199 protein-coding genes, 2 tRNA genes, 1 other RNA gene and 1 pseudogene (1 of these 203 cut by a window edge) are annotated in these 228766 nt (G+C 61.1%); 128 read left to right on the forward strand and 75 right to left on the reverse strand.

All coding sequences use genetic code 11. The features are described 5' to 3' along the window. Positions 1–145: 145 nt before the first annotated feature. Complete coding sequence (locus FBY03_RS04135) at positions 146–1114, reverse strand: polyprenyl synthetase family protein (protein ID WP_147170934.1); 969 nt, start codon at positions 1112–1114, stop codon at positions 146–148. 245 nt (positions 1115–1359) lie between these two features. On the opposite strand from FBY03_RS04135, the gene rplU reads away from it, so the two are divergent. From rplU to FBY03_RS04165, 5 genes are all read left to right on the forward strand, one after another. Then, positions 1360–1671, forward strand: a complete 312-nt coding sequence (rplU, locus tag FBY03_RS04145; protein ID WP_147170936.1) for a 50S ribosomal protein L21 — start codon at positions 1360–1362, stop codon at positions 1669–1671. Between the two features lie 39 nt (positions 1672–1710). Continuing rightward, positions 1711–1968 (forward strand): 50S ribosomal protein L27, encoded by a 258-nt coding sequence (rpmA, locus tag FBY03_RS04150; RefSeq protein ID WP_003228360.1) that lies wholly within the window; start codon positions 1711–1713, stop codon positions 1966–1968. A gap of 176 nt (positions 1969–2144) precedes the next feature. Next, complete coding sequence (cgtA, locus tag FBY03_RS04155; RefSeq protein WP_147170937.1) at positions 2145–3362, forward strand: Obg family GTPase CgtA; 1218 nt, start codon at positions 2145–2147, stop codon at positions 3360–3362. Between the two features lie 77 nt (positions 3363–3439). Next, on the forward strand, positions 3440–4558 hold the full coding sequence (gene proB / locus FBY03_RS04160; RefSeq protein ID WP_147170938.1) for a glutamate 5-kinase: 1119 nt from the start codon (positions 3440–3442) through the stop codon (positions 4556–4558). 29 nt (positions 4559–4587) lie between these two features. Next, positions 4588–5064, forward strand: coding sequence for a CreA family protein (locus FBY03_RS04165; RefSeq protein WP_147170939.1), 477 nt, complete (start codon positions 4588–4590; stop codon positions 5062–5064). 95 nt (positions 5065–5159) lie between these two features. Here FBY03_RS04165 and rpsT read toward each other — a convergent pair whose 3' ends face one another. Beyond that, positions 5160–5438 carry a 30S ribosomal protein S20 gene (gene rpsT, locus FBY03_RS04170; protein ID WP_025164468.1) on the reverse strand — a complete coding sequence of 93 codons (279 nt, stop codon included), beginning with the start codon at positions 5436–5438 and terminating at the stop codon, positions 5160–5162. A gap of 201 nt (positions 5439–5639) precedes the next feature. Between rpsT and murJ the strand changes: the two genes are divergently transcribed. Next, positions 5640–7184 carry a murein biosynthesis integral membrane protein MurJ gene (murJ, locus tag FBY03_RS04175; protein WP_147170940.1) on the forward strand — a complete coding sequence of 515 codons (1545 nt, stop codon included), beginning with the start codon at positions 5640–5642 and terminating at the stop codon, positions 7182–7184. Positions 7185–7245: 61 nt separating this feature from the next. Here the strand turns inward: murJ and FBY03_RS23175 are convergent, their stop codons facing one another. After that, positions 7246–7377: a hypothetical protein gene (locus FBY03_RS23175; RefSeq protein WP_256677870.1), complete on the reverse strand. Its 132-nt coding sequence runs from the start codon at positions 7375–7377 to the stop codon at positions 7246–7248. Between FBY03_RS23175 and ribF the strand changes: the two genes are divergently transcribed. The 5 genes from ribF (at position 7345) to ispH (ending at position 13060) form a co-directional block, all read left to right on the forward strand. Further along, positions 7345–8211, forward strand: coding sequence for a bifunctional riboflavin kinase/FAD synthetase (gene ribF / locus FBY03_RS04180; RefSeq protein ID WP_256677869.1), 867 nt, complete (start codon positions 7345–7347; stop codon positions 8209–8211). The two genes, FBY03_RS23175 and ribF, sit on opposite strands and share 33 nt — an antisense overlap. A gap of 34 nt (positions 8212–8245) precedes the next feature. Then, positions 8246–11077 (forward strand): isoleucine--tRNA ligase, encoded by a 2832-nt coding sequence (gene ileS / locus FBY03_RS04185; RefSeq protein ID WP_147170942.1) that lies wholly within the window; start codon positions 8246–8248, stop codon positions 11075–11077. Continuing rightward, positions 11070–11576, forward strand: coding sequence for a signal peptidase II (gene lspA / locus FBY03_RS04190; protein ID WP_147170943.1), 507 nt, complete (start codon positions 11070–11072; stop codon positions 11574–11576). The genes ileS and lspA overlap by 8 nt, the downstream gene beginning before the upstream one ends. After that, on the forward strand, positions 11573–12010 hold the full coding sequence (locus FBY03_RS04195; RefSeq protein ID WP_147170944.1) for a peptidylprolyl isomerase: 438 nt from the start codon (positions 11573–11575) through the stop codon (positions 12008–12010). Before lspA ends, FBY03_RS04195 begins: the two co-directional genes overlap by 4 nt. A gap of 105 nt (positions 12011–12115) precedes the next feature. Continuing rightward, entirely contained in the window at positions 12116–13060 is a 945-nt protein-coding gene (ispH, locus tag FBY03_RS04200) for a 4-hydroxy-3-methylbut-2-enyl diphosphate reductase (protein ID WP_147170945.1), read from the forward strand. Positions 13061–13258: 198 nt separating this feature from the next. Here the strand turns inward: ispH and FBY03_RS04205 are convergent, their stop codons facing one another. From FBY03_RS04205 to FBY03_RS04240, 8 genes are all read right to left on the reverse strand, one after another. Continuing rightward, on the reverse strand, positions 13259–13714 hold the full coding sequence (locus FBY03_RS04205; RefSeq protein WP_147170946.1) for a type IV pilin protein: 456 nt from the start codon (positions 13712–13714) through the stop codon (positions 13259–13261). Positions 13715–13716: 2 nt separating this feature from the next. Next, positions 13717–18483, reverse strand: a complete 4767-nt coding sequence (locus FBY03_RS04210; protein WP_178090554.1) for a pilus assembly protein — start codon at positions 18481–18483, stop codon at positions 13717–13719. A 19-nt stretch (positions 18484–18502) separates the two neighbouring features. Then, the gene (locus FBY03_RS04215; RefSeq protein WP_147170948.1) at positions 18503–18970 is read right to left on the reverse strand and encodes a PilX N-terminal domain-containing pilus assembly protein; all 468 of its coding nucleotides are present in this window, start codon (positions 18968–18970) and stop codon (positions 18503–18505) included. After that, a complete protein-coding gene (locus FBY03_RS04220) occupies positions 18967–19974 on the reverse strand; it encodes a PilW family protein (protein WP_147170949.1) in 1008 nt (335 codons plus the stop codon). Before FBY03_RS04220 ends, FBY03_RS04215 begins: the two co-directional genes overlap by 4 nt. Beyond that, on the reverse strand, positions 19971–20432 hold the full coding sequence (pilV, locus tag FBY03_RS04225; protein WP_147170950.1) for a type IV pilus modification protein PilV: 462 nt from the start codon (positions 20430–20432) through the stop codon (positions 19971–19973). Before pilV ends, FBY03_RS04220 begins: the two co-directional genes overlap by 4 nt. Beyond that, a complete protein-coding gene (locus FBY03_RS04230; RefSeq protein WP_306102477.1) occupies positions 20423–20965 on the reverse strand; it encodes a GspH/FimT family pseudopilin in 543 nt (180 codons plus the stop codon). The genes pilV and FBY03_RS04230 overlap by 10 nt, the downstream gene beginning before the upstream one ends. Before the next feature lie 75 nt (positions 20966–21040). Further along, complete coding sequence (locus tag FBY03_RS04235; protein WP_147170952.1) at positions 21041–21556, reverse strand: GspH/FimT family pseudopilin; 516 nt, start codon at positions 21554–21556, stop codon at positions 21041–21043. A gap of 97 nt (positions 21557–21653) precedes the next feature. Next, complete coding sequence (locus tag FBY03_RS04240; protein WP_147170953.1) at positions 21654–22286, reverse strand: TetR family transcriptional regulator; 633 nt, start codon at positions 22284–22286, stop codon at positions 21654–21656. Positions 22287–22432: 146 nt separating this feature from the next. Between FBY03_RS04240 and FBY03_RS04245 the strand changes: the two genes are divergently transcribed. The 3 genes from FBY03_RS04245 to FBY03_RS04255 all read left to right on the forward strand — a co-directional run bounded on the left by FBY03_RS04245 (position 22433) and on the right by FBY03_RS04255 (position 28152). After that, a complete protein-coding gene (locus FBY03_RS04245) occupies positions 22433–23581 on the forward strand; it encodes an efflux RND transporter periplasmic adaptor subunit (protein WP_147170954.1) in 1149 nt (382 codons plus the stop codon). A 12-nt stretch (positions 23582–23593) separates the two neighbouring features. Next, positions 23594–26710, forward strand: coding sequence for an efflux RND transporter permease subunit (locus FBY03_RS04250; RefSeq protein WP_147170955.1), 3117 nt, complete (start codon positions 23594–23596; stop codon positions 26708–26710). Positions 26711–26961: 251 nt separating this feature from the next. Next, complete coding sequence (locus FBY03_RS04255; protein ID WP_147170956.1) at positions 26962–28152, forward strand: multidrug effflux MFS transporter; 1191 nt, start codon at positions 26962–26964, stop codon at positions 28150–28152. Position 28153: 1 nt separating this feature from the next. On the opposite strand, the gene FBY03_RS04260 is transcribed toward FBY03_RS04255, so the two are convergent. From FBY03_RS04260 to FBY03_RS04280, 5 genes are all read right to left on the reverse strand, one after another. Next, on the reverse strand, positions 28154–28333 hold the full coding sequence (locus tag FBY03_RS04260) for a hypothetical protein (RefSeq protein ID WP_147170957.1): 180 nt from the start codon (positions 28331–28333) through the stop codon (positions 28154–28156). Between the two features lie 89 nt (positions 28334–28422). Next, positions 28423–30252 (reverse strand): bifunctional diguanylate cyclase/phosphodiesterase, encoded by a 1830-nt coding sequence (locus FBY03_RS04265; RefSeq protein ID WP_178090556.1) that lies wholly within the window; start codon positions 30250–30252, stop codon positions 28423–28425. Between the two features lie 209 nt (positions 30253–30461). After that, the gene (locus FBY03_RS04270) at positions 30462–30731 is read right to left on the reverse strand and encodes a DUF2790 domain-containing protein (protein WP_147170959.1); all 270 of its coding nucleotides are present in this window, start codon (positions 30729–30731) and stop codon (positions 30462–30464) included. Positions 30732–30851: 120 nt separating this feature from the next. Beyond that, a complete protein-coding gene (locus FBY03_RS04275; RefSeq protein WP_147170960.1) occupies positions 30852–31868 on the reverse strand; it encodes a zinc-binding alcohol dehydrogenase family protein in 1017 nt (338 codons plus the stop codon). 27 nt (positions 31869–31895) lie between these two features. Next, complete coding sequence (locus tag FBY03_RS04280) at positions 31896–32189, reverse strand: putative quinol monooxygenase (protein ID WP_147170961.1); 294 nt, start codon at positions 32187–32189, stop codon at positions 31896–31898. 103 nt (positions 32190–32292) lie between these two features. Between FBY03_RS04280 and FBY03_RS04285 the strand changes: the two genes are divergently transcribed. The 4 genes from FBY03_RS04285 to FBY03_RS04300 all read left to right on the forward strand — a co-directional run bounded on the left by FBY03_RS04285 (position 32293) and on the right by FBY03_RS04300 (position 35779). Continuing rightward, complete coding sequence (locus FBY03_RS04285; RefSeq protein ID WP_147170962.1) at positions 32293–33210, forward strand: LysR family transcriptional regulator; 918 nt, start codon at positions 32293–32295, stop codon at positions 33208–33210. An 82-nt stretch (positions 33211–33292) separates the two neighbouring features. After that, complete coding sequence (locus FBY03_RS04290) at positions 33293–33679, forward strand: DUF2946 domain-containing protein (protein WP_147170963.1); 387 nt, start codon at positions 33293–33295, stop codon at positions 33677–33679. A 137-nt stretch (positions 33680–33816) separates the two neighbouring features. After that, positions 33817–35193: a PepSY domain-containing protein gene (locus tag FBY03_RS04295; RefSeq protein WP_147170964.1), complete on the forward strand. Its 1377-nt coding sequence runs from the start codon at positions 33817–33819 to the stop codon at positions 35191–35193. A gap of 115 nt (positions 35194–35308) precedes the next feature. After that, positions 35309–35779, forward strand: a complete 471-nt coding sequence (locus FBY03_RS04300; RefSeq protein WP_147170965.1) for a copper chaperone PCu(A)C — start codon at positions 35309–35311, stop codon at positions 35777–35779. 48 nt (positions 35780–35827) lie between these two features. Here FBY03_RS04300 and FBY03_RS04305 read toward each other — a convergent pair whose 3' ends face one another. The 3 genes from FBY03_RS04305 to FBY03_RS04315 are packed head-to-tail and all read right to left on the reverse strand — an operon-like array spanning position 35828 to position 38698. Then, on the reverse strand, positions 35828–36562 hold the full coding sequence (locus tag FBY03_RS04305) for an ABC transporter substrate-binding protein (protein WP_147170966.1): 735 nt from the start codon (positions 36560–36562) through the stop codon (positions 35828–35830). A gap of 20 nt (positions 36563–36582) precedes the next feature. Continuing rightward, positions 36583–37932 carry a GGDEF domain-containing protein gene (locus FBY03_RS04310; RefSeq protein WP_256677861.1) on the reverse strand — a complete coding sequence of 450 codons (1350 nt, stop codon included), beginning with the start codon at positions 37930–37932 and terminating at the stop codon, positions 36583–36585. Between the two features lies 1 nt (position 37933). Next, positions 37934–38698, reverse strand: a complete 765-nt coding sequence (locus FBY03_RS04315) for an ABC transporter substrate-binding protein (RefSeq protein WP_147170968.1) — start codon at positions 38696–38698, stop codon at positions 37934–37936. Positions 38699–39114: 416 nt separating this feature from the next. On the opposite strand from FBY03_RS04315, the gene FBY03_RS04320 reads away from it, so the two are divergent. Then, positions 39115–39396 carry a PepSY domain-containing protein gene (locus FBY03_RS04320; RefSeq protein WP_147170969.1) on the forward strand — a complete coding sequence of 94 codons (282 nt, stop codon included), beginning with the start codon at positions 39115–39117 and terminating at the stop codon, positions 39394–39396. 94 nt (positions 39397–39490) lie between these two features. Here FBY03_RS04320 and FBY03_RS04325 read toward each other — a convergent pair whose 3' ends face one another. Both FBY03_RS04325 and FBY03_RS04330 read right to left on the reverse strand, forming a co-directional pair. Further along, complete coding sequence (locus tag FBY03_RS04325; RefSeq protein WP_147170970.1) at positions 39491–40438, reverse strand: adenosine deaminase; 948 nt, start codon at positions 40436–40438, stop codon at positions 39491–39493. Between the two features lie 105 nt (positions 40439–40543). Next, positions 40544–41899 (reverse strand): 8-oxoguanine deaminase, encoded by a 1356-nt coding sequence (locus FBY03_RS04330; protein ID WP_147170971.1) that lies wholly within the window; start codon positions 41897–41899, stop codon positions 40544–40546. A 278-nt stretch (positions 41900–42177) separates the two neighbouring features. Between FBY03_RS04330 and FBY03_RS04335 the strand changes: the two genes are divergently transcribed. Next, positions 42178–42609, forward strand: a complete 432-nt coding sequence (locus tag FBY03_RS04335; RefSeq protein ID WP_256677862.1) for a transposase — start codon at positions 42178–42180, stop codon at positions 42607–42609. A gap of 86 nt (positions 42610–42695) precedes the next feature. Here the strand turns inward: FBY03_RS04335 and FBY03_RS04340 are convergent, their stop codons facing one another. The 3 genes from FBY03_RS04340 to FBY03_RS04350 all read right to left on the reverse strand — a co-directional run bounded on the left by FBY03_RS04340 (position 42696) and on the right by FBY03_RS04350 (position 45054). Then, positions 42696–43280, reverse strand: coding sequence for a YigZ family protein (locus tag FBY03_RS04340; RefSeq protein ID WP_147170973.1), 585 nt, complete (start codon positions 43278–43280; stop codon positions 42696–42698). A gap of 14 nt (positions 43281–43294) precedes the next feature. After that, the gene (locus tag FBY03_RS04345) at positions 43295–43960 is read right to left on the reverse strand and encodes a TetR/AcrR family transcriptional regulator (protein ID WP_147170974.1); all 666 of its coding nucleotides are present in this window, start codon (positions 43958–43960) and stop codon (positions 43295–43297) included. A 173-nt stretch (positions 43961–44133) separates the two neighbouring features. Beyond that, positions 44134–45054 carry a LysR family transcriptional regulator gene (locus FBY03_RS04350; RefSeq protein ID WP_147170975.1) on the reverse strand — a complete coding sequence of 307 codons (921 nt, stop codon included), beginning with the start codon at positions 45052–45054 and terminating at the stop codon, positions 44134–44136. A gap of 117 nt (positions 45055–45171) precedes the next feature. On the opposite strand from FBY03_RS04350, the gene FBY03_RS04355 reads away from it, so the two are divergent. The 3 genes from FBY03_RS04355 (at position 45172) to FBY03_RS04365 (ending at position 49614) form a co-directional block, all read left to right on the forward strand. Beyond that, positions 45172–46518 carry an aspartate aminotransferase family protein gene (locus FBY03_RS04355; protein ID WP_147170976.1) on the forward strand — a complete coding sequence of 449 codons (1347 nt, stop codon included), beginning with the start codon at positions 45172–45174 and terminating at the stop codon, positions 46516–46518. Positions 46519–46620: 102 nt separating this feature from the next. Next, entirely contained in the window at positions 46621–48117 is a 1497-nt protein-coding gene (locus tag FBY03_RS04360) for a CoA-acylating methylmalonate-semialdehyde dehydrogenase (protein ID WP_147170977.1), read from the forward strand. Positions 48118–48822: 705 nt separating this feature from the next. Then, on the forward strand, positions 48823–49614 hold the full coding sequence (locus FBY03_RS04365) for a gamma-glutamyl-gamma-aminobutyrate hydrolase family protein (protein WP_147170978.1): 792 nt from the start codon (positions 48823–48825) through the stop codon (positions 49612–49614). 2233 nt (positions 49615–51847) lie between these two features. On the opposite strand, the gene FBY03_RS04380 is transcribed toward FBY03_RS04365, so the two are convergent. From FBY03_RS04380 to FBY03_RS04425, 10 genes are all read right to left on the reverse strand, one after another. Further along, complete coding sequence (locus FBY03_RS04380; protein WP_147170979.1) at positions 51848–52828, reverse strand: 5'-nucleotidase; 981 nt, start codon at positions 52826–52828, stop codon at positions 51848–51850. Between the two features lie 66 nt (positions 52829–52894). Beyond that, positions 52895–53728: an NYN domain-containing protein gene (locus FBY03_RS04385; protein ID WP_147170980.1), complete on the reverse strand. Its 834-nt coding sequence runs from the start codon at positions 53726–53728 to the stop codon at positions 52895–52897. A 127-nt stretch (positions 53729–53855) separates the two neighbouring features. Continuing rightward, positions 53856–54062, reverse strand: a complete 207-nt coding sequence (locus tag FBY03_RS04390) for a hypothetical protein (RefSeq protein ID WP_147170981.1) — start codon at positions 54060–54062, stop codon at positions 53856–53858. A gap of 247 nt (positions 54063–54309) precedes the next feature. Beyond that, on the reverse strand, positions 54310–55170 hold the full coding sequence (locus tag FBY03_RS04395) for a prohibitin family protein (RefSeq protein ID WP_147170982.1): 861 nt from the start codon (positions 55168–55170) through the stop codon (positions 54310–54312). Positions 55171–55556: 386 nt separating this feature from the next. Next, a complete protein-coding gene (locus tag FBY03_RS04400) occupies positions 55557–55901 on the reverse strand; it encodes a zinc ribbon domain-containing protein YjdM (RefSeq protein WP_147170983.1) in 345 nt (114 codons plus the stop codon). Between the two features lie 199 nt (positions 55902–56100). Continuing rightward, positions 56101–56946: an arylamine N-acetyltransferase gene (locus tag FBY03_RS04405; protein WP_147170984.1), complete on the reverse strand. Its 846-nt coding sequence runs from the start codon at positions 56944–56946 to the stop codon at positions 56101–56103. Positions 56947–56994: 48 nt separating this feature from the next. Next, positions 56995–57417, reverse strand: coding sequence for a DoxX family protein (locus FBY03_RS04410; protein ID WP_147170985.1), 423 nt, complete (start codon positions 57415–57417; stop codon positions 56995–56997). Between the two features lie 199 nt (positions 57418–57616). Further along, positions 57617–58351, reverse strand: coding sequence for an ABC transporter substrate-binding protein (locus FBY03_RS04415; RefSeq protein ID WP_147170986.1), 735 nt, complete (start codon positions 58349–58351; stop codon positions 57617–57619). Positions 58352–58489: 138 nt separating this feature from the next. Further along, positions 58490–59260: a phytanoyl-CoA dioxygenase family protein gene (locus FBY03_RS04420; RefSeq protein WP_147170987.1), complete on the reverse strand. Its 771-nt coding sequence runs from the start codon at positions 59258–59260 to the stop codon at positions 58490–58492. 526 nt (positions 59261–59786) lie between these two features. Then, a complete protein-coding gene (locus tag FBY03_RS04425) occupies positions 59787–60161 on the reverse strand; it encodes a hypothetical protein (RefSeq protein ID WP_178090558.1) in 375 nt (124 codons plus the stop codon). 707 nt (positions 60162–60868) lie between these two features. On the opposite strand from FBY03_RS04425, the gene FBY03_RS04430 reads away from it, so the two are divergent. Both FBY03_RS04430 and FBY03_RS04435 read left to right on the forward strand, forming a co-directional pair. After that, the gene (locus FBY03_RS04430) at positions 60869–62308 is read left to right on the forward strand and encodes a multiheme c-type cytochrome (RefSeq protein ID WP_147171186.1); all 1440 of its coding nucleotides are present in this window, start codon (positions 60869–60871) and stop codon (positions 62306–62308) included. 218 nt (positions 62309–62526) lie between these two features. Further along, positions 62527–63090: a hypothetical protein gene (locus FBY03_RS04435; protein WP_256677864.1), complete on the forward strand. Its 564-nt coding sequence runs from the start codon at positions 62527–62529 to the stop codon at positions 63088–63090. A gap of 78 nt (positions 63091–63168) precedes the next feature. On the opposite strand, the gene FBY03_RS04440 is transcribed toward FBY03_RS04435, so the two are convergent. Together FBY03_RS04440 and FBY03_RS04445 are read right to left on the reverse strand one after the other, a co-directional pair. Continuing rightward, positions 63169–63717 (reverse strand): cytochrome P460 family protein, encoded by a 549-nt coding sequence (locus tag FBY03_RS04440; RefSeq protein ID WP_147170988.1) that lies wholly within the window; start codon positions 63715–63717, stop codon positions 63169–63171. A gap of 59 nt (positions 63718–63776) precedes the next feature. Further along, the gene (locus FBY03_RS04445; protein WP_147170989.1) at positions 63777–64316 is read right to left on the reverse strand and encodes a carboxymuconolactone decarboxylase family protein; all 540 of its coding nucleotides are present in this window, start codon (positions 64314–64316) and stop codon (positions 63777–63779) included. A gap of 104 nt (positions 64317–64420) precedes the next feature. Here FBY03_RS04445 and FBY03_RS04450 point away from each other — a divergent pair, with 104 nt between their 5' ends. Then, positions 64421–65248, forward strand: coding sequence for an AraC family transcriptional regulator (locus tag FBY03_RS04450; RefSeq protein WP_147170990.1), 828 nt, complete (start codon positions 64421–64423; stop codon positions 65246–65248). 24 nt (positions 65249–65272) lie between these two features. On the opposite strand, the gene FBY03_RS04455 is transcribed toward FBY03_RS04450, so the two are convergent. Next, positions 65273–65758 carry an LEA type 2 family protein gene (locus tag FBY03_RS04455; RefSeq protein WP_147170991.1) on the reverse strand — a complete coding sequence of 162 codons (486 nt, stop codon included), beginning with the start codon at positions 65756–65758 and terminating at the stop codon, positions 65273–65275. A 131-nt stretch (positions 65759–65889) separates the two neighbouring features. Next, positions 65890–66729: an EamA family transporter gene (locus FBY03_RS04460; RefSeq protein ID WP_147170992.1), complete on the reverse strand. Its 840-nt coding sequence runs from the start codon at positions 66727–66729 to the stop codon at positions 65890–65892. A gap of 280 nt (positions 66730–67009) precedes the next feature. On the opposite strand from FBY03_RS04460, the gene FBY03_RS04465 reads away from it, so the two are divergent. The 4 genes from FBY03_RS04465 to FBY03_RS04480 all read left to right on the forward strand — a co-directional run bounded on the left by FBY03_RS04465 (position 67010) and on the right by FBY03_RS04480 (position 71606). Continuing rightward, complete coding sequence (locus FBY03_RS04465) at positions 67010–68356, forward strand: SUMF1/EgtB/PvdO family nonheme iron enzyme (RefSeq protein ID WP_147170993.1); 1347 nt, start codon at positions 67010–67012, stop codon at positions 68354–68356. Next, on the forward strand, positions 68353–69342 hold the full coding sequence (gene egtD, locus FBY03_RS04470) for an L-histidine N(alpha)-methyltransferase (RefSeq protein WP_147170994.1): 990 nt from the start codon (positions 68353–68355) through the stop codon (positions 69340–69342). Before FBY03_RS04465 ends, egtD begins: the two co-directional genes overlap by 4 nt. A gap of 250 nt (positions 69343–69592) precedes the next feature. Then, entirely contained in the window at positions 69593–70123 is a 531-nt protein-coding gene (locus FBY03_RS04475) for a TetR/AcrR family transcriptional regulator (protein WP_147170995.1), read from the forward strand. Positions 70124–70565: 442 nt separating this feature from the next. Continuing rightward, positions 70566–71606, forward strand: coding sequence for a methyltransferase domain-containing protein (locus FBY03_RS04480; protein WP_147170996.1), 1041 nt, complete (start codon positions 70566–70568; stop codon positions 71604–71606). A 258-nt stretch (positions 71607–71864) separates the two neighbouring features. Here FBY03_RS04480 and tssA read toward each other — a convergent pair whose 3' ends face one another. From tssA to FBY03_RS04505, 5 genes are all read right to left on the reverse strand, one after another. After that, entirely contained in the window at positions 71865–72935 is a 1071-nt protein-coding gene (tssA, locus tag FBY03_RS04485) for a type VI secretion system protein TssA (protein WP_147170997.1), read from the reverse strand. 16 nt (positions 72936–72951) lie between these two features. Next, complete coding sequence (locus FBY03_RS04490) at positions 72952–76794, reverse strand: type VI secretion protein IcmF/TssM N-terminal domain-containing protein (RefSeq protein WP_147170998.1); 3843 nt, start codon at positions 76792–76794, stop codon at positions 72952–72954. Continuing rightward, positions 76791–77555 (reverse strand): DotU family type IV/VI secretion system protein, encoded by a 765-nt coding sequence (locus tag FBY03_RS04495; RefSeq protein ID WP_147170999.1) that lies wholly within the window; start codon positions 77553–77555, stop codon positions 76791–76793. Before FBY03_RS04495 ends, FBY03_RS04490 begins: the two co-directional genes overlap by 4 nt. Positions 77556–77564: 9 nt before the next feature. Beyond that, positions 77565–78905, reverse strand: coding sequence for a type VI secretion system baseplate subunit TssK (gene tssK / locus FBY03_RS04500; protein ID WP_147171000.1), 1341 nt, complete (start codon positions 78903–78905; stop codon positions 77565–77567). Between the two features lie 69 nt (positions 78906–78974). Continuing rightward, on the reverse strand, positions 78975–79451 hold the full coding sequence (locus tag FBY03_RS04505; protein ID WP_147171001.1) for a type VI secretion protein: 477 nt from the start codon (positions 79449–79451) through the stop codon (positions 78975–78977). Positions 79452–79643: 192 nt separating this feature from the next. Here FBY03_RS04505 and tssB point away from each other — a divergent pair, with 192 nt between their 5' ends. From tssB to FBY03_RS04550, 9 genes are all read left to right on the forward strand, one after another. Continuing rightward, positions 79644–80201 (forward strand): type VI secretion system contractile sheath small subunit, encoded by a 558-nt coding sequence (gene tssB / locus FBY03_RS04510; protein ID WP_147171002.1) that lies wholly within the window; start codon positions 79644–79646, stop codon positions 80199–80201. A 19-nt stretch (positions 80202–80220) separates the two neighbouring features. Beyond that, positions 80221–81699: a type VI secretion system contractile sheath large subunit gene (tssC, locus tag FBY03_RS04515; RefSeq protein WP_147171003.1), complete on the forward strand. Its 1479-nt coding sequence runs from the start codon at positions 80221–80223 to the stop codon at positions 81697–81699. Between the two features lie 80 nt (positions 81700–81779). Further along, positions 81780–82277, forward strand: coding sequence for an Hcp family type VI secretion system effector (locus FBY03_RS04520; protein ID WP_147171004.1), 498 nt, complete (start codon positions 81780–81782; stop codon positions 82275–82277). 3 nt (positions 82278–82280) lie between these two features. Beyond that, positions 82281–82727 carry a type VI secretion system baseplate subunit TssE gene (gene tssE / locus FBY03_RS04525; RefSeq protein ID WP_147171005.1) on the forward strand — a complete coding sequence of 149 codons (447 nt, stop codon included), beginning with the start codon at positions 82281–82283 and terminating at the stop codon, positions 82725–82727. After that, positions 82711–84504, forward strand: a complete 1794-nt coding sequence (gene tssF / locus FBY03_RS04530) for a type VI secretion system baseplate subunit TssF (protein WP_147171006.1) — start codon at positions 82711–82713, stop codon at positions 84502–84504. Before tssE ends, tssF begins: the two co-directional genes overlap by 17 nt. Further along, the gene (gene tssG / locus FBY03_RS04535; RefSeq protein ID WP_147171007.1) at positions 84468–85487 is read left to right on the forward strand and encodes a type VI secretion system baseplate subunit TssG; all 1020 of its coding nucleotides are present in this window, start codon (positions 84468–84470) and stop codon (positions 85485–85487) included. Before tssF ends, tssG begins: the two co-directional genes overlap by 37 nt. A 1-nt stretch (position 85488) precedes the next feature. Next, the gene (gene tssH / locus FBY03_RS04540; RefSeq protein WP_147171008.1) at positions 85489–88035 is read left to right on the forward strand and encodes a type VI secretion system ATPase TssH; all 2547 of its coding nucleotides are present in this window, start codon (positions 85489–85491) and stop codon (positions 88033–88035) included. An 824-nt stretch (positions 88036–88859) separates the two neighbouring features. After that, positions 88860–90866, forward strand: coding sequence for a type VI secretion system tip protein TssI/VgrG (gene tssI, locus FBY03_RS04545; RefSeq protein WP_147171009.1), 2007 nt, complete (start codon positions 88860–88862; stop codon positions 90864–90866). Between the two features lie 38 nt (positions 90867–90904). Continuing rightward, positions 90905–91453 carry a toxin-antitoxin system YwqK family antitoxin gene (locus FBY03_RS04550; RefSeq protein WP_147171010.1) on the forward strand — a complete coding sequence of 183 codons (549 nt, stop codon included), beginning with the start codon at positions 90905–90907 and terminating at the stop codon, positions 91451–91453. Positions 91454–91555: 102 nt separating this feature from the next. On the opposite strand, the gene FBY03_RS04555 is transcribed toward FBY03_RS04550, so the two are convergent. From FBY03_RS04555 to FBY03_RS04575, 4 genes are all read right to left on the reverse strand, one after another. Further along, a complete protein-coding gene (locus FBY03_RS04555; RefSeq protein WP_147171011.1) occupies positions 91556–91948 on the reverse strand; it encodes a DUF4280 domain-containing protein in 393 nt (130 codons plus the stop codon). 1401 nt (positions 91949–93349) lie between these two features. Continuing rightward, positions 93350–94000 (reverse strand): TetR/AcrR family transcriptional regulator, encoded by a 651-nt coding sequence (locus FBY03_RS04565; RefSeq protein ID WP_147171013.1) that lies wholly within the window; start codon positions 93998–94000, stop codon positions 93350–93352. Between the two features lie 76 nt (positions 94001–94076). Further along, positions 94077–95255, reverse strand: coding sequence for an acetyl-CoA C-acetyltransferase (locus FBY03_RS04570; RefSeq protein WP_147171014.1), 1179 nt, complete (start codon positions 95253–95255; stop codon positions 94077–94079). A 401-nt stretch (positions 95256–95656) separates the two neighbouring features. Next, positions 95657–99220: an indolepyruvate ferredoxin oxidoreductase family protein gene (locus FBY03_RS04575; protein ID WP_147171015.1), complete on the reverse strand. Its 3564-nt coding sequence runs from the start codon at positions 99218–99220 to the stop codon at positions 95657–95659. 472 nt (positions 99221–99692) lie between these two features. Here FBY03_RS04575 and FBY03_RS04580 point away from each other — a divergent pair, with 472 nt between their 5' ends. The 10 genes from FBY03_RS04580 to FBY03_RS04625 all read left to right on the forward strand — a co-directional run bounded on the left by FBY03_RS04580 (position 99693) and on the right by FBY03_RS04625 (position 109766). After that, on the forward strand, positions 99693–101357 hold the full coding sequence (locus FBY03_RS04580; protein ID WP_147171016.1) for a DUF1302 domain-containing protein: 1665 nt from the start codon (positions 99693–99695) through the stop codon (positions 101355–101357). 146 nt (positions 101358–101503) lie between these two features. Beyond that, positions 101504–102856 carry a DUF1329 domain-containing protein gene (locus FBY03_RS04585; RefSeq protein ID WP_147171017.1) on the forward strand — a complete coding sequence of 451 codons (1353 nt, stop codon included), beginning with the start codon at positions 101504–101506 and terminating at the stop codon, positions 102854–102856. 62 nt (positions 102857–102918) lie between these two features. Beyond that, positions 102919–103716, forward strand: coding sequence for an SDR family NAD(P)-dependent oxidoreductase (locus FBY03_RS04590; protein WP_147171018.1), 798 nt, complete (start codon positions 102919–102921; stop codon positions 103714–103716). 50 nt (positions 103717–103766) lie between these two features. Beyond that, the gene (locus tag FBY03_RS04595) at positions 103767–104213 is read left to right on the forward strand and encodes a limonene-1,2-epoxide hydrolase family protein (RefSeq protein ID WP_147171019.1); all 447 of its coding nucleotides are present in this window, start codon (positions 103767–103769) and stop codon (positions 104211–104213) included. Positions 104214–104258: 45 nt separating this feature from the next. Then, positions 104259–105635 (forward strand): phosphotransferase family protein, encoded by a 1377-nt coding sequence (locus FBY03_RS04600; RefSeq protein ID WP_147171020.1) that lies wholly within the window; start codon positions 104259–104261, stop codon positions 105633–105635. 30 nt (positions 105636–105665) lie between these two features. Next, entirely contained in the window at positions 105666–106508 is an 843-nt protein-coding gene (locus FBY03_RS04605; protein ID WP_147171021.1) for an SDR family oxidoreductase, read from the forward strand. A gap of 68 nt (positions 106509–106576) precedes the next feature. Continuing rightward, entirely contained in the window at positions 106577–107830 is a 1254-nt protein-coding gene (locus tag FBY03_RS04610) for an MFS transporter (RefSeq protein ID WP_147171022.1), read from the forward strand. A gap of 83 nt (positions 107831–107913) precedes the next feature. Continuing rightward, the gene (locus FBY03_RS04615) at positions 107914–108840 is read left to right on the forward strand and encodes a zinc-binding dehydrogenase (protein ID WP_147171023.1); all 927 of its coding nucleotides are present in this window, start codon (positions 107914–107916) and stop codon (positions 108838–108840) included. A 147-nt stretch (positions 108841–108987) separates the two neighbouring features. Next, positions 108988–109350: a limonene-1,2-epoxide hydrolase family protein gene (locus tag FBY03_RS04620; protein ID WP_147171024.1), complete on the forward strand. Its 363-nt coding sequence runs from the start codon at positions 108988–108990 to the stop codon at positions 109348–109350. Positions 109351–109433: 83 nt separating this feature from the next. Further along, positions 109434–109766 (forward strand): alpha/beta hydrolase, encoded by a 333-nt coding sequence (locus FBY03_RS04625; protein WP_218570755.1) that lies wholly within the window; start codon positions 109434–109436, stop codon positions 109764–109766. Between the two features lie 40 nt (positions 109767–109806). Here FBY03_RS04625 and FBY03_RS04630 read toward each other — a convergent pair whose 3' ends face one another. Next, the gene (locus FBY03_RS04630) at positions 109807–110436 is read right to left on the reverse strand and encodes a TetR/AcrR family transcriptional regulator (RefSeq protein ID WP_147171025.1); all 630 of its coding nucleotides are present in this window, start codon (positions 110434–110436) and stop codon (positions 109807–109809) included. 242 nt (positions 110437–110678) lie between these two features. Between FBY03_RS04630 and FBY03_RS04635 the strand changes: the two genes are divergently transcribed. The 7 genes from FBY03_RS04635 to ltrA all read left to right on the forward strand — a co-directional run bounded on the left by FBY03_RS04635 (position 110679) and on the right by ltrA (position 120361). Continuing rightward, positions 110679–111950, forward strand: coding sequence for a cytochrome P450 (locus FBY03_RS04635; RefSeq protein WP_147171026.1), 1272 nt, complete (start codon positions 110679–110681; stop codon positions 111948–111950). Further along, positions 111947–112168, forward strand: a complete 222-nt coding sequence (locus FBY03_RS04640; RefSeq protein WP_147171027.1) for a ferredoxin — start codon at positions 111947–111949, stop codon at positions 112166–112168. The genes FBY03_RS04635 and FBY03_RS04640 overlap by 4 nt, the downstream gene beginning before the upstream one ends. Positions 112169–112218: 50 nt before the next feature. Beyond that, positions 112219–113838, forward strand: coding sequence for a GMC family oxidoreductase (locus FBY03_RS04645; RefSeq protein ID WP_147171028.1), 1620 nt, complete (start codon positions 112219–112221; stop codon positions 113836–113838). Next, entirely contained in the window at positions 113835–115325 is a 1491-nt protein-coding gene (locus FBY03_RS04650; protein WP_147171029.1) for an aldehyde dehydrogenase family protein, read from the forward strand. Before FBY03_RS04645 ends, FBY03_RS04650 begins: the two co-directional genes overlap by 4 nt. A 104-nt stretch (positions 115326–115429) precedes the next feature. After that, positions 115430–117085: a DUF1302 domain-containing protein gene (locus FBY03_RS04655; RefSeq protein ID WP_147171030.1), complete on the forward strand. Its 1656-nt coding sequence runs from the start codon at positions 115430–115432 to the stop codon at positions 117083–117085. A gap of 27 nt (positions 117086–117112) precedes the next feature. Next, positions 117113–118477, forward strand: coding sequence for a DUF1329 domain-containing protein (locus FBY03_RS04660; RefSeq protein WP_147171031.1), 1365 nt, complete (start codon positions 117113–117115; stop codon positions 118475–118477). Between the two features lie 528 nt (positions 118478–119005). Then, positions 119006–120361 carry a group II intron reverse transcriptase/maturase gene (gene ltrA / locus FBY03_RS04670; RefSeq protein ID WP_256677865.1) on the forward strand — a complete coding sequence of 452 codons (1356 nt, stop codon included), beginning with the start codon at positions 119006–119008 and terminating at the stop codon, positions 120359–120361. Between the two features lie 242 nt (positions 120362–120603). On the opposite strand, the gene FBY03_RS04680 is transcribed toward ltrA, so the two are convergent. Further along, positions 120604–121509: an AraC family transcriptional regulator gene (locus FBY03_RS04680; RefSeq protein ID WP_147171035.1), complete on the reverse strand. Its 906-nt coding sequence runs from the start codon at positions 121507–121509 to the stop codon at positions 120604–120606. Between the two features lie 173 nt (positions 121510–121682). On the opposite strand from FBY03_RS04680, the gene FBY03_RS04685 reads away from it, so the two are divergent. After that, on the forward strand, positions 121683–122594 hold the full coding sequence (locus FBY03_RS04685; RefSeq protein WP_147171036.1) for a LysR family transcriptional regulator: 912 nt from the start codon (positions 121683–121685) through the stop codon (positions 122592–122594). 66 nt (positions 122595–122660) lie between these two features. Here the strand turns inward: FBY03_RS04685 and FBY03_RS04690 are convergent, their stop codons facing one another. After that, entirely contained in the window at positions 122661–123212 is a 552-nt protein-coding gene (locus FBY03_RS04690; RefSeq protein ID WP_147171037.1) for a glutathione peroxidase, read from the reverse strand. Between the two features lie 72 nt (positions 123213–123284). After that, positions 123285–124133, reverse strand: a complete 849-nt coding sequence (locus FBY03_RS04695; protein WP_147171038.1) for an SDR family oxidoreductase — start codon at positions 124131–124133, stop codon at positions 123285–123287. Positions 124134–124575: 442 nt separating this feature from the next. Between FBY03_RS04695 and FBY03_RS04700 the strand changes: the two genes are divergently transcribed. The 7 genes from FBY03_RS04700 to FBY03_RS04730 all read left to right on the forward strand — a co-directional run bounded on the left by FBY03_RS04700 (position 124576) and on the right by FBY03_RS04730 (position 134189). Then, on the forward strand, positions 124576–126237 hold the full coding sequence (locus FBY03_RS04700; protein WP_147171039.1) for a DUF1302 domain-containing protein: 1662 nt from the start codon (positions 124576–124578) through the stop codon (positions 126235–126237). Between the two features lie 24 nt (positions 126238–126261). Next, positions 126262–127626: a DUF1329 domain-containing protein gene (locus FBY03_RS04705; protein WP_147171040.1), complete on the forward strand. Its 1365-nt coding sequence runs from the start codon at positions 126262–126264 to the stop codon at positions 127624–127626. Between the two features lie 156 nt (positions 127627–127782). Continuing rightward, a complete protein-coding gene (locus FBY03_RS04710; RefSeq protein WP_147171041.1) occupies positions 127783–128916 on the forward strand; it encodes a YCF48-related protein in 1134 nt (377 codons plus the stop codon). Positions 128917–128950: 34 nt separating this feature from the next. Then, positions 128951–131452, forward strand: a complete 2502-nt coding sequence (locus tag FBY03_RS04715) for an RND family transporter (RefSeq protein ID WP_147171042.1) — start codon at positions 128951–128953, stop codon at positions 131450–131452. An 80-nt stretch (positions 131453–131532) separates the two neighbouring features. Beyond that, the gene (locus FBY03_RS04720) at positions 131533–132504 is read left to right on the forward strand and encodes a lactoylglutathione lyase (RefSeq protein ID WP_147171043.1); all 972 of its coding nucleotides are present in this window, start codon (positions 131533–131535) and stop codon (positions 132502–132504) included. Continuing rightward, complete coding sequence (locus tag FBY03_RS04725; protein WP_147171044.1) at positions 132501–133319, forward strand: enoyl-CoA hydratase/isomerase family protein; 819 nt, start codon at positions 132501–132503, stop codon at positions 133317–133319. Before FBY03_RS04720 ends, FBY03_RS04725 begins: the two co-directional genes overlap by 4 nt. A 39-nt stretch (positions 133320–133358) precedes the next feature. Continuing rightward, entirely contained in the window at positions 133359–134189 is an 831-nt protein-coding gene (locus FBY03_RS04730) for an SDR family NAD(P)-dependent oxidoreductase (RefSeq protein ID WP_147171045.1), read from the forward strand. A gap of 66 nt (positions 134190–134255) precedes the next feature. On the opposite strand, the gene FBY03_RS04735 is transcribed toward FBY03_RS04730, so the two are convergent. Continuing rightward, positions 134256–134906, reverse strand: a complete 651-nt coding sequence (locus FBY03_RS04735; protein WP_147171046.1) for a TetR/AcrR family transcriptional regulator — start codon at positions 134904–134906, stop codon at positions 134256–134258. Positions 134907–135096: 190 nt separating this feature from the next. On the opposite strand from FBY03_RS04735, the gene FBY03_RS04740 reads away from it, so the two are divergent. Continuing rightward, a complete protein-coding gene (locus tag FBY03_RS04740) occupies positions 135097–135876 on the forward strand; it encodes an SDR family oxidoreductase (protein WP_147171047.1) in 780 nt (259 codons plus the stop codon). Between the two features lie 27 nt (positions 135877–135903). Here FBY03_RS04740 and FBY03_RS04745 read toward each other — a convergent pair whose 3' ends face one another. Next, positions 135904–136311, reverse strand: a complete 408-nt coding sequence (locus FBY03_RS04745) for a VOC family protein (protein WP_147171048.1) — start codon at positions 136309–136311, stop codon at positions 135904–135906. A gap of 681 nt (positions 136312–136992) precedes the next feature. On the opposite strand from FBY03_RS04745, the gene FBY03_RS04750 reads away from it, so the two are divergent. From FBY03_RS04750 to FBY03_RS04775, 6 genes are all read left to right on the forward strand, one after another. Beyond that, positions 136993–138651, forward strand: coding sequence for an NAD(P)/FAD-dependent oxidoreductase (locus tag FBY03_RS04750; protein ID WP_147171049.1), 1659 nt, complete (start codon positions 136993–136995; stop codon positions 138649–138651). A 109-nt stretch (positions 138652–138760) separates the two neighbouring features. Then, the gene (locus FBY03_RS04755) at positions 138761–140044 is read left to right on the forward strand and encodes a cytochrome P450 (protein WP_147171050.1); all 1284 of its coding nucleotides are present in this window, start codon (positions 138761–138763) and stop codon (positions 140042–140044) included. A gap of 60 nt (positions 140045–140104) precedes the next feature. Further along, a complete protein-coding gene (locus FBY03_RS04760; protein ID WP_147171051.1) occupies positions 140105–141136 on the forward strand; it encodes a hypothetical protein in 1032 nt (343 codons plus the stop codon). Positions 141137–141231: 95 nt separating this feature from the next. After that, positions 141232–142020 carry an SDR family NAD(P)-dependent oxidoreductase gene (locus FBY03_RS04765; RefSeq protein ID WP_147171052.1) on the forward strand — a complete coding sequence of 263 codons (789 nt, stop codon included), beginning with the start codon at positions 141232–141234 and terminating at the stop codon, positions 142018–142020. Between the two features lie 51 nt (positions 142021–142071). Further along, positions 142072–143346, forward strand: coding sequence for an MFS transporter (locus tag FBY03_RS04770; RefSeq protein ID WP_147171053.1), 1275 nt, complete (start codon positions 142072–142074; stop codon positions 143344–143346). A gap of 57 nt (positions 143347–143403) precedes the next feature. Beyond that, a complete protein-coding gene (locus FBY03_RS04775; RefSeq protein WP_147171054.1) occupies positions 143404–143754 on the forward strand; it encodes a nuclear transport factor 2 family protein in 351 nt (116 codons plus the stop codon). A 149-nt stretch (positions 143755–143903) separates the two neighbouring features. Here FBY03_RS04775 and FBY03_RS04780 read toward each other — a convergent pair whose 3' ends face one another. The 4 genes from FBY03_RS04780 to FBY03_RS04795 all read right to left on the reverse strand — a co-directional run bounded on the left by FBY03_RS04780 (position 143904) and on the right by FBY03_RS04795 (position 148050). Next, the gene (locus tag FBY03_RS04780) at positions 143904–145088 is read right to left on the reverse strand and encodes an MFS transporter (RefSeq protein ID WP_147171055.1); all 1185 of its coding nucleotides are present in this window, start codon (positions 145086–145088) and stop codon (positions 143904–143906) included. Between the two features lie 69 nt (positions 145089–145157). Beyond that, positions 145158–146393 carry an NAD(P)/FAD-dependent oxidoreductase gene (locus tag FBY03_RS04785; RefSeq protein ID WP_147171056.1) on the reverse strand — a complete coding sequence of 412 codons (1236 nt, stop codon included), beginning with the start codon at positions 146391–146393 and terminating at the stop codon, positions 145158–145160. A gap of 46 nt (positions 146394–146439) precedes the next feature. Beyond that, complete coding sequence (locus FBY03_RS04790) at positions 146440–146760, reverse strand: 2Fe-2S iron-sulfur cluster-binding protein (RefSeq protein ID WP_147171057.1); 321 nt, start codon at positions 146758–146760, stop codon at positions 146440–146442. A gap of 12 nt (positions 146761–146772) precedes the next feature. Beyond that, the gene (locus tag FBY03_RS04795) at positions 146773–148050 is read right to left on the reverse strand and encodes an MFS transporter (RefSeq protein ID WP_147171058.1); all 1278 of its coding nucleotides are present in this window, start codon (positions 148048–148050) and stop codon (positions 146773–146775) included. A 188-nt stretch (positions 148051–148238) separates the two neighbouring features. On the opposite strand from FBY03_RS04795, the gene FBY03_RS04800 reads away from it, so the two are divergent. The 7 genes from FBY03_RS04800 (at position 148239) to FBY03_RS04830 (ending at position 155780) form a co-directional block, all read left to right on the forward strand. Further along, the gene (locus FBY03_RS04800) at positions 148239–149894 is read left to right on the forward strand and encodes a methyl-accepting chemotaxis protein (RefSeq protein ID WP_147171189.1); all 1656 of its coding nucleotides are present in this window, start codon (positions 148239–148241) and stop codon (positions 149892–149894) included. Between the two features lie 371 nt (positions 149895–150265). After that, positions 150266–150502 (forward strand): ferredoxin, encoded by a 237-nt coding sequence (locus tag FBY03_RS04805; protein WP_147171059.1) that lies wholly within the window; start codon positions 150266–150268, stop codon positions 150500–150502. Positions 150503–150556: 54 nt separating this feature from the next. Continuing rightward, positions 150557–151318, forward strand: coding sequence for an SDR family NAD(P)-dependent oxidoreductase (locus tag FBY03_RS04810; RefSeq protein ID WP_147171060.1), 762 nt, complete (start codon positions 150557–150559; stop codon positions 151316–151318). Positions 151319–151425: 107 nt separating this feature from the next. Beyond that, positions 151426–152367: a VOC family protein gene (locus tag FBY03_RS04815; protein ID WP_147171061.1), complete on the forward strand. Its 942-nt coding sequence runs from the start codon at positions 151426–151428 to the stop codon at positions 152365–152367. Between the two features lie 2 nt (positions 152368–152369). Further along, the gene (locus FBY03_RS04820) at positions 152370–153254 is read left to right on the forward strand and encodes a fumarylacetoacetate hydrolase family protein (RefSeq protein ID WP_147171062.1); all 885 of its coding nucleotides are present in this window, start codon (positions 152370–152372) and stop codon (positions 153252–153254) included. Next, positions 153251–154879 (forward strand): MFS transporter, encoded by a 1629-nt coding sequence (locus FBY03_RS04825; RefSeq protein ID WP_147171063.1) that lies wholly within the window; start codon positions 153251–153253, stop codon positions 154877–154879. The genes FBY03_RS04820 and FBY03_RS04825 overlap by 4 nt, the downstream gene beginning before the upstream one ends. A gap of 106 nt (positions 154880–154985) precedes the next feature. Beyond that, positions 154986–155780, forward strand: a complete 795-nt coding sequence (locus tag FBY03_RS04830) for an IclR family transcriptional regulator (protein ID WP_147171064.1) — start codon at positions 154986–154988, stop codon at positions 155778–155780. A gap of 29 nt (positions 155781–155809) precedes the next feature. Here the strand turns inward: FBY03_RS04830 and FBY03_RS04835 are convergent, their stop codons facing one another. Both FBY03_RS04835 and FBY03_RS04840 read right to left on the reverse strand, forming a co-directional pair. After that, a complete protein-coding gene (locus tag FBY03_RS04835; protein WP_147171065.1) occupies positions 155810–157000 on the reverse strand; it encodes a thiolase family protein in 1191 nt (396 codons plus the stop codon). Next, positions 157000–157398, reverse strand: a complete 399-nt coding sequence (locus FBY03_RS04840; RefSeq protein ID WP_147171066.1) for a Zn-ribbon domain-containing OB-fold protein — start codon at positions 157396–157398, stop codon at positions 157000–157002. The genes FBY03_RS04835 and FBY03_RS04840 overlap by 1 nt, the downstream gene beginning before the upstream one ends. A 139-nt stretch (positions 157399–157537) precedes the next feature. Between FBY03_RS04840 and FBY03_RS04845 the strand changes: the two genes are divergently transcribed. The 4 genes from FBY03_RS04845 (at position 157538) to FBY03_RS04860 (ending at position 161491) form a co-directional block, all read left to right on the forward strand. Continuing rightward, positions 157538–158239, forward strand: coding sequence for an SDR family NAD(P)-dependent oxidoreductase (locus FBY03_RS04845; RefSeq protein WP_147171067.1), 702 nt, complete (start codon positions 157538–157540; stop codon positions 158237–158239). Between the two features lie 43 nt (positions 158240–158282). After that, positions 158283–159260, forward strand: coding sequence for a fumarylacetoacetate hydrolase family protein (locus tag FBY03_RS04850; RefSeq protein ID WP_147171068.1), 978 nt, complete (start codon positions 158283–158285; stop codon positions 159258–159260). A gap of 201 nt (positions 159261–159461) precedes the next feature. After that, a complete protein-coding gene (locus FBY03_RS04855) occupies positions 159462–160862 on the forward strand; it encodes an aromatic ring-hydroxylating dioxygenase subunit alpha (protein WP_147171069.1) in 1401 nt (466 codons plus the stop codon). Positions 160863–160915: 53 nt separating this feature from the next. Further along, entirely contained in the window at positions 160916–161491 is a 576-nt protein-coding gene (locus FBY03_RS04860; RefSeq protein WP_147171070.1) for an aromatic-ring-hydroxylating dioxygenase subunit beta, read from the forward strand. Between the two features lie 36 nt (positions 161492–161527). Here FBY03_RS04860 and FBY03_RS04865 read toward each other — a convergent pair whose 3' ends face one another. After that, positions 161528–162289, reverse strand: a complete 762-nt coding sequence (locus FBY03_RS04865) for a DUF2889 domain-containing protein (protein WP_147171071.1) — start codon at positions 162287–162289, stop codon at positions 161528–161530. A gap of 107 nt (positions 162290–162396) precedes the next feature. On the opposite strand from FBY03_RS04865, the gene FBY03_RS04870 reads away from it, so the two are divergent. Further along, positions 162397–163197, forward strand: coding sequence for an SDR family NAD(P)-dependent oxidoreductase (locus tag FBY03_RS04870; protein WP_147171072.1), 801 nt, complete (start codon positions 162397–162399; stop codon positions 163195–163197). Positions 163198–163476: 279 nt separating this feature from the next. On the opposite strand, the gene FBY03_RS04875 is transcribed toward FBY03_RS04870, so the two are convergent. Further along, positions 163477–165108, reverse strand: a complete 1632-nt coding sequence (locus tag FBY03_RS04875) for an ATP-dependent acyl-CoA ligase (protein ID WP_147171073.1) — start codon at positions 165106–165108, stop codon at positions 163477–163479. Positions 165109–165287: 179 nt separating this feature from the next. Here FBY03_RS04875 and FBY03_RS04880 point away from each other — a divergent pair, with 179 nt between their 5' ends. From FBY03_RS04880 to FBY03_RS04945, 14 genes are all read left to right on the forward strand, one after another. Continuing rightward, positions 165288–166019 carry a TetR/AcrR family transcriptional regulator gene (locus FBY03_RS04880; RefSeq protein WP_147171074.1) on the forward strand — a complete coding sequence of 244 codons (732 nt, stop codon included), beginning with the start codon at positions 165288–165290 and terminating at the stop codon, positions 166017–166019. Between the two features lie 350 nt (positions 166020–166369). After that, positions 166370–167446 (forward strand): amidohydrolase family protein, encoded by a 1077-nt coding sequence (locus tag FBY03_RS04885; protein WP_147171075.1) that lies wholly within the window; start codon positions 166370–166372, stop codon positions 167444–167446. Further along, complete coding sequence (locus tag FBY03_RS04890) at positions 167446–168300, forward strand: fumarylacetoacetate hydrolase family protein (RefSeq protein WP_147171076.1); 855 nt, start codon at positions 167446–167448, stop codon at positions 168298–168300. The genes FBY03_RS04885 and FBY03_RS04890 overlap by 1 nt, the downstream gene beginning before the upstream one ends. Positions 168301–168312: 12 nt before the next feature. After that, complete coding sequence (locus FBY03_RS04895) at positions 168313–169218, forward strand: 3-hydroxyacyl-CoA dehydrogenase (RefSeq protein WP_147171077.1); 906 nt, start codon at positions 168313–168315, stop codon at positions 169216–169218. Further along, positions 169215–170387, forward strand: a complete 1173-nt coding sequence (locus FBY03_RS04900) for a thiolase family protein (protein ID WP_147171078.1) — start codon at positions 169215–169217, stop codon at positions 170385–170387. The genes FBY03_RS04895 and FBY03_RS04900 overlap by 4 nt, the downstream gene beginning before the upstream one ends. Positions 170388–170389: 2 nt before the next feature. Further along, on the forward strand, positions 170390–170893 hold the full coding sequence (locus tag FBY03_RS04905; RefSeq protein WP_178090560.1) for a carboxymuconolactone decarboxylase family protein: 504 nt from the start codon (positions 170390–170392) through the stop codon (positions 170891–170893). A 176-nt stretch (positions 170894–171069) separates the two neighbouring features. After that, positions 171070–172344 (forward strand): cytochrome P450, encoded by a 1275-nt coding sequence (locus tag FBY03_RS04910; protein WP_147171079.1) that lies wholly within the window; start codon positions 171070–171072, stop codon positions 172342–172344. 171 nt (positions 172345–172515) lie between these two features. Beyond that, positions 172516–173823 (forward strand): amidohydrolase family protein, encoded by a 1308-nt coding sequence (locus FBY03_RS04915; protein ID WP_147171080.1) that lies wholly within the window; start codon positions 172516–172518, stop codon positions 173821–173823. A 107-nt stretch (positions 173824–173930) separates the two neighbouring features. Beyond that, entirely contained in the window at positions 173931–175079 is a 1149-nt protein-coding gene (locus FBY03_RS04920; RefSeq protein ID WP_147171081.1) for an acyl-CoA dehydrogenase family protein, read from the forward strand. A 2-nt stretch (positions 175080–175081) separates the two neighbouring features. Continuing rightward, positions 175082–176155 (forward strand): acyl-CoA dehydrogenase family protein, encoded by a 1074-nt coding sequence (locus FBY03_RS04925; RefSeq protein WP_147171082.1) that lies wholly within the window; start codon positions 175082–175084, stop codon positions 176153–176155. Next, on the forward strand, positions 176152–176952 hold the full coding sequence (locus FBY03_RS04930) for a crotonase/enoyl-CoA hydratase family protein (protein ID WP_147171083.1): 801 nt from the start codon (positions 176152–176154) through the stop codon (positions 176950–176952). The genes FBY03_RS04925 and FBY03_RS04930 overlap by 4 nt, the downstream gene beginning before the upstream one ends. 29 nt (positions 176953–176981) lie before the next feature. Then, positions 176982–178106 (forward strand): acyl-CoA dehydrogenase family protein, encoded by a 1125-nt coding sequence (locus FBY03_RS04935; protein WP_147171084.1) that lies wholly within the window; start codon positions 176982–176984, stop codon positions 178104–178106. Positions 178107–178165: 59 nt separating this feature from the next. Next, positions 178166–179032 carry a cache domain-containing protein gene (locus FBY03_RS04940; protein WP_147171085.1) on the forward strand — a complete coding sequence of 289 codons (867 nt, stop codon included), beginning with the start codon at positions 178166–178168 and terminating at the stop codon, positions 179030–179032. Between the two features lie 136 nt (positions 179033–179168). After that, positions 179169–180059, forward strand: coding sequence for a DMT family transporter (locus tag FBY03_RS04945; protein WP_147171086.1), 891 nt, complete (start codon positions 179169–179171; stop codon positions 180057–180059). A gap of 77 nt (positions 180060–180136) precedes the next feature. Here the strand turns inward: FBY03_RS04945 and FBY03_RS04950 are convergent, their stop codons facing one another. Further along, entirely contained in the window at positions 180137–181156 is a 1020-nt protein-coding gene (locus FBY03_RS04950) for an amidohydrolase family protein (RefSeq protein WP_147171087.1), read from the reverse strand. A 228-nt stretch (positions 181157–181384) separates the two neighbouring features. Here FBY03_RS04950 and FBY03_RS04955 point away from each other — a divergent pair, with 228 nt between their 5' ends. The 4 genes and pseudogenes from FBY03_RS04955 (at position 181385) to FBY03_RS23185 (ending at position 183866) form a co-directional block, all read left to right on the forward strand. Further along, positions 181385–182224, forward strand: a complete 840-nt coding sequence (locus FBY03_RS04955; RefSeq protein ID WP_147171088.1) for an oxidoreductase — start codon at positions 181385–181387, stop codon at positions 182222–182224. Positions 182225–182321: 97 nt separating this feature from the next. Then, positions 182322–183095, forward strand: coding sequence for a hypothetical protein (locus tag FBY03_RS04960; RefSeq protein ID WP_256677866.1), 774 nt, complete (start codon positions 182322–182324; stop codon positions 183093–183095). Between the two features lie 146 nt (positions 183096–183241). Continuing rightward, positions 183242–183364, forward strand: a pseudogene (locus FBY03_RS04965) (tyrosine-type recombinase/integrase); the annotation flags it as partial. A gap of 307 nt (positions 183365–183671) precedes the next feature. Beyond that, the gene (locus FBY03_RS23185; RefSeq protein WP_147171090.1) at positions 183672–183866 is read left to right on the forward strand and encodes a hypothetical protein; all 195 of its coding nucleotides are present in this window, start codon (positions 183672–183674) and stop codon (positions 183864–183866) included. Positions 183867–183977: 111 nt separating this feature from the next. Here FBY03_RS23185 and FBY03_RS04975 read toward each other — a convergent pair whose 3' ends face one another. Next, positions 183978–184580 carry an antitoxin Xre/MbcA/ParS toxin-binding domain-containing protein gene (locus tag FBY03_RS04975; RefSeq protein ID WP_147171091.1) on the reverse strand — a complete coding sequence of 201 codons (603 nt, stop codon included), beginning with the start codon at positions 184578–184580 and terminating at the stop codon, positions 183978–183980. 488 nt (positions 184581–185068) lie between these two features. On the opposite strand from FBY03_RS04975, the gene mobC reads away from it, so the two are divergent. Both mobC and FBY03_RS04985 read left to right on the forward strand, forming a co-directional pair. Beyond that, the gene (gene mobC, locus FBY03_RS04980; protein ID WP_025164618.1) at positions 185069–185374 is read left to right on the forward strand and encodes a plasmid mobilization relaxosome protein MobC; all 306 of its coding nucleotides are present in this window, start codon (positions 185069–185071) and stop codon (positions 185372–185374) included. Then, positions 185364–187706 (forward strand): relaxase/mobilization nuclease domain-containing protein, encoded by a 2343-nt coding sequence (locus FBY03_RS04985; RefSeq protein ID WP_178090562.1) that lies wholly within the window; start codon positions 185364–185366, stop codon positions 187704–187706. Before mobC ends, FBY03_RS04985 begins: the two co-directional genes overlap by 11 nt. 14 nt (positions 187707–187720) lie before the next feature. On the opposite strand, the gene FBY03_RS04990 is transcribed toward FBY03_RS04985, so the two are convergent. From FBY03_RS04990 to ssrA, 3 genes are all read right to left on the reverse strand, one after another. Then, positions 187721–189031 carry a site-specific integrase gene (locus tag FBY03_RS04990; RefSeq protein ID WP_147171093.1) on the reverse strand — a complete coding sequence of 437 codons (1311 nt, stop codon included), beginning with the start codon at positions 189029–189031 and terminating at the stop codon, positions 187721–187723. Positions 189032–189370: 339 nt separating this feature from the next. Then, positions 189371–191821, reverse strand: a complete 2451-nt coding sequence (locus FBY03_RS04995) for a site-specific integrase (RefSeq protein WP_178090564.1) — start codon at positions 191819–191821, stop codon at positions 189371–189373. 103 nt (positions 191822–191924) lie between these two features. Further along, positions 191925–192312: a transfer-messenger RNA gene (gene ssrA / locus FBY03_RS05000) on the reverse strand. Between the two features lie 149 nt (positions 192313–192461). Here ssrA and FBY03_RS05005 point away from each other — a divergent pair. Then, on the forward strand, positions 192462–194963 hold the full coding sequence (locus tag FBY03_RS05005) for an ATP-binding protein (RefSeq protein ID WP_147171095.1): 2502 nt from the start codon (positions 192462–192464) through the stop codon (positions 194961–194963). Positions 194964–195124: 161 nt separating this feature from the next. Here FBY03_RS05005 and FBY03_RS05010 read toward each other — a convergent pair whose 3' ends face one another. The 5 genes from FBY03_RS05010 to FBY03_RS05030 all read right to left on the reverse strand — a co-directional run bounded on the left by FBY03_RS05010 (position 195125) and on the right by FBY03_RS05030 (position 201840). Then, entirely contained in the window at positions 195125–195370 is a 246-nt protein-coding gene (locus FBY03_RS05010; protein ID WP_147171096.1) for a hypothetical protein, read from the reverse strand. A 138-nt stretch (positions 195371–195508) separates the two neighbouring features. Further along, a complete protein-coding gene (locus FBY03_RS05015) occupies positions 195509–195772 on the reverse strand; it encodes a hypothetical protein (protein ID WP_147171097.1) in 264 nt (87 codons plus the stop codon). A 246-nt stretch (positions 195773–196018) separates the two neighbouring features. Beyond that, positions 196019–198826 carry an FAD-binding and (Fe-S)-binding domain-containing protein gene (locus FBY03_RS05020; RefSeq protein WP_147171098.1) on the reverse strand — a complete coding sequence of 936 codons (2808 nt, stop codon included), beginning with the start codon at positions 198824–198826 and terminating at the stop codon, positions 196019–196021. Positions 198827–198840: 14 nt separating this feature from the next. Further along, a complete protein-coding gene (gene lldD / locus FBY03_RS05025) occupies positions 198841–199995 on the reverse strand; it encodes an FMN-dependent L-lactate dehydrogenase LldD (RefSeq protein ID WP_147171099.1) in 1155 nt (384 codons plus the stop codon). 150 nt (positions 199996–200145) lie between these two features. After that, complete coding sequence (locus tag FBY03_RS05030; protein ID WP_147171100.1) at positions 200146–201840, reverse strand: L-lactate permease; 1695 nt, start codon at positions 201838–201840, stop codon at positions 200146–200148. 313 nt (positions 201841–202153) lie between these two features. Here FBY03_RS05030 and FBY03_RS05035 point away from each other — a divergent pair, with 313 nt between their 5' ends. Next, positions 202154–202921: an FCD domain-containing protein gene (locus FBY03_RS05035; RefSeq protein ID WP_147171101.1), complete on the forward strand. Its 768-nt coding sequence runs from the start codon at positions 202154–202156 to the stop codon at positions 202919–202921. 82 nt (positions 202922–203003) lie between these two features. Here FBY03_RS05035 and smpB read toward each other — a convergent pair whose 3' ends face one another. After that, the gene (gene smpB / locus FBY03_RS05040) at positions 203004–203486 is read right to left on the reverse strand and encodes an SsrA-binding protein SmpB (RefSeq protein ID WP_147171102.1); all 483 of its coding nucleotides are present in this window, start codon (positions 203484–203486) and stop codon (positions 203004–203006) included. 171 nt (positions 203487–203657) lie between these two features. Here smpB and FBY03_RS05045 point away from each other — a divergent pair, with 171 nt between their 5' ends. Genes FBY03_RS05045 through FBY03_RS05055 form a run of 3 tightly spaced genes read left to right on the forward strand, consistent with a single transcriptional unit; the run spans position 203658 to position 205843 of the window. Beyond that, a complete protein-coding gene (locus FBY03_RS05045) occupies positions 203658–205061 on the forward strand; it encodes a sodium-dependent transporter (RefSeq protein WP_147171103.1) in 1404 nt (467 codons plus the stop codon). Between the two features lie 34 nt (positions 205062–205095). Then, positions 205096–205530: a type II toxin-antitoxin system RatA family toxin gene (locus FBY03_RS05050; protein WP_147171104.1), complete on the forward strand. Its 435-nt coding sequence runs from the start codon at positions 205096–205098 to the stop codon at positions 205528–205530. Continuing rightward, positions 205523–205843: an RnfH family protein gene (locus FBY03_RS05055; RefSeq protein ID WP_147171105.1), complete on the forward strand. Its 321-nt coding sequence runs from the start codon at positions 205523–205525 to the stop codon at positions 205841–205843. The genes FBY03_RS05050 and FBY03_RS05055 overlap by 8 nt, the downstream gene beginning before the upstream one ends. 74 nt (positions 205844–205917) lie before the next feature. Here the strand turns inward: FBY03_RS05055 and FBY03_RS05060 are convergent, their stop codons facing one another. Then, complete coding sequence (locus tag FBY03_RS05060) at positions 205918–206439, reverse strand: outer membrane protein assembly factor BamE (RefSeq protein ID WP_147171106.1); 522 nt, start codon at positions 206437–206439, stop codon at positions 205918–205920. A gap of 97 nt (positions 206440–206536) precedes the next feature. On the opposite strand from FBY03_RS05060, the gene fur reads away from it, so the two are divergent. After that, entirely contained in the window at positions 206537–206941 is a 405-nt protein-coding gene (gene fur / locus FBY03_RS05065) for a ferric iron uptake transcriptional regulator (protein WP_147171107.1), read from the forward strand. A gap of 82 nt (positions 206942–207023) precedes the next feature. On the opposite strand, the gene recN is transcribed toward fur, so the two are convergent. Further along, positions 207024–208697, reverse strand: coding sequence for a DNA repair protein RecN (gene recN, locus FBY03_RS05070; protein ID WP_147171108.1), 1674 nt, complete (start codon positions 208695–208697; stop codon positions 207024–207026). Positions 208698–208852: 155 nt separating this feature from the next. On the opposite strand from recN, the gene grpE reads away from it, so the two are divergent. The 8 genes from grpE (at position 208853) to FBY03_RS05110 (ending at position 219105) form a co-directional block, all read left to right on the forward strand. Next, on the forward strand, positions 208853–209422 hold the full coding sequence (gene grpE / locus FBY03_RS05075) for a nucleotide exchange factor GrpE (protein ID WP_147171109.1): 570 nt from the start codon (positions 208853–208855) through the stop codon (positions 209420–209422). Between the two features lie 99 nt (positions 209423–209521). After that, a complete protein-coding gene (gene dnaK, locus FBY03_RS05080) occupies positions 209522–211438 on the forward strand; it encodes a molecular chaperone DnaK (protein WP_147171110.1) in 1917 nt (638 codons plus the stop codon). Positions 211439–211610: 172 nt separating this feature from the next. Then, complete coding sequence (gene dnaJ / locus FBY03_RS05085; RefSeq protein ID WP_147171111.1) at positions 211611–212738, forward strand: molecular chaperone DnaJ; 1128 nt, start codon at positions 211611–211613, stop codon at positions 212736–212738. Between the two features lie 70 nt (positions 212739–212808). Next, the gene (gene dapB, locus FBY03_RS05090) at positions 212809–213612 is read left to right on the forward strand and encodes a 4-hydroxy-tetrahydrodipicolinate reductase (RefSeq protein WP_147171112.1); all 804 of its coding nucleotides are present in this window, start codon (positions 212809–212811) and stop codon (positions 213610–213612) included. 205 nt (positions 213613–213817) lie between these two features. Next, positions 213818–214966, forward strand: a complete 1149-nt coding sequence (gene carA / locus FBY03_RS05095) for a glutamine-hydrolyzing carbamoyl-phosphate synthase small subunit (RefSeq protein ID WP_147171113.1) — start codon at positions 213818–213820, stop codon at positions 214964–214966. 35 nt (positions 214967–215001) lie between these two features. Beyond that, positions 215002–218223, forward strand: a complete 3222-nt coding sequence (gene carB / locus FBY03_RS05100; protein WP_147171114.1) for a carbamoyl-phosphate synthase large subunit — start codon at positions 215002–215004, stop codon at positions 218221–218223. After that, positions 218220–218696: a transcription elongation factor GreA gene (greA, locus tag FBY03_RS05105; RefSeq protein WP_147171115.1), complete on the forward strand. Its 477-nt coding sequence runs from the start codon at positions 218220–218222 to the stop codon at positions 218694–218696. Before carB ends, greA begins: the two co-directional genes overlap by 4 nt. Next, a complete protein-coding gene (locus tag FBY03_RS05110; protein ID WP_256677867.1) occupies positions 218674–219105 on the forward strand; it encodes a DUF4149 domain-containing protein in 432 nt (143 codons plus the stop codon). Before greA ends, FBY03_RS05110 begins: the two co-directional genes overlap by 23 nt. A gap of 49 nt (positions 219106–219154) precedes the next feature. On the opposite strand, the gene yhbY is transcribed toward FBY03_RS05110, so the two are convergent. After that, positions 219155–219466 (reverse strand): ribosome assembly RNA-binding protein YhbY, encoded by a 312-nt coding sequence (gene yhbY / locus FBY03_RS05115; RefSeq protein ID WP_025164686.1) that lies wholly within the window; start codon positions 219464–219466, stop codon positions 219155–219157. Positions 219467–219567: 101 nt separating this feature from the next. Between yhbY and rlmE the strand changes: the two genes are divergently transcribed. The 11 genes from rlmE to infB form a co-directional block, all read left to right on the forward strand. Beyond that, positions 219568–220191: a 23S rRNA (uridine(2552)-2'-O)-methyltransferase RlmE gene (gene rlmE, locus FBY03_RS05120; protein WP_147171116.1), complete on the forward strand. Its 624-nt coding sequence runs from the start codon at positions 219568–219570 to the stop codon at positions 220189–220191. Positions 220192–220389: 198 nt separating this feature from the next. Beyond that, entirely contained in the window at positions 220390–222306 is a 1917-nt protein-coding gene (ftsH, locus tag FBY03_RS05125; protein WP_147171117.1) for an ATP-dependent zinc metalloprotease FtsH, read from the forward strand. An 8-nt stretch (positions 222307–222314) separates the two neighbouring features. Further along, the gene (gene folP / locus FBY03_RS05130) at positions 222315–223166 is read left to right on the forward strand and encodes a dihydropteroate synthase (RefSeq protein WP_147171118.1); all 852 of its coding nucleotides are present in this window, start codon (positions 222315–222317) and stop codon (positions 223164–223166) included. Between the two features lie 20 nt (positions 223167–223186). Next, positions 223187–224524: a phosphoglucosamine mutase gene (gene glmM, locus FBY03_RS05135; RefSeq protein ID WP_147171119.1), complete on the forward strand. Its 1338-nt coding sequence runs from the start codon at positions 223187–223189 to the stop codon at positions 224522–224524. A gap of 65 nt (positions 224525–224589) precedes the next feature. Then, the gene (gene tpiA, locus FBY03_RS05140) at positions 224590–225345 is read left to right on the forward strand and encodes a triose-phosphate isomerase (protein WP_147171120.1); all 756 of its coding nucleotides are present in this window, start codon (positions 224590–224592) and stop codon (positions 225343–225345) included. Positions 225346–225349: 4 nt separating this feature from the next. Then, complete coding sequence (gene secG / locus FBY03_RS05145) at positions 225350–225733, forward strand: preprotein translocase subunit SecG (protein WP_147171193.1); 384 nt, start codon at positions 225350–225352, stop codon at positions 225731–225733. Positions 225734–225741: 8 nt separating this feature from the next. Further along, positions 225742–225827: transfer RNA gene (locus FBY03_RS05150), tRNA-Leu, on the forward strand. 96 nt (positions 225828–225923) lie between these two features. Further along, positions 225924–226000 (forward strand) — tRNA-Met (locus FBY03_RS05155). 129 nt (positions 226001–226129) lie between these two features. Then, positions 226130–226588 (forward strand): ribosome maturation factor RimP, encoded by a 459-nt coding sequence (gene rimP, locus FBY03_RS05160; protein ID WP_147171121.1) that lies wholly within the window; start codon positions 226130–226132, stop codon positions 226586–226588. A gap of 47 nt (positions 226589–226635) precedes the next feature. Continuing rightward, complete coding sequence (nusA, locus tag FBY03_RS05165; RefSeq protein ID WP_147171122.1) at positions 226636–228117, forward strand: transcription termination factor NusA; 1482 nt, start codon at positions 226636–226638, stop codon at positions 228115–228117. Between the two features lie 26 nt (positions 228118–228143). Continuing rightward, positions 228144–228766: the start of a translation initiation factor IF-2 gene (infB, locus tag FBY03_RS05170; protein WP_147171123.1), read on the forward strand. It continues 1867 nt past the right edge of the window; the window shows 623 of its 2490 coding nt (coding positions 1–623); the start codon lies at positions 228144–228146; its stop codon lies off the right edge, out of view.

The following is a 228766-nucleotide window of genomic DNA, read 5'->3' on the forward strand; positions in this document are numbered from 1 at the left end:
GTGACAGCAGGGTGCAGGGGCTGGTGTGTTTGGCGACTGCCAATTTACCTGCATCCCTGACTGTCAATCCTCTCTTCCCCGCGACAATGCGAAGAACCAATAAAAAGCCCGTCATCGAGACGGGCTATTTGTTGCACGCGGGTTGTCAGTGGGTGCGGGCGACGGCGAAGTGGCTCAGTTCGACCAGCGCATCGCGGTATTCGCTGGCGGGCAAGGCATCCAGGCAGGCGATGGCGCGTTCGGCGAAGTCGCGGGCCAGCTGTGCGGTGTAATTCAGGGCGCCGGCGGCTTCTACTGCGTTACGGATGTTTTCCAGGTTCTCGATGCCGCCTTTCTGGATCGCTTGGCGTACCAGCGCGGCTTGCTCGGCCGTGCCTTCACGCATGGTGTAGATCAGTGGCAGGGTCGGTTTGCCTTCGGCCAGGTCGTCGCCGACATTTTTGCCCAGGGTCGCTGCGTCGCCGCGGTAATCGAGCAGGTCATCAACCAGCTGGAAGGCCACGCCCAGGTGGTCGCCGAAGTTGCGCAGCGCTTCGGTCTGGTCGGCAGAGGCACCGGCCAGGGCGGCGGCGCTATGGGTCGAGGCCTCGAAGAGCATCGCAGTCTTGCCGCGGATGACCTCCATATAGGTCTCTTCGCTGGTGCTGGCGTCGCGGATCTTCGACAGCTGCAGGACTTCGCCTTCGGCGATGACCCGGGTGGCCCTGGAGAGGATTTTCATCACTGGCATGGAGCCGAGTTCGACCATCATCTCGAAGGAGCGCGAATAGAGGAAGTCGCCGACCAGCACGCTGGGTGCGTTGCCCCACTGGGCGTTGGCGGTCGAACGGCCGCGACGCATGTCGGACATGTCGACCACGTCGTCATGCAGCAGGGTAGCGGTGTGCAGGAATTCGATGGTGGCGGCGAGCAGACGTAGTTGCTCGTCGTCCCGGCCCAGCGCTTTGCCGCAGAGCAGGACCAGCAGCGGCCGCAGGCGTTTGCCGCCGGCCGAGATGATGTAGTCGCCGATTTTTTCCACCAAGGGCACGCGCGACACGAGTTGCTGGCGGATGATGCCGTCGACAGCGGTGAAATCGTCCGCCACCACGCGGTAGAAAGCCTGGGGTTGCATCAGCGACAAGTGCTCCTGAAAGGTTGCGCGGCATGCTAGGGGGCAGGGTAGGGGCTGTCAAGGTGAGTGCCCGGGGTGCTTGCGTGCGGCGGGTAGCTTGCGTACAATCGCGCACCCTGAACTTCCCCCTGGGCATTTCCCTGCCTTACGCAATTGCAAGGGCGTCCTTCCGGCCCCGAGCAGCCATGCCAGCCGATGACTATTCCTATAAAGCGCTGGGTGAGCAGGATTAACGGAGATATACCATGTACGCAGTGATTGTTACTGGTGGCAAGCAATACAAAGTCACCGAAGGCGAATTCCTTAAGGTTGAAAAGATCGAGCTCGCCACTGGCGAGGCCGTGACTTTTGACCGCGTGTTGCTGATCGGCAATGGCGACGACGTGCAAATCGGCGCGCCGGTTGTTGAGGGTGCAAAAGTTGTGGCTGAGGTTGTTGCACAAGGCCGTCACGACAAGGTCACCATCATCAAGTTCCGTCGTCGTAAGCACCACATGAAGCGTCAGGGCCACCGTCAGTGGTACACCGAGATCAAAATCACCGGTATTCAGGCCTGATTCGTTTCGGCCTAATCCCTTTATAGGAGTATTGAACTCATGGCACACAAAAAAGCTGGCGGTAGTACCCGCAACGGTCGCGACTCAGAAGCCAAACGCCTTGGCGTGAAGATGTATGGCGGCCAGGTTATCAAGGCAGGCAACATCATCGTGCGTCAGCGCGGTACCCAGTTCCACGCCGGTTACGGCGTAGGCATGGGTAAAGATCACACCCTCTTCGCGAAAATCGAAGGCGTGATCAAGTTTGAAGTAAAAGGCGCCTTCGGCCGCCGTTACGTGAGCGTCGTCGCGGCTTAATCGCGAGGCTGCTGGAGAAGCCCCGTCCTTGCGACGGGGCTTTTTTGTTTCTGTATTCTTGGGGTTCTTGCCAAACTGTCCTGGGTGTAGCGTTCTGTTAGGGCGCAGGTCAATTTTGCAAGAACCTGGTGTTTTACGTTTTAGATAACCCGTACTCGTTGCGGGAGGCGTACTCAATGAAATTCGTCGATGAAGTATCGATATTTGTAAAAGCGGGCGATGGCGGCAACGGCATGATGAGCTTCCGGCGTGAGAAGTTCATCGAGAAAGGCGGGCCCAATGGTGGCGATGGTGGCGATGGTGGCTCGGTGTATATCGAGGCGGCCGAGAACTTCAATACCCTGGTGGACTATCGCTATACCCGTCGTTTTCAGGCGCAGAATGGCGAGAAGGGCGGCAGCACCGATTGCACCGGGAGTAAGGGTGAAGACCTGATCCTGCCAGTGCCGATTGGTACGACGGTGATCGATTCGGCCACCCAGGAGGTGATCGGCGATCTGACCAGGGCCGGTCAGCGTTTGCTGGTTGCGCAGGGTGGCTGGCATGGTCTGGGTAATACCCGCTTCAAGTCCAGTACCAACCGCGCGCCGCGGCAGACTACGCCAGGCAAGCCGGGCGATTCGCGCGACCTCAAGCTGGAGCTCAAGGTGTTGGCGGATGTCGGCCTGCTCGGCTTGCCCAATGCCGGCAAGAGCACCTTTATCCGCTCGGTGTCGGCAGCCAAACCGAAAGTCGCCGATTATCCGTTTACCACGCTGATCCCGAACCTGGGCGTGGTGAGTGTCGAGCGCTACAAGAGTTTTGTGGTGGCCGATATCCCGGGTCTGATCGAGGGGGCTTCGGAGGGTGCGGGACTGGGTATTCGCTTCCTCAAGCACTTGTCGCGAACTCGCTTGCTCCTGCATCTGGTGGACATGGCGCCGCTGGACCTGACTGATCCGATAGAAGCGGCGGCGGTGATCGTCGATGAACTGACCAAGTTCAGCCCGGCGTTGGCCGAGCGTGATCGTTGGCTGGTACTGAACAAGGCCGATCAGCTGCTCGAAGAAGAGCATGAGGCGCGGGTCGCGGAAATCGTCGCGCGGCTCGAGTGGACGGGGCCGGTCTATGTGATCTCCGCCCTGGCTCGCGAGGGTACCGAGCGCTTGTGTCACGACATCATGCGTTATCTCGAAGAGCGGGCCATGAAGGTGGCCGAGAATCCGCAGTTTGCCGCGGAGTTGGCTGAGCTGGATCAGCGTATCGAAGATGAGGCGCGTGCTCGTTTGCAGGAGTTGGACGATCAGCGTGCGCTGCGTCGGGCCGGGGTCAAGAGTGTCGATGATGTCGACGAAGATGACTTCGATGACGAAGATGACGATGACGGTCCGGAAATCATTTATGTCCGGGATTAAGTAGAATTTCAACGCCGCTTAATAGCGGCGTTGTTGTAATAGGTGCAGAAGCGCTTTCTGGCTAAGGTTGGAAGATCATGCGTGACAAAATAACCGGTGCTCGGCGCTGGGTGGTGAAGATTGGCAGTGCGCTACTGACGGCCGATGGGCGGGGGTTGGATCGCGCGGCCATGGCGGTTTGGGTCAAGCAGATGGTGGCGCTGCGTGAACAGGGCGTCGAGCTGGTGCTGGTGTCCTCTGGGGCGGTGGCGGCCGGGATGAGTCGGCTGGGTTGGGTGGCGCGGCCCAGTGCGATGCACGAGCTACAGGCGGCGGCGGCCATAGGGCAGATGGTTCTGGTGCAGGCGTGGGAGTCGAGTTTTGCCGAGCATGGCCGGCACACGGCGCAAGTCCTGCTGACCCATGACGACCTGTCGGACCGCAAGCGCTACCTGAATGCGCGTAGCACGCTGCGCACCCTGGTCGAGCTGGATGTGATTCCGGTGATCAACGAGAACGACACGGTGGTCACCGATGAGATTCGCTTTGGGGACAACGATACCCTGGCGGCGCTGGTGGCTAACCTGGTCGAGGCCGATCTGTTGGTGATCCTGACGGATCGTGACGGCATGTATGACGCGGATCCGCGGCATAACCCCAATGCCCAGCTGATTTATGAGGCGCGCGCCGACGACTCGGCACTCGATGCGGTGGCCGGGAGCGTAGGTGGCGCGCTGGGGCGTGGGGGCATGCAGACCAAGCTGCGTGCAGCGCGTCTGGCGGCGCGCTCAGGGGCGCACACGGTGATTGTCGGCGGGGCTATCGAGCAGGTCTTGGCGCGGCTCAAGAGTGGCGAGCGCCTGGGTACCTTGCTGGCGCCGGAGCGCGGTCTGCTGGCGGCGCGCAAGCAGTGGTTGGCGGGACATCTGCAGACCCGTGGCACTTTGGTGCTGGACGCTGGGGCGGTCAAGGCCCTGGAGACTGGTCGCAAGAGCCTGCTGCCTGTGGGCGTCAAAGCGGTGCGGGGCAGTTTCCGGCGTGGCGAGATGGTGGTCTGCGTGGCTGCCGATGGTCGAGAGGTTGCGCGTGGTCTGGTCAATTACAGTGCGCTAGAGGCGCAGAAGATTATCGGTCAATCGTCGGATTCCATTGAGGCGTGCCTGGGTTATGTCGATGAGCCCGAGTTGGTACATCGCGATAACCTGATTCTGGTTTAGTTTGCCTCGGGGTCTAAAAGGAGTCTGTGATGCGGAAAGCTAAAGGATTGCGAGGGGCGCTGTTGGCGTTGCCGCTGCTGTTGCCGGTTATGGCGGTTGCCGAGGAGATCGGTGAGGTGTCCACGGTCTTCAAGTGGCTGGGGTCGAATGACAAGATCGTTATCGAGGCGTTTGACGACCCTAAGGTGGAGGGTGTGACCTGTTATCTGTCGCGCGCCAAGACGGGTGGGGTGAAAGGCAGTCTGGGTTTGGCCGAGGATCGCGCCGAGGCGTCGATTGCCTGTCGCCAGGTGGGGCCGGTGCGTTTCAAGGATGAGCTGGAAGATGGGGAGGAAGTGTTTCGCGAGCGCACATCGCTGGTGTTCAAGACCATGCAGGTGGTGCGGTTCTTCGATGAAAAGCGCAACACCTTGGTGTACCTGGTGTACAGCGATCGGATAATCGAGGGCAGTCCGCAGAATGCGGTAACTGCGATTCCGATTCTGCCCTGGCTGGATCGGCGTTGAATAAAAAGCCCGAATCCAATTCGGGCTTTTTTAGGGCAATAAAAAACCGACCATCAGGCCGGTTTTTTAAGAACTAACAGCGAATAACTGGCAGCTTAGGCAGCTGCAGCTTCACTGAGGGCCTTGATATGGCCGTTCAGGCGGCTCTTATGACGCGCTGCTTTGTTCTTGTGGATGATGCCTTTGTCGGCCATACGGTCGATTACCGGCACGGCCAGGGTGTAAGCGGTTTGCGCCTGCTCAAGTTCTTTGGCGTCGATAGCCTTGACTACGTTCTTGATGTAGGTGCGGACCATGGAGCGCAGGCTGGCGTTATGGCTACGACGCTTCTCAGCCTGTTTGGCGCGTTTTTTGGCAGAAGGTGTATTGGCCACCGTCAAACTCCTCGAAAACTGGGGGGGTTACAAACAAATAAGGCCGCGAATCATGCCGACGCGCTAGATAGATGTCAAGCCTATCGGCTCAGCGGCGATTACTACCTGCACTCAGTGGGCCATAAACGTAGTGGCCTTGCTTGCTCTACCCAGTATCCATGCCGGCCGGTAAACTCGGCGGCCTTTTCTAAGGGGTAGTACATGTCCGAGCGAACCGGTAAGGGCGGCTTGTTGCGTTCCAGTGCGGTGGTCAGTGTAATGACCCTGCTGTCACGCGTGCTGGGCATGGTACGCGATATGGTGGTAGCTGCCTATTTCGGCTCCAGTCCGGCAGCCGATGCATTCTTTATAGCCTTCAAGATTCCCAACTTCTTGCGCCGCTTGTTTGCCGAGGGGGCATTCGCCCAGGCGTTTGTTCCGGTGCTCTCGGAGTATCGTGCGCAGCGCAGTCTGGCCGAGGTCAAGCAGCTGGTCGACCGCACGGCGGGTTACCTTGGTTTGACCCTGACGGCGCTGACCGCGCTGGGTGTGGTCGCCTCACCGTACCTGATCATGCTGTTCGCGCCAGGCTTTCGTGATGAGCCGGCCAAGCTCGCACTGGCGGGCGAGTTGCTGCAAATCACCTTTCCTTATTTATTGCTGATCTCGCTCACGGCCTTCAGTGGCGGAATACTCAACGCCTATGGGCGTTTTGCCGTACCGTCGTTTACCCCGGTACTGCTCAACGTCTGCATGATCGGCGCGACGCTCTACCTGACGCCGTATTTCCAGCAGCCGATCATGGCCCTGGCCTGGGGTGTGCTGATCGCGGGCTTTGCCCAGCTGTTGTTTCAGTTGCCGTTTCTGGCGCGGATCAAGCTGCTGCCGACACCCAGGCTGCATCGCGATGAGGGCGTCAGGCGCATCATGCTGCTGATGGTGCCGGCGCTGTTCGGTGTGTCGGTCAGTCAGATCAACCTGTTGTTGGACACCGTGCTGGCGTCCTTCCTGCAAACCGGCAGCATCTCCTGGCTGTACTACGCCGACCGTCTGTCCGAGCTGCCCTTGGGTGCCTTTGGTATCGCGATAGGCACGGTGATTCTCCCGAGTCTGTCGCGGCTGCATGCCACCGATGACCCCAAGGCCTTCTCGGCAACCATCGACTGGGCGCTGCGCATGGTCTTGCTGGTTGGCGTGCCGGCGGCGCTGGCGCTGGCGATTCTCTCCGAGCCGCTGATCGCCAGCCTGTTCTATTACGGCGCGATGACCGAGCGCGATGTGCTGCAGTCGGCCAATGCGCTTGAAGCTTACTCGCTCGGTGTGCTGGCGTTCATGTTGATCAAGGTGCTGGCGCCGGCGTTTTTCGCCCGCCAGGACCTGAAAACCCCTGTGCGCATCGCGATCATCTGCATGGTGGCGAACATGCTGTTCAACCTGATCCTGATCTGGCCGTTGCAGCATGTTGGCCTGGCCTTGGCGACATCCTTGTCGTCGTTGCTGAACACCGGGCTGCTGTTTTGGGGGCTGTACAAAATTGGGGTGTACCGCCCGGCACCTGGCTGGTGGCTGTTCGCCCTACGCTTGCTGGGCGCCTGCGCGGCGATGATCGCGTTGGTCTGGTGGTTGAACGTACCCTCGGCCGAGTGGTTCGTCTGGGGTTGGCAGCAGCGCGTGTTGTGGCTGAGTCTGTTGGTCGGCGGCGGGTTGCTGGCCTATGCCGGTGCGCTGCTGGCGCTCGGTCTGCGCCTGCGTCATCTGCGCCATTGACCCAGCGTCGTGAGCCTTTGCGTCGGTCGCGCGCTTATGGCCTGTCGCCCGCCGCCGTTGTCTAGGTATAATCGGCCACTTTATGAGCAAGAAGCGCACTATGCAGCTGGTTCGAGGCCTTCATAATCTGCGGCCCCAGCATCGGGGCTGCGTCGCCACCATCGGCAATTTCGACGGCGTCCATCGTGGTCATCAGGCCATCATGGCGCGTTTGCGTGAGCGTGCGGGCGAGTTGGGCGTGCCCAGCTGTGTGGTGATCTTCGAACCGCAGCCGCGTGAGTTTTTTTCTCCGCAGACGGCGCCGGCACGCCTGACCCGTCTGCGTGACAAGCTGGCGTTATTGAGCGCCGAGGGGGTTGACCGGGTGCTTTGCCTGGCCTTCACTCGCCGCTTTCGCGAGTTGAGTGCCGCCGAGTTCGTGCAGAAGGTGTTGATCGACGGCCTGGCTGTGCGTCATCTGGAGGTTGGCGATGACTTCCGTTTCGGTTGCGACCGGGCGGGAGATTTCGCCTTTTTGTCGCAAGCCGGCGCACGTGAGGGCTTCTCGGTCGAGGCGGCGAAGACGGTCGTGCTCGATGGGGTGCGAGTCAGCAGTACGCGAGTGCGCGAGGCGCTTGCCAGTGGCGACTTCGCCTTGGCAGAGCATCTGCTCGGGCGGCCTTTCCAGATTGCCGGGCGGGTGCTGCATGGGCAGAAGCTCGGGCGTCAGTTGGATGCGCCGACGGCGAATGTCCAGCTCAAGCGCTGCCATGTGCCGTTGACCGGGGTGTACCTGGTCAGTACCGAGATAGATGGCCGGGTCTGGCCGGGCGTCGCCAATATAGGTGTACGGCCGACGGTGGCCGGTGATGGTAGCGCCCATCTCGAGGTGCACCTGTTGGATTTTGCCGGTGATTTGTATGGCCGGCGTTTGACGGTGGCGTTCCACCACAAGCTGCGTGATGAGCAGCGTTTCGCCTCACTCGAGGCACTGAAGACGGCAATCGCTGCCGATATTGCCGCCGCCCGTGCCCATTGGCGCACTTAACACACATAGTGCCAACCGCTTAGAAGAGCCTGAGATGACCGATTATAAAGCCACGCTAAACCTGCCTGATACCCAGTTTCCGATGAAGGCAGGCCTGCCGACCCGCGAGCCGCAAACGCTGCAGCGCTGGAACGAAATTGGCCTGTATCAGAAGCTGCGCGCGCAGGGCGAAGGCCGGCCGAAGTTCGTGCTGCACGATGGCCCGCCCTATGCCAACGGCAGTATTCACATCGGTCACGCGGTCAACAAGATCCTCAAGGACATCATCACCCGCTCGAAGACCCTGGCCGGCTTCGATGCGCCGTACGTACCGGGCTGGGATTGCCACGGTCTGCCGATTGAGCACAAGGTGGAAACCACCTTCGGCAAGAATCAGCCGGCCGATCAGACTCGCGAGCGCTGCCGCACCTATGCCGCCGAGCAGATCGAAGGGCAGAAGACCGACTTCATCCGTCTCGGTGTTCTGGGTGATTGGGATAACCCGTACAAGACCATGGACTTTGCCAACGAGGCCGGCGAGATCCGCGCCCTGGCCGAGATGGTCAAGCAGGGTTATGTGTTCAAGGGTCTGAAACCGGTCAACTGGTGTTTCGACTGCGGCTCGGCCCTGGCGGAGGCCGAGGTCGAGTATCAGGACAAGAAGTCCGAGGCCATCGATGTCGCGTTTGTCTGTGAAGACGCTGACAAGCTGGCCGCCGCCTTTGGCCTAAGCGCGCTGGCCAAACCCGCCAGCATCGTGATCTGGACCACCACGCCCTGGACCATTCCGGCCAACCAGGCGCTCAACGTGCATCCGGAATTCGACTATGCCCTGGTCGATACCGGCGACAAGCTGTTGCTGCTGGCCGAAGAACTGGTGGAAAACTGCCTGCAACGTTACGGCCTACAAGGTGAGGTGGTTGCCCGCGCCAAGGGCGAGGCGCTGGAGCTGATTCGTTTCCGCCACCCGTTCTACGAGCGTTTCGCGCCGGTCTACCTGGCGGACTATGTCGCGCTGGATGCCGGTACCGGTATCGTCCACTCGGCCCCGGCCTATGGCGAGGACGACTTCCATTCATGCAAGCGCTACGGCATGAGCAATGACGACATCCTCAGCCCGGTGCAGAGCCACGGCGTCTACGTCGAGTCGCTGCCGTTCTTCGGTGGCCAGTTCATCTGGAAGGCCAACCCGGCCATCGTTGCCAAACTGGATGAAGTGGGCAGCCTGCTCAAGCATGAAACCATCAGCCACAGCTACATGCACTGCTGGCGCCACAAGACTCCGCTGATCTACCGCGCCACTGCGCAGTGGTTCGTCGGCATGGACAAACAGCCCAATCACGGCGCCACCCTGCGTGAGCGCGCGATTGCCGGCATCGAGCAGACCGCGTTCGTTCCTGCCTGGGGCCAGGCACGCCTGCACAGCATGATCGCCGGGCGCCCGGACTGGTGCATCTCGCGCCAGCGCAACTGGGGCGTGCCGATCCCGTTCTTCCTGCACAAGGAAAGTGGCGAGCTGCATCCGCGCACCAGCGAGCTGATGGAGCAAGTCGCCCAGCGTGTCGAGCAGCAGGGCATCGAGGCCTGGTTCAAGCTGGACGCCACCGAACTGCTCGGTGACGAAGCCGCACAGTACGACAAGATCAGCGACACCCTGGACGTCTGGTTCGACTCCGGCACCACCCACTGGCACGTGCTGCGCGGTTCCCATGCGCTGGGTCACGCCAGCGGTCCGCGTGCCGACCTCTACCTGGAAGGCTCCGATCAGCATCGCGGCTGGTTCCATTCTTCCTTGCTGACCGGTTGCGCCATCGATGGTCACGCGCCGTACCGCGAGCTGCTGACCCACGGCTTCGTGGTGGACGAGAACGGCCGCAAGATGTCCAAGTCCCTGGGCAACGTGGTAGCGCCGCAGGAGGTCAACGACAGCCTGGGCGCCGACATTCTCCGTCTGTGGGTGTCGTCGACCGACTACTCCGGGGAGATGGCGGTTTCCAAGGTCATCCTGCAGCGCAGCGCCGATGCCTACCGACGCATCCGTAACACCGCGCGCTTCCTGCTTTCCAACCTCAGTGGCTTCGATCCGGCGCAGCACCTGCTGCCCGAGACCGAGATGCTGGCACTGGACCTCTGGGCGGTGGATCGCGCCCTGCTGCTGCAGCGCGAAATCGAGGACGCCTACGACAGTTATCGCTTCTGGAACGTCTACCAGAAGGTGCATAACTTCTGCGTGCAGGAGTTGGGTGGCTTCTACCTCGACATCATCAAGGACCGCCAGTACACCACCGCCGCCGATAGCGTGGCACGACGCTCCTGCCAGACCGCGCTGTTCCATATCTCCGAGGCGCTGGTGCGCTGGATCGCGCCGATCCTGGCCTTTACCGCCGATGAGCTGTGGCAGTACCTGCCGGGCGAGCGCAACGAGTCGGTGATGCTCAATGGCTGGTACCAAGGCCTGAGCGAGCTGCCGCAAGGCATCGAGCTGAGTCGTGAGTTCTGGGAGCGGGTCATGGCGGTCAAGGTCGCGGTGAACAAGGAGCTGGAAAACCTGCGTAAAGACAAGGCCATTGGCGGCAATCTGCAAGCCGAAGTGACCGTCTACGCCGAAGACGGCCTGATCGCCGATCTGGCCAAACTGGGCAACGAGCTGCGCTTCGTGCTGATTACCTCGACCGCCAGCCTCGCCCCGCTGAGCAGTGCGCCAGCCGACGCCGTGGCCACCGAAGTGGCCGGCCTCAAGCTGAAAGTGGTCAAGTCCACGCACGCCAAGTGCGCTCGCTGCTGGCACCACCGCGAAGACGTCGGTGTGAATCCAGCGCATGCGGAAATCTGCGGCCGCTGTGTGGATAACATCGAAGGCGCTGGCGAGGTGCGTCACTATGCCTAAGGTCAGCCGTTACGGGCGTCTGGCCTGGCTGTGGCTGAGTCTGCTGGTGTTTGTGGTCGATCAGGCGAGCAAGTTCTATTTCGACAGCAGTTTGAGCATGTACCAGCAGATAGTGATCATTCCCGATTACTTCAGCTGGACCTTGGCATACAACACCGGCGCGGCCTTCAGCTTTCTGGCGGGCGCCTCCGGCTGGCAGCGTTGGCTGTTCGCCGTGATCGCGGTTGCCGTCAGCGCCGTGCTGGTGGTGTGGCTGAAGCGTCTGAAGCCTGAGGAAACCTGGTTGGCTGCGGCCTTGGCCCTGGTGCTCGGTGGGGCCTTGGGCAACTTGGTCGACCGGGTGCTGCTCGGTCATGTGGTCGACTTTATTCTGCTGCACTGGCAGCACCGCTGGTACTTCCCCGCGTTCAACTTTGCGGATGCCGCAATTACCCTCGGTGCCATCCTCCTGGCACTGGATATGTTCAAAAGCAACAAGTCCGGAGAAGTCACCCCATGACTGATGTACGTATCGGCCCGGACAAGGAAGTCACCCTGCACTTTGCCATCAAGCTGGAAAACGGCGATGTGGTGGACAGCACCTTCGACAAGCAGCCCGCCACTTTCAAAGTGGGTGATGGCAATCTGCTCCCAGGCTTCGAAGCCACGCTGTTCGGTTTCAAAGCCGGCGATAAACGCACGGTGCAGGTGCTACCCGAGCAGGGTTTCGGCCAGCCCAATCCGCAGAACGTGCAGCATATGCCGCGTGCCCAGTTCAAGGACATGGAGCTCTCCGAAGGCTTGTTGGTGATCTTCAATGACGCCGCCAATACCGAGCTTCCGGGTGTGGTCAAAGCCTTCGACGATTCCCAGGTGACCATCGATTTCAACCACCCGTTGGCTGGCAAGGCGCTGAGCTTCGAGGTGGAGATCATCGCGGTCAAAGCACTCTAATGCTGTGCTCGTGGTCCGGATACGATCCGCGCCACGACAAGCCTGGGATCGTGTAAAGCTCTGGCGTTACACTGCCCGTTCAAGTTTCGCGTACCGAGAGTCACCATGCATATCAAACTCGCCAATCCCCGCGGCTTCTGCGCCGGCGTCGATCGCGCCATCGAAATCGTCAATCGCGCCCTGGAGGTCTTCGGTCCGCCAATTTATGTGCGCCATGAAGTGGTGCACAACAAGTTCGTGGTCGAGGATTTGCGCGCGCGCGGTGCGGTGTTCGTCGAAGAGCTGGATCAGGTGCCGGACGACGTCATCGTCATCTTCAGCGCCCATGGCGTGTCCCAGGCGGTGCGCAGCGAGGCGGAGCGACGTGGCCTGAAAGTCTTCGATGCCACCTGTCCGTTGGTGACCAAGGTGCATATGGAGGTGGTGCGTTACAGTTGCGAAGGTCGCGAGTGCATCCTGATCGGTCATGCCGGCCACCCGGAAGTGGAGGGCACCATGGGCCAGTACGATGCCAGCAACGGTGGCGCCATCTACCTGGTCGAAGACGAGGCCGATGTCGAACGTCTGCAGGTGCGCAACCCCGAAGCCCTGGCGTTCGTCACCCAGACCACCCTGTCGATGGATGACACCAGCAAGGTCATCGATGCATTACGCAGCAAGTACCCCGCTATCGGCGGCCCACGCAAAGACGACATCTGCTACGCCACACAGAATCGCCAGGATGCGGTCAAGCTGCTGGCGGCCGAGTGCGACGTACTGCTGGTGGTCGGCAGCCCGAACAGCTCCAACTCCAATCGCCTGCGCGAACTGGCCGAGCGCATGGGCACCCCGGCCTACCTGATCGATGGTGCCGAAGATCTGAAACGTGAGTGGTTCGATGGTGTTGCCGGCATCGGCATCACCGCCGGAGCCTCGGCCCCGGAAGTGCTGGTGCGTGGCGTTGTGAGCCAGCTGCAGGCGTGGGGTGCGACGGGGGAAAGCGAGTTGGCCGGGAGGCCGGAGAATGTCACCTTCTCCATGCCGAAAGAGTTGCGGGCGAAGCAGATATAAAAAGGGGCCGTTCAGCAAGGCGTTGGCTAAACGTGTTGCTGGACTGAACCGAAGGGCTTGATCCACCTGGGCCTAGAAACAGAAAACCCTCGGGAGATATTTTCTCCGAGGGTTTTCTGTTTCTAGGCCGCGCTAGACGACTTTAGCCGCTCGCTTTCAACACCTTAAGCGAGCGGCTAGGCCGTTCAACCCCTTTTTTCATAGCCCGCGACAGCTATTGTCCCATACGTTGACTGGAGGCGCTGCGCCAGTAGGGTTGGCCAAGTCGCCGGTGGCGCCTCTAGCGCCGGCGGAGGTCAGGGTCAGAGTCCCCCTGCCTGCCAGCCGTCCGGCCGCCACCGGAGTGGCGATCAGCAGGTAACCTGTGGCCGTAAGGTTCGCGGGGTCGGGGACGATGTTGAACTGCGCGGCACCGTCTACCGGGCTTTGGTCATAGCCGCTGGGCGCCAGGTCAGCGCCGTTATAGGTGTTGTTCTGTGAGCGGAAGCGCTCCATCACATTGGCCGCACCGACTAGCGTCGCTTTGGCATCCTCGCAGGTGGCTCGCCTGATGTAGCTCTGATAGTTGGGGATTGCGATGGCGGCCAATACGCCGATCAGAGCAATGACTATCATCAATTCAATCAGGGTAAAGCCGGTCACTCGCTTTTTCATGGTTAGAGCTCATCAATCCAGTAGGTTGGGCCAGGGGGGGTGCTGCCCTCCAAACGCTCGCACTCGGGGCCGGTGCACCGAGAGAGCGTTTCTTCTTCACCAGAGCCACCACCGCCAAACAGCAGAACATCCTTGGGAGGTATGCCAGGAGTCAGCAGGATAACGCTACGGTCTGCTCGATCCGGTGAGCCGACGATGCGCTGCTGGGGCGGCGTGGCATCGAACAGGCTGACCGCATAGGAACGCCCTACGCCTTGAACGGCCTTGCAGGAGCTATTGGCCGAGTTCGCGTTGGGTTCGTAGGTGCTAAAGAACACCTGGCCGGAGTAGGTCGTGGCTTCCGAGAGCACCTTCTCACCGGTGTTTTCCATGCGGATATACCAGCCTCCGGTGTTCTTGTTGAACTCGGCCGCCGCCGCCGCCCTCTGGCTGGCGGTGCCCTCCTGCGCCAGGTTGAGGGTCGCATCGTACATGGCGGACTCGGTCAGGATGGTGTGGCTGGCGTTGCTGCCGATGATCGGCGTCCTGAAGGAGTAGAAGCGATCCTGAGCGCCGGTATCCAGTGGGTGGCCGCGGTAACCGGAGCCGATATTCACTGCCAGCGCCTTGCCGGCGTTTACCGTGATCAGGGCGATATCCGGCTCGTTGTAGAAGCGGCGTAGCTTGGCCTGCTTCTGGCTGCTGGTTTCACTGCCGCTGTCGGCGGGTATCACGCTGGCGAAGACACCGTCGCCAGTGGTGCCGCTGCTGCTGTCGAGCGGGCTGACCAGGCTGCTGGCAGCGCTGCCGTTGTTGATAAAGAAGCGCCAGACCTGGCCGCCCATATCGCCGACGAAGAACTGATCGGCCAGGCCGTCCCGGTCGATATCGATGGCGCGTAGGCTGCTGGGCATGCTGTAGAGCATCTTGCTCAGTTGCTGATGGGCCTGGGCTGTGGCATTGGTGGTCTGGCTGCTGCCGGACCAGATTAGCGCGCCGGTCTCGGCGTTAACCATATAAATGGCATTGCCGTAGGCATCCTGGCTGCGCGCCGAGCCGTCCTTGTTCTGGCCGAGGATGCTTACATCATCCTGACTCTCGTCATAGCCGCCAGCGAAGATCAGCACCTGAGTTACTGTGCCGCCGAGTTTGATCTTGGTCACCACCGGGGTCGACCAGGTCTGACCTAGCTTTGCGAAGCCGGGAGTTGATGGGGTAATGAACCAGCGCAGTTTCGGGTTGTCGACATCGGTCACATCCAGCGAGTAGAGGTTGCGTCCGCCGCGGCCCATGGTGGTGTAGGCGTAGACGAATTCGCCGATGTTCAGGCCGCCGCCATTCAGCTGGCCTGTTTGCGTCGTTTTGGACGGGTCGCGGCCGCCATAGATGACGCCGTTGCGGTTCAGGTCGTTGACCCAGAGCGCCACGGTGTTGTCCATGCCGTACTTGCGTGGGGCCAGGCTGGTGGAGCGGGCGTTGGCCTTGAGCGGCTTGATGTTAGCCAGCAGTTCCTGGGGCATGAAGGCCATCTGTTCATCACCGGTGTTGGTGTTGAACGCATGTACGAAGCCTTCGTTGGTGCCGATGAAGACGCTCTGCTCTTCGCTGGCGCAGTTGGTCAGGGTGCTGTCGGTGAAAGTGTTGCACTTGTAGGTCACCAAGCGCGGCACCGAGTGCAGCGGATCACCCACGGCATTGCGGGCCGAGCCGTCGTCGTTGAGGCCGCGAACCCAGTTCAGCAAAGTGGTGCGCTCGGTGGCATCGGCGGCGCCGAGCATAGCCTGGGTGATGCCCGTGTTGGCATCCTTGAGCAGGGTGGCAGTGCTGGACAGGAGTACTGGGGTGACCGGCGAGTTGCCAATATAGGTATAGGCCTTACGTCCGGTATTGACCGGTAGTCGGTTGGCTACACCACCCTTGGCGGTGTTGTTGCCGTCGCCCGGTGGTGGGGTCCAGAAACTGCGGGCTGTGGTCTTGAAGAAGCCGGTGTTTTTGTCGATGGCGCCGACATTGTCGGCGTCGACAATAATGTCGGCGCCACTACCCAGCGCATAGCGCTTCAGGTTACCGACCCAACGGTTGGTTTCCGAAGGCTTGAACAGGGCGAAATACACCTCGTTCTTGTTGGTCTGGCGGTTGAATTGGTTGACGGTGGCGCCGGGGCTGACGAAGGTGGTATCGGTACTTAGCACATCCTGGAGGATCTGGCTGAAGGCAGCGCTCAGTTCCGAGGCGTTTTCTGCGGTGTAGGCCTTGCCTTTGCCATTGGTCGCGAGAGCCGTGAGGAAATTCTGTGGCTGGGTGTTGGGGGCGAGGGCGCCCAGGGCGAAGCCGATGGTGTGGGTGGTGATGAAGTTGTCGCCGGTGATGCTGGACTGATCGGTATTGGCCATCCAAGTCGTGAGGCTGCGGCCGCATTGCTCGTCAGAGTCCGATGCATCGCCCGTACAGCTGCTACCGATTAGGCTGCCAATCGAGGACTGGGCACCGTTGCCGTTGGCCTGGCCGTCGGTCAAAACCACCAGGTGTGTCGACTGACACGCGCTGGTAATCGGACTAGCAAAGCCGGAACGGCTGCCGCGCAGGTAGCGGGCCGCCTCGTCCATCGTGGGCACTATCGGGGTGCCGTTACCGGTGGTCATGGTTTGGACCAAGGCATTTAGGTGGCTGCGCACCGTGTTGCCGCTGCTGGAAAGGCCACCATGGGCCAGTTTGATGCGCAGCTTGATGGACTGCGCCGGGTTGCTTTCGTAGGCCTGGACCTCAAGGTCTGTATCGCCTGACTGCACCGCCATGATGCTGACGGCGTTACCGGGCTGCCAGCCGCTGCGGTTAACAATGTTCTGCAGGCCGCTGCGAAGCTGGGAGCCATTGCAAGTAACCGGGTTGCCGGTGCTCCACTGACTGATCGAGCAGGTGCTGTTGGCTTCGTCAGCTCGATTGGTGATGTCCGACGTGCTGGATGTATAGGGCGCTGCGCTGTCGGCACTTTCGAAACGCACCGTCGAGCTGGTATTCGGGTTGGGAATGGTGTTGGCTGGCGTCAGGATAACTTGCGTATCGAGGATGGTTGCGCCCCGGTTAATCGGCATCCCTTCGTAGCGCGCGCCGAAGCGGTTGCGGTCTACCGGAAGGGTGTTGCCGTCGAGAGTCATGCTGCCATCGTTGGCCTGAAAGGCATCGTTCTTGGGATTGGTGACGCTGGCTTCGATGATTGGGTTCAGGCAGCCACCATCCCCCCCGGTGTAGGTGACCGTCAGGGTCGGTTGCAGGCCTGGAGCACCGTCGATGCTGTGGGCAATACGCGACCCGGTTTCTCCGGGTTGCAGGTTAGGGGTCAGATAGAACGCCATGGCGTTGTTGCCGCACCAGGACGACAGATTCACCACCTCCTGGACCAGCGAGGTAACGCTGGGGCCGGCGACCTCGACGGGTGGGTTGTCATTGATCCATTCGGGGGCGGTCCAGTTTACCGTGGCTGTGGTTTTGCCTCGGGTGGTCAAGTTAGACGCGCTGAATAGGCTCGCATCGCCGGTGTTTTCCGCCTTGACTGCAAAGGTCACCGGGGCGCTGTTGGAGGCTGCTGGGGTAAAACTCAGTACCGCAGAGGTGATATTGGCCCCGCGCGGGATGCCGACGTTCTGGAAGCGTAGTGCACCCATACGCTGTTCCGTTTGAGTACCGGGGGCCGAGTAGTTGATGACGATCCGCGGCATCAAGGCCGGTGTCGCACCCTGGGCGTTGAAGGTGTAATCGCGGTTCTCCTGCGCGCGAAATTTGATGATCATGTCGCCTATTGGGTTGTTGTCATCGTCCAGCTGGTCCTGTAGCGAACCGGTGATGTCAAACTGAGCGGTCTGCCCGGATTGCCAGCTCGAGGCGCGAGTCGAGGAACTGATGAAACTCCTCGGGTTGCCCGAGGGGCTGAGCAAGGTGCTGTCATTGAGCGCGGCCGGGATCTTGGAACGCTGGATGTCAATATCGAGGGTAGGGCGGTTGTTGTTGTTCTGGTTGTTGGTCGGAGTCAGTTCCAGGTAGGCACTGGTAATGCTGTAGCCGGCTGGATGGTTGACTGCAGAGAGTTGAAACAGGGCGGTACTACCGGCGCTCGAGTTTCTGAGGTTCAGCGTGGTGAGGGCGGCGTTGTTGCTGCATTGCGCGCTGGGTCGGCCGGCTGCCGGTGACAGGGTCGCCGGCGCGAGGGCGCACGCATAGCCAGTGTTGGTCAGGTAGAACGAGCCACTGTTGAGCAGCGCTTTGCTGTTGGTTCCCGGTATCTGGGTAGCAACTGAGAGCGCGCCCATGGTCAACGAGGCGCTGCTGATATCGGCGTTCTGGACACTAGGAACCACTCGCTGCGTGGCGTCATCGCCGCTGACTTCAATCCGTGGGGTGCTGGCGACTAATTGCGCGGAAGTCGGTAGCGCGGCGTCAATGTTGGTGACGGGGTAGACCATGCGGGTGTTGTTGTAAGCACTGCGGCTATTCAACACCATGATCCCTGCGTTGATGGCGCCAGCGTTGTTGATGATGTCGGAGAAAGACTCCTTGAGCACCTGCATTCGCGATTTCTGGCTGCCCGAGGGGTTGCTGTTGCTGTCGGTGCGCCAGGCCATGGAGCCCGAGTTGTCGAGGATGAACAGCACGTTGGGGCGCACGCTGTCGTCGATGGCAGAACCGCCGAAGAAGATTTCGGTGTCGTCGGCGAAGCTGACTGCACTGTGGAGTACCAGGAGGCTGGAGAGTGTGCTGAGTGCCAAGCGATGAAATGCTGTGAGGCGCTTGTTCATGATGGAATCCTCGGGTACTTCACTGAATGATGCGGTCGCGGTAGCCCTGCAGGTGCCGGGCGTGGGTGTTGTTGTCGTTGATCTGTCCGGCAGTGGTCGCGCTGGGGTCAAGGGTGGCGCTGCTGGTGAAGTCATAGAGGATGATTTGCGGCGTTCCGCTGCCCTCCTCGACGTCCAGGCTGCTGCCATCGGCAAAGCGCGAAGTCGACTGCATGCGCGCCCTGACAGTCCTAGTTGGATAGTCCAGGGCTAGTACGCTGTCGGCCGGCGGAACGCCGCCGCCACGAACCTGGCTGGTCAGATTAGTCAGCGCGCTTTCCGAGGCCTGGAAGGCCACGTTGCTTTCCTGGGCATTGCTGGCCATGCGCTCTTGCAGGGAGGAGCTGGTAGAGGCCGTGATGGCCAGAATGGTCAGCAGCAGCAGCAGAATCAGGCTGACCGCCAGGACTACGCCACGTTGCTGGCGAGCGGCGTTGAAGGGCTTCATGGCCGGTTCCTCACGTCAACGATGGTATTGAACACGCGGCGCAGGCGGCGATCTGCAATGGCCGCCAGTTGTGGGTTGCCTCCGATATTGGCGATGGCGAATGGCAGGTTGTTAGCCACATCGGCAACTTCTTCAGGGGTGGAGATGACCAGGCTGATCTGCAAGCGACTCACCCGTTGGCGCAGGGCGTTGGTCAAGTTACCTGCATTGAGCCAGGTGGTCTGGCCGCCGCTGTCGACCCCGTAGAGCACCTGGAAATTGTCGACATCGGCAATCATCGCGGCCGCGTTCTTGTAGAGCGTCGGACGGTTGTTGTTGGTGGCATCGTTGCGAATGTCGTAGGCGTTCTGTACGACTTGCAGAAATTGTGAACCCTCACCTGTGGGGATGCCTGTCAGAATGGGTGGCGCGCCGTTATTGGCGCCCTGCAGGTTGCTGATGACGTACTGATTGGGAAACGCGGCGAGGGTAAGAGGGTCGGTATTGTTAGCGAGGATCGAGGCCACTCCGGTGAAGATCGCAACCTCATCGCAGTTGGTCAGGATGAACTCATAACGAGTGCCCGCGACGAAAGAGGTGTTAACCCCGCTGATGAGCGTCACCTGGGTTGGGTCGATAACGGTAGCTTGCATTCGTACCGGTGCTGCATGACGCATTACCAGGCTGTCGTTGGCGGTTCCCGCGCCCTCGTTCAATTCGACGTTCTGCACGCCCATGGCGTCCAGCGGAAAGGTTCGGCTGGAATTGGGACGACTGACCACGGTCGGGCTCGCACAACCCTGGTAGCCAGTTCTGCGCAGGTCCTGCTTGAGCATGTCGAGGGCGATGCGACCGTTTTCCTGTAAGCGAGCCATGGATGAGTTCGCCCGGTCTGCACTGTTGGAGTTGATGAACAGCTGCAAGATGCCAAGTAGCAGGAAAGAGCTGAGCAAGATGGTGACCATCAACTCAATGATGGTCAGGCCGTGTTGCTTGCGTGGAGTGACTTTATGCAGGGCGCTCATAGGTTGGCCCTCAGTTCAAAGGAGCATTGGTTGGCGGCGCAGGCCGTGGAGCTGTCTTCCTGCCAGGAAATAACTACGGTGTAGGCGTTTCCCACGCGCGCCACAGAGCCGGCCAGAGCTGCCTGGCCAAGTTGGGTTTTCCATTCGTTAAGGTCCAGTACCGCGACATTGTTCGGGCTGCAGCCGTTGGCTTTACAGCCTGGGTTTGCCGGTGCTCCGGCTGCCGCGGTTATGACGTAGCGGTCGCTTGAGGTGGCGACCGCGCTGTTCAGGCGCATGCGTTCGACGATGTCGTAGGCGAGCCAGCTGGCTTGGCTGCGCATTGCCGCGCTCTGGTTGGACTTCATGCTGGTCATCATCAGGCTGGCCATGCCAAACAGGCCGACGGCCAGGATCAGCAGGGCGATCAGCAACTCGATCATGGTGAAGCCATTTTGCTTGTTCTTGCCTACGGGCATACGACGTCTCCCTGTGCGTTGCCTTTGCTGATGCGGCTTTGTCCTGCCGTATTGAGTCGAACCTGTCGGGAGCTCGGCTCGGCCCGGTCATCGCAGATGCGCAGCATGGCGCCACCTACCAGGGTCCCGTCGGTCTGGAAGCTGATGGCGCCATTGGCTCCGCGGATGGTGTTGCCGTTGGTCACCGCCGGCATCACGCGAACCAGTTCAGCCGCCGAAGCGCTGCCATTGCCGTCGCGGTCACGAAAGACCATGACGCCTTGTTCCCAACTGTTGGTATCACAGGTGGCCTGATCAGTACTGCCGCAAATGAGGGTAATCACCCGGTTGGTCACCGCTTCGCTGCGGGCCAACTGCATCAAACCGTGCAGCTCATTGACCTGGGTAGAAAGGCGGCCGTTCTGCATCATCGAATTGAACCGCGGGATGCCATAACTGGCGATCACCGCCACGATGGCGATGACGATCATCAGTTCGATCAAGGTGAATCCATTGCTGCGCTGGTGCATTGCTGTGTTTCCACGGGAGCCCATGTGAACCCTAATCCACAGCTGCGGAAAACGTAGTTGCTGCAAGACCAGCGAGCTAATTGCGCGACGAGCTGCAGCTCAACCGCAGCTTGCGTCTAGCGGGGCTGCTTGAGTTCTCACTCGGCCTGTTAGGTTGATCACAATTTGCTGGGTGGGGATGCTGTCATGGCAAAGCGTGAATGTGCCGTTCAGCGCCCGGGTAGTGCCATCAGCCTCGAATTGCAGGTAGGGACGCCTGCGAAAGTTTGACCAGCGCCAGCTATAGCCATCGCGTAGCGTGATCTGCCGATGTAACTGTTCATTAGCATCGAGTTGGCCGTTGCCGTTGCGGTCGTCGAAGATCAGCAACTGGCTGCGCCATATTTTCTCGGAGTTGCAGTCGGCGTTTCCGGAGCAGAGCGCCATGGTCGTGCGAACCGTCACCGCCGAGCCGCGGGCAAAGTGCAGGGCGCCCAACAGTTGGTTGACGGCTTGTGTTCGCTGATTGCGTTGCAGGGTTGAGGTAAAAGCGGGTAGTGCCGTAGTGAGCATGATGCCGCCTATCAATAGGCAAACCATCAGCTCGACCAGCGTTTGGCCGTGCATCCTGTTCATGGTTCTAGCTTCCTTGCCAGAGTGTTGAGTTAACAGCTTGAGCACGCAGCAGTGTAGAAGGGGATTTCAGAATGCCAAGTCGCGACGAGGCGCGTACCTAGTGAGCCGGCGAATCCCAATCACGAATCAGACCGCGCAGCACCGCGTCGATCAAGCCTGCCGTATCGCGCAGCGGGTCGAACAGTTCCTGATCGCGGGTCCAGTCGGTGAACAGGCCGACGACCTGCGCGTGCAGGGCGCGTGCGGCGAGGCGCGGGGTTACCCCGGGGTGCAGGCGGGCCTGGCACTCGGGGCGACTGAGCAGGTTTTCCACCAGGCGGATGAACTGGTTGATGAAGTCGTTGTGCTGGCGCTCCGCTTCGCGCAGCTCGTCGGTGAACTCGCAGCGGTGCAGGAGGATGGTGAAAATCCGCCGCTTCTGCGGGTCGCGGGCGAGATTTTCGATGGCCTCGATGCTCAGGTTACGCAGCGACAATAAAGGGTCGATGCCATCGCAGCCGGACAAGCGCTCGGCCATCTGCTCGGGAGGCAGGCGCACCTGGCTGAGCATGACGTGAAACAGGTGCGCCTTGTTCTCGAAGTGCCAGTACACCGCGCCGCGGGTCACGCCGGCCTGCCGGGCGATGTGCTCCAGGCTGGTGTGCGCCACGCCCTTTTCCAGGAACAGGACTTCGGCTGCTGCCAGGATGGTGTCGCGGGTGTGTTCGGCTTGTTCTTTGGTTCTACGCATGGCGGCGGCTGTATTTCTGGCTAGGCTCAGGTTTGCTGGAACAGAGTGTAATGATTTTGCGCACTTGGTTCTATTTACAAACAGTGCTGTATGTAACTAGCATCGTCGCCCTCGTTTATGCGCCTCGCGTTGTCCCGGAGACACCTATGTCCTTTGTCCGCCAACTCCCTTGTGTCCTTGGGGTTCTCGCCTTTGCTTCCTTGTTGTCTGTGGCACAGGCTGCAGATGCGCCCCCTGCACCTGAAGTGCTGGTGGAGACCGCACGGGTCGCGCCGCTGGAGCTGGAGCTGGAGTACTCGGCACGCACCGCGGGCTTTCGCGAGGTGCAAGTGCGCGCCCAGGTCAGTGGCATCCTCCAGGAGCGCACTTATCTGGAAGGCAGTCAGGTCAAGCAGGGGCAGGTGATGTTTCGCATCGATCCGCGCACCTATCAGGCCGCATTGGCCCGCGCCAAAGGTGCGCTGGCTCAGGAGCAGGCGCGTTACCGGCAGACCGAGCGCGACTTGCGGCGTATTCGCGAGCTGCAGAAGAAGGGCTTCGCCAGCGAGAGCGAGCTGGACAACGCGATCTCCAACTTCGAGCAGAGCAAGGCGAATATCCAGGCAGCCGAGGCCGAGGTGCAATCCAAGCAGATCGATCTCGACTACACCACGGTGAAGGCGCCGATCTCCGGCATCACCAGCCGCGAAACCGTTTCCGAGGGCAGCCTGATGGTCGCAGGCGACCCGAACGCAAGCCTGCTGACCAACATCACCCAGCTCGACCCGATTTTCGTCAACTTCGCCGCCCCGGACACCGATGTGGCCGTGGTGCGTAGCGGCCTGAACAGTGGCGCGCTGACCTTGCCTGAAGACCAGCAGATGAGTGTCGAAATCAAGTTCGGCGATGGCTCGGTTTATCCATTGACGGGCAAGGTGGACTTCACCGGTAGCCTGATCGACCGCAGCACCAGTACCGTCAGTGCCCGCGCCGTGGTGCCCAACCCGGAACAGAAGCTGCTACCCGGCCAGTTCGTGCGAGTCGTGGTCAAGGGCATCACCTTGCCCAGCGCCATCACAGTACCGGAGCGCGCGGTTGCACAAGGTCCACGCGGTACCTTCGTGTACGTGGTCGACGCTCAGAACATCGCCCGCACCCGCCAGGTCAGCACCGGGCGCACCGCCAATGGTCGCTGGGTGATCGAGTCCGGTATCAGCGCCGGTGACCGGGTGATTGTCGAGGGGTTGCCCAAGGTGCGCCCGGATACGCCGGTCAAGGTCGCCGCGCCCAGCGACTCATCCGCCAAGCAGTCTTAAGGAGCGTATTCGGTGATTTCACGCTTCTTCATCGACCGTCCGGTTTTCGCCGCCGTGATCTCCATCGTCATCGTCCTCGCCGGCCTGATGGCCATGCGCGCGCTGCCGATTGCCCAGTATCCGCAGATTCTGCCGCCGCAGGTGTCGGTCAGCGCCGGCTATTCCGGCGCCAGTGCTCAGGTGATCGCCGAAACCGTGGCGGCGCCGCTGGAACAATCGATCAACGGCGTCGAGGGGATGATCTACCAGCAGTCCAACTCCGGCGGCAACGCCATGAGCCTGTCGGTGTATTTCCAGGTCGGCACCGATCCCGATCAGGCCACCATCGACGTCAACAACCGGGTCCAGGCCGCCCTGGCCAAGCTGCCGGAAGAGGTACGTCGGCAAGGGGTCAAGGTGGAGAAGAAGTCCTCGGACATCCTCCAGGTGGTGACCCTGTTCTCCCCGGATGGCTCGCGCGATCCGGTGTATATCAGCAACTACGCGCTGATCAACGTGATCGACGAGCTCAAGCGCTTGCCGGGGATCGGTGACGCCCGCCAGTTCGGCTCGAAAGACTATTCCATGCGCATCTGGCTGCGCCCGGACAAGCTGGCGCAGTACAACCTGACGCCAGCCGATGTGGTCAGTGCCATTCGCGAGCAGAACTCGCAGTTCGCCGCCGGCAGCTTCGGCCAGCAGCCGTTGCAACAGGAGCAGGACTTCACCTACACGGTGACCACCCAGGGACGTTTCACCGATCCGCAAGAGTTCGAGAGCGTGATTCTGCGCAGTGACGAGACCGGCGCCAGCCTGCTGCTCAAGGATGTGGCGCGGATCGAGTTGGGCGCCCAGGACTACTCGCTGATGACCTCGCTCAACGGTCAGCAGAACGCCGCCTTCGGCATCTACCTGCAACCGGGGGCCAACGCCCTGGACACCGCGCAAGCGGTGCGGACCACGCTGCAGCGCCTGTCGAAGAACTTCCCCGAGGGCATCACCTACAAGATTCCCTACGACACCACCAAGTTCGTCAAGGTCTCCATCGAGGAGGTGATCCACACCTTCTTCGAGGCCCTGGTGCTGGTGGTGCTGGTGGTGTTCATCTTCCTGCAGAACTGGCGCGCCACGCTGATTCCGTTGCTGGCCATTCCGGTATCGCTGATCGGCACTTTCGCCGGCATGTACCTGCTCGGTTTCTCGATCAACCTGCTGACCCTGTTCGGCATGGTGCTGGCGATCGGCATCGTGGTGGACGACGCCATCGTGGTGATCGAGAACGTCGAACGGGTGATGAACGAAGACAAGATCGGCCCGCGCGAGGCGACCATCAAGGCCATGCAGGAAGTCACCGGGCCGATCGTTGCCATCGTCCTGGTGCTCTGTGCGGTGTTCGTGCCGGTGGGCTTCCTCGGCGGCCTGGCGGGCGAGATGTACAAGCAGTTCGCGATCACCATCGCCGTGTCGGTGGTGATCTCCGGCATAGTCGCGCTGACCCTGAGCCCTGCGTTGTGCGCGGTCTTGCTCAAGCCGGGTCATCATGAACCGGCCGCACCGTTTCGCGCCTTCAACCGCGTGTTCGACCGTCTCACCCGCGGTTATACCGCGGGCGTGCGCTTCTTCCTCAAGCGCTCGGCGATCGGCCTGCTGCTGTTCGGCGTGATGATCGCACTGATGCTGCTGCTGTTCAGCCGGGTGCCCAGCTCGCTGGTGCCGGATGAAGACCAGGGCTATGTGATCAATGCCTACTTCCTGCCACCGGCGGCCTCGCTGACCCGCACCGAGAAGCTGACCAGCGCGGTCACCCAGCAATTGATGGACCACCCGGCAGTCGAGGACGTGGTGACCTTCGCCGGCTTCGATGTGCTGACCTTCGGCACCCGCAGCAACGCCGGGGTGTCCTTCGTGCCGCTGAAGGACTGGAGCGAACGCACCACGCCGGAGCTGGACGCGCGCAACCTGACGAAAACCTTCATGGGCATGGGCGCGGCGCAGAAGGATGGCCTGGTGATGACCTTCAACCCGCCGCCGATCACCGGCATGAGCACCACCGGCGGTTTCGAGGGTTATATCCAGGACCGCAGTGGCGGCAGCACCGCGCAGCTGGCCAGCAAGGTCACGACCTTCCTCGAGGCCACGGCCAAGCGGCCGGAACTGGCCGGGGTGCGCACCACCTTCAGCGCCAACGTGCCGCAGTACTACATCGACCTCGATCGCACCAAGGCCCGCGCCCTGGGCGTGTCGATCAGCGATGTGTTCACCGCCATGCAGGCGACCTTCGGCAGTTACTACGTCAACGACTTCAGCCTGTATGGCCGCACCTTCCAGGTCAGCCTGCAATCGGAGTCGGAGTTCCGCCGCAAGCCGGAAGACCTGTCCCAGGTCTATGTGCGTTCGGCAAGCTCCGAACTGGTGCCCTTGTCCAGTCTGGTCAAGGTCGAGCGCATCCTCGGCCCGGACAGCTACGCGCGCTTCAACGTCTACCCGGCGGCGAAGATTCTCGGTGGCCCGGCGCCGGGCTACAGTTCGGGACAGGCCCTGGCGGCGATCCAGCAAGTGGCCGATGAGACGCTGGGTAGCGACTACAGCATCGGCTGGACCGGCTCGGCCTTTCAGGAGCAGGCCACCCAGGGTTCCGGCAGCACCGCGTTCATTTTCGGCCTGATCATGGTGTTTCTGATTCTCGCCGCCCAGTACGAGCGCTGGACCCTGCCGCTGGCGGTGGTCACCGCCGTGCCGTTCGCGGTGTTCGGGGCGATTCTGGCGGTCTGGCTGCGCGGCATCGAGAACGACGTGTACTTCCAGGTCGGCCTGTTGACCCTGATCGGCCTGGCCTCGAAGAACGCCATCCTGATCGTCGAGTTCGCGGTGATCTGCCGCAGGCAGGGCATGGGCATCTTCGAGTCGGCCTTGGAGGCTTCGCGCCTGCGCTTTCGGCCGATCATCATGACCTCGCTGGCCTTCATCCTCGGCGTGGTCCCGCTGGTCATCAGCAGCGGCGCCGGCTCGGCCAGCCGCCATTCGATCGGCACCGGGGTGATCGGCGGCATGCTGGCGGCGACCTTCCTGGCGATCTTCCTGATCCCGATGTTCTACCTGCTGGTGGAGTCGCTGGCGGCCAAAATGGCCAAGGGGCGTAGGGTGGGGTAGCCGCGTAGCGTCGTAACCCACCGGGAGAGGTCAGAACCGTGGGTTGAGCGCAGCGATACTTATGCCGCGCGCCGGGGTAGGTCGGGCGGCCTGCTCCGGTGAACACATACACCGCGACAAGCGAGGCCGCGTAACCCGACAACGGAAATTCCGGGAATGGTGGGTTACGGCGCGCCAGGCTGCTTACTCCGCGGGGTGATGGAGGGGGCGCCTAACCCACCCTACGTCGGCGATCGATTATCTGGATTCTTATGCCATTACGTATTCTGTTGATCCTCGGTGCGTTGAGCGCCTTTGGCCCATTGGCCATCGACTTCTATCTGCCGGCTTTTCCGACTATGGCGCAGGCCTTCGCCACCGATGTCGAGCATGTGCAGTTGTCGCTGGCCGCCTATTTCATCGGCTTGGCCATCGGTCAGCTGATGTATGGGCCGCTGGCCGATCGCTTCGGTCGACGCCGGCCACTGCTGTTCGGCGTGCTGTTGTTCACCCTGGCCTCGTTGGCCTGTGCGCTGGCGCCGAGTCTGCAGTGGCTGATTGCCGCGCGCTTCGTGCAGGCCCTCGGCGGTTGCGCCGGCATGGTGGTGACCCGGGCGGTGGTGCGTGACCTGTGTGACCCGATTGCCTCGGCCAAGGTGTTCTCGCAGTTGATGCTGGTGATGGGGCTGGCGCCGATTCTCGCGCCGCTGGGCGGAGGCCTGCTGTTGAGCAGCTTCGGCTGGCCGTCGATTTTCGTCTGCCTGACCCTGTTCAGTGCGCTGTGCCTGTTGGCCGTGGCGCTGTGGTTGCCGGAAACCCTGGCGACCGACGGTCACAAGGCGCCCTTGCGCGGCGCCTTGGGCGAATACACGCGGCTGTTCGGCGATTGGCCCTTCCTCGGCCACGCCTTGACCGGTGGCCTGGCGGTTGCCGGCATGTTCGCCTACATCGCCGGTTCGCCTTTCGTCTTCATCGAGTTGTATGGGGTGCCGGCCCAGCACTACGGCTGGCTGTTCGGCAGTAATGCGCTGGGCTTCATTCTGATGGCGCAGGTGAATGCCTGGTTGGTGGCGCGTCATGGGCCGGGCTATTGGTTGCGGCGCATGGTCTGGTTCTACCTGGCCTGTGGCGCGGCGTTGTTGGCGCTTGCCGCCGCGCAGCTGGCGGAGCTGTGGCCGCTGTTGCTGCCCTTGTTCGGTTGCATTGCCAGCCTCGGCGTGCTGTTGCCGAACGCCACGGCCTGCGCCATGGCCGGTCAGGGCCGGCATGCCGGCAGCGCCTCGGCCCTGCTCGGCAGCCTGCAGTTCAGCATTGCCGCCAGCGCGGCCGCATTGGTTGGCGTGCTGCACGATGGCAGCGCGCGACCCATGGCCTTGGTGATCTTCGGGTGTGGCCTGTTGGCCGTCGCATGCTCGCGTCTCACCCGTTGGGCAGAACGCCGCGCCGGTCACCCGGGGGGGTAGCTCAACTGGCGATGCGCTGCGTGCGGTTCGGCCATGGATGGGGGGCCTGCAAGCGCGCTTCGAGGGTGGCAACGAACTGGCGGGCTTGGTTCTCGCTGCGAAAAGTCACGCTGTGTTTGGCGAAACTAACTTGCCAGCAGGGACCATCGGCCTGGTTCAGCGGGTGAATGGAAATATTCATCTGTGGCACCTCCAGGATATGGGGGCTTAGTCTAGGCCCGCGAATATGAACCCATAGTGATATCGATCAACGGAGTGACTGGCGGTCATTCACAGCATCAGCTCGGCGACGGCGCTCCGATGCTGCTGCACAGCCAGCCCGGTCAAGCGGGTGAATTCGGTGACCAAGGCAATATCGCTGGGGCTGGGTCGAGCGGGCTTGCGATAGTAAATGCCGAAGGTGCCCAGCACTTGGTCATGCTCATTCTTGAACGGCAGCGACCAGCAGGCATGCAGCCCTGCCGCCTGAGTCTCGGCCTGGAAGTCGCGCCAGTAAGGATGCGTGGCAAGGTCCTCGGCGATGACCAGTTCGCCGCTACAGGCCGCGTGTCCGCATGAGCCGACCTCCGGCGCCGCGACAATCCCGTCGATGGCCTGCTGATAACTGGCGGGCAGGTCGGGTGCGGCGGCGATATGCAGGCGTTGCTGCGCATCCAGCAGCATGATCGACACCAGCATGTGCGGGTTCAGGCTCTGCAAGCGCCGGCTGATGCCGTCGAGGATCTGCGCCAGCGGGCGGCGTCCGAGCAGGTCGTCGAGCACCGCATTGCGCGCCTGTTGCAGCTGCTGTGCCTGATAGCGTTCATGAATGTCGCTGAGGCTGCCGCGCAACCCATAGCCGGGTGGGTTGCAGGCCAGCTGCAGTTCTACCCAGCGTAGCTGGCCACTGCGCGTCAGCAGGCGGTATTCGCCACGCAGGCTGGTCTGTGCACCGCTGTTGATGGCGCTGATCCGCTGGCTCAAACGGGCGGCGTCATCGGCATCGAAGAATTGGCTTAATGGTCGCTCGAGGCTGGTATAGCAGGCATAGCCGCTGAGTTTTTCCCAGGCCGGATTGAGAAAATTCAAGTGCCCGCGGGCATCCGTGAGGAGGATCACGTCGCTCAGCTGTTCGACCAGCTCGCGGTAGCGCGCTTCGCTGGCGTACAGATCGCCGTCGCTCTGTTTCTGCTCGCTGAGGTCGATGTCGATGCAGTACAGCTCGAGTTGATTGCGGCTGTTGCGCAGCACTACGTGACTGGAGTAGACCCAGACTTTGCTGCCGTCCTTGCGCTGCAATTGCACCTCCGCCGCCGCAATCGGCGGGCCGCCGAGCAGCCAGTGATTGATCGTGCTAGCGACCTGGTTGCGCATCGGCGCTGGAATGACCAGCTCCTCCAGGCGTTTGCCCATGACCTCCTGCAGGCTGTAGCCATACAGCTGGGTGCTGGCCTGGTTCCAGAAAATCACCCGGCGCTCGCGGTCATAGCCTTGCATGGCGATGCGCGGGGTGTGCTCGAACAGCCGTCGAAAGCGCTGTTCGCTCTCGCGCAGGGCGATTTCGTCGCGCTTCTGGTTGCTGATGTCCTGCACCGTACCGAGCGTCTGACCGCCACTGTCCACCTCGCCGCGCAGCATCAGCCAGGTGGCCTGTTGCCGGTGTGGCTGGTGCAGGCGTGCGCTAATCGCCAGGGGGGTGTGCCGTTGCACTAACGCCTCGAAAGCCCGTTGCGCGGAGGGCCTGTCGGCTGGGTGCAGCCAGTTCAGCAGTTGCTCGACGCTGCTGAAGGCATGGCCTTCGTCGCGCCCAAACAGTTGCAGGGCTTCCTGGCTCCAGTGGAAACGCCCGGCATACTCCCAGCTGCCCAAGGCCGCATTGCGCTGGATCTGTTGCAGCAGCCGGGCGTTATGCGTCAGTACCTCGACCAGCCGGCGTTGGGCCAGGCTGTCGCGGTGACTGACGTAAAAGATCAGCACGCTGCTGAGCAGCACGAAGAGCAAGCCCTTGACGGTTTGCAGGCGGGCGGCCAGCGCGGCGTCGGACACCAGGGTCGTCAGCAGGTAGTCGCTGGAGAGGATCCAGGCGGTGCTGAAGAGGATGTAAAAACTGGCTAGGCGCAACGGGCCTGCTAAATCGGATCGCATCCGTACCGCCGATGGGTCGCAGGTTAGCGGGAGACGACTGGAGATGCTTCAGTGTCGTGAATATGGGCTTGGAGACATGTGCAGTCTAGCAGCCGCCGAGGCAGTGCTGGGCACCAAGAGGCGCAAAAAACTGGGGAGCGGAGCCTGAACATACGACTCAGGCATCCGCAGTTCAGGGCTGTCTGCTAGTCACCCTGGTCGTAGCCACCCAGCTGCAGGTAATTGAGCTTGCGTAGCTGGCCGTGGCTGTCCAGGTAGGTGATGGTCGCCGGCACGACGCCAACCTTGTCCGAGGTATCGGTGATGTGGATGACTTTATCGATATCCAGAGCCAGGCCGTAGTGGTAGTCGACCGCCTGTACCTGGCTGGCCTCCTCGGCTGTCGGGCCTTGCGCGAGTGCCACAGCGGTAAAGCCGAAGGTTGCGATCAGCGTGAGCGGAATAAGGCGTTGCATGATGGTCACCTCGTAACGATGTTCTACCACTCAATGGACGCATGAACTGCCGGACCGTTACGGGGTAGGGGCTGCCGCTGGTCGGGCGTTACCCCTCCGGCGAGGGGCAACGCCGCGGGCTCAGAAGCCTTCCAGGACGATCTTGCCGCGTGAGCTGCCGCTCTCCAGTAGCGCATGGGCACGGCGCAGATTGTGTGCATTGATGGTGCCGAAGTGCTCGCCGAGGGTGGTCTTCAGTACGCCGTTGTCGACCAGTTGGCTGACCCGGTTGAGCAGGTGATGCTGCTCGATCATGTCGGCGGTTGCGAACAGCGAGCGGGTGAACATCAGCTCCCAATGCAGCGACAGGCTCTTGCCCTTGAGCTTCATCACGTCCAGCGGCTGCGCGGGGTCGTCGATCAGCGCCAGACGGCCTTGTGGGGCCAGGGCTTCGACCAGCTGCTCGAAGTGCTGGTCGGTCTGGGTCAGGCTGGCGACATGGGTCACCTGATCGATACCGATGCGCTTGAGCTCTTCGCTCAGGGGCTTGCGGTGGTCGATCACATGGTGGGCGCCGAGGTCGCGGACCCAGGTCTGGGTCTCGGGGCGAGAAGCTGTGCCAATCACGGTCAGTCCGGTGAGTTGACGGGCCAACTGGGTGAGGATCGAGCCGACGCCGCCGGCGGCGCCGACGATCAGCAGGCTCTGGCCCTGATCGCTGTTGCCCTCGGCGATCTGCAGACGCTCGAACAGCAATTCCCAGGCGGTGATCGCAGTCAGTGGCAGCGCCGCGGCCTGGGCGTACGACAGGCTGCTGGGCATGCGCCCGACGATGCGTTCGTCCACCACATGCAGTTCGCTGTTGGCGCCGGCCCGGTTGATCGCGCCGGCATAAAACACCTGGTCACCCGGCTGAAACAGACTGACCTCACTGCCTACGGCTCTGACCACACCGGCGGCGTCCCAACCCAGTACCTTGGGTTGCCGATCCTCTGGCGCGACGTTGCGGCGAATTTTAGTGTCCACCGGGTTCACCGAGATGGCGTTGACTTTGACCAGCAGGTCGCGTGGGCCAGGGCTGGGCTCCGGCAGTTGCAGGTCCTGCAGCGACTCGGGGTGTTCGGCGGGCAGCGATTGCAGGTAGGCGATGGCTTTCATAAGGGTTCCTCGATCCGGGTGGCGCAGTCAGACGATGCGCCGCAGGTGGTTGAGTTCGACACTGGCGAGTTGCGCGTTGAAGGCCGCGCCGAAGGCTTGATAGTGCGCCGTGGCCTGGTGCGCGGCGAGGGCGGCGGCGTCGAGCCATTGCTCGATCATCACCAGCACAGTGGCAGTGCTGTGTTGTTGGTGCAGGTCGTACTGCAGGCAACCCGCCTCGGCGCGGCTGGCGTTGACCAGCTTCTCCAGGCCTTCGAGCAATGCTGCGTCGGGAGCCTGGTGCAGGGTCAGCGTGGCGATCAGGGTGATGGGTGTGGGCATGGGCAACTCTCCAAAGTAGAGGGCCATCCTCGTCTATTTCATAATCGGGAAAAAGCGCGTAGGAATAGAGTCTCTTTCAATCTTTTTTTGATAATAGGTCGCCATGCTGCGCTTCGATGACTTACAACTGTTCGTGCGTACCGCGCAAACCGGCAGCTTGTCGGCCGCGGCGCGGGTTCTGGAGATTTCACCGGCGGTGGCCAGCGCCGCGCTGAAACGGCTGGAGGCTCAATTGGATGTGCGCCTGTTCGCCCGCTCGACCCGCAGCCTGCGCCTGACCTCGCAGGGCGAGTTGTTCCTCGAACACGCTCGGCTGGCCTTGCAGAACTTGGAGGATGGGCGTCAGCTACTGGCCGGCAGCAAGGCCGGCATCAGCGGCCTGCTGCAGTTGTCGGCCCCCTCGGACTTCGGTCGCAACACCCTGTTGCCCTGGCTCGACGAATTCCAGCAGGCGCACCCGCAGCTGCACTTGCGCCTGCTGCTCGGCGATCGGGTCAGCGACCTGTTTCGCGAGCCGGTGGATATAGCCCTGCGCTACGGCGCGCCCGAGGACTCCAGCCTGGTCGCGCTGCCGGTCGCCGCCAGCAACAGGCGGGTGCTCTGCGCGGCGCCCGAGTACCTGGAGCGGCATGGGCGGCCGCACTCGCTGAGCGATCTGACGCGCCACAACTGCCTGCTCTACATGCTCGGTGGTCGGGTGCATGAGCGCTGGCGGTTTTTCGATGGCAAGCGCGAGCAGAGCCAGAGTGTCAGCGGTGATCGCCTCAGCGACGACGCCGATGTGGTGCGCCGTTGGGCCGTGGCCGGTGTCGGGCTGGTGTACAAGTCCTGGCTGGATGTGGCCGGGGACGTGCGGGCGGGGCGGCTCAAGGTCTTACTGCCGGAGTGGCGGGGCGCGCCGACGCCGCTCAACCTGATCTGCGCCCATCGCGCACAACTGAGTACGCCGGTGAACCTGCTGCGCGAGTTCGTCCAGGCCCGTTGCGCCGAGTTGTTGGCGCATGCGCCCTGGCCGCACTAGGCTTGCGCTTGACCATACTGTGGCAATCGACCGCAGCTCGGTGCTCTTGTTGCCGCGGAACTAACTGCTAGAGTCGCCAACCATGAAACTGGCCCGTACTGACCGCTCGCTGACTGCCTGGATCCTGTATTTCAGCATCCTGTTCAGTGCGCTCGCCTGCAGTATCGGTCATGGCCAGATGGCCGGCTTACAGCTCAGCGGCCTCGATGGGCTGTATTGCTCGGCCGCGGGTGGCGATGGTCCGGCGGTCGACTTCGGCGGCGCCGGTGTGCCCATGCCGAATCCGGCCAGCGGTTTCGGCTGCGCACTGGCCTCCAGCTTCGTCGGCCTGACATTGGCCGCCTTCTTCGGCTTGCTGGGGCTGCTGCCGCGCGGCGAAAGCCCAGCCCCCAGCCCGCCAACACGGCTGGGCACCGCCGTCCGGCACGCCTGGCCCTCGCTCAATCCCCGTGCTCCCCCTCTGATCTAGCGCCCTCTCAGGCCCGGCCCTGTGCTGCGCCTGTCCTGTTCTTCGATCCTGTCGCTAATCGCGCCTTTCTGCGCGGTTCGTCGCGCGGGGATCGGAGTCTGCGAGTGTCATGCGACGCGCTACATCGGAGCATAAAAATGAAACAGTCCACTCCGTCGTTCTACAACCTGGCCTGGCGTTGGCACTTCTACGCCGGGCTCCTGGTCATTCCCTTCCTGATCCTGCTGTCGCTGACCGGGATGGTTTATCTGTTCAAACCGCAGCTGGATCAGCTGATGTACGCCGATCTGCTGCAGGTGCCGGTGGCCGAGCAGCGCTTGAGCGCCGATCAGCAACTGGCGGTGGTTCAGCGGGCTTACCCACAGGCGAACGTGCAGCAGTACCTGCCGTCGCTGCAGGCGGACCGCAGTGCGCAGTTCGTCGTCGACAACGCCGGGCAAGCCCTCAACCTGTTCGTCGACCCTTACCGGGGCACGCTGCTGGGCAGCCAGGATGCGCAGAACAATCTGCAGGCGATTGCCCGAGCGCTGCATGGCGAGCTGATGATCGGCACCCTCGGCGATCGGCTGATCGAGTTGGCCGCCGGCTGGGGCATCGTGCTGCTAGTGTCCGGGCTGTACCTGTGGTGGCCGCGCGGCAGTGGCGGCGCCGGGGTGCTGTGGCCACGCCTGGACAATCGCGGTCGCCTGTTCTGGCGCGACCTGCACGCGGTCAGCGGTTTCTGGGGCTCACTGCTGTTGTTGTTCATGCTGCTCACCGGGATGACCTGGACCGGTTACTGGGGCGCGCAATTCGCCGGCGCCTGGAATCACTTCCCGGCGGCCATGTGGGATGCGGTGCCCACGTCCGATCAGCAGGCCCGCAGCCTCAACACCAGCACGCGGCAGACCGTGGCCTGGGCGGTGGAGACGACTCCGCTGCCGTTGTCCGACCCGCATGCCGCGCACAACGGCAGCGCCACCGCTCAGAGCATCAGTGCCGCGCCGCAGATCGGCCTGCAGCAGGTGGTCGATACGGCCAGCGCGCGCGGCGTGCAGCCGGGCTTCAGCATCACCCTGCCCAAGGGCGCCGAAGGGGTGTACAGCATCGCGCTGTTCGCCGATGACCCGCGTCACGACGCCACCCTGCACCTCGATCAGTACAGCGGCGCGGTGCTCGCCGATGTGCGCTGGCAGGACTACGGCCTGGTGGCGAAAACCGTGGAGGGCGGCGTGATGCTGCATGAGGGCAAGCTGTTCGGCCTGCCTAATCAGCTGCTGATGTTGGCGGTCTGTCTGCTGGTGCTGCTCAGCGCCATCAGCGGTCTGGTCATGTGGTGGCAGCGCCGTCCGCAAGGCCGCTTCGGCGTGCCGCCGTTGCGCCATGATCTGCCGCGCTGGAAGACCGCGATTGTCGTCATGCTGCTGCTCGGCGCCGCATTCCCGCTGGTCGGTGCGTCGCTGTTGCTGATCTGGGTGCTGGACTGGTTGCTGCTGTCGCGCCTCGGTGCTCTGCGGCGCCTGGCCAACGGTTGATCGGCCCCTGATAGCGAGGCAGCTGCAGGCCAAATCCGGACCGGCTGCGCAGCTGCGAATTCAGTCACATAAGCGTGCATATCCCGGACACAAGGTCCGTCACTGGAGGTTCACCATGCTGTTGAAGAAAACCCTGCTGCTGATCGCGTTGCTCGCGCCCTGGCTGTTCGCCTCGGCCCATGACTACCAGGCCGGCGAGCTGCACATCGAGCACCCCTGGTCGCGCGAGATGCCGCCGGTGGCGCCGACTGCGGCTGTCTATTTCGTGGTGCACAACAAGGGCAGTCAGGCCGATCGCCTGCTTGGCGCGCAGACCCCGGTAGCCGGCAAGGCCGAGTTTCATGAGCACCTGCATGCCGATGGCCTGATGAAGATGCAGCAGGTGCAGACGGTGGATATTCCGGCCGGCGGCGAGGTCAGGTTCGCGCCCATGGCCTACCACGTGATGTTGTTCGACCTGAAACGGCAGCTGCAGGACGGCGAGCGTTTTCCCTTGACCCTGACCTTCGAGAAGGCCGGCGCGGTTCAGGTGGGCGTGACGGTGCAGAAGGAGCCGCAGGCCGACGACGCCGCCCATCAGCATTGAGCGACGACTGGCGCTGATGCGCCTGGCCCGCAGCGGTACCCGGCGGACTCAGGGGCTGCCGTCCAGCAAGCGGGTCACCTGGCCTTCGGCCTTGAGGCTGTCGAAGGCGGCGCGGGTGCGCGTCACCAGCTCATCGGCCGTGGCCAGGCTGTAGGCCATGTACAGGCCCGTCGACAGTGCGTCCAGGGTGTAGAGCTGTTCCAGGCTCGCGCAGTCGATACGAGCGTCTTCGCAGAGCATAGCGACATCGCGCTCCGGCATCGGCACCAGTTGCACCTGCTGGTTCAGCAGCTTCTGGAAGTTATCGCGGTTGTGCGCCGAGACCACCAGTTTTTTGAAACCCTGAGTGCGCAGGTATTTCTGGCGTACGTCGTCGCGTAGCACGCCGACGCTGTATTGCTGGGCGTCCTGCAGGCTGTGCACCTGGATGTCCTCGCGCGCCCGCAGCTTGTAGAAGTGATAGTCGATATGAGTGATTTCGCTGACCCATTTGAACAGCGGTTCGCGCGCCGTTGTGCGGGCGATCAGGTAGATCAGCACGTTAGGTTGCTGCAACGCCATGTCGTAGGCGCGCGCCCAGGGGTACAGGGCGAGGCGATAGTCGTTGAACCCGGCGCGCTGCAGCGTGGCTTCGACCACCGCGCTCGCCGGCCCGGCCACTCGGCCGTGTTCCAGGTAGCTGAAGGAGGTGTCTTCGGTGACGACCTGGATGCCTTGTGCCTGACTGCCGCTACAGACCAAGGCGAGCAGCAGGGCGATCCAGATGGACTGAGGTGGTGTCATGACGGACCTCGGTGATGTCATCATTCGGCGATTCGGTCGCGCCCCATGCGCTTGGCGCGGTACAGCGCCTGGTCGGCGGATTGCAGCAATAGATCGAAACGGTCCATGGTCTGCGGGTCGAACTGCGCAACGCCGATGCTCAGCGTCACGTGCGGTGCCACCTGCGAGCTGGCGTGTACCAGGGCCTGAGTCGCGAGGCCCTGACGCAGGCGTTCTGCGGCCTTGCGTGCCTGCTCGAGGTCGGCGCCCGGTAGCAGCACGGCAAACTCTTCACCGCCGACCCGCGCCACCAGCTCGCCGGCACGAGCGAAGACATTCTTCAAGGTTTCGGCCACCGTTTGCAGGCACTGGTCGCCCAGGGCGTGGCCGTAGGTGTCGTTGTAGAGTTTGAAGAAATCCACGTCGCACATCAGCACCGACAGTGGCTGGCCCAGGCGTGTCGCGCGGCGGAACTCGACGTCCTTCACTTCGTCGAAATGCCGGCGGTTGGCCAGTCCGGTCAACGGGTCGCTGCGTGTGAGCTCCTCCAGGCGGCTGTTGGCCGCACGCAGTTCGGCCGTTCGCTCTGCTACCAGGTCGGCCAGGCGATCGCGGTGTGCAGCCAGGTCGTGTTCGTCCCGGCGCTGCTGCTCGAGGTAATCCGACAGCTTGCCTTGCAGGTCGTTGACCCCGGCTTCCAGCAGGCTCAGCTCGTCGCGGCGCGACGCCTGCCGATCGATGCGCAATAGCTGCTTGAGATTGGCGGGCGACAGTTCGCCCAGATGCTGCGCGATGTGCCGTACATGCACCGTGACCGAGCGGTTGAACATCCACATGATCAAGCCCGCCAGCAGCAGCGACTGGATGACCTGGGTGACCACGATGCTGGCCACGTCACTCAGCAGGCGCCGCCAGAGCACCCGCTCGTCGCCCTCGATGATCAGCTCGCCGACGGTCTCGCTCGCACCAGGGTAGGGCTCGTAGGTGAGCATCCGCTGCAGCGATGGCACCAGTGGCGAGGCTGAACCTGAGGTGCGTTGTCGGCCCAATACTTCGGGTGCGCGCCCGGCCCGGCGGATGCTCAGTTGCACCCGGCCTACCGGGGCGGCCTGGACGACGCTGTCCAGTTGGGTCTGCAAGGTTTCGCGATCCATTTCCCAGATCGCCTTGGACAGCGTGCGTTGGAACACCTGGTCGATCAGCCGCAGCTCGGCGGTCATCGCGCTCAGGTTGCCGTTCCACGCCGACCCGGTGCGCACGGTCACTGTGACCAGGGTGAACAGCGCGCAAAATGTCAGGGTCGCCAGCACCAGGCGGCGTCCAAGCGAGCTGGCGGGCAGGACCCGTGCCGGCCGTTCGGCAGCAGGCTCGCTGGCAGGCGGCGTGCGCACGCTACAGCCACCTCTTGGCGATGGCAGCGTAGGTGCCGTTGTTGCGGATGGTTTGCAGGCCCTGGCGGAAGCGCTCGACGGTGGCATCCGCGGTCTGTCGGCTGAAGGCCATGTTCAGCCCGTCGCTACCGTTCAGTTCGGGCAGACTCAGTACGGGTATCACCGCCCTGTTTGGATCGTCACCCGCCTGGCGGATCAGGTACAGGGCGTTCAACTCGATGGAGATCCACAGGTCGACGCGACCGAGCTTGAATTTCTCGTAGTTGTACGCGTACTTGTTGTTCGACTGCAGGTTCTTGCCGACCGCAAAGCCTTTGCTCACCAGGTATTGCTCGCCGGCGTCCTGCTTGACGGTGGCGATCTGGTACTGGCGCGCGTCGTCGAGGGTCTTGAGCTGGATGTCGCTGTCGGACCTGGCGTACAGGTACCAGTGCATCGGCGCGACCACGCCCACCCACTTGAACAGCTGCTCGCGCTGGGCGGTGCGGGTGATCGAGTAGATCAGCACGTTCTCGGCATTCAGCGCGATGTCGTAGGCGCGTGCCCAGGGCATGGACTGGATGCTCGCCTGTTCACCGATTTCCTCCAGCACGGCCTGCACGACTTCAGTGCTCATGCCGGTGAGTCGCCCGTCCTGAGTCATGTTGTAGGGAGGCAGCTCCTCGGTGACGATCTGGATCGCGTCGCCTGCCATGGCTCGCAGCGACAGGCAAGCCAGGGCGGCGAGCACCACGCTACGGGCGACTGTGAACAACGACTGTTTCATGCGCTTGGCAACCTCGGTGACAACCTACCGGTGCGGGCAGGCAGTGGGCCTGGCCACTATATGGCCATCCATTGCGTAGGGTACACCTTCTTCTGTTTCGGCACGGTGCGGAGAAACTTCAGGGTTTGCCTTCGTCAGCGCACTGCGCGGGCCTTGATTCGAGCCGGTTGCTCAGCCCGTGGCCGTTCGCCATGGCCCATCATTCCAGTGTCGGCGCATGGCCTATCGAACGATCCGGGTCGCGTGCGAGGTCGGCGATAACCTGATGAGCGAGGCGCTTGCAGGCGGGCGTGAGCTGCGGCGCGGGGCCGGCGCCCGTCGGTCGCTTTAATACGAGTACGTCTTATTAGCTGGTTGGTTCTCGACTATATTTTCACTCGGATTTTGCTCTAACAATCCCGACTGAGGAATCACTCATGCGCATCCTGTTGCTGTTGTCCCTGGCTTTTCTGAGTCCCTTGGCATTCGCCAAGACCGAATGCACCACGGCCGACAAGGCCACCTGGCAAGATCAGGACGACTTCCAGCAGGAGCTGGTGTTGCAGGGCTACGAGATCAAGAAGTTCAAGGTCACCGGCGGCAATTGCTACGAGATCTACGGTTACGACAAGGACAAGCGTAAGGTCGAGATCTACTTCGACCCGGTCAGCGGCAAGGTGGTCAAACATGAGTTCGAGGATGAAGAGGGCGGTTACTGAGTCCGCTTCGCTATACCCCAGCGCCTGAAGGGTGCAGTCATACAGGTGCGCTCCCGGTTGTGCGTCGAGACACGCACAACCGGCAATCCCTGTTTCAGATCAAACGTGCATCCAGGCTGTTCTGCGCCAGGCGCTGCGCCTGCTCGCGGGTCATGCCCAGGCTGTCGTGCAGGGCGGCGAAGTTTTCGCTGACGTAACCGCCGAAGTAGGCCGGGTCGTCCGAGTTCACCGTGACCTTCACCCCGCGTTCGAGCATCTCGAGGATGTTGTGCTGGCGCATGTCCGCGAACACCCGCAACTTGGTATTCGACAGCGGGCAGACGGTCAGCGGGATCTGCTCGTCGATGATCCGCTGCATCAGCCGCTCGTCCTCGATGGCGCGCACGCCGTGGTCGATGCGCTGGATCTTCAGCAGGTCCAATGCCTGCCAGATGTACTCGGGCGGGCCTTCCTCGCCAGCGTGGGCGACGGTCAGGTAGCCCTCGCTGCGCGCCTGGTCGAACACCCGCTGGAATTTGCTGGGCGGGTGGCCCAGCTCCGAGCTGTCGAGGCCGACGGCGATAAAGGCATCACGAAAGGGTCTGGCCTGTTCGAGGGTCTTGAACGCCTCGTCTTCGGGCAGGTGACGCAGGAAGCTGAGGATCAGCCCCGAGCTGATGCCCAGTTGTTGTTGGCCGTCCTTGAGCGCCTGACGAATACCGCCGAGCACCACCTCGAAAGGGATGCCGCGGTCGGTGTGGGTCTGCGGGTCGAAGAAGGGCTCGGTGTGGATGACGTTCTGCGCCTTGCACTTTTGCAGGTAGGCCCAGGTCAGGTCGTAGAAGTCCTGCTCGGTGCGCAGCACGTCGGCGCCCTGGTAATAGAGGTCGAGGAACTCCTGCAGGTTGTTGAAGGCATAGGCGCCGCGCAGCGCTTCGACATCGTTCCAGGGCAGGGCAATCTTGTTGCGTGCGGCCAGGGCGAACAGCAGTTCGGGCTCCAGCGAGCCCTCCAGGTGCAGGTGCAGTTCCGCCTTGGGCAGGGCGTTGAGCCAGTCGTACATGGTCGGTTCTCTCGATCAGCGTGGTCGCTTGGCAGTTTAACCCTTGCCGCGGCAGGCGTGCGCAGCGCTGTAGGAGCCAGCAAGCTGGCTCCTACAGGAGCTTCGTCAGCCGGCGATCAGCTGCTTGGCCGCCTGGCGGTGGTCGGCGATCAGCTGCGCCAGATCGAGGCCCTCGATCTGCCCGTCGATCACCCGCCAGGTGCCGCCGATCATCATCCGGTCGGCGCGGTCGGCGCCGCACAGCAACAGGGCGGAGAGCGGGTCGTGGCTACCGGAGAAGCGCAGCTCGTCGAGCTTGAACAGGGCCAGGTCGGCCTGCTTGCCGATGGCCAGTTCGCCGATGTCGCTGCGCCCCAGCAGTTGCGCCGAACCCTGGCTGGCCCAACCCAACACCAGCTCTGGGGTGATCTTCTCGGCGCCGTAGCGCAGGCGCTGCAGGTACAGGGCCTGGCGCGCTTCGAGGATCATGTTGGAGGCATCGTTGGAGGCCGAGCCGTCGACCCCCAGGCCGATCGGCGCGCCAGCGGCTGCGAGCTCCAGGGTCGGGCAGATGCCCGAGGCCAGGCGCATGTTCGAGCTGGGGCAGTGGCTGATGCCGGTGCCGGCGGCGCCGAGGCGGGCGATTTCGTCCGGGTTGAAGTGGATGCCATGGGCCAGCCAGGTACGCGGGCCGAGCCAGCCGACGCTGTCCAGGTAATCCACGGTGCGCAGGCCGAAACGCTGCAGGCAGAAGTCTTCCTCGTCGAGGGTTTCCGCCAGGTGGGTGTGCAGGCGCACGTCCAGCTTGCCGGCCAGTTCGGCGCTGGCGCGCATGATCTCCTGGGTCACCGAGAACGGCGAGCAGGGCGCCAGGGCGATCTGGATCTGGGCGCCGGCGCCGCGCTCATGGTAGGCACCGATCAAGCGCTGGCTGTCGGCCAGGATCACCTCGCCCTGCTGCACGGTCTGCTGCGGCGGCAGGCCGCCGTCGGCCTCGCCCAGGCTCATGGACCCGCGCGTGAGCATGGCGCGCATGCCCAGTTCGCGCACCACCTCGACCTGTACGTCGATGGCGTTTTCCAGGCCGCCGGGGAACAGGTAGTGATGATCCGCCGCGGTGCTGCAGCCGGACAGCAACAGTTCGGCCAGGGCCACCTTGGTCGCCAGGGCGAGTTTTTCTGGGGTCAGGCGGGCCCACACCGGGTACAGGGTCTTCAGCCAGGGGAACAGTGGCTGGTTGACCACCGGCGCCCAGGCGCGGGTGAGGGTCTGGTAGAAGTGATGGTGGGTGTTGATCAGCCCCGGCAGCACCACGTGCTCGCGGGCATCGAAGGTCCGCTCACAGGGGCGGCTGGGCTGTTGCCCGGCGCCGAGCACTTCGGCGATCACGCCGTTTTCGATCACCAGGCCGCCGGCGGCGTCCAGCTGGTTGGCGGTGAAGATGGCCAGGGGGTTCTTGATCCAGATACGGGTAGCTGCCATGAGCAGGCTCCTCTGAGGTTGATTTCAGGTAAGCCAGCTCAGTGTTGACCCTGTCTGCTGATCCAGGTGCGCCGAACGGCGTGTCGCTGAAGATACCTGTCCTGGCGGTCAGAATCAACGACGGTCGCGGCTAAAGCGGATCGCCGCCCGGCTCCTCCCGCAGTGAACCGCCGTGCTTGTGGGAGGGGCTTTAGCCGCGATTAACAATCCACCAATTCGGTTGCTATACAGGCTTAAACGAAAATCAGGGAGGCAAAGGAATACCCCGTTCAGATCAATTGCGTGTGGGTCGATTTTCCGAGCTTGAGCGGATTTACCTGCTGACGGCGACTGTCGAGAAGCGTGAGCCGATCTTCGCGAATTGGCGTGTAGGCAGAGTTCTGGTCGATGAGTTGCGGAGTGCTCATGTCGATGGCTTGGTTGAGTCCTTGGCCTGGGTGGTGATGCCCGATCACGTGCACTGGTTGCTGGTTCTGCAGCGCGGATCGCTCAGCGCGTTGATGCGCCGGGTGAAAGGACGCGGTGCCAAGCAGATCAATCAGCTCAATGGGCGAAGCGGAAAGCTGTGGCAGGACGGTTTTCATGACCGTGCGCTACGCCGCGAAGAGGATGTGTTGCAGGTCGCCCGCTATATCGTTGCCAATCCGTTGCGGGCCGGGCTGGTGTCGCGGGTGGGTGATTATCCGCTGTGGGATGCGGTGTGGCTATGAGGGTTGTCGCGGCTAAAGCCCCTCCCACAGGATCGTGGTGATCCGTGGGAGGGGCCGGGCGGCGATCCGCTTCAGCCTCGACGGGTTTAGCGCTTCTTCAACTCGCTCCGTCCACGACTGATATCGGCCAGCAGCCGTTGCAGTTCGGCGAAACGCGCTTCGGGCACTGCCAGGAGCAGTACGGCGCCGCTGGCATCGAAGGTCTCGCTTTCCAGTACGGCGTCCAGTTCGCCCAGGCGCGCCTTGAGCAGGGGCAGTTCGGCGAAGCCGCAGTGGCAGGCGCAGCGAGTGCGCGTTATCAGTTCGCGGCGTTGGCCGCCCTGCAAACACCTGTTGGCGCTGCCGCCATAGGCGCGGGCCAGGCCGCCGGTGCCGAGCTGGATGCCGCCGTACCAGCGGGTGACCACGACCACCAGCTGATCGCAGTCCTGGCCTTCGATGGCGGCGAGAATCGGCCGGCCGGCGGTGCCGCCCGGTTCGCCATCGTCGCTGAAGCGATACTGCTGGCCGACCTTCCAGGCCCAGCAGTTGTGCGAGGCGCCGAGGTCGCTGAGGCGTTCGACCGCCGCCTGCGCCTCGGCCGCGCTGGCGACCGGCACGGCTTGGGCGAGGAAGCGGCTCTTGCGAATCTCCTCGCGGTAGTCGCAGGGGGTGAGCAGGGTGAAGGGCATGGTCTTCCGTAGGCTCAGCCGGCGGGCGGGGTCAGGCCGCAGCCCTTGAGGATGATGCGGGTCAGGTTGTCGCTGGCGTCCTCGAAATCCTGCTTGCTCAGGCGCGTGCGGCCGGTGACGCGGCAGATCTGCGAGGCGAAGTCGGCGTAATGCTGAGTGCTGCCCCACAACAGGAAGATCAGGTGCACCGGGTCGACCGGGTCGATCTTGCCGGCGGCGATCCAGGCCTCGAACACCGCGGCGCGGCCACGGAACCAGGTCAGGTAGTCCTGATTGAAGTACTCCGACAGGCACTCGCCGCCGCTGATCACCTCCATGGCGAAGATCCGCGAGGCCTTGGGGTAGCGCCGGGAGAACTCCAGCTTGGCGCGGATATAGCGGGCCAGCGCCTCGGCCGGGTCGTCGTCGACGCTGAGGCTGTTGAAGGTGCTGTCCCACAGTTCGAGGATGTTGCTCAGCACCGCCAGGTACAGGCCCAGCTTGTTGGTGAAGTAGTAGTGCAGGTTGGCTTTCGGCAGGCCGACGGTCTGCGCGATGGTGTTCATGCTGGTGCCCTTGAAGCCGTGACGGGCGAATTCCTCTTCGGCGGCGGCCAGGATCGCTTCTTCGTTTTTCTGGCGGATGCGACCGGCGGGTTTGTCGGCGGAGTTGGCGCTGTGCGCAGGGACGTCAAGGGTCATGGGCGGTTCCGGGCTGGTCAGGTTTTCACACGCATGCACTGATAACCCACTGTCGCCGAGGAGACAAGCGCGAGCGGCCGAAAAGCGCCGGCACGGGCGCCCGATAATGACTCGATGCAGTTGTTGGCGCGGTCAAGGCCGTACCCACCAAGGCTACGGTCGCGAGTGCTGTTTCAGCCATTGACGGCCAGCGCTTCGAGAAAACTCTCCAGTACCAGATGCGGGCGACGGCCCTTGCGCGTCACCGCCGCCAGGCTGAGGTCGTGAAAGCGCGTACCCGGTTTCAGCGCGCGCAGGCGGCCCTGTTGCACCCAGGCGGCGGCGTAGTGGTCCGGCAGGTAGCCGATATAGCGCCCGGTGAGAATCAGGAAGGCCATGCCCTCGCGGTCGCTGGCGCTGGCGGTGCAATTGAGCTGCTGATAGAGGCTCTGGATTTCCGGCGGCAGGCGAAAGGTCGGCGCGATGGCATCCTGGGCATTGAGCCGCTCGTCCTCCAATTGCAGATCGTCGACATAGAACAGCGGGTGGCCGACCGCGCAGTACAGCAGCGAGCGTTCGTCGTACAGCGTCTGGTAGTCCAGTCCGGACAGGGCGCCGGCCTGCGGCACCACGCCGACATGCAGGCGGCCGTCGAGCACGCCTTGCTCGACCTCGCTCGGCGGGGTCATGCGGATGTGGATGCGCACCTCCGGGCCGCGCTCCTTGAGCAACGCCAGGGCGTTGGTGATGCGCATGTGCGGCACCGTCACCAGGTTATCGGTGAGGCCGATGTTCAGCTCGCCGCGCAGGTGCTGATGGAGGCCGTTGACCTCGGTGCGAAAGCTCTCCAGCGCGGCCAGCAGTTGCTGGGTCGACTGGTACACCTCGCGGCCTTCCTCGGTCAGGGCAAACCCAGCGCGGCCGCGTTGGCACAGGCGCAGGCCCAGGCGTTGCTCGAGGTCGCTCATCTGCTGGCTGATCGCCGAACGGCCGATGCCCAGCACGCTCTCGGCGGCGGAAAAACCGCCGCACTCGGCGACGCTGCGAAACAGCTTGAGCAGGCGGATATCGAAGTCGCTGACCTGGGCCAGTGGGGCGGGGCGGCGTGCGCTCATTAGTTTAGTGGCCAGTTAACTGAAGGTGAGAAGAGTTGGGTTTTTCCGACTCTATGCCCGTGGCACCTTAGTTGGCAACTCCCCCCGATGCCCTGTCCTTGATTGCGAGGCCGCCCCATGAACATGCAGCAGACCGCCACCGTGCCACTGGCCAGCCAGCTCAAGTTGGACGCGCACTGGATGCCCTTCACCGCCAACCGCAACTTTCAGCGTGATCCGCGCTTTATCGTCGCCGCCGAAGGCAGCTGGCTGACCGACGAGAGCGGGCGCAAGGTCTACGACAGCCTGTCCGGTCTGTGGACTTGCGGCGCCGGTCATTCGCGCAAGGAAATCCAGGACGCGGTGGCCAGGCAGCTGGGCACCCTCGACTACTCGCCGGGCTTCCAGTACGGCCACCCCTTGTCCTTCCAGCTGGCCGAGCAAATCGCCGAGTTAATGCCGACGGGCTTGGACCACGTGTTCTTCACCAGCTCCGGCTCCGAGTGCGCCGACACCGCGGTGAAGATGGCCAAGGCCTACTGGCGCCTCAAGGGCCAGCCGGCCAAGACCAAGTTCATCGGTCGCGCCCGTGGCTATCACGGGGTCAACATCGCCGGCACCAGCCTCGGCGGCATCGGTGGCAACCGCAAGATGTACGGCCAGCTGATGGACGTCGACCATCTGCCGCACACCCTGCAGCCGGGCCTGGAGTACACCAATGGCATGGCCGCAACCGGCGGCGTGGCACTGGCCAACGAGCTGCTCAAGCTGATCGAACTGCACGACGCTTCGAATATCGCCGCGGTGATAGTCGAGCCGATGTCCGGCTCGGCCGGCGTCATAGTGCCGCCGGTGGGCTACCTGCAACGCCTGCGCGAGATCTGTACGCAGCACAACATTCTGCTGATCTTCGACGAGGTGATCACCGCCTTCGGCCGCATGGGCAAGTGGAGCGGTGCCGAGTACTTCGGCGTCACCCCGGACATCATGAACACCGCCAAGCAGATCACCAACGGCGCCATACCGTTGGGCGCGGTGATCGCCAGCAGCGAGATCTACCAGACCTTCATGCAGCAGCCATCGCCCGAGCACATGGTCGAGTTCACCCACGGCTACACCTATTCCTCGCACCCGGTGGCCTGCGCCGCCGGCCTGGCCTCGCTGGAATTGCTCAAGCGCGAGAACCTGGTGCAGCAGGCCGCCGAGCTGGCGCCGCTGTTCGCCAGCGCCCTGCATGGCCTGAAAGGCAGCAAGCACATCCTCGATATTCGCAACTGCGGCCTGGCCGGCGCGATTCAGCTGGCCCCGCGTGACGGCGACCCGGTGATCCGTCCATTCGAGGCCGGCATGGCCCTGTGGAAGGCCGGCTTCTACGTGCGCTTCGGCGGCGACAGCCTGCAGTTCGGGCCGACCTTCAACGCCCGGATGGAAGACCTCGACCGGGTCTTCGATGCAGTCGGCGAGACCCTGAACCAGCTGGATTAACGCCCTATCCCCTGTAAGAGCCAGCTTGCTGGCGATGCTTGAAAGGCTGATCGCCAGCAAGCTGGCTCTTACACAAACAGATTAGTTATTGAGGAATACCGCATGACCACCATCACCCACCTGATTAACGGCGAACGCATCGCCGGCACCGGTCGCACCACTGAGGTGTTCAACCCCTCCACCGGCGCGGCGATTCGCCAGCTGGCCCTGGCCGACCGCGCCACCGTGCAGCAGGCCATCGACGCCGCCAAGGCCGCGTTCCCGGCCTGGCGCAAGACCCCCGCGGCCAAGCGTGCCCAGGTGATGTTCCGCTTCAAGTACCTGCTCGAGCAGAACGAGGCGAAGATCGTCCAGCTGATCAGCGAAGAACACGGCAAGACCCTGGAAGACGCCGCCGGCGAACTCAAGCGCGGCATCGAAAACGTCGAGTTCGCCTGCGCCGCCCCGGAAATCCTCAAGGGCGAATACAGCCGCAACGTCGGCCCGGACATCGACGCCTGGAGCGACTTCCAGCCGATCGGCGTAGTGGCCGGCATCACCCCGTTCAACTTCCCGGCCATGGTGCCGCTGTGGATGTACCCGCTGGCCATCGTCTGCGGCAACTGCTTCATCCTCAAGCCCTCCGAGCGCGATCCCAGCTCGACCCTGCTGATCGCCGAACTGCTGATCGAAGCCGGCCTGCCCAAGGGCGTACTCAGCGTGGTGCACGGCGACAAGGAAGCGGTCGACGCGTTGATCGAGGCGCCCGAGGTCAAGGCCCTGAGCTTCGTCGGCTCGACCCCGATTGCCGAGTACATCTATGCCGAAGGCACCAAGCGCGGCAAGCGTGTGCAGGCCCTCGGCGGGGCGAAGAACCACGCCGTGCTGATGCCCGATGCCGACCTGGACAACGCGGTCAGCGCACTGATGGGCGCGGCCTACGGCTCCTGCGGCGAGCGCTGCATGGCCATCTCGGTGGCCGTGTGCGTCGGTGACCAAGTGGCCGATGCCCTGGTCGCCAAGCTGACCCCGCAGATCAAGGCGCTGAAGATCGGCGCCGGCACCAGCTGCGGCCTGGACATGGGCCCGCTGATCACCGCCCAGCAGCTGGACAAGGTCAGCGGCTACGTCGCAGACGGCGTCAGCGCCGGTGCCGAACTGGTAGTCGACGGCCGTGGCCTGAGCGTCAGTGGTAACGAAAACGGCTTCTTCCTCGGCGGTTGCCTGTTCGACCGGGTGACCCCGGAGATGCGCATCTACCAGGAAGAAATCTTCGGCCCGGTGCTGTGCATCGTCCGCGTGGGCAGCCTGGAAGACGCCATGCAGCTGATCAACGACCACGAGTTCGGCAACGGCACCTGCATCTTCACCCGCGACGGCGAGTCGGCGCGGCTGTTCTGCGACGAGATCGAAGTCGGCATGGTCGGGGTCAACGTGCCGCTGCCGGTACCGGTGGCCTACCACAGCTTTGGCGGCTGGAAGCGCTCGCTGTTCGGCGACCTGCATGCCTACGGCCCGGACGGTGTGCGCTTCTACACCCGGCGCAAAGCCATCACCCAGCGCTGGCCGCAGCGCGCCAGTCACGAGGCGGCGCAGTTCTCCTTCCCCAGCAATGGTTGAGGCTTAGTTAGTAACGCAAAAGGCCAGTCGCGAGACTGGCCTTTTGCGTTTGGTGCCGATGGCTATCGGTTGATGCTTTGCAGGCTGCATGTGGGAGCGGCCTTGGCCGCGAAGCGTTCGCGGGTGCAGCGCTTGAGTCCGCGCTCAGACGCTGCACCCGCGTGATGGGGTGGCCCGCAGATCAGAATGCTGTGCAGCGCCCGATGGACTCCGACTGGTGGGTATGCTCAGCGCAGATGGCTAGCGCTGTGCTCAACCGCATTCTGCGGCCTGGCTACGCGCCGCTCCGCCCGGAGCGGCGATGCGTGAAAAAAGCACAGCAGGCAGGTGTGTTAAAAATAATGGACTTTTCGTGGTCGTAAAAATCAATTAAATCCTTTAAAAACAATATTTTAGTAATTTAAACGTTGCTTTTTGCCGATTTTTATCGATATTTTTGACGTTGTTCGTTTGACATTTTTTACGGCTTTGGCAGACTGAGCATCTGGTTTCGACCGCGAGCGGGCCGCCCTGGACAAGCGCCATGGCCGCCCAATCCTTGCTCTGGCTGGACTTTCGAGTCCCGTTTCAGCCCAAGCAAGGGCATTACCCAAGCGGTTCAGCATCGCTCGCGGCACTTCACGAAACCGACCAAAACAGACCGTGCCCGCCCCAGGTCGCGCGTCTGCACAACAACGACAGGCACTCCCTGTCCCAAGGTGACGTATGTCCAACAGCAACACTGTAAAAACTGCGAATACCCCACGTAAACCCGTCGTTCTGATGTCCATGGGCACCCATGAGCGCAAGGGCCATGCCTATCAGGTGATGACCCACAAATACATCCTGCCCCTCGTCGAGTTCTCCGCTTGCGTGCCCCTGCTGGCGCCCACCTGCTGTGGCTCCGACGATATCGAGCAGTATCTGGATCTGGTGGATGGCGTGTACCTCACGGGTGCTGGCAGCAACATCGACCCGAGCCTCTATGGCCAGGAGAACCTGACCCCGAGCAAGGGCCAGGACCGGGGACGCGACCTGTTCGACCTGCCGCTGATCCACGCCGCCATCCGCCGCGGCTTGCCGATCTTCGGCATCTGCCGCGGCATGCAGGAAATCAACGTGGCCCTGGGCGGTGACATTCACCAGAAGGTCTATGAAGTGCCGGGTCACAATGACCACCGCGAAGACCCCAACGACCCTGTCCCGGTGCAGTACGGCGAAAGCCACGGCGTGCGCCCGGTGCCCAACAGCTGGCTCGCCGAGTTGCTGCAGCGCGAGGAGATTCGGGTCAATTCGTTGCATGGTCAGGCCATCAAGACCCTGGGCAAGGGCCTAGAAGCGCTGGCCCATGCCGAGGATGGCCTGATCGAAGCCATCCATGCCCCGCAGCTGCCGCAGCTGACCTTTGCCGTGCAGTGGCATCCGGAGTGGCAGACGGCGGAGAATCCCGATTCGATAAAGCTGTTCCAGGTCTTCGGTGACGCGTGCCGTAAGCGGGTGGCGCAGAGTGGCCGCTGATACGCCTTAGCATTCCTTATGACGAGTGGCGCCGAACGTGGCGCCACTCGTTATAGGCCGGCGCACTTTGCGTGCTTCGGCAAGCGGGGCGCGGATCGAGCGGTAAACAACCAGGCCAGTCGTGAGACTGGCCTGGTTGTTTGTGTAATCAGTGACGATGAATCCTAGGGTGCGGTTGAACGTTGCGATGCCCAGCGGTTGGCATCGGTCGATGGTTCACAGGCTCCCTGTAGGAGCGGCCTTGGCCGCGAAGTGGTAGTGGCTGCAACGGTGAGTCGGCTCTCAGATGCGGTGGCGAGGGGTGTTTGCCCGGGTCTGAAGGTTCACTTGTTTCATGTGGGAGCGGCCTTGGCCGCGAAGCGGTAGCAACGGTTTAGGCCGTGGTTCGGCGCGACACTTTCATCGCCTGATCATAAGGTTTCGCCCTTACGGCGAGTCCCTTTTGGCAGTCGCCCCAAAAGGAACCAAAAGGTCTTGCCCCGCCATACGGCCCGCCTGCGGCGGGTTCCCTCACTCCATCATAGTTCCAGGGGCCGGCGTACAAGGGCCGTCCCTGGCCCTTTACGCCTCTCGCCGCATCCATGCGGCTCACTCCCTTTCACAACGATTGTGTTCGGCCTGCTGGAAAGGGGCGTTGTCCCGGCTCGAATTTATTGTTTCGACGCGGGAAGGTGTTGGCTTTTGTTTCTAATGATCGTTCCCACGCGGAGCATGGGAACGATCAAATGCTCACCGGTTGGCATCGGTCGATGGTTCGCAGGCTTCCTGTAGGAGCGGCCTTGGCCGCGAAGCGGTAGTGGCTGCACTGGTGAGTCCGCGCTACGGACGTTCGAGTTTGGCAGCTCATGTTTTTTGCATATCCGCCGCAGCGGCGGTGGCTTGGGGTATTGGTTTACTCGCTTCGCTCACCCTACGGGCCAGCCTGTGGCTGTTACTCCGCTACGCTGCGTTTCGCCCTTACGGCGAGTCCCTTTTGGCAGTCGCCCCAAAAGGAACCAAAAGGTCTTGCCCCTCCATACGGCCCGCCTGCGGCGGGTTCCCTCACTCCATCATTGCTCCGTGGGCCCGCTGCGAAGGGCCATCCCTGGCCCATCACAGCTCTCGCGGCATCCATGCCGCTCAACCCACTCCACAACGATTGCGTTCGGCCTGCTGGAAAGGGGCGTTGTCCCGGCTCGAATTTATTGTTTCGACGGGGGAAGGTGTTGGCTTTTGTTTCTAACGTTCGTTCCCACGCGGAGCGTGGGAACGATCAAAATGAGCCCTGGGATGCGGTTGGGCGTAGCGATGCCCAGCGGTTGGCATCGGCCGATGGTTCGCAGGCTTCCTGTAGGAGCGGCCTTGGCCGCGAAGCGGTAGTGACTGCACTGGTGAGTTTGCGTTCAGACGCGGTGGCGAGGGGGGGCCGGGTCTGAAGGTTTACTTGTTTCATGTGGGAGCGCCCTTGGCCGCGAAGCAGTAATGGGTGCAACGCTGGACTTTGGCCTGGCGCTACATGTTCATCGCCTGATCATGAGGTTTCGCCCTTACGGCGAGTTCCTTTTGGCAGTCGCCCCAAAAGGAACCAAAAGGTCTTGCCCCGCCATACGGCCCGCCTGCGGCGGGTTCCCTCACTCCATCATTGCTCCGTGGGCTCGCTGCGAAGGGCCATCCCTGGCCCATCACAGCTCTCGCGGCATCCATGCCGCTCAACCCACTCCACAACGATTGCGTTCGGCCTGCTGGAAAGGGGCGTTGTCCCAGCTCGAATTTATTGTTTCGACGCGGGAAGGTGTTGGCTTTTGTTTCTAACGTTCGTTCCCACGCGGAGCGTGGGAACGATCAAAAGCTCTTTGCTGTTGGGTTGCGCATATCGTCCAGGCGACGCGGTCCCGGGTCCCGTCAGGAGGCCGAGTGGAGGTGCTGTGGAGAGGGGCGTTTGGCATGGATGCCAAACGAGGAACGATGGGCCAGGGATGGCCCTTCGTGACGACCCTCGGAACAGTGCCGGAGCGAGGGAAGTCTGGCGCAGCCAGACCCGTATGCCGGGCGCGCTTTCTCTTTGCTGCCCCTGATATAAAAAGCCTCTTTCGCGCGAGCAAAGGGAAAGTGACTCGCCGAAAGTGCGAAATTCATAGTAGGGGTAAATAAAGATTCGTCGGATTGCCATCAGGTTTTTGCGTTAATCACTTCGGATTTATTCGCCGAAAATAATTCAGTCCGCTTTTGGGCTGCGTTAAATTAATTATGCGAGCTATTGTTTGTCTGTTGCGGTGGTCACTGGGGTTAACTCAAGAGTCGTTTGGTTATCTAGAAATTTCCGTAGAGGTGAACCTGTTTTATATGGTACTTGGCTGGACGGTACAACTTTTGATGCGGGTTCAACATGAGCCTTTTGATCGTCGAAAAATATATGCGGACGCAGTGCTTTTAGGACCTTGTCTTTGGCTAGGCCCCCTAGGAAAAATGCTTGATCAACATAAACGTTCCATTTTCTTAAGGTCTTTATTACTCGGACGTGAGCCGGACTGTTTCGTGCAGTAACAATTGATATTTTTATTGGGGATTTCTCTGAGCCAATTTCATTGTGTATGGTGGAAAGCACTCTGATGAACTTTGCAAATGGGCCGTCTTTTAGCTCGATATCCTCGTTTTTTAGTTCGTTAATCTGGAATGGCCCCATGCCCTCAGTTTTGTATATATATTCTGAGTCCTCAGAAAAAATTACTGCGTCAGCATCGAACGCAAATCGAATTCTTTCTTCGTCCGGAAGATAATCCAGTGGGGGGTCATAAATTGTTGCTGCGGCACATTGCTCTGTGTCGATAGCTGTTTGTACGTCTTCAGTATGCTTTGTTAATAGTAGGTCTACGTCGAATGCTTGAAGGAAAGGCGCTAGAGACTCTCCGCCTGAAAATGCAGACCTTGTTATGTCTAGATTGTAATGCTTTATAGCGCTATGTATGCGTAGACCTGTGTCGGGAGAGTTTTTGGACATTATAATTACTTCAACTAGCCTTTGGTCGGGGGACTTGGCGTATTTGTTGAGTTTTAAAAGTGCTTCAACTAGGAAGTAAGCTGCGCCTTTTTCTAAAATTGAGTCTTCGTGCTGAAGTTGGTATTTTCTGTATTCATCGATGGTGCTTGTCTCAAATACTATGTTCTCCTTCTCAAGGTCAAAAAGAGCTCGAGAGGAAACCCCTATAACAAGTGTGTTCTCAAAATTTATTGCCATTTGAGTCAGTCCGTGTTCTTGGTTTTTAACCGTGGTGGAAAGGGTTCTTGATTTTTTGGGTGACCTTTATTTCCCCGCCTTCCTATTCCTCACATACAACGCCTCTCCCCCCGTCGCACTACTCCCCCTGACCTGCAATTCAAACCGCTTGGCCTGCCCCTTGATCAGTTCACTCAACTTCTTGAACCCATACAACCGCGCATCGAACGCCGGACGCAATTTGCTGATGTTCTGCCCGAGCACGCCGAGGTTGACCCAGCCGTCCTCATCGTCGTTGTCGTCGATGACCTTGGCGATAAAGTCCACCGGGACTTTCTGCGGCTTGTTTTGACCGCTCGGCTTGGCCGGTTCGGCCGGCGCCTGCTCCGTGGCGGGCGGCTGCGGCTTGTCGCTGCGGGCGACTGGCTCATTGGCCTCGGGGCGGAGTATTTCGGTGTAGATGAACTTGTCGCAGGCCGAGACGAACGGCGAAGGGGTTTTCTCTTCGCCGAAGCCGTACACGGTCAGGCCTTCCTCGCGCAGGCGGGCGGCCAGGCGGGTGAAGTCGCTGTCGCTGGAGACCAGGCAGAAGCCATCGAAACGTCGGGTGTAGAGCAGGTCCATGGCGTCGATGATCAACGCGCTGTCGGTGGCGTTCTTGCCGCGGGTGTAGGCGAACTGTTGCACCGGCTGGATGGAGTGGTCGAGCAGTACCTTCTTCCAGCTGCCGAGGTTGGGTTGGGTCCAGTCGCCGTAGATGCGTTTGACGCTGGCCACGCCGAATTTGGCGATTTCCTCGAACAGGCCTTCGATGATCGAGGCCTGGGCGTTGTCGGCGTCGATCAACACCGCCAGGCGCTTTTGCGTGTCGTCATCTTGCGGGCGCGCGGCATAACGCGCGGAGGGGGCTTTGCTGTTCATGGGTCATCCTTGAAGGAGCATGCCCAGAACATACTGCGGAAGGCTGGCCGAACGCCATAGGCAACAGGTCGCAGAACGCGAGGGCTGTCACCTGCCGCGTGGTTCGGCGGGTGGCCAGCCCCGTGCGCTATTCGGCGTTCTGGCTGGCCTCTTCGAGGCGTTGCTGGTTCAGCTGGTTGGCCTGCTCGACCTGCAGCTTGAGCTGCGCCATCTGCTGCTGAGCCTGTTCCGCCTGCTTGGCCTGCAGCGCGGCGCTGGCGGCGCTTTCGCCCAGGCCACAGCCGGCCAGGGCGAGCAGGGTGGCAAGGGTCATTACGGTGGGGATGCTGCGCATAACCAGCTCCTGTTCGATTGGGAGCACGCTATGCGTGCTCAATGTCAGCAAGCTTCCCACGCGGCGCGTGGGAAGGGGCTAGGAGCCTGTCGGACTTGACCGTCCGTAGCGAGGGAAAGTCCGGTTTGAGTCAGTTTTGCTGATCTTTCGCGGCGAATAGCGCGCTATTTAACAAGAAAGAGCGGCATAAATGGCCAAATCCGGTTTTTCCGCAGCAGGGCAGCGTTAAGTCCGACAGGCTTCTAATTTACTTACTGGCGTCGATAAACGGCAGGGTGCCGCCCGGCAGTACGGTGGTCGGCAAGACGCCGTTCCAGCGCTCGGCCTTGGTCAGTTCAATCAGGTTCTGGTTGCTCGCCAGGGCATCGGCGCGCGCGCGAATGGCTTCGGCTTCGGCCTGGCCGCGCAGGCGGGTAGCCTCGGCGTCGGCCTTGGCCTGGGCCAGCTTGGAGTCGGCCTCGGCCTGTGCCTGGGTCACGCGGATCTGCGCTTGCACCTGTTCGGTGGCCAGTTGCTGCTCGCGGGTCTTGACCTGCACTTCGGCGGTCATGCGCGCTTCCACGGCTTTTTCGTAGGCGTCGGAGAAGTCGATGTTTTCGACCTGCACGCTGTCGATCATCACCGGGCCTTCGATGCCTTTCTTGATCGCGGCGGAGATGTCGCTGACCAGCTGACCACGATTCTGCACGGCGGCCACGGCGTTGTAGCGGCCGAACACGTTCTCCACCTGGGTCGGCACTTGCCGGCTGATCAGGCGGTCTTTCATGCCTTCGATGGTCTGGAAGGCGGTGTACACCTTGGCCACTTCCGAGGGAACCACGTGCCAGGACACCGACACGCGCAGGGTCGCTGCCTGCTGGTCCTTGCTGTAGGCCTGCAGCCGGTCGTAGATGGTGACCTGGCTCTGCGTGGAGAGCCGCTTGACCGACTCGATGAAGGGAAACTTGAACGACAGGCCGGGCTCGATCACGCCGACCAGCGCACCGTTGCGCAGCAGCACACCACGCTCGGTTTCATCCACGGTGTACCAGGCCCCCATGAAGCCTCCCACCAGCAACAGGCCGGCGACTCCGGCCGCGATGGCTTTGGCGTTGAGTTGCTGCGTCATGTGTGTCTTCCTTATGCATAGCGTTGAGTGCGGCTGGCAGGCCGTATTGGCAGCGTCGCCCAGACGGCTGCGTGGAGTGTGGGCAGATTTTTTGTGCGGTGCGCGCGCGGCACGGCCGAATCTGCGGCGCCGACCATACCCCATATGGCAAGTGGCCGAGTGCTACTGTGCCGCAGAATTCTTGCCGAATGCCGCACAGGTGAGCACCTCCACGCCGCAGCATTGCGGCGCAGCGGCTATGTGGTCTGGCTGGGTGTGCACAGGGTTGGCGCGGGGGCGCGCCTGGCGGGCACCTCCCTCGTGGCGCTCGAGGGAGGGCGCCGGGTCGATCAGCCACTTGCGCGTGCGCGCTGTATGTCGCGCTCAGGTGGCCGCTCGAACAGGACTCAGACTTTTCTGACGAACTCGGATTTCAGCTTCATCGCGCCGATGCCGTCGATCTTGCAGTCGATGTCGTGGTCGCCGTCGACCAGGCGGATGCCCTTGACCTTGGTGCCGACCTTGACCACCAGCGAGGAGCCTTTGACCTTGAGGTCCTTGATCACGGTGATGGTGTCGCCGTCCTGCAGGGTGTTGCCGACGGCGTCCTTGATCACCTTGTCGTCATCGCCTGCGGTGTGCGCCGAGGCGGCGGCCGACCATTCGTGGGCGCACTCCGGGCAGATCAGCATCAGGCCGTCTTCGTAGGTGTATTCGGAGTTGCAGTTGGGGCAGGGCGGCAGGGTGCTCATGCGGCGGGCTCACTTTCTGGCAGGCTAAAAACCGCAAATTATATAAGGTTTTGCGCGCGTTGCGGTCGTGCCGGGCCAGGTGGCGAGCAGGCGGGCAGTTTGTCCTGCCTGTGGCAGCGCTCGTCGGACGGCCAGCCCGGGCGAAAGTCGGGCTGTCTCAACCGAGCAAATCCTAGGGGCCAGCCTCTGCGTACAAGCCTTATGCGCTGGGTTGCAGCAGGGCTTGCAGGCGCTGCTGCAGGGGGGCGCCGTCGAGGTCGGGGTCGAGATTGAGCAAGAACTCGTTACGCAACAGCGCCAACACCTCGGCGGCGGAGTCGATCAGGCGTTGCTCGACCCGGCCATCGGCGTAATGGCGCTTGAAGGTGCCGTTGGCCAGGGTCAGGCGGGTGCTGCCCTCGGTGCGGGCCGCCATCAGCATCTGCCGGAAGATGCTCTGCGGGTGGGTGGAGGTGTACCAGTTGCGCGCGGCGAAGTCGATCCAGGGTGAGGCCTGCAGGTCGAAGTGGTACACCGGCAGCCAGGCTTCGCCGACGCGGGTGTGCAACTGGTAGTGCGGTTGTGCGGCGTTGGGCGGCAGCAGGCGGAAGGGCAAGTCCGGCAGGTCGCTGGGTTCGTGCAGCGGCATGGCGCGGAACGGCGTGGCGGAGCCGAAGGCGATGTCGACGAGGAACGGGCCTTGCGCCAACTCCACGCACAGCAGCAGGTGCGAGAGCATGGTCTGCGGCGCGCTGTCCGCCAGGCCCCAGCGCACGCGGCCGGTGAGCAGGCTGACGCGGTAGCCGAGGCTGAGCAGCAGGCGGGCGAACAGCGAGTTGGCCTCGAAGCAGTAGCCGCCGCGGCCGCGCTCGACGATCTTGGCGAAGGTCGCCGCGGCGTCTATGCCGATGGGCCGCTCGAGCAGCACATCGACGTTCTCGAACGCGACCCGGTTGAGGTGGGCGGCAATCAGTCGATCGAGGTTGGCGCGATCGGCTTCAGTCGGGCGCGGCAGGTCGAGGTGCGCGAGGTAGGCCTGCTGCTGTTCGGGGCTCAGCGGGTGCATGCGGTGGGGCTCCAGTCGGATCGGCTCGGCGGCTGCTTGGCCGCGGGTTCAGGCGCAGTCGGTTTTGCCGCGACACAGGCGGCGGTCGAGGCTCCAGGCGCCGCCACCGGCCGCTGCCAGGTAAAGAAACACGAAGCAGAGCATTATGGCCAGCTCGCCGTTATTCAGTAGCGGGAAGAATCCCTTGGGGGCATGGCCGATGAAGTAGGCGAAGGCCATTTCACCGGAGAGGATGAAGGCCGTCAGCCGCGTCAGCAGGCCGGCGATCAGCAGCAGGCCGCCGACCAGTTCGAGCACGCCGGCCAGGCCGATCAGGGAGAACAGGCTAAGGCCGTCGAAGTAGGCCACATGGGGAAAACCCAGCAACTTGGCGCTGCCGTGCTGGAGGAACAGCAGGGCGGTGACGATACGCAGCACGCTGAGCAGGCGCGGCGCCCAGAGGCTATTGAGTTGAGCGATCAAGGCGGACATCGGTGAATCTCCTGGGCGAGTGGCAACACTGTCGGCCAGCGCCGTGATGCGCGGGCGCACTCATTGCTGGGCAGTGTAGTTGGCGGCCGGCGCAATTCCAGGCTCGCCACGGCCCGGGTATTTGTTGCACGGCAGCAGGCAGAGCGTGCCGTCGTCGCTCCGATCTGCGGGCGATGTCTCGGCGGGCCGGCAATACCGATCAATCGATCGCCAGGCCCCAGCGCTGGAAGATGGCGTCGAGCGTGCCGGCGCTTTGCAGGCGTTGCAGGGCCGCGGCGAAGCGCTGCGCGCGCTGCTCATCGCCCTTGGCGAAGGCCACGTAGCGTGGTATTTGCGCCAGGGGCTGCGGCAGGATGCGCACCTGCTGTTCGGCGTGTTGTTCGTGCACGAAGTGCATCAGTTGGGCCCGGTCACCGACGATGAGGTCGATGCGTCCGGCCAGCAGCATCGATACCAACTGGCGCGGATTTTGGGCGCGGGTGTCACGCTGCAGATCGGCCTGATCGAACTGCGACTGGTAGGCGTAGCCGCGCACCTGGCCGATGACGTAGGGCGAGAGGTCGCTCAACTGCTGCCAATCCTCGAGCACAGCCTTGTGGCTGGCCATGAATACGGTGATGCCACTGCGGATAGGGCCGACCAGGTTGTATTGCGCCTTGCGCTCCGGCGTGCCGGCAAACTGGAAGGCCATTTCCACCTCGCCGCGGCCGAGCATCTGCTTGACCCGCTCCCAGGGATACAGGCGCAGCCGGTACTCGACGCCGGCTTCGCGCAGTACCGCATCGACCAGCTCGACATCCAGCCCTTGTGGGGTGCCGTCGGGGTTCTGGGAAAAGCTGTAGGGGGCGAATTGCTCGTCGCCGATCACCCGCCATGGGTGCGCCAGCGTTGCAGCGCTCAGCGTCAGGAGCAGGCATAGCAGCAGATGGCGCATGGTGGACTCCGTCTGACCATGAGAATGAGCCGGTACGCTCGTGCAAGAAGTACGCAGTGCAGGCTTTGATACTAGTCAATCGAGGGCAGCCTGCGCGCAAGGACAACGGCCTGTTAGCGATCCGCCCCGGTGGTCGGGTCAATCGTATTCGGCGGCCTCGTGTTCACCGAGCAGGCGCCGCTGGCGCGGGGTGCAGGCGGCCAGCACGTGTGGGTTGAAGTGAAAGGCCAGATAAGGCGAAAATTTCTGCGCGACCATGCGCCGGCCGTAGTGCACCTGCAACAGGTAGCGCGTGCGGTCTGGCGTGCGGTTGCGACTGCCAGCGTGCCACAGCTCGCTGCGCAGGAACAGTGCGTCGCCGGCGTGGCACAGTACCGGCTGTGGCGCCAGGCCCTGCCACTGGCTTTCGCCCTCGATCGGCGGGCGTCCGGCGCGGTGGCTACCGGGGATCACCAGGGTGGGGCAGAGGTCGGCGTCGATGTCATTCAGGTACAGCTGCGCGGTGCAGATCTGCATGGGCAACAGAAAGGACGGGTCGGCCAGCAGCGTTGTCGGCAGCGCCATGGCCAGGTAGTCCAGGTGCAGGTCGGCGCCGATAAAGCCGGGGTGGCAACGCCAGGCCGTCTGGCCAATCACATGGCAGTCCGCCCCCAGGCAAGCCTCGGCCAGCTCGATGACCCCCGGCGGGTCGAGGTAGGGCAGCCACAGTGGGTCACGGTTGAACACGCATTTGTAGTGGTCGACCAGGCCGCTGTAGTCCCAGTGCTGCGGGCGCAGGGCGTCGATGGCGGTGCGCAGTTCCGCGACCTGGCGGGCGTTCAGCACCCCGCGCAGCAGCACATAGCCCTGTGCATGCATGGTCTGCAGGCGCTCGGCGGTCAGTTCGGGGGCAACGCTGCGGCTGGACATGCTGTCGATTCCTCCGCGCCTGAGGCTGTGGCGGAGATCCGTGGGGCGGCGCATCAGGGATTGCGGCTCGGGTCAGGTGTCGACAGGGACGACTGGCCACGCTCGGGGTTGGCGTCCAGCCTGCCGTGCAGGCGCTGACACAAGGCATCGGTGCCGCCGATGTAGCAGTCCCCCGCCAGATTTGCGGCAGGCTAATCGGCGTACTGGGGCTCACCAGCGGCTTGATCCGAGCCAGCATCGCGTAGGAGCAGACCCTGATTTGAGCATAGCCAAGCGCAGTTCCTGGCGCTTTCACCTTGCCGTCCGGGCTCGGGCGCACTCTGCCAAGCTGGCAGCCCAGGAGATCCCCCGTACCCCGCGCGCACGCCAGCCAGCGCCTGGACCTGGGCGATGATCCGCGCCTGCAGGCCCCGCGCGAACAGCCGGCGCGGGGCGACGAGGCGTAGGCCCAGAGGAGGGGTAGCGATCGCCGCCGGCCAAAGCCAGGCAGCCGACAGCCCCACGCGCGGCGGGGCAGGCCTGTCAGCTACCAACGTGGGCGGGCGTAATAGCCCCGATAGCGATCATGATGCTTATGGTGGTGCCGCCTGAACGAGTAGCGTGGCTCGATCACCACGGGGTAGGGCTGGTAATACCTCGGCTGCGGTGGGTAGTAAACGGGGTGTGGCGGCGGGTAGTACGCCGGTTGCGCCGGGTAGTAGACCACCGCAGGCGGCGGGTACGCCTCGACATACGCGGGGGCTGGGTCGTAACGGCTATTGGCGACGATGGCGCCGCCGACCACGGCGCCCAGGATGGCCCCGGCAATGGCGGCGTCTCGCTCGGACCCGCGTGCCTGTGCCTGACCGCCGAGTGCCAGGCCGGCCACGAGCACGGCGAGTAGGGGGATACGGTTAAGCATGATGGGTACTCCTGCGTAGCGTCGGCATGTGCCGGTTACTAGCTTCGACCCTGAGCTGAATCGAACGTCTCGCGGGCTAAGGTAAAGCTTGTGTAAACCCTTCGAGGGCAGCTGTTGCACAGGTCACTCGTCCGCCCTTGTGACCCCTGCGCTCAGTGCGTTTGCGTTCGCCGTCTGCGGATGGTCGGAGCGCGCCTGACGCTGTGCTGCGCCCTGTTGCGGTCCGTTTGATTGGCTATAAGGGGTCGCTTGGTTATTTTGTTGTTTTTTAAAATTCATATTTATCAACTATTTATTAGCTAAGAATGAGCGGCTAAGAAACTTGACGAAATATTGACTATCCCGGTTTGCGGAACTAATACCTTAGGTACGCTCAAGCAAATATGAGTGTTTCATGCGCTTGAGGCGGGTACCCGGACTGTGTGCTGCTAGGGCAATGTGCGAAGTCTGTCTGGGCCAATCCCGGTCTCTGTTGGCGCCTTTTCTAAAGCCTGCTCATGCGAGTAGATGGCTCGGTTGGTTAGTGCTGTCTGCACCATTGGGCAGGGCGTGCGGCGACTGCGGCCCGGCGAAGTCGCGCTGAGGGAGGCTGTGAGATGGGCAGAGTAGCGGGGAGGGCAGAGCAGGCTCAGCCCACAGCAGCCTGTGCCGTAGCGGATGCGGCCGATGACCGGCCGGTGGCCTTACGCTTGCTCAATTCGGCGTTCATGCGCTTTCTCTATTCGCTGGGCTTGCTACTGGCCGCAACGCTGCTGGCAACCCTGGTGGCCATCGACATGGCGGTGGGCGACGAGCCGCCAGGCAATGAAAAATGGCTGGAACCGGCGCGCTCCAAACTCATGCATGTGATGAATGCCATGCCGTTCTTTCCGCACCGGGCCAACACCACGGGCAACCTGGTGTTGAATGTGAAGGACTTCGACGATGCCCAGGTGTGTGGCGCTTGCCACGTCGAGATCTACAAGCAGTGGCGTATGTCGATGATGTCTCAGGCCTGGGACGAGCCGATCTACCGGGCCTTGCTGAAAATGGCCAGCGAGGCCACCGAGGGCAAGGTGGATAATTTCTGCACCGGTTGTCATTCGCCGATCGGCCTCACCACCGGACAGATCACCGCGCAGGTCAACCGCTCCTCGATCGAAGACAGCGCCAAGAACCACCCGATGCCGGGGGTCGATTGCGAGTCGTGCCACAACATCAGTGCGCGCACCGGGCTGGACAACGGCGCTTACGTCATGAGCCCGCGCGCCCATGGCCGGCCGACCAAATATGGCCCGCGCAAGGATGCCGTTTCGCCCTATCACGATACCGTGTACTCGGCGCTGCACACCCGCTCGGACTTTTGCGCCACCTGCCACAACGTCACCCATCCCTTCAGCAGCGTGGCGGTCGAGCGCACTTATGACGAATGGCTGGAAAGCCCCTACAGCTTCAACGATGAAACCTGTCAGGACTGCCATATGCCGGGCTTTGCCGGTAAGGCCGCGATCATGGGGCCAGACCGCGAGCGGGTCGCCTCGCACTGGTTCAGTGGCGCCAACGCTACGGTGCTCAGCTATCTCGGCCAGCACCAGGCCGCGCAGCGTGCGCGTGAGATGTTGGCGAGCGCGGCGCACATCCAGTTTCAGCCCCTGCCCCCCGACATGCTGCCCGGGCAATACACCACGGTCGCGGTCAAGGTGGCCAATGTCGGCGCCGGGCACAAACTGCCGACCGGTTTCCCGGAAGGGCGGGAGATCTGGATCGACTTCCAGGTGCGCGATGCCACCGGTCGTGAGCTTTATCGCCTGGGCGCGGTGAAGGACGGCAAAACCGAGGAGGACACGCGAAATTTCAAGGTGCACCTGGGCGACAAGGACGGTAACGAGTTGGACATCGAAGTCTGGAACGCCACGCAAATCCTCTCGGATAACCGCATCCTGCCCAAGGGCTACATCGTTCGCGAATTCTCTTTCCAGGTGCCGGCCGACGCGGTCGGGCCGCTGACCCTGAGCGCGAGCCTGAACTATTGGCCGTTCTCGCAGAAACTCGCCGACTACCTGCTGGGCGCCGGCAAGATGCAGGTGGAGATCACCCAGATGGCCAGCGTCACCCAGAGCGTGCCTCTATCGAGGGCGCTGGCCAGTGCCGCGGCGATCAGCCCATGAAGTCGGCGCCGCCGAGGGATGCTCCGTCCCTATGGTGAGCCGTCAACTGGCACGACTTGAGCATTGCTGCGGTTGACCTTAATCTTGCGTTTGCGCAAACAGGGACGGTTAGCGTGAGGATTTGGCCAGCCGCCACGTCTTGCTGACCGTTGCTGGCGTGTTCGGCGTTGCCGATCCCTCTCATGTCGTTCGGTCACCATGACCGCTAAGGAAAGCCCATGTCTCTGTTTCGCTTGTTGTCTGTTGCTGTATTCGCCATCGCCCTCACAGGTTGTGCCTCCTCGGCCAAGATTGAAGGCATGACTGTTAGCGATAATCAGGTGCAGACCCTGCAGTTCGACAAACCACTGCATGACAACCTGCAACTCAACCCAGTCAATGGCGGTGAGGCAACCAATCCGCTGTGGACCTCGGAAATCGACGGCCCAGCTTTCCAGGCTGCGCTGCAACAATCGCTGGACAAAGCCGGTCTGCTGAGTACTTCCAGCCATGCCCCTTTAGCCCTGCAAGCCAACCTGCTGCGAGTCGAGCAGCCGCTGTTCGGTTTGGATTTCAAAGTGACCACTGAGGTCGAATACACCCTGGTCGAGAAGGCCAGCGGCAAGGTGCTGTTTCGCGAAACACTGCGTACTCCTTTCACCGCCGGAGTGGGTGATTCCTTAGTCGCGGTCAAGCGCTTGCGTCTGGCCAACGAGGGGGCAGCCAAAGAAAATATCGCCGCCCTGCTCAAGCGCCTGAGTGCATTGAAGGTCGATGCTAGCCAGGTCTCCCTGAGTCAGTAAGCGCATCCATGCTTGCAACGAAAGCCCCGGTCCTCGGGGCTTTCGTGTTTTTAAGGGCGTGCACTTAAGTGCGTCGGCTCAAGGCTTGTGCAACGTCGGATAACCCTGGCTGAACACCCAGTCGCTCTGCTGGGCCGGGACGTGGCAGCCCTTGCAGGTTTCCTCGAAGCTCTTCGATACATTCAACGCCGGGTTCTTCGCTTCGTACAGTGCCCAGCCCCAGCTCTCGCCCCAGTGCGGGTTGCCCTGGAAGCGGCCCTGACGGTCCTTGACCATCACGAACCAGACTGCGGTATCGCCGGCCCACTGCGCTTGGCCGGTGGTCTGCACGCCGTGCTCGACCTTGCGGATTTCCTTGATCAGTACGGCGCCGTCCGGAAACTCCCCGGTCTGGCGGTAGGCCTCGACTGCCTCGGCTTGGCTGTAGACGTCATGGAATCCATAACCGGGCGCCTTTTCGTCCGCCACCACCCAGGAACCGAGATGGCTCCAGCTCTTGCGGGCATCGGCGGGCAGGCTGATTTCGCCTTGGTCATTCACGTAGGTGCTGAAGGTGTGCTCGGCCAAATCCGCCGCGCTGGCGTTGAGGCTGGCGAGGGCGATGGCGAGGGACGCTAGGGTCTTCATGAGGATGCTCCTCTGTGGGGACGAGAAACGGCGGCGCCTGAGCCGGCGCCGCCGAACCGTTACAACGCAGCCTTGACCGGCGGGAAGTCGATGTCGGTGTGCGCCAGGTTGTTGGTGAAGTTGGTCAGCACGTTGAGCGCTACCTGGGCCACGACTTCGAGGATCAGGCCGTCATCCAGGCCCGCCTCGCGGGCGGCGAGCAATTCGCTGTCGTGAATGCGTCCACGCCGCGCCAGCACTTGCGTGGCCAGCTCGGCGGTGCGCGCCTCCAGCGGGTCGGCAGCCTTGCCCGCGCGGGCGGCGAGCAGTTCGGCAGCGCTCAGGCCGGCGCCCTTGCCCATCAGGCTGTGGGCGCTCAGGCAATACTCGCAGCCATGGGTCTGGGCCACCGCCAGGGCGATGATCTCGCGCTGGCGAGCGCTGAGGCGGCCGCGCCCGAGGGTTTCCGCGAGTCCCAGGTATGCCTGCAGGGCCACCGGGGCCTGCGCCAGGGTGCTGAACAGGTTGGGCAACATGCCCAGCTTGCGTTTCACCGCATCCAGCGTGGCGGCGGTTTGGGCGTCGGTGTGGGTGAGGTCGACGGGCGCGATACGGGGCATGCTGAGTTTCCTTCGGTTGGTGGTGAGACTGTGGAATCCACTTTGACCGAGAAGACGATATTGGTGATGATGAATAGTCTCCTAAAGCTAGCCGATGGTATCGAATGGACCGTCTCTCTCCCTTACTTGCCCGTTTCAGCCTGAGTGCCAGGGTGTTTCATAGCGGGCCGCTGTGCGGCTTCTCCGAACAGTTCGACGGCGGCAGCGTCGGCTATCTGCACCTGCTGCGCCGCGGCACCCTGCGGGTCTCCGGGCCACAGATGCACAGCTACCAGATCGATCAGCCGTCGTTGCTGCTGTTTCCCCGGCCGTGCAGCCACCGCCTGCATGCCGTTGGGCTGGAGGGAGCCGAACTGCTGTGCGCCACCTTCGACTTCGGCGGCGGCCTGGGCAACCCGCTGCTGCGCACCCTGCCCACCGAGATGCTGGTGCCGCTGGCGCAGATCCCCAGCCTGGAACCGGTGCTCAACCTGTTGTTCGACGAGGCGTTCGACGATCACTGCGGACGTCAGGCGGCCATCGATCGCTTGGTCGAGTACGTGCTGATCCTGCTGATGCGCCATGCCATGGATGCCAACTTATTGCAGGCGGGGATTCTCGCCGGCTTGGCCGAGCCGCGCCTGGCCAAGGCGATCAATGCCATGCACGAACAGCCGGAGGCCGGCTGGACCCTGGAAAGCCTGGCGCAGCGGGCCGGCATGTCGCGGGCGCGCTTCGCGGTGAACTTCCGCGAGGCGGTCGGCATGACGCCGCTGGACTACCTGACCGAGTGGCGCCTGAGCCTGGCCAAGAGTCTGCTCAAGCACGGCAAACCGCTGGGGTTGGTGGCGCCAGCGGTCGGCTATGCCAGCCCGGAAGCGCTGTCGCGGGTGTTCAGTCGCTGTTGCGGCGTGTCGCCACGGGACTGGCTGAAGAGTTTGATGCAGGCCTGAGAACGATCTGGCGGCAACGGCCGATTAGGGCACGGTCGCGGGCTCCGGCCAGTTGAGGGTGCCGCTGTCGGTAAAGCGCGAGGTGCCGAACAGGCCGCCGGCCAGCTTGCCGTGCAGTTCATAGGGCAAGCCTTGCCCAGGCTGGTAGCCGGCCGCACCCCAGGCCTGGCGCATGGCGGAGAACGCGGAAATGCTCACCGGCACGCTGATCAGCGCCTCACCGAAGCGCGGCACCTGGCCGCGCTGATCGCTCACTCCACTGGCCAGCGGCTGGCCGTTGACTGCCAGGTCCAGGGCCACGCCGTTGTAGTCGATGGCCGTGTCATTGGGGTTGAGTACCCGCAGCTTCACCGCGAAGCGTACCTCCAGACCCTCGCCGGCCAGTGGCTCCAGGCCGACCAGGTCGATGCGCAGTGGGTCGCGCAGGTCGAGGCTGCTGCATGCCGTCAGGCCGAACGCCAGCAGGCTGTAGAGCAGGGCGCGGATCAGGTGGGCGACGTTGATGGGCATGGGGTGAGATTCCGTTGTGGGCTGTGGCTACAGGATAGAAGACAGTCGCGAATGGGTTTTGCTCAGTCAGCCTCGCGCTTGTCGTGGTCGCCTGAGCATCGTCGGCGCAAGCGACCCTGACGCGCGATGCCTCACCCACGTTGTTTGGCGCCCAGCACCAGGGCGATGCCGCCGAGTACCGCGACCGAACTCAGCAGCAACCTCAGGCTCAAGGCCTCGTCGAGCAACAGGCTGCCGGCCAAGGCGGCGAGGATCGGCACGCTGAGCTGAACGGTGGCCGCCTGGAACGCCTGCAAGCCGCGCAGGGCGGTGTACCAGATGGCGTAGCCAATGCCCGAGGTGAGGGCGCCGGACAGCAACGCGTAGATCAACCCCGGCACATCCCAGTTCAGGCGACTGAGCAGCAGCGCACTGACCACTAAGGCCAACGGCACGGCGCGCAGAAAGTTGCCGGCGGTGGCGGCGAGCGGATCGGCGATGCCGCGCCCGAGCAGCGAATAGGCGCCCCATGCTGCGCCGGCGAGTAGCATCAGCAGCGCACTGCCGAGGGCCGGCGCGCTGGCGCCGGGCAACAGCAAAGCGAGCATGCCAGCGAGGGCCAGGAGCAACCCCGCTGCGGTCAGCGGGCTGAGGCGTTCGCCGCGATAAAAGCCCCAGGCGAGCATGCTGATCTGCACCGCGCCGAACAGCAGCAGCGCGCCGACCCCGGCGTCCAGCTGGAGGTAGGCGAAGGAGAACGCCGCCGCGTAGGCCAGCAGAGCCGCGGCGGCGAACCAGCTGCCAGCGAGGGCGCCGCTGCCTGAACGCAGGTGCAGCAAGCACCACAGGGTGAGGGCACCGGAGAGGATGCGCAGGCTGGTGAAGCTGGCCGCATCGATGGCGGTGTCTTTCAGCGCCAGGCGACACAGCAGCGAGTTACCGGCGAAGGCGAGCATGGCCAGGGCGGTCAGCAGCAGGGTTCGAGCGGTCATGGGCCATCCGTGCGTATGAGGTCTGGTTGGGCGCCAGGCCGAGGCCGTCATCTAAGCATAGTAAGTGGGCATTCGCTGCTCATGCCTGCAGCCGGCAGCAGCCGGGGCCCCGACGACAGGTGCGGGTTCTGCTCGATGGTGGGCTACGCTTTTGCAAGCGGCCTGCTGGTTTGGCCAGCGGCCGGTGCATCGTTGTGCTGAGCCGATTTGAACCTTTGCGCACGGCTGCAGGCCTATAGAACACCATCGCCTACTGTCCCCTGCGAGACGAAGGCCGTTTATGTCCAGAGCGAATCCTGTTGCCGGACGACCCGGGTTATTGCCCTGGTATAACCGTAATCGCGAGCGCGCCGCGCAACTCTTCGGGCTGATCGCGGACGAGGCTTATTACAGCCGTCCGATTGCGCTGCGCAACCCCATCGTCTTCTACCAGGGCCACATTCCGGCGTTCAGCTTCAACACGCTGATCAAGCAGGGGCTGGGACGACCGAGCATCGATGCACGGCTGGAACAACTGTTCGCCCGTGGCATCGACCCGCATGAGGATTCGAACAACGTCAGGGCGCGAGGCAATGAGGCCGACCTGTGGCCCAGCCGCGACGAGGTGGACGCGTTCTGCGCCGAGGCCGATCGCCAGGTGCGTGCGGTGTTGGCCGAGCATGATCGGGCGGCGGATGCACTGCCGCCCGAACGCGTCGAGGCGGCCCACTGCATCCTCGAACACGAGGCCATGCACCTGGAAACGCTGATGTACATGTGGCATCAGCTGCCGCTGGAGCAGAAACGGCGGCCCGCCGGCTACCGTCCGCTGATCGGTGGTGCACCGCCGGCGCAGACCTGGATCGACATTCCATCTGGTCAGGCCACATTGGGGATCGACCCCGGGGCTGAGCCGTTCGCCTGGGACAACGAGATGCCTGGCTGTACCGAGCAGGTGCCGGCGTTTCGAATTCAGCAGCACAACGTCTGCAATGCCGATTACCTGGCGTTCGTCGAGGCCGGCGGCTACGTCGATGCGCGCTGGTGGCGGCCTGCGGACTGGGCCTGGATTAACGCCGAGGGCATCGGCCATCCGCTGTTCTGGCAGCGCGACGGTGACCAGTGGCTGTGGCGCGGCATGTTCGATCTGCTTGCCTTACCCGCTGCCTGGCCGGTGTGGGTGAGCCAGGCCGAGGCCTCGGCCTACTGTCGCTGGCGCGGGTTGAGTCTGCCCAGCGAGGCGCAGTATCAACGGGCGGCGTTCGGCGCCCCGGACGGGCAGCCGCGCCGCTATCCCTGGGGTAACGCGGCGCCCGATGCCGCGCGCGGGGTGTTCGACTTTCACGCCTGGGACCCACAACCCGCCGGCAGCCACCCGGCGGGGTGCAGCGCCTGGGGCGTGGATGATCTGGTCGGCAATGGCTGGGAGTGGACGGCGACCGCCTTCGCGCCGTTTCCCGGCTTCGAGGTGCTGGCATCCTATCCCGAGTATTCCGCCGAGTTCTTCGATGGCGAGCACTTCGTGATGAAGGGCGCGGCGCCGGTGACCGTGCGTGAACTAATCAGGCCGTCGTTCCGTAACTGGTTCCGTGCGCGTTACCCCTATATCTACGCGAGCTTTCGCTGCGTCGCCGGAGCGGGACAATGAGCCCCGGGTCGGCACGGGTCTCGGTGCGGCCGCCGGCCGAACAGGTGTCGGCCCAGCAGTTTGCCGAGGATGTCGCCTTCTACCTGACCCAGACGCCGCGCCAGCTGCCCTCCCGATATCTCTACGATGACCTCGGCTCGGCGTTGTTCGAGGCGATCACCCGGCTGCCCTGGTACCGGCTGACCCGCGCCGAAACCGGGCTGCTGAAAACCCACGCACGGGCCATTCTGGCCGCCTGCGCACCGCTCACCGACGCCGTCGAGTTGGGCGCGGGCAGCGGGGCGAAGCTCGCGCAGCTGTTGCAGGCCCGTGATAGCGGCAGCGACGCGTTGCGCGTGCACCTGGTGGATGTCTCGCGCAGCGCGCTGACCGCCGCGGCCAGACTGTTGGTGGGGTTGCCGGCCACCCAGGTGATCACCCATGAAGCCACCTATGAGGCGGGTCTGGCCGAATTCAGGCGCAACCAGGCGGGAGCGGGGCGCACGCTGCTGTTGTTCCTCGGCTCGAATATGGGCAACTTCGATCCGCCGCAGGCCAACGAGTTGTTGCGCCAGATTCGCAACGCACTGCAACCCGGTGACCTGTTCCTGTTGGGCGCCGACCTGCTCAAGCCCGAGCGCGAGCTGATGCTGGCCTACGCCGATCCGCTGGGGGTGACCGCCGCCTTCAACCGCAACCTGCTGGTGCGGATCAACCGCGAGCTGGGCGGCGATTTCGATCTCGCGAGTTTTCAGCACCGCGCCTTGTGGAACGCCGCCGAGTCGCGCATGGAATCCTATCTGGTCAGCACCCGCACCCAGCGTGTGCGCATCCCCGAGGCAGGGTTCGAGTTGAGTCTGCACGACGGTGAGACGATCTGGACCGAGAGCTCCTACAAGTACAGCCGCGAGGGGCTGTTCGGTTCATTGCAGGACGCCGGTTTTGCCCGGCGCCAAGCCTGGGTCGATGAGGACGCGCAGTTCGCCCTGATTCTGGTGCAGCGTTAGCTTCAGCGCCGGTCAGTTGGCTTGATTGAGTAACCCGTCATAGTCGAGGACCTCGATCCTGGGCGTGCTATTGGTTGCAGGCAGCTGTGCCCATGGCTGCAGCAAGGGGGCGCATCGGGTAGTGGTCCGGCGAGTCCCGCGCATGGCGAATAGCCCCAGCTTTGAATTAAGGTCTGCTCAGTCCATAATTAGGCGCATGAACCGCGGACGCCCTAGAACCTTTGACCCCGACCTGGTCCTGGAAAATGCCATGCAGCTTTTCTGGAGCAAGGGCTATGAGGGCACCAGCCTGCAGGACCTGCTCGAGGCGACGCGGCTGTCCAAGAGCAGCCTGTATGAGAGCTTTGGCAACAAGCAGAGCCTGTTCGAAGCCGCCTTCAGCCGCTATGTCGAGAGCCGTGCCACGCATCTGCTGGAGCGCCTCGAATTGGCCGCGTCGCCACTCGCGTTCATTCGCGAATGCCTGCTGGCCGTGCTCGATGACGCCGAACGGGCTACGCCGCGTGGCTGCATGCTGGTCAACGTGGCCAACGAGTTTTCCACCCGCGACCCGGCGGTACAGCGGCTGATCACGCTCGCCACGCGGCGGTTTTGTGGGGTGTTCGAGCAGGCTTTCCAGCAGGCGCAAGCCGCCGGTGAGGTGTCGGATGCTCAGCCGCCCGCCGTGTGCGCGCGCTACCTGCATTGTGTGATGAGTGGCCTGCGTACCCAGACCAAGGCCGGTATGGAGCAGCAAGAATTGCGTACGGTGATCGAGCTATTCATGGCCAGCGTCAGCTGATTTTTTGTCTTCTTATGGACTTATAACGCCATAACTCTGGCCGCCTGCGCTAGGTCACCAGGAACCTCGCAGGACCGTTGCTATTGCTTTCGATATTTACGCAAGGCGCATCGCTACCCATGCCGTGCTCGGTCGGTTGACCGAAGGATTCGGTGACAAGGTGGTGTGCATCAATTGTCAGGCGCTGAGGTGTAACGCAGTGCCGCTTCGGCGCTCAAAGCAACAGTTCTCACGCGTTTAAATTGTCATGCTCCCCGCCTTGGGCGGTTGTGACCGCTCTTTTTAATCGCTGGCACGGCCAGCTCGATAGCCGCTGACCCGGCAACCCTTGCGGTTATTTGCAGTTAGCGGGTAAATCACCTATCACATCGGACCACCTCCTGATCGGCTCGGCTTGATTGATACGGGCTCACAGGGTTGCATCCAGGCACAGAGGTTACTCATGCACGAATCGGTACAGAACTACTACGGCAAGGTCCTGAAGAACACCGGGGATCTGAAAACCAGCGCCTGCTGCGATGTGTCCAGTATGCCGGCCTGGCTCAAGCCCCTGCTGGCCAAGGTGCATCCCGAGGTCAGCGCGCGCTACTACGGCTGTGGCCTGGTCGCGCCGGCCTTGCTGGAGGGTTGCCGGATACTCGACCTGGGCAGTGGCTCGGGGCGCGACTGCTATGTACTGGCGCAATTGGTCGGGCCAAAGGGCTGGGTGTTGGGGGTGGATATGACCACTGAGCAACTGGAGGTGGCCAACGCCCATCTGGATTACCACGCCGAGCGTTTCGGCTACGCCAACGTGGCGTTTCGCAAGGGCTATATCGAGGATCTGGGCGCCCTGGAGCTGGCCGACGCCAGCTTCGATGTGATCGTCTCCAACTGCGTGATCAACCTGTCGCCGGACAAGGACAGCGTGCTGCGCGAGGCCCATCGCCTGCTCAAGCCGGGCGGCGAGCTGTATTTCTCCGATGTCTATGCCGACCGCCGGCTGGCCGATGAACTGCGCCAGGACGAAGTGCTGTACGGCGAATGCCTGGGCGGCGCCCTGTACTGGAACGACTTCGAGAACCTGACGCGTCGCCATGGCTTCGCCGATCCGCGCCTGGTCGAGGACCAGCCGATCGACATTACCGACCCTGCCTTGGCCGAGAAACTCGGCGCTGCGCGTTTCTTCTCCGCCACCTACCGCCTGTTCAAGTTGGATGGCCTGGAGCCGGCCTGCGAGGACTACGGCCAGGCGGTGATCTACCAGGGCAGTATCCCCGGCGCCGCGTCAGCCTTCGTCCTGGACAAGCATCACCGCATCGAGACCGGTCGGGTTTTTCCGGTCTGTGGCAACACCTGGCGCATGCTGAAAGACAGCCGCTTCGCCGTGCACTTCCAGTTCATCGGCGATTTCAGCCGTCACTTCGGTCTGTTCGAGGGTTGTGGCGGCGGCCTGCCGTTCGACCAACAGGGCGCTCTGTCGCCTGCCGCCAGTTGCTGCTGAGAGACGCCAAAGCAGTGGGCACGCACTCGCTGGTTGTTCTGGCCAGTGCCGTGTGGCTGGTGGTCGGTTGCGTTCACGTGCGCCGCTGATGGCCGACATCGCTAAATACTTGGAGGCTGAGAGCCGGTCGCTGACGGTCCTGGGTTTTAACTGGCAACCACCCGTACCTGAGTCAACCAACTAGCCGTACAGGCCACTAACCTGTGACGGCCATTCGATATGGGCCGACAGCGGTTCGCCAGGTAACGCCTCTCCGCTCTAGGGCAACACGCCTAGCAAGGTCCACAGTCGACGTGCTTCCGCGTCGGCGCTGATCAGTTCCGCCAGCAGGTCGCGCAGCGGCTTCTGCCCCCATTCGACGGCGCGGTTGATCAGGTAGGGGACCGGGCTGTGGGGTTCGGACTTGGCCAGGTAACTGGCGATCAGCTCCAGTTGGCGGTAGGCCTCGTCACGGCTGGACGGTGCACGCCCAAAGGTGGCCGGCGTGGGTGACGAGCCCTCCTCCTCGGTGAAAAACGGCGACTCATCGATGGCCGGCTGGGGCGGGGTGGCGGGGTGCATGGCGAGGAACTCCTGCATGAGGGTGGCCAGCTGCTCGATGGTCTGGCGCAAAGGCGTGAAGGACGGCGAGTCGAAGGCCAGCTGTGCGTCGCTCCAAAACTCCAGCCGTGCCAGCGCGTCATGACTTTCGGCTAGCCAGATGATGTTCTGCCGAAATTGCACACCGGGCAGCATGCGCAGGGCGTCGTTCAGCTGGCGTTGAGTGGCCTGGGCGGTCTCGCGCTCAACTTTGGCGCTCTTGTGGTCGCTGCCATTCAGCAGTTTGCGCTGCAGTTGCTGCCAGTCGGCATAGCTGAATTTTGCGAACTCCTGGCTTACCTCACCGACCAGCGGTACCCGGGTCAGCAGCACTTCGGCGTAGCGACGAATCAGCCATTCGAGTGGGCTGGAGCGCCAGGACAGATCGCCATCTTCCGGTTGCGGGTGCAGCTCGTCACTGAAGCGTTCGCAAAGGTTAGCCAGCAGGGTCAGCGCCTCCGCCAATCCGGCGAAGCCGTGACGGTGCAACCAGGCTTCGCCGAGCCAGGCGGCGACCATCATGTCTTTGCTTTTGCGACTGAGCGTTTCGCTCGCCAGACGCTCCACGACGGCCCAGTCGGCGCGCTTCAGGTCGCTGCTCCAAACCCCCGTGGGCAGGCTCTCGTCGTCCTCTCGGCGGGCTTCGCGCAGCGCGTCGTACTCGGGTTGATGGCGGATATTGCTACCACAAGGCTGCGGGCCGGAGATCGGTTCCAGCAGCCCTGCGGTTTGCAGGGCAACGGCGTCCATGGACAGGGGCTGACTCCTAAAGTGTGCCGGGCTTGGCGGATGAGACGGAATCCGGCCAGGCGGCGGATGCTGGCGGACTGAACAACGGCGATGCAGGTGCCTTGACCGGCAAGGGTGCGATGGCCAGCGGGGACTTGCCACTGGCGTTCATTAACGCAACGCGGACAAACATCTGCGCATAGTTGTCGCTGTTGTGGGGGGCATAGACCGGCAGGCGGAAGGCCAGGGGTGTCTCGCTGTAGTCAACAGTGGGCACCCGCTCGAAGGCGACATGGGTGCGCAGCAGGCGTAGCAGCGCCCAGGCGCCCGCATATTCCCAGCCCGCTTCCTGCTCGAACACCGCCAAACTCGCTTGCAGGGGGTCGTCGGCCGGCTTCTGCGCGGCGTTCTTGGCCCAGCGCAACAGCAGTTTGACCGGTTGTCCAAGGGTCCAGCGCAGGCGGTGGTCATCCTCGGCGGGATAGCCTATCTGCTGGCTGCCCGCCTGCAAGGACCACTGGATGACCTGGTCGGCACCCAGTTCGGCCTCGCGATCGGTACGCCAACGCACGTCCAGGTCGATGCCTTTGATCCCGTCCTTATCGCGTTGGAACAGCGGGTCGAGCCAGCCCCTGGCCCGCTGTAGCTGCTCGAGGAAAGCCAGTGCTGCTGGGGCATCCGCCGAGACACTTTGCGCGAGGCCGGTTTGCGCCTGGGGTAGATCCTTGTCGAGTAGTTGCAGGAACAGGCGTACCCGATCGGGGTCCGCATCCGGGGCGTCCAGGTTGAAGGCGAAGGGAAAGCGCCCTGCAAGGTACTGAGAGAAGTAGGTCGACAGGCGATTCCAAGCCGCCGCCGCAGTTTGTTCCTGTAGGTAGGTGCAACGCTCGGAGGCCTGGCCGGCGACGTCGCGGGCGCGCCGCGAAAAGGCATCCGCGCCGCTGGGTAACTCGACTTCGCCGAGGGTGGTATGGCAGGTCGTTAGCTCCATGGCATTCAGGCTGTTGGCGAAGCGTTCGAATAACGCCGGGGCGCTGCTGGGGTTCTTTTCCGTGTATTTCTGCAGCTCCACGGCCATCGCCTGCCAGCGTTGCAGCTGTTCGATATTACCAGCGGCCAGGTTGCGGCGATTGAGTTGCAGCCATTCGAGAGCAGGTACCACGCGGTCATGCAAGTCGCTGATCAGATCGATCTGGCCGGCCAGGTACTGTTGCATGTCCTGCGCGGTGGCGGAACGATAGGCTCGCAGTCCGGCGTTCTTGCTGCCGTCCCACCAACTGAAGTCGCCGTGTAGGGGTTGGTACAGGGCCAGGGTTTGCAACTCGGCGTCGGCGTTGTCGAGGTCTTTCAGGGCACGTCGGTTCAATTCCTGCAGCAGGGCGTCGGCCATGTCCTGGTGGCCGAGTGCCTGGAACTCCGTTGCCACTGCGCTGGAGTCCTGGGCCGACACATTGAAGGCAAGGGCGCCGTTAAAATTAGCGGTTGTGCTTGGTTTGAGTGTGGTGAACAGTCTCCAGAGGGTTACTGCGGTACTCGATTGAGCGCTGCCGGTTAACGCGCCGCGGTATTCATAGGGCACCTTGGCGACCCCTTGTTCGAGGTAATTACGGTAGCTGGCGAAATAGCGCATGGCTGCAGTCAAACTCTCACCATCAATACCGATCAAGGGTGCGCCGATGTGGGACTGACCATCGTCGGCCATAGCCGCTGCAGCGAAGTCCTGGTTCAGCAACATATCGATGGCGTTTTCCAGCTTTGTCAGGCTGGGCTGAAAGTCGATGCTGCCGCCGTTCTGCTGACGCAGGATGCTGTTCTGTGGCTCGCCATCGTCCAACCATTGTTCGTGGAACACTTTCTGTAAGAGGCTCGCATGGTCGAGCACTTGGTCGACCATCGCCGGACCGATCAGCTTGCTCTGGCGAGCGGCTTCGAGCATGGCGGAATAACCCGGAGCCAAATCCTCGCCCGAGCTGCGACTCCAGGCGATGTTGGTGGCTGCAACCAAACGGCGTAGCTGCGCGATATTCAGGCTCAGTTCTTCCAGATCGAGTATCGAGTTGCGCTGGCCGTTTTGCAGATGTTGCAGGTGACGCCGGACCTGGCCAGCCGTGCTGCTGAAACTTTCGTCGGCGAACAAGCGGTCGAGCCATAGACGCATGAGTAAAACGAAGTGTTTACCCGTTTGCTGGCGGATACCCGTGAGTTCGATGGGGCTGGCCAGGGCTTGCGGAGTGCGAGCAAACAGCCAGTTATAGCGGGCGTGCAAGGGTAGGGTCTGGGCATTCAGCTCGAGGTGGAGCAGGTCGCCGGAGAGTGCCGCGGCATCGTCCAGCGGGCTTTTGCTGCCGAGCAACATATGATTGAACTGGGCGCTGTGCTTTTCCAGGGCTTGGGCTTGATTCAGCAACTCCTTGGCGCGCACATAGCTCGGCCATTCCTCTGGTGAGGCGGCGTCGCCGGTTTGGCGCCGGCGCTTCTCCATGCCTGCGATAGTGACCTCGGCGATGTTGCGTTGCAGGGCCGCATGCAGGGGCTGATAAAGTTTCTGGCCGACTGAGTCGAGTAGCTGCTGGATCAGTTGTCGGTCTAACGAAGAAAACAGCGAGCTGGGCAGGATTACCGAGGAAAAGCGCCAGCGCGGGGCTTCGGCCAGCAGCGTCCAGGCAGTACTGACACTTTTGCGGGCACCATCGTCGCTAAGCAGGCCGCTCCGATGATCGGTTTTCAGCTCATGCAGCAAGCCGGCCAGGCTGTCGGCCTGCTCGCGCTCGACCTGCCACAGCCACAGCATGCCGACCAGCCAGAACAGGCCGAGTAGCGCAGCGCTGGCACCGGCCACGCGCTGCCAGCGCCGACGCAGGTGGAGGATGCGTGGCACCGGTTGTGCCAGGCCCTGTTCGGCGAGCACGCGTTGGCGCAGCAGGCGGCGGACGAACAGAGGTTCGCGTGGCAACTCTGCAACGTCGGTCAATGGGTCGGCGTCAGCCCCGGGAACCGCCAGGGCTGCGCAGAAATAGATGCCGCGCAACTGCGCTGCCTCGCCCTGAGTGCTGCCGTGAAACACTGGGTCGCAGAGAACCTGGAGGTTGCTGCGAATGGCATCGAACTGGCGCGGCAATAGATAGAGTGCTTCTTCTACCTTGCCGGATAGCACGCCCAGTTCGGTAATCTCCTCTGACAACATTCGCACCAGTTGGTCGAGGGCTATTTCGCTCCATTCCGGGTGCCAGGCGGTATCCGCAGCAAATGGCGAAGACCAGCCGAATATGCGGTCACGGGCTTCATCCGGTAGCGCGTCGGCCAGCTCCTTGATCCCGGGCACTGTTTCCAGACCGGTCACCACTAGATAGACCGGCACGCTCAGGCCTAGACGCTGGAGCATCTCATTGAATTTGCGACGAGCCCTCAAACCGGTCGCAGCGGCCTGTTCGGTCGACCACAGTTGCTCGGCCGGCAGTGTCCAGATCACCGCATCCAAGGGCCGGCCCGCACGCATCATCAGCAGTAAGCGCAGCAGGCGCCACCAGGCGCTAATCTGCACCAGTGCACCTTCGCCGTGATTGAACATGGCGCCAGGCACGGCCAGCACAGCGGCGTCGCTGTCGTACCACCAGCGGCCGAACCAGCCGGGTTTACCCGAGCTGGACAGGCGCCAGGCACGACACAGTTCACTGCTTTGCTGCTCGTCACCCAGCAGCATCAGCCAGGGGGTCTGGTAGCGATCCTTGAGGCCAAGATCGCGCTCCATCTGCTGTACGGCGAGATAACAACTACGGGCGCTACCATCGACTCGTCGACGTAGCCACCAGATCAGCACCGCCAGCAGGAGCAGAACAACCAGCAGGCCAAGTACCAGCAGGGTTATTTCCAGGCCGCTCATGGCTGTTGCTCCAGGCTCTTGTCGGCTTGGTAAAGCGCGGGTTCGAGGTGCCGGGCGATGTCGCGCCAGAACAGATGGCCGATGCCGAACATCAACACCAGGCCCAGGCCGATACACAGGCTCAGGCGCAAACCATCGGGCAATATGCGTTGTACCGGTTGTCGATTCGGCGGTGTTGCCGCCGGCTGCTCAAGCATGACTCCGATTTGCCGGATATCGGCGTCGCGCTGCCAGGCGAAGGCGAACAGGGCGTAGCGCCATTTCTCATGCAAGGCCTGGCCGCGCGCGCCGCGTAGGCGCCCCTGGAAACCCAGGGTCAGGCACTGCAGGTAAACGTTGGCCAGGTCTCGGGTGGCGGGGTCGGATTCGCCGAGCAACTTGTTGATCGCTCGTGGAAGGCGCTCACCCGCAGCGCGGCTGCTGAACAGGCGAAACTCCAAGGGTTGCTCCTGCCATTGTGTCTGGCCTGGCCATGGAGTGAATAGCAGGTTTTCGTCGAGCAAGGCGACGAAGGCATAGACCATGGCTTTGGCCTGACTGCCAGGCGCATCGCCCACCGCGGCGTAGGCATCGTGCCACAGCCGACGAGTCAGCCGGCTGGCCTCTGCTGCGGCCTTGGCGGTGACCAGTTCGGCGTGCTCGGTACTGCCTGAGCAGCCAGACCAGAACTCCAGCCATTGCGCCCAGGTCCTGCCGAAGGCCGCACTCAACGGGGCCTCGTTCATCGAGCCAAGCCGCAGGCGCGCTAAATTCTCTGACATGGGTTGTCCTTACTCGCCACTGTTGCCATTGGGCTCGGCAACGAATAGCACGACTTCCCAAGGCTCGACCCCGGCCCCCCCGCCGGGCACCAGAATACGCAGACGCTGGCGGGGGTCGAACCATTCACGTTCGGCTTGCAGGGCGAACAAACGGGTGTCCTCGCCGACGCTGTAGGTGATTTGTTCGGTGCGGCTCAGCGGCTGTTGCGGCATGCCGTGCATACGCTGGCGGGCGAGAGTGGCGATATGCGTTTCCGAGGCGACTATGGCACTTTCCAGCCATTGGCCGGCGGCGCGTTCGCCGACGCCGGCGGGCATGCGCAGGCCGATCACCAGGCGCTGCCAGAGTTCTTCGCAGGCGGGTAGGTCGATCCAGAAACCTTGCTTGTCACGGGCGAAGGTAAGGCTGCGATAGCCAGCCCGCACCAGATCCAGGGTGGCGTTCAGCCAATCCAGCAGCTCTTCGTAACCGGCCAGCAGCTCTTCATAAACCAATGGCTTGAACGCCGGTACGCCGGCCAGCGGATTGAGCGCACAAAGAGAACCGGCCATACCGTTGAGCAGCCCATGCAAGGTGGCGGGGTGGGCAACGCGGCTGGCCAATGCAGCCTCTACTTCCGGCAGGCGTGCCCAGAGTGCGGCGAGCAGACGGCCGATTTCTGCGGCGTCCTCGGCATTGGCAGCCTGGTGCGCCTGGCGCAGGCGACCGGAGAGGAACACGCATTTTTCCCGGGTGCGTGCACACAGCGCCGCAACCTTGTGGCCGAGAGCCGATTCCGGCCGAACTCGCGAGGTGGGTGCCACGTAGGCGATGCGGGCATAGCCTCCGCCCTGCTTACCGATGCGCAGCAGCGGCAGGCATATCGAGTCGGCCTTGTTGTTTTCGCTGACCAGGCGTAGGTCGGCGCGCCAGACGCTAATGGGTTCGGGAAATTGGCCGCTGGCCAGATCCGGCACCGGCTCGCCCTGCATCGAGACGTAGCGCCCGCCGAGCGGGGCCAGCTGCCCGCCGCGGTACAGCGGCGCGACGGCGAGGTAGACGGTGGTCATGCCCTGAGGCGAGGCGTCGATCGCCTCCACCACATCGAGTTCCAGGGCACTCCGGCTGGTGGCGTCGAAGCCGACCGGCAAACCATCCGGGAGGATGGCATCGAGGGCGCTGATGCGGACCTTGCCGTTGCTTAGTGCGGCTTCATCCACCTCGAGCAGGTCGCTGCCCCAAAACCAGGGTTGCGCCGCTGAGGCCTGGCGCGCGGACAGCGTCTCGGCTCGTAAGCCCTGTAACTGAAAGTGCTGGGGCAACAGGTGCATGCCTTCATGCCAACAAATCGCATCGGGTATGCCGCTCATACTACGCCCCCTCAGACATCCATTTTATCCAGCAGGGAGCGTTTCCCTGCCCGCGATTCCGTGTGCTGCTCAGCGTGGAGATGCGTCTCCGAGCAAACGCATATTTTTGCTTTCGAAGCGAAGCCAGACCGTCTTTTGCTGATCCAGACGCAGTCTATGCGTACCGGGATTGTTATAGCCGGCATACACCAAAAGTCCAACCGCGTGGTTGCCGGCCATGGGAATGTCGCGCGACTCCATGAATTGCCCAGGAACCAACTCCAGGCTCCATACATCGATGGCCTGGAGGTAGTCGCGGCGGAGCTGTTCGCGTTGTTCGAACCATTGTTTGGATGGGATCGACAGCAGCAGTTTGTACAGCTCAGGGTCCTGTACCGCGACGAAATCTACCGCCAATGGGGTGTCGCTGTTGGCCCGTGGCGCCACGTCCAGGGTCAAGGAACGTAGTTCGATCGAGGGCTTGAACAACGAGCAAGCGCTCAGCAGAAGGAGAAGACTGACACAACCGAGGGTTTTGATCGGGGAGATGAAACGTCCGAGTTTCATAAGAGCCTTAGCGCGAAGTTGATTTGCTTTTTTATAGACCTGTTCTAGCGTCTTTGGTAGTTCGCCGCTAGGCCGAATGAAGGGATCGCAACTGTCTGGTTAGCCATTGAGCGCCGGAAAGGATCCACAAGGAGCGTGATGGAGAGGGAAACCCAAACATTGCGCGGCTGCCCAATGTTTGGAGAAGGGAACATGGCTGAGAGTACCCAACACAAGCTCGATCGAGTACGTCCCCCACGTGTGCAGATCACCTATGACGTAGAAATTGGCGACGCCATCGAGAAGAAGGAGTTGCCCCTGGTGGTCGGCATTCTCGCCGATCTGTCTGGAAAACCGGAAACCCCCCTGGCGAAGCTGAGCGAGCGGCGCTTCGTTGAGATCGACCGTGACAACTTCAACGAGGTGCTCGCGTCAGCCGCCCCGCGGTTGGCCGTGCAAGTCGACAATCGCATCAGTGACGATGGCAGCAAGCTCAACGTCGCGTTGAATTTCGCCCATTTCGATGATTTCGATCCGGTCAATCTGGTCAAGCAGGTGACTCCACTGCGTCGTCTGTTCGAGGCGCGTCAGCGCTTACGCGACTTGCTCACCAAGCTCGACGGCAACGATGACCTGGACAAGCTACTGCAGGAAGTGGTGGCCAACACCGAGGGCTTGCAGGAAATCAAGGCGGCGCGTCCCGAAGCGGCAGCGGACAGCGAGCCGGCACCTGCTGACACCCCCGACCAGCCCGAAGAACCCCAAGCCTGATTAATTCTGGAGAATTTCCATGGCCGAAACAGAACCCGGTGCACAGGGCTCAGCGCAGTCCGCCACCCTGTCCCTGCTCGATCGAATCGTCGCCGAAGGCCGCATGGCTCACGACGACAGCCAGCAAGCCTATGCCCGCGACATGCTGGCCGAGTTTGCCACCCAAGTGCTTGACGAAGGCATGGTCGTCGATAAAGACACCGTGGCCATGATCAATGACCGTATCGAACAGATCGATCAACTGATCAGCAGCCAACTCAACGAAATCCTGCATCACCCGGAGGTGAAGAAACTGGAAGCCTCCTGGCGTGGCTTGCACTTTTTGGTGATGAATACCGAAACCAGCACCCGGCTGAAGCTGCGCCTGTTCAACGTGACCCAGAAGGAGTTGTTGAACGACCTGGAAAAGGCCGTGGAGTTCGACCAAAGCGTGTTGTTCAAGAAGGTCTATGAAGAGGACTACGGTACCTTCGGCGGGCACCCCTTCAGCTTGCTGATGGGCGACTTCGAGTTCGGGCGTCATCCGCAGGACATCGCCCTGCTGGAAAAACTCTCCAACGTCGCCGCTGCCGCTCACGCACCTTTCATCTCCGCCGCCAGCCCGCGACTGTTCGATATGAGCAGTTTCACCGAGCTTGCCGTACCCCGTGACCTGGCCAAGGTTTTCGAGAGCATGGAGTTGATTAAGTGGCGTTCGTTCCGCGCCAGTGAAGACTCGCGCTACGTGTCGCTGGTGCTGCCGCATGTGCTGCTGCGTTTGCCCTATGGCCCGGAGACCCTGCCGGTAGAGGGCATGAACTACGTCGAGGACGTCAACGGCACCGACCACAGCAAATACCTGTGGGGCAATGCCGCCTGGGCGTTGACCCAGCGCATTACCGAAGCTTTTGCCCGCTATGGTTGGTGCGCGGCCATTCGCGGCGTGGAAGGCGGTGGTGCGGTTGAAGGGCTGCCGGCGCATACCTTCACCACCAGCGCAGGCGACCTGGCGCTCAAGTGCCCGACCGAGGTGGCGATCACCGACCGCCGCGAGAAGGAACTCGATGGCCTGGGTTTCATTTCCCTCTGTCACAAGAAGAACAGCGACCTGGCGGTGTTCTTCGGCGGCCAGACCACCAACATGGCCAAGCTCTACAACACCAACGAGGCCAACTCCAATGCCCGCATCTCGGCGATGTTGCCCTACGTCCTGGCTGCCTCGCGTTTCGCCCACTACCTCAAGGTGATCATGCGCGACAAGATCGGCAGCTTTATGACCCGGGACAACGTGCAGACCTACCTGAACAACTGGATCTCCGACTACGTGCTGATCAACGACAACGCGCCCCAGGAAATCAAGGCGCAGTATCCGCTACGCGAGGCGCGAGTGGATGTCAGCGAAGTGGCCGGCAAGCCCGGTGCCTACCGCGCCACGGTGTTCCTGCGGCCGCATTTCCAACTTGAGGAGCTGACCGCCTCAATCCGGCTGGTGGCAAGTTTGCCTCCACCGGCGGCCTGAATCCTTCTGCCGGCCTTTGGGCCGGCAGTTGTTCTTTACCTCGTTTCTTCTTCTTTTATTAGATTCAGGAGTGTCATGCGATGGATGCGATCATTCTCGATCTGGGCGCGGATATAAAAGGCGATAGCTTGCTCGAAGGCTTTGCCGACAAGATCGAACTGATGTCTTACAGCCACAACGTCGCCATGCAGGTGACCAATGACGTCAGCAACTCGGAGCGCACCTCCGGCCGACCCCATGTCGGTGAATTCACCCTCACCAAATTTATCGATACCTCGACCCCCACCCTCAACGAATACTGCTGTTCCGGCAAACCTATTGCCGAGGCCAAGATCACCCTCGGGCGCAACGCCGCGGAGGGCAGCGGGCAGATTCTGCCGTTTATCGTCTACACCCTGTCCAACGTGGTGCTGTCCAACGTCAGTGTCAGCGGCGGAACGGGGGGCAAGCCGGTGGAAACGCTGTCGCTCAACTTCACTAAAATCAAATGGGAGTTGACCGCCCAGAAGGACGACGGCACCAAGGAGGGCACCGCCGCGTCTACCTGGGATATGGCCGCCAACAAGGTCGTCAAGTAACAGGTGGCTGCTCCCCGGCAGCGCGCCCGGGCACCGCTGCTCGAGCGCCTGGCCGCACAGAACGAGAACGAGGTTGGGCAGGCGCGGAGCTTCGATCGCCAGGCACTTGGCGAGTCGGTGCGTCAAGAGCTGTTGCGTCTGCTCAACACCCGGCGCTCGGTGCGGCCATTACTCAAACAGGCGACGGTCATCGATTACGGTATTGCCGACTGGAGCGGTCTGTATGCCGATCGCAGCGACGACCGTCTCAAATTGGCCAGGGACATTCGCTTGGCCATCAATCATTTCGAGCCGCGTTTGCAACTGACCGAAGTGGATGTGCAGCCACTGGATGGCAGTCGTCATGCCTTACAGGTGCGCATTGCCGGGCAGCTGCGCGGCAGTGAGGTCTGGCCTGTGGTGTTTGTCATGGATATGGCCAACGGAGTGGTGCATGAGCGACTCGATTGACGAGCAACTGCTGGATTACTACCAGCGCGAGCTGACCTGGTTGCGTCAGGCCGGTGCCGGGTTCGCCGAGCGTTACCCGAAGATCGCCAGCCGCTTGGAGCTCTCTGCCGGCGAATGCCCGGATCCCCATGTCGAGCGCCTGCTGGAGGGCTTTTCACTGCTCTCCGCACGGCTGCAACGGCGCCTGGATGACGGCTATGCCGAGTTCAGTGATGCACTGTTGGAACAACTCTACCCACTGGCTTTACGCCCGTTGCCATCGTGCGCCATCGCTCGCTTCGAGCCGGACCCGAGTAAGGGCAATATCAGCGAAGGCTATGCCTTGCCCCGCGACACCCCGCTGTTCGTGACCACCGCCAGCGGCGACAGCGTGCATTTTCGCAGCACCGCCCCCGTTACCCTGTGGCCCCTTGAAGTGGTCGATGCGGTCCTGCTCGACACCGAGGAAACCCAGGCCCTGACCGGGGCCCCACAGGCTCGCTCGGCTTTGCGCTTGAGCTTGCGCTGCCTGGCCGAGGAGCCCTGGAGCGCCTTGCCGATTCGCACCCTGCGGATCCATCTGGCCGGCTCGCCAGTCACCGCCGCCGCGCTCTACGATTTGCTGTGCGGTAACGCGTTACACACCCTTTGCGGTCTGCCCGGTCTTCAGCCCCGCGCCATTGCCGGCTGCCCGGAGCCGGTTGGCTTCAACCCAGAGGAAGCCTTGCTCCCGGATGAGGATGGCCTGCACCCTGGCCTGCGTCTGCTGGCTGAGTATTTCGCCTGCCCGGAAAAGTTCGCCTTCTTCGATATTCCGCTGACGATTCCGAGCGATGCCGGCGAGTTGCTCGACATCTATATTCTGTTCGACCGGGTACCCAGCGCGCGGGTCAGCCTGCGTCCGGAAGACATCGCCCTGGGCTGCGCCCCGGTGATCAACCTGTTTCCGCGCACCTCCGAGCCGCTACGCCCCGACGGTACCCGCAGCGAGTATCGGCTGATCGCCGACAGCTACCGTGAGAACAGCGTGGAGATCCACAGCATTCGCAATCTGCGCGCCGGCACCGGCCAGCGCGCCCAGTGGATCTCGCCTTATTACGCCTGCCAGCACGGAGTGGGCGCCGGTCGCCTGTTCTGGCATGCCCGGCGGATCTCCGGGCGTAATCCGGGCCGACACGGTACCGACATGCTGCTTAGCCTGGTGGATACCCACTTCAACCAGACAGTGGACATCCCCGACTACAGCCTTACCGCCGAGCTGCTATGCACCAGCCGGCACCTGGCGGAAACCCTTCCGGCGGGCACCCGCCTGGATTTCGAACGGCCGGGGCCGGTCATGCGGGTCAGCCTGCTGCGTTCGCCCCATGCGCAATCGATGCCTGCACTCGGTGGTGCCTCGCGCTGGCGCCTGGTCTCGCAGTTAACCCTCAATCACCTGTCTTTGGTCGAGGGTGAACAGGCCCTGGCCGCCCTCAAGGAAATGCTGACGTTGCATAACCTGCGCGATGAGGCCGCCGCGCGCCGACAGATTGAGGGGCTGCTTGGGGTCGCTAGCGTACGCATCGTTGAGCGCGCCGGCAGCGATGCCTGGCGCGGTTGGCGCAATGGTCTGGAAGTACGCGTCAGCCTGGACCCGCAGCATTTCGTGGGTGCCAGTCCCTTGTTGTTTTCCGGCGTGCTGGCACAGTTTTTCTCGCTCTACGCCAATACCAACCGCTTCGTGCGCACTGTGTTGCTGCTCGGCGATAAGGAGATCAAGACATGGCGGCCACAGGTCGGCGAACCCCTGTCCCTGTAGGCGAGCGCCTGCGCGATGAGCCGCAGGTCTTCGAGTTGCTGCAGGCGCTGCTGCTGCTCGAACGCGCGCAACCGCATGCCACTCCGCTGGGGCAGGGCATCGACCCGCGCCGCGAGGCCGTGCGTCTGCGCGGTCCGCTGACCCCAGTGTTCTCCGCCAGCCAGGTGGCGCAGCTGGAATTCCCCGGACATGCTCAACCGTTGCTGAGTACGCCGGTGTTTGGCCTCGGCGGGCCGGACGGGCCACTGCCCTACGCTTATCAGGAGTGGCTGCAGCAGCGTGCGCGCCTCAAGGATCATGGGCCGGCGGAGTTTCTCGACCTGTTCCAGCACCGCCTGTTGTCGCTGCTCTATCGCATTCTGCGCAAGTATCGGGTGGCCATAGGTTTCGTGCCGCCCCAAGCCAGCCCGGTACAGGATCAACTGCGCGCCCTGACCGGCTTGCTGCCGCGCTCGCTGCAAGGGCGTCAGGCGATTCCCGATGGTTTGATTGTCGCGCGAACCGCGCTATTCGCCGGGGCGCGGCGTTCTCTCGCCGGTTTCGAAAGTATCGTCCGTCATCACTTCGCCGTGAGCGTGCGTCTCGAACAGTTCCAGGGCGCCTGGCGCGAGATCCCCGCCGCCAGTTGCAGCCACCTGGGCCGCCACGGACGCAACCTGGAGCTGGGCCGTAGTGCGGTCGCCGGCAAGCGGGTATGGGACGAGCATGCGGGCATCCGCATCGTGCTCGGCCCCTTGAATGGCCAGCGCTATCCCGGTTTTCTACCGGACGGCGCGGCCCATCGGCAATTGGCGGCGCTGGCTGCCTTCTATTTCGGCCCCGATCTGGACTGTGCGCTGCGTTTGCTGGTCAGTGAAACCCCAGCGTTGACTTTGACTCGCCAGGCGCCGCCGCGGGCCGCCTGGAATAGTTGGCTGGAGCGCCAGCCTAAGGCGCAGCTGCGCCATATCAATACTCGGCTGACTGTAGCGGGGAGTGCTTGATATGGATCTCGGTACGCTGGTCACCCGCCTCAATGCGGATTGTCGCAACGCCCTGGAGCGCGCCGCACAACGTTGCATGCAGCGCAGCCACCACTATGTGGAAGTCGAGCATCTGCTGTTGGAGCTGCTCGACATCGAAGGAGGCGATCTGGCCTGTCTGCTGCCGCGTTTCGGCTTGGAACGCGATGCGCTGAGCGCCGAAATCAACCTGGCACTGGAGCTGTTCAAGGGTGGCAGCACCCGCACTCCGGCTCTCGCACGGCACACCGTGGCCCTGCTGGAAGACGCGGTGTTACAGGCCAGCGTGCAGAATCTGGCCAGCGTGCGCTCCGGGCTCCTGCTGCTGGCCTTGCTCGAACGCGATGAACGCCGTGCCCAGTTGCTCAACAGCGCCTCCTCGCTGTTGCGCATTCCCCGGGAAACCCTGCGGGCCAACCTGCAGGAATGGACAGTCGAATCCCGCGAGGCCGGAGCCCTGGGCACGGCCAAGCGAACCAAGGGCAGCAACGCCAGCGCGGAGCCTTCGCTGCTCGAACAATTTACCCAGGATTTGACCGCCGACGCGCGCGCTGGCCGCATCGACCCCATCGTCGGCCGCGACGGCGAGATTCGCCAGAGCATCGATATCCTCCTGCGGCGCCGACAGAACAACCCGATCCTGGTCGGCGCCCCGGGCGTCGGCAAGACCGCGGTGGTCGAGGGCCTGGCCCTGCGCATCGCCGCTGGCGATGTGCCGCCGCCGCTGAAGGAGGTCAGCCTGCGGGTGCTCGACCTCGGTCTGTTGCAAGCCGGTGCCGGGGTCAAAGGCGAGTTCGAACAACGGCTGAAAGGCGTGATCGACGGCGTACGCACCTCCGCTAAGCCGGTCATTCTGTTTATCGACGAGGCGCATACCCTGGTCGGCGCCGGTGCTGCCGAAGGCCAGAGCGACGCCGCCAACTTGCTCAAACCGGCCCTGGCCCGTGGTGAATTGCGCACCATCGCCGCCACCACCTGGCTGGAGTACAAGAAGTACTTCGAGAAGGATCCCGCCTTGGCTCGACGCTTCCAACTGGTGCAGGTCGAGGAGCCGGACGAGGCCACCGCCGTTGACATGCTCCGCGGCGTGGCCGCCAAGCTCGAACAACACCACGGCGTGCAGGTACTGGATGCAGCCATTCACGATGCAGTGAAACTCTCCCATCGCTATATCCCCGGCCGCCAGCTGCCGGACAAGGCTATCAGCGTGCTGGACACCGCCTGCGCCCGCGTTGCCTTGGCCCAGCACGACGTGCCGCCGCCCCTGGAGAGCCTGCGTCATCGCCAGCTCGCCCTGCAGGACGAACTCGACCGGCTGAAGCGCGAACAGGTCACCGGCCTCGACCACGGTACGCGCATCGGAGAGCTGGCAAGCGAAGCCGTCGAGGCCCTGAAGAGCATTCGCGAACTGGAGCAGCGCTGGGGCGAGGAACGCGAGGCGGTGCGCGAACTGCTGCAGACCCGCCGTGAACTACTGGCTCTCAGCGACAGCCTCGACCCCAGCAAGCTCGACGAAGAACTGGACGGGCGTATCGACCACCTGGCTGCCGAACTGCTGCGCCTGGAAAGCGGCTTGGACGCCATTCGCGAAGACGATCCGCTGGTGCCCGAACAGGTCGACTCGAAGACCGTCGCCGCGGTGATCGCCGGCTGGACCGGTATCCCGCTGGGCAAAATGCTCGCCGATGAAGCCCATGCCCTGCGCACCCTCGGCCAGCGCATGAGCCAACGGGTGATGGGCCAGCACAGCGCCCTGCAGGCCATCGCCCAGCGCATCCAGGCCTACCGCGCCGGGCTTACCGATCCGGCCAAGCCGGTTGGGGTATTTCTCCTGCTCGGCCCCACCGGCGTCGGCAAGACCGAAACCGCCTACGCCCTGGCCGATGCCCTGTACGGCGGCGAGCGCAACCTGATCAGCATCAACCTCTCCGAATACCAGGAAGCCCACACCGTCAGCCAGCTCAAGGGCGCGCCACCCGGCTATGTCGGTTACGGCAGCGGCGGGGTGCTTACCGAAGCGGTGCGGCGCAAACCCTATTCGGTGGTGTTGCTCGACGAAATAGAAAAAGCCCACCCCGATGTGCTGGAGGCCTTCTACAACGTGTTCGACAAGGGCGTGATGGAGGACGGCACCGGCTTGGTGGTGGACTTCAAGAACACCGTGATGCTCGCCACCAGCAACGTCGGCGCCGAGTTGATCCTCGACACCCCGGCCGCACAGATCGGCAGCGACGCCTTCAATGCCTTGCTGCGCCAGGTGCTGTTGCACAACTTCCGCCCGGCCTTTCTCGCCCGCATGACTGTGGTGCCCTACCAGGATCTGGATGACTCGACCCTGGAAAACATAGTCCGCGCCAAGCTGGAAAAACTGCAAGGCCGCTACAAGGCCGCCACCGGCAAGACCTTCGAGTTCGAGCCGGGTCTGGTCAAGGCGGTATTGGCCAAGTGCAGCTCGGCGGGGGTGCGGGATATCGAAAATGTGCTGATGGCAGAAGTGGCGGGCAAGTTGGCTGAATGGGTGTTGGAGTAAATGTAGTTTGCCTCGCCCATCCCTTTTTCAATGGAATGGTAACCATCTAACTGGAGACTCACAACATGCCGAGAAGCACACAACATGCGTTGATTACCTGGATTCCAGGTTCCGAGGATGGAAGGCGCGAGGCGCGGAATCTACATAGAAAATTCCAAAGTTATTCCGTGTTAAAGGCTCCTGATAGATTGCTGCCTGGTGAGGCATCCGAATACATGTCACTCATAGCAGTCGGGCATCGAGGAGAGTTTGTCTCGGACCTTTTTGCATCGTTGGTAACCTATTTGTCCATATCCCGTGTCGGCTGGGTTGTGCTAGCAATGTGCAATTCATCCAATAAGAAATACTTCGGGCCTCTTTCCGAACATAACGAGCAACATTCTCCTGCGCAGGCATTAGCGAATAGGCTGGGCGTAAAGGTATCTGGAACGAAGCGGGACTTGCTTTTTCACGAGGTCGGTCAGGGGCTGGCCTTTGCATTGACACTTGGCGAAATCCTAATTCGGAGCAACCCAATCTCCGGAGAAGACCTGTGGTTTGACTGCGAAAAGCAGAGTGCCGTTGAGGAGCTGACTGATGCGTTCGCGAGCCTGTAGGGATCCCTAAAGTGGTCTTCCAATGACCCGCCCTACCGACACTACCACCAGCCTTTCTCTGGTCGCTTCAGCAGTCACTGCTGTATCCGGAGCGTCTCGCTGGCGAGGAGACGCTGGTCCTGTAGCCTGACGCTGAGCGGCTACGGGACCAGCGTTCTGTCTATCACCGGAAAAGGGGACTTATTTATTGGATATCGCTAAGTTGCTGCCTACTGATCGAGGTCTTTGATGCCCCGCCCCACCGACACCAGCACCAGTCTCTCCCTCAGCGCTTCGGCTCTGACTGATCTGTACCCGGAAAATTTATCCGGCGAGGAGGCGTTGAACAGTCTCGGTAGTCTGACGCTGAGCGGCAACAGCAGCACGGCCTTGACCTTGGACAGTGCGGTGGCCACGCACCTGACCGCGACTCTGCATAACGACGACAAGCAGCGTCCGCTTGATGCCCTCTGCGCGGAGATTCGTCAGCTACCCGGCGATGCTACGGCAGAGCGCTATAGCCTGCTACTGCGCCCCTGGCTGTGGTGGCTGACCCTGGCCAGCAACAACCGGGTGTTCCAGAACCTCGCGACCAGCGACATCGTTACCAGCATCTTCGACGAGCATGGTTTCAGCGACTATGAACTGAAACTGACCGCTAGCTACACGCCGCGTGAGTATTGCGTGCAATACGGCGAGAGCGATTTTGCCTTCGTTTCGCGGCTGCTGGAGGAGGAGGGCATTTTCTGGTTCTTCACCCATGCCGAGGGGGCCCACACCCTCGTATTAGGGGACAGTAACGACGCCTTCCCGCCCTGTCCGAACGCAACTACCATCGCCTACCTTGGACAGCAGTTGGGCGAGCGCGAGCTACATGGTATTCGTTCCGGGCAGATCTGCCGGCAGGCGGTTTCCGGGGTCTATCGCGCCACCGACTACGAATTCACCACGCCGACCACCGCGCTCTACGGCCAGGCCGAGGCGGCCGCCGGGCCGCTGTCGGTCTACGAACATCCCGGTGGCTATACCGCCAAGGCCCGTGGCGATGCCTTGGGCAAGCAGCGGGTGGATGCGTTGCGTAGCGAGGAAAGCCGCTTTATTGGCGAAAGCGACTGCCGCTGGCTAGTGCCGGGCCATAGTTTCACCCTCAGTGGGCACGACGACGATGCAGCGAATATCGAGTGGGTAGTAACCCGGGTCAGCCACGAAGTCTGCCACGTGCATTACCGCAACCGTTTCGAGGCAATCCCTAAAAGCACCACCTACCGACCGCCGCGCACTACTCCGAAGCCGCGTATGCATACCCAGACCGCGATAGTAGTGGGCAAGGCTGGCGAGGAGATCTGGACCGATGAATATGGCCGGATCAAGCTGCAGTTCCCCTGGGACCGCGATGGCAAGAACGATGAGAGCAGTTCCTGTTGGGTGCGGGTGGTGCTGCCCTGGAGCGGCAAAGGCTTCGGCATGCAGTTCATCCCGCGCATTGGTCAGGAAGTGATAGTGACCTTCATCGACGGCGATCCGGATCGTCCATTGGTCACCGGCTGCGTGTACAACGGCGACAACAATCTGCCCTACGAACTGCCGGCCAATCAGACCCAGTCGGGAATCAAGACCAATTCCAGCAAGGGAGGCGGCGGTTTCAACGAGTTGCGTTTCGAGGACAAGAAGGACAGCGAGGAGGTCTTCCTGCAGGCGCAGAAAGATATGACAGTCAATGTGCTCAACGACGTCACCAGCACCATTGGCCATGACGAAACCCTGACGGTGCAGAACGCCCGCACTCGTACGGTAAAGGAGGGTGACGAAACCATCACCCTGGAAAAGGGCAAGCGCAGCGTCACCATCCAGACGGGAAGCGACACCCTCGACGTGAAAGATACGCGCACCCTGAAGGTCGGTGGCGACCAGACCCACAGCACCGGTGGCAACTTCAGCCATAAGGTCACCGGCAATTACGAACTGACTGTGGACGGCAACCTGACCATCAAGGTCAACGGCACCTTGACCCTGCAAAGCGGCGGCGATTTTACGGCCAAGAGCGACGCCAACCTGACGGCTCAAGCCGGTACTGCCCTGACCAACAAGGCTGGCACCGCCCTGACCAATCAGGCCGGCACTACTCTGGACAACAAGGCCGGCACCACCCTGACCAACAACGGTGGCATCAGCCTGATCAACAAGGCCAGTGCCGATCAGACGGTGGACGGTGGCGGCATGCTGACCATCAAAGGCGGCCTGGTGCAGGTGAACTGAATGGCGACTCAACCCATGGCGGAACGGCAGGCACGGCGGTGACAGGGAAAACCGGCAAAATCAATCTGCGCCGTGGCGACCAGCAGTTGCGCGGCAACCTGCAGGACGGTGCGCTGGACGGCCCCCTGCGTATCGACGAGAACGGTCGGCCGCAGGCCAGCCTGAGCTATCGCCAGGGCGTGCTGCACGGACCTTTCGTGCTGCTGCATGCAAACGGTAAACCGGCGGCCCGGCTGGCCTTTGAAAATGGCAAGCTGCATGGACTAGCGACCTACTATGCACCGGATGGCGGCCTGCAACGTGAAGCCCATTACCGTATGGGTCTGCTACACGGCGAGGTCAAAACCTTCTTCGCCGATGGCAGCCTGGCCGAGTTGCAGTACTACCACGCCGGTCAGCTGCATGGCTTGCAGCAGCGCTTTCATCCCGACGCCAAGCTGGCCTGGCGCCAGAGCTACCAGCAAGGGCAAGTAGCAGAGGCGCAGCAGCGCTTCCATAGCGATGGCCGGCCACTGGATGAGCAGGGCCAGCCAATCTCACGCTTGGTCTGGTGGTGGCGTAGCCTAACCCAGGCCCCCGAGGCCTAAGCTGCTACTTGTCTAGCGCTGCGAGGACTAGTGCTTATGACGCGCTATAGATCGCGATGGCTATCGCCGTGCTTAGCGTACAACCGGTGCTGGCCGCCGTGATCAGGGAATCAGCATCTGCACCTGGCCGGGGTAGGTAATGCTGATCACCCCGGCGTAACTACACATCAGGGTGCAGTTGGCATCCAGCGCTGGCATCTTGCCGATCAGTACGGTGGGCGCGCCGGGTATCCAGGGGCTGGCGGTGGCGGGGATGCACGGCATGGGCGTCAGTACCCCCAGGGCTGCGGCGGTTGCTGCTGCCACCGTGGGGTTGGCTGGGCTCTGGCACATGCCAAAGGTAGTGACGTTGACCAGCGGGATGTAATCCATGATGTTCGCCGCCGGCATGCCGGCGACCATGGTGCAGTTGGTCGGCAGTACGTTGAGCACCGCCGGGGCAACACCAAAACTGCATTGCAAGGTGGCGCCAGAGCAAACTTGCGGACAGCCCATGCTTCTCTCCTTGGCAAACAACAAAGATCTGATGGAGAAGCCTAGTCCTGCTGGCGTAACGCCGCCGATAAAATCCAGCGTCGAGCATAATGCTCGGCGGCACTCTTTGCCCAACCGCTCCCGGATCGCGCCATCACAGCGTGGGCAACTGGCCATCTACCGCGGAAGGCCCCCCGTATTTACTGGATATCAGGCACAAAAAAGACGTCCGTGGACGTCTTTAGATGTTGAATTGGTGGAGCCGGGGGGATCCGACCTAACTCGTCGAATCGAGCCGCTTCCATCGAGTGGTTCAAGCCGGCACTTGGCGCAGGCCTTGTGTTGTCTGGCTTTCTCAGTACTCAAACATAGGCGGATTTTTTCGAGCGTCAAGGGCGTAACAAAATAGACTGCTGTTTCAGGGTAACCGTGTTGCGGTGGAGTGGGAGCACACTAGCGTGGGTTCCAGTTCAAATCCCTGATTAGGAGTTGAACAGGCGTCCTTAAATTTCAGGGTTAGCTTTTGAGGTTGGACAACGATCACTACGACGTTACATGCTGTGACCGAATGCGCGCTAAATGTCGCCGGGAAAGCGAGGGTTGTAGCTCGTCGAGGTTACACAGCTGTGTTTATTGCTCAAGAAATTAGCAGAGGAAGTTGAAAATCCTGGTCAGTATTTGATCGGCAGAACAGCCTCTACTTGGCCAGTTTTTGGTCAGTGATAACACGTAAGGCGCTCACTGTTCGTGTGTTTATTTGAGGTTGGTCTCGGTTTTGTGGAAGGACGTGGCTATGTTGTTTTGTTGGGTGCATATTTTTCTGTTTAAGGGAACTGTCGAGTAGAGGGTGTACATCAAAAAATGTTGCTCCATGAAGCGGGTGCGCTGTGAGAGCATGCGCTTCTATGTTCTAGGCAAAGGTCAGCAGTTTTGCGAGCCCCAAGATTCGATTCACTGAATTCCGCGCAGCCAGTGAGTAGGAGCAAAAGACAAAAAGTGGTGTTTGTTATTGTTTTCATTAGGTAGCTCATTTTTTTGTTATTGGTGGGCTAATAATTCACTATGAATTTATACGTCGCCTTTCCTCAAGGGTCAACAGCGATCTCCGCCGCTCGTCGCATTTTCGACGGTGGAGGGGGTGGCCAACGAATCCTCTTATGAATTAGTCCTTCGAATTTATACGTGCCCAGTGTGAGTAAAGTTAGATTATTTGCTCACGGATTAGCTTGTTGTTCGAACCGATACTACCCCTTAGGACGGCAACCAATGCCAATGGACGGGGGCTTTTCGCTATGGTGAGCATCAGTGTACGTTTGGTTTTTGGTAACAGTTTTGCGCAGCGTTTAGCTGTAGTCTTGACTGCTTTCTGTGTGCCATGGATTCGCGCTGCAAGTATTAGCGCAAGGACGGTGTCTTGATGCTTCATTGTGCAGCTAACCTTCGGCTTGTTGGTGTGCGAACTAATAAGGACGTAATGATTGTTTGAAGTGAAACTATAATGTCGTCTAGTACGGTGTTACCGTCTGTGCTGACCAAAAAGGCGGCTTCGTTGAGCATGGCAAGCAATAAGGTCTCCGACGCTTTAAACCGTATAGGGTTGAATGCGTTTTGTTGAATGCCCTGTTGGATGATGTTTGACAGGATGTCCGCCTGCATATTGCGAATGGCTAGCGTCTCCCCCTGCTGCTCGGGGCTTAGGTTTCTAAACTCTAACTGGGTGATGGAACGACGGTGTGCATGTTTAACGTTGAAATCGATATGAGTGCGGATATAGGCAAGCAGTTGCTCTGCTGGCTTCATGTTACTCCGCACGCTCGCCTCAATCGCATCAAGTAAATCGGTCTCATGTTCATCTATCAATTCAAACAATAAGTCTTGTTTGCTTGCGATGTGGTTGTAGAGCGATCCTGCCTGGATGCCCAATGCGCTTGCTAGCTTTCTGAGGCTGACGCTCTGATAGCCCTGTTCGGCGAACAGCGTCAGCGCAATGTTCCGCACTTGTAAGTGCGGTTCAGCAAAACTAGGCGTAGCTTTTTTCATCGGCATATTGCTGGGCGTCATGAAGGTGTCCATCACGTAGTCTTAGGTGGGCAAGCCAGTTGAAGGTTGCGCTTAGGTCCTTTACAGCTGGCCGACCCTTTAAGGCTTACTACCTGGAAAGGGCCAGAGCTACACCCTGGCCGCCGCCAATGCACAGAGTGGCAAGGCCTTTTTTGGCATCGCGGCGAATCATTTCGTGGAGCAGGCTGACTAATACCCGGCAACCGGATGCACCAATCGGATGGCCGAGGGCGATAGCGCCGCCGTTGACGTTGACCTTGTCGATATCCCAACCCAGTTCTTTGCCGACCGAAAGGGCCTGGGCGGCGAAGGCTTCGTTGGCTTCGATCAGATCGAGGTCGGCCAGATTCCAGCCGGCTTTCTCCAAGCATTTAATACTCGCCGGTACCGGACCGATGCCCATGATTTGCGGATCTACACCGGCACTGGCGTAGCTTTGGATGGTGGCCAGCACGGGTAGGCCGAGCGCCTTGGCCTTGGTGGCACTCATCAACAACACCGCGGCGGCGCCATCATTGATGGTCGAAGCGTTGCCGGCTGTGACGCTGCCGTCTTTCTTGAAGGCGGGTTTGAGCGTGGCCAGCGACTCAGCAGATGTCTGCGTGCGAGGCTGCTCGTCTGTGGCAAACAGCAGTGGCTCGCCTTTGCGCTGTGGGATCGCCACGGGGGTTATCTCATCGCTGAAGCGGCCGGCTTCGATGGCTGCGCAGGCCAGACGCTGGGAGCGGGCGGCGTAGTTGTCCTGCTCTGCACGGGTCAGCTTGTAGCAGTCGACCAGGTTTTCCGCGGTTATGCCCATGTGGTAGCCGTTGAAGGCATCGATCAGGCCGTCCTGCAGCAGTGAGTCGGCCAATTGAGCGTGGCCCATGCGCAGGCCGGTACGGGCTTTGGCCAGGACATAGGGCGCCAGGCTCATGTTTTCCATGCCGCCGGCGATGATCACGTCAGCGTCGCCACAGCGGATCGCCTGGGCAGCCATGCTCACGGTCTTCAGGCCCGAACCGCAGAGTTTGTTGATAGTCAGGGCGGGCACGCTGTGCGGTAATCCGGCATTGATCGCCGATTGCCGTGCCGGGTTCTGCCCACATCCAGCGGTTAGAACCTGGCCGAGGATAACCTCATCGACGTTAGCCGGGTCCAGGCCGGTTTGCTGGAGCAGGGCGCGAATGACGATGCTGCCCAGCTCGACGGCGCTGATATTAGCCAAGCCGCCTTGGAAGGCGCCTATGGCGGTTCGGGTTGCAGCTACGATGACTACGTCTTGCATGATTTGCTCCAGATAAAAGGCGTGGCGCAATTCCGCTCACAGTGTGTGCGCCACGTTCTGCTAGTCAGCAGATAAATCGCGCCAGTTGGGCTGGGGATGACCGTTGCGAGCTCGCTCTATCATCATGAGATGAGTACTCGGCAGCCGGTCGCTGCTTGAAGCTCCTCGAGGCTGATGCCTGCGATCAGGTTCATGACGCCGCGCATGGTTAGTTCATCTCACGGGCGAGCTCAGAATTGCTGTAGATCCCAGGCATGCTTATTTGTGTACGACCTTTACGTTAACGTTCATGCGCATTCACCGCTTTTAACCACAGGTGCATCACCTGGCGGTTAAGTACTCAGGCGTTTTGTTGCAACGCGCTGATCTGCGCGGGACCTTCGAGAAGGTCCCGCGACCAATCAAAGCAGGGCTGCGTGGATGCGTACCGGTTTGTCGGCAAGGCCGGCATCGTGGAACTGATCGCCATTGCGCCATTGTTCGAGGAGCTGGCTCTTCTGCTGCTCGGCGTGTGCCAGGTAGCGCTCCTTGACCGGGCCATACCCGCGTACGGCATCTGGCAGGCTGGCCAGCTTCACTGCGGTCTCGAGCTTTTGCGGGCTGAGGTCCATTAGCAGTTGGTCGAGGATCTGTTCGTAGCTGTCTAACCACTCGCGTTCGACTTTGCGTTCGTGGGTATAGCCGAACGGGTCCAGCCAGGTGTTACGCAGGAATTTCATTTTGGCCAGCAGCTTGAACCCCTTGAGCATCCATGGGCCGAAGCTGCGCTTGGCCGGCTCGACGCCTGGGGCGGCTTTGTTCAGCAGAGGTGGCGCCAGGTGGAAGCTCAGGCTGTAGTCACCCTCGAAAGTCGCTTCGATTTTCTTGAGGAACTCGCCATTGGTGAACAGGCGCGCCACTTCGTACTCGTCCTTGATGGCCAGGACTTTGAAGTAGTAGCGTGCCACCGCCTCGGTGAGCGGGCCCGGCTGGCCGGACAGGGCACATTCCGCTGCGCTGAATTGCTCGACACGATCCTGATAACGCTTGGCCAGGATTGCATCTTGGTACTCGGTGAGGAAGTCGCCACGTCGGGCAATGCTTTCCTCCAGGCTCTGCGCCAGTTGGCGGTCGCGGCTCTGGACTTTGTTGGCCTCAAGTTTGCGCTGTACTCGTGGCAGATCGACGGCTGCGCGGCGCCCCCAGGCGAAGGCCGAGCGGTTGAACTCGACCGCAGTGCCATTTAGCTCTATGGCTTGCAGCAGGGCGTCTTCGCCCACCGGCAGCCAGCCTTGCTGGTAGGCAAAACCGAGCATGAAGGTGTTGGTGGCGATAGAGTCGCCCATCAGTGCGGTGGCGATCTGGCTGGCGTCGATGAAGTTGGCCTGACCATCGCCGACCGTTTCGCGGATTTGCGCGGCCATGTCCTGGGTACGGAACTTGGGATCGGGGTTGGCTTGCAGATCGCCGCTTTCCGCCTGCTTGGCGAAGGTCCGCACGAATGCGCTGGTGATGCTTTCTTCGCTGTTGACCAGTGCATGGGTGACGCCCTGACGCAACTTGGCCAGGGTTTCACTATTGGCACTGACCACCAGGTCGCAGCCGAGCAACAGGCTGGTTTCGCCCTCGGCGATGCGCGGCGCGAACAATTGCTCCTGACGTGCGGCGATACGGATGTGCGACCACACCGCGCCGCCTTTTTGCGCCATGCCGGCCATGTCCAGGTTGAGTGCGCCCTTGCCTTCGATAAAGGCGGCCATGCCTAGCAGGGCACCGATGGTCACCACGCCGGTACCGCCGACACCGGTAACCAGGATGCTATAGGGCTCATCCAGGCTGAGCGGCGCGGGTTGCGGCAGGTCCCAGCGCTCTTCGCTGTTCTCGGCCAGAGCCTTGGGCTTGCGCAGCTTGCCGCCCTCGACGGTGACGAAGCTCGGGCAGAAACCGGACAGGCAGGTGAAGTCCTTGTTGCAGGAGGACTGGTCGATTTCGCGCTTGCGCCCAAACTCGGTTTCTACCGCGACCACCGACATGCAGTTGGATTTGCTGCTGCAATCGCCGCACCCCTCGCACACGGCCTCGTTGATCACCACGCGGCGTGCCGGGTCTGGGAACTTGCCACGCTTGCGCCGGCGACGCTTCTCGGCGGCGCAGGTCTGGTCGTAGATCAGTGCCGAGACACCAGGGAACTCGCGCAGCTCTGTCTGACACTCTTCCATCCGCTCGCGGGCATATACCGGCACGCCTTCGGCAAGGTCCTTGATGCCGCGGTATTTGTCTGGATCCTCGCTGACTACGAGGATGCGCTGTACACCCTCGGCAGCCAGTTGGCGGCTGATCTGCGCCACACTCAAGGTGCCGTCTACCGGTTGGCCACCGGTCATGGCGACTGCATCGTTATAGAGAATCTTGTAGGTGATCCGCGACTTGGCTGCTACCGCCGCCCGGATTGCCAGCAGGCCGGAATGGAAGTAGGTGCCGTCACCGAGGTTGGCGAATACATGCTGAGTTTCGGTGAACGGAGCCTGGCCGATCCAGGCCACGCCTTCGCCGCCCATTTGGCTGAAGGTCTGGGTCTGCGGATAGATCCAGGCAGCCATGTAATGGCAGCCAATACCGGCAAGCGCGCGGCTGCCTTCGGGGACCTTGGTCGAGGTGTTATGCGGGCAGCCGGAGCAGTAGTGCGGTACCCGATCCATCAGGTTGTTGAAGTGCCCCTTGCATGCCAATTGGGCGTCGAGGACCGCCAGATTCGCCTGTAGTTTAGCGTTCTGTTGCTGGCGCAAAATTCGTCCGGCCAACGCGCGAGCGATCTGGGCCGGGGTCAGTTCACCGATTGCCGGCAGCAGCCAGCCGGTGTGCGGCAGGCTCCATTCGCCTTTGTCATCGAACTTGCCGACGATGTGCGGGCGTACGTCTTCGCGCCAATTGTAGAGTTCTTCCTTTAGCTGGTACTCGATCAGGTGACGTTTCTCCTCGATCACCACGATCTCTTCCAGCCCTTCGGCAAACTGGCGCACACCTTCGGCTTCCAGCGGCCAGATCATGCCGACCTTGTACACGCGCAGACCGAGTTGCTGTGCCATCGCCTCATCAATACCGAGAATCTTCAGCGCCTGGCAGACGTCGAGGTACGACTTGCCGGAGGTAATGATGCCGATGCGCGCCTTGGGCGAGTCGAGCACGATGCGGTCGAGGCGGTTGGCCTTGGCATACGCCAGTGCGGCATACAGTTTGTGCTCAAGCAGGCGTTGTTCCTGCGCCAGGGGAGGATCAGGCCAGCGGATATTGAGACCGCCCTCGGGTAGCTCGAAGTCGGGGATGATCGGTTGCACGCGATGTGGGTCGAGGTCGACGATGGCCGCACTTTCCACGGTGTCGGCGACTGCCTTGAGTGCAACCCAGCAGCCGGAGTAACGCGACATGGCCCAACCGTGCAGACCGTAATCGAGGTATTCCTGCACGCCGGACGGCGCCAGCACCGGCATCATCACAGCCTTGAAAATGTGCTCGGTCTGATGCGGCAGGGACGAGGAGCGGGCGCCATGGTCGTCACCGGCAATCGCCAGTACACCGCCGAACTTGGACGTACCGGCGGCATTGGCGTGGCGGAATACATCGCCGCAGCGATCCACGCCCGGGCCCTTGCCGTACCACATGCCAAAAACGCCGTCGTACTTGGCGCCTTCGAAGATGTTGACCTGCTGGGTGCCCCATAGCGAGGTGGCGGCAAGGTCTTCGTTGACCCCGGGCTGGAACACCGTGTGGTGCTGCTTGAGGTGATCGCGGGCTTTCCACAGGGCCTGATCGAACGCCCCCAGGGGCGAGCCGCGGTACCCGGAGATAAAGCCTGCTGTATTGAGGCCCGCATCGAGGTCGCGTTGCCGCTGCATCAACGGCAAGCGCACCAGCGCCTGGATGCCGGTCAGCAATACTTTTCCGCTTTGCTGAACGTACTTGTCGTCCAGGGACGGTGACTTGCTCATGGCTAACCTCCAATCTTGTTCTTATCGATACGGCCGCCTCACTCGGAGAGGGACCGCCAAGAAATATGAACAGATTGTCTGTTAGTGTTTATTTATCTGGAAGAGATAAAAATAACTTTCAGGTATCAGATAAACAAATACCTGGCGGGCTTTCCATCAGCAGCTACCGCTCATGCCGTGATGAGGGCGCAATGTCCTTCGGTTAGCCATCCGTTGAGCGATGCGAACATGCCAATAGCGCAGACCCTGCGGCGTGAGCGGCCTGTGTGCCTGTTATCACGCGTGCACCACGCAGCCGCTGTAAGGCGGGCAGTAAGAGCCTGTGTATTTCAGCAATAGCCCTTTGTATTTCAGCAATAGCCCGAATCGTTGTGTCTTCGCATGTCCTCTCGTCTACTCAGTCGGCGGCCCTGCTAGAGGTGATCGCTGCAGCCAACTGCGAATAACAATAACAAGCGAGACGGAGATTTTGATGTCTATTGGCAACCTGAAGCTGACCCGCCTGGCTATTGGCGTAGCCGTCGCCATGACCTGTAGTGGCCTGACCCAGGCAAGAGAGTTCGCTACCGCAAACCCTGATCTGACCCTGCGCTGGGACAATACGCTGCGCTACAACCTGGGGGTTCGGGCCGAAGAGCGCGAACAAGCGCTGGCCAACAATGCGACCTATGATGAGTCCGACTCCAAGTTCGACCGTGGCGATGTGGTAACCAATCGCATCGATGTGATGAGCGAGTTCGAGTTGGCTTACCAGCAGTACCATGGGATTCGCGTCAGCGGCGCCGGCTGGTACGACCAGGCCTACGCCGATACTGATGTCGAGACAAATTCCGGCAATGTCTTCTACCCGGGTGCCTTTCCCGGAGCGAGTACCCCGAGCTACCGGAGCGGTGAGTATTCGGGATTCACCAAGCGCTACCACCGTGGTTTGAGTGGCGAGTTGCTGGATGCGTTCGCCTTTACCCGCTTTAACCTCGGCGATGTGCCGGTCAGTCTGCGTGCGGGTCGACATACCGTGTACTGGGGCAACGGCCTGCTGATTCCCGGTCATGCGGTGTCCTATTCCCAGGCCCCGCTTGACGGACGCAAGGCGGTGAGTAATCCCGGCACCGAAACCCGCGAGATATTCCTACCACTGACCCAGGTGTCGGCTCAGGCTCAGGTCAACGACCGGCTGTCGTTGGCGGCCCAGTATTTCCTCGAGTGGGATACCACCCGTGCGCCAGAAGGCGGCACCTATCTGGCATCCGCCGACGTGGCGCTTGAGGGGCCCGATCAGTTGCCACTGTTTCAGGGGTTTGCCCGCCCGCTGGTCGATCCGTTGACGCCGGGGAACCGCGGCAACTGGGGCGTGATGGGCACTTACAGCCTGGACTTCCTGCACTCGGATATCGGCCTGTACTACCGCGAATACGATGACTACACCCCCTGGGGCCTGCAGGTCGGGGCCAATTTCGCGCGCTATGTGTATGCCGAGAACGTCAAGCTTTATGGCCTGAGTTGGGCCGCCGGTCCGGTGCTCGGGGGCGCGTCGCTGGGCGTGGATTTGTCCTATCGCAAGAACGCCTCGTTGATATCGAAAAACTTTAGTGCCGTGGATAACCAGGGTGCGCGCGGCGACACCGTGCACATGGTGGTCAACACACTGTGGCTGCTCCCGCGCACCGATTACTTCGATACCGGCAGCTTTATCGCCGAACTGGCCTACAGCCATGTGCAGAAAGTCACCGAGCATAAGGAGTTGTTCAAGGGCGAGGGCTATGGCGGTTGCCCCGCCGGTCAGGACAAGGAGTGGGGTTGTGCGACTCGCAACTATGTCGGCGTGGCGTTCAACGTTGCGCCGCAATGGCTTGGCGTGTTCCCGGGGTGGAACGTTTCCGCACCGATGAGCTTCGACTATGGCCTGTCCGGCAACGCGGCCAATGGTGGCGGCAGCGAGGGCAAGTACAGCTACAAGGTGGGCATCAAGGGCACCTTCGACGAGCGCTATGACGTCAGCCTGGCCTATATCGGCTACGGCAGCCAGCGCAAGTACGACGACATCGCCGGCGTTGGTAAGACGGTGGTAGGCGGCACCGGAGACATTGGCCTGTCCGACCGCAACTGGCTTTCGCTGACCTTCGGTACGGCGTTCTGATTCTAGCGCGCAGGTTCGTTGGCGAATCTGCGCTTGACGACATCCTTCTTCGTCCTGCGACTGCTTGGTAGCACTACGCGTGCCTGCCTGCTCGTGCGTGTTGCCCTTGTTTCCAGCGACTACAAAAACAATGACTGGAGGTTCTGATGACTTTAAATACCTATGTGACGGGGCTAGTAGCCGTGCTGTTGGTCGGTTCGGCCGCGGCCGACGACGGTGCCAAGCCCAGTGATCTCGGCGCCAAGCTGACCCGCTTCGGGGCGATTGTCGCTGGCAACGCCGATGGCAACATTCCCGCCTACGATGGCGGTCTCAAGGTGACGGCAGGACTGCAACCCGGTGACGGCTTCTGGCCCAATCCCTTTGCCGATGAAAAGCCGCGTCTGCGCATCGATGCCAGCAATGCCGAGCAGTATGCCAAGCAGTTGTCTGCCGGGCAGATGAAGTTGCTCAAGGACAACCCGCAAAGTTACTTCATGGAGGTCTATCCAACTCACCGCACGGCCGCGTTCCCCGAAGCATTTCTTGCCGCCACTGAACGCAACGCCAGCAACCCGGAATGCAAGTCGTTGAACGAGGGATTGTCGCTTGCCGAGGCCTGTCGCGGTGGCCTGCCGTTCCCGTTGCCCAAGGATGGTCAGCAGGTGATGTGGAACTACATCCTCAACTATCAGGGGGTCAATGGCTGGGACTGGAATCACAGTGCCTATGTGGTCAACCAGGGCCACGTAACGCTGACCAATACCAATCGCGCCACTGGTGAGAAACCTTACTACCAGGTTGACGTGGCGGACCGCGACCCGAGCATCGCCCAGCGTATCTGGTCGCGCATCATTGCCCCGGCACGGACTGCCGGGCAGGCGTCGGGCTACTGGGACTACCTCGATCCGGTGGCAAACGCCCGTTCGGCCTGGAGCTATTCGACCGGCCAACGTCGCGTGCGCAAGGCCCCGGAGTTTGCCTACGACACACCTAACTCGGCATTCGGCGGTGTGTCGTTCTACGACGAAATTTTCCTGTTCTCCGGGAAGATGGACCGCTTCGACTGGAAGCTGCTGGGCAAGCAGGAAATGCTGATTCCCTATAGCAACTATGACCTGAAGTGGAAGTGCGACATGGACAGCAAATTGATGGACAAACACATCAATCCGGCCTGTGAACGTTGGGAGTTGCATCGCGTCTGGGTGGTCGAGGCCACACGCAAGGAAGGCGTGCGTCACGCGCAGAAGACTCGCCGTTACTACATCGATGAGGACACCTACGGCGCGGCGCTGTATGACGCCTGGGACGACAGCGGGGAGATGTTCCGCGCAGGTGCGCAGTACAACATCCAGGCGTATGGCATCCCCAATAACCCACAAAACGATGCCTACTCGCTGTACGACTTCACGCGTCATCAATACGGCATGTTCGGCAACGGCCCGACCCGCTATCGCCAGGCGCCGGTGGCCGAGCGCGAAGCCAACCCGCAAACCATCGCCAGCGGCCAGACCCGCTGATGCCCGCCACTGGCTCGGGCGCAGTCGTTGCGCCCAGGTCTTACCGCAGCAGGAGAGAGCTCATGCATCGTGTTGAAGGAAAGGTTGCACTGATCACCGGTGCTGCCAGCGGCATCGGCCGTGCCGCCGCGCAAATGTTCGCCGCCCAGGGCGCGCATGTAGTGGTCACCGATCTCTATGGCGACGCCGCGCAGCGGGTGGCCCAGGACATTGTCGAGAGCGGTGGTAGCGCCATCGGGTTGAAGGTCGATGTCGGCGTCGAGGCCGACCTGCAGCAGATGGTCGATACGGCAGTAGAGACCTTCGGTCGTTTGGATGTGCTGTTTAACAATGCGGTCAACAAGAACCCGGAAACCGCGCGCGACGTGGATTTCCTTAACTTCAATCAGGACCTGTTCCACGCCAACATGCGGGTCAACGTGCTCGGCGGCGTGCTGGCGTGCAAGTACGCATTGCCGCATATGCTGGGGCAGGGCGACGGTTCGATCATCTTCACCTCCTCGACCAGCTCGATTGCCGGTGAAGTCGCGCAGTTCAGCTACGGCGCGTCGAAGGCGGCCCTGAACTGGTATGTGCAGAGCATCGCCGCCACCTTCGGCAAGCGCGGTGTGCGCTGCAACGCCATCCTGCCCGGCGTGATACGCACGGCTGCACTGGAGGGCTGGGCCAACGAGCAGATGACCCAGGCCTTTCTCGATATCCAGAACGTACCACGTCTCGGCGAGCCGGAAGATATCGCCAGCATGGCGCTGTTCCTCGCGTCCGACGAATCACGCTACGTCAACGGTGCGTTGCTGCGCGTCGATGGCGGCATGAGTTGCGGCACGCCAATGGTGCCAGTAGTACGCGCCTATCTATAAACCATGGCGCGTGCCTGGTGGCCGCGCCGAACGACGCTGGGGAGTTTGCCATGGGCATGCAACAAGAAAACCTTATTCGCGAATTTTGCGCCGCCTGGGGCGATGGCAGTGCCTCGACCCGCCCACAGATCAACAAGATCCTCGCCATGATGAGCGAAGACGCCGTATGGCAACTGTGGGTGCCGGGAGGCCCGATCATTCGTGGTCAGGCCGCGCTGCGTCAGGAGATCGAGCGGCAGATGAGTTACGTAACCCACAACAAATGCAAGATCCGCAACATCGTTTCCAGCGACACCCTGGTGATGACCGAGCGCGACGACTACGCGGTATCCCGGGGCTTGCCGATGCCGCATTCGATGGTGGCTGTCTACGAGCTGGATGAGCAGGGACTGATCAAGGCCTGGCGCGAGTACCTGGACACCGCCGACCTGGCGAAGAAGAAGGGCGTGCCGATCGAGCAGGTTGGCGGCCCGAGTCTGAGCAAGGCCGTCGGCTGAACGCGTGCCCGTATGCGGTGCGGTAGATTTTGGGGGGAGATGTAGATGCAAACGCAAGAAGATCAAGGCAGTGCAGATACGCTGAATGAGCAGAAATTGCGCAACTTCGTCGAGCAGTTGCTGGGTGGTGAAATTATCAGTATGGCGCGTCTGCTGCGCTGGCGGCCGGCGTGGAACCTTGAGCTGCGGCGTGGCGGCGAAGTGCTGGCGTTGCATATCCGCGGCGACCGCGGCGGCGATGTCAGTCCCTTCCCGGAGCTGCGCCGCGAGGCCGACATCCTTACCCTGCTGGGTGAGCAGGGGATTCCGGTGCCGCATATCTACGGTTTTTGTGAGGATCCACAAGCCATCATCATGCAGCAGGTGCGCGGTAGCCGTGATCTCGCCACGGCGGCCAGCGACGCCCAGCGCAGTGACCTGGCCCGGCAATATGTGCAGGCCATGGCGGCGATGCACCAACTGCCCCTGGAACCGTTCACCGCCCAGGGCATCGGCCTGCCGCTGGGGGCCGAGCAGATCAGCCTGGCTGGACTTGAGGCCTATTATCCGTTGTACGCCCGCAACAAGACCAAGCCGCAGCCGTTGGCCGAGTTCGCCCTTGGTTGGTTGCGCCGTAACGTACCGCAGCACCGTAGCAAGCCGGCGTTCGTGCAGTACGACTCGGGCCAGTACCTGTTCGCCGATGGCAAGGTCAATGCGCTCTACGATTTCGAGTTCGCCATGATCGGCGATCCACTGGCAGATCTGGCTTCGGCGCGCATGCGCGACAATTACGAGCCGCTGGGCGCGCGTTTCAGCGACCTCTACCGCTATTACCAGGAAGTTACTGGCGAAGCCGCTGATCCGGATGTGGTGCGCTTCCATACGGTGCTGTTCTCCACCGTCAGCACCATGCAGTTCTCAGCCACCATTGCCACCCCGCAGCCGGGCGACCCGCACGACACCTACATCGAGTTCGACATTGCCTTGCGCCGCGTGGTGGTGCATGCGCTCGCCGAAGCGATGGGCATTGCCATCGAGACTCCGGACCTGGAGATCAAAACCAGCGGGCCGAACGCGCAACTGCTGCTGATGCTCAAGGATGCGCTCGAGCAACTGGAGGTGAGCAACGAGTTCCAGAAAAGCCAACGTCAGTCGGTGGCCAAGCTGGTCGAGTACCTGACCTGTGCCGACGCCATGGCCCTGCAGTTGCTGCAGATCGATCAGGCCGAAGTGGAAGCCTTGCTGGATCGCCGCTTCGACGACTACAGCCAGCTGGACGCGGCCCTGGAGGAGTTCGTCAAAAACGCCGGACCAGAATACGACGAACGCCTGCTGCGCCTGTTCATGGCGCAGATCGAGCGCCGCGTACAGGTCTACGGCGCTACGGCGATCGGCGCATCGGCCAGCCATATCGACCTGCCGCCCATCGAGTCGCATTGACGCCGGCTTTCAGTCATTCGAGGTACTCAGATGTCGTCACCTACAGAGCAGGCCAGCAGCGTGCTGGCGTTCAAACAGAAGTACGGGCCTTGGGCGCTGATTGCCGGGGCGTCCCATGGCGTCGGTGCGGCTTTCGCCCAGCAACTGGCGGCACGCGGCTTGAACTGCGTGCTGGTGGCGCGACGCGAAGAAGCGCTGCGCGACCTGCAGGCGCAACTGATCGAAGAGTATGGCGTCGAGGTGTTGCTGGTCACCCAGGACCTTGCGCATGCCGACGCGACGAGCAAGCTGCTCGCCGCCGTGGCCGGCCGGGAAATCGGCCTGTTCGTCTACAACGCCGGGGGCGATCCCTATATCACCAAATTTCTCGACACCTCAGTCGACGACTGGAGCGCCTTGCTGCGGCTCAATGTATTGACGGTGATGGAATGCAGCCACGCATTCGGCGGGCGCATGCTCGCGCGCGGGCAGGGCGGTTTGCTCCTGGTAGGTTCGCAGGCGGCACTGGGGGGTATTCGCAAGCTGGCCATGTATAGCGCGACCAAGGGTTTTGCGCTGAACCTCGGCGAGTCGTTGTGGGCCGAGTGGAAAGACCGTGGTGTCGATGTGTTGAACCTGCTGATAGGCACCGTGGATACGCCGACCATGCGCGCAGCCATGGTCAAGCTGAAGATTGCCGATGCCCTGACCATGGTCTTGCCCAAGGCCGGGGAGATCGTCGAAGTCGCTCTGCGCGAACTGACCAATGGCCCGACTCTGATCCATCCAGAAGACCTCACCTGTAGCGACCCGGCGCTGAAACCGGGCAGCGCCCGCCATCAGCATGTGCTGAACAAAAGTGCCGAGGCGGCCCTGTTTATCGGCACCGATTGAGCAAGGTTGCCGGCCGCCTCGGTGGCCGGGAACGGCAGTCGACCCCGTCCATCCGGCGAGTAGTGTTAATGAAAAATTTCAACAACCTAGAATTCAAACGCGGCTGGCATGTGCTGATCCTGGCTATTGTCGGCGTGGCCACCAGTTCCAGCTCGTTGCTGCTGTATAGCTTCAGTTCTATGGTGATTCCCCTGGAACAGGCCATGGGCTGGGCGCGCAGTGATTTGCAGGCGGCGATTACGGCGTTGTCTCTGGGCACCATTGTCGCGGCGCAACTGGCCGGTTGGCTCAACCTGCGGTATGGCTTGCGCGCCGTGACCCTGGTGTCGCTGGTGACCCTGTCGCTCAGTGTGCTGATGCTGAGCCAGATCAGTGGTTCGATCTGGATGCTCTACCTGGGTTTCTTTTTGGTGCCGCTTGCCGGTTTGGGCACCTTGCAGATCACTTGGTCGCACCTGATCAACCTGTGGTTCGAGGAGAACCGTGGTTTTGCCTTGGCGATCATTCTCAGTGGCTCAGGGTTAGCGGCGATCATGCTGCCGCTAATCACCACGTGGGCGATCAGCCGCTGGGATTGGCAGTCCGGTTTTATCGCGCTTGCGTTGCTGCCGGTGTTGTTGGCGCTGCCACTGGCGCTGCGCTGGCTGATCCCGGAGATCGGCAGCACTCGCACGCATACTCAGCCTACTAGTGAGCAAGACCGCGAGCGTCCTGGCCTGCTTTTCAAGGATGCCCTGTGCTCCTGGCGCTTCTGGGTATGCAACCTGTCGATGACCCTGGTGGTGTCCTGCGTGGTCGGCATGGTTACCAATATCGTGCCTATGCTGCAGGATCGCGGGCTGACGGCGCTACAGGCCGGTCAGGTATTCAGCAGCTTCGGTATTTCGTTGATTCTCGGGCGTTTGCTGGTGGGGTATTTGATCGACCGGTTGTGGGCGCCGGGCGTCGCCGCGCTGGCCCTGCTGATGCCGGCCTTTGCCTGCCTGATCTTCATCTATGCCGAGTCCAGTCTGTTGTCCTTCACCATCGCCACCTTGCTGGTGGGCATCGGGGCGGGGGCCGAGTTCGATATCGCCGCCTTCCTGATCGCACGCTATTTCGGCATGCGCGACTATGGCCGTCTGTTCGGCGCGCACCTAGGGCTGATCACCGCCGGTGCCGCCACCGCACCCCTGTTGTTCGGCGCCTTGCTGAGCATGACCGGCAGCTACAGCGCGATGCTCGGCTTCTGCTTCGCGTGCTTTGTGGTCGGGCCACTGCTGTTGTTGGGGTTGGGCGGCTACCCGGTGTTCCAGCCAGTGCGAGTTGCAGCCAACACATAAATAGATATGGACAAAATATTAAAATGTGTTCAAGTTTGTCGTATCAATGAGAGCCAACAACAAGAATCAGTGATGGAGGCAATATGCGTGCTGCTGTGATTTCCGAACGTAATGCTCTGCCGGTGGTAGGTGAGTTTCGCGAGCCCGAGCCGCAGGACGGCTCGGTGCTGATCGACGTGGATACCGCCGGCCTGGGTGGCTGGGACGTGCTCGGCGCCTATCGCCTGGGCGTGGAATACCCGTGCGTGATTCGTGGCGAAGGCGTCGGCCGTGCCCCCGATGGCCGACGCGTTTATTTCGGCGAACGTTCGCTGTTGCCGTTCGGTGCCTGGGCCGAGCGCACCGTAGTGCCGGCTGCGGAAGTCTGGGACGTGCCGGATGATGTCGATGACAAGACCGCCATCAGCATGGGCATTGCCGCGACCGGCGCGATCGTGCCGCTGGAGCAGGCGAAGATCCAAAAAGGCGAGAAGGTGCTGATCCTCGGGGCCACCGGCACCCTCGGTCAAATCGCCCTTCAACTGGCCCGTGGTATGGGCGCTGGGCGGGTGGTTGGCGCTGCTCGCTCGGAAGAAGCGCTACTGCGACTGAAGTCGTGCGGTATCGCCGACGAGGTGGTGACCCTGGGTGGTGCCGATGATGTGGCGGCGCTCAAGGATGCCTCCGGCGGTGGCTTCGACGTGGTACTCGATCTGGTTTGCGGCCAGCCGATGCTGACCTCGCTGAAAGCCACCAACTGGGGCGCGCGGATCATGACCATTGGTACCGGTGCCGGGCGTCAGCTCAATCTGGATATCGCCGACCTGCTGTTTCGCACGCTGTCGTGCATCGGTACCGGCCAGCGTCCGCCAGCCGACCGCGAGCAGATCTGGAAACGCCTGCTGAAGATCGCCAAGGAGCAACAGATCCACGTCGACTACGTCGATTACACCCTGGATCAAGCCGCCGAAGCCTGGGCTGCCCAGCAGGCCGGCCCGCACGCCAAGATCACGGCCAGCATTCGCCGCTGAGTCGAGAGTACGGCCGGTCTCCGTCCTGAAGGCCGGCCCCCTTTCAAGCATATCTCCAGGCTGCGTGTGCCGCTGCTCTTGGCTGCCGGTCATTTGTCCGAGGGGATAACGGGTTCGCCAGCCTCAATTACAGACGGAGAGTACGACATGGTGAACAGCGAACAGGTCGTTCGTGAGTTTATTGGCCATTTCCACCACAGCTGGCCGGACGATCTCCGTCAGCCTGTGGCTTTACTGGCCGAGGACGCCTACTACCAGATGGAAACACCGAGCATTGCTGCGGTTCACGGCCGCGAGGCCATCCTCAAGGTGCTTGAGGCGATGAAAGCGAAAGTGGTGAATCAGAAGCATGAACTGATCAAAGTCGCCACCCTCGACAATGTGGTGTTTATGGAGCGAATCGATCAGTCCTATTGCCATGGCAAATGGGTGGCCGTGCCGATGGTGGCGGTTTTCGAGTTGAATGACGCAGGCAAGATAGTCGCTTGGCGTGAATACCTCGACCTATAACAATGCCGGGGAGCACGGTGTAGCGTTCGACGATATCGAGAAAAGCCTAGCCCCGGGAGCCGCCTGGAGGGGGAACGTCGGCGTTGTCGAAGTGCCGCGCCAAACGGGTCTGCGCATCTCGGGCGATCAGTCTCCACAAGTTTATGTGCCTGCCGCGCCGGACGTCGCCTTACCTGTCTGTCGCGCATGCCGATGAGCTGGCGGGGCTGCCGCCTACCTTCATCGGCGTGGGAACTCTGGATTTATTTGTCGCGGAAAGTATCGCCTATGCCCAGCAGCTGATCCGCTGCAGGGTTGCGAGCGAGCTGCGCATTTACCCCGGTGTGATGCACGGCTTTGATTGGCTCAAGGAGGCGAGGGCGGCACTGCAGTTTGTCAGCGACCATCTGGCCGCGCTGCGGCGCTTGCTGGCGTAGCCGAGCAGTTGGCGGCAGGCCAATCGGGGCTACCTGTGGCTCAGCTCAACGGGATGCCGGCAGTCGGCCAGTTGCCGTTGTTCATCAGTTTGTCAAAGGCTTCGGTGATCTCCTGCGCCGAGCAGGGATAGTCGTGTCTGACCCACCATAACCACAGGCCGATTAAGGCGCCGACAAAACAGCGCACTACTACCTCTCCAGATAGCTCGTAGGCGCTGCAAATGCCTTGTTTGCGGTAGTGCTCACGCACCTGGATCAGCAGAATATTTTCAAGGTGGGCGAGGATGATGGCTTGCGACGGGCTGCTGAAAAACGAGGTGGTCAACGCAGCATGTCGTTCGGTGGCAGCGAACAACCAGGCCGATACATCCAGCACTACACGGCGCTCACCGCAGATGTCATCGACCCGGGTATGCGGTATGCCGATGCTGTCGTAACCGGCGAGCAACAGGTCTTCCTTGTCGCGAAAGTGTGCATAGAAGGTCGAGCGTGCCACCCCGGTACGATCCAGCAGCTCTTGCACGGTGATTTCACTGTAGTCCTTTTCCAGCGCCAGTCGGTACATGCAGTCGAGCAACAATTCACGGGTGCGTTGCGAGCGCAGGGCATGGCGTTTGCCGGCGAGTTCGTCAGCCAGCGGAGGGAACTGAAGTGGGGTGGGCTGCTTCATTGAGGCTACCTGCAAGGCGTTTTTATTGGAGTCATGGCGCCGTGCGCGCATAGGCTGCGGCGGTGATTCTGGCAGACTGGCACAAGCCTTCCCCGGTAGGCAAGGCGCACTTTGCCTGGGTCCGTCGGGTGGTGTGATTCTGAAGTTGAAATCGAACGGATCTTAAATTCTGTCCGTTGTGCATTATTTGGCTTGGCCCTACATTTTTCTCCGTTCGCAAGCGACGACCGGAGAAAACAATAATGACCGTCGATCACGCCACTGCCATCCCTTCACACATTCCCGCGCACCTGGTGCAGGACTTCGACTTGTGGGCCGAGCTCACGGCTCAGGGCGAAAATGCCTATGCCTGGGCCGCCAATCTGCATCGCAGCACCCCGCCGATTTTCTGGGTGCCGCGGCTGAGCTTCCTGGCGGGTACTTGGGTGCCACGCCGTGCTGAAGACCTGCGGCGCATCCTGCAAGACCCGGAAACCTTCAGCAGCGTCGGCCTCACGCCTTACGCCATGTTATTGGGTGAAAGCTGGCGTCTGGCCCCGCTGGAGGTTGATCCGCCGGATCACGCCAAGTACCGCGCGCTGCTCAATCCGCTGTTCACGCCGAAGAAGGTCGATGCCCTTGAGCAGGACATCCGCGCGCTGGCAACCCAGTTGATCGAAGCGGTGGCACAGCAGGGACGTTGCGACTTCAACGAAGACTTTGCCAAAGCCTTCCCGACTCTGATCTTCCTCAAACTGATGGGCTGGCCACTGGAAGAGCGTCCGCTGTTCCAGCACTGGACGCAGACCCTGATCAAAAGCTTTGACATGCAGGTGGTCACCGACAATGCGCGGGCCATCACCGGCTGGATTCGCAACCACATCGCCGAGCGACGGCTGAACCCGGGCGACGATTTCACCAGTTACCTGCTGGCCAGTCAGATAGACGGACGCGCGCTGACCGATGACGAAATGCTCGGCATCAATTTCCTCATATTTATCGGCGGGCTGGACACCGTCACTTCCAGCATCGGCCTGTTCTTCCGCCATCTGGCGCGCCACCCCGAGCAGCAGGCGCAACTGCGCGCCGACCCGGAGCTGATCCCCAATGCGGTCGAGGAACTGCTGCGCTCCTATTCCATCGTCAACATGCGCCGCACCGTGACTCGCGATGTGCAGATCGGCGAAGCGCTGATGAAGAAGGGGGACATGGTGTTGATCAGCACCGAGCTGGCCAACTTAGACCCGGAAGTGTTCGACAACCCCGAGCAAGTCGACTTCCTGCGCAGCAGCGGTGCGCCGCATATGGCGTTCTCCTACGGTGTGCATCGCTGCGTCGGTTCGCACCTGGCGCGCCGCGAGCTGCGCATCGCTCTGGAACTGTGGCTCAAGCTGATCCCGCCGTTTCGCATCGCCGACGGTACGCAGCCGCGCTTCAGTGCAGTCGGCGTGTTCGGGATGGAAGACCTGCACCTGCAGTGGGATCCGGTGGTCGGCACTGCGCCAGCCACGTCTGCCGAGCGGCTGAGCGCATGAAGGTGCGTATCAACCAGCAGGCCTGCGCCGGCCATGCTCGCTGCAACCATGTGGCGCCCGGCCTCTACAGCCTCGACGACAACGGTTATATCGCCAGCACCGGCTTCAGGGTCGAGGTCGGGCAGCAAGCCCTGGCATTGCGCGGTGCGCGGGCTTGCCCGGAACGCATCATCGAGATGCTCGATGAACCGGCATCCGCTTCGTTCGGCGCGACCTGAGCCCGCTTGACCACGACCTTTCACGTTATCCAGTAGAAAGAAGAACACTTATGAGTAAAACCTACGACTACATCGTCATCGGTGCGGGGTCCTCGGGCTGTGTGCTGGCCAACCGATTGTCGGCTGACCCCGGCGTATCGGTGCTGCTGATCGAGAGCGGCCCCGACCACAGCAGCCCATTGATCAGGATGCCGCGCGGCATCGGCAAACTGCTCAACCCCGGCAATCCGCACGTCTGGTCATACCAGGCCCAGCGGGGTGAGGGCATGGGCGACGAATTGTGGCTCAAGGGCAAGACCATTGGCGGCTCCAGTTCGGTCAACGGCATGGTCTATGTGCGCGGCACCCCGGCCGATTACGACGGTTGGGAAGCCCAGGGCTGCAGCGGCTGGGGTTGGGAGGACATGGGTCGGCAGTTTGTCGCCCTGGAAGACCATCAGCTCGGCGCGGCACAGTGGCGCGGCGTCGGTGGCCCGCTCAAGGTCAGCGTGCACCCGGCCGGCGACTCGCTGTGCGAGGCGATCATCGGCGCGGCCGGCAAGCTCGGGGTTACGCGAGTCAGCGACACCAACCATGTCGACGCCGTCGCTCAGGGTGGGTTTGGCTATCAGCCGCAAACCACCTGGCAGGGGCAGCGCTTCAGCGCTGCACGCGCGTTTCTAGACCCGGTACGCCAGCGCCCCAACCTCACCATCATGACCGGCACCGATGTGCAGCGCATCGAGTTCAAGGAGCGCCGCGCGGTGGCCGTGCGGGTCCGTAGTGCCGCCGGCCCGCAGCGCTTTGCCATCGGCCGTGAAGTGCTGTTGTGCGCCGGGGCCATCGAGTCGCCAAAGTTGTTGCAACTGTCCGGCATCGGCCCGGCCGAGTTGCTGCGCGAGCACGGGATCGACGTGGTGTGCGATTCGCCGGATGTCGGCGGCAACCTGCGCGAGCATGTGTACATGGCCATGCAGTACCGGGTGACCCGCGGCAGCCTGAACCATTGCTTCTTCGGTTGGGGCTTGTTGCGTTCGGTGCTGCAGTACTTCCTGCGCAAGAAGGGGCCGATGACCCACGCGGCGCACGAGGCCGGCGGTTTCGTGAAAACCCGTGCGGGGCTGGAACTGCCAGACGCGCAGATCGGCGTCAGTCTCTATTCCATGGAAGGCGACGGCAACAAGGTGATGATCGACAAGCAACCGGGTCTGACCATCGGCGGCTATTTCCTGCACCCCGAAAGCCGCGGCCATGTGCGCATCCAGTCGGCCGACCCGTCGGTACCGCCGCAGATTTGCGGTAACTACCTGGCCGCAGAGATCGACCGCACCTCGGCCATCGCCATGTTCCGCTGGTTTCGCCGGCTGGCTGCCGAGCCGCTACTCAAGCCGTTCATCGTCCATGAGCTGACGCCTGGCCCGCAGGTGCAAAGCGACGAGGAGATCCTTGCCGCGGTCCGGCGTCTGGGGCAGACCGCCTTCCACGTCGCCGGCACTTGCCGGATGGGCGCGGACCGCGACGCGGTGCTCGATCCGCAGTTGAAGGTCCGTGGCGTCGAGGGCATCCGGGTGGTCGACACCTCGGTCATGCCCTGTCTGGTTTCCGGCAACACCAATGCACCGGCGATGGCGATTGCCATGCGCGCGGCAGAAATCATCACCGGTAAAATCGAAGGAGTGGCAGCCGCATGAGTATTCCCTATACCCACCTGGACAAGTTGTACATCGACGGCTGCTGGGTGGCCGCCGACGGGGCTTGCGAGGCGGTGCTCAACCCGGCCACCGAAGCGGTGATCGGTCATGCGCCGGTTGGCGACATTGCCGCTGCCGCGAGCGCCATCGCCGCCGCCCGCGAGGCGTTCGATAATGGCCCCTGGCCGCACATGAGCATGGCCGAGCGCGCTGCCTACATGCGCCGCATGCATGCCGCGCTGGTGGCCCGGCGTGAGCAGGTCGCCGCGCTGATCATTGCCGAGGTTGGCTGTTCACAAGGCGTGACCTACGCCATGCAGGTGGACATGCCACTGGCCCATGTGCTGACCGCCATCGAGCAGTCATTGCATCAGGAGCTGCGGCACATTCCGCTGGAAGCCACGCCCAACCCGATGAATCCGACCGGGCCGCTGATTCTCGGCAGCGGCAGCATCGAGCGCGAAGCCATCGGCGTGGTCGCCGGCATCACCGGCTACAATTTCCCGTTCCTGCTCAACCTGGCCAAGGTGTTCCCGGTCTTGCTGGCGGGCAACACCCTGGTGCTCAAACCATCGCCCTTCACGCCGTATTCCGCGCTGCTATTCGGCGAAATCGCCGCCGAGATCGGCTTGCCCAAGGGCGTGCTCAACATCGTTACCGGCGGCATCGAGGTCGGCAGCCTGCTGAGCAGTGACCCGCAGGTAGACATGGTCTCCTTCACCGGTTCGGAAGCCGTAGGCATGAGCATCATGGCCCAGGCCGCGCCCACCCTGAAGCGCGTGCACTTGGAGCTGGGCGGCAAGTCGGCGCTGATCGTCCGCGCCGATGCCGACATCCAGGCTACTGCCATGGGCGCACTGGCCGGGCTTACGGTGAACGCCGGGCAGGGTTGCGCCTTGCTCACCCGCTTCGTGGTGCACAACTCGATTCGCGAGCAGTTCGTGCAGGTTGTCAAGGCCATGGCCAGCCAGATCAAGATCGGCAACCCGGCTGACCCCAGCGTGATGATGGGGCCGCTGATCCGCGAGTCGCAGCGGGCCAAGGTCGAGCATTTCATCGCCAGCGGTCGCGATGCGGGGGCCACCCTGGTGTGTGGCGGCGGCCGCCCTGCGGGGCTCAAGCAAGGCTTCTTCAGCGAGATCACGCTGTTCGACGACGTGCGCAACGACATGCACATCGCCCAGGAAGAAATCTTCGGTCCGGTGGGCGTGGTCATCGGTTTTGACACGGACGAAGAAGCGATCGCCATCGCCAACGACTCGCGTTACGGCCTCAACGGCGGCATCGCCAGTGCCGACGCCGCGACCGCCTACCAGATGGCCCGGCGCATCCGTGCCGGCAGCGTCTACATCAACGGTGGTGGCGGCAAGATGCCCTATGCGCCGATTGGCGGTTTCAAACGGTCGGGCATCGGCCGCGAGTTCGGCCCGGACTGGCTCAAGGAGTTCACCCAGGAGAAATCGATCATCTATCCCGTTGGCCGCTAGTTCGCGCTGATGCAGGGATCACTGCGCGTTTTACCTCGGGTATGCGCCGCCGGTTGCGCTGGCGCTTACCGATAGGCGACTGAAAATAAAAAAAGGTGGTTTGTATGAAAAATATGAGCAAGCAGGGGCGAGCGCTGGTTGTCCACGGCACCATGACCCTTCTGGCACTTAGCATCGCCGGGCAGGCACTGGGTGCCGCCATCGAGTTGGGCAATCCGGATTTGCGCATGCGCTGGGACAATACGCTGCGCTACAACCTGGGCATGCGCATGGAGGACCAGGACAGCCGCATCCTGAACAACCCGAACTACGACGAGTCAGACGGTAAGTTCGACCGCCATGACATCGTTACCAATCGTCTCGACTTGTTGAGCGAGATCGATCTGTCCTACCGCAAGACCTGGGGGGCACGGGTCAGCGCCGCTGGCTGGTATGACCACGCCTACCACGACAACAGCGTCGACAGTCATGCTGCCGGCCTGCCGACCAGCTACAACAACGACCGCTACAGCTCGGAAGTGCAGCGCTATGTTGAAGGTCCGTCCGGGGAAATTCTCGATGCCTTCGTTTGGCATAACTTCCGTCTCGGCGAGACGCTGGTAAACGTCAAGCTCGGTCGGCATACGAATTTCTGGGGGGAGGGCCTGCTGTTCGGTGCCCACGCCATATCCTATTCGCAAGCGCCGCTCGATGGGGGCAAGGCAGTCACCAGTCCGGGTATCGAAACCAAGGAAGTGTTCCTGCCCATCGGCCAGGTTTCCGCCAAGGCCCAGCTCACTCCGAACCTGACCCTGGCCGGGCAGTACTTCTATGAATGGGACTACACACGGATTCCCTATGGCGGTACCTATTTTGGCGCGGCAGACCCGTTCTTCGAGGGCCCCGATCGTTTGCCGCTGGCTCCCGGGTTCGCCTTTCAGCGCGGCAAATCGCGCTTCGGCCGCGACACCGCCAACTTCGGGGTGATGGCCAAATATAACGTTGACGCGATCGAGACCAGCATCGGTATTTATTACCGCCAGTTCGACGATTACCAGCCCTGGTTTGCCCCTCAGGTCGATCCGGTGGCGGGCGAGTACCGCCTGGTTTATCCGCGTGACGTGAAGCTGGCAGGCCTGAGCTTCTCGCGCATGTTCGATACGGTGTCGGTGGCCGGCGAGCTGTCCTACCGCAAGGATGGCGCGCTGAATGCCGTGGGCATCGATGCCCTCGACAACGAAGGTCCGCGTGGCGACTCGCTGCACTTCGTCACCAACGCCATCTACGGGGTGCCACGTAACTTCATCTCCAAGAACGCCACGCTAATCGCTGAGTTCGCCTACAGCCGCCTGCAACACGTCACCAAGCATGAGGAACTGTACCTGGCAGAAGGCAGTGCCAATTGCATTGATCCGCGCGTCGGTACGCCGGGCTCTGGCGACAAGTCGGACGGTTGCTCGACCCGCGACTACGCGGCCGTCGCGGTCAACTACACCCCGCAGTACCTGTCGGTGTTCCCGTCCTGGGACATGGATGTACCGGTTACCGTCAACTACGGCCTGCACGGCAACGCGGCCACTGCCGGCGGTGGTAATGAAGGGGCCTTGACCTGGTCGGCCGGCGTGCGCCTGACCTATGCCCAGCGCTTCGAGTTCGGTCTGCGCTACGCCGACAGCGGCGCGCAATCGAAAACCCTGCCAGGCAACGTCGTCGGTGGTAACGGTGCGGTCGGCGGCACGGATCGTGGCTGGCTGGCCTTCACCTTCAAGACCTCCATCTAACAAATCGAAGAAGCGGAGCATATGACTATGAACGGACATTTTGTCCTGGCAGCGGCCCTGATGGGCGTTGTGACCTGCAGCCTGGCTGCGACCTCAGCCGAGCAAGCCGCTGAGCTGGGGAAAAGTCTGACCGCGTTCGGCGCGATCCAGGCTGGCAATGCCGAGGGTACTATTCCGCCTTACGAGGGCGGTCTGCGCACTATTCCGGCCGGCTTCAAGCCCGACAGTGGTTTTTGGGTTGATCCTTTCAAGGATGAAAAGCCGCTGATGCGCATCAACTCGACGAACATGGCCCAGTACGCCGAGCAGCTCAGCGGCGGGCAGAAGATGCTGTTGGAGAAGTACCCCGAGTACTACCTGGATATCTACCCGTCGCATCGCACGGCGGCCTATCCGCAGGAGGTGCTGGATGCCACGGTACGCAACGCCACCGGCTGCCATACGCTGCAAGACAATCTCGCGGTCGATCCGGCCTGTCGTGGCGGTATTCCCTTCCCGATTCCGCAAAATGGCAACGAGCTGATCTGGAACCAACAGTTGCGCTACAAGAACGGTCCCGGCTATACCAGCACCGCTTCTTCCGATAGCTGGGTGGTCGACTCGCGCGGCCAGGTGACCAAGACGGCCGAATCCGCGACCTTCGAGGAAACCCCGTTCTATCAGGTCAAGCAGACCGATCGCGATCCGATGCTCTACTACCGTGCCTGGGCGCTGGACAGCTACCCGGCGCGCAGCGCCGGACAGTTGATCATCATCGCCGACTACCTGGACCCGACCAGCAAGCCACGGCGTGCTTGGAGCTACACCCCAGGGATGCGACGGATCAAGCTGGCTCCGGAGTTCGCCTATGACACGCCGGTACCCAACCAGGGCGGGGTCAACTTGTTCGACGAGTTGCAGATGTTCTCCGGCAGCCAGGACCGCTTCGACTACAAGCTGGTCGGCCGCAAGGAAATGTACATCCCGTACAACGCCTACAAGTTCTACTTCGACTGCAAGCAGGAGGAGCAATTTCTCGCCCACCATGCCAATCCTGCGTGCGAGCGCTGGGAGCTGCACCGTGTCTGGGTCGTCGAGGCCACTCTCAAACCAGGCAAGCGTCACGCCTACAGCAAACGCACCTACTACCTCGACGAGGACACCTTCGGGGCCGGCCTGTATGACGCCTGGGACCAAGGCGGTCTGCTCTATCGCGCCTTGTTCCAGAGCGGTGTGCAGCTTTACGACAAGGACATTCCCTATACCGTGAAAAACGTCAGCTATGACTTCAACAAGGGCATCTGGTCAATCCTCAACGATGGCCTCAAGGGCGGGTACCGGATCAGCGACACCCCGCTGTCGGAAACTGACATGAGCCCGGAAACCATCGTCTCACAGGAGACCCAGCGTTAATCAGGGCTGCAAAACTGTCACGTTGAATCGTTGCAACTCTTCATCACCTTTATGGCCCCTTGTGGGCCATTTTTTTTTTGTGCGCCCGGCAGGGCGCACTCACTCGGAGGTGAAAGTCCTCTACACACCCGGCAAGGGGAAGTGTTAGCCAGAGGCAAGGGTGTCGTGGGTGACTGCGAATCTGAAGGAAGCCCGAGGCAAAGCGCTGGCCTGACGAACAGGAAGCGGATACGAGGCGACGCATCGGGGTAAGGCAGCCAAAAAGGCCAAAGCCCGATACTTGCACGGAACGGTGCGGTGTATATCCGACAGGCATAAGCGTGAAGGTGGGTGCGTCATACCCGGGGAGATCTGTACGGCTGCCACAGTGCTACTGACGTCGCGAGGCGTGAGGAGGGCCGTACAGAAGTCAGCAGAGGCCATAGTAGGTGCGGTTTGACCGAAGGGCCGAACATGAGTGACCGCGATTAGGACGGCAGAGACTCGATGCAAGCCGATGAGACACAAGTGCGTGGAATAAGCGCAGCCATGACAGCAGAACCGGGGCGGAACTCTGGGGGCAATGATCGTGGTGTCGATGGCTTCACGGCGGCTGCTGGGCAAACGAAAGCGGGGGAACCATCGCTGATGGAAGCGGTGGCGGACCGAGACAACCTGTGGCTGGCGTATCGAAAGGTCGTCGGCAACCGAGGCGCACCGGGAGTCGATGGACTCACGGTCGAGCGGTTCGCCGAATGGCTGAAGGTACACTGGCCAAGCGTTAAGGCAGCGTTGATAAACGGGCAGTACCTACCGCAGGCGATACGCGCAGTAGACATACCCAAGCCTGCGGGCGGGGTACGTACACTGGGTATCCCGACGGTTCTGGACCGCCTGATCCAGCAAGCGCTGCTGCAGATACTCCAACCGATCTTCGAGCCGAGCTTCTCCGAATCCAGCTACGGCTTCAGGCCGGGGTGCAGCGCCCAAGAGGCGGTTCTTGCGGCACAGCAGTACGTGCAGGAGGGCCGCCGCTGGGTGGTGGATATCGATCTGGAGAAGTTCTTCGACCGGGTGAATCACGACATCTTGATGTCGCGGATTGCCCGGCGGGTAACGGATGCGCGCGTGCTCAAGCTGATCCGGCGCTATCTGGAAGCGGGCTTGATGCGTGACGGGCTTGTCGCCCAGCGCCGAGAAGGCACGCCGCAAGGTGGGCCGCTCTCGCCGTTGCTGTCGAACATTCTGCTCACCGATTGGGATCGCGAACTTGAACGACGTGGCCATGCGTTCTGCCGCTACGCGGACGACTGCAACATCTACGTGCGCAGCAAGGCGGCAGGCGAGCACCTGTTGAGGCAGATGAAGGGGTTCCTTGCGGAGCGCCTGAAGCTGCAAATCAATGAAGCCAAGAGTGCCTGCGCCAAGCCATCGACTCGCAAGTTTTTGGGCTATAGCCTGACGGCCCAGCGCCAGGCCCGGCTGCGCATCGCGCCGCAAAGCCTGCAAAGGTTAGCGGCACGAGTGAAAGAGCTGCTACGCCAAGGACGAGGAAGAAGTCTGCCTCATACCATCGAGACACTGAATCCAGTGCTTCGAGGGTGGATCGGCTACTTCCAGTACACGCAGACCAAGAATGCACTGGAGAATCTGGACGGTTGGCTGAGACGAAGACTGCGCTGCCTGCTCTGGCGGCAAGCAAAGCATCGTCAAGGCCGAACCACAATGCTGCGTCGGCAGCGACTGACGGAAGATCGTGCCTGGCGCTCGGCCCGAAACGGACAAGGTCCGTGGTGGAACTCGGGTGCCTCACACATGAATGCGGCCTTCCCGAAACGCTACTTCGACGCCTTGGGCTTGATCTCGCTGCTGGATACCCAGCGGCGCCTTCAGCGTCACCCATGAACCGCCGTATGCGGAACCGCACGTACGGTGGTGTGAGAGGGCAGCGGGAGTAATCCCGCTCCCTACTCGATGCGTTTTGCGTTTTGCGTATCGTCTGGGCTGTTTACGGGTGCTCATGGCGGAGCCTGCAAGGCACGCGGCGCAGGGAGTGGCCTGCATGATAGCCTGGCAGATGCCCAGGCGCGCGGACTGTCCCCGTCCAGCGCATTCAGCGTGGGCACTGCCTACGGCGCTGGCGAAGTTCAGCTGCTGCGCTGGCGGCGAAACTCTTCGGGAGTCTTTCCGAGCGCTTTACGGAAGGCCGCGGTAAAGGCCGCGGCGTTTTGGAAACCGCTTTGGTAGGCAACCTGCTTGATCAGTAGGCGCTGGTCGGTTAGCAAGGCCATGGCCTTCTCCATCCTGACTTCCGCGGCATAGTGGCGCAGGGTCTTACCCGTCGTGTTCTTGAGGAGGGTCGACAGCTTACGTGCCGGCAAAGCGCAGATAGTGGCTAGGCGAGATAGCGAGATGTCTTCCTCGGGGCCCGCTTCGAGCATTTCGCGCAGCAGCTTGAGTTGCCGCGGAGTTAGTTTGCCATCGCTTTCGTTCAGAGATGGATTGCCGAGAAACTCCCGACGAAGGTCAAGGGCGATACTGGTCAGCAGGCATTCGATATGCAATTCACTGGCAAAGCCCGGTGCGCAAAGCTCTTCTGCCAGGCGTTGCAACGAAGCCTGAAGATACAGGCTGCGCAGATTGAGCATGCTTTCGTGGGCGTGCCCATCCCAATCCCACTGATAGGTCGCGAGTGGGCCGAGGTCGGCTGGGTCGAACAGGCAGATCAGCGACTTCTGCTGGCAGGCACCATGCTTGAGGTGGAATTCGGTACCATGGGGAATGAACAGAAGTTGGCCAAGTGGCTTGAATTGTTGAGCAGGCTGCCCTCGGAATCTACCGAGATTGTGGCTGTTGTCATTGCACTCAAGACCTGAGGGACTGAGCAACATGCGGATCAGGCAGCTGTTCTGCAGCTCGATCCGGGCGGTGCCTGAAGTGGTCCATTGCGCGTGCTCCACACGCAGGTCGAAGCCCTTCTTGCGTAGCGATACTTCGGTGGCAAAATCACCCGGGTGTTCGGATTCGTATTCGCAGTAGTTGATCGCGTGCATTGTCATCCTTCAGCCGTTCTTATTCTTGGTGCTGAAATTCGATCGGTAGCGAACCCTTGGTGGCATTCGGATCTGCCGGGTCGCTGATTGGTTAATCCCGCCAAGGCCCGAGTTTACTCAGCGTGGCAGTGGGGACGATTCATAAATACTGAATACAGGTATCAGGAAATCAGATGGCCAAGGGCAAAGACATTTCCATGCGGCAACTGCGCTACTTCGTGGCGGCGGCGGATGCCGGACAATTCTCCCAGGCAGCGCTTAAGGTGCACGTTTCGCAGTCGGCAATCACCGCTGCGGTCTTGCAGCTGGAGCAGGCCCTTGGTGTCAGTCTGTTTGAGCGCTTGCCCTATGGAGTTGCCTTGACCGCCGAAGGCAACAAGTTCGCCCAACACGCGCGGCATATCCTCGACACCCTGCAAGATGCGCTCAGCGAGCCGTTGTTCCTCGGCCACTCGATGCAAGGGGTGGTGCGGGTGGGCGCATCCTATACCGTACTTGGCTATTTCCTGCCCGCGCTGCTGGCGCGTTTCAAACGCAGCTACCCGCAGGTGGAGGTCGACCTGCTTGACATGGATCGACCGAGTATCGAGGCAGCGGTAATCGGTGGCGAGCTGGATCTGGGTTTGGCCATTGTCTCCAACACCCAGGATCTGCTGCGCTTCGAGCACCATGTGCTGATTCGCTCGCGGCGCCAGTTGTGGTTGGCCAGTCAGCATCCGCTGAACGCCGTCTCCTCAATTACCTTGGCCGACGTTGCCCAGCATGCCTACATCATGCCGACGGTTGATGAGGGAGAGGAGTCTGCGCTGCGCTATTGGCGTACTCAAGGTCTCGAACCTGACGTGGCCTTTCGCACCTCATCGATGGAAGCCCTGCGCGGGCTGGTCGCCCATGGCTTTGGCGTGACCATACTCTCCGACATGCTCTTCCGGGCCTGGTCGCTGGAAGGCAAGAAAATCGAAAGTCGACCGTTGGTCGATGTCATTCCGCCCATGGAGTTGGGCCTGATCTGGCGGCCCGAGGCGCAACTGTCCGAGCCGGCTCAGGCGTTTCGCCAGTTCCTGATCATGGCCTGTACGTCCTGAAACACGCGGCCAATCGATCATCGAGGCAGGGCCAGGGCTGGCCTCGATGATCGACCGAGTAGGGGGTTAAGGCGTCAGGTTTAATTGTGCGTCGATGGCCTGGCGCAGGTCCGCGTCGTCGGCAGCGATGTCCGGGGCGAAGCGTCCAACCACTTGCCCGTCGCGGCTGATCAGGAATTTCTCGAAGTTCCACTGTACTGCCGGTGCCGGCTCGACTTCGATGCCGTAGCCCTTGAGGCGTTCGCGCATCGGGCCGTCGCCGCTGGCGAGCGGTTGGGCCTGGGTGAGTATGCTGTACAGCGGATGCTGCTCGGCACCGGTTACCGCGATTTTGGCGAACAGCGGAAACTGAACGCTGTAGTTGAGGGTGCAAAACGCCTGAATGTCCTCATCGCTGCCTGGCTCCTGGTCGCGGAAGTCGTTCGCTGGAAAACCCAGTACTTCGAAGCCCTGGGCATGCTTCTCTTTATAGAGTGCCTCGAGGCCTTCGTACTGCGGGGTGAGTCCGCATTTCGAGGCGACATTGACGATCAGCAGCACCTTGCCCTTGAAGTGCTCGAGCGTCAGGGGCTTGCCTTCGATGGATTTCAGCGGGATAGCGTAGAGTTTTTGACTCATGGGGTGCTCCTGGTTGCGGAAGTCGCCACCCTCGACGTGCCTGCTGAGGCAGGGAGCTTGGGGGCGCTGGGTTCAGTCTGGGTTATTGCCGTTGCGCTCGCGGACCATGGCCGCGAAATCGCGCTTGAGGGTGGGGAAGTAGGCGATTTGCCCTCCCATGCCTCCGGCGATATCGATCGAGGCGGCACTGATGAAGCTGGCGAATTCGCTGGCCAGGAACAAGGCCATGCCGGCGACGTCCTCGGGCTTTCCATAACGGCCGATGGGCACTACTTTCATCACCATGGCATCGAATTCTTCACGCGTTACACCTGGCCCCATTTCCTTGTAGTGGCGATCCCACTGCCCGGTGTCGATCCAGCCCATGTTCAGGCTGTTGACCAGTATGTTGTCTTTGGCCAGGGACATGCCCAGCGAACGCGAGAGGGCTACGCAGGCGGCGCGGTTGATCACGGAGGGGATGCCATCCGGGGTCGGAATGGTTCCGGCCAGGGCATTGATCTCGATAATTCGCCCCCATTGCTGTGCGCGCATGTAGGGCACCACCGCCTGAACGAAGCGGAAATGGCCCATCTGCAGGATATTCGCGTGCTCGAGGATGGCCTCCGGCGTCAGCGTATCCAGGTTGCCACCTTTGCCCTGGCCGGCATTGTTGACCAGAACATCCACGCCACCCCAGCTGTCGGCAACTTCCTGGACGAATGCCTGGACGGCCGGGCTATCGGTGACATCGACCGCGCGGGCGATCACCGCCTGGGCGCTTGCCTGTAAGGCCTTGCCGGCCGAGACAACGGCCTCTTCGGTACGTGCACAGATCGCGACCCGCGCGCCTTCTGCGGCGAATGCCTGGGCAATGGCCCGACCAATACCGCGGGAAGCGCCGGTCACGATCACGCGCTTGCCACTGAGATCAATATTCATGGGTCCTCCTGCTGGGTGAGGGTGGCAGAGCACTCGGCTCTGCGATCCCGCAGGCTTGGAAAGCGCCAAGCGGGCTGAATGCTACGCTCATTAAAGCCCAAATCTTGCGACGACCAAAGCAAATATTGAACATATAGAGGTAATGTGTTTACTTTTGTTTCGGGTGGTCGGAGCTCGGCAGCCAGCGTCTAGTCTGGTTCGTGCCCGGCTCAAAGCGCTTCCGTAGATGGTTTTGGTATGGGATGGGCGAATATTCTCAATAAAGAATCTAAATCTGGATATGGAATTAATGGTTCTTATCCGCTAAGGTGTCCTTCACGCAGAGTGGAACGTTTTTTTCGTTAGTGTGCAGGTAGCAAGCCATTCCGTGAGAGGTCAAACACGCAATTGTTGTGTTTTTTCCTATCGTAAGTCGTTGAAAAACAAGAATAACGGAGCTTAGATGAAAATGATTAGAACGCTTGGTCAGATCTCGATGCCGCGTAGCGTACTGGCGCTTGCGATCATGAGCTGTGCAGGAGGCGCCACGGCGATGCAGGTCGATGTCGGCAACCCTGACATCCGCATGCGCTGGGACAATACCGTGCGCTATAACCTGGGCTGGCGCATGGAGGACCAGGACCAAAAGATCCTCAACAACCCGAATTTCGACGAGTCCGACGGTAAGTTCGACAAGGGCGACATCGTCACCAATCGCCTGGATTTGTTGACCGAGTTCGATGTGTCCTACAAGAACGACTTTGGCGGGCGTGTCAGCGCTGCCGGCTGGTACGACAATGCCTACGACGACACCTCGGTCAAGAGCAGCGTCCCGGGGCTGGCCACCAGCTACAACAACAATCGCTATAGCCGTGAGGTGGAGCGCTACGTCAATGGCCCGTCGGGAGAGGTGCTCGATGCCTTTGTCTGGACCAACTTCAATATAGGCGCGGCCCCGGTAAACCTGAAAGTCGGCCGTCATGCACTGTTCTGGGGTGAGGGCTTGCTGATCGGTGCGCATGCGATGTCCTACTCGCAGGCACCTGTCGATGCGGTGAAGGCCGTGACCAGCCCGGGTATCGAGACCAAAGAAGTGTTTTTGCCGATCGGTCAGGTTTCGGCTAAGGCCCAGGTCACCGACAACCTGTCGCTCGCCGCGCAATACTTCTACGAGTGGGACAACACCCGTTTCCCATATGGCGGCACCTATTTTGGCGCCGCGGACCCGTTCTTCGAGGGTCCCGATCGCCTGCCGGCGGCCCCTGGCTTCAACCTCAACCATGCCACCTCCAAGCGCGGCCGCGATGGTCAGAACTGGGGCGTGATGGGCAAGCTGGACATCGAGGCCATCGAAGCCACAGTCGGCGCTTACTACCGTGAATTCGATGACTACCAGGCGTGGCTGGCGCCGCAGGTCAATCTGGCGACTCGTGAGTACCGCCTGGTCTATCCACGCGACGTCAAACTCTATGGCCTGAGCATCTCCACCGCCGTTGGTGCAGCCTCTGTTGGTGCCGACCTGTCCTACCGCAAGGGCGGGGCGCTCAATGCCACCGGCGTAAGCCTGGTGGATGATGAAGGCCCGCGTGGTGACACCATTCACTTCGTCGCTAACGCTATTTACGGCGTTCCGCGTAACTGGCTGGCCGACAACTCGACGGTGGTGGCCGAGTTCGCCTACAGCCATCTGGACAAGGTCACCTCCCACGAGGAGCTGTACAAGGGTGAAGGCTTCGCGGGTTGCCGGGATGTCCAAACAGGCGGTGCCGGCGACAAGTCCGATGGCTGCTCGACCAAGGACTACTACGCCGTTGCGGTGAACTACACCCCGCAATACGTAGAGATTCTGCCGTCCTGGACCTTGGATGTTCCGCTGACGGTCAACTACGGCCTGAGTGGCAACGCCGCCAGTGCTGGTGGTGGCAGTGAAGGCGCGCTCTCCTGGTCGGTTGGCGCCAAGATGACCTACCGCCAACAGCATGAGTTCAGCCTGCGCTATGCCGATAGCTCCGCGCAGGAAAAGAACTCCAGAAACATCAACGGTGCGCGGATGGTCAACGGCAACGGCAACGTCGGGGGTACCGACCGCGGTTGGTTGGCCTTCACCTACAAGACCTCCTTTTAATAATTCCAAGATCGGGGAACAGTCATGAAACTCCAACTCGCACTTAGCATCGCCTTGAGTGGTTTGTCGGCGTGCGCACTGGCGGCAGTCAGTCCGCAAGAAGCGGCCGAACTGGGTAAGACCCTGACCCCCTGGGGCGCAATCCAGGCCGGTAATGCCGAAGGTACGATCCCTGCCTATGAGGGTGGCCTGCGTGAGGCCCCCGCAGGGTTTCAGCCAGACAGTGGTTTTTGGGTCGACCCCTACAAAAACGAAAAACCACTGTTTCGAATCAATTCGAAAAACCTCGATCAGTACGCAGACAAACTGAGCGAGGGCCAGAAAACCCTGCTGAAGAAGTATCCGGAATACTACCTGGATATCTATCCCAGCCACCGCACAGTGGCCTACCCGCAGAAGGTCGTCGACGCTACGGTGCGCAATGCCACTGGATGCAATATCCAGAAAGATGGCTTGGCGGTCGATCCTGCCTGTCGTGGTGGTCTGCCATTCCCGATACCCACCACCGGTAACGAGGTGATCTGGAACCAGCAACTGCGCTACAAGATCGGTGGTGGCTTCTCGACGACCTCATCGTCCAACAGCTGGGTCATCGACACCAACGGCCAGGTCACCAAGAGCGCTGAGCAAGCGACCTTCGAGGAGATGCCGTATTACCAGGTCGATCAGGAAGATCGCGATCCGCTGATGTATGCAAGGGTCTTCTCGCTGAACATGTATCCGGCGCGGCGAGCTGGCGAAGTGATCGTGCTCGCCGACTACCTCGACCCGCTGGCTAAGCCGCGACGTGCCTGGAGCTACACCCCGGGTCAACGGCGGATCAAATTGGCGCCGGAGTTTGCCTTCGATACCCCGGTAGCCAGCCAAGGCGGCGTGACCTTGTTCGATGAGCTGCAGATGTTCTCCGGCAGCCAAGAGCGCTTCGACTACAAACTGGTGGGCCGCAAGGAGATGTACATCCCCTATAACGCCTACAAGTTCTACTTCGATTGCAAGCAGGACGAGCAGTTTGGTGCGAATCACGCCAACCCAGAGTGCGAGCGTTGGGAGCTGCACCGTGTATGGGTCGTCGAAGCGACCCTCAAGCCTGGCAAACGCCACGTATACAGCAAGCGCACCTACTACCTCGACGAGGACACCTTCGGCGTAGGCTTGTATGACGCCTGGGACAAGAACAACGCCCTGTACCGCGCGATGTTCCTCAGCGGTGTACAGCTGTATGACAAGGACATCCCCTACAACGTGAAGAACGTCATCTATGACTTCAACAAGGGTATGTACGCCCTGATCAACGACGGGTTGAAAGGCGGCTACAAGTTTGAAGCCACACCACGTTCCGAGCGCGAGATGAAGCCTGAGGCGATCGTCTCCCGGGTAACCCAGCGCTAATGCGTTACGCCGGTAGGCGGCACGCGGCAATGGCGCGTGCCGCCTACCGGCGTAGCGTTCTACAAACAGTGGTGCGCGCCCGTTCGGTAACTCGCTGAGCGGGCCGCAACCTCTGCGTGGTTGAGGATAAAAATAATGATTGGCCGCGATTCTGAAATGTTCCGCTTGTTGCGGGACTCCTTACTGCTATGTCGCTTGTCGTGCGGCTCGAGACTGCTCAGCGTTGCGTTGTTTTCCAGCGTGCTGGCGATCACTCCTGCCCACGCGGCATCGACTGATGTGTTCGATCCGCTGCGCGAGCAGGCGCCGCAGTTCGATCTGCAACTGCCAGCACCGGTCATCGGTGTCACGCGTGCGGGTGATGACCTGATTAGCGTCGGCCCACGTGGGTTGATTCAACGATCTTCCGATTCTGGTAAGAGTTGGGTGCAGGTACCGAGCCCGGTTTCCAGCGACTTGGTGCAGGTACGCTTTCGTGATGCTCAGCATGGCTGGATCGTTGGCCATGACTCGGTATTGCTGCATAGCAGTGATGGTGGTCGCAGCTGGAAGGTGCAGCTGGACGGCCGCAGCCTGCTGACACTGCTGCGCGAGGTGTATGGCCGACGTGCCGACAACGGCGATCAGGCGGCGGAAGACATGCTCGGTGAAATCAGTATGGCCATGAGCACGGCAGCAAGTCCGGATGTGTTAGCCGCGCCGTTGCTGGATGTGCTGTTCGATGCTCGCGGCAACGGCTTTGTCGTTGGTGCTTTCGGAATGATCCTGCACAGCGCTGATGACGGTGCGACCTGGGAACCCTGGGTCGAGCGGACCGACAATACTCGGCGCATGCACCTGTATGCCCTTGCCGAGCATCAGGGTGAATTCTTCGTCAGTGGCGAACAGGGTGTGCTCATGCACCAGGACCAGTCTTCAGGTCGCTTCGTCATGCTGACAACCCCCTACACCGGCACCTTCTTTGGGGTGCGCGCTTTCAGCGACCTGCTGGTGGTGTATGGCCTGCGCGGCAATTTGTTCGTTAGCCGTAATCAGGGACAGGACTGGCAGAAAGTCAGAACCGGCCTGAAGACCAGCCTGGTCAGTTCGGTCGAGCACGATGGTCAGCTGATTCTGGTTAGCCAGAGTGGCGAGATGGTCGCCATGGACCGTAGCAGCCTGGCGGTGACTCCTCTACAAGCGGCGAAGGTCGGAGAGGTGTTTGCCGCGAGTGCAACAGCCAAGGCCGATGCGCTGGTTGTAACCCGTTTTTCCGGCGCTAAGGTCGTCGAGATCGCCAAGGCAAAGTGACTCGCTGGCACGATTCCTCAATGAGTGAGCAGACATGGTAGAGCAAAAGTACAACAGCGGAATGCCGGTGATTCCGAACCTGGCGGACTTTGACAAGTCGTCCGGTGGGCTTCTTGAGCGGATTATTTTCAGTAACCGCATGCTGGTGGTGATTGCCTGCCTGCTCGCCACGCTCGTGCTCGGCTTTTTTGCGACTCGGCTGGAGGTCAATGCCAGTTTCGAACGGATGATTCCCAGCGCCAGTCCTTACATCAAGAACTATCTGGCCTATAAGGACCAGCTACCGGGTTTGGGCAACAGTATTCGGGTGGTGGTGGAGAACAAGCAGGGCGATATCTACGACCCTGAATATTTGCAGGCGCTGCAGCAGGTCAATGACACGCTCTACCTGATTCCCGGTATCGATCGCTCCTGGATGAAGTCGTTGTGGATGCCGATTGTGCGTTGGAAGGAAGTCACCGAGGTGGGGATCGATGGCGGCGCGGTGATGCCGACGGACTACGATGGCAGCGGCGACTCGATCAATGCCTTGCGGCGCAACATCAGCCGCGCCGGGATCATCGGTAGTCTGGTTGCCAATGATGCGACTTCGAGCATGATAGTCGCCCCCTTGCTCGACACTCATCCGCAGACCGGCCAGCCGCTGAACTACGGCGAGTTCTCCAGTCAGTTGGAAGAACAGATTCGTGCCCTGCAAAGCGACAAGATCGGTATCCACATCGTCGGCTTCAGCAAGCTGGTGGGCGATCTGATCGACGGGCTGTATGCGGTAATGATGTTCTTCGGCATCTCGGTGGTGATCGCCGCACTGTTTGTCTACTTCTATACCCGTTGCCTGCGCAGCACCCTGTTGTTGGTCGGTATTGCCGTTGCGGGGGTGGTCTGGCTGTTGGGCCTGATGCAGTTACTCGGCTACGAGCTGGATCCGTACTCGATCCTGGTGCCGTTCCTGATCTTCGCTATCGGCCTGTCCCACGGCACGCAGAAGATGAACGGCATCCTCCAGGACATTGGCCGAGGTACGCATAAGTATGTTGCTGCCCGCTACACCTTCCGTCGTTTGTTCCTCACGGGCTTGACCGCGTTGCTGACCAACATCGTCGGCTTCGCCGTACTGGTGGTCATCGATATCCCGGTGATTCGTGATCTGGCCCTGACGACAAGCATCGGCGTAGCCGTGTTGATCTTTACCAAGCTGCTACTGATCCCGGTCGCGCTGTCTTACATCGGCGTGAGCAAGAAGGCTGCGCTTATCGCGATCGAAAAGGATCGGGCCGGCGAACAGAACCGTAGCCTTCTGGGGCATGTCTGGCACGGACTTGATCGATTCACCGAGCGGCCTTGGGCCACCGCGGTGATTGCTCTGTCGGTGGTCGTGACGGTGATTTGTAGCGTGGTGATGCTGGACCTCAAGGTCGGCGATCTCGACCCTGGTGCGCCGGAGCTGCGCCCCGATTCGCGCTACAACCGCGACAGTGCCTACATCACCGAACATTACGGCCTCTCCAGTGACCAGTTCGTTGTCATCATGAAGACCAATCAGGACAGCTGCCGGCTTTACCAGTCGCTTCAAGCGATGGATAGCCTAGCCTGGCACCTGCAGCAGACCGAGGGGGTACAGGCGACCAGTTCGCTGGCCGAAACCGTGCGCTTCGTCACCTCGGGTATGGCCGAGGGTAGCCCTAAGTGGCTGACCATCAGTCGCGATCAGGCGATCACCAATTCGTCGGTGGACGCCGCAATGATTTCATCGCCCGGAATCACCAACCAACAATGTTCGGTCACACCGCTGATCGCCTATCTAGCGGACCATAAGGCCGACACCTTGAACCGCGTGCTGCAGGTAGCCGAGAGTTTCGCCGCCCGGCACAACACTGCTGCGGATGCCGAACAACCGATTGAGTTTCTCCTGGCCGCCGGCAATGCCGGAATCGAGGCCGCCACCAACATCGAGGTGGAGAAGGGCATCGTCACCATGTACCTCGCGGTGTATGGCGCCACAGCGCTGCTCTGCATGCTCACCTTTCGCAGCTGGCGTGCCACTGTGGTCGCGCTGATCCCGCTGATCATGACCACCATCATCTGTAAGGCGCTGATGGTCTGGCTGGGGATCGGCCTCAAGGTCGCGACCTTACCGGTAATCGCGGTGGGTGTCGGAGTCGGTGTGGACTATGCGCTCTATCTGCTCAGCGTGCAGCTCGCGGTCCAGGAACGTGGTGGCTCGCTGGCGATCGCCTACCGCCGTTCGCTCGACTTCACCGGGCGGGTTGTCGCCCTGATCGGCCTGACCATGGCCGCCGGTGTCATCACCTGGGCCTGGTCGCCAATCAAGTTCCAGGCCGACATGGGCATCCTGCTGACCTTCATGTTCCTGTGGAACATGCTCGGTGCGCTGGTGCTTATCCCCGCGCTGTCGCATTTCCTGCTGAATCCAGGAACCCGTGTAGATACGTCGGTGCCGACCACTGACGATGAGGTGCCGTGCTCGCTGGAGCAGGAACGGGCAGTGAATACCCAGGCGGTTACCGCACATTGATCAACCCGCGCTGTCGGCGGGGGATTAGCAGACTCAGCGGCCAGGCAAGTGCCCTGGCCAGTTATTGGAGGGAGAGTGTTGTGTTCGAATTATTGATGAGTGCCGACATGATGGTTCCGGATCCCGATGGGATGACGGAGAAGCTGGTGGACAAGCTCGGTATTTACAAACACGAGCGCTGGCGCCAGGCGTTCGACAACCATCCGTATATCGCGCACTTCCTGCGAGTACACAAATCGCTGGCTGTCGCGCCGACTCGGATCGAGCCGCAATGGCACTTGGATATGCCAAATCCGGGGGACCCGCTGTTCCATGACTTTCTCGAAAGCCTGAAGGACTTCCAGGGCCATCATCGGCCGATGATTACCCACTCCATCGTTCTGGCGCTGCATGGCGACAAGTTCGACGCTCTGGTCGACAAGTTGATGCGCCGTCGCCTGCCGTTCCGCATGGCCCAGCGTACTCCGGAAATGCCGTTCGACCGTCTCTGGCTCGGTGCGACTCCGGAGCAGCCCTATTATCGGCCCACGGTCGATGGCGGCCTGTGCATCGAGATCATGCCCACCGAACCGCTGCAGATGCCGGCGGAAACCTATGCCCTGCCGCCGGCCCAGCCGCGCGACCAGAAACCGGGCGACATGGTGCGGGTGACCGCGCGCGGCTTCCTGGTGCGCGACCTCGATGAAACCCTACGCGCGGTTTCCAGCAATCTCGATTGGGAGCCAAACGGTCCGGTAGAAAACATTCGCAGCGAAGGCTACCGCCGCGCGCGCATGGGCTTCACCGTTGCCAATAGCGCGACCTTGGATATCATCGAAGCAACCTACTGGAACACCGATGCCGGTCACTACGTGAACAACTGGGGGCCTGGCCCTTACTACATCCGCATCGGGGTCAACGACCTGGCCGCCAAGGCCGAGGATCTGCGCGCCCGCGGCACGGCCTTCGAGTGGATCGAGTCATCCGAGGCGGTCGGCGGCAAGCCACTGATCAAGATCGACCCGAAGGAACTGGACGGCCAGGTCTTCGAGTTCGAGGAGTGTCCCGTATGAGTGCCGATACCAGCCAGCAGTTGCCCTTGGTGATTAACCAGGCGGTGCGTGTTGAGCGCGATGCGGCGGTCGGCTGGGTTGTGCTGACTCGGCCGGGGCAGATCAATGCGATCAATGACCAGATTCGCCAGGGCGTGCCAGAGGCGCTGATGCTTTTGGACAAGGATCCGCAGGTGCGTGTCATCGTCATCCGGGGCGAAGGCGAGCGTGGCTTCTGCGCCGGCGCGGATATCAAGGAGCGGCGTGGCGTAGAGACCTCCCTGCAGGTGCGTCAACGGATGCAGCGGGTTCGCTGGATCGAGTCGCTGGATCAGGTTGCCAAGCCAATCATTGCCGCGATCCACGGTTACTGTATGGGCGGTGGCCTGGAGCTGGCGCTGGCCTGCGATATCCGCTTCGCATCGCCGAACGCTATTTTCGCCCTGCCGGAAACCGGTCTTGGCTTGATCCCGGGGGGTGGTGGCACGCAGCGCCTTTCCCGGGTGGTGGCGCCCGGTCGCGCGCTGGATATGCTGCTCTCCGGCGACCGGATGAGTGCAGATGAGGCCAGGCAGATCGGTTTGATCAGTCGCTTGGCCAGCGACGCTGAAAGCCTGTTGAGCGAGGTGACTGAGTTCGCCCAACGCATCGCCAGCAAGCCGCCGATGGCCTCGTTGTATGTCAAGCGGGCCGCGCGCGCGGCGTTGGAACTGGACCTGAAGAGTGGTCTAGACCTCGAGCTGGACCTGTTCGCCTTGCTGGCCACCACCCAGGATGCGAAAGAGGCGGCCAGCGCCTTCAGTGAGAAACGTGCGCCGCGCTTCACCGGTGAATGAGGCATTTCCCCGCTTGAATGACAAGAAGAGAGAACCAGCATGACAACAGGAAAACTGGATGGCCGAGTCGCCATCATCACCGGTTCGGGCGGCGGGCTGGGCGCTGAGTGCGCCCGCGTGCTGGCGTCTCATGGTGCGCAGATTGCGGTCGTCGATATCAATGGTGAAGCCGCACAGCAGGTCGCCGAGTCGATTGTGGCACAGGGTGGGCAGGCCATTGGCTTGACCACCGACGTATCCTCCGAAGAGTCGGTCGAGGCCATGGTGGCGGCGGTGGTCGAGCGTTTTGGTCGCATCGATATCCTGCACAACAATGCGGCTGTGCTGGACGTAGGGCAACGCCAGCGCGATCGCGATATCTGCAACCTGGACATGGCCGCCTGGGATCGGGCGATCGCCGTGAACCTGCGTGGGGCGGTGTTGTGCAGCAAATACAGCATTCCAGTGATGCTCAAGCAGGGTAAAGGCTCGGTGATCTTCGCCACTTCCGGACTTGGCGTGCAGGGCGATCTTTCCCTGACCGGCTATGCCACTTCGAAGGCGGCGCTGATCATGTTGCCGCGGCTGATCGCCGCCCAGTACGGCAAGCAGGGCATCCGCGCCAATGCCGTACAGATCGGCTTGGCACCGGCGGAGAACGCCCATGATTCCATGCCCGCGCAATTGCTGGATATCCTGCGCGACAACCACATGACCCCGGAATTGGGGACGCCTCGCGAGATCGCCAACGTCGTGGCGTTCCTGGCGTGCGACGAGTCGTCGTTCGTGACCGGCACCACGCTGGTGGCGGACGGTGGCTTCAGCAGTCACACCCCTTCGTTGGTCGCGATGCGCGAATTCTTCCAGAAATCAGGCAAGGGTGGCATGTAGTTCGTTTGTGCTGGGTGTGGGCTGTGAGCCGGGTAAAGACGTTTTTTACCCGGCGACTTGAGGCGTTTACGCCGGATTGGGCACGAGGCTGATGCTCGACACAATGAAATCGACCGAGTACTGCCGCCACAGCTGCATACCCTGCTCAGAGCGCGTATCGACACCTACCAGCACCGACATGGAGTAGTGGTTGGTGAATCCGCCGGAGGTGAGCAGGGCGGCTGTTGCAAGAAACAGCCGTGGATCGGCCACGGCTTTGAACTCCCCGCATTGCGCGCCGCGCTTCAGAATGTTGTCGAATTTATCCGCGAGGGCAGGCGTCAGGTCGGCAAACATGTTGCGTGGCGTGTCATGGGCGTCATGATAGCGAATGCCTTCAAGGGCCAATGCGCCCAAAAACGGATCATCCCGGTATTGATCGAAGCAGTAGTTGAGTAATTCGCGCAGGGCAGCCGTCGGCGCTAAGTGTTCGACTTCAAGGGCGATGAGTTCGGCCATGATCCGCTGCGAGGACTCATCCAATACGGCACTGAACAGTCGCTCTTTCGAACCGTAATAATGATAAACGAGCTGTTTGGTAATTCCGGCTTCGCGGGCTATATCATCGATGCGTGCGCCGCTTAGGCCTTTTTTAGAAAACTCTTGGCGAGCGACTTCCAGCAAGCGGTTCAAGGTATTGCGTTTATTGGGTTCGGCTCGAACTGAGGAAGTATTCATTTTATTGTTGTTCCGTGTGCCATACGCCGGCAGCGAGGTCGGCGCTTTATTGATACGCAGATTAACACGTCGACTCTTTGCGTATGGTTTTGCCATGTCGCCGGATGAGCACAATACAGCAGCCGCCTTGGCTGCAATATCAAGTCGGCAAAGCGTCCCAAACAGCTAATAAACCAAGGGGAAGATTGCGATGGAACTGCAAATTGCCGGCCGTAAGGCCATTGTCTGCGCGTCATCCCGTGGTCTGGGCAAAGCCTGTGCACTGGCCCTGGCGCAAGAAGGTTGCGAGGTGGTGATCAACGGCCGCGATGCCGGGCAATTGGCCCGGACCGCAGCCGAGATCATGGCCTTGAGCGGACGTCAGCCGCTCATGGTGGTTGCCGATGTCGGCTGCGAGGCCGGGCGTGCCGCTCTGTTGGCCGCCTGCCCGGAACCGGACATCCTGATCACTAACAATGGCGGGCCTGCTCCGGGGCGTATCGAGGAGTGGGACCATGCCGCCTGGGTAGCGGCCGTGGAGGCCAACATGCTCTCGGCGATTCTGTTGATCCAGGCCGTGGTCAGCGGCATGCGCGCAAGGCGTTTCGGGCGGATCGTCAATATCACCTCGGCCATGGTCAAGTCGCCGCGCCTGCCACTGGGTCTGTCCACCGCTGCACGGGCCGGGCTGACGGCCTTTTCCAAGGCGCTGGCCAACGAAGTCGTGCGTGACAACGTTACCCTGAATAACCTGCTGCCGGAGCGTATCGAAACCGATCGGTTGCAGTTTATGAGTGCGCAACTGGCCAAGCACAAGGGCTGCAGTCTGGAGGAGGCGCGTGCGGAAATGCTCCGGCCGATTCCGGCCCGGCGCTTCGGTACGGCCGAGGAGTTTGCCGCGGCCTGCGCGTTCTTCTGCTCGGCCCAAGCCGGCTATATCACCGGGCAGAACCTGCAGGTGGATGGCGGCAGCTATGCCGGGCTGATCTAGCTGCAGCCCAGGTTGCGCCGCTGTCGCTCATGCCTTACAACGGGCTTTCCAGTCGGGCGGGGCGGCTTCTGTCTCTGCGAAGTCCAACTCTACCTCGACCCCGTTGGGGTCGTTGCAGAACAGTTGCCAGGTGCGGGTTTCGCCCGGCGCGCGAATGATGCGAAAGGCGATGCCATGCTCATCCAGGCGTTCAAGGGTGGCTGCCAGGCCCGCAGCGCGAAAGGCCATGTGATCGAGAACCCCACGGCGCGGCTCGGGCATCCGTTCGACGGCAATCACATGCAGGACCGGGCGTGGTCCGACATACAGCCAGAAGCCCGCAACCGGGAAGGGCGGACGCGGCCCTTCGCGTAAGCCGAGTATCTCGACATAGAAGTGACGAGTGTTTTGCAGCTGATCGGTGACGATGGTGAAGTGATCCATGCGCGTAATCATGCTGTTTCCTTGAGTACCCCAATTCGGCATTTCGATAGTTTCGCCGGATCGACGGCGCAGATAGCCAGTGCACTTGCGTTGTCAGCCCCATGCTACAAGTGGGTTTTCTCCCTACCAAGGTATCTGGCGGTTTTCGTTTGACTCAAGGTCAAACGGATGCGCTGCTGCTCTGGCTGCTTATTCGTTAGGGTATTACTCGGCAATCACGGCGAACTGCGTTGCGATTTCTCGATAAGTCTAATAACGGAGATCGACCCAATGAATCTTCAACCAACTGTCTCAAGTTATCTCGCGATCATCGCATCTATTGCGGCTGCCCTGGCCGAGGCTCAGTGAAATGCATGGTGGCCAGCAGACAGTGTCAACACCGCGTTGCAATAGTTCGGGCGTGCTGTGCTCGGTGTTAATGCCGTACGCGAATTACTGCACTGACTCTTTTCACGCTGAGCGGCCGTGGCCGGTCAGCGCATATAGCCAGTAGGGGACGGCTTGCCTGGTGACCTGACGCAGGCGACCCCTGCAATCGATTGAACACGACTGGTTCGTAGTCGCCGGATCGAGTGACGTGCGCTTTGTTCGAGTCGCCGTTAATCCGCGAATGGATGATCCGATAACGGACCAGACCATCGAAGTGCATCACAAGTTGGCTGGCGTCGTATCGACCGGCCATGGAGAGCAAATATGACGTTGAGTAATGCCGAGTTCGATGTCCTCATTGTCGGGGGCGGACACAATGGCCTGACAGCCGGGTGCTACCTGGCCGCTGAGGGCAACAAAGTGATGGTTCTGGAGGCGCTGGGCAAGGTCGGCGGCATGGCATCCTCCGGTTACCTGATCCCCGAGGCTCCCGAGCACCTGGTGCATCCTTGCGCATTGGACATGATGTCGATGCGTGTGCATGCCCATGTGCCGCGCGAGCTGGAGCTGGATCGCCACGGTTTTCAGGCGGTCGAGTACTCGCCAGGTTATGTCTATCTGCACCCGGACGGCACCTCGGTGGTGTTTTGGCGTGACGCCAACAGAACCGCCGAGGAAATCCGCCGCTACAGCCCGCGCGATGCCGATGCCTACCTGGCGTTCGTCAAGGTGCTGGATGCCTTTGTCGACATGGCGCTGCCGATGATGCGGGCCGATCCGGCCAAGTTCAATCTGGGCACCAAACTCAAGGTTCTGGGAACCGTGTTGCGCAATCGCAAGCTCAAGCCCGAATTGATGGCGTTGATGACCGGCTCGGCCTACCAGGCGGCGCTGGAGCGTTTCGAGCACCCGGTGACCATCTCCGCCATGTGCGCGCTGACCGGGCTGGCTGGGGTGATCACTGCGGATGGTAGCGGCATCTACTACGCCCTGGTGGCCTTCCTCCATCGCTTTGGCGTGGGCAGGGTGATCGGCGGCATGCAGAAGCTCAGCGATGCGCTGCGTTCGCGTTTCGAGGAGCTGGGCGGCGAGGTGATGACCTCGGCCTCGGTGAGCGAGATCGTCGCAGTGGACGGCAAGGTACGCGGCGTGCGCCTGGCGGACGGCCAAGAGTTCCATGCCCGTGTGGTGGTCGCCAGCTGTCACCCCAAGGTGGCACTGGAGATGGTTACGCCAGGTGCGATCGAGCAGCAACTGCTGACCCGAGTGGCGATGGCGCCGGCCAACGCCCATGGCGCCGGGCCGGTCAAGCTCGACCTGGCCCTGAACGGACAGATCTCGGTGCCGCGTTTCGAGGCCATGCGCGGCGACGGTATCGACCTGCGCAAGGCCTGCCTGTTGATCGGCACCGCCGAGGCGGTGCTGGAGAACTTCGCCGCCAGTGCGCGCGGCGAGGTGCCACGCCTGCCGTACATCACCTTTGCTGCACCCAGCGCCGTCGACCCGTCGCAGGCGCCGAGCGGCCAGGATGTGCTGTACGTCTACCCGCCGGCCATGCCGGTCAATCCCGTCGAAGGCTGGGATGCGCTGCGCGAGCGGGTCGCCGCTCAGCTGATCAGCCAGGTCAGCGATTACATAGAGGGCGTGCGTGAAGACACCATCATTGGCCACCGTCTCGAGGCCGCGCCGGATTTCACCGCGCGCTTGAATACGGTGAATGGCTGTGTCGTGCACATCGATACGACCAGTCTGCGTTCCAGCAGCATGCGCCCGGCCCACGGTCTGGGCGGCGATACCCTGCCGGTCGAAGGCCTCTACTTAGGCAGTGCAGGTATCCATCCGGGTGGTGGCGTCAACGGCATGGCGGGGCGCCTGGCTGCCCAGCGGGTCAAGCGTTACCTGGGTAAGCATGCACGCGACCGTTCAGCGGCCCCGGCAGGATCCAGTCAGCAACCTGTTGGCCAGACCACGCCTGGGGCGTGAGTACGGCCGTCCAGTCATTGGTTCGTTGGGCCCCAGAGGGGGCCGGGCGGCCGGTCGTGCCGCTCGACACGGCAATGACAATGACCATTCAATAGAGTGAGAAATGACCATGAGTACTACCCGTACCGAGACCACGATTGATCTCAAGAGTGCCTATGCCGCGGTGTCCAAAACCTACCTTGGCACGAGCCTGGACATTCATGCGGTGTGCCGGGAGCAGCGCCTGAAATCGCCGGTTTACCAAGGTGATTTCATCACCCAGTTCGGTGTGCCGACCAATGCCGGCATCCAGCAGGGAACGCGGCCGACCTTCGCCCTGTTCAAGTACCAGGACGTGATGGCGGTGCTGCGCGACGGCAATACCTACACCAGTGGCTTTATCGCCGAGGGCCTGGGTGCCTTCTTCGACGGCCTGGTGATTCTGGCTATGGACGGCGAGCCGCACCGCAAGGTACGCGCCCTGCTGCAACCGGCGTTCATGCCAGAGAACGTGAATAAGTGGCGTGGGCAGATCGACGAGGTGATCCGCCAAGGCTTCCTGGAACCGCTGGTGCCGGAGAAGAAGGCCGACCTGATGCAGTTCGGCCTGGAGTTGCCGATCCGTATCATGTACGCGCTGATGGGCTTCCCCTCTGATGACCCGTCCAAGTACAAGCAGTACGCCGCCTGGGCGCTGGCGATGGTCGGCGGCAACCAGATCGATCCGGAGAAGATGGCCGAGGCCCGCCAGAACGCCGGCATCGCGGTAAAGGGGCTGTACGACGCCATCCAGGACGTCGTGGTACGCCGCCGCGCGGAAGGTAGCCAGGGCGACGATGTGGTCGGGCGTCTGTTGCGTGCCGAATATGAAGGACGGACGCTGGATGATCATGAGGTGATTACCTTCACCCGCTCGCTGCTGCCCGCCGCCGGTGAAACCACCACGCGCATGTTCAGTTCGGTGATGACCCTGCTGCTCACCACCCCGGGCCTGCTGGAGCGGGTCAGGGCCGATCGCTCGCTGATTGCCAAGCTGATGGATGAAACCGCGCGCTACGAACCGGTGGCCACCTTCAAGGTGCGCGAGACCGCCAAGGATGTCGAATTCCACGGGGTGAAGATCCCCAAGGGCTCCTTCGTGCAGTGCATGGTGGTATCCGCCAACCGCGACGAGGACGCCTTCGAGAACCCCGAGGTTTTCGACATCGACCGCAAGCTCAAGCCCGCCTTTGGCTTCGGTTTCGGCCCACACATGTGCATTGGCCAGTTTATCGCCAAGGTCGAGATCAGCTGCTCGGTCAACGCCATCCTCGACCTGTTCCCCAACCTTCGCCTGGACCCGTCGCAACCGGCCCCGGTCATCGAGGGGGCGCAGTTGCGTGGTGCCGCATCGCTTCCGGTTATCTGGGACTGAGCGTCGCTTCCCTCACCTGCCTTGCGTGACTTTCGACGATAACGACAAGAGACGATTCCCATGCGAACTTTCAAGACGATTCCCGAGCGCGGCGACTTTGGCTTTCAGCAACTGGTCGGCCCGCACCAGGTCAGCGGAGCCTCAATGGGTGGCAGCCGCGGCTTCTTCGGCCTGCAACTGAGTAAGTCCTCGCCGTTCGGCTCGGTACGTGACGAGGAGGGCAACATCTATTCGTTCGTGCGTTCGCTGTTGGCCCCGGGAGGCACGCCGAACCCGACCAAGTTCTTCTACCTGAACAACCATGTCGACGGCGTCAACCTGCGCATGGACCACGAGAAAATGGCCCGCCAGGCGCTGACCCCCATGCCGCTGCAGACCCTCGATGGCGACACGGTGCGCTGGACCAACCAGCCGGGGGAGGCCGGCAATGGCTGGGAGATCACCGCCAACAGCGAGCGTCTGACCTGGAAGGAGGACGGTCTGTTCCAACTGGAGGGCAGGCTGCTCGGCCCCGGTCTGCAGTGGTATCTGCCGGGGGTTGAGTGGGGCACGTTCTACGTGTCGCAGCTGTGGGAACTCGCTGGCGTCTGCGAAGGCAAGCCGGTGAAGGGGGCGATGGCGCTCGACCAGTTCTACATGGCCGAGGGTGGTGCCATCCACTTCAAGAAGGACCTGGTGGTCAACAACAACAAGCACGTCATCTGGTGGTCGTTCGTCACCGTGTACAAGGACGGCAGTTGGGATACCGGCTCCTTCATGGTCGGCCATGACCACCTCGGCTATGCCATCTTCGCCAACGACAAGGGCGAAGTGCGCGTCACCACCGATATCGAAGGGCAGACCAAGCACAAGGACGGCAGCTACTTCCTGGAGTCGGCCAAAGTGGTGCTGGATGGCAAGGAAGAGTGGGAATTCCTGCCGGATGAAAAGGGCGAAATGATCGACTTCGTCGGCGGTTTCCCGATCACTGCGCAGCAGGAAGGACGTTGGCGCCGGGTCGGCGATACCCGCGAACCGTCGCACTGGCTGGGCTGGGGTGAGTCCGACCGGCGCAACGGTTCGGCGCGTAACGTGCCGGGCCGGGATCTCTGAAGCGCAGCGAACCCGCTACGAAGTAACGACGATGTGCCTCCCGCTGGCCTGAGCGCCGCGGGGGCCTTTCTCACAAGAATAAGAGAGCACACGTGATGAGATTCAAAGACAAGGTGGTGCTGATCACCGGTGCCGGGCGTGGCATGGGGCGTGCCATCGCCCTGGCCTATTCCCGTGAGGGCGCGCGGGTAGTGGTATCTGCCCGTACCGACAAACACGGCGAAGAAACCATCGCGCAGGTCGAGGCGCTTGGCGCACAGGCCTGTCTGGTGGGCGGCGATATCGCCGATCGTGCGGCGGTCCGATCCATGGTCAACGGTGCCATCGAAGCTTTTGGCGCACTGGATATCGTGGTGCATTGCGCCGCCGACACGGCTCATGGGCTGATCACCGAGATGGCGGATGAAACCTTCGATCACTTGGTGCGCAGCAACATCCAATCGCTGTTCTGGCTGGCCAAGGACGCGGCACCGCACCTCTCCAAGGCGCAGGACAAGGGGCGGATCATTTTCATCTCCTCCGGCGAGGCTAATCGCAAGTACACACCGACATTGATTCCCTACGGCTCCAGCAAGGCGTTCATGAACGCCTTCGCCCGTGGTCTGGCGGTGGAGTTCGGTGCCTTGAATATTCTGGTTAATGTGATCGAACCGGGGCTGATTGGTACTGACCATATGCTCGAAACCCTGGGCGAGGAGCTGCCGCACCGGCTGGCCGAGCATTTCCCCGTGCCGCGTCTGGGGCAGTCGGCGGACATCGCCTCGGCTGCGCTGTTTCTGACTTCCAACGAGGCGTCCTACATCACCGGTACTTCGCTGCTGGTCGACGGCGGCGCCACCATGGTGACCCTGCCGAAGGTCGAAGAAATCCTCAAAGGGCATTGAGCCCAGATCGCGCCGCCCGCTCGGCACGACGGGCGGCACCAGGAGTCCCGCATGTCCGACACATCCGCTTCACGCCCCAAGGTCGCCATCGACACCGGCGAATTCCAGCACGGCTGGCGCGTCCTCTTGCTCGGACTCGCCGGCATCTGCACCAGCATTAGCGTGGGCCTGCTCTACAGTTTCGGTACCCTGGTGATTCCCCTCGAACATGCATTTGGCTGGAGTCGGGGCGACTTGCAGGCGTCGATCACTTTCCTGTTCGCCGGGGTTGCCATCTCCACCCAGCTGGTCGGCCCGTTGTACCGCCGCTTCGGCCTACGGCGAGTGGCGATCATCTCGATCGTGCTGCAGGTGATCGGTTATGTGGCGATCACCTGGATCGAGCACTCCATCGGCTGGCTGTACCTGGCGTACTTCGCGATGCCGCTGGTTTGCGCGGGGACTATCGCCATAACCTGGACGCAATTGGTCAACCTATGGTTCGAGCGCAACCGTGGCCTGGCTCTGGCAATCATTCTCTGCGGCACCGGACTGATGGCGCTGATGTTACCGCCACTGCTGGCGCTGCTGATCGCCGAGTTCGGCTGGCAGGCGGGCTTTTTTACCCTGGCGGCGATGCCGTTGCTGTTTACCTTGCCGATGGCGTTGTTGTGGATACGCTTGCCAGGCGAGGTCGAATCCGCCTCGCCGGCGAGAGGCGATGCGACAGTGCAGTTGAGCGGTTTCAGTTATCGCCAGGTGCTGCGCTCACCGGTGTACTGGAGTTTCAATATCGCGTTGATCCTGTCGGTGTGCCTAACCGTCGGCATGGTCACCAACATCGTGCCGATGCTGCAGAGCAAGGGATTATCTGCCCAGGCGGCGAGCCAGATTTTCAGCAGTTTCGGCGTTTCCATCATCGCCGGACGTTTGCTGGTGGGCTATCTGCTGGATCACTACCCGCCGATCCTGGTCGCGGCCGTCAGCCTGGCGCTACCGGCCATCGGCTGTGCGATCTTTCTGTTCAGCGGCGCGCAAAGCGTGGCCCTACTGGTGCTCGCTACCCTGTGCATCGGCGCCAGCGCCGGTGCGGAGTTCGACCTGGCAGCGTTTCTTATGGCACGTTATTTCGGTCTGCGCGACTACGCACGGATCTTCGGCCTGCACCTGGCGCTGGTCACTATCTTCGGCGGTCTGATGCCGGTGTTGTTTGGCCGCCTGTATGAAGCCTATCAGGGCTATTCGGCAGTACTGCTGTGCTGCCTGGCCTGCTCAATCATCGGACCTTTGACCTTGCTCTGGCTGCGGCCAGCAGCTGCGGTCGCGGTCCTAAAGCAACCTGCCTGAGTGGTTGTGCGAAAGTCAGGCGGGCTTGGCCCGTCCATGAAAACCTAGGAGAAATGAATGAATGCGCAAGAAGCTATCGAGCAGTTCCTGCATGGCCAGATCGAGTGCTGGAACAACGGTGACAAAGAGGGATTCTTCGAGCACTACCGCCGGGTGTCGCCCGCTGGCCTGAGCATCGAATACGTCGGCCGGCCCTTGCCGACCGACCCCTGGCAGATCCTGCAAGGCATGTGGGAAAACCAGCAGCCGCATTTCCGCGTGGAGGTCAAGGAAACCATCATCAACGGTGAGGAAGCCGCCTGCCACCATCGCAACGCGCTGCGTGACGGCAGCGGTGGTATCGAGACCATCGAGCTGTACCGTTTCCAGGGTGGCAGGCTGTCGGTGCGCTATTTCATCAAGGCGTGACAGGGCAAACTGGGGCGCGGTGATGGGCCGCGCTCGACTTGTTTGGCCGTCTGTGCCGCGCGGCCGTTCATGATGCTGTCGTGGCGCTCGATGCTCATCCCTGAGTAGCTCCTACCTTTCTAGGTGGTCGCTAAAGCGCTAGGGGCACCTCAAGATCGGGCTGCTGGCTGACGCCAATGAAGGCTCAGCACCAGTACCCAGCCGATGGCCGATAGCAGGGCCGAGCAGAAGAACACCTGCGCCAGGCCGAAGCCGGAAACGACCAGTCCCATCACCGGCCCCGCCAGTCCTACCGCCAGATCGAAGAACAGCGAAAGCGTGCTCAGGGCCGAGTTGCGATTGGCCTCTGGTGTGCGCGCCAGGGTTTCCACCGCCAGCCCCGGATAGACCCAGGAAACACCCAGGCCGGTCAGTGCTGAACCGAGGATCGCCACCAGGGGCGAAGGTGCCAGCCACACGAGTAGCAGCCCGAAGGTCTGCACGGCCATGCAGATCGTGACCACCCGATAGCCGCCGAAGCGTGGCAGGGCACTGGGTGAGGCCAGTCTGGCGAAAATGAAAGCGACACCGAAAGCGCTCAGGCAGTAGGCCGCGTTTTCCCAGCCCAAGCTGTCGAAATACAGGGCGACGAAGGCGGTCAAACTGCCGAAGCCCGCCGAGCTGCAGGCAACGGCGAGACCGTTTGGCAGCACGGCCATGAACACGCTGCGAAATGGCAGCCGTACGCCTGGCAGCAAGGGCGCGGGGCGCCTAGTCTGGGCGAACAGCAAGGGCAGGAAGCCGAGCAGGGTGATGCCGATACCGATGCCGGCGAGGCCCAGGTGATCACGTACCAGCACGCCGAGCGGTGCGCCTATGGCGGTGCCGCCATAGGCGGCGATACCGTTCCAGGACATGACCTGCGCGGTGCGTAACGGGCCATGCAGGCCGATGGCCCAGGTGCAGCTGGGTGTGGAGATCAGGGCCGAAGAGATGCCCTGGAGGACTCGGCCGGCCATCAGAAGTGTCAGACCGACCCAGGGGGCCGCCGGCAGGACGATCGCCAGTGCGGTCAGCAGGCCGCTGACCGTAAGGATGGCCAGCCCCGTCATCACCGTGCGCTTGGCGCCGAAGCGGTCGGCAAGCTGTCCGGCCAGCGGACGTGAGAGCAGGGTTGTCAGGTATTGCAGGCCGATCACTAGCCCGGCCATCGTGGTGCCGAAGCCCAAGGTGTTCAGCACATGACCGGGCAGTACGGCCAGCGGCAACCCGTTACCTACATATGAGGCGAAGTTGAAGCAGACGATCGACACGATTGACAGGCCGACTGGAAGGGATTTCGTACTGCCGTGCATCCGTCGTCGCCTTGCGGATCGTGCGTGTGGCCTTGGCCGCGTCCGGTTACGGGCGCGGCAGTGGGGTGGTCAGTCGCGGTTGGCCGCTTCCCAGGCCTTGAGGTCGAAACCGGCTGCGGCCGCTTCGGTCGGGCTGAGCTGGGGCGGGCGCGAGAGGATCTTGCGTGCGGCCAGATGATCGCCGGGGCGATTGCACGACTCCACCGCAATCAACTGGTCGCCGCGAAAACACAGTACCGAGAGCTGCGCGTTGTCCGGCGAACCGATGACCACGGTGCTGTCATACCCGCTAGAAAGGCCGGCGATCTGCAGTTTCATGTCGCCCTGATCGGTCCAGAACCATGGCAGCGCTCCATAGGGCGCCGGTTTGCCCATCAGTCGGGCCGCCACAGTGCGCGCCTGGTCCACGGCATTCTGCACGGACTCGAGGCGAGTTAGCTGTTCGTCGTTCTGCAGGCATGGAAAACAGGCCACATCGCCGATCGCCGAGATATGCAGGTCGGAGGTGAGCAGGTTGGCGTCGACCTTGATGCCATTGGCGATGTCCAGGCCGGCCTCGCTGGCCAGTTGCACATTGGGGATCACGCCAATGCCGAAGACCACCAGGTCGGCGTCCAGCGTGCGCCCGTCGGAGGTTTCCACCCCCGTTACACGGCCATTGTCGCCGATTACCCGGGTCAGGCCCTGGCGGAAATCCAGGTGTACGCCCCAGCGACGGTGTGCCTGGCTGAACAAGTCGGACATCTCGCGACTGACCGCGCGGGCCATCGGCCGGTCGCCCAGCTCCAGGACATGCACCGCCGAGCCAAGCGCCGCCGCCACTGCGGCAAACTCCAGGCCGATGAAGCCGGCGCCAACTACCACCACATTGCGCGCCTGTTTGGCCAGCGGCGCCAGGGTGTCGGCATCGATCTTGGTCTTGATGCCGAATACGCCTTCGAGTTCGGCGCCGGGTACCGGCAGGGGACGGTTGTGTGCGCCTGTGGCCAATACCAGATGATCGTAGGCCAAGGCTTCGCCGTCCTCGAGCAGGACTCGTCGGTTCTGGCGATCGATGGCGGTGACGCGGTCATGGCGCAGCTCGATGCGTTGCTCGGTATAGAAGTTTTCCGGGCGGAACAGCAGGTTGGTCGCGCCGATCTTGCCGAGCAGGTAGGCCTTGGACAGTGGCGGTCGCTGGTAGGGCAGACCGGGTTCGTCGCCAATCAGGCTGATGCGCCCTGCATAGCCGGCCTGGCGTAGTGAGGTGGCGACCTGAAAGCCAGCTTGGCCGGCACCGACAATGACTACCGAAGCGAGTGACATGGAGCCTCCTTCTAACTATTAGCGTGCCGTGAACAGGGTTCGGGATTCAGAATTGTGATACGGGCAGGCGCAGCACCATGCCATCCAGCGCTTCGCTGATGATCAACTGGCAGGTCAGGCGACTGTTGTCGTTGCGCTCGACTGCATACTCGAGCATGTCGGCCTCGGTGCTTTCGGCGGCGGGCAGGCTCGCCAGCCACTGGTCGTCGACATAGGCGTGGCAGGTCGCGCAGCTGCATGCGCCACCGCAATCGGCCTGGATACCGGGCACGGAAGCGAACATTGCCGCTTGCATGACCGATTGACCAATTTCTCCGGTCACCTGGTGTTCGGTGCCGTTATGTTCGATAAGGGTGAGAGTGGGCATGGTCGGATTCCTTTAAGCGGTTGGGGCGGTGGCAGGAATGGGCTGCGCGGCGAAATGCGGGGCACGGCCGAGGGTCAGCAGGAGCAGAGGGCCAATCAAGCTGCAGGTCATGGAGTAAAGCAGCATCGAGGTGTAGGAACCGGTGCGGCTAAGCATCAAGGCGAAGAGCAAAGGCGCAAGCGCCGAGGCCACAGTGTTCAGCCCCTGGTGCACGCCGAATAGCCGACCGTATTCGCGCAGACCGAAGTAGCGGGCAACCAGGAAGGCGGCGATGTCAAATTCCGCGCCAGCGCCGAAGCCGATCATTACGGCTGCGAGCATCAGCAGGGTGAAGTCCGGCGTGCCGCTGAGGTAGATGAGGCAGCCGATGGCGGGCAAGGCCAGGCTGAGCGCGGCAACACCCGGCGGCCACAAACGGTCGAGCAAATAGCCGATGAGTACGCGACCGAAAATCAGCGAAACGCCAAAGAAGCTGAAAATCAGGTTGGCGTCGCCGGCTGACAAGCCTCGGCTCTGCAGCATCGGTACGGTGCTGGTGACCATGCCGACGATAGATGAGATGACCAATGCCAGCGCCAGGTTGCAGGTCCAGAACTTGCGCGAGTGCATGCCTTCTTTAAAGCCCATACCCGGCAGCCCCAGTAGTTCGTTGCCCGCGTGTTGCCGGGTGACAGCCTGGGCTCCCGGCAGCTTGAACCAGAGCAGCGTCAGTGGCAGTAACAGCAGCAGGTTAAGCAGCGCGAGAATTACAAAGGCGGCGCGCCAGTCCCATTGTTCGATGCCCCAGGACATCAGGCGCGGAATAGTGGCGGCGGTGATGCCAGTGCCCGAGAGACCGATTGCCAGTGCCAGGCCGCGGTTGCGGTCGAACCATAGGCTGAGCAACTGGGTCCAGGTCACCGCCAGTGCGCCCATGCCGATGATCGGTAGCAGGGCAAAGGCCAGGTACATCGACCAGATCGAGCCTTGCAGTTGTGTAGTCGCCAGATAGCCCAGGGACAGCAGCACCAGCGAGATCAGGGTGACCCGCTTCATGCCAAAGCGCAGGTTGAACCAGCCGACCAACTGCAGGGAGACCACGGCGCCGCCGAAGAGGAAGGTGATGGAAGCCTGCAGTTCGCTCTTGCTCCAGCCGAAGGCCTGCTCCAGCGGCACGACCAGCGTGCCAAAACCATAGAGCAGCGCGGCATTAATGCTGATTGCCACGCCGACGACGGCAAGGATGAGCATTCGCCAGCCTTGCCGAAACTCGGTGGGATCAATAGCCGCTTCGTTTTTGTGGGGAGACATCGGGCAGGCACCTTTTGTTGATCTTATCTTGCCAGGTAGTTCGGCGTTTTCTGCCGAATTTACGTGAATCCAGCTATCATTGTTCTGATCTAAGAATTGAATGCTGGATTTAGAATATGGCAGAGTGGATTATCTGTCTAGTCATGCCTGGCCGAACCACCTCATTACAACAACAAGTAGGTACAACGATGCTCTCGCTCAGCCGCTTCTCTATTGGCGCCAAGCTGCTCATGCTGCCAGCCTTATTCGTGCTTTCCCTTCTGATTATCTCTGCGGTTGCTTATCAGGGGCTGGCCAGCCAGCAGGAGGTCATCGACGAAATGGAACAGTTGCGTGTCAAGCAATACAAGCAAGCGCTGGACATCTCTGCAGCGTCCCAGGCCGCCATGGCCAACGCCTATGCCATGGTGGTGCGGATTCTCGAGTCGAACGGTGAGGCGTCGAGCGAGGAGCTGCAGTCTTATCTCGAGGAGATGGACCTGAGCGTCGGGGAAATGCTCGCTGGGTTGAGCAAGAGTGCTGCGCAAGAGCGTCTGAGCGAGGATGAACGCGCGCGCTATCTCGCGTTGCAGGAGCAGGCCACGGTGGTGGGAGACGGGTTTGCCGAGCTGAAAACCATGGCCCTTAGCGATCCGATGCAGGCCGTGTCGATGCTTGGCAATCTGCGTGCCGACTACAACAGCCTGCTCGGGCAATTCGGCCGTCTGTTGATCTTGCAGGAAAGCCTGACGACGCATGCTTTTAGCGAGGCGACTCGCGTGGTGCAAAACGTTACTCAGGTGCTGATCGTGACCCTGCTGGCGGCAGTCGGTTTGGCCTTGGTGGTCAGCTTGCTGTTGCGTGCGCATATCATCCGTTCGATTCGCGCCATTGAGCAGGCCTCCATCAAGCTGCGCGATGGCGACCTGACCCAGCGTGTGCGAATTGTTGGGCACGATGAGATTGCCCGGACCGCTCAGGCATTCAACGAGTTAATCGAGAGCTTCCAACTCGCCGTCCGCCAGGTGGCCGGTGTATCGGCCTCGGTGGGTTCATCGGCAGAGGAGCTGGTGATTACCTCGTCCCAGGTGTCTGAAAGTGCTACGAACCAGGCCAAGGCGGTTATCGGGGTATCAGCGACGGTCGAGCAGATGAGCGTGGGCGTCGCTTCTATCTCCGCCAATGCCGAGGAGCTGAGGTCGTCTGCGGAGGCCAGTCTGCGGGGAGCGGAAGCGGGGCACTCGGCCTTGAATCGCCTACTGACGGAGATTGAAAGCGTACGGCTCGCCTTTTCGGCCATTAGCGGCTCGGTGGGGGATTTCGTTGTCAGTACCTCCGCCATCACCGCCAGCATCAATCAGGTCAAGGAGCTATCGGCGCAAACTAATCTGCTGGCACTGAATGCGGCCATTGAGGCCGCGCGTGCTGGCGAGAGCGGCCGAGGCTTTAGCGTGGTGGCCGATGAGGTACGCAATCTGGCGCAGCGCTCTGCGACGGCCGCAAACTCGATCAACGAGTTGACGCTCAAGTTGGAAAGCCAGTCGGCAGTCGTAGAGAAGGCCTTGCACGCCGGCACAGTGGCCTTGGACGGCAGCGATAAGCTGTTGGGCGAATTGGAGAGTACTTTGCAGGAGTCCGCGCGCCTGGTCGGCAACTCGACCCGTGGTGTCGACTCAATAGCTAGTGCCGTGCGCGAACAGAGCGAGGGCGGGCGGGATATCGCCTCGAACGTTGAGCATATCGCGCGCATGGCCGGAGAAGGCGATGCGATCACGCAGCAGGTATCCAATGCGGTGGTTTCCCTGCGCGAGTTGTCCGAAGAGTTGAATCTGGCGGTGAGCCGGTTCCGCTTCGAGGCGTATTGACAGCCGCGGCACTGAGTCGGATGGGTCGTAGGGCATGCCGAATAACGCTCTGATGATGTATTCATTCAGCTCTAGCTAGCGTATCCGGACCGGCTCTCGGTGGATCGCTGGCGTGGGTCTGAGGCACATGGGTCGGTATTGATGTGATCAAAAATAATAAAAGTGTTCATGTTCTTATGTTTTTTTAGGTTTTTTGATCTTTTTGTCATCCTGTCGCTCCGGCCAAGGTGCGAATAACCCTCTTGTTTGTAGAGTAAATGCTGGGTGTTTGGCCGTTCATCGCGGCTTTACCTTGCTGGCGTCTAAATATTTACAAATGTATTAAAACTGTTCATTATTTATCTGTGCTGGTCCCTGATAAGGAGAACAAGATGAGTTCCGAAAAAGCGCGATTCCAAGTGGTAGCCGACCGCAGCCGCTGTTGTGGTTACGGCTTGTGTGCCGCCATCTGCCCGAGTATCTACAAGCTGGATGCTGATGGTCTGGTTTACCTGGACGACAAGGTCGTTCCGCCCGAGCTTGAGGAAGAGGCGCGCGAAGGTGCAGCAGCCTGTCCTGCCGAGGCCATCTGGCTCGAAGACATCACTGCCGAAGGTAGCGACGCCTAAGCTGCTGTTTACGAAGCTTCGGGCCGCAATCACAGACAAACGGTGGAGGGTGGGATGACAGGTCGTTTAGAGGGTAAGGTCGCACTGATTACAGGCACCGGCGGTGGTCAGGGCAGAGTGGCTGCACTGCGTTTCGCCCAAGAAGGCGCCATTGTTGTGGGCTGCGATTTCAATGCGCAGGCGAATGAGGAAACTGCCGCCTTGCTCCAGGCCGAAGGCCTGCGGTTGTATGGCTACGCCCCCGTTGATCTCGGCGATCATGAACAGGCCAAGGCATGGGTGGAGTCTGCCGCCGCAGAGCATGGGCGCATCGATATTCTCTACAACAACGCCTCGGCGGCGCGTTTCGGTGCAGTCAGCGAATTCAGCGTCGAGGATTGGCGCTACACCATGCGCAATGAAATCGATCTGCTGTTCTACACCACTAAATATGCATGGAGTCACCTCGCCGAGCAGCAAGGGGTGATCATCAATGTGTCATCGACTGCCGCCTGGGGTGGCTCCAAGGTCGCCGGCATCGCCGCGCATGCCGCTGCCAAAGGGGCGGTAGTTTCCTTCACCCGTCAACTGGCTGTGGAGGGCGCGCCAGTCGGTATTCGCGCGGTCAGCCTAAGCCCAGGTTTCATCGCTACGCCAGGCACCGCCCCATTTCTCGAGAACCCCGTTGCCCGTGCGGCATTGCTTGACGGCGTACTCATGGATCGCCCCGGCGAGCCAGAGGAAGTGGTAGCCATGGCCGTGTTCGTGGCTTCCAGCGAAGCCTCGTTCATTACGGGCTCCGATTTCGTCATCGACGGTGGCCTGCTGGCCGTCTAATAGATCCGGGCGGTGCTGCCGCCCGGATGTGGCACATTCCTATCGTCCGCGCGGGCCTCAACTGGAGCTCGGGACGAATGAAATCGAACAAGAACAGGTGAATAGTCATGGACATCATTGGCATTGGCTACATGGGCTTCGAGACCGCGAACATCGAAGCCTGGCGCGAGTACGGCCCGCAGGTGATGGGTTTCGGTATTGGCCGCTCGCCCGAGAGTGATCCGGATTCGCTGTATTTCCGCATCGACGACCGTCGTCATCGCTTTGCCTTCCATCCGGGAAAGATCGACCGTATCGCCTACATCGGCTGGGAGGCGATCGGACGCATGGCGTTTGAGGACGCCCTGAAGAGGTTCAGTGCGGCTGGAGTCGAGTTCACCCGCGGTGACGCCGAATTGTGTGAGAAGCGCGGGGTACGCGAGCTGATTCGTTTCCGTGATCCGGTCGGCTATCAGCACGAGCTGTTCTATGCGCAGAAGTGGACACCGCGCTCCTTTCAGCCGGGCCGTCCGCATGGTGGGTTTCTGGCCGACGAGCGCGGTGCCGGTCATGTGGTGTTGATCACCCCCGAGTACACGCCGGAGCTGGAGCACTTCCTCATTGAAGTCATGGGTTTCCGCTGGTACGGCGCCGGCGCGGGTAAGGGGCGTACGGGGTTCTTCCGCTCCAAGCTTAATAATCACACTAGCCACGATATCGCCTATGGCCACGGGCCTGGTCGCATGGGTGTTCAGCATGTGGGCATAGTCGTCAACAGCATCCGCGATGTCGGCGAGACCTACGACATTGTCAAGAAACGCGAGCTGCCGATGATGATGACGCTGGGGCAGCATTGCCAGGATCCGCATGTATCCTTCTACCACTTCAATCCGTCCGGCTTCGCGTTTGAGACCATTGCCGAGATCGAGCCCTGGCAGGGTGACCACTATGAGCTCAATCCCGAGGTGCTGAGTGTCTGGGGCCACGAGATGGTTGGGCCTATCCTCGGGCCGAGCGTACGTACGCCTGAGGAAGTGCTGGACCCGGAATACCTGGCCCGCAAACGCTAAGCATGCGCCTGGCTCGCGTTGAAGTTACTGGCGAGGCAGTCTGGGCTTTGCTGGAGTCGCCATCCGGTCCGCTGAGGCGCATTCGTGCGCCTTTTGCCGAGTGGGTGGCTGTGCTGGCTCAGCAGGGGATCGCGGCGCTGGATCTGGCCGAGGAGCGTATCGAACTGGCTCGCTGCCGCCTGCTGCCACCGCTGCAGCCAGGCGCCCGGGTGTTTGGCGTTGGCTTGAACTACCTGAGTCACCTGCAGCGCCTGGGCAGCGCCGCGCCGGCGCACACCCTGGCATACCTGAAGGCGGATTCGGCCCTGCTCGGCCCACTGGACGAGATCCAGTACCCGACGCTGACGGCCGAGCTGGATTACGAAGTCGAACTGGTGGCCATGGTCGCCCGGCCTTTGCTGGATGAACCGCAGGCGAGCAGTTGCCTGCTCGGGTATACAGTCGGCAACGATATCAGTGCGCGCGATGCCGGTCGGCAGATCGGGCGTCTGGATCTGCTCACGCAAAAGAGCATGGATCGCACCACGCCACTCGGGCCCTGGATCGTCACGCTCGATGAGCTGGGCGGCAGTGGGCAGCCGGAGCTGGAGATGAGCCTGAGCGTCAATGGTGAGCAACGCCAGCAGGACAATACCCGCAACATGATCTTTCCCGTCGACGAGTTGCTCAATTACCTCGATGCGCGCATCGCGCTGCGCCCCGGTGATCTGCTGTTCACCGGCTCGAGCCATGGTGTAGGTCTGGAAAGCGGGCGCTTCCTGGAGCCCGGAGACTTGGTCGAGGCGCACATTCAAGGCATTGGCCAATTAAGCAACCGCGTCGGTGCCCCACGTCGCTTGCATCCGGCGCGGGAGGTCGGGCGGCTGGGGCTGCCCGCCGGCGCATGAGCATGGACAGGCAAAGCGCCCCGGCGAGCGCAACGATGCCGGAGCACGCCTCGTTCTGGGCGCCGTTGCGCCACAAACTGTTCGTCGGGCTGTGGCTCGCTTGTGCGGTGGCCAACATGGCGATCTGGATGCAGACGGTCGGCGCCGCCTGGATCATGACCCTGTTGTCGGCCTCGCCCTTGATGGTTTCGCTGGTGCAAACCGCGATCACCCTGCCGGTGTTCCTGTTCGGTCTGCCGGGCGGGGTGCTCGCCGATCGCATGGATCCGCGACGCCTGCTGCTGTTCACCCAGTCGGCTATGCTCGGTGCGGCCGCTGTGCTCTGTCTGCTGGCCTGGTTCGACCTGCTGCAAGCCTGGTCGCTGCTGCTGTTCACCTTTGTCCTAGGCACCGGTAGCGCGCTGGGCATGGCAGCCTGGATGATCACGCTGGTCGGCGTGATCCCGCGCGAGCAGGTACCGGCGGCGGTATCGCTCAGCGGCATCTCGATCAATGCCACCCGCGCCCTGGGTCCGGCCCTGGCCGGCGCGCTCATCGCCTGGTGGAACAGCGCTTCGGTGTTCCTGGTCATCGCCCTGTGCATGGCCCTGGTGATCATCTTCATCATCTGGCGTCTTCCAGCCAAAGCCCGTGTGGACGGTCTGCCGCCGGAAACCCTGGTCGGCGGCATGCGCAGCGGCCTGCGCTATATCCGTCACTCGACGGTGTTGTCCAGTGCGCTCAAGCAGGTGTTCGTCTTCACCAGTTGTGCCAGCGCACTCTGGGCGCTGATGCCGCTGGTGGCCAAGAACGAACTGGGCATGGACGCAGGTGGTTACGGCCTGCTGATGGCCTTCATGGGCGCCGGCGCGGTGCTGGCCGCCCTCGGCCTGACCAGTGTTTATCGCCGTTTCCCTCTGCGTCGGCTTATAGTCGCCGGCGCTTTCGCGTTCGCAGCGGCAACCCTGGCGGCAGCGCTGTCGCACAGCCAGGTAGTGGTCTGCGCGATGCTGCTGTTCGCCGGCATGGGCTGGATGGCGGTGAACGCAACTATCTCCACCGTGGTGCAGACCTATGCGGCGAACTGGGTGCGCGCCCGTGTCGCCTCGGTGTACCTCTTGGTACTGATGGGCTCGATGGCCGTGGGCGGCATCCTGTGGGGCGCACTGGCCCAGTATCTGGGTCTGGAAAACAGTCTGTTGCTGTCGGCGTCGAGCATCCTGTTGGGGCTACTGGTGACCCGTCGCGGAAAGATTGTCATGGGCCGAGAAGCGGATTTCGCCGACGCCCAGCAGACCGACAAGCTGGTGCTGACGGGCGAAGTGTCCCATGGCGATGGGCCGGTTTGCGTGGAGATCAGCTACCGGGTGGGCGATGACGAGCGTGATGACTTTTTGTGCATCGTCTACGCCGTCGGCCAGTCACGGCGGCGCAACGGCGCACAGAACTGGCGACTGTATCGTGACCTCGCCGAAACCGATCACTACGTCGAGCGCTTCATCGTCGAGTCCTGGCTTGACTATCTGCGTCAGCAGGAGCGAGTGACCCTGGCCGATGAGAGCCTTGAGCGTAGCTTGTCCAGGTATCGTTTAGAGTCTCCGGAGCCCAGGCGTTATATCTACCAGTCCCCGGCAGGCATATTTTGAGCGAGATAAGCTGCTCGACTTGAAATCTCCATACTAAATTTACCGCGCCGCATTGTTCTCGGTATAGAATTGCGTTTGGCTCCCGCTACGCAAATCGAGAAACCTCATGGACAGCTCCGACCTAATAGACCTCAATGACGCTCGCAAGGCTGCCGGTGCGGTGACTGTCAAACCGGTCGCCAATGCGATTCGCATCCTCCGCCACCTGAGTCAGGTCGGAACGCCCGAGCGTTCAGTGGACATTGCCCGCCGGCTTTCGATCAACCCCAGCACCTGTTTCAACATCCTGCGCACATTGGTGTTGGAGGACGTGGTCGATTTCAACCCAATGTCGAAACGTTATTCGGCTGGTGCGGGGCTGGCCCGCTTGGTCGAGCAGCTGGTCAGCCAAGGCCAGCGGGTGCAACTGGCCAAGCCATTGCTACAGAATCTGGCTGGGCGGCAGCGGGTGACGGTCACCTTGTGGCGGCGGGTTGGACCAGATCGTATCGTCATCGTCAGTTCCGCCGCCAGTCCGGCGGATGTGCGAATCGACATGGCTGAAGGGCAGCGACTGCCAATGCTAATGGGGGCCAGCGGCCGATTGTTCGCTACCCAGGTCGATTTGGATGATCCAGATATCCAGAGTAATTTCGAGCGAATTCGTTGGGCGCGTCCATTGCCGCTTGAGACTTACCGCGAGGAAGTGCGTTTGGCGGCGAGCCGCGGATGGGCGCTGGACGATGGTCATTTTTCCGTCGGTATCCTGGCCGTGGCCGCACCAGTCTATTCGCCCTCCGGCACCATCGACTTCACCGTATCAGCCGTAATGTTCCGCGGTCAGCGCAATGAAGATGGGATCAAGGAGCTAGGTGAAGCGCTTGTTGAGTTCTGCTCGGAGCTCGCGACCGTGCTGTTTTGATCGCGAGCGACGGGAGTAGAGACTGCTGCTCACTCCCTGACCAGCAGCAAACTACCACCCAGCGGCCCACCGCCTGCGGCGACCGCGGCGACCCGATGTTCGGCAGTCTGTCTTCCCTCGGCGCGCCCCCACAGCTGCAGGCATGCTTCGTGAACATAGCCCAGGCCGTGGGTGCGCCCGGCGGATAGTTGGCCGCCATTGGTGTTGATCGGCAGGTCGCCGTCCAGGGCAATTCGCTGTCCCCCTTCGACGAAGGCGCCGCTCTGACCCACAGGGCACAGCCCCAGCGCCTCCAGCCAGATCATGGTGAGAATCGAGAACCCGTCATACAACTGGGCCGAATCGACGTCGCTGGGCGTGTAGTCGGTGCGTGCCCACATCATCCGGCCAACATCGAACGCCGCCATCTCGGTTAGCGATATCTGATCCCATGACCAGGGCTGGTTGAGCGCCGCGCCGATTGCCTCGATGCGAATCGGCGGATGACGTGTGTCCCGCGCGGCATCCCGGCGCGACAGGACAATCGCGGTCGAGGCGTCGCAGTGCACGTCGCAATCGAACATCCGCAACGGTGTGGAAATCATCCGCGACTGCATGTAGTCGTCCATCGACATCGGTGTGCGGTAGATGGCCTTGGGATTACGTTGGGCGTTCTGCCGGCAGGTCAGGGCAATCTGGGCGAGTTGCTCCGGTTGCGTGCCATATTCATGAAAATGCCGTTGTGCATACAGGGCCATCAGGTTGATGCCGGACAGCACATTGAACGGCGTGAACCATTGCCAGGAATAGCTGCTGTCACGCCCTTGAGTCTTATTGCTGAGTGCGCCGGCCTGCTTGTTATGTACGCGTGCCGACGCCTCGGTAATGGTGCGGAACACCAGCACGTGGTTGCACAGTCCTGCGGCAATGGCCATGGCGCCATTGATCAGCCCCGCAAGTGGGCCAGGACCTTCGTAGCCGCCGCCAAACCAGTTGACGTTCAACCCTAGGGCGCTCTTCAGGGCGCTGGGGCCGACCGGCGAAAAGGGATCGCCATTATTGTTATCGCCTGGCCAACAGGCCACGCCATCGATGTCGCTACGTTCGAGTCCGGCATCGGCGATGGCTTCCAGGCAGGCGTCGACGGTCAGGCGCATGGCCGATTTCGACGACGGGCGGCCCACTTCGGACTGTCCTATGCCGGTGATGGCGACCTCTTTCTCGTAGCGATGATCGAACATCATTGATCCCTTTCGAACAGTGGGAGCCAGACGTCCTCGACGTGGAGGAAGCTGACCCGTACCGGCATGTCTATGCGAACCGCGAGTGGGTCCATGCCTACGACGTTACTGATGAAGCGAAGACCCGGCTGCTCGGCCAACTCGACAATCGCGACGACGTAAGGGACTTCGAGTTCGGCGATCCATGGCTGGTAGTTGAGCGTGTAGCTGAGCACCTTGCCCTTGCCGGAGACCGCGCGCGGCTCGACTTCCAGGCTCGCGCAATGCGGGCAGATCGGTCCCGGCGGATGGAAAAAATGCTCGCAGCCAAGGCAGCGGTGCATCAATAGTTCACCGTGCTCGCCACCTTGCCAGAAGGCGCGGTTGTCGGCGTTTAGGGCAGGCAATTTTCTAGGCATCAGGCATTCCTGAGGAGGCGACGACTCATGGGATTACGTTAGCATTTGTACATATTTTTGAAAAGTGTCATATTTTGTGCCTCCGTTCGGCTAGGCCTGGCCATGGCCGCCCCGTAAACAAAACAAGAGGAACTTCACTATGTCCCAGTCTTTGCAGGACAAGATTGTCATCATAACCGGCGGCTTCGGCGTCTTGGGCAGCAGCCTCGGCCAGCTGTTGCTGGAGCGTGGTGCGCGTGTCGCATTGCTCGACCGCGCCGATGCCCCCGCAGCGTTGCGCGACGTGCAGAACCTGCTGCCTTTGGGAGGCGTCGACCTGACGTCCGCGGACTCGGCCAAGGAGGCGCTGGCTCGCGTGGCCGAGCATTTCGGCCGCATCGATGGCCTGGTCAACGTGGCGGGCGGTTTTGCCTGGGAAACCCTGGAAGACGGCAGCCTGGAAACCTGGGACCGCCTGTACCAGATGAACTTGCGCACAGCCGTGGTCAGTTGCCAGGCGGCACTGCCCCATCTGCTGGAAGCGTCAGCGGGCCGTATCGTCAATATCGGCGCGCTGGCCTCGCTGAAAGCCGTTCAGGGCATGGGCGCCTATGCTGCATCCAAGGCCGGGGTCGCGCGTTTGACCGAGGCGCTGGCCGAGGAGCTAAAGGATCGCGGTATTACAGTCAATGCGGTGCTGCCGAGCATTATCGACACGCCCACCAACCGGGCGGACATGCCGGATGCCGACGCCAGTCGCTGGGTCTCGCCGGCAGCGCTGGCCGGGGTGATCGCCTTCCTCCTGTCGGATGACGCCGCAGTGGTGACGGGCGCCTGTCTGCCGGTGGCCGGGCGGGTATGAACAGCTTAGCCCGCGGGATTACTTCGATGGGAGCGGATAACCAATGAGACTCGTGACCTTTACCGATGGCGCGGGCTTCGAGCGTGCGGGCGCCTTGCTCGAGAACGATCAAGCTGTGCTCGATCTGCAGCAGGCCTACCGCACGTTGCAGGGGCGTGATAGCGCGCAGCTTGCCAGTGTGCTGGCGTTGGTCGAGGCCGGGGAGCCGGCGCTCGAACTGGCCCGCTCGTTGCTGGCGCAAGCGCCTGCAGACGCGGTTTTGCAGCGCTCCGCCGTGAAGTTGCGGGCGCCGATCCAGCCGCCACCGCAAATGCGCGACTGCTCCTGCTTCGAGTTGCATCTGCGGCAAAGCTTCGCTGCGGCGCGCCGGGCGCGAGCACTGCGTACACCGGATCCGGAAGCCACCTTGCGGGAAATGAACACCCGTGCCGACGATCGCGTTATTGAGACCTTCAACCGTCAGCCCATCTATTACAAATGCAACCGTTTCGCGGTCATCGGCATCGATGACGAATTCCAGTGGCCGAGTTTCAGCAAGGCGATGGACTACGAGTTGGAGTTCGGTTGCTACATTGGCAAGCGCGGCAAGGACATCAGTCGCGAGGATGCTCGCTCGCACATCGTCGGCTACACCATCTTCAACGACATGAGCGCACGGGATGCCCAGGCCAAGGAGATGCCCGGCATGCTCGGTCCGGCCAAGAGTAAGGACTTCGACACCGGCAACATCATGGGGCCCTGCCTGGTGACGGCCGACGAACTCGGCGATCCCTACGACCTGAATATGGTTGCGCGGGTCAATGGCGAGGAGTGGGGGCGCGGCAATACCCGGGACATGCGCTGGCGCTTCGAGGACGTCATCGCTCATGTGTCGCGCTCGGAGACGCTGTACCCCGGCGAGTTTCTCGGCTCGGGTACGGTGGGCAACGGTTGCGGCCTGGAGCAGTTGCGTTACCTCAAGCCAGGCGATCTGGTTGAGCTGGAGGTCGATGGCATCGGTGTGTTGCGCACCCGCGTCTAGCGTCCTGCTCATGTTGTGTTCGGATGCACGCGGCCTGCCCGGTCACGCTCGAGGTTTATCGAGCAGGGCGGGTGGGCCCACGAGAGTGGTATCGCGAGTGGTCATCTCAATGCAAAACACTTTTACTATACATTTTTGTAAAAAGTGTCTTATATTTGGTCGTGGATTCATTCGCCATCGCGCCCTTAACAGGAGGCAGTCATGCTAACAACAACAAGCCCTGTGTTGTCCGACGGAACCAAGGTTTCGGATTTGATCTATCCCTCGACTCGAGAAGTGCAGATGCGTGTGCTGTCGGATCGAGAAATCTACGAGCTGGAGATGGAAAAAATCTTCGGTAAGATCTGGGTCCTGCTCGGGCACGAATCGGAGATCCCCAACTCGGGCGATTTCATGGTGCGCGATATGGGGTCGGATTCAGTGATTGCCGCTCGCGGCAAGGACGGCGAAGTTTTCGTGTCGCTTAACGTCTGTCCGCACCGTGGCATGCGCATCAGTACTGCTGATTGCGGCAATACGCAGATCCACAAGTGCATTTATCACGGTTGGGCATTTCGTCCCAACGGTGACTTCATCGGTTCACCGATCGAGCGTGAGTGCATGCATGGCAAGATGACGGCCAAAGAAGATCTGGGCCTGAAGAAGGCACGGGTGACGCTCTACGGTGGTCTGATATTCGCCACCTGGAACATTGAAGGGCCATCCTTCGAGGAGTTCCTTGGCGATGCCAAGTGGTACTACGACATGCTGTTCTGCCGTAGCGACAAAGGCATGGAGGTGCTGGGGCCGCCACAGCGCTTCATCGTCAATGCCAACTGGAAGACCGCTGGCGAACAGTCTGCAGCAGATGGATTCCATACCCTGACCTTGCACCGCTGGTTGGGTGAGGTCGGCAACTATGCCAAGAAAGGCGAGGGCGAGGGTGAAGGGACTGACCTGAGTCCGGAAATGATCGGCGTTGAAATCAGCTCGCCGCATGGTCATGCGCTACGCTGCATCGATCTGGCGCGCAAGATCAAGCGTCTCACCGGGCTCGATCCCGCTGAACTCTCAGTCCAGGAAAAGCTCGATGCGTTGCCGCCAGCCGGCATGACCCGCGACATGGTCGAGCAATTGGCACGCAATCTGACCGAGGATCAGCTGCAGGTACTGACCACCATGCCACCGCAGGTTGGTGGCATGTTCCCGAACATTCTCTTCGGATTCGTCTACATTCCTCAGCCTGACGGCACCGTCGTCGGCTCCATGACCCTGCACGCCTATGTGCCGCACGGGCCCGATAAGCTCGAGTTCGTCAACTGGATCTTCGCCGAGAAGGACGCGCCGGCCGAGCTGCGTGAAAAGATGCTCAAGCAGACCATTCAGTTGTTCGGCACCTCGGGCATGGTCGAGCAGGACGACTCCGATACCTGGCCGCACATGACGCTGTCCGCCAAAGGCGCTATGGGCCGCAAGAGCACCCTGAAATACCAGGCGTGCTTTGAAACCGGCGCACCCGAGGGCTGGCCAGGACCGGGCATCGTCAATGAAGGCTTCACCAAGGATGATACCCAGTGGCACTGGTGGTTGTATTGGCATGAGCTGATGACTGCGCAGGATTGACCTGCACGTCCTCTCACCTCTCGATCACAGCAATAAGTTTCAGGGAGTTACCCATGGCTCAAGTACAAGAACGCGGTGCCGAGCAGATTCAGCCGGGCTCGCCGGTTGGCATCAAGCGTGTTCCGATCGGTTCGGATCTCTACAACCAGGTGCTGACTTTCCTCTACGAGGAAGCCACATTGCTCGATCAGATTCGTCTCCAGGAATGGGGCGAGCTGCTTGCCACTGACTTGGTCTACACCGTGCCACTGCGGCACACCCGCCTGCAGGCCGAGCAGTCGGCCAGTATCGTGCGCACTGTGCAGCATTACCACGACGACTACCGCTCGATCATGGGGCGCATCCTGCGCCTGTCTGGCAAGAGCGCTTGGGCCGAGGATCCGCCCTCGCGCACGCGTCGTCTGGTCACCAACGTCTTCGTCGAGGAGACGGAAAACGCCAATGAGTTCGTCGCCACCAGCTACCTGCTGCTGACCCGCAACCGCTTCAAGGACCATCACGTCGATATCGTCAGTGGCGAGCGTCGCGATGTGTTGCGTCTAGGTGAGGACGGTTTCAAGTTGGCGCGCCGCGAGGTCATCCTGGATCAGGCCGTGCTGGGCACACCTAACCTGGCGGTTTTCCTCTAACAGGCGCCTGATCTTCGAGCCCTGCCGGAACCGCCGTCAGGCGGAACCGGTACGGCTCGGGGTTATTTGGCCGAGCCAGTCTTGGTCGTCGGCGCACAGGGCCGATTGCGCTGCGCTGAAATCCCAGGTCGAACCTATCATTCTCGAGGCAAGCACGGCCCGCTCCGGCTGTTGGCTGTAGCACAGACCAGTGCTCGCAGCATGCGCCTGGGCGTCGAGATTGTGTGCCCTGCCCAGGGAAATCAACGTACAGCGTCGCAACAACAGTGCCGCTTCCGCTTCTTCGTTGGACAGGTTATGCAGCGCCCACCGTGCCATGCCCTCGCGCAGGTTGACGCCGGCGAAGGGCGTAGGTGCCTGGATGATTGAGCCCTGTACCTCCCACACCAGTCGTTCCTGGCCATCACAGAGTAATGTTGCCCTGGTGTGTTCGTTGACTCGCTGGGGAACCTGTATGTCGTAACGGCGTCGAGTCGTTTGGCGTGCAGCATTGGCAATCGCCAGACCGGCCAGGTCGAGCAGGTGGGTACATTGGTGTTGTGCATCGACCTGGCGTGTCACCGAATGGGCAATGCGGCCGAGGGGCATACCGAGTAGTTGCTGCAACTGCTCGGTAGCCTGTGGGCAGGCGGAATAGGGATAGCGCAGGGCTTCGCCGCCGATGGCGGTCAACACCCCCAGATCGTGACGTGCCCAGACGCGGAAATGATGGAAGTCGTCTTCCAGAGTGGCGCGCACTTCACCTGCTGCCTGCTGCTGCGCTGAAGCGATGTCCACTCGACGGCGAAAGGTGCTCATAGCTAATTATCCTTACAGTTGTTCTAGCCGTGCTTGGGTCGTTGGATTAGGATGTATCTGAACACTATAATCAAAAATGTTCATCTAAAACAAAAAAGGAGTTCCCCATGGGGCTGCTGCAAGAACAGGTGGCGTTGATCACGGGCGCGGGCGGAGGCATTGGCCGGGGTGTGGCCCTCAGCTTCGCCAAGGCGGGGGCGGCCGTTGTGGTTGCCGAACTTGATGTAGACAGCGGTAAGGCCGTCGCCGAGGAGCTACAGGCCCTTGGCGCGCGGGCACTCTTCATCAAGACCGACGTGTCCAGTAAGAGTGATATCGAAGCGGCGATCCAGTTGGCTGTCGCACAGTTTGGTGGCTTGGATATTCTGGTCAACAATGCCTTCGCACCCACCCCGAACGTGCTGCTCGAGGAGAAGACCGATGCGATGCTCGCGCAAACCCTCGACTCGACCGTATGGGCGGCCTGGTGGTCGATGAAGGCCGCGCTGCCGCATATGCAGGCGCGTGGTGGTGGCAAGATCATCAATTTCTATTCGATCGACACCGAGATCGGCGCCTGGCTGCATGGTGACTACAACACCGCGAAGGCGGCGATTGTCGGCCTGACGCGCAGTGCAGCTTCGGAGTGGGGGCGTTTCAACATTCGGGTGAACGCTATCGCGCCAACAGCCATGGGCGCGACCTTCCATAAGCTGGCGGAGGAGAACCCTGGTTTTGCCGAAAAATCTGCTTCGATGCGGCCGCTAGGGCGTTGCGGCGAGCCGGAAGAGGATATCGGGCCGGTGGTGGTGTTTCTGGCTTCGGAAATGTCGCGGTTCGTCACCGGCGAGACCATTCATGTCGACGGCGGCCTGCACCTGCCGGGTTACAACTCGCGGCCGGCCGGTGTGCCTATCCGGGAATATTGAGGCATAGGCGCAACTTCAGTTGCGCCTTGAACAGGTTCATCCACGCCAACGCTAGTCGTTGGCGTGTTTGCCGGTGAACGTCGCCGCTGTGTGTTCGGCGAGTAGCCTGACAGATCGCTGTAGTTCAATTCCGTATCTGCTTTCACTGTTGCGTTTCTGGCAGATGCGGTTGCTCGGCCAACTCCTTTGGCGTTCTTGCACATTAGTGCCCACGAGCATGCCCCCTCTCTCGTTCAAGAGAGAGGGGCATGGATACGTGTGGCGCGCGGAGCGTCGCCGTCAGCGTTTCGAGACCTTGATGTCGGTGTCTTCGAGGTCCCAGGTGCCGGCTGTTTTTCCCTCGTCGCGCAACTGGTATTTCAGCACCCGGCCTTGCGGGTTCTTCGGCAGGCTGCTGCGGAACTCGATGTAACGCGGCAGGGCGTAATAGGGCACCGAGTCGGTCGCCCAGCGAAATAGCTCTTCCGCTTCGAGTTGTGCGCCTTCGTGCAGTACCGCGGTCACCTTGACGTCGTCCTCGCCCTTGTCGGAAGGCACGGCATGCACGGCGACTTCCGCTAACGCGGGATGCACGGCGAACGCGGCTTCCATCTCGAAACTGGAGATGTTTTCACCGCGGCGGCGCAAGTAGTCCTTTTTGCGATCGACGAAGTAGAAGAAGCCCTCGTCGTCGAACTTGCCGATGTCGCCGGTGTGCAGCCACATGTTGCGCATCAGTTTCAAGGTGTCTGCCGGGCGTTGCCAGTAGCCCTGGAACATGATGTCCGGGCGTAACGGCCGCACCACGATTTCGCCCGCGGTATTGGCCGGGACTTCCACATCATTGTCGTCAACGATGCGCACATCGAAGTCGGCTATGCGTTTGCCGGAGGAACCTGGCGCGGCGTATTCGCCGGCTGCCAACGAGGTGATCACGCAGGCCTCGGTGAGGCCGTAGCCGTTGCCGCCGACCAGGCGCGTACCAAAGCGTTCACGCCAGACTTTCTTGGTTTCCTCGGTGTAAGGGTTACCGCGTGCCGTGTGGATCTGGCCGAAACAGCGCTTCATGGCATCGTTGTCCGGCGCCTGAGCCAGTAGGCCGCCCATGCCGCCGAGGATCGAGGCGATGGTTGCGCCGGAGCGTTCCACTTCTTGCCAGAAGTTGGACACCGAGAAGCGCGGGAGGATGGCGGCACGCGCGCCAACTAGGATGCTGGCGATGATGCTGACGCAGAGGGCGTTCATGTGGAACAACGGCAGCGGCGTGATGGTGACGTCGTTCTCGTTGGCCGGGCCTGCGCGCAGTTGCAGGCGGGCCAGGTTGCACATGAAGTTGTAGCTGATCATGCAGCCTTTCGACGGACCCGTGGTGCCCGAGGTGTAGATCAGACAGGCCAGGTCGGACGGCTCGGGCTTTGTGGCGAGCGGTGTGTCGTCATGACCGCGATGCTTTGCCAGTGGTGCGATCGGAATGCTGCAGGCGGGCGGTGTGTCGAGTTCGCCGCGGTAGAGAATCTGCTTCACCGCGGTGAGCTGGTCGGCCAGGGGGGTCATGCGCGCCAGGTAAGCCGCTTCGCAAATGATCAGGGCCGTCCCTGTATCGGCTATCTGGTGGCGCAGGAACTCGCCTTTGAGGGCAGTGTTGATAGGCACGCTGACTGCGCACAGCTTGTTGATCGCCAGCCAGCAGACGACCGCATCGATGTTGTTGTCCAGCATGGTCAAAACGGTTTCGCCGGCCTGGACGCCCAGAGCGGCCAGGGCGTTGGCCATTCTGGTTGAAAGTGAGTCAATTTCTGAGTAAGTGTGTAATTCTCCGCTGAAATCAAGCAGGATTTTGTCTGGATGGCGTGCTACCGCTCGTTCGAGTGCTGCGATGACAGTGTCTCTTTCGCCCACTGCCCAAGTGTCTGGATGACCAGTACCGCTCATGACTTTTCTCCTTTGGAGGCTGCCCAGCCATTGGGAAGCTGCTTTTATTTTGAAGAGAGAATGCGATTCTAAATTCAAATTTACAAAATGTCTTCCTTAAAGAGTTGAACAAAAACAGGCAGTCCTGCCTAGGTCCTATGGTAATGTCACTTTTTTCAGCTTAATGAGTATGTTTATCCATGCCCAAGCTCGCCATCCAGCCCGATCAAGTCGCGCCACCCAAGCCCAGGAAGAAGAAAGGCAGTGCCGCAGAGAAACCAGCAGCAGTGGTCAAAAGGACTTTGCCCAAGAGCGCGGGATTATCGACCAATGGTGCCCCGGTAAAGCCCAACCGGCGCTCCGAGGAAACCATCGCCAATATTCTGGTGGCGACCGAGGAAGTGGTATTGCGCTCTGGCGCGGACCGCATTTCGATCCTCGACGTCTGTCAGGTCGCGGGCGTTTCGCGTGGAACCTTCTACCGCTATTTCTCTTCCCAGGAAGACCTGCTAGATACCTTTTCCCGGCACAAGCGCGACAGCTTTCACAGTTCGCTGACGCTGGCCTTGGGTGACCTGACGGACCCCGATGCGCGCTTGAATGCGCTGATTACCTACCTGGACGACTATCTGGAGCAAAGCCGGGCGAGACGCCTGCTGGTGGTGGCTCCAGATTATGCGCTGGGCTTCTTTCGACGGATCTTCCACGACTCAATCGTGCGCTTTCAGGATCTGCTGGACATCGTGTTCGACGAGTGGGATTCCCGACTCGGCGTCAGGCTCGACCGTGAGCTGATCTGCGAAATGATCATCCGTTACGTGCTGAGTGAGATTCTTGTGCCGGAAAGCGCCGGTCGTCGCCTGTTGCCGGTTCGCGTGAGAAAGCTGGTGACAGCTTTGGCCATAGGGTCGACTTCGCGTAACCGTCGCTGATCTTCCCGCGCCTTTGCCCCTGCCTGGACTTTTAGCCGCTGCCCTCAGCAATTGAGGGCGACGCGGCGTTCTGGTTGCTGCTTCCTCCGCTAAACCCCTGAGTTGGTATCTGCCCTGCTTCGCGCGGCCGCTTGCCTGTGGCCGATGTCAGGCAGGGTTCTGTCGTGGGTTCTCTGTGCGTGATTGAAAATAAATTGAACAGATTTTTGATTTATGATCATTTTAAACTTATGCTCTGAGTTGACTGCGGGTTCTGTGCGTTTTCCTCCAAGGCGGTTTTAGACCGTTGGATCGTGCTGAAAGCCCCGCGCCACACAACCACAAAAGTGCCAACCTCGAGGTACCGGAATATGCTCATCGACCTCCACGCTCACGCCCCTCATCCCGATTACTATGACCAGCATCCCTATTGGGGGCCGGCCTTTGAGGCCCAGCCCGATGGCGACATCAAGTTGCGTGTGGGGGACTGGATCCTGTCGCTGGGCGCACCAGAGCGTAAGAAGGCGCTGCGCGAGGCGCATGCGCGCGGCGAGACGTTGAACGTTGAAGAGTACATGGCCAAGTGGCGTGACCCGAGCAACCGCCTCGCCGCGATGGATGCCGCTGGCCAGGACGCTCAGGTTCTGTCGGTTCCGAGTCACTGTTACATGTACTGGACCGAGGCCGAGTTTGCCGTTCCCTTCGCCCGCAAGGTCAATGACGTGCTGGCCGACTATTGCTCGGCTGCGCCCAATCGCCTGATGTTCTGGGCGCATGCGCCGCTGAACGTGCCACTTGAGGCGGCCAAGGAAATCCGCCGCGCCGTTACCGAACTGGGGGCCAAGGGCCTGGTTGCCGGAGGCTCCAATTTTGGCGGCCTAGAATACGACTCGCCTGAGTTGGATCCGGTATGGCAGGCGCTGTGCGATCTTGACGTGCCGATCTTCGTGCACGGCTACAACCAGTCCGTGACCTGGGGTAAAGAGGCCAACACCGACCGTTATGAAACAACCGCTATCGTCGGTATGAACTACGACGAAACCAAGTGCCTGTGGTACCTGATCAACGGTGGCGTGCTGGATCGATTCCCCAATCTGAAGATCTACATCACCCACGGAGGCGGCTTCGTTCCCTACCAGTTGGGGCGTATGGCTCAGACCAACCCGAATCTGGATGTTTACCACAACAAAAAGCCCTTCCTGGACTATCTGCCCAACTTCTACTTTGATGTGGAGTTGCATGAGCTGCCGATGCGTCAGGCCATGGTCGATGTGATCGGCGCCGACCGGGTGCTTTATGGCTCCAACTTCGGTGGCAGCGATGCGGTTCGGCATGACCTCACCGAAGGGCTGCGCCTGTCGGATGAAGATCTGCAGAAGATCCGCTGGAAGAACGCCTGCGAGCTGTTGCGCCTCGACCCGGCAAAAGTGGGCAAGGTGGGTGTCTGATGAAACTTGCTCGTTGTTCCTACCACGAAACAGGCGCGTTCTGGGCGGTGGTCGATCCGGGGCGAGATGAAGTACATCCGATTGAGGGCGAGTTCTCTACCTGGGCGCCCGCGGTTGCCAGGGGGGCCGGGATCAGTGCGTTGCGGTTTTCCGGGATGACGCTGCCCTTGTCCAAGGTGCACCTGCTGCCACCGATAGAGCCGGTGAACCGGGTCGTGGTGGCGGGCGCCAACTATGCCAAACATCTGGCCGAAGATTTCGGTCTCGCCTCGCCGGCGCAGCCAGTGGCCTTCCTCAAGGCCTATGGTGCGCTGATCGGTGCGCATGATCCGATCCGCTATCCGCCCCTGACCGAAGAGCTCGATCACGAAGTGGAACTGGTAGCTGTGATTGGCGATGCCGAGATCGACCTGGAGGACCCCCTGGGCTGTGTGCTCGGCTATACCGTCGGCAACGACGTCAGTGCCCGTGACCTGCAGCGCAGCGGTCCGGCAGGTATCGGCATGGACCTGTTCGCGGCCAAGAGCCAGGACCGTAGCACTGGCGTCGGCCCCTGGGTCGTCACCAAGGACGAGTTCCCTGAGGGGTCACCCAAGGTGCGCCTGACCCTCAAGGTCAACGGTGAGACTCGTCAAGATGGCTCGACCGCCGAGATGACCTGGGATGTCGGTCAGTTGATTAGTTTCGTCCAGCAGCGTTCCAGCTTTGCCTGTGGCGACATTCTTTTCACCGGCTCACCCGCCGGCGTAGGGATGGGCACCGGTTTGTTCCTCAAGCCCGGGGATGTGGTTGAAGCGACGATTGAGGGCATCGGTACGTTACGCAATGTTGTGAGCGAAAAGTCCCGCGTCTAATCGAGAGCGAATATGAGCATGAATAAAGAAGAGAAAGTCGTAGTCGTTGGTGCTGGGCTTATGGGCACCGGCATCGCCCATGGGTTCGCCAGTTCCGGTTACCCCACCTTGCTGGTGGACACTAATGCCGACTCGCTGACCCGCGCCAAGGACAGCATCGAAAGCATCCTCAGTGCTGGGGTCAAGCTCGGCAAAGTCTCCGAGGAGTCTGCGCAAGCATCCTTGGCGCGCCTGATTATCTGCCGTGATCTGAGCGAGGCCGCAACAGGTGCGCATTGGCTGGTCGAGACCGTCTCCGAACAGTTGGCGGTGAAGAAGGCCGTGGTGACACAAGCGGAGCCGCTACTGGCTCCGGACGCGATCATTGCCACCAATACCTCGGCGTTGAGTGTGACCGAGATCGCCGCTGCAGTGCCCAATCCCGATCGGGTCATCGGTATGCACTTCTTCAACCCGGTGCACAAGATGAAGCTCATCGAACTGGTGCGTGGCCTGGCCACCAGCGACGAAACCGTGGCGCGCACCCGCGCGTTGTGCGACGCCATGGGCAAGACCTCGATCATCGTCAACGAGTCCCCTGGTCTGACCACCAGCCGCATGTCTGCACTGTTGGGCAACGAAGCTATGTACATGCTGCAGGAAGGCACCGCCAGTGCGGAGGATATCGATACCGCCCTGCGCCTGGGCTTCAACCACCCGATGGGGCCGTTGGAACTGGGCGACCTGACGGGGTGGGATACCCGTCTGTCGGTACTGAAGTATCTGCATCAAGCGCTGGGCGAGAAATTTCGCCCCTGTCCGCTGATCATCAAGATGGTCGCGGCCGGTCGCCTGGGGCGCAAGACCGGGAGCGGCGTCTATCGCTATGAAGAGGGCAAGCAGGTGCCGAACTCCGGCCTCAAGGCGAGTGCCCTATGAGCGACATCGTGATCGTTGATGCCGTGCGTACGCCTGTCGGTCGTTTCCGTGGCAGCCTTGCCGGGGTGCGTGCAGATCACCTGGGGGCTCTGGTGCTCAAGGCATTGCTGGAGCGCACCGGCCTCTCGTCCGCGCAGGTCGATGACGTCATCTTCGGCTGCGTGACGCAGATCGGCGAACAGTCCGCCAACATCGCGCGCACCGCGTTGCTGGGGGCCGGCTGGCCGGTGAGTATCCCGGGCATGACCCTGGACCGCAAATGCGGTTCAGGCGAGGCAGCCGTGCATGCGGCAGTCGGCGCGATTGCCGCCGGCGCCGCCGATATTATCATCGCCGGCGGCGCGGAAAACATGAGCCGCGTACCCATGGGCAGTAACCGCGAGATCCATGGCGAAGCCTTCGGCTGGATGGCGGCCGAGCGCTATGAGCTGACCAGCCAGGGTGAGGCCGCCGAGCGGGTGGTGGACAAATGGTCGCTGAGCCGCGATGCACTGGATGATTATGCGTTCGCCAGCCATAGCCGCGCGGCACATGCCGCCGATGCCGGGTATTTCGATAATGAACTGGTGGCGGTACCGGTCGCGGAACTGCGCGAGCATTCGCTCACCGAGCCCACCAGCACGCTGCAAGCGGACGAGACCATTCGCCGCGACACCTCGCGGGAAAAACTGGCGACCCTGAAAACCAGCTTCCGCCCGGAAGCCGGCCGGATCACCGCCGGCAACTCCTCGCAGATTTCCGATGGCGCGGCTGCGCTGCTGTTGATGTCCGCAGATACCGCCAAGCGTCTGGGGCTGAAGGCCCGCGCGCGCATCCGTGCCTTCGCCACCGTCGGCGTGGATCCGACCTTGATGTTGACCGGTCCGATCGATGCCACCAGGAAGGTGCTGGATAAAGCAGGGCTGACGCTCGATGACATTGACCTGTTCGAAATCAACGAAGCCTTTGCCTCCGTACCGCTGGCCTGGATGCACGAGACCGGGGTTGCGCATGACCGGCTCAACGTCAACGGCGGGGCTATCGCCCTCGGTCATCCGCTCGGCGCCAGTGGTGCACGGTTGATGACCACCCTGTTGAACGAACTGGAACGGCGGGGCGGGCGCTATGGTCTACAGGCCATCTGCTGTGCAGGTGGCCTCGGTACTGCGACCATCATTGAGCGGATCTGAGCATGTCGCGGATAGCCATGCTCGGCTTGGAGCAGATGCCGGTCGAGCTGCGCGAGGCGATAGCGCGAGGGCAGGACAGTCGCATGCTCAGTTCGCCCAAACCTGTTCAGGTCTGGGCGCACCGTCCGCAGGTGGCACTGGCATGGTTGGCCCTGATGGAAAGCTTTCACCACGACAGTCTCCTTGAAGAACGCTTGCGTGAATTGCTGCGATTGAAGATCGCCAGCATTACCACTTGCCAGGCTTGCCAGTTGGCGCGCAAGTCCGATCAGGTCAGCGAAGAAGATATCGCCTGCCTGTCCAGCGACAACGAGCGCTTCAATCCCGCCGAGCAGGTGGCCTTGCGCTTCGCCGAGCTGTTCGCCAGCGACTATATGGCGATCGGCGATGAGCATTATGCGCAACTGGCGCAGTACTTCACCTCGGCCCAGGTGGTGGAGCTGAACATGTATTGCGCACTGATGCTTGCCGGTGGGCGCATGACCTACGTCCAGCAGGCTTACTGACGGCTGCGCAGGTGGTTAGGGTGTCTAAATTGCCGATGGCGCGCCTTGGCTTTCAATACATTTAGGCAAATTGTAAAAAACCGTTCAACTGGTGATGGGTTGAGCCTAAGATGACTAGCAATGAGCCGCTCTCTATGGGCCCCGTCATGGCTATGCACAACAAGAAGGAGACGAACATGTCCGAGCAAGAACAGAGCAACCTAGAGCAGGTCTTCGCCAATGTGGCGAGCAATTATCGCGGCGCCGATATCGACCTGCATGCCGTGTATCGCGACATGCGTCAAAACTCTCCTGTCTTGGAAGAGAATTTCATGGCGCGCCTGGGAGTGCCCTCGATCGCCGGGCTCGACGTGAATCGCCCGACCTTCACCCTGTTCAAATACGATGACGTGATGGCGGTCATGCGCGATCACGTCAACTTCACCAACGGCTTCATCGCCGAGGGCCTGGGTTCCTTCTTCGACGGTTTGATCCTCACGGCGATGGACGGTGAGGCGCATAAGAACATCCGGAATCTGCTGCAGCCGGTGTTCATGCCGGAGACGGTCAATCGCTGGAAAGAAACCAGGATCGATCGCGTCATCCGCGAGGAATACCTCAAACCCATGGTGGCGAGTAAAGGCGCCGACATCATGGAGTTCGCCCTGCATTTCCCGATCCGCGTGATCTACGCATTGATCGGCTTTCCCGAGGACCGTCCAGAGGACATCCAACAGTACGCTGCTTGGGCGCTGGCGATTCTGGCGGGTCCGCAGGTCGATCCGGAAAAGGCCGCTGCCGCGCGCTCTGCCGCCATGGAGGCGGCCAAGGCCCTGTATGACGTGGTCAAGGTGGTGGTAGCACAGCGCCGTGAGGAGGGCGCAACGGGCGATGACTTGATCAGCCGGTTGATCCGCGCCGAATACGAGGGTCGCTCGCTGGATGACCACGAGATCGCCACCTTCGTCCGCTCGCTGCTACCGGCCGCGAGCGAGACCACCACCCGTACCTTTGGCACCCTGATGACCCTTCTGCTCGAGCGGCCGGAGTTGCTCGAACGCGTCCGCCAGGACCGCAGCCTGGTGGCCAAGGCGATCGATGAATCCGTGCGTTACGAGCCCGTCGCGACCTTCAAGGTGCGTCAGGCGGACAAGGACATGGTGATTCGTGGTGTGAGCATTCCCAAGGGCGCGATGGTGTCGTGCATCGTGAGCTCGGCGAACCGCGACGAAGACGCCTTTGAAAACGCCGATGTGTTCGATATCGACCGGCGCGCGCGGCCATCCTTCGGCTTCGGCTTCGGTACGCACATGTGTATCGGCCAGTTTGTTGCCAAGACGGAAATCAACTGTGCGCTCAATGCCATCCTCGACCTGATGCCCAACATCCGCCTGGACCCTTCCAAGCCCGCGCCGGAGATCATCGGTGCCCAGTTGCGTGGCCCGCACAATGTCCATGTGATCTGGGATTAATCCGTTTGCGGGAGGGGGCTTGCCATCGCGACGTGCGGGGCGCCCGTCGGTTGGTGGTCCTGGATGATTTGTTAATTATTTGAACATATATAGAAAATGTGTTTAATTAATCGTCACTGTGCTCTATGATCGTTAGCACAATCCAGAACCCGTAAGCGAAGGGGAAAAACAATGAAGGTTGAAGATCTGATTCTCGTCAGCGTCGATGATCACGCGATTGAGCCGCCAAATGCCTTTGCCCGCCATATGCCGGCGCGCTTCAAAGGGCGCGAGCCGCATGTGGTCAAGCGAGACGAACGCGACGTCTGGGTGTTCGAGGAACAGGCCACCGGTTACATGGGCCTCAACTCCGTGGTTGGTCGCCCGAAAGAGGAATACGGCATGGAGCCGCTGGGCTACGATCAGATGCGTCGGGGTACCTGGAACATCATGGACCGCGTCGACGACATGAACGCCAACGGCGTACTCGGCTCGCTGTGCTTCCCGACCTTCCCCGGCTTCGCTGGCCAACGCTTTCAAAACCACCCGGACCGTGCCGTGTCCCTGGCGGCGATCCAGGCTTACAACGACTGGCACCTGCATGACTGGTGCAACGCCGCACCGGGTCGTTTTATCCCCTTGATGCTGGTGCCCTGGTGGGACATGCAGGCCGCTGCTGCAGAAGTCGAGCGCCTGGCAAAGCAAGGCGTACACGCAGTGTCGCTGTCTGATAACCCGGCGATTCATGGCTATCCCTCGATTCACAGTGATTATTGGGATCCATTGTGGAAAGCTTGTTCGGACAACAACGTCGTGATCTGCTGCCACATTGGCACCGGCGTGAAGGCGAACCATGCCTCAGATCTGTCGCCGATTGACGCTTGGATCACCTCCATGCCGATTTCCATTGCTAACTCTGCGGCCGACTGGATCTGGGCGCCGATGTGGAAAAAGTTCCCTAATCTGCGCATGGCATTGTCCGAGGGCAGTATCGGTTGGATTCCTTATCTGTTGGAGCGAGCGGACTTCACTCACCGTCACCACAACGCCTGGACCAACTCCAACTTCGGTGGGCAGATGCCGAGCGATATCTTCAAGAAGCATTTCGTCACCTGCTTCATCGAAGATAACTTCGGTTTGCAAAACCTGAAGTTCATGAACGAAGACATGGTCACCTGGGAAAGCGACTACCCGCACTCCGACTGCACTTGGCCGAATTCGCCAGAATCCGCCTGGGAAGGGTTGCAGCACCTGTCCAAGGAAACCATCGACAAAGTTACTCACCTCAACGCCATGCGTGAGTTCTCCTTCGATCCGTTCTCCATCCATGGTCGCGAGAACTGCACCGTTGCCGCACTGCGGGCCAAGGCGACGCACGTCAGCATCGAGCCAGCACTTGGTCTCGGCGGTGCCGACCATGGGCGCAATGACGGCAAGCCGGTCACTTCGGGCGACATCAACGCGATGTTCGAGAAGGCTGACGCCGGTACTGCGCTTTAAGGTCTAGCGAAGCCCCCTCCCGCTGTACCGCGGGGGAGGGCAGACAGCCTCGACTTGCCTGGTTGCCGCATGGCGCCCGGGCCTCGTGCCCAGTTTAGAGAGCACACATGTCTATCACTCAGTTCACTTACAGCAGAATCCCCGCCGAGGCAGAGTCACTTCGCCACGAGGTGCGGGAGTTCCTTCAGAACAATCTCGGCGACTACCCGACAACCGCCAGGGCGCAGTCCTGGATGGGTTTCGATGCGGCCTTCAGCCGCAAGCTCGGTGCCCGCGGCTGGGTCGGCATGGCGCTGCCCAAGCAATACGGCGGTGCCGCGGCAGGGCCGTTTGCCCGCTACGTGATCATCGAGGAGCTGCTGGCCGCGGGTGCACCGGTATCGGCGCATTGGATAGCAGATCGGCAGAGCGGTCCGTTGATCAACCGCTTTGGCACCGAGGCGCAGCGAGAGCGCTATTTGCCACCGATCTGCCGTGGCGAGAGCTACTTCTGTATCGGCATGAGCGAACCGAACTCCGGTTCCGACCTGGCCTCGATCAAGACCACGGCCACTCGTAACGATGGCGGTTGGCTGCTCAACGGGCAGAAGGTATGGACCACCAATGCCCAGCATGCGCAGTTCATGATTGCCCTGGTGCGTACCGGCGAAAAACAGGCCGCACGCCACGAGGGCATGTCGCAGTTCATCGTCGACCTGGGCCTGCCGGGAATCACCATCCGGCCAATTCGCGACCTGGCTGGCGGCGAGCATTTCAATGAAGTGTTCTTCGACAATGTCCAGCTCGATGCCGCGGCATTGATCGGTACCGAAGGCAAGGGCTGGGATCAGGTAACGGCGGAGCTGGCCTTCGAGCGCAGCGGTCCGGAGCGCTTCCTCAGTTGCATCGAGCTGCTCAAGACGCTGATCAGCGCTGTGGGTCGCCATCCCGATGCCCTGCAGAGCCGTGAAATCGGCCGTCTCAGTGCCAAGCTGTTGACCCTGCGCAACATGTCGCTGTCGGTGACTGCACAGTTGGCAGCGGGCGAACACCCGGCTTGGGCCGCCTCCTGCGTGAAGGATTTGGGCAACCTGTTCGAACAGGAGATTCCCGAGGTCGCGCAGCTACTGCTGGAGGCCGAGCCTCGTCAGGCGGGCGGCAGCGAGCACGCCCAAGTCCTTGCCTACCTGACTCAGATGGCACCGTCTTTCTCACTGCGCGGAGGCACCCGCGAAATCCTGCGCGGCATCATCGCGCGCGGAATGGGGTTGCGATAATTATGCGAGAACTATTCGAATCGACCATCGAGCGTCTGCTCGCTGACCTGGCCACACCGGAATACGTGCTCGGCTGCGAAGGCGGCGAGTGGCCGGCCGAACTTTGGGCGGCTGTCGAAGAGTCCGGCTTCACGCTGGCGGCCGTGCCGGAATCCCTGGGCGGTGCCGAGGCCGGTTGGGCCGACCTCTACGTGTTGGCCCGCGCGGCGGGCCGCTTTGCCGCACCGATCCCACTGGGTGAAGCCCTATTGGGCAACTGGCTGCTCGGCAAGGCCGGCCTCGAGGCGCAGACCGGCATTCTTAGCTTCGCCGCTGAGGCCAACCTGAGCCTGCGCGATGGTGCAGTGGTTGGCGCGCTGCATGACGTGCCTTGGGGCCGGCATGCGCAAACCCTGGTGGCCATCGCCGATCGCAACAGCGCGACACCGAGCGTGGTGCTGTTGTCCACCGCCAGTGCTGCCAGCCAGACGTTGAGCCTCAATGTGGCCGGTGAGCCGCGCGACAGTCTGCACTTCACGGGTGCCCAGGTGCTGGCCTGTGCGCCTTTGCCCGCGTCGCTGCCGACTGACGTGTTGCAGTTGGGTGGCGCCCTGCTGCGTTCGGCGCAGATCGCCGGTGCGCTGCATGCCCTGTTGGACATGACCTCGGGATACGCCAGCGAGCGTACCCAGTTCGGTCGCCCGATCGGGGCCTTCCAGGCGATTCAGCAGCAGTTAGCGGTATTCGCCGAACAAGCCGCAGCGGCGGGTATTGCCGCGGAAGCCGCCTTCACCGAGTCGGATACGGTTTTTGCCACCTTTACCATCGCCGCAGCCAAGGTCAGTACCGCGGAAGCCGCCAGCGTTGGCGCTGGCATCGCGCACTCGGTGCACGGCGCCATCGGTTTCACCCAGGAGTACTCGCTGCACCTGTTGTCGCGGCGGCTGTGGGCTTGGCGCAGTGAGTTCGGTTCGGCGAGCCTGTGGAGTCAGCGCATCGGGCAAATGGTCTGCGGGGTGGGTGGCGAGGGCTACTGGCCGCTGTTGACCGGCCACGCGAGTCAACAGTTATGTACTCTTGAGAGGAAATCGGCATGAGTCCCTTCCTGCAGATCGAGCGCGATGGCGGCATCGTCACCGTACGCATGAACCACCCGGAAACTCGCAACGCGCTGACTTCACCGGAACAGATCCAGGAGTTCGTTGACCTCTGTGCCGAACTGCGCCGCGATCATTCGGTGAGAGTGATGGTGCTCACTGGCAACGGTAGCGCCTTTTGTGCCGGTGGCAACGTCAAGGACATGCGCGAGCGCGGCGGAATCTTCGCCGGCTCGCCGTATGAATTGCGCAACAACTACCGCGACGGCATCCAGCGCATCCCGCTGGCGCTGTACGAGCTGGATATCCCGGTCATCGCCGCCGTCAACGGCCCGGCAATCGGCGCCGGTCTGGACTTGGCCTGTATGTGCGACATCCGCTTGGCTTCCAGTTCGGCGTTGTTTGCAGAAAGTTTCGTGCGCCTGGGGATCGTTCCCGGCGACGGTGGTGCCTGGCTGTTGCCGCGCATCATCGGTATTCCCAAGGCCAGCCTGATGGCCTTCACTGGCGACACCATTGACGCCGCCAAGGCGCTGGACTGGGGGTTGGTGGAGCAGGTCTGTACTCATGAGACCCTGCAGGCCGAGGCGCACGCGCTGGCCCAGCGTATCGCCAGCAACCCCGGGCACGCCCTGCGTCTGTGCAAACGCCTGCTGCGCGAAGGCCAGCACATGCGTCTGGATTCGCTGCTGGAGCTGTCTGCCGCCTATCAGTCGCTGGCCCATCACACGGAAGACCACCATGAGGCCGTCGTCGCCTTCATGGACAAGCGCAAGCCTGACTACCAGGACCGTTGAGACCACCAACCGAATTTGGAGTGATAGTTATGCGTGCCGTTTTCCGAGAAGACCACAATATGTTCCGCGAAATGGCGCGGCGTTTCGTAGATCGCGAAATCGTTCCGCACCTACATGAATGGGAAAAAAATGGCATCGTGCCCAAGGAGGTCTGGCTCAAGGCCGGTGAACTTGGACTCCTGTGTTCGACCGTGCCAGAGGAGTATGGTGGCTCAGGCGGCGATTTCGGTCACTCGGCGGTAATGATTGAGGAGCTGGCCAGGGCTAACGCCACCGCAGTGGGTTTCACCACGCATTCGGAGATCGTCGCGCCCTACATCGTGGCCTACGGCAGTGAGGAGCAAAAGCTCAAGTGGCTGCCGCGCATGGTCAGCGGCGAGCTGATCGGGGTGATCGCCATGAGTGAGCCGGGCATCGGCAGCGATCTGCGATCCATGCGCACCCTGGCCCGCCGTGATGGCGACGACTACATCATCTCTGGACAGAAGACCTTCATCACCAACGGTGGCAACGCCGGGCTGATGGTCACCGCTACCAAGCTCGATCCGGCGGCCAAGGAGCTGACGCTGATCTGTATCGAGGAGGATCGCAAAGGTTTTTCCAAGGGCCGCCTGCTGGAGAAGATCGGCTTGAAGGGCCAGGACACCGCCGAGCTGTTCTTTGACGAAGTGCGGGTGCCGGCCAGCAATCGACTGGGCGAGGAAGGTCAGGGCTTCAAGTACCTCACTCACCAGTTGGCCTGGGAGCGCCTGATCATCGCCATTCGCGCGGCGCAGTCGATCCATACCCTGCTTGAAGAAACCATCGAATACACCCGTGAGCGCAAGGTGTTCGGCAAGCCGGTGCTGGACTTCCAGAACACCCGCTTCAAGCTCGCCGAGGCCAAGGCGCAGGCGACCATGCTGCGCGTGTTCGTCGACGATTGCCTGGCCAAAGTGATGCGCGGCGAGCTGGCGGCAGACACCGCGGCCATGGCCAAGCTGCTCGGCTCGGAGATGCAGGGCAAGCTACTCGACGAGTTCCTCCAATTGCATGGTGGCTATGGTTTCATGAGCGAGTACAAGATCAGCCGTGCCTGGGTAGACGCGCGGGTTGCCCGCATCTATGGCGGGACCTCGGAAATCATGAAGGAAATCATCGGCCGCACCCTTTAAACCACTATTCGCCGATCCTGAAGCAACTCCACAGGCAAGGTGAGCATTTTGGGACAGTTATGTCGCTTATCTTTCGCAATGCTTTGCTGCTGCTACTGGGGTTGTTTTCTCTGCCGCAGGCCTTCGCCCAAGATGCGCCTGCAGAGCGCTACACGGCTGAGGCCGAACGGGCGAACCGGCTGTTGAGCAAGGCCGTGGCGTTTTATCAGGAGAAGGGCGATGCGGCGTTGGCCGTGTTCAGCCGGCAGGGCGAGTTCATCGACGGCGAACTGTACGTCTATGTGCTGGATACCGCTGGGGTGATGCTGGCCAGCGGTGGGCCTTCGGTGAATCTGGTCGGGCGCAATATCAGTAGCGCATTGAACAAAGAACTCAACGCGGCTTTCCAGGAGGCGTTGAGCCTGCCTGACAGCGGTGCGGTGCACCGCGCGGAATACCGCTGGCTGAACTGGAATGACGGTAAAGTCGAACGCAAGCACGTGTTCTTTCGGCGTGTTGGCGAGCGCATCTTTGCGGTTGGTTACTACATGCCGCGTGCCACTCCAGAAGAAGCGGTGGTCCTGCTGGAGCGGGCTGCGGCTGCCGTGGCCGCTAATCCCAAGGAAACCTTCACGCGCATCAACAGCCTGGATGCGGATTTCATTCGCGACGATCTTTATGTGTTCGTAGCCGATCTGCGCACGGAGCGCTATGTCGCGCATGGCTACAACCTGAGACTGGTTGGCACCGACTTCCGTGCGGTGCAGTCGGTCGATCATGCGCCTATCGGCGAGCAGATGCTCGAGATCGTCAACGGCAAAGGAGAGGGCGATCTCACTTACCTGTGGCGCAATCCGGTGACGGGGCGCAGCGAGACAAAGCACACCTTGATCCGTAAGGTCGGCGACTATGCGATTGCGGTGGGGTACTACCAGAAGCCGCTCTGAGTTTGGCTGAGTCGCGGGTCGCATCTGCCCGATTCCCTGTGCGGGCGCAATGAACGCACTCCACTACTGGTCGCCGTTCAGGCTGGCATAGAACTCAGGTTGCGCGGGCAACGCCTGTCGAGGTTTAAGCCGTCCCATGATCTATATTCTGCCTGTGCTGGCCGCGCTTATCTGGGCCGGCAGCACCGTGGTCAATCGCCTTGCGGTCGGCGCTATCGAGCCGGCGGCCATTTCCTTCTACCGCTGGTTACTGGCCTTTATGCTGCTCAGCCCCTGGTTGCTACCTGGGGTTTGGCGGCAACGGCAGTTGATCGCTCGGCATTTCTGGCAGCTGTTCATCCTTGGTGTGCTGGGCATGGCACTGTACCAGTCGCTGGCCTATTTCGCGGCGCATACGGTTTCAGCGATGTCGATGGGTTTGATTCTGGGAACCATGCCGCTGTTGACCATTTTTCTGGCCATCCCGCTGTTGCGTACCCGGCCCACCCCAGGCATCTGCTTGGGCGGGCTGCTTTCATTCGTGGGCTTGGCGCTGCTGATCAGCGCAGGGCAACACAGCCGATTGTGGACCGAGGGGATGGGCCGGGGCGAGCTGATGATGCTGACGGCCTCGGTCTCCTATGCCTTGTATTGCCTGCTGCTGAAACGCTGGCAATTGCCGGTTTCTACTTGGGTATCACTCTATGTGCAGATCTTCTGTGGCCTGATGGTGCTGATTCCGTCATTCCTGCTCGCGCCTTCGGTGCAACTCACCGCGCAGAACATTCCCTTGGTGGTCTATGCAGGGCTTTTCGCATCGGGGCTGGCGCCGGGATTATGGAATCACGCACTGGGCATTCTTGGCGCGCAGAGGATCGCCGTGTTCATGAACCTGGTGCCGCTGCTCACCGCCGTGCTCGCGGTGGTCATGCTGGACGAGGCCCTGCACGGTTACCACGCCATCGGTGGCGGGCTGATCCTGTTCGGTATTGCGCTGGCGCAGGGAAGGCTCAAGCCTGCCGCCGAGCTACTGCCGCGGGGTGACTGACCTGGCGCCTATCCGCCGACCAATTGCCCTGACAGCTGAGGTGTGGCGCAGTCTGCACGGAGCTTCAGCAGGTGTGCTCAGAGAGAGCCGGGCACATCCAACTTGAGCAGCTGGATGGCATTGCCGCTGCGGATTTTTTCACGCTCGCTGTCGTCGAGGCCCAGGCCTGCAGTGAGATCGCCATGGTCGTAGGCACCGCCGAAATTAGTACCGTAGACCAGCCTGTCGACCCCGACCACCTCCGCAACGCCGCGGCGCAGGCCAGGCGCATGGACATCGAGATCGAAATAGAAGTTGGCCATGTAATCCATGAGCGGCTTCTGGTTACGGGTATCCGGCGCCATGGCGCGGTTCAGCTCGCTAAGGCGGCCCAGTTGGAACACCGCCATGCCGCCGGCATGGGTAATGTAGGCCTTGAGGTTGGGGAAGGTGTCCAGCGCGCCACCACAGATCAGGTACCAGAAGAACAGGGTTTCATCGACACAATCGCCGACGATGGAGGTTGTCTCGAACTTGTCGTCGGTATGCTTTTCGCCCCAGTACATCGACTGATTGAAGCCATGCACCATGATAGGCACGTCCAGTTGGGCGATCTTTTCCCAAACCGGGAACAGGCGTTCGTCATGCGTCTCGATGCCGTTGAAATTAGTCCCGCCGACGCACACGCCCTTGGCGCCCAGTTGGGTAACGGCTCGCTCGATTTCCAGGACCGCGGCAGCCGGCTCGGCCAGGTTGGCATGGCACCAGAAGTCAAAGTGCGCCGGATCCTGACGGCAATAGGCGGACATTTCATCGTTGCAGATCCGCGCGTATTCGCTGCCGAACTCGTCAGCCCAGTACATGAAGGCATGCGAGGGGGCCGACAACACCAGTCTGTCCACTCCGCGCTCGGCCATCAGCTTGCGCCGGCTCTCGTGGGTCATGCGTGCCAGTAGGTTGGCTTCGGCCTCTTCATCGTTGGCGGCCTTAGACGGTTGCTTGGTGCCAAGGGAGAAGTGGCCGACGGTGAAACCGCTGGTCTTCATGAACGGCCCCCAGAACGCGTGGCGGTTGAGCATGCCCTTGGTCACAAGGTGGGCGTGTATGTCGATCAGCATCGGTGGACTCCTTTATCTAGGTGATCTGCAACGCAGCGACATACACGTCCGGCCTGTGTTTGGCCTGGAGCCGCTCCGATAGGATGCTTGGACTATAAATTATATGAACAAAAATTGTAAATTTGTTCATATAATCTTTGGGTGGTAGGCGGCGAGCGGCACTGGGGACGTTTGGTCGTCTGATACGCCTCACTATTCCGGCCACTGGCCTGAACCCGGAGAACAACAATGATCAAGACATGGTTCATCACTGGCGCGTCGCGCGGCATCGGTGCGGAAATCGCCAAGGCTGCGCTGGCTGCCGGCGACAATGTGGTCGCCTCTGGCCGCGATCTGGCCCGGCTCGAAACCCTGTTTGACTCCTATGGCGAGCGGGTGCTGTCGGTGCAATTGGATGTTGCTCAGGAGGAGCAGGCGGCCTTGGCGGTGGAGGCCGCTCTGCGCCGTTTTGGACGCATCGATGTCGCCGTCAATAATGCCGGTTATGGCCAGTTGGGACCCTTCGAGGAAAACGACGTGAAGGCTGTCGAGCGGCAGTTCGCCACTAACGTCTTTGGCGTGTTCCATGTCTGCCGTGCGGTATTGCCCGCGATGCGCGGACAACGGTCCGGGCACATCTTCAACATTTCCTCGATCGCCGGTGTGGCTGGCATGGGCGGTGCCGCGCTGTATTGTTCGGCCAAGTTCGCGGTTGAGGGCTTCTCCGAGGCGCTGGCCCAGGAAGTGGCGCAGTTCGGCATCCACCTGACAATTGTCGAGCCTGGCGCCTTCCGTACCGATTTCCTCGACGGCAGCTCCGCGACGTTGGGTGACAAAGGCCTGCAGGATTACATCGAATTCAGCAAGAAGATCAAAGCATCCTCTGCAGCCAACAACCATCAACAACTCGGCGATCCGGCCAAACTTGGGGCGATGCTGGTGCGGTTAGCCGCCGAAGAGAAACCACCACTGCGCTATCTGGCGGGTTCCGATGCCCTACAGGTCGTGACAGGCAAGCTAGCGGCAATGAGTCGGGAGATCGAACAGTGGCGTGATCGGTCGCTATTGACCGATGGAGGCTTCAGTTGAGGCCCAGCTCAGTTCCGCACATTAGCTGCAAGCGTGGGTAAGGATTGAGTTATCGGTCATGGGCTAGCGTGGACATAGCCTGAACAAGGAGAGCGTTTTGGAACGTGATAACTGCAAAAAAAGCCGTCTGCTGAACTACCTGTTAATACTGATGCTACTGGCCTGTACCAGAGGAGAAGCGTTGGCCGCGCCGGACCGTCAGGAGCTTCAGGAAATGCGCACACTGGCGACGATGGCGACGGTCAACGTGCTGCTCTACTACAACCTCAACGGCATTCCCTATGAGGCGGAGAATGCTGAAGCCTTTACCCGTAACCTGAATCAACTGCGCGAGTTATCCGTACAGGCTGGCGAGGTTGCGATCACCGAACAGATCCGTCAACTCGACAATGCGGTTGCTGACCTGAAGAATTTGCCGCAGAGCACCAGCGGAGTGCGCTCTGTATGGCCCGCCTATACACGTTGGTTGCCGGGCGTCATCGAGGCGCATTTCCGCTTGGATAAATCGCTCACCGAACGCTACAACGCGACGCCCGAGGTGGCGCAGACGCAGAGCGGGTTGCATGGACTCAGTCACGATATCGGGCGGATGCTGCTGTCCTACCAAATGGCGTCCTTTCCGAATTTTGGGGGCGATATCTGGATTCTCGACGAGCGGGCGATTACCGCCTTGGATGCTACCATAGAACAGCGATTTGCCGAACTGATAGTGCAGGACAGTACATTTGTACAGGCGCTGAAGGCCCCACTTCGAGACTATCGCTTCGTTCGCAAGCGTTTGCTCAACCCTGTTGGACACTGGGCACCGAACGCTGTGTCGCGCTATCTGACGCAAGCTATGCGTACCGTGGATAGCCAATACGAGCCCTGAGTAGTAACGACCCTGGGTGAGTAGCTTTCCCATCGTGGGTGGCAATTTGGAGGCATGCCCCAGTGATATCTGCTGAGCGACGGCGAGAGATCATGCAGGTTAGGAGTGATTATCTTGATCTGCTGCGCACAGGGAGTGGGGTTTAGCAGATGCCGCGCTCGCTGCGACACTCGTTCGCAAGCCACTTCATCCAGAACGGTGGGAACTTCCTCACCCTGCAAAAGATCCTAGGTCATTCCAGCTTGGCCGTGACCATGCGGTATGCGTAACAGTTGTCAGATGTCACAGAAAGCCCGTGAACACACAGAGTCTGTGTCAGGCCAACGGGTTGCGTGTCACCTCTTGCAGGGTGGACATGAAGTCCCCCATAAGTTGATAAGCCAATCGACAACTGTAAGGTCTGAGTTTCTGCGGGAGCTCGGCTAACAGCGCTGTACGTCCGATTTTGACGTTGATTTGCTCATGTACTGCTCGGCGAGCGCGTACAGCACCGCCTGCTTGTGCGGGACGATTGGTACAGGCTGCCAACCGATACACCGGGAGGTTGAACTGCTGTGCCATCATCTGGGGGCGCACATGACACTCACCGACGCTACCATCGCACTGCTCCTTGCCGCTCGGATACATGGAACCGACGCAGCTGTTAGAGCAACAGCAAAGCGCTGTGCGAAACCTCTGCCACGCAGTAAGCGCGACCTGCTTCATCTGGTGGTTGAGAGCAAAAGTCCGTTAGCTCTGGTCGACTTCTTGGCCCAGGGGTTGGAGCTATAATCCGACATGATACGGGCAGTTTTTCCACTGCTGTGTCCTTCCTATGTATCTTCTCCAGCCTATTCGTCACAGATGAACCCTTGCCCTTAAGCTGTTATGGCGAGGGTGTGGCTACCGACCTACGCCATGCTCAATTTGCCCAATCAAAGTAACGACTTGCTGGTAGTTGCCTGCCGATATCGCGCTGGCGAGTGGGGATTGGGATAGCGCGCTGTTGGTGTTTGTAAGCCATCGAGCAGCTGCGGCTGCGTCAAGATCAAAGAGATGCAGGGCTGCCGCAATAACGTCAGCGAATTGTGATGGCGATTCTGTGGGGGCAGCGACTGTTGTTGCTGGTTGGCCTAGCTCTACTGCATGGGAGGGGCACCTTGTACGCAGCCATTTATTTCGCTCTAGCGTCTGACCAGGTTTTCCACATACATCACAGATGGATTGCGACAAGTATTCTGCCAGGTCAATCAGGCGGCCGATGTAGTCATCGCCACCTCTGTAATAAAAGCGGAGCGTGCCGAATTTTTCTTTGACCTGCGCTGCTACTAACGGAGCGCAGTGTTGCTCCTGCTGGTGCTTCTGAATGAGCGTGCAAGTTGCATCGAGCAACTCGAACCAGCCGTTTCTGCACTCGAGGCCAAAATAGGGTGCGGTCTCATTTCCACAGGATGGAAAAATTTCGGGATAGTGAGTGCAGAAGTGATTTTCAAAGATTTGATCCATGATTTTCAGTCCCAGGTGTCTTAATGGGGTAACGGTTTCGACTTCTAGGGTCGGAAAGCCGCTGCCCAAACAGGAATCTGCTTTCCGATTGCGGTACGCAAGAGCCCATTTCGGCTAGACGAGCGCAGTTCGGCTTCGCTGATCCGAAATCGGAAACGCGAGGCCGCAAACGGAATCTAGTGATCCAAATTTGGAAAGAAAAGGCCGAATTGGGCGGGACTCTAGTTATGAGTAATTGACCGTTCGTCGGCAAAAATCACTGGTAATACCAACTTTCCATCCATAACGACCGAGTTTCCTCGGCGACGTCTTTGTCGGATTTTCCTGTGAGATACTTTTTATCGAAGGGCGAATTTGCGAGCAAAGGCGTTGTACGTCACTTCGTTTCTCCCAACGCGGCTCGCTTTTTCTGCGCTTCGCTTGAAAAAGAAAAGACGTATTTAATACGTCAATAGCATTGACATAAAAATAATAACAAGGTGCTCATTATGGACAGAAAAACAGCGAGGCTGTGCCTCCGAATAACTCCCAGCGACAAGCAATTGATCTTCGCCAAAGCGAGCGATCTCCAACTCAGCGTTGCCGATTGGCTGGTCAGGGCGGCTCTAGATCGTGAAATCATCCCGCCGCGATCCGTTTGGGATGCTGAATCGATCAGCCAGTTGTCCCGTATTGGCAACAACCTCAATCAGCTGGCTTATTGGGCTAATAGCGGAATGCTGGTGGACGACTCCGCCTTGCGTGAAATCGCAGCCGAGCTGCGCTTTCTACGAGGCTTGTCTGATGATCTTTAAGGTTCGCAAGCATCGCTCGAAGCGGCATTTGCGTAATCTGATCAGGTACTTGCTGTCCCGGCAAGGAAAGTCGAACGAGCGCGTTCTGCGACATGAGTCACTGAATGCGCTACCGATGCTGCCAGGCGAAAGCCCAATCAGCTATGCAAAGCAATGGTCTGAACGGCTATGGAATTTCACTGCTCAGGAGCGTCGTGGGAAGAAGCCACCGCAGGACTATTTCGTCCATTCGGTAATGAGTTTTTTCCCGGGTAATGATGAGCACGCTGCTGATCAGCTAACCGCAGAGCAAGCTATTGCTCTGGCTAAAGAGGCCATGGCAGAGGTTGCCCCTGGCGAGCGTCAGGTACTTTATGTGGTGCATGGTGACAAAGCACACCTGCATGTGCATATCGCATTTTCTGTTGTCGAGCAGGGTGGGCGGATCTGGAACCCAAGGATAGATTTTCGGCGATGGGAGTCGGCCGCCGCTCGCTTAGAAGTCAAATATGGTTTGTACCAAGTGACGGTGGGTCGGCCCGGCGGAGTACCTGCCAGAAAAAAATCGCCGACCAGTAATGAGTTGAACATGGCCATTCGTACGGGAATGCCGTCTGACCGCATGTTGTTGCAGCAGTTGCTTGATGTTGCATTAGCAGGCAAGCCGTCTTTTCCCACTTTTATGCATCGCTTGGTGAGTGCAGGTGTTACGCCTATCCCCAATATCGCCAGTACAGGCCGAGTGTCGGGCATCTCTTTTCGAATAGGAGATGGTTTGCCCATGAAAGGGAGTGATCTCGGCAAAGCTTATTCGTGGGGGGCTCTTTCCAAACAGCTCAACTTTGCCGCATCGCAGCACCTTCACCTGCTTCGTCCATTTGTCGAGGAGAAGCCACTCGTAGACGGAGCGGTTCAGTTTGACGAGTCAGTTGAAACCCCAGCACTACCTCTATCGGAGCCGTTACCGAAAATTCGTCGGTTTATTGCGAAACCGCGTGGTGACCAGCGCATTGACTGGGTCTGGCGAAACAAGCCGACGCGAACCGCATTTGTCGAGGCACCCAAGATGTGCGTGGCAAGATCGGCCCATTCAGCTGTGTATGAAGCGATGGCAGAGCGATCCCTGCAGCGCGGCTTGAAGCGTGTCGGCGTAACAGGATCAGAGGCGTTTCGGAGAAGGATGTGGTTTGAGTTGTCGCTTCGCGGAATCTCGGCGGTGGGCTATGAGCCAACAGAGGCAGATAGAAATCGATTGGAATGGTGGATAAATGAGCAAGTTAAAACTGGCCGAGGAAATGAGCCAGCAGCAAGTGCAACACCTAACGGAGGAGCTGTCACTGGCATTGGCGGTGAAGCTGGACGCGATGCGGCAAGCGAAAGTGTCAACGAGCGAAGAGTTGGCCGAGACGATGTATCCCCTGCTCCAGGCAATGACCTCGCTGGCGCTGGAAAATCAGGTGCTGATGAAGGAGATGCGTTCGATGATGCGGGAAGAACTCAGCAAAATGCGAGCAGAGATGGGCGAGCTGCATACCTTGATGACAGAGCTCAAAAGCCTGTCTTTAGCGCCGAGGTCGGGCCAGGGGGACTGAGTTTGGACGTGCCCCCCACTCCGACCTTGCTCCGTGTCTCTCGTTTGGGCCAGGCCGCTTTACTGCGACAGGGTGTCCAGTCGGTGCAGAGCATCGAAGAATGGCGGCAGCTAATGGATATGCTGTGGGCATTGAATCGCCGTTTTACCCGGTGGAGTATCGTTTTCGGTATGCCAGGCAAAGCTCCGCTAGGGGAGCTGACGTACCACGCCCAGGTTGCGCCGAGTTGGCCAAATTTGCAGATTCTCAACAGTCAGGGGTGCAACGTTGATTTGCAGCTGACATCTCCGGACAGTTGGCTACACCTGGACGGGGTAACTGCCCTGGACTTCGAAAGGCTTGCCGCGCAGGGCGTCACACCAACCATTCAGTTCACCTCAGGCGGTATTACGCAGGTGTTCGTGCATGTGAATTATGGCTGTGAGAGTCGTCAGGTTATGGACAGTCTGGCGAAGCAGATACAGGTTGGGCTCGACGCGAGTGTTCGGGCGCATATCGGCAGTGTGTCGTTTCCCATACCGGGATTTGACTGTTGGTCTGATGAGCAGCTTCGAGTTTGCAGAGGTATCAGCTTCGACAGCAATTCAATGGGGACGCAGCTTTCGAATCAGTTGAGGCACTTGAAGGGGGAAGTGGATAGATCGAGAGTTCTGGGGGCTGTACCGGCACTGATTTTGGAAGCGATGACCGGGGGTGGTGCGGAATCGCTGAAGGAAAAGCGGACGGTCCGCGGGGAACCGCCCCGTCCAAGTGAATATTGAACGAGGCGGGTTGATCAACGGCGCCGTGGATCGGGGGCTCGGCGTTTCTCTTTATGGCAGTGCGGCTTACGCTGCTGGAGTTTCTGATAGTTTTCCCATGAGATATGAGAGAGGTCGACATCGAAATTTACCTTCGCGATTGTCTCCTGCCGTCGAGGTAGCGAAAGCTCTTCGCCATAATTTGTGGTCGTGTCATCGTTAGTGCCGTGACCCACCAGCATCTTGATCATCAGCTCTTGCGCGCCAACCCCGTTGCGCAGGGTGTTAACGAACGTGTGGCGGAAGCTATAAAGACAGGCACCCATGCCTTTGTAAAAGCCACACTCTGGTAGATAACCATGATCGTTAGCACCTTGCCCGCTAAACCAGCGCGATGCGGTGCGTGCGAATCCGTGTTTTTTGTCGTAAGGCAGCTCGGGAAAAAGAGGGCGATAGCGTCCACCTTCCTTCTGCCGCATTGCCACAAAATCCAGAAACCCTATATCAACAAGTGTGGGGTGGATTGGGATTTCCCGGGCGCTGAAGACAGTTTTAAGCCGTTGATCTGGCCCTTCATCGGTAATCCGGATAACCCAAACCCCAGCGGACTTATAGATGTCACCCGCATAGAGTTGGCACAATTCTCCAGGCCGGGCCCCCGTGAAAGCGCCGAGCAATGGCAGCCAGAAGCAGTAGCTAAAAGGGGTCCATCTGAAATTTTCTGTAGCCTGTGTCGTGTAAATTCGACTATGAAATACACCCTGAAGCTCAAGAGGGGAAAATGTCTTGTAGTGGCGTTGCTGTTTGGATAGAGGGGGCAGCATTACTTCGTTAAGTGGTAGTTTGATCACCCACTTTTTGTGCGCACAGTAGGTCATGAACTGCTTGAGCAGGTTGAAATAGCGGTGAGCCGTTTCGCCGCGAACGATTTCCTCGACCCCCGTATTGATCAGGTCGAGTTCATCTAGCGGTACCAGCGCTCGAGTGTTCTTCTTTTTCTTGCTAAGGGTCTCTTGCAGGTTCGTAAGGTCGGCCAAATTTAGCGAATGAACCAATCGATCCTTTCCAAGAAACTCAACGATCTGACTTAGCTGGGATGCATACTTGTAAGCAGTGCCATGCTTCCAGGTCCCTTTGACCGTGTAATCCCAGATCATCTTGTCTGCTGCCATTTTGATCGACATGGATAGATCGGGGGACGAGGTGGGCGGGTTCGGAATGCGCTCAAGTAGGGTGCTAAGCTGCCCTGGGTCGTTGAGCAAGCTTTGAAGCTGGAAAGCAATTGTTGCCGAGTTGAATCCAGGGTGCTGCGGGACTGTTAGTGTCAGAATATTAGTGCATTGCATTGAAACTCCTAAAATTGCTCCGAAGGTAGGCCGAAGGGAGCATTACTATTGGCCAGGCTTGGGCTATGCCAAACTTGCTTTCGAATATAGTGCTGGTTTTAACTTCGTCAAGAATATTATTTTTAGCTGTCGTTTAAATATACGTTGAAATCTCTACAACCTCCGGCTGTTGGGGGTTGTAGAGAGATGGGGTGTTGTTTGGTTGTCAGTTGTTATGCGAAGTTTTTCCCCTGTTTTAACAGAAAGACGCCTGTCTGGTTTTGAGTTAAATGCAGAATAGGGGGTAAGTCCGCTAGTAGGTGATGCACTTTATTTACGTGGTTTCCCGGTAATTCGGGGTTAGGTTTCCTGGCGTTTAAGCCAGTCAATCAATAGTCCGGTATTGTGATTTTCCATCGCTATGGACTTGCGAGTTGGTGGGCGTTGTTCTTCCGTTCGTGCTGGTCGTCCCGGCCGATGGCTGATCCTCTGTAGCCCCTGATAGTGCTCGAAACTGATGTGGCCGAGGCCGAGGTTGAAACGCAGCATTTCAACGGTCTGATGCTTAATCTCGGTACTGTAGCCATCACCGTACTCTGCGGTTGTGGACTCATTACTGTGTCCCGTAAGCGCCTGAATGCGCGGTTGATCTACGCCTGTCTGGCGTAACTGGTTGATGAAGGTATGCCGCAACGAGTGGAAACTCAGGCCGTTGAGGCGAGGAAACCCGCATTGCTGCAAGTAACCCGCCCGCTGCGGGTCGCCGCAAAACCAGCGTGATGCGGTGTGGCTATGCGCGCGGCGGATGTCGGCGCGCATCTGCGGAAACAACAGTTCTTTGGTGGATGTGGCTGCTTGTCGGCGTTGCGCAACGAAGTCGAGAAAGCCTTTCTCTAGCAGCACTGAGTGCAGTGGTATGTCGCGTGCGCTACTGCTGTTTTTCAGCAGTTTGTGTGGGTGATTGAGGTTGTGGCTCATCATCCAGGTTCCTTCCGGCGTCTGGACGATATCCTCGATCGTCAGTTGGCAAAGCTCGTTCAGCCGCGAGCCAGTGAACAAACCGAGCAGTGGCAGCCAGAATTTAAAGTCGTCCATGCGCCAACGTGGCACCTTTGCGGCGGTGTACACCGGGCCGTTGAACAACTGCTCCAGTTCGCTCTGGGTATAGGCCCGTCGTACGCGGGCACTGCGCTTTCGGGATTTTTCCGTGAGGCGAATCGGTCCGGCAATATCGCGGGCGATCCACTCATTTTCATAGGCAAAGCGAAACATCGCCCGCGCCAAGTCGAAGTACTTTTTCGCGGTTTTGGGATGAATCGCTTCATAGCCACCCTGCTCGAGCAGGATATGAATTGGGATGCCGTTGAGCTCGTTGAGTTGGCGTCGGTTGCGTGGGTACATCATCAGCACCGTGCGCAGGTTGCGAAAGTCCTCCGTCGTCACAGTGTTAATTGGGCGCGACGGCCCCAGGAGTTCACAGACGACTTCCAGTCGGGCGCAGTTGAGAAAGCGAGTGCCTTGGTGCGACCACTGCCCGGTCAGCTCTTGGTCGCGTCGGTAGCGTTCCATCAACTGCTGAATGGGCAACTGGCCCTCCGGCGATTGCTCGCTGCGAGGTGTCAGGCCGCCGGCGAACATCGCGCCCAGCGGATTGGCTGGAGCAGAGTGCTGACCGCTAGGGGACAGTATCCCGTTGTCACCGCTATTCGGTGTCGGTGCAGGTGGGGGTGTCTGACCGGGTGGCAGCGGCGTATCGCTGTCAGGCCGCAAGCGTGCCCGGATGGCTTCGACATGAATGCGCAGCTCGTTGAGGCTGGGGATGCCGCTACCGAACTGCTGTCCCTGCAGGACGAGACCCGACAGCCAGTCGAAGCGCTCAAGAACAAAGCCCGATTTCAGCACGGCTTCATGCAGGTCATGGGTGTGCAGGTCGAACATCAGCCGAGCGGGCAACTGGGGATAGTGGCTCAGCAGCAGGTCGGGCATATCCACATCCAGCAGGTGATGCTCTCCATGGGTTGGGTGTAGGCGGTGTGGGGCGTTACGGGCACCCGCGGGATTGTCCAGGCGGCGCAGAAACTCATGGTCGCGGTCGCGCAGATCTTGTGGACGAAGTGCCAGCCAGCGTGGGTTGTGCCGAAAATGCAGGCCGTGCTCGGGCAGCAGGTAACGGCGTAGTGATTCCAGCTGGAAGCTGGCTTGGTACAGCGGTAGCCACTCACTGCGGTGCAGGTGCTGTTCCAGCTGTGCGGCCAGCTCGGCCATCCCTTGCAGGATGAACTGGGCGCGCTGCTGTACCTCTGTGGGGTTCAGCGTGTGCAGCTCGAACACCTGGGTTTTCAGCAGCAACGGGTAGGCTGCGCCGAGCAGGTCGGGGAGGGGAACTTGTAGGGTGAACTGCTGCGCTTCGCGTAGTAGAAAGGTGGGCATGTGGCGCAGTTGCTCATAGCGCTGACGGCCGATAGCCAGGCTCAGGTCCTGTACCGGGCATGCGATCTGCGAACTGTGTGGCGTGGTGCGCGGGTGGGGATCCTGTTGGCTCAGCGGTCTGATCGACGCGTGAATGTCGGCCAGTGCCTGCTGCAGGCCTTCGGCAGTCTTGATTTCGCCGATGCGAAAGCGCAGTTGGCGGATGCGTTCAGCGAGATCCAGCGCCAGATCACGGGCGTCATCGACGCTCATGCCGTGGAGTGACCAGCGAATTTCGCGAGAGACGTAAGGGAAGCGCTGCTGAAGCAGGCGGGGAAGAATCAGCCGAAAGGTCAGCTGGTCGTTGCTGTCGCGGTACAGGTAGTGGGCTAGGTGTTGCATGGGGTTCAACCTCGTCGTCAGTGGAATTTCCTGAGAAATTTCCAGACGTGGTTTGAACCCCATTTAGATTAAACCTTTAAAATCAAAGGTTTAGTCTGATATTTGGTGGAGCCGGGGGGATTTGAACCCCCGTCCGCCAGTACTCCGCTGTTGGTTCTACATGCTTAGCCGTGTCTACTGAGTTAACCCTTGGCCGCCCGACGGGCAGGGTGCTTTGGGCGAGTTGTGTAATTTTTAGCCGTTACGTCCACAACGTACTACGCGGCGATTCTGTTCTGCATGACAATCATTTCGGGTTTACAGACATCCCCTAATGATTGCTGGAGCCGAAGCTACCAGAAGTGCGACTAGGCTGCTTACGCAGCTAGTTGAGCACCGTAATTGTCATCATTGGCAATTATGGATTTTTGCAACAGTTTATTTACGAGTTCTGTTACCAACTCGGCATGCCCCTCGAGTTTTGTTACCGGCGTCGAATCCTAATCGGCCCCAAAACAGTAGTGCGTGTAGCTAGGATGCTCAGTGTACGGCAAAGGTTCCGCAGCGTCGACCCAGCGATTGTCCAGCGGACGCTATGTGCAGAGTGCAGCTATGATTGTGGGCTAGAGCTGCTGCAATGTCTTTGGGAAGAGACCTTATTATGTCGCGCGAGTCGCGTTACCCCTTGCGTCAGTGGATTTGGCGCGCGTTTGTACAGAGTGCGTTGATTCCGCTGATTTTGGTGGAATCGGTGTTGATTACGGTCTATCTGCTAAGCAACGCGGCGATTCGTGATGCGCAGATAGAGCATTTGCAGCAGAGTGCGCTGAAGGATTTGTCTGCGGCGGTGGTGCGTGAGGGGCAGATAATCGACAGCCGCCTGCGCTCAGCCGAAGCGCAGGTCCAGGTTTTCCGTGATGCTGCGCAGCGAGCGTTGCAAAATACCGGCTTCCAGCCCGATGAAGTGGAGGTGCGGCGCCATGCCACGACTGCCAGTGGGGTGTATTACAGCCGTACCGACGATGGCCGGGCAGCCTCGTTCTACGCCAACAGCACATCGCCAGCGCAGCAGGATAGGGCCAAGGCCCTGCGCCTGTCGCAGCTGGACCCGCTAATGCGCTCAATCCGTGCCGCCAATCCGTTGGTCGCGGCGCTCTATTTCAACAGTTGGGACAGCTATAACCGTATCTATCCGTTCTTCATGACGCCTGAGCAGTATCCGCACGATCTTGTGATACCGGATTACAACTTCTATTACCTCGCCGACGCCCAGCACAACCCCGAACGCAAGGTCGCGTGGACCGATGTCTACCTCGATCCGGCTGGGCTGGGCTGGATGATGTCGGTGATCGCGCCGGTGTATCGCAACGATTTTCTCGAGGGGGTGGTGGGGCTGGATATCACCGTTGGGCAGATGCTCAACGAGATCGGTGAGCTGGATGTGCCCTGGCAGGGTTATGCCATGCTGGTCAGCCGCGACCACAACATCATGGCGTTGCCAAAAGCGGGGGAGCAAGACTTCGGGCTGCGTGAGCTGACCCAGTACTCCTACGATGAGGCGGTGCGCCGCGAGGTGCTCAAGCCGGAGGACTTCAATCTCACCAATCGCGCCGATATGCAGCCGCTGTTACAGGCCATGGCGGCTGGGAAGGACCATGTACAGGAGGTGCTGCTAGGTGGCCGCAAGCAGTTGGTGGCGTGGAGCGAGATTCCGCAAACCGGTTGGCGCCTGCTACTGGTCGTCGATGAGGGGAGTATTTTTAGCGAGACCAATCGTCTGGCTGAGCGCTATTTGCAGATTGGCTACCTGTTGATCGGCGGGCTGGCATTGTTCTACCTGTTGTTTTTCGCCTGGATGTGGGTGCGTTCGCGGCGTTTGAGCAATCAACTGGCGCAGCCGATTGCCGGCGTCGTCGGGATGATGCGCCGGCTCGGTCAGGGCGATTTCCATCCCAGTGCACCGACCAGCCAGATTGAGGAACTGGCGTTCATGGCGCAGGCGGTGCAACAGACCGGCGAGCAATTGCAGGCCAGTGAGACCGAGCGCCAGGAGGCGAAGAGCATTCTGCAGTTGGTGCTGGAAAGCACCACTGAGAGTCTCTGGGAGGTGGATGCGCCGAACATGACCATCAAACTCAGCGAGCGCTTCCTCAAACGCTTTGGCTTGACGACCGAGTGCATGAGTTTCAGTGAGTTCAACCTGCGGGTGCACCCGGATGACCTGGAGCGCATCCGTCATCTGCGCCAGCAATTCGCGGCGAGTGGCGAGGATCAGTTCGAGGCCGAGTATCGCTATGCCGATTCGCGTGGCGAATACGCTTGGCTGCTGAGCCGCGGCAAGGTGCTGGAGCGCAATGCCGAGGGCCGGGCCTTGCGCATCGCCGGGACCCATGTCGACATCACGCGCCTCAAGCAGGTGCAGGAGGAGTTGCGGCGCGCGAGCTTGGAGGCGCAGGCCGCCAGCCAGGCCAAGAGTCGCTTCTTGTCCAGCATGAGCCATGAACTGCGCACGCCGTTGAACGCTATTTTTGGCTTTGGTCAGTTGATCGAAATGGAAGCGCAAGAGAAGCCGGAGGCCCAGCAGGAGGCGGATTACGCACGGGAGATCGTCAAGGCCAGCCGTCACCTGACCTCTCTGGTGGATGACATCCTCGACCTGTCGAGCATCGAAAATCGTCGCCAGCAGCTGCATTTGCAGGCGGTGGAGGTCGGCGTATTGCTGCAAGGTTGTGCCGAGCTGGTGCAGCCGGAGGTGCAGCAGCGGGGGTTGCAGCTACAGATGATGGCGGCGACCGATGCGTCCCTGTATGTCCAGGCCGATGAGCGGCGCTTACGCCAGGTGATCCTCAACTTGCTGTCGAATGCGATCAAGTACAACGGCCCGCAGGGGCTGATATGTCTCGGGTACGAAGTGCGCTCGGATTGCGTGCGCATGTGGGTCGAGGACACCGGCTCGGGTCTGACCGTCGAGCAGCAGGCCCAGCTGTTCCAGCCGTTCCAGCGCCTGGGGCGGGAGAATTCCAACATACCGGGGACCGGCATCGGTCTGGTGCTGTGCCATGAACTGGCCAGTCTGATGGGCGGCGAAATGGGCTTTCACAGTACCGCAGGCAGCGGTAGCCGGTTCTGGATCGACTTACCAAGCGCCGCTGCGCCGGAGTAAGCGGCCGTGCAAGGGCTGGCCTGGATCTAGCGGATAGCGATGGTTCGTGCTGACAACGAGGCGCGAGCGAGGGGGGGGAGGCAGTCAGGCCGATAGATTGAGCCAGCCTGACAGTACAGGGGTAATGCTGCTAGGGTCGATGAAACAGACTGGCTCGAGGTTTATTCGCTGGCTTCGAGTAGTTGCTGGGCTTTACCGAGCACCTCGACTGACTTGCTGTGGTTGCCCGACTTGTGTAGCTCCTCACCTTCTGCGCGGAGTTCTTTGACTTGGGCCAGTACGGCGGCGTCGGTGGGTGGGTTACTGGCCAGCCTGGCGTCGATTTTCGCCATGTCGGCAGGGCAGTGCATGGCCCAGAGTGGCGTGCTGAGCAGCGCGGCGAATAGGAAAACGGCAAGACGGCGCATGGCATTGCTCCTCTAATGATGTGTTTTCACTCTAGAAAAAACAGCGCAAAAAACAAGTTATGGACTCGTAAACGTAGCCCTGAACGCACAAGACCGGCGAACTGCCGGTCTTGTGTGTTCAGGGTTGCTTCGATAGGTCTAGCTGGCTTCACCGCCGGTTTCCTGCAATAGGTCCAAGGCCTTGGTTGCATGGGTGGCACAGGCCTCTGTGTCGCCCATGTTTTTGGCCTTGTCAGCCAGCATTTTGTGTTCTTCGACTTGCTCCTTGAGGGGAGAACCCAGGTTCTCTATCACGCTCATGCTGTTATCGAGTTCCTGCATCTTGACGGTGCACAAGTCTTCAGCTGCAAACGCGGGGGAGGCGAGCACAGTGACGGTAAAAAACAGGGCAGTACGTTTCATCTGATAGTCCTCTCATCATTGATAGTCTCTCGGCGTCGCACTCCAGATAAGGGCGCGCCATGCAGCCAAGGTCTATATCCACCTAACTCATTCAGGCTGAAAACTGACTACCGCTCGGAAGGCTGAGTTCACTTTTTCCGAATGACAGGACTCAGTGCTTGTGTCGTGAATTTTCGTCGAAACGGTTTCACATTCCGCTTAATGGAAATAAGCGCGGCGTGTCAGATGCTCGGCATAGGGTTCGTGTCAGGCCCGCGGACGGGTGACGCGATCTACCAGATAGACCAGGCCGTGATAATCGATACGGGCGTGATGGCTCAGGCCAATCTCACAGGTGCGGCTGGTGGAAATGCCTTCTTCGCAAATTTGCACCGCATCCTTCAAGGTGCGCAGTGAGTGGGCGTTGAGCTCCGGGGTGGTGAAGCCTTTGTCGCCGGCAAAACCGCAGCAGTGGACGCCTTCGGGAACCACCACGTGCTTGGCGCAGCGCCGGGCGATCTCGATCAGTCCCTGGGCCTCGCCGAGGTGTTGGCTGCTGCAGGTGACATGCACCGCCACTGGCTGTTCCTGAGGGGTGAACTCCAGGCGCTCGAGCAGGTGCTGGCGAATGAATTTCACCGGATCGAATAACTGCAAGCGCTCGTCCAGTCCATCTTGCAGCAGGCGCAGGGTGCAGGGGCTGGTGTCGCAATAGATCGGGTCGAGGCCGCCGCGACTGGTCTTGAGCAAGGCGCCGAGCAACTCCCGGCGCTTGCTGTCAGCCTGCTCGGCGTAGCCCTTGGAGGCGAATGGCTGGCCGCAACAGAGGTTGTCCAGATTGTCCGGGAACACCACCTGGAAGCCGGCTTTCTCCAGCAGTGCGCGGGTCTTGTCGAGCAGCGGCATTTGTTCGCGGTCGCCGAACGCCGGGCCCATGGCGCGGGACACGCAGGCGGCCAGGTACACCACCCGTGGGCGCTGATCGGCGTTCGGCTGGCTGAAGTGAAGCGGCTGCACGGCTTGCGGCATGGCCGCTGTCCACTGCGGCAGGCGGTTGCCAGACAGTCTGCGCAGGCTCGCCGAGGCTTTCTCCAGGCGCGGGGCGTCGAGCAGCCTGCGCATGCCGTTGGCCGCCAGCAGGGTGAAATGCATGCCTTTCAGTACGCTGGCGAAATGTTCGGCCAGCCAGCTGGCGCTGCGCTTATGGCTTGCGCTGCGTGCGCGCAGCTGGCGTATCAGGTCGCCGGTGTTGATCCCAACCGGGCAACGCTGGGCACACAGGCCCGTAGCCGCGCAGGTGTCGATGCCTTGGTACTGGTAGTCGCGCTGCAGTGCTGTGGTATCGATACCGGCGCGCTGTTTAGCCTGAATGTCGCGCCAAATCACAATGCGTTGGCGTGGGCTGAGGGTCAGCCCCTTGGACGGGCACACCGGTTCGCAGAAACCACACTCGATGCATTTGTCGACGATATCGTCGGCGGCCGGTAGCGGCTTGAGGTGTTTGAGGTGGATCTGCGGGTCGTCCGACAGCACCACACCTGGATTGAGGATGCCCTGAGGGTCGAGCAGGCGCTTGATCTGCCACATCAGCTTATAGGCGTCAGTTCCCCACTCCAGCTCGACGAAGGGCGCCATATTGCGTCCGGTGCCGTGTTCGGCTTTCAGCGAGCCGCCGAATTCCACCGCCACCAGTTGCGCCACCTCGTCCATAAAGGCCGAGTAGCGGGCAATCTGCTGCGCAGTGTCGAAGGCCTGGGTGAAGACGAAGTGCAGGTTGCCTTCCAGGGCGTGACCGAAAATGATCGCCTCGTCATAGCCATGCTGATCGAACAGTGCGAGCAGGCGATTGACACCTTCGGCCAGCTGTTCGACCGGGAAGGTGACGTCTTCGATGATCACCGTGGTGCCGGTTTCGCGCACCGCACCGACCGCGGGGAAGGTGTCTTTGCGGATCTTCCACAGCTGGTTATAGACCTCCGGGTCGGTGCTGAAATCGACGCGTTTCTCCAGGGCAAAATCGGCGATGGCCGTCATGATGCGCTGCAGCTGTTCGTGCAACAGGTCATCGCTGGCCGCGCGCGATTCGATCAGCAGGGCGCAGGCCCCGCTCGACAGCGCCTTGACCCACGCCGGCATGCCCGGTTTGTTTTCCACCGAGCGCAGGCTGCGCCGGTCCAGAAGCTCCACCGCCGACACCGGTTGGCTCTTCAGGACGGTCACCGCGCGGCAGCAGCTTTCCACGTCAGGGAATACCAGTAGCGCGCTGGCCTTGTGCGGGTGCTCGGGCACTGTGTGGTAGGTCACCGCGCTGATAAAGCCCAGGGTGCCTTCTGAGCCGACCATCAGGTGGCTGAGGATATCCAGCGGCTGGTCGAAATCCACCAGGGCATTGAGCGACAGGCCAGTGGTGTTTTTCAGGCGGTACTTGTGACGGATCTTCGCGGCCAGCGCGCTGTTGGCGCGGGTTTCGCGGCCGAGTTGGCTCAATCGCGCAAGCAGCTGGCCATGGCTGGCCTGGAAAGCCGCGACGCTGGCGCTGTCCTCGGTATCCAGTACGCTGCCGTCGGCCAACACCAGGCGGATGCCGGCCAGGGTGTGGTAGCTGTTGTGCGCGGTGCCGCAGCACATGCCGCTGGCGTTGTTGGCGACGATGCCGCCAATCTTGCAGGCATTGATCGAGGCCGGGTCCGGGCCGATCTTGCGCTGGAAGGGCGCCAGCACGGCGTTGGCTTGCGCGCCGATGACCCCCGGCTGGAGGCGAATCTGGGCGCCATCGGCGCTGATTTCGCGGCCGTTCCAGTGGTCGCCGAGGACGATCAATACCGAGTCGCTAATCGCCTGGCCGGACAGGCTGGTGCCGGCGGCGCGGAAGGTCACCGGTACGCGCTCGGCGCCGGCCAGCTTGAGCAGCTGCACCACTTCCTCTTCCGCTTCGACCCGCACCACCAGCTTGGGGATCAGTCGGTAAAAACTGGCGTCGGTACCGAAGGCCAGGGTCGACAGTGGGTCGTCGAAGCGTCGTTCGCGCGGGATCAGGCGTTCGACGGCGGCAAGGAAGGCGGTAGGCAGGCTCATGCGGGCTCCAGAGGTCAGGGGGCTGTGTGGTTCAGTTCGCGTGCCAGCGAATCGGCGCTGATCTCGCCGATCGATTTGGCGCCGGTCAGCACCATGGCCACCCGCATCTCTTTCTCGATCAACTCCAGCAGGTTGCTCACCCCGGCGCCGCCCGCTGTGGCCAGCGCGTAGATATAAGCGCGGCCGAGCAGCACGCTGTCGGCGCCGAGGGCGAGCATGCGCACCACATCCAGGCCGGTGCGGATGCCCGAGTCGGCGAGGATCGCCAGCTCGCCCTTGACCGCGTCGGCGATGGCCGGCAGGGCGCGGGCGCTGGACAACACGCCATCGAGTTGGCGACCACCGTGGTTGGACACCACGATGCCGTCTGCACCAAAGCTCACCGCGTCCCTGGCGTCCTGCGGATCGAGAATGCCCTTGATCACCATCGGGCCGTCCCAGAACTCGCGAATCCACTCCAGGTCCTGCCATGAGATCGACGGGTCGAAGTTGGCGCCCAGCCAGCCGATGTAGTCGGCCAGCCCGGTGCGGTTGCCGCGGTAGGCGGAGATATTGCCCAGGTCATGGGGGCGGCCGTGCAGGCCAACGTCCCAGGCCCAGCTCGGGTGGGTCATGGCTTGCAGGAACCGGCGCAACGGCGCGTTGGGCCCGCTCATGCCTGAGTGGGCATCGCGGTAGCGGGCGCCGGGCACCGGCATGTCCACGGTGAACACCAGGGTGGTGACGCCGGCGGCCTTGGCCCGTTCCAGCGCGTTCTTCATGAAACCGCGGTCTTTCAGCACATAGAGCTGAAACCACATCGGCCGGTCGATGGCCGGCGCCACCTCTTCGATCGGGCACACCGACACGGTGGACAGGGTGAAGGGGATGCCCTTGGCCGCGGCCGCCCTGGCTGCCTGCACTTCGCCGCGGCGCGCGTACATGCCGGCCAGGCCGACCGGCGCCAATGCTACCGGCATCGCCAGGGTCTCATTGAACAGGCGGGTTTCCAGGCTCAACTCGGACATGTCTCGGAGCACGCGCTGGCGCAAGGCAACCTCGGCCAGATCCGCGACGTTGCGCTTGAGGGTGTGTTCGGCATAGGCGCCGCCGTCGAGGTAGTGGAACAGGAACGGTGGCAGTTTGCGTTGCGCCGCGGCGCGGTAGTCGGTGGAGGCAGAAATGATCATTGGATTCACCCGGGATCAGAAAAAGGCTCAGGTAGGTCAGGGCAAGGCGGATCGCGCCTAGGGTGCGGTGCCTTGCGCGGTGAGATAGCCGAGCTGTCTGGGTACAAATGGCGTGCACCCCGCAGATGCCGGGGCGCACTGGCGCAGGGGTCAGCCGCCGTTCAAGGGATCGCTGACACCCAAGACGTAGATGGCGAACAGGGCAATCAGCCCGGTGAACAGCACGTAATACAGGGTAGGCCAGATGGTCTTGCGCAGGGTGCTGCCTTCGCGACCCAGCAGGCCGACCGTGGCCGAGGCTGCCACCACGTTGTGGATGGCGACCATATTGCCGGCCGCCGCGCCAACGGCTTGCACTGCGACGATCAGCGCGCTGGAGATGCCCAAGGTGTTGGCCACGCCGAACTGGAACTGGCTGAACATCATGTTGCTGACGGTGTTGGAACCGGCGATAAAAGCGCCCAGCGCACCGATACTCGGGGCCAGCAGCGGGTAAATGCCGCCGACGCTGTCGGCCACCCAGCGTGCCATCAGGATCGGCATGCTGGCGAGTTCGGCGTGGTTGACGCCCGAGTTGATCAGGATGCGCACCATCGGCACGGTGAACAGCAGGACGAAGCCGGCGCTGAGCAATACCCGGGAGGACTCTCTCACCGCCGTAGCCAATTCGCGAACCTTCATGCCATGCAGGAAGAACGTCGCGAGAACCACGGCAACCAGAATGCCACCCGGCAGGTACAGCGGTTGGAAGTTGGCGCTGACGCCGACCTCACCCAGCAAGTCGGGGAAATTCAGCACCACGGCTTTCAGTGCGGCAGTGACTTCCGGCACGACGCGGCTGATCACCAGCACCACACCGACCAGTACGTAGGGCAGCCAGGCGCGCAGGGCACTCATCGGCTTGGCGGTGAGCTGGTCGAGTTTCATTTCCACGGTACCCAGCCACTCGCTCGGCCAGTCCTTGGCGGGTGCGAAGTCCCAGGTGGTTTTCGGCGCCAGAAAACCGAAGCGTGCGGCGCTGGTGACAATCGCCAGGCCGATCAAGCCGCCTGCCAGTGAGGGGAATTCCGGGCCGAGGAACACGCCGGTGAGGGCGTAAGGCACGGTAAAGGCCAGACCGGCAAAGATCGCGAAGGGCAGCACTTGCAATCCCGCCTTCCAGCTTTTTTCCCGACCGAAGAAGCGGGTCAGCATCATTGCCATCACCAGGGGCATCACGGTGCCGACGATGGCGTGGACGATGGCGACTTCGCTGGTGATCAGTTGCAGGAATTGCCCCCAGGAGGAGCCGTGTTCAACCAGCTGTGCGCCGATCGTCGCCGAGTCGAGGCCGGTGTTGACCCCGACGATGATCGGCGTGCCCACGGCGCCGAAGGACACCGGCGTGCTCTGCACCAGCATGCCCATCAGCACCGCGGCCATGGCCGGGAAGCCGATGGCCACCAGCAGTGGTGCGGCAATGGCCGCTGGTGTACCGAAGCCCGAGGCCCCTTCGATAAAGCAGCCGAACAGCCAGGCAATGATAATCGCCTGAATGCGTCGATCCGGGCTGATCGTGGCGAAGCCCGCGCGGATCGCGGTGATGCCGCCAGAGTGCTTGAGGGTGTTGAGCAACAGAATGGCGCCGAAGATGATCCACAGCAGGCCGAGGGTGATCAACAACCCTTGCAGGGTGGAGGCCAGTACCCGGTTGAAACTCATGTCCCAGGCGAGCAACCCCACGGCGGCAGTCAGCAGGTAAACCAGGGGCATGGCATGTTTGGCCGGCCAGCGCAGGCCAATCAGCAGAATGGCGGCGAGCAGAATGGGGGAGAAGGCGAGCAGGGCGAGAAGACCAGATGACATGTCAGGCTCTCCAGCGGCGCGCAGCGCGCAGGGTGGGATGCGGGTGTGGCGGTGCGGCGAATGGTTTGCGTGTAACCAGCATGGAGAGACCTCATCGGCGTCTTGGAATTGTTTTAAGGATGACTAAATTGGTAATACCAATTTACAAAGTGCCGGGCTAAGGTTAAAAGTGCAGGCTTGTGGCTGTCAATCAGCAGGCTTACGACTTTGGTCGCAGAGTGCTTGCTTGTATGGTCGTCAGGCAGGCTATAGGCTTGCTCTACAAGGGGCTGATAAGTGCATCCCAGGTGGTCAAACCAGTGGAGGTCGGGTTATGGAAGTAGGTCAGGTGCGCTCGCGCCGTTTGTCGGACGATATCGTCGCGCAGCTGGAAACCATGATCCTCGAAGGCACCTTGAAAGCCGGTGAGCGGTTACCGGCCGAGCGCGAGTTGGCGGAGCGCTTCGGCGTCTCGCGTCCCTCGTTGCGTGAGGCGATCCAGAAGCTCGCGGCCAAAGGGCTGTTGGTCAGTCGCCAGGGCGGCGGTAACTACGTCGCCGAGTCGCTCGGCTCGACCTTCAGCGATCCGTTGTTGCACCTGCTGGAAAGCAATCCGGAGGCGCAGCGCGACCTGCTGGAGTTTCGTCACACCCTGGAAGGCTCCTGCGCCTATTACGCCGCGCAGCGCGCCACGGAACTGGATCGTCAGCGTCTGGCGGAGGCCTTCGCGGCGCTTCAGGATTGCTACAGCCGCAGCGGTAAGGTCACCCGTGCCGAGGAGGGCGCAGCCGACGCGCGCTTTCACCTGGCCATTGCCGAGGCCAGCCATAACGCGGTGTTGCTGCACACCATTCGCGGCTTGTTCGACCTGCTCAAGCGCAACGTGGTGACCAACATTGGCGGCATGTATGCCCAGCGCGACGAGACCCGCGACATGCTGATCGGTCAGCATCGAGCGTTGTATGAGGCGATTGTCGAGGGGCGGGCCGAGCAGGCGCGGGAGCTGTCCAACCGGCATATCGACTACGTGCAGGAGGTCCTGGCCGAGGTGCAGCAGGAGGCGCAGCGCATGGCGCGGGCGCAGCGCCGCAGTCAGACTTGAGGTGAGCGGGCTGGCTGTTGCGGCTGCCGCGCGAGCCGGGCAATCGGCCTGGCGCCGGGTGGCTTAAGCCCGGCGGGTGGCGTCAGTCGTCCTTGCCCTTGGTGCGCATGGCGCGCTGGACTTCACGGTCGGCGTCGCGTTCTTTCTCGGTGTGGCGCTTGTCGAAGTCCTTCTTGCCCTTGGCCAGGGCGATCTCGCACTTGACCAGGTGCTGCTTCCAGTAAATCGACAGGGCCACGCAGGTGTAGCCTTTCTGCTGGACGGCGCCGAACAGCTTTTCCAGCTCGCGCTTGTTCAGCAGCAGCTTGCGCGTGCGGATCGGATCGGCGATCACGTGGGTGCTGGCAGTTTTCAATGGGGTGATGTGGCAGCCCATCAGCCAGGCTTCATCGTCTTTCAGCAATACATAGCTGTCGACCAACTGCACCTTGCTGGCGCGCATGCTCTTCACTTCCCAGCCGGACAGGACCAGGCCCGCCTCGAACTTGTGTTCGACGAAGTAGTCGTGCAGCGCCTTTTTGTTCTGCGCGATTGTGCCTTCTGGGTGTTTCTTTTGTTTAGCCATAGGGCGCGCATTATAGGGAGTCGCAGACGCGGACGCTATGTGCGGTGAAGGGCAAATTGGCCGATTGCCTGGCAGCGTTCGGAGGGGCGTGGGTCCCGGCGATGCTTGAGCCGCCCGGGCTTATCCCCGACAATGCGCGCTCTTTTTGCAAGCAGAGCAGGCTAGCCACACATGGCGAACGATAAGGTCTCGATTCACGGCGTCTGGGCCAGTCGCTGGGTATTTGTCCTCGCTGCGACGGGCTCGGCTGTTGGCTTGGGCAATATCTGGAAATTCCCCTACATGACCGGGGTGTATGGCGGCGGCGCATTCGTGGTCATGTACCTGCTGTGCATCGCCTTGGTCGGGGTGCCGATCATGCTGGCGGAAACCCTGATCGGTCGTCGTGGTCGGCAGAGTCCGGTGAATGCCATGAAAAGCCTGGCGATCGAGGCGGGGTCATCGCGGCGCTGGTCCCTGGCGGCGCAGATGGGCATGGTTGCTGCACTGCTGATTCTGTCCTTCTATAGCGTGGTGGCCGGTTGGTCGCTGGACTATATCCTCGGCATGGGTCGCGGTGACTTCGCCGGTATCAGTGGCGACGGTGCGGGTGCGGCTTTCGGCGAGTTGACCGCTGATCCCTGGCGCCTAACCCTGTGGCATAGCCTGTTCATGCTCGGTACCGGCCTGGTTATCGCCCGTGGTGTGGTCGCGGGGCTGGAGCGCAGTCTGCGCATCATGATGCCGCTGTTGTTCGTGCTGTTGCTGGTGCTGCTCGGCTATAGCCTGACCACCGGGCACTTCATGCAGGGTTTCGATTTTCTCTTCCACTTCGATCCGAGCAAGGTGCAGGGCGGCATCCTGGCGGCCATGGGGCATGCCTTCTTCACCCTGAGCGTGGGGGTCGGCTCGATCATGGTGTACGGCGCCTATATGCCGAAGAAGGCCTCCATTGGCGCGACCGTGCTGGCGGTCGGTCTGCTCGATACGCTGGTGGCCTTGACCGCTGGCTTGGCGCTGTTCCCCATCGTGTTTGCCGCCGGCCTGGAGCCTGGCGGTGGTCCGGGACTGATGTTCGTCACCCTGCCGATCGCCTTCGGCAACATCGCCTTCGGCCAGTTGATGGGGTTGGTGTTTTTCGTGTTGGTGGCGGTGGCGGCCTGGAGTTCGTCGATCTCCATGCTTGAGCCTGCGGTGGCTTATTTCGTCGAGCGTAGCGGTCATAGCCGTGTTCGGGTTACTGCCGTGCTCGCCTTTATCTGCTGGCTGATCGGCATGGGTACGGTGTTGTCTTTCAATGTCGGCGCCGAAGCCAAGTTCTTCGTGTTTGGCGACGATGGCTTTCATCTGTACCAGTGGGGCGCCGAAGGCGGGCGGAACTTCTTCGACAGCATCGATTACCTGACCAGCCGCATACTCCTGCCCTTGGGTGGCCTCGCCTTCGCCTTGTTCGCCGGCTGGGTGCTCAAGCGCGAAGTGGTGCGCGATGAGTTGGCGATTGGACATCCGCTGCTGTTCGGCCTGGTGTATTGGTTGGTGCGTGTGGTGGCGCCGATTGGCGTATTGATCGTCTTCGTTGCAGAGCTGAGCAAATGATTGCAGATAACCTGTTGGATAAAGCCGCCGACTTATGAGTACGCATATTCATCGCTCCGCCTTGCTGCCCTATCCGGCGCAGGCACTCTTCGATCTGGTCAATGATGTGGCGGGTTATCCGGCGTTTCTGCCCTGGTGTTCGGCCAGCGAGGTGCTGGAGGTCAGCGAAACGCAGATGCGCGCGAGTCTGGCCGTGGCCAAGGGCGGCTTGCAACAGCGCTTCGTGACCTGTAATACCTTGGTGCCGGGGCAATCGATCGAGTTGAATCTGGAGCAGGGGCCGTTCAAGCAGTTGCATGGCCGCTGGGAGTTCAAGGCGCTGGGCGATAAGGCCTGCAAGATCAGTCTGGATCTGACCTTCGACTACGCCGGACCTTTGGTACGGGCGACGCTCGGGCCTCTATTCAATCAGGCAGCGAACACCTTGGTGGATGCCTTCTGTCAAAGGGCGAAAGAGTTGTATGGATAACAAAAATATTGTGGTTGAGGTGGTCTATGCCCTGGCGGACAAGCAGAAACTTCTGCGTCTGAGTCTGCCCTACGGCACCACTGTGCGTCAGGCGGCCGAGCAGTCTGGCATGGCGGCGCACTTCCCCGGCCTGGACCTGTCCAGCAGTCCCTTGGGAATATTCGGCAAGGCCGTGGCCAAGCCGCAGGAGCGCGTGCTCGAAGACGGTGAGCGAGTGGAGATCTATCGGCCCCTGATTGCCGACCCTAAAGAGGTGCGTAAGCAGCGTGCAGCCCGGGCGGCGCAAGCCAAGGCAGACGCAGAAGGGGCCTAAGCGGCGCAGGTGATGCACAAAAAAGCCCGGACGAGTCCGGGCTTTTTTAGCGCTGCTTGAATATTCAGGCAGTCTTACTGTGGAGCGGTGTCCAGCGGCTCAGGGGTCGGCACCGGTACCGCTTCGACGCTGTCCACGTCGCGCTGAATCTGCTCCAGCAGGGAGCCTGGCGCGGGCTTGTCTTCCACCTGTGGCGGTTGGCTGGTCTGCGGTGTGCTCAGGTTGTCCACATCTTCGCCAAGGATCGCCTGGTCGCGGCTCACGCCGGGCAAGAAATCGCCGGCCAGACCGGCCAGTTGATCGTTGGCGTCGAAGGTCAGGCTGACACGTTCTTGCAGGCGTTGGCGACCGCCCGGCTGCATGCTGTACAGGTAGTCCCAGCGATTGGCGTGGAAGGTGTCGGTCAGCAGTGGATTGCCCATGATAAACCGCACTTGGCGCCGGGTCATTCCAGGTCGCAACTGGTCTATCATGTCTTGCGTCACGACATTGCCCTGTTGGATGTCGATTTTATAAACCCCGGGGAATGAACAACCGGCGAGTGCGATGAGCCCCATGAAGGAGAGGCTGGTCAGCAGGAGCTTGGTTTTTTGCATCGGAGGGTGACTTCCACTATCTTGGCTGGGCAACGTAAACCCGGATCATACCCGTAATAAGGGAAGCTGCGAAACCGCTTCCACGAGAAAGCAGACCATGGTTGAAAATAGCGAACTACGCAAGGCTGGCCTGAAAGTGACCCTGCCACGGGTCAAAATTCTGCAGATGCTCGACTCCGCGGAGCAGCGGCACATGAGCGCAGAGGAAGTTTACAAGTCACTGATGGAGGCGGGCGAAGACGTCGGTTTGGCCACGGTATATCGGGTATTGACGCAGTTCGAGGCCGCGGGCCTGGTGGTGCGGCACAACTTCGATGGCGGTCATGCGGTGTTTGAGTTGGCCGACAGTGGCCACCACGACCACATGGTTTGTGTCGATTCGGGCGAGGTCATCGAGTTCTTCGATCCCGAAATCGAAAAGCGTCAGCGCGAGATCGTGGGCGAGCACGGCTTCGAGTTGGTGGATCACAATTTGGTGCTCTACGTGCGCAAGAAAAAATAAGTGCGCAGCTGCAGCAGCGAAAAGGCGACCCGAGGGTCGCCTTTTTAGTGGGCGTGACTTTCTGTTCTGAGGCAGCGGTCTGTCAGGCTTGAGCGCTGCCGACCATCTGCCTGGCATGCGCCAGGGACTCCTCGGTCAGGTCGACGCCGCCGAGCATGCGGGCGATTTCTTCGACGCGCTGAGCACTGTCCAGTTTGCTCACTGCGGTGCGGGTGGCATCGTTGCCGCGCAACTTATGCACGAATAAGTGCTGATGGCCCTGGGCGGCGACTTGCGGCAGGTGGGTCACGGTCAATACCTGGCCGCGATCGCCGAGACGGCGCAGCAGCTGGCCAACCACTTCGGCGGTCGGGCCGCCAATGCCGACATCGACCTCGTCGAACACCAGCGTCGGCACCCGTGAGGTCTGTGCGGTGATCACCTGAATTGCCAGGCTGATGCGTGACAGCTCGCCGCCCGAGGCGACCTTGGCCAGGGTTTTCAACGGTTGGCCGGGGTTGGCGCTGACCAGAAATTCCAGCTGCTCCAGGCCGTTGGGGTGCGGCTCGCTGCTGTTATTCGGGCTTAGCTTGATACTGAAGCGTCCGCCCGGCATGCCCAGGCTTTGCATCTCCTGCTCGACCGCGGTGGCCAGCGTGCTCGCGGCAGCGTTGCGCAGGGCGCTCAGTTCGCCGGCTTTTTCCTGGTAGTGGCGGGCAAAGGATGCCAGTTCATCGCTCAGGCGTTCGACCGCCTGGTCGTCGGCATTGAGGCTTTCCAGTTCCTCGAACAGCTGCTGCTGCATGGCCGTCAATTCGCTCGGCTGGATGCGGTGCTTGCGGGCCAGGGTGTAGATCGCGTCCAGGCGTTCTTCCATCTGCTGCAGACGCTCGGGATCGGCGTCGAAATGGTCGAGAAAGCGGTTGAGTTCGCCGACCGCTTCTTCAACCTGGATCTGCGCGCTGGCCAGCAGGTTGGTCGCCTCGCTCAAGGCACCGGGCTGGCCCTGGAAGGCACCCAGGCGGTTGAGGCTGCCGGTCAGGGCGGAGAGCACGTTGCCGGCATCGTTCTCGCTGCACTGTTCGATTACCAGGCGGCAGGCGCTGAGCAGGCTTTCGGCGTTGGTCAGGTTCTTGTGTTCTTGCTCCAGCTGTTCCAGTTCGTTTTCGCCGAGCGCCAGGTTGTCGAGCTCTTCGAGCTGATAGCTGAGCAACTGATGACGGGCGCGCTGTTCGTCGCCTTGACTGGATAGGCGCTCCAGCTCGTTCTTGGTCTGTTTCCAGCGCTGCGCGGCGAGCTGTACCTGGCGCGCCAGTTCCTGGCTGCCGGCGTACTCGTCGAGCAAGCGGCGGTGGGTCTCGGCCTTCAGCAGGGACTGGTGTTCGTGCTGGCTGTGAATGTCGATCAGCAGCTCGCCCAGTGCCTTGAGGTCGCCCTGGGGGCAGGGTGAGCCGTTGATGTAGCCGCGCGAACGACCTTCGGCGGTGATCACTCGACGCAGGATGCACGGGCCGTCGTTGTCCAGGTCGCGCTCGGCGAGCCAGGCGCGGGCTTCGGGAATACCGCTCAGGTCGAAGCTGGCGAGGATGTCCGCTTTGTCGGCGCCGGGGCGCACCACGCCGCTGTCCGCCCGGTCGCCCAGGGTCAGGCCGAGGGCGTCGAGCATGATCGATTTGCCGGCTCCGGTTTCGCCACTGATCACGCTCATGCCGCGATCCAGTTCGAGGTCCAGGTGTTCAACGATGGCGTAGTTGTGTACGGACAGGTGTACCAGCATGGCGAGGCCTCCCAAGCCTAAAGTCTGGTTATTTATACAGTGTTTATTTGTGGGCTGACAATCCTCTGTGTGCCCTTGAAGCGAGAGAATTTGACCCCATATAGGCGGCAGGCACGTGAGTTGAGGCTCGCGTCGAATTTTTAGAGGAGAAACGCATGGCCGACGAACAGAACCAAGATACCCAGCTTCCAGACGTTGTTGCAGAGGCCGAAACGGCTGGCGGCGATGAGTTGGATGCGCGCATCCAGGTGCTGGAGGAGGAGTTGGCTGCTGCGCAGGATCACACGCTGCGGATGGCGGCTGACTTGCAGAACGTGCGTCGTCGCGCCGAGCACGACGTGGAGAAGGCGCATAAGTTCGCCCTGGAAAAATTCGCCAACGACCTGCTGCCGGTGGTCGACAGTCTGGAGCGCGGCCTCGAGCTGTCGAGCCCGGACGACACGTCGATCCAGGCGGTGCGTGAGGGCATGGAGCTGACCCTCAAGCTGCTTCAGGACACCCTCAAGCGTTATCAGATCGAGGCGGTCGATCCGCATGGTGCCCCGTTCAATCCGGAACACCATCAGGCCATGGCCATGCAGGAAAGCGCCGAGGTTGAGCCGAACAGCGTGCTCAAGGTGTTTCAGAAGGGTTACTTGCTCAATGGTCGCCTGTTGCGTCCGGCCATGGTCGTGGTGAGCAAGGCGCCGGCCGCAGCGTCGCCATCGATCGATGAGCAGGCTTGAAATCCGCCGCGCCGACCCCATTTATGAGTCAAGCGTTTTAGAGCTACCGCGACTGACACAGCGCAGCGTCGGGAATATTAAAGTTTCAGGAGAGTGAACATGGGCAAGATTATCGGTATTGACCTGGGGACCACCAACTCGTGCGTCTCCATTTTGGAAAACGGCAACGTCAAGGTTATTGAAAACGCCGAAGGCGCGCGCACTACGCCGTCGATCATTGCCTATGCCAATGATGGCGAGATTCTGGTGGGTCAGTCGGCCAAGCGTCAGGCTGTAACCAATCCGCACAACACCCTGTACGCGGTGAAGCGTTTGATCGGTCGCCGCTTCGACGAAGACGTCGTGCAGAAAGACATCCAGATGGTCCCGTACAAGATCGTCAAGGCGGACAACAGCGATGCCTGGGTTGAGGTTAATGGCCAGAAGATGGCCCCTCCGCAGATTTCCGCTGAAATTCTGAAGAAAATGAAGAAAACCGCCGAAGACTATCTCGGCGAGCCGGTAACCGAGGCGGTCATCACCGTCCCGGCCTACTTCAACGACAGCCAGCGTCAGGCCACCAAGGATGCCGGTCGTATCGCCGGTCTGGATGTCAAGCGGATCATCAACGAGCCGACTGCAGCGGCCCTGGCTTATGGCATGGATAAGGCCAAGGGCGACCACACCGTGATCGTCTATGACCTGGGTGGCGGTACTTTCGATATCTCGGTGATCGAAATCGCCGAAGTCGATGGCGAGCACCAGTTCGAGGTGTTGGCCACCAACGGCGACACCTTCCTCGGTGGTGAGGACTTCGACATTCGCCTGATCGACTACCTGGTCGACGAATTCAAGAAAGAAAGCGGTATGAACCTCAAGGGTGACCCGCTGGCCATGCAGCGCCTGAAAGAGGCCGCTGAAAAAGCCAAGATCGAGCTGTCCTCCAGTCAGCAGACCGACGTCAACCTGCCCTACATCACTGCCGACGCCACCGGGCCGAAGCACCTCAACGTGAAGATTTCCCGCGCCAAGTTGGAGTCGCTGGTGGAAGACCTGGTGCAGCGCACCATCGAGCCATGCCGTATCGCCATGAAAGACGCCGGTATCGACGTCGGCGCGATTCACGACGTGATCCTGGTCGGTGGTCAGACTCGCATGCCGTTGGTGCAGAAGCTGGTAACCGAGTTCTTCGGCAAGGAAGCGCGCAAGGACGTCAACCCGGACGAAGCCGTGGCCATGGGCGCCGCCATTCAGGGCGCGGTACTGGCTGGTGACGTCAAGGATGTGTTGCTGCTCGACGTGTCGCCGCTGACCCTGGGTATCGAGACCATGGGTGGGGTGATGACCGCGCTGATCGAGAAGAACACCACCATCCCGACCAAGAAGTCTCAGGTGTTCTCCACTGCCGACGACAACCAGAGCGCCGTGACCATCCATGTGCTGCAGGGCGAGCGCAAGCAGGCCTCGCAGAACAAGTCGCTGGGCAAGTTCGATCTGGCCGAGATTCCGCCGGCTCCGCGTGGCGTGCCGCAGATCGAAGTGACCTTCGACATCGACGCCAACGGCATCCTGCACGTGGGCGCGAAAGACAAGGCGACTGGCAAGACTCAGTCCATCGTGATCAAGGCCAACTCCGGTCTGTCCGAGGAAGAAATCGAGCAGATGGTCCGCGACGCCGAAGCGAATGCCGAGGAAGATCGCAAGTTCGAAGAGCTGGCGACCGCGCGCAACCAGGGTGATCAACTGGTGCATGCGACTCGCAAGATGCTCGTCGAGGCGGGCGACAAGGCTACCGCGGACGAGAAAGCGGCTATCGAGAAGATTCTCGGTGAGCTGGAAGTCGCGGTGAAGGGTGACGACAAGGCGGCCATCGAGGCGAAAATGGCCGCTCTGTCCGAGGCGACCACGCCGCTGGCGCAGAAGATGTACGCCGAACAGCCGCAGCCAGAAGCTGCCGCTCAAGGTGCCGGCGCCGACAACGGTTCGGCCGATGACGCGGTCGATGCCGAGTTCGAAGAGGTCAAGGAAAACAAGTAAGCGCAAGCTTGTGACCCACAAGGATGTGGGAAATGCAGCGAGTCGCCGGGTGCGGCTGCTGCCTGCCGCTCCAGCCGGTCGTGGCGTGAGCTGCGCCGGATGATCCGCCACGCGGGAGCTTGCTCCCGCGTTGGCGTGTCTGGAGTAGATGATTTAAGGGTGTAGAAAACTAATGTCTAAACGTGATTATTACGAGGTACTGGGAGTCGAGCGCGGCGTCAGCGAGGCGGAGCTGAAGAAGGCTTACCGGCGCTTGGCAATGAAGCATCACCCGGACCGTAATCCCGACGATAAAGCGTCGGAGGACAAGTTCAAGGAGGCCAACGAGGCCTATGAGGTGTTGTCCGACGCCAGTAAGCGCGCGGCCTATGATCAGTACGGGCATGCCGGCGTCGACCAGAGCATGGGTGGCGGGCACCCGGGTGGCGGCGCGAATTTCTCCGACATTTTCGGCGATGTGTTCAGTGACTTCTTCGGCGGTGCCGCGGGTGGTCGCGGTGGTCGCGGTGGTGCGCAGCGCGGCAGTGATCTGCGCTACACCTTGGAGCTGGGGCTGGAAGAGGCGGTGCGCGGCACCTCGGTGACCATTCGTGTGCCGACCCTGGTCAACTGCAAGACCTGTGCGGGTTCCGGGGCCAAGAAGGGCACCAGTCCGGTGACTTGTACCACCTGCGGCGGCATCGGTCAGGTACGCATGCAGCAAGGCTTCTTCTCGGTGCAGCAGACCTGCCCGCGTTGCCATGGCAACGGCAAGATGATTACCGATCCTTGCGGTTCCTGTCATGGTCATGGGCGAGTGGAAGAGCACAAGACCTTGTCGGTGAAGGTGCCGGCTGGCGTCGATACCGGTGACCGTATCCGTCTCTCGGGTGAGGGTGAGGCCGGCGCTATGGGTGGTCCGGCGGGCGACCTGTATGTGGTGGTCAATGTCCGTGAACATGCGATCTTTCAGCGTGATGGCAAGCACCTGTACTGCGAGGTGCCGATCAGCTTTGCCGACGCGGCGCTGGGTGGCGAGTTGGAAGTGCCGACTCTGGATGGCCGGGTCAAGCTGAAAATTCCTGAGGGTACCCAGACCGGCAAGCTGTTCCGCCTGCGTGGCAAGGGCGTGGCTCCGGTGCGTGGCGGCGGTGCCGGCGACCTGATGTGTCGGGTAGCGGTGGAGACGCCGGTGCATCTGGATCGGCGTCAGCGTGAGCTGCTCGAAGAGTTCCGTCAGTCGCTGGCGGTCGACAGCTCGCACTCGCCGAAAGCCAATGGCTGGTTTGAGGGTGTGAAGCGCTTCTTTGGCGATTTGTGAGTAGGCCGCGGTCGCAGGGTCTGCTGGTTGACCCTGGGGCGGCGGGCCTCGAGATTGGAGCGGTAGAGATATGCAGCGTATTGCAGTGATGGGCGCCGCCGGGCGCATGGGCAAGACCCTGATCGAGGCCGTGCAGCAAGCCGAGGGTGCTGGTTTGGGTGCGGCGATTGATCGTCCGGACAGTAGTCTGGTCGGTGCCGATGCTGGCGAGTTGGCGGCTCTGGGGAGGATCGGGGTGCGCCTCTCGGGCGACTTGCGCGATGCGCTGGAGCAGTTCGATGTGCTGGTTGATTTCACCCATCCCTCGGTGACCCTGAAAAACCTGGAAATCTGCCGTCAGGCTGGCAAGGCGATGGTCATCGGTACTACCGGCTTCAGTGCGGCCGAGAAGCAGTTGCTGGCCGATGCGGGCAAGCATATTCCGATCGTCTTCGCCGCCAACTTCAGCGTGGGCGTCAACCTGTGCCTGAAATTGCTGGATACCGCCGCGCGGGTACTGGGCGATGACGTCGATATCGAGATCATCGAGGCGCACCACCGGCACAAGGTCGATGCACCGTCCGGCACGGCATTGCGCATGGGCGAGGTGGTGGCCAGTGCGCTGGGTCGCGACCTGGAGAAGGTCGCGGTGTATGGTCGCGAAGGGCAGACCGGTGCCCGCGAGCGCGAGACTATCGGCTTCGCCACCGTGCGTGGCGGGGATGTGGTCGGTGATCACACCGTGCTGTTCGCTGCCGACGGTGAGCGGGTGGAGATTACCCACAAGGCGTCCAGCCGCATGACCTTCGCCAAGGGTGCGGTGCGTGCGGCGCGCTGGTTGGATGGTCGGGCGGCAGGGCTGTACGACATGCAGGACGTGCTGGGGCTTAACTAGGCTGCGGTTTGCGGGCGGGCATCTGCGTATTGGTCGCATTTGCGGGTAGACCAAAAAGCCGGTTTTCTGTAAGCTCCCCGCTTTAGTGTGTCCACTAAAAGTTACGCAGAATGAATCAGATAAAAAAGCGGGGTGACGGTCGATACGTCATCCCGCTTTTTTACAATCTGCGTTTGCTTCAAAGCGTTGATCTTCGGAGGTTTTCTTGACTAAGCCAGCCCTTAAACCTGCCATTTTGGCTCTTGCTGATGGCAGCATTTTTCGCGGCGAGGCCATCGGTGCCGATGGCCAAACTATTGGAGAGGTGGTTTTTAACACCGCCATGACCGGCTATCAGGAAATCCTTACCGATCCTTCCTATGCCCAACAAATCGTTACCCTGACCTACCCGCACATCGGCAATACCGGCACCACGCCGGAAGATGCCGAATCCAATCGGGTCTGGGCGGCCGGCTTGATCATTCGCGATCTGCCGCTGACCTCCAGCAACTGGCGTAACAAGCAGCCGCTGGATGAGTACCTGAAGGAGAACGGCACGGTCGCCATCGCCGGCATCGATACCCGTCGCCTGACCCGCATCCTGCGCGAGAAGGGTTCGCAGAACGGCTGCATCCTGGTGGGCGATGACGCCACCGAAGAGCAAGCGCTGGAACTGGCGCGCAGCTTTCCTGGGCTCAAGGGCATGGACCTGGCCAAGGTGGTCAGCTGCAGCGAGCGCTACGAATGGCGCTCCAGTGTCTGGAATCTGCAGGCTGACAGCCACCCGGAAATTGCCGCTGCCGAGCTGCCGTATCACGTAGTGGCCTACGACTACGGCGTCAAGCTGAACATCCTGCGCATGCTGGTCGAGCGTGGTTGCCGCCTGACCGTGGTGCCGGCGCAGACACCGGCCAATGAGGTGTTGGCGCTGAATCCGGACGGTGTGTTCCTGTCCAATGGCCCGGGCGATCCAGAGCCTTGCGATTACGCGATCCAGGCGATCAAGGACGTGTTGCAGACTGAGATTCCGGTGTTCGGCATCTGCCTCGGTCACCAGCTGCTGGCGTTGGCCTCTGGCGCCAAGACCATGAAGATGGGCCACGGTCACCACGGTGCCAACCATCCGGTGCAGGATCTGGACTCCGGCGTGGTGATGATCACCAGTCAGAACCACGGCTTTGCCGTCGATGAGGGTGATATGCCGGACAACTTGCGCGCCACGCACAAGTCTTTGTTCGACGGTACCCTGCAGGGGATCGAGCGCACCGACAAGGTCGCGTTCAGCTTCCAGGGGCACCCAGAGGCGAGCCCGGGGCCGAATGACGTCGCGCCGTTGTTTGACCGCTTCATCGAAGCCATGGCCAAGCGCCGTTAAGCCTGCCGACTGACCAAAGGATTCGAGTAAGAAACATGCCAAAACGTACAGATATCAAAAGCATCTTGATCCTCGGCGCCGGCCCCATCGTGATTGGCCAGGCCTGCGAGTTCGACTATTCCGGCGCTCAAGCGTGCAAGGCCCTTAAAGAAGAAGGCTTTCGCGTCATCCTGGTGAACTCCAACCCAGCCACCATCATGACCGACCCGGCCATGGCCGACGCCACCTACATTGAGCCGATCAAGTGGTCCACCGTGGCCAAGATCATCGAGAAGGAGCGCCCCGACGCCCTGCTGCCGACCATGGGCGGCCAGACCGCGCTGAACTGCGCGCTGGACCTGGAAAAGCACGGGGTGTTGGAAAAATTCGGTGTGGAAATGATCGGCGCCAATGCCGACACCATCGACAAGGCCGAAGATCGCTCGCGCTTCGATAAGGCGATGAAGGACATTGGCCTGGCCTGTCCGGTTTCCGGCATCGCGCACAACATGGAAGAAGCCTACGGGGTTCTGGAAAAGGTTGGTTTCCCCTGCATCATTCGGCCGTCCTTCACCATGGGCGGCACCGGTGGCGGCATCGCCTACAACCGTGAAGAGTTCGAGGAAATTTGCGCCCGCGGTATCGACCTGTCGCCGACCAGCGAGTTGTTGATCGACGAATCGTTGATCGGTTGGAAGGAATACGAGATGGAGGTGGTCCGCGACAAGAAGGACAACTGCATCATCGTCTGCGCCATCGAGAACTTCGACCCGATGGGCGTGCACACCGGCGACTCGATCACCGTGGCCCCGGCACAGACCCTGACCGACAAGGAATACCAGATCCTGCGCAACGCCTCGCTGGCGGTACTGCGCGAGATCGGCGTGGAAACCGGCGGTTCCAACGTGCAGTTCGGCATCTGCCCGAACACCGGGCGCATGGTGGTGATCGAGATGAACCCGCGGGTGTCGCGTTCCTCGGCGCTGGCTTCCAAGGCCACCGGCTTCCCGATCGCCAAGATCGCCGCCAAGCTGGCGGTCGGCTACACCCTCGACGAGCTGCAGAACGACATCACCGGTGGTCGCACTCCGGCGTCCTTCGAGCCGGCGATCGACTACGTCGTGACCAAGATCCCGCGTTTTGCCTTCGAGAAATTCCCCAAGGCCGATGCCCGTCTGACCACTCAGATGAAGTCCGTCGGTGAAGTCATGGCCATCGGTCGGACCTTCCAGGAATCCATGCAGAAAGCCCTGCGCGGCCTGGAAGTCGGTGTATCCGGCTTCGATCCGCTGCTCGATCTGAACGATCCCGAGGCGGAAAGCACCCTCAAGCGCGAGCTGATCGTGCCGGGCGCCGATCGCATTTGGTACATTGGCGACGCCTTCCGTGCCGGCAAGACGGTCGCCGAAGTGTTCGAGCTGACCCGTGTCGACGAATGGTTCCTGGTGCAGATCGAAGACCTGATCAAGGACGAAGAGCGGATCAAGACCCTGAGTCTCGCCAGTATCGACCGCGATCAGATGTACAAGCTCAAGCGCAAGGGCTTCTCCGATATCCGTCTGGCCAAGCTGCTCGGCGTCTCCGAAAAGAGCCTGCGCAGCCACCGCCACAAGCTCAAAGTGCTGCCGGTGTACAAGCGCGTAGACACCTGCGCCGCCGAATTCGCCAGCGACACTGCCTATATGTATTCGACCTACGAGGAAGAGTGCGAGGCCAACCCGTCGAGTCGCGACAAGATCATGATCCTCGGTGGCGGGCCTAACCGCATCGGTCAGGGCATCGAGTTCGACTACTGCTGCGTGCACGCGGCCCTGGCGCTGCGCGAAGACGGCTACGAGACCATCATGGTCAACTGCAACCCGGAAACCGTCTCCACCGACTACGACACCTCGGATCGTCTGTATTTCGAGCCGGTGACCCTGGAAGACGTGCTGGAAATCGTCCGCGTTGAGCAGCCCAAGGGCGTGATCGTGCAGTACGGCGGGCAGACCCCGCTGAAGATATGTCGCGCCCTGGAAGAAGCCGGCGTGCCGATTATCGGCACCAGCCCGGACGCCATCGACCGCGCCGAAGACCGTGAGCGCTTCCAGCAGATGGTCCAGCGTCTGCACTTGCGTCAGCCGCCTAACTGCACCGCGCGCAGCGAGGAAGAGGCCCTGGCTGCTTCCAAGGTCATCGGCTATCCGTTGGTGGTGCGTCCGTCCTACGTATTGGGCGGACGGGCCATGGAAATCGTCTACCAGGAAGAAGAGCTGCGACGCTATATGCGCGAAGCGGTGAAGGTGTCGAACGACAGCCCGGTGCTGCTCGACCACTTCCTCAACTGCGCCATCGAAGTCGATATCGATGCCATCAGCGACGGCGAGACCGTGGTAATTGGCGCGATCATGCAGCATATCGAGCAGGCCGGCGTGCACTCCGGCGACTCGGCCTGCTCGCTACCGCCGTATTCGCTGCCGGCGCATATCCAGGACGAGATTCGCGACCAGGTCAAGAAAATGGCCCTGGAGCTCGGCGTGGTTGGTCTGATGAACGTGCAGATGGCGGTGCAGGGCGAGGATATCTTCGTCATCGAAGTCAACCCGCGCGCCTCGCGTACCGTGCCGTTCGTCTCCAAGTGCATCGGTATTTCCCTGGCGATGCTCGGTGCGCGCGTGATGGCGGGCAAGACCCTGGCGGAACTGGAGTTCACCCAGGAAATCATCCCGAACTTCTACAGCGTCAAGGAAGCGGTGTTCCCCTTCGCCAAGTTCCCTGGTGTTGATCCTATCCTCGGTCCGGAGATGAAATCCACCGGCGAGGTGATGGGGGTTGGTGATACCTTCGGTGAAGCCTTCGCCAAGGCGCAAATGGGTGCCAGCGAAGTGTTGCCGAACTCCGGTTGCGCCTTTATCAGCGTGCGCGATGATGATAAGCCCCTGGTGGCTGAAGTCGCCCGTGACCTGATCGAGCTGGGTTTCGAGGTAGTGGCCACCGCCGGTACTGCCAAGCTTATCGAGGCCGCCGGCTTGCCCGTGCGTCGGGTCAACAAGGTGACCGAGGGGCGTCCGCACGTGGTCGACATGATCAAGAACGACGAGGTCACCCTTATCATCAACACCACCGAGGGGCGTCAGTCGATTGCCGACTCCTACTCCATTCGTCGTAACGCCCTGCAGCACAAGATCTACTGCACCACCACCATTGCGGCGGGTCAGGCGATCTGTGAGGCGCTCAAATTCGGTCCCGAGAAGACCGTGCGCCGCTTGCAGGATCTCCATGCAGGAATCAAGGCATGACTAAATACCCGATGACGGTCCAGGGCGCTCGCGCCCTGGAGGAAGAACTGGCCCATCTGACCAAGGTGGTTCGACCCAAGCTGAGCCAGGACATAGGTACTGCGCGCGAGTTGGGTGACCTCAAGGAAAACGCCGAGTACCACGCGGCTCGCGAGCAGCAGGGTATGGTCGAGGCGCGGGTGCGCGATATCGAAGGTCGTCTACAGAACGCGGTAATCATCGATGTAACCAGCATTGCCCATACGGGCAAGGTGATCTTTGGTACGACTGTCGAAATCGCCAACGTCGAAACTGACGAAAGCGTGACCTACCAGATCGTCGGTGAGGACGAGGCGGCGATTAAGCTTGGTAAGATTTCGGTCGGCTCGCCTATCGCCCGTGCCCTCATCGGTAAGCAAGAGGGCGATGTGGTGACGGTAAAGACCCCGAGCGGCATGATCGAGTACGAGATTGTCGAGGTTCGCCATCTCTAAGCCCGCTGCTCTGGGTGCCGGGAGCATCAGCTGGCTGCTGGTTCAGACGTTCTGGGTCGGTGGCCTCTGGTTGCTGCATTTCGTGATGCTGCCAGCGTTGGCCAAGCTGGGCTTGGCGCCCTTGCTGGTTGAGGAGGTCGCGGACGCGCTTAAGCCTCTGTTGGTTGGCTTGACGGTCGTGTGCGCCGCTCTGCAGGTGGTGGTGTTGGTGCGGGCAGAGCGTTTGGCCAGTCTGTGGCGCGATATGCGTGGCCAGCTGTTGCTCTGTGTACTGGTCATGGCGGCTGGATATTTCACGGCGCGCCAGTGGTGGCCGGATGCACGGCCCTGGCTGCTATTCAGCTATCTGGTGTTGGCGTTCTGCGGTTTGCTGCTGGTATTGCAGCCCGTGCCGGCACGGCGCAGTTAAACGGTGTAGCTAGGCTGGAGGCGTGTAAGCTTCCAGCCTGTTGTGAATATCAGCCGTGAGCGCGGCTGATATTGGACAGGTTTTTGTTCGGCTTGGGGTTCTTGCGGTAAATCAAGGCCATCTTACCGATTACTTGTACCAGCTCCCCTTTGCCGGCTTTGCACAGCTCGTCGATGGTGGCGAGACGGTCGGCGCGCTCAACAATGCGCAGCTGCACCTTGATCAACTCGTGATCATTCAGCGCGCGCTCCAGCTCGGCCAGTACGCCTTCGGTCAACCCATTGTCTGCCACGATCAATACTGGTTTTAGGTGGTGACCGATAGATTTGAATTGTTTCTTCTGCTCCTGAGTGAGCGGCATAATCTGAACCCTGCGTCTGATCTGGTAAAAACGGCGCTCAGTTTACCCGAGCGTCTTCGGGGCCGCCCAGATATTCACACATTGCTAATTTGAGGTGCCACTTGGCCCGTTCCAAAACAAGCCTGCGGTGGCTGAAAGAACATTTCGATGACCCCTACGTCAAAATGGCGCAGAAAGATGGTTATCGATCGCGCGCGAGCTACAAGCTGCTGGAAATTCAGGAGAAGGATCGTATCCTGCGGTCGGGCATGACCGTGGTCGACCTGGGGGCTGCGCCGGGTGGCTGGTCACAGGTGACCAGCCGCGTGATAGGCGACAAGGGCACCTTGATCGCTTCGGACATTCTGGAGATGGACAGTATCCCCGACGTCACCTTCATTCAGGGTGACTTTACCGAGGATGCGGTGTTTACCCAGATACTTGAGTCGATTGGCGAAAAACCGGTAGACCTTGTGATTTCCGATATGGCCCCCAATATGAGTGGGGTAAGGGCTACCGATCAGGCGCGCGCCATGTATTTGTGCGAGCTGGCGTTGGATCTGGCCGGGCGCGTGTTATGCCCGGGTGGTGATTTTTTGATCAAGATTTTCCAGGGCGAAGGTTTTGATCTGTACCACAAGCAGGTACGCGAGATGTTCGACAAGGTGCAGATGCGCAAACCGCTGTCGTCGCGTGATCGTTCACGTGAGCAGTACCTGCTCGGGCGCGGTTTTCGCGGCTTGTAAGATTCGATGCAACCAAGGACTGGCTCGTCAGTCCAAGAAAAGTAGAAGAGCCGGCTCGGGTTGCGGCTCATAAAGGGTTACAGACGGTGCCTGCCAGGTGCGGGTGTTGTGTAGTAAGTTAGATCGGTACATAACTGGTCGTCATGCGAAGCGCGCTTCGGCACGGGGCCTGCTTCAGAGGGTAGCTAATTGAACGACATGGCAAAGAATCTGATCCTGTGGCTGATCATCGCCGCAGTCCTTGTGACTGTGATGAATAATTTCTCCACGCCGAGCGAGTCGAACAAGCTCAATTATTCCGAGTTTATCCAGCAGGTTCAGGATGGCGGAGTTAAGCGGGTAACGGTGGACGGCTTTATCATCAGCGGCGTGCGCACAGATGGTTCTCCGTTCGAGACCGTGCGTCCGGCTATTCAGGATAACGGCCTGATCAAGGACCTGATCGACAACAACGTCGAGATTGTCGGCAAGCAGCCGGAACAGCAGAGCATCTGGACTCAGTTGCTAGTGGCCAGTTTTCCAATTCTGGTGATCATTGCAGTATTCATGTTCTTCATGCGCCAGATGCAGGGTGGTGCGGGAGGCAAGGGCGGGCCGATGAGCTTCGGCAAGAGCAAGGCACGCCTGCTGTCTGAAGATCAGGTCAAGACCACCTTCGCCGACGTTGCCGGTTGCGATGAGGCCAAGGAAGAAGTTAGCGAGCTGGTCGAGTTTCTGCGCGACCCGGGTAAGTTTCAGCGCCTCGGTGGGCGTATCCCGCGCGGCGTACTGATGGTCGGCTCGCCGGGTACCGGTAAGACGCTGCTGGCCAAGGCCGTGGCTGGCGAGGCCAAGGTGCCGTTCTTCACCATCTCCGGTTCCGATTTCGTGGAAATGTTCGTCGGTGTTGGTGCATCGCGCGTACGCGACATGTTCGAGCAGGCGAAAAAGCATGCGCCGTGCATCATCTTTATTGATGAGATCGACGCAGTCGGCCGTCATCGTGGTGCGGGTATGGGTGGCGGTCACGACGAGCGTGAGCAGACCCTCAACCAGTTGCTGGTAGAGATGGACGGCTTTGAAATGAACGATGGCATCATCGTCATCGCCGCCACTAACCGGCCGGATGTACTCGACCCGGCGCTGTTACGTCCTGGTCGTTTCGATCGCCAGGTGGTCGTGAACCTGCCAGACATTCGCGGTCGCGAGCAGATTCTCAAGGTGCATATGCGCAAGGTGCCGATGGGTGAAGATGTCGCCCCGGCGGTCATTGCTCGTGGCACCCCTGGCTTCTCCGGTGCCGATTTGGCCAACCTGGTCAACGAAGCCTCGCTGTTCGCGGCGCGTGCCGGCAAGCGTCTGGTCGAGATGAAGGAGTTCGAGCTGGCCAAAGACAAGATCATGATGGGCGCCGAGCGCAAGACCATGGTCATGTCGGAGAAAGAAAAACTCAATACGGCTTTCCATGAGGCCGGCCATGCGATTGTTGGGCGTCTGGTGCCGGAGCATGATCCGGTCTACAAGGTCTCGATCATTCCCCGTGGACGGGCTCTGGGGGTGACCATGTTCCTCCCCGAGGAAGATCGTTACAGCCTGAGCAAGCGTGCGCTGATCAGTCAGATTTGTTCGCTGTTCGGCGGTCGGATTGCCGAGGAAATGACGCTGGGCTTCGACGGTGTAACCACCGGCGCTTCCAACGACATCATGCGCGCCACCCAGCTGGCGCGGAACATGGTGACCAAGTGGGGGCTGTCGGAGAAGCTCGGCCCGTTGATGTATGTCGAGGAGGAGGGTGAGGTCTTCCTGGGTCGCAGCATGGGCAGCCAGCACAACAATGTGTCGGCTGACACGGCGAAGATGATCGACCTCGAGGTGCGCAGCATCATTGATGAATGCTACGCCACGGCCAAACGCTTGCTGGCGGAAAACCGCGACAAGCTCGATGCCATGGCCGAAGCCTTGATGAAGTATGAAACCATCGATGCCGACATGATCGACGACATCATGAATGGTCGCCCGCCGCGCGAGCCGCGTGACTGGGATGGTGGTGCGGGCGATGCAGATGTGCCTGTGGTTAAAGCCGCTGAGCCAGACCTGCCCGAAAAGCCGGTTGGTGGTCCTGCCGCCGAACATTAAGGCCTGCCATGTCTGTATCGCTTAACTTGAACCGGCTGCCTTGCGGCAGCCGGTTTCTCGATTTGTCCCGTCCGCAGGTGATGGGTATTTTGAATGTCACCCCCGACTCTTTTTCCGATGGCGGGCGCTATGGACAGCGCGATGCGGCCTTGCGTCATGCCGAGGCCATGGTTAAAGCCGGTGCGACGCTGATCGATGTGGGCGGTGAGTCGACCCGGCCGGGCGCCTTGCTGGTCTCGCCGACCGAAGAGCTCGAGCGCGTAGCGCCAGTGGTCGAAGCCATTGCGGCTGAGCTCGATGTGATTATTTCGGTGGACACCTCGACGCCGGCAGTGATTCGCGAGAGTGCTCGTCTGGGTGCGGGGCTGATAAACGATGTGCGCTCATTGCGGCGCGACGGCGCTCTTGACGCCGCCGCCGATAGCGGTCTGCCAGTATGTCTGATGCATATGCGCGGCGAGCCGGGAACCATGCAGCAAAATCCTGAATACACGGATGTGCTGATCGAAGTGCGTGACTTTCTGGCAGAGCGAATCGCCGTGTGCGCCGCGGCTGGAATTGCCGCCGAGCGGATAGTCCTCGATCCGGGCTTTGGTTTCGCCAAAACCCTGGAGCACAATCTCAGTCTCTTCAAGCACCTTGGTTCATTACTTGATCTCGGTCGGCCGTTGTTGGTTGGTGTATCGCGCAAAAGCATGATCGGGCACGTCCTGGGGCACGAAGTGGGTGAACGTTTGGTTGGCAGTCTGGCCTTGGCGGCCCTGGCGGTGAGCAAGGGCGCGCATATCCTGCGGGTGCATGATGTGGCCGAGACGGTCGACGTGGTGCGCATGATTGCTGCAGTCGAAGCGGCCGAATAATTTAGAAGGATGCGTGGCTGATGGGTAGAAAATATTTTGGCACTGACGGTATTCGTGGGCGCGTCGGCGAATTTCCTATTACTCCGGATTTTATGCTCAAGCTCGGCTGGGCGGCAGGCATGGCCTTTCGTAAGCAGGGCAAGTGCCGCATCCTGATTGGCAAGGACACGCGGATCTCAGGCTACATGTTCGAGTCGGCGCTGGAGGCGGGTTTGTCTGCTGCTGGGGCGGACGTCATGTTGCTGGGTCCGATGCCAACGCCTGCCATCGCCTACTTGACGCGCACCTTCCATGCCGAGGCCGGCATCGTGATCAGCGCCTCACACAATCCGCACCACGACAACGGCATCAAGTTTTTCTCGGGGCAGGGCACCAAGCTCCCGGATGAAGTGGAGTTGATGATCGAAGAGCTGCTCGATGCGCCGATGACGGTAGTCGAGTCTGGGCAGTTGGGTAAAGTCTCGCGGATCAACGACGCCGCTGGCCGCTATATCGAATTCTGTAAAAGCAGCGTGCCGACGAACACTGACTTCGCGGGCCTGAAAATCGTTGTCGATTGTGCTCACGGTGCTGCCTACAAAGTGGCGCCGAGTGTTTTTCGCGAGCTCGGTGCCCAGGTTACGGTGCTGTCGGCGCAGCCTGATGGGTTGAACATCAATGATGGCTGTGGCTCGACGCACGTTGAGGCGCTGCAGGCAGAAGTGGTGGCTCAGCATGCCGACCTGGGTATTGCGTTCGATGGCGATGCCGATCGCGTGCTGATGGTCGATCATACCGGCACCTTGGTGGATGGCGATGAATTGCTGTTCATCATTGCCCGCGACCTGCAGGAGCGCGGCAAATTGCAAGGCGGCGTGGTCGGTACGCTGATGAGTAATCTCGGTCTTGAGTTGGCGCTTGCCGACTTGGACATCCCCTTCGTACGGGCCAAGGTCGGTGATCGATACGTTATCGCCGAACTGCTGTCGCGAGATTGGCAGTTGGGCGGGGAGAATTCCGGACACCTGGTGTGCTTCCAGCACACCACCACAGGCGATGCGATCATCGCCGCCTTGCAGGTGCTGTTGGCGCTTAAGCGGCGTGAGCAGCGCTTGGCCGAGGCTCGTCAGGGGTTGCGCAAGTGTCCACAGGTGCTGGTCAATGTACGCTTTGCCGGCGGTGTTGATCCGCTGGAACACCCGGCAGTGCAGGACGCCAGCGCCAGGGTGACTGAGCGTATGGCCGGGCGAGGGCGGGTGTTGTTGCGTAAATCTGGCACCGAACCGTTAGTGCGAGTGATGGTTGAGGGCGATGATGAGGCCCAGGTGCGCGGCTATGCCGATGAATTGGCTGAGGTTGTTGCGAAGGTTTGCACCTGATTCGGCTTGCCAGTCCTGGTGCCGTTGGGTAACATCTGCGCCCTCTTTGACCGACGAGGTAAAGCATGCGCCGCCCTTTGGTTGCTGGTAACTGGAAAATGCACGGTTCCCGCGCTGGCGTAGCAGAGCTGATCATGGGTCTTCGTGAGCAGGCATTGCCGGCTGATGTCGAGGTCGCGGTTTTTCCGCCGTATGTGTATCTCGCTAAGGTCGTCGAAGGGCTGGGCAAGGTCGCTGTAGGAGTCGGGGCGCAAAATTGTGCTATCGAGCCGCAGCAAGGGGCTTTGACTGGCGAGATTGCGGCCTGTCAGTTGCAAGATATAGGTTGTTCGATGGTGTTGGTTGGCCATTCGGAGCGCCGCTTGTTGCTGGGCGATAGCGATGATTGGGTGGTTCGCAAGTTTGCGGCTGCCCAGGCCTGTAGCTTGACTCCGGTGCTGTGTGTGGGGGAGACCCTGGAGCAGCGTGAAGCGGGTAAGACGCTTGAAGTGGTTGGGCGTCAGTTGGCTAGCGTAATCGATGCCTTGGGTGTCGAGGTGTTTGTGCGTGCTGTAGTGGCTTATGAGCCGGTGTGGGCGATTGGTACCGGCTTGACCGCATCGCCTGAACAGGCGCAGCAAGTACATGCGGCCATTCGCATGCAATTGGCGGCCAAAAGCGCTGAAGTGGCGAATGGTGTAAGAATTCTTTATGGTGGCAGCGTCAAGGCCGCCAATGCCGCCGAGCTGTTCGGCATGCCGGATATCGATGGGGGGCTTGTGGGTGGAGCCTCTCTGAATGCAGATGAGTTCGGGGCGATTTGTCGCGCCGCAGGAAACTGAAAAAATGCTGGAAACAGTCGTAGTTGTTTTTCATCTGCTGGGAGCGATCGGTGTGGTCGCTCTGGTTCTGTTGCAGCAGGGTAAGGGTGCCGATGCGGGTGCTTCATTTGGTTCGGGTGCTTCTGCTACCGTTTTCGGTAGTCAAGGTTCCTCTACCTTTTTGAGTCGCGTTACTGGTATACTCGCCACCGCTTTTTTCTTAACTAGCTTGGGCTTAGGCTACTTTGCTAAAGAAAAAGCTGATGCGCTAACTCAGGTAGGTTTGCCTGATCCAGCAGTGCTGGAAGTGCAGCAGGAAAAACCGGCAGCTGAAGATGTGCCGGTGCTCGAAGAGCAAAAGCCAGCAGTGAATGCGGCGGATGTGCCTCAGGCTCCAGAGCAGCAGTAAACGTTTTTGCCGAGGTGGTGGAATTGGTAGACACGCTACCTTGAGGTGGTAGTGGCCATAGGCTGTAGGGGTTCGAGTCCCCTCCTCGGTACCAATTTCAAGTAGGCCCGCTGTATGCGGGCTTTCTTGTTGCTGGAGCATCGGTTGACCCTTTGGTGGGTTCGGCCGTATACTTCGGCCCCAGCTTTGACGCGGGGTGGAGCAGTCTGGTAGCTCGTCGGGCTCATAACCCGAAGGTCGTTGGTTCAAATCCAGCCCCCGCAACCAGTAGTAGCGGAGCCCCTGTTAAGGGGCTTTTTGCTAGCTGGGAGACAGAATTTCCGGTCTTTAGAGGCCGGTTGACAGGATGGGCGTTTCGCCCTTTTTTTATTTTCACAGCATGCGCGAGGGGCTCAGGTGTCGAGCAAGCTAGAACAGTTGCAGGCCTTGGTGGCCCCAGTAGTCGAGGCGCTTGGCTATCAGTGCTGGGGCATCGAGTTCTTGTCGCAAGGGCGGCATTCACTGCTGCGAATTTATATCGACCATGCCGATGGTGTTCTCATCGAAGATTGCGAGAAGGTCAGTCGACAGATCAGCGGCGTTCTCGATGTCGAAGATCCGATCAGCGCCGAGTACACCCTTGAGGTGTCTTCGCCAGGTATGGATAGACCACTGTTCACCCTGGAGCAATTCGCCAGTCATGCCGGTGAGCAAGTGAAAATCAAGCTGCGTTCGCCTTTCGAAGGGCGTCGCAACTTTCAAGGCCTCCTTCGTGGAGTTGAAGAGCAGGACGTGGTAGTGCAGGTGGATGACCACGAGTTCCTGTTGCCGATCGACCTGATCGACAAGGCCAATATTATCCCCCGGTTTGATTGAGACGCGGATCCCGCGGATCCAATGGATTGCGAAAGGCGAGGCGTACGATGAGCAAAGAAGTACTGCTGGTTGTTGAGTCGGTATCCAACGAAAAGGGTGTGCCGGCGAGCGTAATTTTTGAAGCGCTGGAACTGGCCTTGGCCACAGCGACGAAGAAGCGGTTCGACGACGAGGTTGAGTTGCGCGTGGCGATCAATCGCCAAACGGGCAACTATGAAACTTTCCGTTGCTGGACTGTAGTGGAAGAGGCCGACTTCGAAGACCCGGCGCATCAACTGACGGTTGATATGCCGCAGGCGATGGAAGCCAACGCGAAAGTCGGTGAGGTCCTGGAAGAAAAGATCGACTCGATCGAGTTCGGCCGCATCGCTGCACAGACTGCCAAGCAAGTCATCGTGCAGAAGGTACGTGAAGCCGAGCGTGCCCAGGTGGTCGAAGCCTATCGCGAGCGATTGGGCGAAATCATCTCCGGTACGGTGAAAAAAGTGACCCGCGACAACGTCATCGTTGATCTGGGTAACAATGCTGAAGCCCTGCTGGCTCGTGAGGACATCATCTCGCGTGAGACTTTCCGTGTCGGTGCGCGCTTGCGTGCGCTGCTCAAGGAAATTCGTACCGAGAACCGTGGCCCGCAATTGATTCTTTCGCGTACTGCGCCGGAAATGCTGATTGAGCTGTTCCGCATTGAAGTGCCGGAAATCGCCGAAGAGCTGATCGAGGTTATGGCCGCTTCGCGAGACCCGGGTTCGCGCGCCAAATTGGCCGTTCGCTCCAAGGATAAGCGTATCGATCCGCAAGGCGCCTGTATCGGTATGCGCGGTTCGCGCGTGCAGGCAGTCTCGGGTGAGCTAGCGGGTGAGCGTGTGGATATCGTGCTGTGGGATGACAATCCGGCGCAGTTCGTAATCAACGCCATGTCGCCGGCTGAAGTTGCGGCGATCATCGTCGACGAAGATGCCCATGCCATGGATATCGCCGTCGGTGAGGACAATCTGGCCCAGGCCATCGGTCGAGGTGGCCAGAACGTACGTTTGGCCAGCCAGCTGACCGGCTGGACGCTCAATGTCATGAGCGAAGCGGACATCCAGGCCAAGCAGCAGGCTGAAACTGGCGACATTCTTCAGCGTTTTATCGACGAGCTGGAAGTCGATGAAGAGCTGGCTCAGGTGTTGGTGGACGAAGGTTTCACCAGCCTGGAAGAAATCGCTTATGTGCCGATGGAAGAGATGCTCAGCATCGACGGTTTCGATGATGAAATCGTCAACGAGTTGCGGTCGCGGGCTAAAGATCGCCTGCTGACCAAAGCCATCGCCACTGAAGAAAAGCTGGCAGACAGCCACCCGGCCGAAGACCTGCTCTCACTCGAGGGTATGGACAAAGGTTTGGCGCAAGAACTGGCAGTACGCGGTGTGATTACCCGCGAAGACCTGGCCGAGCAGTCGATTGACGACCTGCTCGACATCGACGGCATCGACTCTGAGCGTGCCGGCAAGCTGATCATGGCCGCCCGAGCCCATTGGTTCGAGTAAGTTTTACGGCCTGAGGAGAGAAGTGCATGACGCAAGTCACGGTGAAAGAACTGGCCCAAGTGGTCGACACACCGGTAGAGCGCCTGCTGCAGCAGATGCGTGAGGCGGGTTTGCCGCACAGCAGTGCCGAGCAAGTTGTCACCGATAATGAGAAGCAAGCGTTGCTTGCTCATCTCAAGAGCAGTCACGGCGATAAAAAGGCTGAAGAGCCACGCAAGATTACTTTGCAGCGCAAAACCACCAGCACGCTTCGTGTTGCTGGCAGCAAGACCATCAGCGTTGAAGTGCGCAAGAAGAAAACCTTCGTCAAGCGCAGCGCAGAAGAGATTGAGGCCGAGAAGCAGCGTGAGCTCGAAGAGCAGCGTGCGGCAGCCGAAGCAACACGTCTGGCGGCTGAGGCCGATGCCAAACGTCGTGCCGAGGAAGAGGCGCAGCGCCAAGGTTCTGCAGCCGCGGCTGGGGAGGTTGCTGCACCGGTTGCGCCTGCCGCCGCCGTAGAACTGCCTACAGTTGCGCCCGTTGTTGAGGAGCGCAAGAAAGATGAACCGCGTCGCACCGATAAGCCACGTAATGACGACGCTGACCGTCGCAGTGAGCGCAAAACCACACAGCATCGCCCAACCGTTAAGGAAAAGGCGCCTGCCCCGCG

Origin of the sequence: Pseudomonas sp. SJZ079 (assembly GCF_007993865.1) — a bacterium.
Classification (GTDB): Bacteria; Pseudomonadota; Gammaproteobacteria; order Pseudomonadales; family Pseudomonadaceae; genus Aquipseudomonas.

Excerpts from the sequence above, each read along its gene's own strand:
- FBY03_RS04135 (WP_147170934.1), bottom strand. The coding sequence starts at position 1,114 with ATGCAACCCCAGGCTTTCTACCGCGTGGTGGCGGACGATTTCACCGCT.
- rplU (WP_147170936.1), top strand. The coding sequence starts at position 1,360 with ATGTACGCAGTGATTGTTACTGGTGGCAAGCAATACAAAGTCACCGAA.
- rpmA (WP_003228360.1), top strand. The coding sequence starts at position 1,711 with ATGGCACACAAAAAAGCTGGCGGTAGTACCCGCAACGGTCGCGACTCA.
- cgtA (WP_147170937.1), top strand. The coding sequence starts at position 2,145 with ATGAAATTCGTCGATGAAGTATCGATATTTGTAAAAGCGGGCGATGGC.
- proB (WP_147170938.1), top strand. The coding sequence starts at position 3,440 with ATGCGTGACAAAATAACCGGTGCTCGGCGCTGGGTGGTGAAGATTGGC.
- FBY03_RS04165 (WP_147170939.1), top strand. The coding sequence starts at position 4,588 with ATGCGGAAAGCTAAAGGATTGCGAGGGGCGCTGTTGGCGTTGCCGCTG.
- murJ (WP_147170940.1), top strand. The coding sequence starts at position 5,640 with ATGTCCGAGCGAACCGGTAAGGGCGGCTTGTTGCGTTCCAGTGCGGTG.
- FBY03_RS23175 (WP_256677870.1), bottom strand. The coding sequence starts at position 7,377 with ATGACCACGATGGACGCCGTCGAAATTGCCGATGGTGGCGACGCAGCC.
- ileS (WP_147170942.1), top strand. The coding sequence starts at position 8,246 with ATGACCGATTATAAAGCCACGCTAAACCTGCCTGATACCCAGTTTCCG.
- lspA (WP_147170943.1), top strand. The coding sequence starts at position 11,070 with ATGCCTAAGGTCAGCCGTTACGGGCGTCTGGCCTGGCTGTGGCTGAGT.
- FBY03_RS04195 (WP_147170944.1), top strand. The coding sequence starts at position 11,573 with ATGACTGATGTACGTATCGGCCCGGACAAGGAAGTCACCCTGCACTTT.
- ispH (WP_147170945.1), top strand. The coding sequence starts at position 12,116 with ATGCATATCAAACTCGCCAATCCCCGCGGCTTCTGCGCCGGCGTCGAT.
- FBY03_RS04205 (WP_147170946.1), bottom strand. The coding sequence starts at position 13,714 with ATGAAAAAGCGAGTGACCGGCTTTACCCTGATTGAATTGATGATAGTC.
- FBY03_RS04210 (WP_178090554.1), bottom strand. The coding sequence starts at position 18,483 with ATGAACAAGCGCCTCACAGCATTTCATCGCTTGGCACTCAGCACACTC.
- FBY03_RS04215 (WP_147170948.1), bottom strand. The coding sequence starts at position 18,970 with ATGAAGCCCTTCAACGCCGCTCGCCAGCAACGTGGCGTAGTCCTGGCG.
- FBY03_RS04220 (WP_147170949.1), bottom strand. The coding sequence starts at position 19,974 with ATGAGCGCCCTGCATAAAGTCACTCCACGCAAGCAACACGGCCTGACC.
- pilV (WP_147170950.1), bottom strand. The coding sequence starts at position 20,432 with ATGCCCGTAGGCAAGAACAAGCAAAATGGCTTCACCATGATCGAGTTG.
- FBY03_RS04230 (WP_306102477.1), bottom strand. The coding sequence starts at position 20,965 with ATGGGCTCCCGTGGAAACACAGCAATGCACCAGCGCAGCAATGGATTC.
- FBY03_RS04235 (WP_147170952.1), bottom strand. The coding sequence starts at position 21,556 with ATGAACAGGATGCACGGCCAAACGCTGGTCGAGCTGATGGTTTGCCTA.
- FBY03_RS04240 (WP_147170953.1), bottom strand. The coding sequence starts at position 22,286 with ATGCGTAGAACCAAAGAACAAGCCGAACACACCCGCGACACCATCCTG.
- FBY03_RS04245 (WP_147170954.1), top strand. The coding sequence starts at position 22,433 with ATGTCCTTTGTCCGCCAACTCCCTTGTGTCCTTGGGGTTCTCGCCTTT.
- FBY03_RS04255 (WP_147170956.1), top strand. The coding sequence starts at position 26,962 with ATGCCATTACGTATTCTGTTGATCCTCGGTGCGTTGAGCGCCTTTGGC.
- FBY03_RS04260 (WP_147170957.1), bottom strand. The coding sequence starts at position 28,333 with ATGAATATTTCCATTCACCCGCTGAACCAGGCCGATGGTCCCTGCTGG.
- FBY03_RS04270 (WP_147170959.1), bottom strand. The coding sequence starts at position 30,731 with ATGCAACGCCTTATTCCGCTCACGCTGATCGCAACCTTCGGCTTTACC.
- FBY03_RS04275 (WP_147170960.1), bottom strand. The coding sequence starts at position 31,868 with ATGAAAGCCATCGCCTACCTGCAATCGCTGCCCGCCGAACACCCCGAG.
- FBY03_RS04280 (WP_147170961.1), bottom strand. The coding sequence starts at position 32,189 with ATGCCCACACCCATCACCCTGATCGCCACGCTGACCCTGCACCAGGCT.
- FBY03_RS04285 (WP_147170962.1), top strand. The coding sequence starts at position 32,293 with ATGCTGCGCTTCGATGACTTACAACTGTTCGTGCGTACCGCGCAAACC.
- FBY03_RS04290 (WP_147170963.1), top strand. The coding sequence starts at position 33,293 with ATGAAACTGGCCCGTACTGACCGCTCGCTGACTGCCTGGATCCTGTAT.
- FBY03_RS04295 (WP_147170964.1), top strand. The coding sequence starts at position 33,817 with ATGAAACAGTCCACTCCGTCGTTCTACAACCTGGCCTGGCGTTGGCAC.
- FBY03_RS04300 (WP_147170965.1), top strand. The coding sequence starts at position 35,309 with ATGCTGTTGAAGAAAACCCTGCTGCTGATCGCGTTGCTCGCGCCCTGG.
- FBY03_RS04305 (WP_147170966.1), bottom strand. The coding sequence starts at position 36,562 with ATGACACCACCTCAGTCCATCTGGATCGCCCTGCTGCTCGCCTTGGTC.
- FBY03_RS04315 (WP_147170968.1), bottom strand. The coding sequence starts at position 38,698 with ATGAAACAGTCGTTGTTCACAGTCGCCCGTAGCGTGGTGCTCGCCGCC.
- FBY03_RS04320 (WP_147170969.1), top strand. The coding sequence starts at position 39,115 with ATGCGCATCCTGTTGCTGTTGTCCCTGGCTTTTCTGAGTCCCTTGGCA.
- FBY03_RS04325 (WP_147170970.1), bottom strand. The coding sequence starts at position 40,438 with ATGTACGACTGGCTCAACGCCCTGCCCAAGGCGGAACTGCACCTGCAC.
- FBY03_RS04330 (WP_147170971.1), bottom strand. The coding sequence starts at position 41,899 with ATGGCAGCTACCCGTATCTGGATCAAGAACCCCCTGGCCATCTTCACC.
- FBY03_RS04340 (WP_147170973.1), bottom strand. The coding sequence starts at position 43,280 with ATGCCCTTCACCCTGCTCACCCCCTGCGACTACCGCGAGGAGATTCGC.
- FBY03_RS04345 (WP_147170974.1), bottom strand. The coding sequence starts at position 43,960 with ATGACCCTTGACGTCCCTGCGCACAGCGCCAACTCCGCCGACAAACCC.
- FBY03_RS04350 (WP_147170975.1), bottom strand. The coding sequence starts at position 45,054 with ATGAGCGCACGCCGCCCCGCCCCACTGGCCCAGGTCAGCGACTTCGAT.
- FBY03_RS04355 (WP_147170976.1), top strand. The coding sequence starts at position 45,172 with ATGAACATGCAGCAGACCGCCACCGTGCCACTGGCCAGCCAGCTCAAG.
- FBY03_RS04360 (WP_147170977.1), top strand. The coding sequence starts at position 46,621 with ATGACCACCATCACCCACCTGATTAACGGCGAACGCATCGCCGGCACC.
- FBY03_RS04365 (WP_147170978.1), top strand. The coding sequence starts at position 48,823 with ATGTCCAACAGCAACACTGTAAAAACTGCGAATACCCCACGTAAACCC.
- FBY03_RS04380 (WP_147170979.1), bottom strand. The coding sequence starts at position 52,828 with ATGGCAATAAATTTTGAGAACACACTTGTTATAGGGGTTTCCTCTCGA.
- FBY03_RS04385 (WP_147170980.1), bottom strand. The coding sequence starts at position 53,728 with ATGAACAGCAAAGCCCCCTCCGCGCGTTATGCCGCGCGCCCGCAAGAT.
- FBY03_RS04390 (WP_147170981.1), bottom strand. The coding sequence starts at position 54,062 with ATGCGCAGCATCCCCACCGTAATGACCCTTGCCACCCTGCTCGCCCTG.
- FBY03_RS04395 (WP_147170982.1), bottom strand. The coding sequence starts at position 55,170 with ATGACGCAGCAACTCAACGCCAAAGCCATCGCGGCCGGAGTCGCCGGC.
- FBY03_RS04400 (WP_147170983.1), bottom strand. The coding sequence starts at position 55,901 with ATGAGCACCCTGCCGCCCTGCCCCAACTGCAACTCCGAATACACCTAC.
- FBY03_RS04405 (WP_147170984.1), bottom strand. The coding sequence starts at position 56,946 with ATGCACCCGCTGAGCCCCGAACAGCAGCAGGCCTACCTCGCGCACCTC.
- FBY03_RS04410 (WP_147170985.1), bottom strand. The coding sequence starts at position 57,417 with ATGTCCGCCTTGATCGCTCAACTCAATAGCCTCTGGGCGCCGCGCCTG.
- FBY03_RS04415 (WP_147170986.1), bottom strand. The coding sequence starts at position 58,351 with ATGCGCCATCTGCTGCTATGCCTGCTCCTGACGCTGAGCGCTGCAACG.
- FBY03_RS04420 (WP_147170987.1), bottom strand. The coding sequence starts at position 59,260 with ATGTCCAGCCGCAGCGTTGCCCCCGAACTGACCGCCGAGCGCCTGCAG.
- FBY03_RS04425 (WP_178090558.1), bottom strand. The coding sequence starts at position 60,161 with ATGCTTAACCGTATCCCCCTACTCGCCGTGCTCGTGGCCGGCCTGGCA.
- FBY03_RS04430 (WP_147171186.1), top strand. The coding sequence starts at position 60,869 with ATGCGCTTTCTCTATTCGCTGGGCTTGCTACTGGCCGCAACGCTGCTG.
- FBY03_RS04435 (WP_256677864.1), top strand. The coding sequence starts at position 62,527 with ATGTCTCTGTTTCGCTTGTTGTCTGTTGCTGTATTCGCCATCGCCCTC.
- FBY03_RS04440 (WP_147170988.1), bottom strand. The coding sequence starts at position 63,717 with ATGAAGACCCTAGCGTCCCTCGCCATCGCCCTCGCCAGCCTCAACGCC.
- FBY03_RS04445 (WP_147170989.1), bottom strand. The coding sequence starts at position 64,316 with ATGCCCCGTATCGCGCCCGTCGACCTCACCCACACCGACGCCCAAACC.
- FBY03_RS04450 (WP_147170990.1), top strand. The coding sequence starts at position 64,421 with ATGGACCGTCTCTCTCCCTTACTTGCCCGTTTCAGCCTGAGTGCCAGG.
- FBY03_RS04455 (WP_147170991.1), bottom strand. The coding sequence starts at position 65,758 with ATGCCCATCAACGTCGCCCACCTGATCCGCGCCCTGCTCTACAGCCTG.
- FBY03_RS04460 (WP_147170992.1), bottom strand. The coding sequence starts at position 66,729 with ATGACCGCTCGAACCCTGCTGCTGACCGCCCTGGCCATGCTCGCCTTC.
- FBY03_RS04465 (WP_147170993.1), top strand. The coding sequence starts at position 67,010 with ATGTCCAGAGCGAATCCTGTTGCCGGACGACCCGGGTTATTGCCCTGG.
- egtD (WP_147170994.1), top strand. The coding sequence starts at position 68,353 with ATGAGCCCCGGGTCGGCACGGGTCTCGGTGCGGCCGCCGGCCGAACAG.
- FBY03_RS04475 (WP_147170995.1), top strand. The coding sequence starts at position 69,593 with ATGCAGCTTTTCTGGAGCAAGGGCTATGAGGGCACCAGCCTGCAGGAC.
- FBY03_RS04480 (WP_147170996.1), top strand. The coding sequence starts at position 70,566 with ATGCACGAATCGGTACAGAACTACTACGGCAAGGTCCTGAAGAACACC.
- tssA (WP_147170997.1), bottom strand. The coding sequence starts at position 72,935 with ATGGACGCCGTTGCCCTGCAAACCGCAGGGCTGCTGGAACCGATCTCC.
- FBY03_RS04490 (WP_147170998.1), bottom strand. The coding sequence starts at position 76,794 with ATGAGCGGCCTGGAAATAACCCTGCTGGTACTTGGCCTGCTGGTTGTT.
- FBY03_RS04495 (WP_147170999.1), bottom strand. The coding sequence starts at position 77,555 with ATGTCAGAGAATTTAGCGCGCCTGCGGCTTGGCTCGATGAACGAGGCC.
- tssK (WP_147171000.1), bottom strand. The coding sequence starts at position 78,905 with ATGAGCGGCATACCCGATGCGATTTGTTGGCATGAAGGCATGCACCTG.
- FBY03_RS04505 (WP_147171001.1), bottom strand. The coding sequence starts at position 79,451 with ATGAAACTCGGACGTTTCATCTCCCCGATCAAAACCCTCGGTTGTGTC.
- tssB (WP_147171002.1), top strand. The coding sequence starts at position 79,644 with ATGGCTGAGAGTACCCAACACAAGCTCGATCGAGTACGTCCCCCACGT.
- tssC (WP_147171003.1), top strand. The coding sequence starts at position 80,221 with ATGGCCGAAACAGAACCCGGTGCACAGGGCTCAGCGCAGTCCGCCACC.
- FBY03_RS04520 (WP_147171004.1), top strand. The coding sequence starts at position 81,780 with ATGGATGCGATCATTCTCGATCTGGGCGCGGATATAAAAGGCGATAGC.
- tssF (WP_147171006.1), top strand. The coding sequence starts at position 82,711 with ATGAGCGACTCGATTGACGAGCAACTGCTGGATTACTACCAGCGCGAG.
- tssG (WP_147171007.1), top strand. The coding sequence starts at position 84,468 with ATGGCGGCCACAGGTCGGCGAACCCCTGTCCCTGTAGGCGAGCGCCTG.
- tssH (WP_147171008.1), top strand. The coding sequence starts at position 85,489 with ATGGATCTCGGTACGCTGGTCACCCGCCTCAATGCGGATTGTCGCAAC.
- tssI (WP_147171009.1), top strand. The coding sequence starts at position 88,860 with ATGCCCCGCCCCACCGACACCAGCACCAGTCTCTCCCTCAGCGCTTCG.
- FBY03_RS04555 (WP_147171011.1), bottom strand. The coding sequence starts at position 91,948 with ATGGGCTGTCCGCAAGTTTGCTCTGGCGCCACCTTGCAATGCAGTTTT.
- FBY03_RS04565 (WP_147171013.1), bottom strand. The coding sequence starts at position 94,000 with ATGGACACCTTCATGACGCCCAGCAATATGCCGATGAAAAAAGCTACG.
- FBY03_RS04570 (WP_147171014.1), bottom strand. The coding sequence starts at position 95,255 with ATGCAAGACGTAGTCATCGTAGCTGCAACCCGAACCGCCATAGGCGCC.
- FBY03_RS04575 (WP_147171015.1), bottom strand. The coding sequence starts at position 99,220 with ATGAGCAAGTCACCGTCCCTGGACGACAAGTACGTTCAGCAAAGCGGA.
- FBY03_RS04580 (WP_147171016.1), top strand. The coding sequence starts at position 99,693 with ATGTCTATTGGCAACCTGAAGCTGACCCGCCTGGCTATTGGCGTAGCC.
- FBY03_RS04585 (WP_147171017.1), top strand. The coding sequence starts at position 101,504 with ATGACTTTAAATACCTATGTGACGGGGCTAGTAGCCGTGCTGTTGGTC.
- FBY03_RS04590 (WP_147171018.1), top strand. The coding sequence starts at position 102,919 with ATGCATCGTGTTGAAGGAAAGGTTGCACTGATCACCGGTGCTGCCAGC.
- FBY03_RS04595 (WP_147171019.1), top strand. The coding sequence starts at position 103,767 with ATGGGCATGCAACAAGAAAACCTTATTCGCGAATTTTGCGCCGCCTGG.
- FBY03_RS04600 (WP_147171020.1), top strand. The coding sequence starts at position 104,259 with ATGCAAACGCAAGAAGATCAAGGCAGTGCAGATACGCTGAATGAGCAG.
- FBY03_RS04605 (WP_147171021.1), top strand. The coding sequence starts at position 105,666 with ATGTCGTCACCTACAGAGCAGGCCAGCAGCGTGCTGGCGTTCAAACAG.
- FBY03_RS04610 (WP_147171022.1), top strand. The coding sequence starts at position 106,577 with ATGAAAAATTTCAACAACCTAGAATTCAAACGCGGCTGGCATGTGCTG.
- FBY03_RS04615 (WP_147171023.1), top strand. The coding sequence starts at position 107,914 with ATGCGTGCTGCTGTGATTTCCGAACGTAATGCTCTGCCGGTGGTAGGT.
- FBY03_RS04620 (WP_147171024.1), top strand. The coding sequence starts at position 108,988 with ATGGTGAACAGCGAACAGGTCGTTCGTGAGTTTATTGGCCATTTCCAC.
- FBY03_RS04630 (WP_147171025.1), bottom strand. The coding sequence starts at position 110,436 with ATGAAGCAGCCCACCCCACTTCAGTTCCCTCCGCTGGCTGACGAACTC.
- FBY03_RS04635 (WP_147171026.1), top strand. The coding sequence starts at position 110,679 with ATGACCGTCGATCACGCCACTGCCATCCCTTCACACATTCCCGCGCAC.
- FBY03_RS04640 (WP_147171027.1), top strand. The coding sequence starts at position 111,947 with ATGAAGGTGCGTATCAACCAGCAGGCCTGCGCCGGCCATGCTCGCTGC.
- FBY03_RS04645 (WP_147171028.1), top strand. The coding sequence starts at position 112,219 with ATGAGTAAAACCTACGACTACATCGTCATCGGTGCGGGGTCCTCGGGC.
- FBY03_RS04650 (WP_147171029.1), top strand. The coding sequence starts at position 113,835 with ATGAGTATTCCCTATACCCACCTGGACAAGTTGTACATCGACGGCTGC.
- FBY03_RS04655 (WP_147171030.1), top strand. The coding sequence starts at position 115,430 with ATGAAAAATATGAGCAAGCAGGGGCGAGCGCTGGTTGTCCACGGCACC.
- FBY03_RS04660 (WP_147171031.1), top strand. The coding sequence starts at position 117,113 with ATGAACGGACATTTTGTCCTGGCAGCGGCCCTGATGGGCGTTGTGACC.
- ltrA (WP_256677865.1), top strand. The coding sequence starts at position 119,006 with ATGACAGCAGAACCGGGGCGGAACTCTGGGGGCAATGATCGTGGTGTC.
- FBY03_RS04680 (WP_147171035.1), bottom strand. The coding sequence starts at position 121,509 with ATGCACGCGATCAACTACTGCGAATACGAATCCGAACACCCGGGTGAT.
- FBY03_RS04685 (WP_147171036.1), top strand. The coding sequence starts at position 121,683 with ATGGCCAAGGGCAAAGACATTTCCATGCGGCAACTGCGCTACTTCGTG.
- FBY03_RS04690 (WP_147171037.1), bottom strand. The coding sequence starts at position 123,212 with ATGAGTCAAAAACTCTACGCTATCCCGCTGAAATCCATCGAAGGCAAG.
- FBY03_RS04695 (WP_147171038.1), bottom strand. The coding sequence starts at position 124,133 with ATGAATATTGATCTCAGTGGCAAGCGCGTGATCGTGACCGGCGCTTCC.
- FBY03_RS04700 (WP_147171039.1), top strand. The coding sequence starts at position 124,576 with ATGAAAATGATTAGAACGCTTGGTCAGATCTCGATGCCGCGTAGCGTA.
- FBY03_RS04705 (WP_147171040.1), top strand. The coding sequence starts at position 126,262 with ATGAAACTCCAACTCGCACTTAGCATCGCCTTGAGTGGTTTGTCGGCG.
- FBY03_RS04710 (WP_147171041.1), top strand. The coding sequence starts at position 127,783 with ATGTTCCGCTTGTTGCGGGACTCCTTACTGCTATGTCGCTTGTCGTGC.
- FBY03_RS04715 (WP_147171042.1), top strand. The coding sequence starts at position 128,951 with ATGGTAGAGCAAAAGTACAACAGCGGAATGCCGGTGATTCCGAACCTG.
- FBY03_RS04725 (WP_147171044.1), top strand. The coding sequence starts at position 132,501 with ATGAGTGCCGATACCAGCCAGCAGTTGCCCTTGGTGATTAACCAGGCG.
- FBY03_RS04730 (WP_147171045.1), top strand. The coding sequence starts at position 133,359 with ATGACAACAGGAAAACTGGATGGCCGAGTCGCCATCATCACCGGTTCG.
- FBY03_RS04735 (WP_147171046.1), bottom strand. The coding sequence starts at position 134,906 with ATGAATACTTCCTCAGTTCGAGCCGAACCCAATAAACGCAATACCTTG.
- FBY03_RS04740 (WP_147171047.1), top strand. The coding sequence starts at position 135,097 with ATGGAACTGCAAATTGCCGGCCGTAAGGCCATTGTCTGCGCGTCATCC.
- FBY03_RS04745 (WP_147171048.1), bottom strand. The coding sequence starts at position 136,311 with ATGATTACGCGCATGGATCACTTCACCATCGTCACCGATCAGCTGCAA.
- FBY03_RS04750 (WP_147171049.1), top strand. The coding sequence starts at position 136,993 with ATGACGTTGAGTAATGCCGAGTTCGATGTCCTCATTGTCGGGGGCGGA.
- FBY03_RS04755 (WP_147171050.1), top strand. The coding sequence starts at position 138,761 with ATGAGTACTACCCGTACCGAGACCACGATTGATCTCAAGAGTGCCTAT.
- FBY03_RS04760 (WP_147171051.1), top strand. The coding sequence starts at position 140,105 with ATGCGAACTTTCAAGACGATTCCCGAGCGCGGCGACTTTGGCTTTCAG.
- FBY03_RS04765 (WP_147171052.1), top strand. The coding sequence starts at position 141,232 with ATGAGATTCAAAGACAAGGTGGTGCTGATCACCGGTGCCGGGCGTGGC.
- FBY03_RS04770 (WP_147171053.1), top strand. The coding sequence starts at position 142,072 with ATGTCCGACACATCCGCTTCACGCCCCAAGGTCGCCATCGACACCGGC.
- FBY03_RS04775 (WP_147171054.1), top strand. The coding sequence starts at position 143,404 with ATGAATGCGCAAGAAGCTATCGAGCAGTTCCTGCATGGCCAGATCGAG.
- FBY03_RS04780 (WP_147171055.1), bottom strand. The coding sequence starts at position 145,088 with ATGCACGGCAGTACGAAATCCCTTCCAGTCGGCCTGTCAATCGTGTCG.
- FBY03_RS04785 (WP_147171056.1), bottom strand. The coding sequence starts at position 146,393 with ATGTCACTCGCTTCGGTAGTCATTGTCGGTGCCGGCCAAGCTGGCTTT.
- FBY03_RS04790 (WP_147171057.1), bottom strand. The coding sequence starts at position 146,760 with ATGCCCACTCTCACCCTTATCGAACATAACGGCACCGAACACCAGGTG.
- FBY03_RS04795 (WP_147171058.1), bottom strand. The coding sequence starts at position 148,050 with ATGTCTCCCCACAAAAACGAAGCGGCTATTGATCCCACCGAGTTTCGG.
- FBY03_RS04800 (WP_147171189.1), top strand. The coding sequence starts at position 148,239 with ATGCTCTCGCTCAGCCGCTTCTCTATTGGCGCCAAGCTGCTCATGCTG.
- FBY03_RS04805 (WP_147171059.1), top strand. The coding sequence starts at position 150,266 with ATGAGTTCCGAAAAAGCGCGATTCCAAGTGGTAGCCGACCGCAGCCGC.
- FBY03_RS04810 (WP_147171060.1), top strand. The coding sequence starts at position 150,557 with ATGACAGGTCGTTTAGAGGGTAAGGTCGCACTGATTACAGGCACCGGC.
- FBY03_RS04815 (WP_147171061.1), top strand. The coding sequence starts at position 151,426 with ATGGACATCATTGGCATTGGCTACATGGGCTTCGAGACCGCGAACATC.
- FBY03_RS04820 (WP_147171062.1), top strand. The coding sequence starts at position 152,370 with ATGCGCCTGGCTCGCGTTGAAGTTACTGGCGAGGCAGTCTGGGCTTTG.
- FBY03_RS04825 (WP_147171063.1), top strand. The coding sequence starts at position 153,251 with ATGAGCATGGACAGGCAAAGCGCCCCGGCGAGCGCAACGATGCCGGAG.
- FBY03_RS04830 (WP_147171064.1), top strand. The coding sequence starts at position 154,986 with ATGGACAGCTCCGACCTAATAGACCTCAATGACGCTCGCAAGGCTGCC.
- FBY03_RS04835 (WP_147171065.1), bottom strand. The coding sequence starts at position 157,000 with ATGTTCGATCATCGCTACGAGAAAGAGGTCGCCATCACCGGCATAGGA.
- FBY03_RS04840 (WP_147171066.1), bottom strand. The coding sequence starts at position 157,398 with ATGCCTAGAAAATTGCCTGCCCTAAACGCCGACAACCGCGCCTTCTGG.
- FBY03_RS04845 (WP_147171067.1), top strand. The coding sequence starts at position 157,538 with ATGTCCCAGTCTTTGCAGGACAAGATTGTCATCATAACCGGCGGCTTC.
- FBY03_RS04850 (WP_147171068.1), top strand. The coding sequence starts at position 158,283 with ATGAGACTCGTGACCTTTACCGATGGCGCGGGCTTCGAGCGTGCGGGC.
- FBY03_RS04855 (WP_147171069.1), top strand. The coding sequence starts at position 159,462 with ATGCTAACAACAACAAGCCCTGTGTTGTCCGACGGAACCAAGGTTTCG.
- FBY03_RS04860 (WP_147171070.1), top strand. The coding sequence starts at position 160,916 with ATGGCTCAAGTACAAGAACGCGGTGCCGAGCAGATTCAGCCGGGCTCG.
- FBY03_RS04865 (WP_147171071.1), bottom strand. The coding sequence starts at position 162,289 with ATGAGCACCTTTCGCCGTCGAGTGGACATCGCTTCAGCGCAGCAGCAG.
- FBY03_RS04870 (WP_147171072.1), top strand. The coding sequence starts at position 162,397 with ATGGGGCTGCTGCAAGAACAGGTGGCGTTGATCACGGGCGCGGGCGGA.
- FBY03_RS04875 (WP_147171073.1), bottom strand. The coding sequence starts at position 165,108 with ATGAGCGGTACTGGTCATCCAGACACTTGGGCAGTGGGCGAAAGAGAC.
- FBY03_RS04880 (WP_147171074.1), top strand. The coding sequence starts at position 165,288 with ATGCCCAAGCTCGCCATCCAGCCCGATCAAGTCGCGCCACCCAAGCCC.
- FBY03_RS04885 (WP_147171075.1), top strand. The coding sequence starts at position 166,370 with ATGCTCATCGACCTCCACGCTCACGCCCCTCATCCCGATTACTATGAC.
- FBY03_RS04890 (WP_147171076.1), top strand. The coding sequence starts at position 167,446 with ATGAAACTTGCTCGTTGTTCCTACCACGAAACAGGCGCGTTCTGGGCG.
- FBY03_RS04895 (WP_147171077.1), top strand. The coding sequence starts at position 168,313 with ATGAGCATGAATAAAGAAGAGAAAGTCGTAGTCGTTGGTGCTGGGCTT.
- FBY03_RS04900 (WP_147171078.1), top strand. The coding sequence starts at position 169,215 with ATGAGCGACATCGTGATCGTTGATGCCGTGCGTACGCCTGTCGGTCGT.
- FBY03_RS04905 (WP_178090560.1), top strand. The coding sequence starts at position 170,390 with ATGTCGCGGATAGCCATGCTCGGCTTGGAGCAGATGCCGGTCGAGCTG.
- FBY03_RS04910 (WP_147171079.1), top strand. The coding sequence starts at position 171,070 with ATGTCCGAGCAAGAACAGAGCAACCTAGAGCAGGTCTTCGCCAATGTG.
- FBY03_RS04915 (WP_147171080.1), top strand. The coding sequence starts at position 172,516 with ATGAAGGTTGAAGATCTGATTCTCGTCAGCGTCGATGATCACGCGATT.
- FBY03_RS04920 (WP_147171081.1), top strand. The coding sequence starts at position 173,931 with ATGTCTATCACTCAGTTCACTTACAGCAGAATCCCCGCCGAGGCAGAG.
- FBY03_RS04925 (WP_147171082.1), top strand. The coding sequence starts at position 175,082 with ATGCGAGAACTATTCGAATCGACCATCGAGCGTCTGCTCGCTGACCTG.
- FBY03_RS04930 (WP_147171083.1), top strand. The coding sequence starts at position 176,152 with ATGAGTCCCTTCCTGCAGATCGAGCGCGATGGCGGCATCGTCACCGTA.
- FBY03_RS04935 (WP_147171084.1), top strand. The coding sequence starts at position 176,982 with ATGCGTGCCGTTTTCCGAGAAGACCACAATATGTTCCGCGAAATGGCG.
- FBY03_RS04940 (WP_147171085.1), top strand. The coding sequence starts at position 178,166 with ATGTCGCTTATCTTTCGCAATGCTTTGCTGCTGCTACTGGGGTTGTTT.
- FBY03_RS04945 (WP_147171086.1), top strand. The coding sequence starts at position 179,169 with ATGATCTATATTCTGCCTGTGCTGGCCGCGCTTATCTGGGCCGGCAGC.
- FBY03_RS04950 (WP_147171087.1), bottom strand. The coding sequence starts at position 181,156 with ATGCTGATCGACATACACGCCCACCTTGTGACCAAGGGCATGCTCAAC.
- FBY03_RS04955 (WP_147171088.1), top strand. The coding sequence starts at position 181,385 with ATGATCAAGACATGGTTCATCACTGGCGCGTCGCGCGGCATCGGTGCG.
- FBY03_RS23185 (WP_147171090.1), top strand. The coding sequence starts at position 183,672 with ATGACACTCACCGACGCTACCATCGCACTGCTCCTTGCCGCTCGGATA.
- FBY03_RS04975 (WP_147171091.1), bottom strand. The coding sequence starts at position 184,580 with ATGGATCAAATCTTTGAAAATCACTTCTGCACTCACTATCCCGAAATT.
- mobC (WP_025164618.1), top strand. The coding sequence starts at position 185,069 with ATGGACAGAAAAACAGCGAGGCTGTGCCTCCGAATAACTCCCAGCGAC.
- FBY03_RS04985 (WP_178090562.1), top strand. The coding sequence starts at position 185,364 with ATGATCTTTAAGGTTCGCAAGCATCGCTCGAAGCGGCATTTGCGTAAT.
- FBY03_RS04990 (WP_147171093.1), bottom strand. The coding sequence starts at position 189,031 with ATGCAATGCACTAATATTCTGACACTAACAGTCCCGCAGCACCCTGGA.
- FBY03_RS04995 (WP_178090564.1), bottom strand. The coding sequence starts at position 191,821 with ATGCAACACCTAGCCCACTACCTGTACCGCGACAGCAACGACCAGCTG.
- FBY03_RS05005 (WP_147171095.1), top strand. The coding sequence starts at position 192,462 with ATGTCGCGCGAGTCGCGTTACCCCTTGCGTCAGTGGATTTGGCGCGCG.
- FBY03_RS05010 (WP_147171096.1), bottom strand. The coding sequence starts at position 195,370 with ATGCGCCGTCTTGCCGTTTTCCTATTCGCCGCGCTGCTCAGCACGCCA.
- FBY03_RS05015 (WP_147171097.1), bottom strand. The coding sequence starts at position 195,772 with ATGAAACGTACTGCCCTGTTTTTTACCGTCACTGTGCTCGCCTCCCCC.
- FBY03_RS05020 (WP_147171098.1), bottom strand. The coding sequence starts at position 198,826 with ATGAGCCTGCCTACCGCCTTCCTTGCCGCCGTCGAACGCCTGATCCCG.
- lldD (WP_147171099.1), bottom strand. The coding sequence starts at position 199,995 with ATGATCATTTCTGCCTCCACCGACTACCGCGCCGCGGCGCAACGCAAA.
- FBY03_RS05030 (WP_147171100.1), bottom strand. The coding sequence starts at position 201,840 with ATGTCATCTGGTCTTCTCGCCCTGCTCGCCTTCTCCCCCATTCTGCTC.
- FBY03_RS05035 (WP_147171101.1), top strand. The coding sequence starts at position 202,154 with ATGGAAGTAGGTCAGGTGCGCTCGCGCCGTTTGTCGGACGATATCGTC.
- smpB (WP_147171102.1), bottom strand. The coding sequence starts at position 203,486 with ATGGCTAAACAAAAGAAACACCCAGAAGGCACAATCGCGCAGAACAAA.
- FBY03_RS05045 (WP_147171103.1), top strand. The coding sequence starts at position 203,658 with ATGGCGAACGATAAGGTCTCGATTCACGGCGTCTGGGCCAGTCGCTGG.
- FBY03_RS05050 (WP_147171104.1), top strand. The coding sequence starts at position 205,096 with ATGAGTACGCATATTCATCGCTCCGCCTTGCTGCCCTATCCGGCGCAG.
- FBY03_RS05055 (WP_147171105.1), top strand. The coding sequence starts at position 205,523 with ATGGATAACAAAAATATTGTGGTTGAGGTGGTCTATGCCCTGGCGGAC.
- FBY03_RS05060 (WP_147171106.1), bottom strand. The coding sequence starts at position 206,439 with ATGCAAAAAACCAAGCTCCTGCTGACCAGCCTCTCCTTCATGGGGCTC.
- fur (WP_147171107.1), top strand. The coding sequence starts at position 206,537 with ATGGTTGAAAATAGCGAACTACGCAAGGCTGGCCTGAAAGTGACCCTG.
- recN (WP_147171108.1), bottom strand. The coding sequence starts at position 208,697 with ATGCTGGTACACCTGTCCGTACACAACTACGCCATCGTTGAACACCTG.
- grpE (WP_147171109.1), top strand. The coding sequence starts at position 208,853 with ATGGCCGACGAACAGAACCAAGATACCCAGCTTCCAGACGTTGTTGCA.
- dnaK (WP_147171110.1), top strand. The coding sequence starts at position 209,522 with ATGGGCAAGATTATCGGTATTGACCTGGGGACCACCAACTCGTGCGTC.
- dnaJ (WP_147171111.1), top strand. The coding sequence starts at position 211,611 with ATGTCTAAACGTGATTATTACGAGGTACTGGGAGTCGAGCGCGGCGTC.
- dapB (WP_147171112.1), top strand. The coding sequence starts at position 212,809 with ATGCAGCGTATTGCAGTGATGGGCGCCGCCGGGCGCATGGGCAAGACC.
- carB (WP_147171114.1), top strand. The coding sequence starts at position 215,002 with ATGCCAAAACGTACAGATATCAAAAGCATCTTGATCCTCGGCGCCGGC.
- greA (WP_147171115.1), top strand. The coding sequence starts at position 218,220 with ATGACTAAATACCCGATGACGGTCCAGGGCGCTCGCGCCCTGGAGGAA.
- yhbY (WP_025164686.1), bottom strand. The coding sequence starts at position 219,466 with ATGCCGCTCACTCAGGAGCAGAAGAAACAATTCAAATCTATCGGTCAC.
- ftsH (WP_147171117.1), top strand. The coding sequence starts at position 220,390 with ATGGCAAAGAATCTGATCCTGTGGCTGATCATCGCCGCAGTCCTTGTG.
- folP (WP_147171118.1), top strand. The coding sequence starts at position 222,315 with ATGTCTGTATCGCTTAACTTGAACCGGCTGCCTTGCGGCAGCCGGTTT.
- glmM (WP_147171119.1), top strand. The coding sequence starts at position 223,187 with ATGGGTAGAAAATATTTTGGCACTGACGGTATTCGTGGGCGCGTCGGC.
- tpiA (WP_147171120.1), top strand. The coding sequence starts at position 224,590 with ATGCGCCGCCCTTTGGTTGCTGGTAACTGGAAAATGCACGGTTCCCGC.
- secG (WP_147171193.1), top strand. The coding sequence starts at position 225,350 with ATGCTGGAAACAGTCGTAGTTGTTTTTCATCTGCTGGGAGCGATCGGT.
- nusA (WP_147171122.1), top strand. The coding sequence starts at position 226,636 with ATGAGCAAAGAAGTACTGCTGGTTGTTGAGTCGGTATCCAACGAAAAG.